Source organism: Kitasatospora sp. NPDC059646 (assembly GCF_042734615.1).
Classification (GTDB): Bacteria; Actinomycetota; Actinomycetes; order Streptomycetales; family Streptomycetaceae; genus Kitasatospora.
Genome location: NZ_JBHWDS010000008.1, coordinates 27,073 through 188,968, shown reverse-complemented (window position 1 = coordinate 188,968; position 161,896 = coordinate 27,073). Strand labels below are relative to the sequence as shown.

The window sequence follows — 161,896 nt, the reverse complement described above, 5'->3', positions numbered from 1 at the left end:
GGGCGGGAGCAGCGCATCGACGCGCTCCCGCCCGCCGCGCTTTCCGCTCGGCTGACGCGCCTCAGCGGAGCGCTCCGCGCGGCGCGTCAGCCGGTGACCCGCCCGGTGCGGGGCGCGCTGTCGGTGAGCTTCGGTGCGGGCAGCGCGACCTGACGGGGCGGGACGGCTGCGGTCGCGGGGGCGGTGGCGGCGTTCCACGGCCCGGGGGCGAGTCCGGGGCCGGGCTTGCCGAGCGCGACCGTCCCCGACTGGCCGGCCTTGCGGAACAGGATCTGCTTGGGCGCGGGCGCCTCCGGGTCGAGCCAGAGTTCCGGGCCGTCGCCGAACTCGCAGTCCAGCACGGCGATGTCGTCGGGCCTGCCGTCGGAGGTGGCCCGGAACGCCACCCCGGCCTTGCGGTAGCCGGTGAGCCGACTGCGGCTCAGGGTGACCTGCTCGCCGTCGAGTTGGTGCTTGAGGGTGGCCACCGCGTAGTCGGAGTGCCCGGCGGCGTCGATCAGCAGCCCGTCGAAGACGGTGCCCTTGTCGCGGCCGAGCGCGTGCACGGCGATGCCGCCGGCCGCGTTGCCGTACAGCACCGAGGCGGTGTAGTCGAAGTCGTTGAGGTAGGCGCCGTGCTCGATGCCCCAGCCGCCGTTGTGGTAGGCGACGAAGCCGGTGACGGTGTGGTGGTGTTCGGCGTTCAGCCAGACGAAGACGCCGTTCTCCAGGTTGTTGTGCGCCAGGCAGTTCTCGAACGTCCACACCCCTTCGGCGGTCTCCGGCCACTCGTACCCGGACGCGCCGGTGGCGCCCTGCACGCCGACGGCCACGCAGTCCCGCGCGGTCGATCCGGTGCCGGCGCCCAGGCTGAAGCCGGTGAGCCGGTAGCCGCGCGGGTTGGGTTCGAAGACGGTGCGGGAGGCGACGCAGCCCAGGTAGCCGATGTCGTCGGAGGGGCCCTGCGGGGTGCGGGTGTCGAGAGGGCCGTCCCACCAGTACGCGTCCTCCCAGGTGTTGTGGGAGATGCAGCCGCGGAAGGTGATGCCGTGGCTGTGGTGCGGCACGAACGCGTGGCTGCCGCTGTCGCGGACCACCACGCCCTCGACCACGGTGCCGCGCGAGGTGTCGAGCAGCATGTGGAAGTGCAGCCCGTACCGGCCGAGCACCGGTTCGGTGACGGGCTGCCCGTTCCAGGTGTCCTTGCCGGTGGTGCGCGGGCCGAGCCGGCGCAGCGCCGCGTGCCGGACGTCGGCGGGGCGGCTGGACGTCAGGTGGACGTGGGCGCGGCCCTGTTCGGTGCCTTCGACCCGGACGTTGCGGGTCAGGTTGAGCACTTCGGCGCCGAAGGTCGCGCCGCCGCCGACGCCGACCCGCGGGTGGGCGTGCTGGAGCGGTGCGGTCAGCGCGACGTCGCGGCCGTCGATCCGTTGGACCGTCACCAGGTCGTAGGAGGTGGAGAAGGACTCGGCGTCGGGCGGGGCGGTCGGGGTGACGGCGAGTTCGTCGCCCGGCTGCCAGCCTTCGGGGGCGGCGGCGAGTCGCAGCACGGTGTCGCCGGGCTTCAGGTCGGCGGCGGCGCGCACCCAGGCGGTGCGGGGCGCGCCGTCCAGCCGGAGGTAGCCGTGTCCGGTGACCCACAGGCCGGTGTCGGTGTCGACGACGGTCGTGCCGCCGCCCCGGAAGCGGCGTTCGTCGATGTCGGGGAAGCGCAGGGTGTGGGTGTGCGCCTGGTCGGGCGCGAGTGCGAGGGTGCCGCGGACTTCGACGTTGCCGCCGCTCTCCAGGGTCAGCGAGCTGTCCTTGGCGAAGACCAGCGAGCCGCCGGTGTCGATCAGCAGCGAGCCGACCCGGGCGTCGGTGTCGAGCACCACCCGGTCGGTGATCCGCACGGCGCTGCCCGGACCGGGGACCTTGCCGCCCCAGCCCTTGGCGTCCGACCACGTGCGCCCGCTCTCGTCGACCGGCGGCGGGGGCGGGGTCGGCTGCGGGCCGGAGGCGGCGGGAACGGCGCGGGGGTGCTGATGGCCCGTCGCCCCTGCGCCGGGCGGCGGCGGGGCGGCCTCCTCCGCCGCCCCGGCCAGCGACTGGCGCAGCACCATTCCCCCGCCGACCGCCGTCACGGTGCCGACCGCCAGCCAGGTCAGCATCCGCCGCCGTCCGATCGGCGGCCGCCGGTGGCGCCCGTTCTCCCAGTGCTCCACGATGGCCGCCTCCCGAACGCGTGCAGGGACTCCGAATCGTCGGGGGCAGCATAGGCGGCGGGCCGGACGGAAATGCGCGACTTCCGCGCGGGTTAAGCATTATGACGTACCGTCAGGCCGGTGCCGGAATTCCGCGGCCGTGCGGGCGGGCCGGGCAACCGCCGGAACGGAGCGGGACATTCACCCGCAAAACGTCCCCGCTGCCCGTGATCAAAACGCCCAGCGGGGTGAATACTCCCGCACGCCGCTGCATAACACCCCAAATCGGACTCAAGATCGTCGAATTCCTGACGTGCGCCCAGTTCTCGCCATTCACAGCGGAGTTCGTCCGGAATTCCTTGATCGCGTTTTTCGGGCCCGGTGATGCCCGTCACAGGCATTTGCGAATCATCCTTAAATCCGCTTAATCTCCTGCCCACGTTCGTGGACACACGGACCCAGCTCACCCGGAACGCCGAGTCCTGCCGCCGGGTGGGCCGGCTGATGCGAGACGCACCGCGGCAGGGGCGGGGGAACCAGGTAAGTCGCCCTGGGCGGGTCCACGGACCGGTCCGGGGCTTGGGGTGAAGCCGTGCGCGCCGACAGGTGTGCGCGGCCGGGCGACTCCGGCCCGAATCCGACAGCTCACCTCGCAGGCGTGGGAGAGGAACGCATCTTCATGCTGCCCATCAGCGCCAAGCGCGCCCGCCGTCTGATCGCGACCACCGGTGTCGTGGGCATCGGCCTCTCGATCCCCTGCCTGACGGCCGGCACCGCCTCCGCCGCCTCGGTGGCCACCTGGGACAAGGTCGCCCAGTGCGAGTCCAGCGGCAACTGGTCGATCAACACCGGCAACGGCTTCTACGGCGGTCTGCAGTTCACCGCCTCCACCTGGGCCGAGTTCGGCGGCACCGCGTACGCCGCGCGCGCCGACCTGGCCACCAAGGACCAGCAGATCGCCGTCGCCGAGAAGGTGCTGGCCTCGCAGGGCCCCGGCGCCTGGCCGGTGTGCTCGATCCAGGCCGGTCTGACCAAGGGCGGCGCCGCCCCGCAGGTCGACACCTCCGCGAACACCGCCGCGCCGGCCGCCCCCGCCGCCAAGCCGGCCCAGGACACCGCCCAGCAGCAGACCCAGGCGCCGGCCCCGAAGCCGCGCCGGCAGGACCAGGGCCAGACCCGCCGCCAGGCCGAGCAGGGCGCCCCCGCGGCCGACCGGGCCGCCGGCAGCTACACCGTGGTGGCGGGCGACTGGCTGTCCACCATCGCGCAGCGCCAGCACGTCGAGGGCGGCTGGCAGAAGCTGTACGAGCTGAACCGCGACGTGCTGACCGAGGGCCCGGACGTGATCTACCCGGGTCAGCAGCTCGCGCTCGGCAACGTCTCGGTCGCCGAGGCCCCGGCCCGGCAGTCCGCCCCGGCCGCCAAGTCCTCGTCCAACGGCTCGAACTGGAAGGGCGACCGCTCCGGCGGCCAGTCCTCCGGCACCGCCAAGAGCACCGCCAAGAGCACCGCCGCGGCCCAGCCGAGCACCACCGCCAAGAGCACCGCGACCACCGCCACCGCCACCAAGGCGACCGGTTCGAAGGCCGCCGCGATCGACTTCGCGCTGTCGAAGGTCGGCCAGGCGTACATCTACGGCGGCACCGGCAACGGCGGCTGGGACTGCTCGGGTCTCACCCAGGCGGCGTTCCGCCAGGCCGGCATCAGCCTGCCGCGCGTCGCGGCCGACCAGGCCGACTACGCGACCCGCGTCTCGCTGGACAGCCTGCAGCCGGGCGACCTGCTGTTCTGGTCGAACAACGGCGCCAACTCGGGCGTCTACCACGTCGCGCTGTACGTCGGCGACGGCAAGTACGTCGAGGCCGCCAACCCGAGCGCGGGCGTGCGCACCATGACCATCGCCAACTGGGCGCCGGACTTCGCCGGTCGCGTCTGATCCCGCCCCTCGCGAGGTGACGGACGCCGGTCCGTGAGCGCCGCTGCCCCGGAGACCCTGGTCGGCTCCGGGGCAGCGGCCTATCCTCGGCCGGAAGCACTTCATCGGGACCGGGGAGCGTGGCGATGGCGAAGCTGACGATCACTCTGGAGGCGGACCTCGCGCTGGAGGTGATGATGCGTCTGGGAGTGAGCAGCCCGCAGGACGCGGTGGAGCTGCTGGTGCGGGACTTCCTGGCCACCGGCCGGCGCACCGAGGCGCGGACCGGCGGGAGCCGGGAGGGCGAGCGGTTCGCCGGTCCGGCGCCGGACGCCGAGCAGGGCTGAGTCCGGAGGCTCGACCAACCTCTGTTACTTGCAAGGAACTTACCGTCTAGTAAGTTCGCGGCCGAGTCCCTACCCTGGGCGGACCCCACCCCCCTCCAAGGGAGTTCGCCATGGCACACCCCCTCGCCCGTGCCGCCCGCGCCGAACACCTGCGCGACCGCGCCCCCGTCGAAGTCCTGCGCTCCGGCGGCCGGGTCGTCGAGGCCCGCACCCCCCACCTCGTCCCGCCGCCGGACGCCGGCAGCCTCGCCGACCTGCCGTTCCGCAACGCCCGGGAAGCCCCGGACGCCGAGGTGCTGACCCGACGCCGGCCGGACGGCGGCTGGCAGCACGTGACGGCCCGCCGGTTCGCCGACGAGGTCGCCTCCGCGGCCCGCGGCCTGGTCGCGGCCGGGGTGCGGCCCGGCGGGCGGATCCTGCTGATGTCGCGCACCCGCTACGAGTGGACGCTGCTGGACTTCGCGGCCTGGGCGGCCGGCGCGTCCCTGGTCCCGGTGTACCCGACCTCCTCGATCGAGCAGGCCGAGTGGATCGTCCGGGACTCCGGCGCGGTGCTGGCCGTCGCGGAGGACGCCGCCACCGCCGAGGTGCTGACCGTGGCGATCGCCCGCACCGGCGGCACGGTGCCGCTGTGGCGGCTGGACGAGGACGCCGTCGGCGCCCTCGGTGAGCTCGGACGGGCCGTCCCGGACGCCGAGTTGACGCGGCGCAGGGAGGCGCTCGGCCCGGACAGCGAGGCCACCCTGATCTACACCTCCGGCACCACCGGCCGGCCCAAGGGCTGCCTGCTGACCCACGCCAACTTCCTCACCGAGGCGGCGAACTGCCACGCGATGCTGGAGCCGGTGTTCAGCGCGGCGACCGGCGAGGAGCCGTCCACCCTGCTGTTCCTGCCGCTGGCCCACGTGCTCGGCCGGATGATCCAGGTGACCTGCGTGTACGGCCGGATCCGGATCGGCCACAGCCCGTCCCTGAAGCCCGACGAACTACGGCCCGACCTGGCCGCGTTCGGCGCCACCTTCCTGGTCGGCGTGCCCTACCTGTTCGAGAAGATCCACCAGTTGGGCCGGGCCGAGGCGCAGGCCAAGGGCGCGGCGCGGGTCTTCGACCGGGCCGCCGCGGTCGCGGTGCGCTACGCCCGCGCCGAACTCGCCGCGCTGGCCGGGGAGGGCCCGCACGCGCCGCTGTCGCTGCGGCTGGCGCACGGCCTGTACGACGCCCTGGTGTACCGCCGGGTGCGGCAGGCGATGGGCGGCCGGATCCGCTACGCGATCAGCGGCGGCTCCTCGATCGACCCGGAGCTGCTGCTGTTCTACGCCGGCGCGGGCGTGCTGGTGTACGAGGGCTACGGGCTGACCGAGACCACCGGCCCGTCCACCGTGAACCCGCCGCTGCGGCCCCGCCCGGGCACCGTCGGGCCCCCGGTGCCGGGCAGCGCGGTGCGGGTCGCCGAGGACGGCGAGGTGTTCCTGAGCGGCAGTCAGCTCTTCGACGGCTACTACGAGTCGGGGGCCGGGCGGCCGGTCCGGCAGCAGTGGTTCGCCACCGGCGACCTGGGCCGGCTGGACGAGGACGGCTACCTGACCGTCACCGGCCGCAAGAAGGAGATCCTGGTGACCTCCGGCGGCAAGAACGTCTCCCCCGGCCCGCTGGAGGACCGGCTGCGCGCCCACCCGCTGATCAGCCAGTGCCTGGTGGTCGGCAACGGCCGGCCGTACGTGGGCGCGCTGCTCACCCTCGACCCGGAGGCGGTGGAGCGCTTCCTGCAGGAGCGCCCGCCGGCCCCCGGCGGCGGGGCGGAGACCGGGGCGGCGCCGGAGGTGAGCACCGCCGTCCCGCTGCACCGCACCGTGCTGGCCGCGCTCGCCGAGGCCGTGCGGGCCGTCAACTCGACCGTCTCGCGGGCCGAGTCGATCCGCCGGGTGCGGGTGGTGTCCGGCGACTTCACGGAGGAACGGGGCCTGCTCACCCCGTCGCTGAAGGTCCGCCGGCAGGCCGTCGGCACCGCCTACCGGCGGGACATCGAACAGCTCTACGGCTGAACGCGCCCGCGGCCCCCGCTCCGGGCGGAACGGGGGCCGCGGGTCGGGCACCGGTCGGGTCAGGTGCGCGGACCGGAGCCGGTGGAACCGCGCATCACCAGTTCCGGCTGGAACATGAACTCGGAGCGCTGCGCCGGGTTTCCGCCGACCTCCTCCAGCAGGGCGTCGACGGCGGCCGTGGCCATCGCCTCGACCGGCTGCCGGACCGTGGTCAGCGGCGGTTCGGTGAACGCTATCAGCGGCGAGTCGTCGAACCCGACCACCGAGACGTCCTGCGGCACCGACAGGCCCCGGCGGCGCACCGCGCGGATCGCGCCGAGCGCCATCATGTCCGAGCCGCAGACGATCGCCGTGCAGCCCTTGTCGAGCAGCGCCTGGGCGGCGGCGTGACCGCCCTCCACGCTGAACAGGGTGTGGTGGATCAGGTCGGCGGCCTCCTCCGCGGTGCGCCCGGTGAGCTGCTGGAGCGCGGCGGTGAAGCCCTCGATCTTGCGCAGCACGGGGACGAACCGCTTCTGACCGACCGCCAGCCCGATCTTGTCGTGGCCGAGTTCGACCAGGTGCTGGACGGCCATCCACATCGCGGCCCGGTCGTCCGGGGAGATGAACGGTGCGGCGATCTTCTCGCTGTAGCCGTTGATCAGCACGAACGGGACCTGGCGGCCCGCCAGTTTGGCGTACCGGTCGTGGTCGGCCGTGGTGTCGGCGTGCAGTCCGGAGACGAACACGATGCCGGCCACGCCGCGCTCCACCAGCATCTCCACGAGTTCGTCCTCGGTGGAGCCGCCGGGGGTCTGGGTGCACAGCACCGGCGTGAAGCCGTGCCGGCTGAGCACCTGCTCGATCACCTGGGCGAGCGCGGGGAAGATCGGGTTGCTGAGCTCCGGGGTGATCAGGCCGATCAGCCCGGCGCTGCGCTGGCGCAGCCGGGTGGGCCGCTCGTAGCCGAGCACGTCCAGCGCGGCCAGCACCGTCTGGCGGGTCGTCGCGGAGACGCCCGCCTTGCCGTTGAGTACGCGGCTGACGGTGGCTTCACTGACCCCCGCCTGCGCCGCGATGTCGGATAGTCGCGCCGTAGTCACGATCCCAGAGCCTATTGCAACCACCTCAGACCGCCCACCACGCGGTGCTGTCCGCGGGGAGTTCGACGGTCCCGGACTCCGCCACGGGCGCGGAGGACAGCAGCAGCCGTCCGGGGGCGGGAACGCCGACGGTCTCGCCGGTGGTGTTCACGGTGCACACGAACGAGCCCTCGGCCGCGTCCCGGCGGAACATCAGCACGCCCTCGGGGGCGGCCAGCCACTCGACGTCGGTGCCGGCACCGAGCGCGGGCTGCGCGCGGCGGACGGCCAGCGCGGAGCGGTACAGCTCCAGCGTGGACGTCGGGTCGCCGGTCTGGACCTCCACCGACAGGTCGGCCCAACCGGCGGGCTGCGGCAGCCAGCTGGGGCCGCCGGCCACCGGGCCGAAGCCGTACGGGGCCTCGGTGCCGGACCACGGGATCGGCACCCGGCAGCCGTCGCGGTAGCCGTCCTGGCCGGCCTGCCGGAAGAACGACGGGTCCTGGCGGACCTCGTCGGGCAGGTCGGTGACGTCCGGCAGGCCGAGCTCCTCGCCCTGGTAGATGTACGCCGAGCCGGGCAGTGCGAGCATCAGCAGGGTGGCGGCGCGGGCCCGGCGCAGGCCGAGTTCGCGGTCGCCGGCGGTGCGGATCTGGGTGCCGAGGCCGGGCGGGTTGGCGAACCGGGTGGCGTGCCGGGTGACGTCGTGGTTGGACAGCACCCAGGTGGTGGGGGCGTCGACCGGGCGCATCGAGTCGAGCGACAGGTCGATCACCTCGCGGAGCTTGCCGGCGTCCCAGTCGGTGCCCAGGTACTGGAAGTTGAACGCCTGGTGCAGCTCGTCGGGGCGGACGTAGTTGGCGGTGCGCTGGACGGTCGGGGTCCAGGCCTCGGCGACGCCGATCCGGTCGCCGGGGTACTCGTCGAGGATCTTGCGCCAGCTGCGGTAGATGGCGTGCACGCCGTCCTGGTCGAAGAACGGCATGACGTCGTTGCCGAGCAGCTTCAGCTGGTCGTGGCTGCCGAGGTCGGGCAGGCCGGGAGCCTTGACCAGGCCGTGGGCGACGTCGATCCGGAAGCCGTCGACGCCCATGTCGAGCCAGAACCGCAGGATGGAGCGGAACTCGTCGGCGACCGCGGGGCTGTCCCAGTTGAAGTCGGGCTGCTCCGGGGCGAACAGGTGCAGGTACCACTCGCCGGGGGTGCCGTCGGGGTTGGTGCTGCGGGTCCAGGCCGGGCCGCCGAAGATGGACTCCCAGTCGTTGGGCGGGAGTTCGCCGTTCTCGCCCTTGCCGGGGCGGAAGTGGTAGCGCTCGCGCAGCGGGGAGCCGGGGCCCTCGCGCAGCGCGCGCTGGAACCACTCGTGCTGGTCGGAGGAGTGGTTGGGGACCAGGTCGACGATGATCCGCAGGCCCAGGTCGTGGGCGTCGCGGATCAGCCCGTCGGCGTCCAGCAGGGTGCCGAACATCGGGTCGACGGCGCGGTAGTCGGCGACGTCGTAGCCGGCGTCGGCCTGCGGGGAGGCGTAGAACGGCGACAGCCAGACCGCGTCCACGCCCAGGTCGCGCAGGTAGGGCAGGCGGCTGCGGATGCCGGGCAGGTCGCCCATGCCGTCCCCGTTGCCGTCGGCGAAGCTGCGCGGGTACACCTGGTAGATGACCGCGTCCCGCCACCAGCCGCCTCTGGAGGCCCCGGTGGTCGCAGCAGTCGTCCGAGCGGCGGGAACGGCGGCGGGCCGGGAGGCGTCGGCCAGGTTCTGGGTCATTGGACAGTCATCCCTTGGGTGCTGTGGAAGGTGACGGAGGTTCAGGACTTCGCGGCGCCGGCCGTCAGGCCGGTCACCAGGTGGCGCTGCACCAGGTAGAAGACGACCGCGGCGGGGATGGCGATGAGCACCGAGGTGGCGGCCATCAGCTGCCACTGGTGGTCGTGCTCGCTGACGAACGAGGCCAGGCCGACCGCCAGCGTGTACTTGCTGGACGAGAGCATGAAGGTGGAGGCGTAGGCGACCTCGCCCCACGCGGTGAGGAAGGAGTAGAAGGCGGCGACCGCCAGGCCCGGGCGGGCCAGCGGCAGGATCAGCCGCCAGAAGGTGCCGAACGGGGAGAGCCCGTCGACCCGGCCGGCCTCGTCGATCTCGACCGGAATGGTGTCGAAGTAGCCCTTCAGCAGCCAGGCGCAGTAGGGCACGGTGGTGGCGGAGTAGACCAGGATCAGGCCGGTGTAGCTGTCCAGCATCTGCAGGTTGGACAGGATGTAGTACATCGGCACGATCAGCACCGCGATCGGGAACATCTGGGTGACCAGCAGCGTCCACATCAGCTGGCGGTGGCCGGGGAAGCGCATCCGGGAGACCGCGTAGCCGGTGGAGGCGGCGATCAGCACGCCGATCAGGGTGGTGCCGCCGGCCACGATCGCCGAGCTGCCGAACCAGCTGAGGAAGTCGGTGTCGCCCAGCACCCGGCCGTAGTTGGCGAGGGTGGCCTTGTCCATGATCTTCGCCGGGTGCAGGTAGTCCATGTCGTCCGGCCCGAGCGAGATGTACGCGATGTACAGCACCGGGAACAGGGCGACCAGGCTGGCGAGGATCAGCGTGCCGTGCGAGAGCACGGTGGCGAGCGTCGAGGACTCGCCGCGCGCCCGTACCTTGACGGGTCGTCCGGCGGGCTTCGCTGCGTCGGTGGCGGGGCGGTCGGCGGTGAGAGTCATGGGGCTACCTGCCTGGTCGTGGTCCTTGGGGTTCAACTCGGCCGCCGTGCTCATCCGTTGGCCTTCTCGTTCCGGGCCAGCCAGCGGCGGTAGAAGGTGGTGAAGACGATCAGGATGGAGAGCAGCAGGATTCCGTAGGTCGCGGACTGCGCGTAGTCCGCGGGCTGCTGGCCGAAGCCGAGGCGGTAGGCCCAGGTGACCAGGATCTGCGCGTCGGGAGCGCCGGAGCCGAACAGCAGGAAGATGACGGCGAACTGGTTGAAGGTCCAGATCACGCCGAGCAGGACGACGGTGGAGGAGACGGTCCGCAGGCCCGGCAGGGTGACGTAGCGGAACCGCTGCCAGGCGCTGGCGCCGTCCATCTCGGCGGCCTCGTACAGCTCGGCCGGGATGGACTGGAGGCCGCCGAGCAGCGAGATCATCATGAACGGCACGCCGACCCAGGTGTTGACCAGGATCGCGGCGCACTTCTGCGCCAGCGGGTCGGACAGCCAGCCGGGTTCGGGCAGGTGCAGCATCGACAGCAGGCCGTTGACGGCGCCGCCGTCGGCGAGCATCAGCCGCCAGGAGAACACGGTGACGAAGGTCGGCACCGCCCACGGCAGGATCAGCACCAGCCGGTACAGGCTGCGGCCGCGCATCTTGCGGTTGAGCAGCATCGCCAGGCCCAGGCCGATGCTGTAGTGCAGGAACACGCAGATCGCGGTCCAGATGACGGTCCAGATGAAGTGCGACCAGAAGCGGTCGTACGCGGTCGGCCCCCACAGCACGTCCGCGTAGTTGTCCAGCCCGACGAAGTCGAAGCTGTCGGGTATGTGGTTGACGCCGATCTGCCGGCCGACGTTGAGGCTGGTGGCGTTGGTCAGGGTCAGGTAGAAGCCGCGGACCAGCGGGTAGCCGACCAGGACGCCGAGGACGACCACGACCGGCGCGATCATCGCGTACGCGTACCAGTACTTCGAGTACGACAGCTTGATGCGCTGAACGACCGCAACTGCCATGGGTTGACACCTTCTCCGGGAGGTCCGCCGCCTGCCTCGGCGACTTCTGCTGTGGGTCTGACGGGGCGCGCCCGGCCCACCGTCAGGTGTGGGCCGGGCGAACTGTTTCCGACTTACTTGCTGAAGTCCGGCAGGAGCTTCGCGTAGTCGGTGGCGGTGGCGTCCAGGCCGGCCTTGGTCTCGGACTGACCCTGGACGATCTTGCCCAGGTTGGTGCCGAAGGAGCCGAACAGCGAGGCGTACTCGGGCAGTTCGGGGCGCGGCTGGGCGGAGGTCAGGATCGCCTGGAAGTCGGCGATGCCCGGGTTGGCCTTGACCTCGGCGGTGTAGGCGTCGCTGCGGGTGGGCAGGGTGCCGTTCTTCAGCGCGAGGAAGGTCTGGCTCTCGGCGGAGGTCAGGAACGCGGCGAGCTTCTCGGCGGCGGCCTTGTGGGCGGCGTCGGAGCCGGCGTAGACCGAGACGTTGTGGCCGCCGGTCGGGGCGCCGCCCTTGCCGGAGGCGCCCTTCGGGACGGCCGCGATGCCGAGGTTCTTCTTGTCGGCGAAGGCGGCGCCCTTGTAGATGTTGGTGACCTCCCACGGGCCCTGGATGATCGCCGCGACCTTGCCGCTGTTGAAGGCGTCCATCATGTGCGCGTAGGCGTCGGTGGTGACGTCGGCCTTCACGGTGCCGGGGGCGGTGAACATCGACTTGTAGGTCTCGACGGCCTTGACCGCGTCCGCCGAGTTGACGGTGATCTTCTTGCCGGCGGCGTCCACCATGTTGGTGCCCTCGCCGTACAGGAACGGCATGGCGTAGTAGCCGTCGGCGGCCTTCAGCCAGAAGCCGTCCACGCCCGCCTTGTCCTTCAGCAGGGCGGCGTCGGCCTTCAGCTCGTCCCAGGTGGTCGGCGCGGCGGTGATGCCGGCCTTGGCGAAGAGCTCCTTGTTGTACATCAGGGCGAGGGTGTCGGTGACCAGCGGGACGCCGTAGGTCTTGCCCGAGTACTTGGCCTGCTGGATCAGCGACGGCTGGAAGACGGAGGCGTCGGTCAGCGCCGGGGTGCCGTCCAGCGGCTCCAGGTAGCCGGCCTTGGCGAAGGCGGAGGTCCAGCCCACCTCGGAGCGGAAGACGTCCGGCGCACCCTTGGCGCCCATCGCGGTCTGGAGCTTGTTCTGCGCCTGGTCGAACGGCACGTTCTCGAACTTGACCTTGATGTTCGGGTTCGCGGCCTCGAACTTCTTGACCAGCTCCTGGTAGTTCGGCGCCTCGTTGGTGGCGTTCGACGTGTCCCAGTAGGTGATGGTGACCGGTCCGCCGTCGCCCTTGGCGTCCGAGCCGGAGCCGCTGCTGCCGCAGGCCGCAAGAGTGACCGCAAGAGCCGCAACGAGAGCGGAGGCCGCGATGCCACGCCGCATGGAAACTCCTAGAAAGGTGGGGGTGCCCGAGATGGTGGAGGACGGCGCATAATGGCTGTCCCAGCCGACTGCGCCGTTGCAGGCCGTCGGGCTTGACCAGGAACGTAACAGCGGGGCGAGCACGACTGAAAGTCCTTGCAGCAAGTTTCTGCAACTTGCAGCCGATCGTTACGTCGACGTGTCCTTAGAGTTGCCACCGCGCGTCTTGACCATCCGTGGCCTTGCGGAAACTCCTTGCAGCCCCATCCCCTCCGACCAGGCAGAAAGGGCCCCGGGAGCGGTCGCTCCCGGGGCCCTTCGCACGCGTCCGGTCAGCCGGCGACGCCCAGCCGCAGCACCGTGCTGGACCGGAACTCATCCCCGGGCCGCAGCTCGGTCGACGGGTACTCCGGCCGGTGCGGCGAATCCGGGTGGTGCTGGGTCTCCAGCGCGACGCCCGCGAACGGGCCGTACGCCGTCCCGGACGGGCCGGTGACACTGCCGTCGAAGCCGTTCGCGGTGTACACCTGCAGGCCCGGCTCGGTGGTCAGCACCTCCAGGGTGCGCCCGCTCCCCGGGTCGGCGAGCAGTGCCGCCCGCACCGGCGGGCCGTCCGCCGGACGCTCGCGCAGCACCCAGTTGTGGTCGTAACCGCGGGAGAGCTTCAACTGCGGGTGCCCCTCGGCCAGCCCCTCGCCGATCGGGCGGGCCCTGGTGAAGTCGAACGCGGTGCCCGCCACCGGCTCGTACGGTCCGTACGGGACCTGCTGCTCGTCGACCGGCGTGAAGGCGTCCGCGTCGAGGGTCAGCAGGTGGCCGAGGACGTCGCCGCGGCCCTCGCCGGCCAGGTTGAAGTAGGCGTGGTTGGTGAGGTTGACCACGGTGGGCCGGGTGGTGACGGCCCGGTAGGCGATGGTCAGGTCGGCACCGCTCAGCGTGAAGTCCGTCCAGACGTCCAGCGCGCCGGGAAAGCCCTGGTCGCCGTCGGGCGAGTGCAGGTGCATCCGCACCCCGCCGGGGATCTCCTCGGCGTGCCAGACCCGGTGCGAGAACGAGTCGGGGCCGCCGTGCAGGGTGACGCCGTTGCCGGTGGGCAGCAGCGGGAACTCCTCGCCGTCCAGGGTGATCCGGCTGCCGGCGATCCGGTTCGCGTACCGGCCGACGGTCACGCCGTAGTGCTTGGCCGGGCCCAGCAGGGTCCCGACGTCCTCACTGGTCAGCAGCACCTGCGCGGGCCGGCCGTCCCGGTCGGGCGCGGTCAGGGTGTGCAGCGCCGCGCCCAGCGTGATGACGGTGGCCTCGATCCGGTCGGAGCGCAGCGTCCAGCGCTCCAGTCCCATGCCGGCCCCGGAGAGGTCGTACGGTGCGCGCTCCACCTCGGTGGGCTGGGCCGGCGCGGTCATGGGCTGCTCCTCGGTTCGTGATCACCCTGTTCGGCCAGCGTAGCCCGCCCCGGCGGGCGGGGCGGTGACCCGCTCCCGCGCGCCGGGGCGTCCGGCGGGCCGTCAGTCGGACTGCCCCGGGCCGTCGGTGGGCATCCCGAGGGCGTCGGCCAGGCCCTCCGGACCGGTGCCGAGCTTGCGGTGGACGGCGGCCAACCGCTGCTTCACCACCGAGACCGGCAGCTGCAGCTGCTCGGCGATCCGCTGCGGCGGCAGCGCCTGCACGGCCAGCTCGGCGACCTCCAGCTCCTGCTGATTGAGCGTCACCTTCGCGGGCACCAGCGCCCGGCTGGGCTGCAGACCGGACGAGGCGAGCACGTTGCGGGCCCGGATCTCCAGCCCGTCGGCGCCGCAGTGCTTCGCCAACTCCATGCCCTGGTAGAGGTGTTCCGCGGCCTCCAGGCTGCGGCCGACCTGGACCAGCGCCGCGCCGAGGTCGACCAGCGCGTGCGCGTGCTCGTAGCTGGCCGGGGAACGGCCCAGCCAGCTGACGGCCTCCTGGAGCAGTTCGACGGCGTGCGTGCCCTCCCACACGCTGGCGGCCAGCCGCAGTGCGCTGCCGATCGCGGACGGCGAGCCGGACTCCCGGGCCCGGGCGACCGCGTCGTCGCCGTTCTTCCGGGCGGACGGCAGGTCCCGGTGCGCCATCGCGACGGCCAGGTAGCCGGCCCACGGGGCGTACACGGTGGAGCGCCAGCCGCGCTTGTCCAGCCGCATGCCGGTCTCCGCCAGCACCTCGACCGCCATGTCGTAGTCGCCGCGCGAGATCAGCAGCTTGCCGTAGATGGTGGCGACGTCGGGCAGCACCAGCGCGGTCTGGTGGTACGGCGGCGAGAACCGGTACTTCTGCGCGATCTCCCAGGCCTCCCGGTCGCGGCCGCGGGCCAGCAGGGTGTCGATCAGCGAGCCGACCAGGTTCCACTGCAACGGCAGTCCGCTGCCCATCCGGTCCGCGATCCGCAGGCCGCGGCGCAGGAAGTCCTCGGCCTCCGGCAGGAATCCGCGCCGCAGCCGGGCGAAGCCCATCAGGAAGTAGGCGAAGCCGCGGTGCGCACCGCTCCACCCGGCGATCTCGAACTCCAGGATGGCGGAGCTGAACAGCTTCTCGGCGCGGGCGAGTTCGTCGTTGTAGGCGAAGCACAGGCCGAGCAGGGCGGGCAGTTCGAAGTTCCAGGTGGTGTTGGTCCAGCCGAGGCTGCGCGCCAGCCGGCCGTTGACCAGGGCGTCCTCGGCGGCGCGCAGCGCCTCGCTGCTGGAGCCGCCCTTCAGGGTGAGGTCCCAGGCGTGCAGGGCGCGCACCGGGCGGGAGGCCTCGCTCTCCTCGTCGACCTGGGCGGCGAGTTCGGCGACCCGGCGGGCCCGCTCGGGGCCGTTGTCCTCGTCGCGCTGGAGGGCGGTGTACAGCAGGTGGGCGGTCAGCAGCCGGACCTTGCCGAGCCCCTCGGGGGTGCGCTCGGACTCGGCCAGGCACAGCGCGGCGGCCCCGTTCAGGTCGCCGCCGTGGGCGATCACCTCGGAGAGCCGGAACACCGCCTCGACCCGCAGGTCCGGGCTGAGGCCGTCCTCGATGTCGAGCGCGCGGCGCAGCTGGTTGGCGGTCGCCTCGGGGTCGGTGAGCAGGGCGGCGCAGCCGAGTTCGTACAGCACCTCGGCGCGGTCGTCGATGTCCGGCGGCTCGGCCAGGGCGCGCTCCAGACAGCGGCGGGCGGCGTCGGGGCGCCGATGGCGAGGTTCTCGGCGGCGGCCCGGCGCAGCTTGCGGACCATGTTGTCGTCGCCCTCGCCGGGGTGGGTCTCCAGCAGGTGGCGGAAGGCGCTGAGCAGCGAGCCGCCGCGGTCCTCGATCGCGCTGGCGGCGATGCCGTGCATGCCGGTGCGGGTGGCGGCCGGGATCGACTGGTAGATGGAGGTGGCGATCAGCGGGTGGACGAACTCCAGCTTGCCGTTGGGCTGGCTGGTGAGGACGCGCAGGCGGCGCAGTTCGCGGACCGACTGGGCGGCCTGCGCCGGGCCCTGGGTGCAGATCGCGGCGGCCAGTTCCTCGCTGATCTCGGTGCCCAGCAGGGCGGCGGCCCAGGCGAACTGGATGACCGTCGGGCCGAGCTTGTCGAGCCAGTAGTCGCGGCCCTGGCCGCGGGCGGCCGCGGCCAGGTCGCGCAGCCGGGGCGAGTTCTCCTCGATGGGTTCGAGCTTCTGGTCGCGCACCTCCCGCAGCAGCGCGACGGTGTCGAACGGCGCTCCGGCGGTGACGGCCCAGACCTGGCGGCAGAACGCGTCGTCGGCGTCGGCGAACTCGCTGTGCACGATCTCGGCGATCGACAGCGGATTGAGCGGCATCAACTCGTGGCGGCGCTCGGCGCGTTCCTCGATCTGCTGGACGAACGGGCGGGCCTCCTCGTCGAATTCGTGGCGGTAGGCGAAGACCAGCAGCACCGGCAGTTCGCGGGCGCGTACCGCGAAGGAGGACAGCCAGGCCAGCGACTCCTGGTCGGCCACGTGCAGGTCGTCGATGACCACGACCAGCGGGGCGCGTCGGGGCGCGAGTTGGGTGATGACGAAGTCCAGGCCGTCGTGCACGCCCTGCGGGTCGAGCCGCTCGACCTCGTCGGACGGCGGGGCCAGGCCGACGGCCGGCGCGACGATGTTGTACCAGTTGCCGAAGACCTCGTTGCGCTCCTCCTGGCCGAGGCCGCCGAGCACCGGCAGCAGCAACTGGCGCAGCACGCGGAACGGTTCCCGCTTCTGCCGCTCGCTGCCCCGCGCGAACAGCACGGTGGAGTCCTTGCGGGCGCCGGCGATCCGGCGGACCTGTTCGAGCATGGTGGTCTTGCCCATGCCGGCCGGGCCGGCGAACAGCAGCAGTTCGCCGATCTTGGTGCCGCCTGCGGCGAACTCCCGGCACAGCTTGTCCACGGCCTGTTCGGCGGAGTGGAGTTCGCTGTCCCGCTCCCACAGCCGCTGGGCGGAAGCACTTCCGCCGGCCGCCGCCTCGTCCTGCGGCCCGCTCTGCTTTTCGGCCACGTCCGTCCCTCCGACTCGCCTTCCCGCACTCAGTTCCCGACCATAGCGCCGTCGCGGGCCGCGCGGGCGGCGTTCACGCAGGCTGCGGCCCCGCAGCGGGATTAGATCGCCTGGTCAAGGGCAAAACTCTTCAAGGCGACGTCATCTGACGACCCGTTAGGGTAATTCTTACGGGTCCACGGGTGTATTCGATCTTTGTGGGGGAAGACCGACGCCGGGCCCGAGCCCGACAGACTCGACACACCAGCACACAGGCCGCCAGGCCGCTCTGGAGACACGTTGGCCGCCATACCCCCGCTCTTCTGCCCCATTCCGTCGACCCTGCACCCCGGTCACGAGGCAGTCGGCAAGAGCACCGAACTCTGGCTCGATTCGATGGGATTCATGGGGGACGCGGAACGCCGCCGCCGCCTCCTGGCCATCGGTGCACACGAGTTCGTCTGCCGGATCGCCAAGGACGCCGAAGGCATCACGGGGTTGGAGCTGGTCTCGCAGTGGCTGTGCAGCATGCTCACGCTGGACGACGAGTGGGACACCGGCCGGCTCAGCCGGGACCCCTCCCGTGTACTCACGATAGCAGCCACGCTACTCGCCGTTATCAATTCGGCGGATTCCCATCCGGAAGAGTCGGACATCTACGTCGCATCGGTGCGCGACGTGTTCCGCCGGGCCCGTGACTGGGCCCCCGCGGTCGCCGTGAAGCGGTGGGCGGACAGCCAGTTGGAGTCCTTCATGGGCGCCGCCACGATCACCGCGTTCCGCGCGGAGGGCCGCGCGATGACGCTGTCCGAGTACCTGACGATAGGGCCGCTGGACCGCGGCAGCCGGTCCTGCATCGAGATCATCGAGGTCTGCGAGCGCACCTCCGTCCCGCAGTCCCAGCTGGACTCGCCGCGGGTGCACGCGCTCACCGAGGCCGCCAAGTTCCTGGTCCTGGTCGCCGCCGACGTCTACTCGTACAAACGCGAGGACAGCCACGGGGCCCTGGAGAGCAACATCGTCGACACCCTGCAGCGACATCTGGGCTGCGAACGAGAACAGGCCCTGCTGGAGACCGCCGCCCTGCACGACCGCACGATGTGCCTCTTCCTCCGCCTCGCGGACCGCACGTCACGCCGGTCCGGGCCCGAACTGCGGCGCTACATCCAGCAGTTGTCCAACCTGGTGAGCGGGAACCTGGAGTGGGGATTCACCTCCGCCCGCTACACCGAGCGCACCCCCGGCGTGATTCCGACCGCCGAGCGCGCCGAGCGCCCCGCCGACGGCCGGCTCACCCCGCCGCCCTACCCGGAGATCGCCTGGTGGTGGGAGCAGCTGTGGTGACGAACCCCTGACGGCCCGACGGGCCGCCCCGCGCCCCCGAGCTGCGGCGCGACCGCCCATCCGGCCATCACACCACACCGCCCCTCCGGCCCCGGTCCGCGCCACGCGCCCGGGGCCGAAGCATGCCCGGGCCGGTGGCGCACCGGCTCCGACCGGCCCAGGAGCGCTGGCGCCCGACAGTCCGGCGTGGTCACGTCGGAGCAGTGTCCGAGAGCGGCCGCCCGGCCGCCGCCGACCCACCGTCAAGGAGCGAACCAGCATGACCATCGCCGTCGACAGACTCTCCGACCCGGCCGTGCGCCGCCTGCTCGGCGCCGTCAACTCCGGCGACCGGGACGCCTTCTTCGCCGCCCTCACCGAGGACGCCACGATGGCCGACGACGGCTCGGAGCGCGACCTGGCGGACTGGGTGGACCGGGAGATCTTCTCCTCGCACGGACACATCGAGGTGCAGACCGAGAAGGCCGGCGGGCGCGCCCTGGTCGCCGACTACCGCAACGACACCTGGGGCGAGATGCGCACCGCCTGGCGCTTCACCGTCGCCCCGGACGGCCGGGTCAGCCGCTTCGAGACCGGCCAGGCCTGAGCAACCGTCAACGGCCGGTCAGCCGCAGCCGGCCAGGCACTCCCGGACGGCCGTGATCAGCGCCCGCGAGCGGATGTCCCCGGTGACGCCCGGCTGCATGCCGTTGGTGACGTAGCCGAAGCCGATGCCCAACTCCGGGTCGGCGAAGCCCAGCGAGCCGCCCCGGCCGGGGTGCCCGAAGCTCGCCGGGGACGCCATCGGCGAGGTGCCGCCGTGCCGGAAGAACCCCTGGCCGAACGTGGTGTTGACGATCAGCACCCGGTCCGGCCCGTGCACCGACGGGCCCGCCGCCTCGGCCAGGGTGGCCGGCTCGAACAGCGCGGGCAGCCGCTGCCCGGGCGCGTCCGCCCGGTCGGCGGCGCCGATCAGCGCGGCGTAGAACCGGGCCAGCGAACGGGCGGTGCCGATGCCGCCCGCACCCGGCACCTCGACGGCCTGCACCGCGGGGTCGTTCAGGTCCACGCTGCTGCGCACCGAGCCGAACGAACGGGCCGTCAGCGACAGCGGGTCCCGGTAGGCGTCCAGCACCGACTGCTTGGGGCGCATCCGCATCCCGCCCGGGCCGGCCTTGGCCGCCTCCGGCGCGGGCAGGTCGACCAGCCGGCCGACCCGGCCGGACTCGGCGGCGGGCAGCCCGATCCACAGGTCCAGGCCGAGCGGGGCGGCGATCTCGTCCGCGAAGTACTGCCCGACGCTGCGGCCGCCGGCCCGGCGCACCACCTCGCCGACCAACCAGCCGAAGGTCAGCGGGTGGTACCCGTGCGCGGTGCCCGGCTCCCAGGCCGGAGCCTGCGCGGCGACGGCCGCCGCGGCCGGGTCCCACGCCAGCACGTCCTCGATCCGCAGCGGCACGTCCAGCGCGGGCAGGCCCGCCTGGTGCGACAGCAGCCAGCGGACCGGGATCCGCTCCTTGCCGGCCTGCTTGAACTCCGGCCAGTACGCGGCCACCGGGGCGTCCAGGTCGAGCAGCCCGCGCTGCGCGAGCAGCAGCGCGGCGGACGCCGTCAGCCCCTTGGTGACCGAGCGCAGCACCTGCGCGGTTCCTGCCTCCCAGGCCACCGCCGGCGCGGGCCGCGCGCCGACCTCCGGCCGGGCGTCACCGCCCCACAGGTCGACCACCTTCCGGCCGTCCAGGTACAGCGCGAACGCCGCGCCCAGCTCCCCGTACTCCCGGAAGTTGCCCGCGAAAGCCGCCCTGACCGGCTCGAACCCGTCCGCCGTGAATCCCTGGATCTCCACCCGTCCACCATAGACACCGCCCGCCGCGACCTGCGGCGGGGCCCGGGCCCGGCGGGCTCGCGGCCGCTCCGCGGGCTACTCCACCGTCCACCCGATGTGGCCGATGCCGGAGGAGTAGATGGCGCAGTGGCCGGACGACTCCTGCGTCTCGCCGGGCTGGGCCGTCACCGAGCTGCCCGTGACGTCCGGCGCGAGGCCGCAGACGATGTCGGCGTGGAAGGTGACCGGGGCGTCGGTGTTGTTGGTGCAGTCGACCCCGCCGGTCAGCGGGTCGTTGTTGTGGATCCAGGTGGTGCAGTCCAGCCCCGAGCGGACCGAGGCCGGCGCCGGCGCGGCCGCAGCGGGCAGCGCGGCGCCCAGCGCGAACAGGGCGGCGGCGAGGGACAGAGCGGTGGCGCGGTACTTCAACGGTCCTCCCGGGGACGGTGACTGACGGTCCGTCCATGGCCTTCCCGGCCACACCGGTCCGTATACCAACTCTTTCGGGTGATGCCGGCCGCCGTCCAGGGCCAGAATGGCGGCATGGACACTCCTCCGCCCGCCCCGTCCGCCGCCCCGCTGGACGAACTCGTCGACGTGGTCGACGAACAGGACCGCGTGCTGCGCACCGCGCCCCGCTCCGAGGTCTACCGCGACGGCCTGCTGCACCGCTGCGTCTTCGTCCTGGTCCGCGACCCGCAGGGCCGGATCTTCACCCACCGCCGCACCGACACCAAGGCGTTCGCCCCCGGCGCCCACGACTGCTTCGTCGGCGGCGTGGTCGGTGCCGGCGAGAGCTACCGGGACGCCGCCGTCCGCGAGGCCGAGGAGGAGCTCGGCGTCACCGGCATCCGCACCCGCCCGCTGTTCCGCTTCCGCTACACCGACGGCGACCGGTTCAGCTGGTGGTCCGACGTCCACGAGGCCGACTGGGACGGCCCGGTCTCCCCGCAGGCCGAGGAGATCGCCTGGTACGACTGGCTCACCGAGGACGAACTCGCCGAGCGCCTCGCCACCTGGGAGTTCGTCCCGGACGGCCGGGAGGCCTGGCGCCGCTACCTGGAACTGCGCGCCACCGGCTGACCGCCGCCGTCCGTGCTGTCCCGCGCCGCCCCCGACGAACTAGGGTGGGCCGCATGGCTTCCCGTACGCCGTCCGTGGCGCCCCGCGCGGGGGAACAGCAGCCCGCCCGCACCCCCCGGCGGCGGCTCACCGTCGACGAACGCCGCGAACAGCTCATCGCGGTGGCCCTCGAACTGTTCTCGGACCGGGCCCCCGAGGACGTCTCCATCGACGACATCGCGGCCGCCGCCGGCGCCTCCCGCCCGCTCGTCTACCACTACTTCCCCGGCAAGCAGGCCCTCTACGAGGAGGCCCTCCGCCGGGCCGGCCGGGAACTCGCCGGACGCTTCGAGGAGACCGCCGAAGGGCCGCTCTCCGAACGCCTCCACCGCGTCATGGGCCGCTACCTGGACTTCGTCCAGTCCCACGCGGCCGGCTTCACCGCCCTGCTGCGCGGCGGCTCGGTCGCCGCCAGCCCGGACGCCGACGCCGTCATCGACCAGGTCCGGCGCGCCGCCCAGGAGCAGATCCTCCGCCACCTCGGCCTCCCCGACCCCAGCCCCACCCTGCGCCGCACCGTCCGCGCCTGGATCGCCAACGCCGAGATCAGCTCCCTCGACTGGCTCGCCGACAAGCCCGTCCCCGCCGAGACCCTGCAACTCCACCTGGTCCAGGAACTCGTCGCCGCGCTCGCCGTCGCCGCCACCCGCGACCCCGAACTCGCCGCGCTGCTCGCCGAGTTCTTCGCCGCCGAACGCCCCGACGGCCCCACCGCCCAGCTGGTCCGCGACCTCACCGCCACCCTCGCCACCCCCGCCCTCACCGACTCCCTCCTCCGCCTCGCCACCCCACCCACCCCCTGAGCCCCCGCGCCGCCCACCGAGATCCCCCACCCCGGCCACCCGTCCTTCTCGCGTCGCCCCCACCGACCCCCCGCACCCCCGCGCCGCAGGCACCCCCCACCCCGCCCGCACCACCCACCCCACCAATCACCCACCCCCGCACAACCCTCCTTCTTGCGTCGTCCACGTCTGATAAAAAGTGGCTGAACTGTCCACACCCGAGAACGAGGGGGCTCGGCGAATGACGCAGGACGGCTTCGCCGCCGCAGACCGGATCACGGCCACGCTGGACGCGGCGTGCGCCGCACTTCTCGGCAGCCGCGCCACCCACTACCCCGTCGACGCGCTCACCGCGTTCCGCCGGCCCCAGCACCCGGCCGCCAAGGCCCTGTTCGGTCTGCGGATCAGCCAGATCGGCCCGGGCCTGCTGTCCGTGCCGAAGCTCGGCACGGTGATCGAGGTCTCCGGCATCCGCCGCCCGAACGCCAACGCCGGCCGCGAGGCCGTCCCGGTGCTGACGCAGCGTTTCGCGGCGTCCGCCCTCGGCCTGTCCGACGTTCCGTCAGCTTCCGCGCTGCGCCTGCACGCCGAGCCGACGCCGGTGGACAGCGGACCCCTCGCCGGGTTCACGCAGTCCCTCGCTGCGCTGGCCGAGCCCCGTGTCACCGTCGCCCCCGACGAGTTGTCGACCGGTTCCGGCGTCGAGGCGCGGCTGGTGGTCCCGCCGGCCTTCCACACGCTGACGGTTCGCGGTTCGGGCAATGCCCTCTCGGCCCATCTCGCCGAGACCGCGGAGGAGTTGTTCTCCGGCTGCACCCCGGCGGAACGCAACGACTTCGCCGTGGTGGCCGCACTGCTGGCGGAGCAGTTCGCCACCGCGAACGTCTCCTACGCGGGCGTCGCCGCGCTGCTGGTGAACGGCCGCCGGTCGCGGGTCTCGCTGGTGGTGTCGACGGTTCCGTGCGCGCAGCCGATCCAGGAGTTGGCGGTGGACCTGTCCACCGAGCGCCCGAACTCCGAGGTGTGGACGGTGCTGCTGCCGGCCGGTCCGGCGGCGGTGCTGGTGGAGAACCGGGCGATGCCCGCGCTGACCGAGCTGCGCGGCGAGAGCACGGGCGGCACGGTGTACAGCTCGGTGGTCGAGGCCTTCGTGCCGATGCCGGACGGGGCCACGGTCCTGACGATCCAGCTGACCACGTCGGACACCGCGGACTGGGACGTCTACACCTCGGTCTTCGCGGACCTCCTCTGCTCGGTCCAGCTCGCCTGGGACGGTGTGTCGGTGGCCCCCGCCCCGGTGCCGGTCGGCCGGGCCATGCCGGCGCAGGCCCCGGCCGCGACGGCGCAGTCCGCGCCGTCCGCCCCGGCCGCACCGCCGGTGCCGGTGGCCGTGCCGGAGCAGCCGGAGGCGCCGTCCGGGACGTCGGTGCGGGTGCCGCCGTCCGACTTCAACCCCTTCGCGGCTCCGGCCCCCGCCGACCTGCCGGCCCAGCAGCCGTCCCCGGTGCTGGCCTCCGCCGATCCGTTCGGCGCGCCCGCCCAGGCCCCGGCGGTCCCCGAGGAGCCGGCCAAGGGCACCACGGTCCGGGTGCCGCCCGCCGAGTTCAACCCCTTCGGCACCCCGGCTCCCGCCCCGACCGCCCAGGCCCAACCTGCCCCGGCCGCCGACCCGTTCGGCGCACCCGCCGCCGCACCCGCCCCCGTGCCGGAGCCGGAGCCGGAGGCGGCGGACCCGAAGAAGGGACGGCTCGTCAAGGTCCCCCCGGCGGACTTCAACCCGTTCGCCGGACTCGCCCCGGCACCCACCCCCGCCGCAGCCGCACCCACGCCCGCCACCCCGGCCGCCGCAGACCCCTTCGGCGCACCCGACCCCTTCGCCACCCCGGACCCCTTCGCCACACCCGCCGCCGCACCCGACCCGTTCGGCGCACCCGCCGCTGCACCCGCCCCCGCGCCCGCACCCGAACCTGAGGCGGCGGACCCGAAGAAGGGACGGCTCGTCAAGGTCCCCCCGGCGGACTTCAACCCGTTCGCCCCTCCGGCCCCGCCCGCCCAGAACACGGCCGCCGCCGACGGCGAGCAGGAGGAGCCCAAGGGACGCCTGGTCAAGGTGCCCCCGGCCGACTTCAACCCCTTCGGCGGCCTGTCCGCGCCGCCGGCGCCCGCCGCGGCCCCCCAGGCGCCGCCGCCCCCGCCGGCCACCAGCCCCTTCGGCTGATCCCGCCCGAACGGCGAGCCCCCACCGGGCTCGCCGTTCGCGTCTCCCGCGCACATCCCGAGGGTTCCGTCAGCGGCGAGTTCCGCGCCCCTCGTTGGCCGACGCCCTACTGGTCCGGCGCCCGCCGAACGATCATCATCACTCGTGGCAGGCACCACGTCACGAGAGAAGGTCGCGATGTCCCTGAGCTCCGCCGGGAAGCCCCGTCCCACTGCCGCGAAGGCCGTCAAGGCCGTCAAGGCCTCGATCGTCGCCTTCGCGACCGCGGCCGCGCTGGGCGCCGTCGCCCCCGCCGCCCATGCGACGGGCAACTGCACCCACTACGGGCAGGCGGGGTACGGCCAGGTGTTCACCGACTACAACTACGCGGGCGACTGCTGGGAGTTCCAGCTCGGGACCTGGACGGTCTTCCCGGTCCTGGTGAACCACAAGGTCTCCTCGCTCCGCAGCTGGGGCAGCTACTCCGGCCAGAAGGTGAACCTGACTGGCGACGGCCTGACGTTCACCGCGGGCGCGGGCGAGTGGTGGCCGAACCTGCCGGACTGGTTCAACGACCGCGCGAACGCGGCGTACTGACGGTCCGTCGCGCCCGCTGCTCCGGGACGCCGGACCGCCCGTCCCCCAACGTTCGTGCGTCCCGGAACCGTTGACCCCCGCCGTTGACCTGCACCACTGGCCCCGGCCTCGCGCGGTCGGCTACGTTGTTCGACCATGACGACCGGGACGGCCTCGCGCCACGCACGAATCGGTGACCCGGCGCTCCGCTGAGCGCCGTCCGGGCCGTTGCCGGCCCTCCGCCGGATCGACGGTCCCGCGCTGCGGCGCGGGCTCCCCCTCCCTCGTGTGTCGACCCCAGGCTCGAATGTCCACCACGACAGGAGAATTGATGACCGGCAAGACGCTGAGCACCGAGCTGCGGATCCCCACGACGGACGGCGGCTCCGCCGACGCGTTCGCCGTCCACCCGGACGGCGACGGGCAGTACCCGGGGGTGCTGATGTACCCGGACGCCTTCGGGATCCGGCCCGTGGTGCGGGAGATGGCCCGGGAGCTGGCGGAGCACGGGTACTACGTGCTCGTCCCGAACCCGTTCCACCGGCACGGCCCGACGCCGGTGGTCGAACTGCCCGCGTTCATCGACGAGTCCCGGGCCGACCTGTTCGCCCGGCTGATGCCGCTGATCCGGGCGCACACCGCGGAGCTCTCGCGCAGCGACGCCGCCGACTACCTCGACTTCCTCACCGCGCGGCCCGAGGTCGGCCCCGGCCCGGTCGCGGTGACCGGCTACTGCTTCGGCGGCCTCCTGGCGATGCGCACCGCCGCGGCCCGCCCGCACCAGGTGGCGGCGGTCGCCGCGTTCCACGCCCCGGTGGCCGCGGACGGGCCGGAGCTGTTCGCCGAGGTCGCCGCGCGGCTCCATCTGGGCCATGCCGCAACCGACCTGACGCCGGACACGCTCGCCGACCTCAACCGCGCGCTGGACGCGGCGGGCCTCGACCACACCTCCGAGATCTACCCCGGCACCGTCCACGGCTTCACCATGTCCGACACGTCCGCGTTCAGCGCCACCGGCCTGCGCCTGCACTGGGACCGCCTGCTCCCGCTCCTCGCCGAGACCCTGCCCGCGGCCTGACCGGGCCGCTCGCGCCCGGTCCGTCAGCACCCCCTGCGAGGATCTCCGGGCCCGACTCGGAGGAAGACCGCCATGGGCGCCTGGGCCACCGGCCCGTTCGACAACGACACCGCCGCGGACTTCGCGGGCGACCTCGACGCGGCCGCCCCGGAGCTGCGCGAGGGCCTGGTCCGTGCGGTGCTCGGCGGCGGCGCCGCCGAGTTGGGCCACCTCGACGCGTGGGACGGGGACCGGATCGTCGCCGCCGCCGCGCTGGTGGCCTCGCAGTGCCCGGGCGGCGGGCCGGTGAGCACCGCGTACGGGCCGGACCAGCCGCTGCCGGTGTTCGACGCCGACCTCCGGCGGCTCGCCCTGGACGCGCCGGGCACCGTGCTCGGCGAGGACTCCGAACTCGCCGAGCTCTGGGACGACGCGGACCGGGGCGCGGACCGGCGGCGCGAGGTGGAGCGGCTCCGGGCCGTGCTGCACGCGGCCTCGGCAGCCTGACGGGGGTTCAGTCGGCGGCGCGTTCCCCGTCGATCTCCTCGGCCAGCACGGCCATCCGGTAGAGCGCGACGAAGTACCGGGAGGCGTAGCCGTCGACCGCGAAGGCGGGCAGCAGCTGGCCGAGGAGCTCGATGCGGCGGCGCAGGTGGTCGCGGTGGCGGGCGCTGAGGGCGGGGCCGTCGAGGACGTTGGCGGCGAAGCCGGTCAGGACGGTGTCCAGGGTGACCAGGCAGGTGCCTTCGGGCTCCCGGTCGTACCAGCCCGTGGGGAACCTCATGGCGCTGAACTCGTCCCAGAGGCACGCCAGGAGGTCGGTCTTCTCGTCCGACATGACGATGATCATGCCGCACGCGGCGGCCGGTGGGAACGCGTCACGTGCACGACTTCCCCGCCGGATCCGGCCGCTCCGTCCGCGATCGGGTCAGGCCGCCCGGCGGGCCAGGTGGACGACGTCCGGGACGCCGCGCTCGACGGCGATCTCCTCGGTGCGGACGTCGGTGAACCCGGCGTCCCGCAGCGCCTGTTCGAAGGCGGAGGACGGCTGGGCGCTCCACACCGCGAGGATGCCGCCGGGCCGGAGCCGGGCGGCGGCGTCGGCCAGGCCGGCGGGGCCGTACAGGCTGTCGTTCTCCTCGCCGACCGTCCAGCCGGGGCCGTTGTCGATGTCGAGGCAGAGCGCGTCGTAGCGGTCGGCGGACTCGGCCAGGTACCGGACCAGGTCGGTGTGCAGCACCTCGACCCGGGGGTCGTCCAGCGCGCCGGCGGAGAACGCGCCGAGCGGGCCGGTGCGGTGCCAGTCGATGATCGCCGCCTCGCGCTCGGCCACGGCGATCCGCCCCCAGCGGGGCTCGGCGGCGGCGTACGCCAGCGAGAAGCCGACGCCGAGGCCGCCGATCAGCACGCTCGGGCGGGGCTCGGCCAGTCCGTCCAACGCGGCCTGCACCAGCAGTCGTTCGGAGCGGCCGTCGGCGGTGTCCATCAGGAAGCAGCCGTTCGCGATGATCTCGTAGTGCCCGCCGCGCCGCCGCAGCGCCACCTCTCCGTACGGGCCCTCCCGCCGGTCGATCACTTCGGCCTCGGGCAGGCCCTGGCGGCTGGGCAGCACGGACATCCGGTAACTCCTGGTCGGCACGCGGTCACGAACCAATCGACCCTAACCGATCTCCCCGCCCCGGGGCCGGGCATTTCGGCCCGGCAGGTCACCCCTGGGCGTCCAGCACCGGCCCGGCCTCGGCGACCGGCACCGCCTCCTTGGGGCTGCGGCGGCCGCGCGCCTCCAGCCACTTGGCCAGCCAGGACAGCAGCAGACACATGCCGATGTAGATCGGGGAGATCACCATCACGACGGGGATGAACGGCAGGTCGTAGTCCAGGTTGGTGGCGATCAGCTTCCCGGCGTGCAGGAACTCCTCGAAGGTGATCAGGAAGCCCAGCGAGGTGTCCTTCAGCGCCACCACCAGCTGGCTGACGATGGTCGGCAGCATCGCCCGGACGGCCTGCGGCACCAGCACGTACGTCATCACCTGCGTCTTGCGCAGGCCGAGCGCGAACGCCGCCTCCTTCTGGCCCTTGGGGACGGCCAGTACGCCGGCCCGGAACACCTCGGCCAGCACCGAGCCGTTGTACAGGGTGAGGCCGGCGACCAGGGCCCACAGCGGTTCGACCTTGAGGGCGACGAAGATGAAGAAGATCATCACCAGCAGCGGCATCGCCCGGAAGAACTCGACCACCACGGTGGACACCCAGCGCACCGCCCGGTGGTCGGAGAGCCGTCCCGCGGCGAACAGCGCGCCGAACGGCAGCGCGAACAGCACCGTCCAGCCGAACGCCTTCAGGGTGTTGCCGAGACCGTCCAGCAGCAGGCGCTGCACGCCCTTGTACTGGAAGGCCATCCACTTCTGGTAGGTGAACTGGTCGGTGTGGAACAGCATCCAGATCACCCAGCCGATGACGGCGGCGATCACCACCAGCGCCAGGATGCCGTACAGCCGGTGCCGGGCCTGCGCTTTCGGGCCGGGGATGTCGTACAGCGCGGAGGACTCCACCGTCATCGGGACACCGCCACCCGTCGTTCCAGCAGGTTGAACAGGGCGCTGATCGCCAGCGTGAGGATCAGGTAGCCGACAGCGATCCAGACGAAGGTCCAGATGATGCTGTAGCCCAGCTCGTTGATGGTCCGGTAGGTGCCGAGCAGCTCGGTCACGCTGAACGAGCCGGCGATCGCCGAGTTCTTCGCCAGCGCGATCATCACGCTGCCCAGGGGGGCGATCACCGCGCGGTACGCCTGCGGCATGACGACCAGGCTCAGCGTCTGACCGAACGTCATGCCCAGGCAGCGGGCCGCCTCGCCCTGCCCGACCGGCACCGTGTTCACGCCGGAGCGCAGCGCCTCGCAGACGAACGCGGAGGTGTAGCAGCCCAGCGCCAGCACGGCGAAGGTGAAGAACGGCAGCGTGATGTGGAAGCGGGGCAGGCCCAGCACCACGATGAAGAACAGCAGGGTCAGCGGGGTGTTCCGGAGCACCGTCACCCAGCCGGTGCCGAACGCCCGCAGCGGCTTCACCGGCGACACCCGGAAGCCGGCCATCAGCACCCCGAGCACCAGCGCCAGCGCCCCGCCGACCAGGGTGAGCCAGAGCGTGCCGAGGAAGCCGTGCCAGTAGGTGGACCAGTTGTCGATCAGGACGTTCATCCGCGCCCCCTGCTCACTTGTACCGGTCGATGGCCGGGGGCGGCGGCGCCGGCACTCCGGAGAGGCCGAGCGTCGCGTCGTACGCCTTCTTCCAGTTGCCGTTGTCCATGTTCAGCTGCAGCGCGTCGTTGATCGCCATCCGCAGCACGGTGTCGTTCTTGGGGACGCCGATGCCGTACGGCTCGGTGGAGAACGGCTCGCCGACCATCTTCAGCTCGTCCGGGACCTTCGCCACGAAGCCCTGCAGGATCGCGTTGTCCGTGGTCACCGCGTCGACCTGATTGCTGATCAGGTTGTCCACGCACGCCGAGTAGGTGTCGTAGCCGACCAGCTTGGCCTTCGGGTAGTTGGTCTGGATCCGCTGGTACGGGGTGGAGCCGGCGGCCGAGCAGACCTTCCGCCCCGCCAGGTCCTGCGGGCCGTTGATCTTCGTCTCGTTCTTGCGGACCATCAGCGCCTGCCCGGCGATGAAGTACGGGCCGGCGAAGCCGACCAGCTTCTTGCGGTTCTCGTTGATGGTGTAGGTGCCCACGTAGTAGTCGACCTGGCCGTTCTGCAGCGCCGTCTCGCGGTTCGCGGAGGCGATGGTGCGGAACTCGATCCGGTCCGGGCCGAAGCCCAGGTAGGCGCCGACCATCCTGGCGATCTCGATGTCGAAGCCCGAGTACTCGCCGGTGGCCGGATTCTTCTGCCCCAGGTACGGCTGGTCCTCCTTGGCGCCGACCACCAGGTGGCCGCGCGAGCGGGCCGCGTCCAGGGTCGGCGAGCCGGTGATCGGGTCGCCGCTGCGCACCTCGTAGCTGGGCAGCGCGCCGGGCTGCGGGCCCTTCGGCGGCGGGGTGCCCTCCTTGCCGCACGCGGACAGGCCGGCCGGCGCGGTCAGCACGGCGAGCAGCGCCAGCACGGGCAAGAGCTGTTTCCTCACCGCGCCGCCTCAGTGCTTCAGGATCTTGGAGAGGAAGTCCCGGGCCCGGTCGCTGCGCGGGTCGGCGAAGAACTCCTCGGGGACCCGGTCCTCGACGATCCGCCCGTCCGCCATGAACACCACGCGGTTGGCGGCGGAGCGCGCGAAGCCCATCTCGTGGGTGACCACCACCATGGTCATCCCCTCGGCGGCCAGCGAGCGCATCACCTCCAGCACCTCGTTGATCATCTCGGGGTCGAGCGCCGAGGTCGGCTCGTCGAACAGCAGCGCCTTCGGGTCCATCGCCAGCGCCCGGGCGATCGCCACCCGCTGCTGCTGACCGCCGGACAGCTGCGCCGGGTACTTGTCCGCCTGCGAGGCCAGCCCCACCCGCTCCAGCAGCGCCCGCCCCTTCGCCTCCGCCTCCGCCTTGCCGCGCTTGCGCACCTTGACCTGGGCGAGCGTCACGTTCTGCAGCACCGTGCGGTGCGCGAACAGGTTGAAGGACTGGAACACCATCCCGACCTCGGCGCGCAGTTTCGCCAGGTACTTGCCCTCGGCTGGCAGCGGCCGGCCCTCGATCAGGATGTCGCCGCTCTCCACCGCCTCCAGCCGGTTGATCGCCCGGCACAGCGTGGACTTGCCCGACCCGGACGGGCCGATCACCACCACGACCTCGCCCCGACCCACCGTCAGGTCGATGTCCTGCAGCACGTGCAGGGCACCGTAGTGCTTGTTCACCCGGCGCAGTTCGATCAGCGGCTCGCCGACCGGCCGGTCCGCAGCCTCCTGCGGACCCGTCACCTGGTGCGCCGCCCCTTCAGCAGCCAGCCGAGCGCCGTCCCCGCGAGCAGCGTCGCCAGCAGGGCGATCCAGAGCGGACAGGTGACGGTGAAGACCCAGAACTGGATCTTCACCTTGTCCAGGTTGGCGAACAGGAACCAGATCGCCAGCACCACGATGACGCCGATGCCGATGTACCGGGTGGGGATGCCGGCGATCTCACCGCGCTGGGCACCGGTCGGAGAACCACCTGAAGTCTTGGTCACCCCGGCAGTGTGCCCCCGCCCCGGGCGGTGATCGTCGCACCACCACCGCCCGGGCCGTGCATTCACCCGTCCGCACCACACTCCGCCGATCCGGCACCGCCGACCGGGCTCCCCGCCGGGCTCCCGCCCGGCCCGGGCGGCGGGCCTCCGGCGGGACCGGGCACCGAACCGGCCGCCCCGCCCGGGGCGGCCTCGCGGACGGTGGCGCCGCCCGGGCGGTGCGCGGGCCGCTCGTCGCGCCAGGAGCGCCACAGCGCCGCGTACGGCCCGCCGGAGGCCACCAGCTCCGGGTGCGGCCCGTACTCGGTGATCCGGCCCTGCTCGACCACCGCGATCACGTCCGCGTCGTGCGCGGTGTGCAGCCGGTGCGCGATCGCCACCACCGTGCGACCCGCCAGCACCCTCGACAGCGAGCGCTCCAGGTGCCTGGCGGCCCGCGGGTCGAGCAGCGAGGTCGCCTCGTCCAGCACCAGGGTGTGCGGATCGGCCAGCACCAGCCGGGCCAGCGCCAGCTGCTGGGCCTGCGCGGGCGTCAGGACCGTCCGGCCGGAGCCGACTTCGGTGTCCAGGCCGTCCGGCAGCGCGTCGGCCCAGTCCGCGGCGTCCACCGCGGCCAGCGCGGCCCGCAGCTCGGTGTCGTCGGCCTCCGCCCGGGCCAGCCGGAGGTTGTCGCGCAGGCTGCCGACGAAGACGTGGTGCTCCTGGTTGACGAGCGCGACCTCGGTGCGCACCCGCTCGGCGGGCATCCGGGACAGCTGCGCCCCGCCGAGGGTGACCCGGCCGCGGCCGGGCGCGTAGATGCCCGCCAGCAGCCGGCCCAGGGTGGACTTGCCCGCCCCGGACGGCCCGACCAGCGCGACCCGGCTGCCGGGCTCCACGTCCAGCGTGATCTCGCGCAGGACGTCCGCCCCTTCCCGGTAGCCGAAGCTGACCCGGTGCGCCTCGACCCGCCGGCCGTCGGGGCGCAGCTCCGCGTCGGTCTCCGGCTCGGCGACCTCGTGGACGCCGACCAGCCGGGCCAGCGAGGTCTGCCCGATCTGCAGTTCGTCGTACCAGCGCAGGATCCGCGAGACCGGGTGCACCAGCGCCTGGGCGTACAGCACGCCGGTGGTGAGGCGGCCCGGGCCGATCCAGCCGTGCAGCGCGAACAGCCCGCCGAGCACCAGCGTGCCCAGCACGGCGAGCGCGTAGGTGGCGTCGACGGTGGGGAACCAGACGGTGCGCAGCCACAGCGTGTACCGCTCCCAGGAGATCCACTCGTGGATCTTCCGGTCCGTCAGTTCGACCCGGCGGGGGCCGAGTCGCAGTGCCTCGACCGTCCGCCCCGCGTCGACCGTCTCGGCCAGCGCGGTGTTGACGGCGGCGTAGCCGGCGGACTCGTTCCGGTAGGACTGCGGGGCGCGCCGGAAGTACCAGCGGGAGGTGAGGACGAGCAGCGGCAGGCCGAGCACGGCGGTGGCGGCGAGCAGCGGCGAGGTGACCACGAGTGCGCCGAGCACCAGCAGCACCGAGACGACCGCGACCACCAGTTCGGGCACCGCGTCCCGGATGGAGCGGGCCAGCCGGTCGATGTCGGTGGTGCCCCGGGAGACCAGGTCTCCGGTGCCGGCGCGTTCCAGTACGCCGAGCGGCAGGGCGACCGAGCGGACCAGGAAGTCCTCCCGGAGGTCGGCCAGCACCCGTTCGCCGAGGGTGCTGCCGCGCAGCAGCGACAGCCCGGTGAACACGGACTGCGCCACCAGCGCCGCCAGGTACCACCCGACCGCGGCGGCGATTCCGTCGGCGCCGCCGCCGGTGGAGAGCGTCTCCACCAGCGACCCGAGCACGGCCGGGCCGACCAGGCCCGCCACCGTCGCCGTCCCGTGCAGGGCGGCCACGCCGGCCAGCCCGCGCCGGTGGCGGCGGGCCAGCATCCGCCCGTAGGCCCGCACCGCGGCGGCGGACCCGACCGGCAGCGTGGTGGCCGGCCCCTGTTCCTTGATCGTCGGCGGCTTCACCGGGTGCTCCCTCGCCTTCGTTCTCCTGCTCGGTCTCGGTTGCGGCCTCGGCGTCCGGCGGAGGCCGGGCGGAGGCGGGGCGCCGACGGCCCGTCAGCGGGGCGCTGCGGTGCGGCCGTTCGGTGCCGTGCGTCGGCGCTCACTGCGTGCCTCCCGGGGCGGGCACGCCGGTGCCGGCGGCCGCGAGGTCGGTCTCGTCGCGGGTGACCACCGCCCGGTAGCGCGGTTCGGCGGCCATCAGTTCGCGGTGGGTGCCGCCGGCGCAGACCCGGCCGTGGTGCACCAGCAGGACGGTGTCGGCCTGGTCGAGGAGCAGCGGGCTGGTCGCCAGGACCACGGTGGTGCGGCCCTCGCGCAGGGCGCGCAGCCCGGCCGCGATCCGGGACTCGGTGTGCGCGTCCACCGCGCTGGTCGGTTCGTCCAGCACCAGGACGGGCGGGTCGGCGATCAGCGAGCGGGCGAGCGCGAGGCGTTGGCGCTGGCCGCCGGAGAGCGAGCGGCCGCGTTCGGTGATCCTGGCCGCCATCGGGTCGCCGCCGCACTCGGGCGTGCCGTCGACCAGGGCTTCCAGGGCGTCGTCCGCGCGGGCGGCGGCGAGGGCGGCGGCGGGGTCGATCCGGCCGGAGCGCGGGACGTCGAGCAGGTCGGCGAGGGTGCCGGAGAGCAGCATCGGCTCCTTGTCGTGCACCAGCACGGCGGCCCGGGCGGCGGCCAGCGGCACCGCGTCGAGTTCGGTGCCGCCGAGCCGGGCGGAGGGCAGCGGTGTCTCGCCGTCGGCCAGGGCGGGACGGCCGCCGAGCCGGGCGGCGAGCTCGCCGGCCGCGTCGGGGTCGCCGCAGACCACGGCGGTCAGCCGCCCGGCCCGGGCGGTGACGCCGGTGGTCGGGTCGTGCAGGTCGGACCGCTCGGCGCGGCGCACCAGCTCCGCGGGGTCGGCGGGGGCGCCGGCCGTCGGGCCGTCGGCAGCCGTGCCGTCCCGGGTGAGGGCGAGTACGGACACCACGCGGCCGGCCGAGACCCGGGCGACGCTCCAGGCGTGCGCGGCCTCGCCGAGGACCCGCAGCGGGGCGGCGAGGAAGGCGGTGGCGCCGTAGACGGCGATCAGTTCGCCGACGCCGATCGAGCCGTTCAGCGCCAGGTGCGCGCCGTACCAGGTGACGCCGATGACGAACAGGCCCGGCAGCAGCACCTCCTGGGCCTGCATCACGGACCAGGTGCGGGCGGTGCGCACGGCGGCGGCGCGCACCCGCTGGGAGGCGGCCCGGTAGCGCCGCAGGAACAGCTCCTCGCCGCCGATGCCGCGCAGCACCCGCAGGCCGGCCACGGTGTCGGCGGCGAGCTCGGAGGCCTTGCCGCCGAGTGCCCGCTGCTCGGTGTAGCGCCGCTCGAACGGCCCGAGCAGCGGCCAGACCGCCACGGCCAGCACGGGGACGCCGAGCAGCACGGCGATGCCGAGGCCGGGCTGCCGGCAGAGCACGGCGATGCTGACGCCGAGCCAGGCGAGGACCGCGCCGTACAGCCGGGCGGCGAGCTCGACGTACCAGCCGATCTTCTCGACGTCTCCGCTGGAGACGGCGACGATCTCGCCGGTGGCGATCCGCCGGCTCAGCGCGGCGCCGAGGCTGGACGCCTGACGGGACAGCAGCTGGCGCACCTGGGAGGCGGCGTGGATCCAGTTCCACACCACCTGCCGGTGCACCAGCACCGTGGTGGTGGTCTGGCCGGCGGAGAGCAGCAGGGCGAGCAGGCCGGCCGTCAGCAGCCCGGCGCGGTCGCCGTCGACGACGGCCTGGACGCCGAGGCCGACGGCGACGGGCAGCGCCGCCGTGCAGCCGAGCTCCAGGACGCTCCAGAGCGTGGCGAGCAGTTGGCCCCTGCGCTGGGACCGCTGGAGCCAGCGCAGGAAGCCGAGGGGTGAGCCGAGGTCGGGGCTGCCGGGGTCGGGCAGCGGCAGGGGGACGAGCGGCATGGTCGCTCCGTTACGGGACGGGGTCGGGCGAGGACCGCCGGGGAGGGCACGGCGGAGGGGCCACGCAGGGCCGCAGAGAGCCTCGGGGAGCCGCGGCGGCCGCCGGGAGCGGCGGGGCGGCGGACGGGCGGTGCGTTGTCACATGCTGGGGAGCGTGGCCGCCGCGATGTGACGCACGCAACAGGTTTTTCTGCGGATCGGCCCGATTCGGCCGCCGCCCCCGAAGCGTTTCACTCGTTGAGGGGAACTCACGGACAGGGGGAATAGACGGATGTTCGACCCGGTTGCCGCCGTTCTGGAAGCACCCGCACACCCAGAGCACCGACTGGAGCTCCGCACAACCGAAGGGCACTCCTTCTCGTGACCAGCACTCCCGCAGTACCCCCGATCCCCTCCGTCGCGCTGAACAACGGCGTGCGGATCCCGCAGCTCGGCTTCGGCGTCTGGCAGGTGCCGGACGCGGAGGCCGTCCCGGCGGTGCGGACGGCGATCGAGTCGGGCTACCGCTCGATCGACACCGCCGCGATCTACGAGAACGAGGCGGGCACCGGCCAGGCGATCGCCGAGGCCGGCGTGGCCCGGGACGAGCTGTTCGTGACCACCAAGCTGTGGAACTCCGGCACCGTCGACTGGTCCGGCGAGCAGGGCCGCGACCGCGTGCTGCGCGCCTTCGACGAGTCCCTCGCCAAGCTCGGCCTGGACCAGCTGGACCTGTACCTGATCCACTGGCCGCGCCCGATGCACGGCACCGTCTTCCTGAACATCTGGCGCGCCTTCGAGCAGCTGCACGCCGACGGCCGGGTCCGCGCGATCGGCGTCTCCAACTTCCGCGTTCCGGACTTGGAGCTGCTGCTCAAGGAGACCTCGGTGGTCCCGGCGCTGAACCAGGTCGAGCTGCACCCGTACTTCCCGCAGACCGAGCTGCGCGCCTTCCACGCCGAGCACGGCATCGCCACCGAGGCGTGGAGCCCGCTGGGCCAGGGCGGCGACCTGCTGGCCGAGCCCGCCCTGCTGAAGATCGCCGAGAAGCACGGCCGCACGGCGGCCCAGGTGGTGCTGCGCTGGCACCTGCAGAGCGGCGTGATCGCGATCCCGAAGTCGGTCACCCCCGCCCGGATCCGGGAGAACCTGGACGTGACGGGCTTCGAGCTGGACGCCGAGGACCTCGCGGCGATCGCCGCCGTCGCCACCGGCAAGCGGATCGGCCCGGACCCGGCCGGCTTCGACTGGAACTGACGGCCCGAACCGGCCCGCCCGAGGCCCCGACTGACGCCGCATCAGCAAAGGCTGACCCCCCGTCAGCACGGAGAGTGACGCCCCGGGAAGCCGGAAGGGGCCGACACCTGACGAGGTGTCGGCCCCTTTCCGGCGCGTCCCGGGCGGTGCCGCGTGCCCGCCGGGGCGCGTTCGCCGCCCGAAACTTGGACGGTGCTTTGCAGAATCGTTACAGCCGGGCGGCCTTCGCGAGCAGCGCCAGCGCCGGCGCGTGCTCGTGCGGCTCCAGCGGAGCGAGCAGCGCCTCCTGGACCTCGCGGACCCCGGCGGTGGAGCGGTGCAGCAGCTCCTGGCCGGTCGGGGAGAGCGAGAGCAGGTTGCGGCGCCCGTCCGACGGGTCGCGGCGACGCAGCACCAGGCCGCGCCGCACCAGCCGGCTGACCATCTCGGCCATCGTCGCCTTGTCCAGCGACGCCAGCTCGCCGACCGTGCGCTGGTCGGCGCCCGGTTCGGTCTCCAGCGCGTCCAGCACGGCGTACTGAGGGGCCGTCAGCTCGGTGCCGACCTTCTCCGACCACAGCTTCGTGTGGACCTGCTGGGCGACCCGGATCAGGTAGCCGATGGCCCGCTGGGCGTCCAGCGTGGGCCTGGCGTCGGCCATCACGGCGACGGCGGCCGGTTCGAGCCGGGCTATCCGCGCCATGGTCCGGACGAGTTCCAGCTGCTCGTCCGGGGTGAGCGGTTCGAACAGGGTCCGCTGGACGCGGACCACGCCGCCGGTCGCCTCGCGCACCGCCTGAGCACCGCTCTGCGAGAGGGCCAGCAGCTTGCGGCGGCCGTCGGCGGGGTCGCGGCGGCGGAGCACCAGGCCCCGTCGGACCAGCCGGGCGACCATTTCGGCCATCGTGGCCTTGTCGAGCGAGGCCCGTTCGCCGACCGTGCGCTGGTCGGCTCCGGGTTCCAGCGCCAGTACCAGCAGCACCGCGAACTGCGGAGCCGTCAGCTCGGTACCGACGTATTCGGACCACAAGCGGGTGTGCACCTGCTGGGCCACTCGAATGAGGTGACCGGGCGACTGCTGCAGTCGGCCGGGCACGCGGGTTGTCGGGATCTCCCCCAGCACCATGAAATCCGTCCCGGTGTCACGCTCGGGGGTGTGTGGGACACCCGAGCGGGGCAGTAACGGCGAGTGAGCATCCCGCTGTGAGTAAGGACGCGCCGGCCGTGCAGCCGGTGGCTGCTGGCGCACACTATACAAACGGTCGGCCTGGACCGGCAGGTAGGGGCGCAGAGTAGTCGCAGGTTCGGCAAAGTTGGCATATTTCCCCCGTATGTCGGGACCACGTCCAACCCGGTTCACCCGCTCGGCCGCCGCCCGCCCTCACCCTCTGTCACCTGCGGCGCTGCCTCTGGCCGGAATTCCTACCCGCCGGTAAGGTTGCCGCGCTGCGCGCTGCGCACCTCATTTATTTCTCATCCACGGGTCGCCGGCCCGCGCCGGTCCCGTCGTCCGACTTCGAGAGAGACGAGTACGAAGATGACCGAGCAGAGCACGTCCGTGACCGCCGACGCTCCGGTGCGGGTGGCCGTGGTGACGGGCGCGGCCCGCGGGATCGGCGCCGCCACCGCACTCCGGCTGGCCGCGGACGGTTACGCGGTCGCGGTGGTCGACCTGGAGGAGTCCAACGCGAAGGGCACCGCCGAGGCGATCGTCGCCGCGGGCGGCCGGGCGCTGGCCGTCGGCGCCGACGTCTCGAACGCCGAGCAGGTGCAGGCCGCGGTGGACCGGATCGCCGCCGAGCTGGGCACCCCCGTGGTGCTGGTGAACAACGCGGGCGTGCTCCGCGACAACCTGCTGTTCAAGATGTCCGAGTCGGACTGGGACACCGTGATGAACGTGCACCTCAAGGGCGCGTTCCTGATGACCCGGGCGATCCAGAAGCACATGGTGGACGCCGGCTTCGGACGCATCGTCAACCTGTCCTCCTCCTCCGCGCAGGGCAACCGCGGCCAGGCCAACTACTCGGCGGCCAAGGCCGGCCTGCAGGGCTTCACCAAGACCCTGGCCATCGAACTCGGCAAGTTCGGCATCACCGCCAACGCCGTCGCCCCCGGCTTCATCGCCACCGACATGACCGCGGCCACCGCGGCCCGGGTCGGCATGGAGTTCGAGGCCTTCAAGCAGGCCGCCGCCTCCGCGATCCCGGTGCAGCGGGTCGGCGTGCCGGACGACATCGCGCACACCATCTCCTTCCTCGCCTCCGAGGGCGCCGGCTTCGTCTCCGGCCAGGTCATCTACGTGGCGGGCGGCCCGCTCGACTAGTGGCCGGCGGGCTCGTGGTGCGCCGCTCCCGGCGCGGGTCCAGACTCGACGTGCAGGCCTGCCAATCCCCGGCGGCAGGCGCCCCGCCCGAGGGCCCGGCCCTTCGGCGCTCCACCCACGGAGGATCTTGATGACCGAACCCACGGACAGCGACTCGACGCCCACCCCGGACCACCTGCTGCACACCGGGGCGGAGCACCCGGTCGACCCCGAGGACCTGGTGATGGCCTCGGGGCGCACCCCCACGCCGGAGCTGGTCGCGAAGGCGAAGAAGGACCTGGAGGAGCAGGGCGCGGCGGCCGTCGAACGCGTGCTGCCCTGAGCCGCCCGGCCCGCCCGACCAGGCGGCCGATTTCCCGGAAGTGACGCGCGTCACGGGAAATCGGCCGCCCCTTTCGTTCTCGCACCACCCGCCCGCCAATTGGAGAATCGGCGGGAAAACGGCGCCCGGGAGCACCCCGGAGCGTGATTTGGCCCACTCCCCCGGGCTTTCCCGACCGACTCCGACGGCTCTGAACTGCCCGTATGGGGATAGTGCGGACAACCGATCACCGGCGGGTGACAGATGGCCCGAATAGCCCGGACCGCTCAGGGCCAGCCGGTAATGTCGAAGGCGTGCCAGCCAAGCCCGAATCCTCCGAGAAGCGGATATCGACCACACCACGCACGGTTCCGGTCCAGTCCGAGCGCGATTCCGTCACCGATGCGACGGAATCCGCACTCCCTTCGATCAGCCGGCGGCACGCTCTGCTCTTCGGCATCACGGCGGTGCTCTACCTCGCGGTGGTGCTGGCCATCATGTGGGACTCCCCGCTGGTGGACCTGGACTGGGCGCTGCAGCAGCTGCGCCCGTACAAGGTGTGGCCGCAGGCCCTGCCCTACCTGGACATCTGGGTGATCGCGGGGCAGCGCGGACCGACCGCCATCGCGGCCTGCCTGTGGCTGGGCTGGCGCTGCTACCGCACCCACTCGGCGCGGCCGCTGCTGGTGATGGGCATGGCGCTGCTGCTGTTGAACGTCACCGTCGGCGGGGTGAAGATCCTGACCGGCCGGCTGGGTCCGCACTACGCGCACTACGTGGGCTCGCCCGAGCTGTTCTCCGGCGGCACCATCTTCCCGTCCGGGCACACCGCCAACGCCGTGGTGACCTGGGGCGTGCTGGCCTACCTGGCGGCGCGCTGGCGACGGACCGGGACGGTGCTGGCGGCGCTCACCGCGGCCTCGATCGGGCTGACCACCGTCTACCTGGGCACGCACTGGATCTCGGACGTGTTCGCCGGCTGGGCGGCCGGCGCGCTGGTGCTGCTGTCGCTCCCGCTGGCCGAGCCGGCCGTCGCCGCGCTGGACGAGCGGGTGCTGGCCGTCTGGCACCGGGAGGGGCGGTTCGCCCGGCCCGCGCCGGCGCCCCGGCCGAAGCCGGCGGTGGCGCGCTGGACGGCCGGCCCGCTCCCGCTGCCTCCTCAGGCCGCCCAGGCGCGCTCCACCACGCCGTCCCGCACCGTCAGGTTGAGCCGGTCGGACCGGTACTCCATGGTGAGCAGCGCCTCCGGCTCCAGCACCCGCACCGTGCGCCAGCCGCGCTCCGCGGCCAGCGCCCGGGCGGGCTCCACCGGCAGCCCGAGGTAGTCGTCAAGCCTGTCCTCCACCGCTCCGCCTCCCGTGCCCGACAGTCCTACGCTGGAAGGGTAGAGGGAGGCGGTTGCGTATGCGGCGGGTGAGGACGCCGAAGGTCTGGCGGAGCGGGACGGAGCCGGCCACCGCGCGCAGCGATCTGAAGCTGCGGTTCCTGCTGTCGGTGGTCTTCCTGCCGTTCTTCGCGCTGTGCACCGCCGGGTTCGCGGTGTGGGCGGGCTTCGCGTCGCCGCACGGCGCACCCAGCAGCGGGACGCTGATCGTGTTCGCGGTGGGCTGCGGGGTGCTGACCCTGGTGGCGGCGGCGGACCTGTGGGTGGTGGTGCGCCGCCGCCGTACGGAGCTCTAGGGTCTGTCGTCGAACCCACGCCGCAATCCCGCGGCGTCCGGTGTGTGCTCTCGGCGTGCCGGACGGAAGGCCTGGTACTGGGTGTACTCCTAGCGCGAGCCGACGGCCTGCTTGACCAGGGTGCGGCCGAAGTCCCACATCAGGCCGCTGCCGCGGTGGGCGTCGTCCATCACCTCGGTGAAGGCGTCCACGAAGCGGGCGACCTCCCGTTCGGTGACGATGAGCGGCGGGATCAGCTTGATCACCTCCAGGTGGTCGCCGGAGACCTGGGTGAGGATCCGGTGCCGTTGCAGCAGCGGCACGACCACCATCTGCGCGAAGAGTCCCTTGCGGGCGGCCTGGAGGGCGGTCCAGCCGGTGCGCAGCTTGAGCGACCGGGGCCGGCCGAACTCGATGCCGATCATCAGTCCGCGGCCGCGCACCTCGGCGAGCAGCTCGTACCGGTCGGTCAGCGCGGCGAGCCGGGTGCGCAGCAGCTCCCCGACCGCGGCGGCGTTCTCCACCACGCCCTCCTGCCGCATCACGTGCAGGGTGGCCAGGCCGGCGGCCATCGCCTGGGCGTTGGAGCCGAAGCTGGCGGAGTGGACGAGCACGCGGTCCATCGAGGAGTACACCTTCTCGAAGATCCACGCCTTGCCGAGGGTGGCCCCGATCGGCACGTAGCCGCCGGACAGGGCCTTGGCCGCGCACACCAGGTCGGGCTGGACGCCCTCCTCGGCCTGGAAGGCGAAGAAGGTGCCGGTGCGGCCGACGCCGGTCTGCACCTCGTCGCAGATCAGGAGTGCCTTGTGGTCGTGCAGCAGCTGCTGGGCGGCGGCCAGCCAGCCGGGCGGCGGGGCGAGCACGCCCTTGCCCTGGACCGGCTCCACGATCAGTGCGGCGACGTCGCCCTTCTTCAGTTCGCGTTTCAGCGCGGCCAGGTCGCCCAGCGGGATCGCGGTGTCCGGCAGGAGCGGGTCGAAGCCCTTGCGGAAGCCGTTCTCGCCGTTGACGGAGAGGGAGCCGGCGGTGAGGCCGTGGAAGGCGTGGTCGCAGTACAGGACGCGGCGCCGGCCGGTGGCGTACCGGGCGAACTTGAGGGCGGTCTCGACCGCCTCGGTGCCGCTGTTGCCGAAGAACACCCGGTCGAGGCCGGGCGCGTGGGCGATCAGCTGTTCGGCGAGCAGGCCGGGCAGCGGGGAGCAGTCGAAGCGGGTGAGGTCGGCGGTCTCCAGGTCCATCGCCTGCTGGACGGCGGCGCGGACCACCGGGTGGTGGCGGCCGAGCGCGAAGATGCCGAACCCGGCGAGCATGTCGAGGTACTCGTTGCCCTCGGCGTCGTAGAAGTAGGGGCCCTTCGCGCGTTCGTAGTACCGGTCGAAGCCGATGGTGTGCAGCATCCGGGGCAGCTGCGGGTTGAGGTAGCGGGCGTGCAGCTCGTAGCGGTCGCCGCCGCGGGCGTCGAGCAGGGCGGCGAGGTCGAGCGGTTCGGCCTGGGTCACGCTGGTTCGCTCCAATCGGTCAGCGGCATCCGGGGCCGGTACTCCTGGGTGCCGGTGGGGGTTCCGGGCAGCAGGCGGCGCGCGTGCGCGGCGGTCTGGGCGGCGACGCCGGTGCCGGTGAGTCCGATCTCTTCGAGGATCTCACCGCGCGAGGCGTGGTCGAGGAACTCCTGCGGGATGCCGAGGTCGCGCAGCGGCACGTCCACGTCGGCGTCGCGCAGTGCCTGGGCGATCGCGGAGCCGACGCCGCCGGCCCGGCCGTTGTCCTCGACGGTGACGACCATCCGGTGCGCGGCGGCCAGGGCGACCAGGGCGGGGTCGACGGGCTTGACCCAGCGCGGGTCGACGACGGTGGCGGTGATGCCCTCGGCGGCGAGCAGCGCGGCGGCGTCCAGGCAGGCGGGGACCATCGGGCCGACGGCGACCAGCAGCACGTCGGGGGCGGGGCCGGTGCGGGCGAGCACGTCGGTGCCGCCGATCCGTTCGACGGCGGGCACGTCGGGTCCGAGGTCGCCCTTGGGGAAGCGCACCACGGTGGGGGCGTCCTCGACGTCGACGGCTTCGCGCAGCTGTTCGCGCAGCCGTTGGGCGTCGCGCGGGGCGGCGATCCGCAGGCCGGGGACGACCTGGAGGATCGACAGGTCCCACATGCCGTTGTGGGAGGGTCCGTCGTTGCCGGTGACGCCGGCCCGGTCGAGCACGAAGGTGACGCCGAGGCGGTGCAGGGCGGCGTCCATCAGGACCTGGTCGAAGGCCCGGTTCAGGAACGTCGCGTAGACCGCGACCACCGGGTGGAGGCCGCCGGTGGCCAGGCCGGCGGCGGAGGCGACGGCGTGCTGTTCGGCGATGCCGACGTCGAAGGTGCGCCCGGGGTGGGCCTTGGCGAACGGGCCGAGTCCGACGGGGTGCAGCATGGCGGCGGTGACGGCGACCAGGTCGGGGCGTTCGGCGCCGAGGGCGAGCATCTCCTGCCCGAACACGGACGTCCAGGAGGCGCCGGCGGACGGCGAGACCGGAAGGCAGGTGTACGGGTCGATGGGGCCCACGGCGTGGAAGCGGTCGGCCTCGTCCTGTTCGGCGGGCCGGTAGCCGCGGCCCTTGACGGTGAGGCAGTGCACGATGACGGGGCCGCCGAAGTTGCGGGCCCGGCGCAGCGCCTGTTCGACGGCGGCGATGTCGTGGCCGTCGATCGGGCCGAGGTACTTGAGGCCGAGGTCCTCGAACATGCCCTGCGGGGCGAAGGCGTCCTTGAAGCCCTTCTTCGCGCCGTGCAGGGCGTCGAACAGCGGCGGCCCGACGACGGGGGTGCGCTGCAGGGCGTCCTTGCCCCAGGCGAGGAAGCGTTCGTAGCCCTTGGTGGTGCGCAGGGTGGCGAGGTGGTGGGCGAGGCCGCCGATGGTCGGCGCGTAGGAGCGCTCGTTGTCGTTGACGACGATGACCAGCGGGCGGTCGTCGGCCTCGGCGATGTTGTTGAGGGCTTCCCAGGCCATGCCGCCGGTGAGTGCGCCGTCGCCGATCACGGCGACGGTGCAGCGGTCGACGCCGAGCAGCTGGTTGGCCTTGGCGATGCCGTCGGCGTAGCCGAGCGCGGTGGAGGCGTGCGAGTTCTCGATCAGGTCGTGCGGGGATTCGGCGCGGGCGGGGTAGCCGGACAGGCCGTCCTTGGCGCGCAGCCGGCTGAAGTCCTGCCGGCCGGTGAGCAGTTTGTGGACGTAGGCCTGGTGGCCGGTGTCCCAGAGGATGCGGTCGTGCGGGGAGTCGAAGACGCGGTGCAGGGCGATGCTGAGTTCGACCACGCCGAGGTTGGGTCCGAGGTGGCCGCCGGTGCGGGTGACGGCGTCGATCAGGAAGTCGCGGATCTCGTCGGCGAGCGGCGGGAGCTGCTCGGGGCGCAGTCGGCGGAGGTCGGCGGGTTGGGTGATCCGGCTCAGCAGTGGCATGGCGTGCCCCTCACGGCTGGTTCGGGTGGGTGGAGGTAGGTGTCCAGCCTGCGGCCCCGGGGTCGCGGTCGCCTGTCGGCGTGGGCCGCCCGCGCGGGGCGCGGGCGGCTCCTGACGGCCCGTCAGGCCTTCGGGGCGGCGAGGGTCTCCCGGGCGGCGCGGATCGATTCCTTGAGGGAGCCCATGGTGGCGAGCACGGCGGTGGGCTCGTACCCGCAGTGGGCCATGCAGTTGTCGCAGCGCGGGTCGCGGCCGCGGCCGTACTTGTCCCAGTCGGTCTTCTCGATGAGTTCCCGGTAGGTGGGGACGTAGCCGTCGGCCATCAGGTAGCAGGGGCGCTGCCAGCCGAACAGCGAGTAGTTGGGGATGCCCCAGGCGGTGCACTCGAAGTCGACCCTGCCTTCGAGGAAGTCCAGGAACAACGGGCTGTGGTTGAGCCGCCAGCGGCGGCGGTTGCCTCCGGCGAAGGCCTTGCGGAACAGCTCGCGGGTCTGTTCGACGCCGAGGAAGTGGTCCTGGTCGGGGGCCTTCTCGTACGCGTAGGCCGGAGAGATCATCATCTCGTCGACCTTGAGTTCGTCGTTCAGGAAGTCCAGCACCTCGACCACGGTCTGCGGGGTGTCGGTGTTGAAGAACGTCGAGTTGGTGGTGACCCGGAAGCCCCGCCGCTTGGCCTCCTTGATCGCCTCCACGGCCTCCGCGAAGGTGCCCTCCTTCGCCACCGACGCGTCGTGCCGCTCCTCCAGGCCGTCGATGTGCACGGCGAAGGTGAAGTACGGCGACGGGGTGAACAGGTCGAGCTTCTTGCGCAGCAGCAGCGCGTTGGTGCACAGGAAGACGTACTTGCGGCGGGCGACCAGCTGCCGGACGATCTCGTCGATCTGCGGGTGCATCAGCGGCTCACCGCCGGCGATGGAGACCATCGGGGCGCCGCACTCCAGGACCGCGCCCACCGCCTGCGCGACCGGCATCCGCTGCTTGAGCACCCCCGCCGGGTGCTGGATCTTGCCGCACCCCTCGCACTTCAGGTTGCACGCGAACAGCGGCTCCAGCTCCACGATCAGCGGGAACTTGTCCCGGCGCTTCAGCTTCTGCTGCATGAGGTAGGTGGACACGCGGATGGTCTGACGCAGCGGCATGGCCATGGCTTAGCTCGCCTCCTGGGGGAGCGTCGAGGGCTGTGTGGACGTCAGCGGGCGGGGCGCGGCGGCCAGCTGCCGGTGCCACGCGGTGAGGGCGGGGACGGCGGCGCGCAGCACCCGCCAGGCGCGGAACCCGGCGGGCAGGGTGCCGGGGCGGACGAGTTCCCGCTCGGGGGTGTCGACCACCACCCGCAGCACCGCGGCGGGCAGCTCGGGGGCGTGGGCGGCGCGGGCGGCGAGCACCGCGGCGGCCTCCATGTCGACGGCGAGCGCGCCCTCGGCGTGCAGCCGGGCCCGTTCGGCGCCGCGCACCACGTGGTCGGCGGTGCGGTGGGTGCCCAGGTGGACGCGCAGCCCGGCCTCCTCCAGGGCGGTGGCCAGCGCGGGCGCGGTGCCGAGCGGGTGGACGGCGCCCTCGGGGTCGGTGACCCGGTCGGCGACGATCACCTCGCCGGGGCGCACCCCGGGGCCGACCGCGGCGCCGAACCCGGCGACCAGCAGCGCCCCGTAGCCGCCGATCTCCAGCAGGGCGGCGGCCCGCGGCCCGGCGGCCCGGCGGCCCATTCCGGTGCGGGCCAGCACCGGGGGTCCGCCGGCCGCGCCGGACCAGTCGCCGCCGCGCAGCGCCCAGGCCTCGGGGCCGAGCGCGCACAGCACCAGCAGGGGCGCGTTCACCGTTCACCGCCCCGGCCGAGCGGGGCGTCGTGCAGGTACCGGCCGAGTGCGGTGACCGGGAAGACCAGGCGGTACAGGTGGTAGTTGATGGAGAAGTCCCAGGGGAAGCCGGTGCCGGTGTACTGGGGTTCGTCCCAGGTGCCGTCGGGCCGCTGGGTGCGGGCCAGCCAGGCGATGCCGCGTTCGACCGCCTCGGAGTCGCGTTCGCCGGCGGCGAGCAGCGCCATCAGGGCCCACGCGGTCTGCGAGGCGGTGGACTCGCCGCGGCCGGCCCAGGTGGCCGGGTCCTCGTAGGAGCGCATGTCCTCGCCCCAGCCGCCGTCGGTGTTCTGCCGGGCGGTCAGCCAGCGGACGGCGCGGCGGATCGCGGGGTGGCCGGGGGCGGTCCCGGCGGCGATCAGGGCGGGCACCACGGAGCCGGTGCCGTAGATGTAGTTGGTGCCCCAGCGGCCGAACCAGGAGCCGTCGGGTTCCTGGTGCCGGAGCAGCCAGGCGACGCCGCGCCGGGTGCGGGGGTCGCGGGTGCGGCCGGTCTCGGCGAGCATCTCGACCATGTGCGCGGTGACGTCGGCGGAGGGCGGGTCGATGACTTCGCCGAAGTCGCAGAACGGCAGCTTGTTGGGGAGCCGGCTGGTGTTGTCGGCGTCGAACGCGCCCCAGGCGCCGTCCTTGGACTGCATGCCGAGGCTCCAGTTGACGGCCCGTTCGACGGCTCCGGCCAGCCTGGGCCGGTCGGGGTGGTCGATGCGGCGCAGGGCGAGCACCACTTCGGCGGTGTCGTCGACGTCGGGGTAGGTGTCGTTCTGGAATTCGAACGCCCAGCCGCCGGGGTCGAGCCGGGGCCGCTTGACCGACCAGTCGCCGCGGGTGGTGACCTCCTCGCCGAGCATCCACTCGCCGGCCCGGACCAGGGCGGGGTGGTCGCCGGGCAGTCCGGCGTCGCGCAGGGCGATGGCGGCGAGGCAGGTGTCCCAGACCGGGGACTGGCAGGCCTCCATCCAGCGCTTGCCGTCCTCGGTGTGCACGGTGAAGGAGTCGAACGCGGCCAGGCCGGCCTTCATGACGGGGTGGTCGAGCCGGTAGCCGAGCAGCCGCAGCGCGATCAGCGAGTACACGGCGGGCGGCTGGATGCCGCCCCAGCAGCCGTCGGCCTCCTGCCGCTCGACGATCCAGGCGGCGGCCTGGCGCAGCGCGAGGCGGCGCACCGGCTTGATGGCGTGCCGGTGGTAGCGGTGCATCAGCTGGTCGAGCCGCTGGAAGAGTCCGTCCCAGGTGTGCGCGGGGGCGAGCGGCCGGTCGGGGTACGGGTGGGCCGGGTCGGTGTGCAGTTCGGTGAGGTCGAACGGGGCGGGCCGGACCGGGCGGTGGGCGGAGACCACGGTGAGCGGGACGATGGTCTGCCGGGCCCACTGGCCGAAGGAGTAGATGTTCAGCGGCGCCCAGCTGGGCAGGAACAGCAGTTCGGGCGGGAGTTCGGGGAGTTTCGCCCAGGGCCACCAGCCGAACAGGGCGAGCCAGATCCGGGTGAAGACCCGGGTGGCGGCGATGCCGCCGTGCTCCCGGACGTGGGCGGCGGCGGCCCGCATGTGCGGGGCGTCGGGGGCGTCCCCCGCGAGCCGGAGGGCGACGTACGCCTCGACGGTGGTGGACAGTTCGGGCGGGCCGCCGTAGAAGGTGGCCCAGGTGCCGTCCTCCCGCTGCCGGGAGCGGATCCAGGCCGCGGTGGCCCGGGTCTGCTCCTCGGTGCGGATGCCCAGGAACTGGCGGAGCAGCAGGTCTTCGGCGTCCATGGTGACGTTGGTCTCCAGGTCGCCCTTCCACCAGCCGTCGGCGTGCTGGAGTGACAGCAGGTGTGCGGTGGCTCGGCTGAGCGCCGCCGCGGGTGAGGAATCGTCAGATCGTGTTACTGCAACTGAGGTTTGGGGTCCGAGCCTTCCACCCGCGGTTGCTGTCACTCTTACGTCACCTCTCTCTGACCACCACGAATTCGGCGAGAGCGACGAAGTGCTCGCGCACCTCGTCGGTCATGGGCACCTCGCCGAGCGCGGCGAGGGCGGTGTCGTACTGGCGGCGGGCCTCTTCCTGTGTCCAGGCCCGGCCGCCGGCCTGCTCGATCAGCGCGGCGCGGGCGGCGAGCTGCTGCTCGCTCTCCTCGCCGCGGCCGGTCGGGTCGGCCAGCTGTGCGGCCAGCTCGCGGGAGGCGGCGCCCCCCTCGGCCAGCGCGGCGCACACCGGGAGCGACTTCTTGCGCGACTGGAGGTCGCTCCAGTGCGGCTTTCCGGTCACCTCGGTGGCACCCCAGATGCCCAGCAGGTCGTCCACCGCCTGGAACGCCAGGCCCAGGTGGTGGCCGTACCGCTGGAGCGCGTCGGAGATCTTGTCGTCGGCGCCGGCCAGGACCGCGCCGATCGCCGCGGAGGCCGCCAGCAGGGCGCCGGTCTTGCCGCCCTCCATGGTCAGGCACTCCTCGACCGTCACCACGTCACGCTGTTCGAACGAGACGTCCAGGGCCTGTCCGTCGATCAGCCGCCGGGTCGCGGTGGTGATCAGGCGGACGGCGCGGGCGGCGTCGGTCGGGGTGGCCCCGCCGGTCACCGCGGCGTCCAGCAGGACCTCGGTGCCGAGGGTGGCCAGCGCGTCGCCGACCAGGACGGCCTGCGCCGGGCCGAACACCGTCCAGGCGGTGGCCCGGTGCCGACGCGTCTCGTCACCGTCCATCAGATCATCATGGAGGAGGGAGAAATTGTGCACCAGCTCGACCGACACGCCGCCCGGTACGCCCACCTGCGCGTCCGCGCCGACCGCCTCGGCCGACAGCAGGGCCAGTGCGGGCCGCACCGCCTTGCCGCCGTCGCCCGCGGCGGGCCTGCCGTCGCGGTCGATCCAGCCGAAGTGGTACGCCGCGACGGTGTCCATCGGCGCCGCCAGACGGGCGACGGCCCGGCGCATCGGCGGCGTGCAGAGCGTGCGCCCGCGCGCCAGCAGGTCCAGGACCGTCGGGGTGTCCCTGACCGTCGAGCCGGTGCGTGCCTCCACGTGCGTTCCCTCTCGGTACGTCTGGCCGGCCGCGAACGGCGGCCGGCCGGGTGCGATGTCGGTGGTCGGGTAGCGGCGGGTGGCCGTCATCGGGGCCACCGCCCGTCCGCCCGGTCGACGGGGAGCCGACCGGTGCCGGCCAGCGCGGCGTCGGCCGCGGCGTGGCCGCTGCGCACGGCGCCCTCCATGGTCGCGGGCCAGCCGGTGGCCGTCCAGGAGCCGGCCAGCAGGATGCCCGGGACGTCGGTGCGCGCGCCGGGGCGCAGCCGGGCGGTGCCGGGCGCCGGGTCGAAGGTGGCGGTGCGCTCCCGGGTGACGAAGAAGTCCAGCACCCGCGCGCCGCGGGCGGCGGGCAGCAGCCGGGCCAGCTCGGGCAGGTAGCGCTCGCGGAGTTCGGCGACCGGCAGGTCGATCTCGTCCTCGGCGGCGGACTGCGACACGGCCAGGTACTGGGCGCCGGGGACGGCCAGGCCGGAGTGCCGGGTGCGGTCGAAGACGAACTGCACCGGGGAGCCGATCGCCGCGAAGAACGGGCGGCGGATCATCGGCCGGTCGTAGATCACGTGCACGTTGAGGATCGGCGCGGTGCCGAAGTCGGCCAGCCGCTGCTGTCCGGGGATCGCGCCGGGCGGCAGCAGCGCGGCCGCGGTGTCCTGGGCGCCGGCCAGCACGACGGTGTCGGCGGTGAGCAGTTCGCCGCTCTCCAGCCGGACGGCGTGCGGTTCGGCGGCCTTCAGCTCGGCGGCCTTGGTGCGCAGCAGCACCCGGACGCCCGCGCGTTCGAGTTCGGCGCGGGCCCGGTCGTGGTGGATCTCGCCGAGCGGGGCGCGGGCGATGCCGATGTCGGCGGCGCCCGGGTCGGACAGCAGGCCGGTCTGGAACACCTTCGCCGCCAGCGCCATCGAGGTCCGGTCGGCGGTGGCGTTCAGGGTGGCGACGCCCACCAGGTCCCAGACCGCCTCGACGGTGGCCGGGGTCTGGCCGTGGCGGCGCAGCCACTCGCCGAAGGAGAGGTCGTCGAGCGCCGGGTCGTCCAGGTCGAGGCCCTTGAGGGCGAGCGCGCCGCGCACCACCCGCAGCCGGTCGACCGGGCCGAGGTGACGGTACGTGGCGAGGCTGCCGGCCAGGTGCAGCGGGACGGGCAGGGCGGCGCGGCGCAGCCGGCCGAGGCTGGGGGTGCCGTCGGCGGCGAGGCCCAGCACCGGCACGTCCAGCCGGTCCTGCAGGTCGACCAGGTGCTGCGCGCCGAGGCGGTCGATCAGGCCCCGGTAGGCGGTGCAGCAGCGCAGGTAGACGTGCTGGCCGTTGTCGACCGTCAGGTCGCCGCGTTTGAACGAGAAGGCCAGGCCACCGAGCCGGGGGCGGGCCTCCAGCAGGGTGGTGCGCACGCCCGCCTCGGCGAGCCGGAGGGCGGCGGTGATGCCGGCCAGGCCGCCGCCGACCACCACGGCGGTGCGCTGCCGCTGCGGGGTCGGCGTGCTCATCGGTCCTCCCGGACAGCAGTGGACTGAGGGCACAACAACGTGCGCGTGCGTCGTGATTCCCTGTTGACACAGCGTGACATAACTGGCGTGAGAATCAAGAACGCCCTCCGGCGAGCCCGGACAGTGCCACGTATGCCTTCTCCCAGCCGGGCAGCGAGACCCGGCCGCGGAGCACCGAGTGCGGGTCGGCGGAGATCCGGCCGAGCAGGCGGTGGTAGATGCCGGCCATCGCGGCGGTGGCGGCGCGGCTGCGGCGGTCGAGCATCGGCAGCAGCCGCAGGCCCTCGGCGAAGGCCTGCTGGGCGCGGTCGGCCTCGAAGGCGACCAGGCCGGCGAAGTCGGCGCCGGCCGGGAGCTGCGGGAGGGCGAAGCCCTGCTGGCAGCCGAACCGGGCGAGGTCCTCGGCGGGCAGGTAGGTCCGGCCGTTGAGGGCGTCCTCGCGCAGGTCGCGCAGGATGTTGGTGAGCTGCAGGGCCAGGCCCAGGGTGTCGGCGTACTCGGCGCCGCGCTCCCGGTCCTCGCAGCCGTAGACGCCGAGCGAGAGCCGGCCGATCGAGCCGGCCACGCAGCGGCAGTACACCTTCAGCTCGTCGAACGTCCGGTACTCGACGCCCTTGAGGTCCATCTCGACGCCGTCGATCAGCTCGTCGAAGCCGCCGAGCGGGATCGGGAAGCGGCGGGCGGCGTCGGCCAGCGCGACCTTGATCGGGTCGGTGTCGTCCTCGCCGACGGCGCCGGCCCGGATCTCGTCCAGCAGGGCGCGGGTGCGGGCCAGCGCCTCGGTCTTCTGCTCGGCGGGCAGCTCTCCGTCGCCGATGTCGTCGACCCGGCGGGCCAGCGCGTACAGCGCGGACATCGCCAGCCGCTTGGCCTCGGGCAGCAGCCGGATGCCGTAGCTGAAGTTGCGGGCCTGCAGGGCGGTGACCGCCTCGCAGTACCGGTAGGCCGCCATGACCGGCGCGGACGCCAGTGGTGATGCCCCCACGCGGGCGCTCACCTTCCCTTCGCGAAAAGTGCCGCCGCCCGGCCGGCCAGACGGCGCTTGTCCGGCTTCGCCCGGTGCGCGAGCACGTCGAACCCGGCCGCCGCGATGGCGTCCAGGGCTGCGTACCCGCCGGCGGTGAATCCCGCCAGCAGCAGTCGGAGCCTCCCGTGAACCGTACCCACCAGCGGCGCGCCGCGGTCGAGCAGGGTCCGGGCCCGGCTCGCCTCCCAGGCGATCAGCTGCCGGACTTCGCGGGAGGCGGCGGGGGCGGCGAGGTCCTGTTCGGTGACGCCGAAGGTGGCGAGGTCCTCCTGCGGGAGGTAGATCCGGCCGCGGTCGAGGTCCTCGGCGACGTCCTGCAGGTGCTCGACGATCTGCAGCGCCGTGCAGATGGCGTCGGAGAGTTCGATCCGCTCGGGGGTGGCGCGGCCGGCCAGGGCGAGCACCAGGCGGCCGACCGGCTCGGCGGACAGCGTGCAGTAGTGCAGCAGGTCGTCGTAGGTCGGGTAGCGGGCGGTGGTCTGGTCGACCCGGTTGGCCTCGATGAGCCGGCGGAACGGCTCCGGGGTGACGGCGTGCTGTTCGATCAGCGGGACCAGGCGGCGGAGCAGCGGGTGGCGCGGCTCGCCGGCGGCGGTGCCGAGGACGGTGCCGCCCTGGGCGCGGTCGTCGCCGAGGGCGGTGGCGAAGGCCCGGTCGAGGTCGCGTTCGAGGCCGTCCAGCAAGGCGAGCCGGAAGCCGTCGTCGGCGGGCCCGCCGGGCACGTCCAGCAGCTGGGCGACGGCGGCGGGGTCGGCGAGGTCGCCGTCGCCCGCGTCGTCGATCAGCCGGGCGAAGCCGTAGACCGTCATCAGGTCGTCCCGCCAGGCCGCGGGCAGGAAGCCGGGGGCGACCGGGAAGTTCTCCAGGTCCGCCTTGTCCAGCGTCACCGCCGTTGTCTGGTTATCGGATTTGGTTGAAGCCGACACTGCCGTCACTCCCCCGTTCTACACCGGTCCCGGCCACCATCGGGCCTCGGACACGCTTCCGTCGCCGTGCCTTCACCCGCCGCACGGCACAGGGCCGGTGCCGGGGACCGCTCCCCGCGCACCGGCCCTGCGACCGTCGGCCGCGCCCCGGTCAGGGGCGCTCGCCCTTCTCGTACCGCCGGACCACCTCGTCGGTGTGCCCGTCCATGATCAGCTCGCCGTGCTCGATCCAGATGGTGCGCTCGCAGGTCTCGCGGATCGCGTTGTTGTCGTGGCTGACCAGGAAGACCGTGCCGGCCTCCTTGCGCAGCTCGTTGATCCGGGCCTTGGAGCGCTGCTGGAAGCCCTGGTCGCCGGTGGCGAGGGCCTCGTCGATCAGCAGCACGTCGTGCGTCTTCGCCGCGGCGATGGAGAACCGCAGGCGGGCGCCCATGCCGGAGGAGTAGGTGCGCATCGGCAGCGAGATGAAGTCGCCCTTCTCGTTGATGCCCGAGAAGTCAACGATGTCCTGGTACCGGGCCCGCACCTGGGCCGGGGACATGCCCATCGCCAGGCAGCCCAGCACCACGTTGCGCTCACCGGTCAGGTCGTTCATCAGCGCCGCGTTCACGCCCAGCAGCGAGGGCTGCCCCTGGGTGTAGATGCCGCCCTTGGCAGTCGGCAGCAGGCCGGCGATGGCCGCCAGCATGGTCGACTTGCCGGAGCCGTTCGAGCCGATCAGGCCGATCGCCTCGCCCTTGTACGCGGTGAAGCTGATGCCGCGCACCGCGTGCACCTCGCGGATCGCGGGCGACTTCTTGCGGGTGATGATCCGGCTCAGCGCCGAGGTGGCGCTGCCCTTGCCGGCGCCGGCGCCGTGCACCTTGTAGACGATGTGGACGTCGTCCACCACCACGGTGGGTACCTGGGACTTGCCGGTGTCCACCGCAGTGGCCCCCTTCACGGTGTCGAGTGCTGCGTCAGCCACGGCCGTACTCCTCCTCGGCCTTCCAGAAGAACACGAAGCCGATCGCGAAGGCGACGACCGCCCAGCTGGTGGCCATGATCCAGATGTGGTCCGGCAGGATCAGCGCCTTCGGCAGCGCGTTGCCGTGGGCGTCCCAGCCGCCCGGGTAGAGCTTCTTGTCGAAGCTCTCGGGCATGAAGGCGTAGCGGATCAGGTCCATGTAGACCACGGCCGGGTTCCACGAGTAGAGCGTCTGCCAGAAGGGCGGCCACTTCTCGATGAAGCTCGACACGCTGTACATCACGCCCGAGACGTACATCCAGGTGCGCAGCAGGAACGGCATCAGCTGCGAGATGTCGGAGGTCTTGGAGCCGATCCGGGCCATCACCAGGGCCAGGCCGGTGTTGAACATCGACTGGAGCACCAGCGCCGGGATGATCAGCAGCCAGGTGGCGCCCGGGGTGATGCCGTTCACCAGCACGATGACGACCAGCACCACCATCGAGATCAGCAGCTGCTGGAGCTGGATGATGGTGAAGGCGATCGGCAGGCTGGCGCGCGGGAAGTGCAGCGCCCGGATCAGGCCCAGGTTGTCGGAGATCGACCGGGTGCCGGCCTGGATGGCGCTCTGCGAGAACTGGAAGATGAAGACGCCGATGCACAGCCAGGCGATGTAGTTCGGGACGGTGTCCCGGTTGCTCATGATCAGGCCGAAGACCAGGTAGAACACCGCGCAGTTCAGCAGCGGGGTGAGCACCTGCCAGACCTGGCCGAGCTTCGCCGTGGTGTACTGCGCGACCAGCCGAGCGGTGGCGAACGCGCTGATGAAGGCCCGGCGGGCCCACAGCTGGCGGACGTACTCGGGCAGGCTCGGCCGCTTGCCGCTGACGGACAACCCGTACTTGTCCGCGAGCTGCTTGGGGGTCAGACCCGCGTCGGAACCCCTTGGTGCGGAGAGGTTGACCGGGTCACTCAGTGTCGACACATTCGTCCTTCAGGGGGTCGGAATCCGCTGCCCGGGGGGACGGGGCAGGGGACCGGGGCGTACCACGAGGAGCTCTGGTTTGCGAGCGGCCGGGGCGGGGAAGCGCCGACCGGTTGCGATCAGATGATTGGCGGTCTGCCGAGCCTGGTCAAGCGCCAGACGGTGGACCACTTCATCGGCCGGCGCGGGCCGCAGGGCTCGCTCCAGCCTGCCCGGAACCCGCCGAGCCACGCCTTCAGCGCCGCCCCGGAGGGCCGCCGGGCGACCGTCAGCAGGAACCAGGTCCCCAGGTAGAGAGGCACCAGCAGGGCCGGAAGGTTCCGTCGGGCCAGCCACACCCGGTTGCGCGCCACGTTGTGGAAGTACGCCGCGTGCCGGGCCGGCGAGGTCGCCGGGTGGTGCAGCACCACGTCCGGGCGGTAGTCGATCGACCAGCCGGCGTCCAGCGCGCGCCAGGCCAGGTCGGTCTCCTCGTGCGCGTAGAAGAACTCCGCGGGCAGCTGCCCGGCCTGCGGGAAGACCGCGCTGCGCACCGCGCTGGCGCCGCCCAGGAAGGTGGTGACCCGGGAGCCGCGCATCGGGTCGCTGGCCCGCAGCCGGGGCACGTGCCGCCGCTGGGTGGTGCCGGTCTCCGGGTCGGCGATCCGGAACGAGACGATGCCCAGGCCCGGGTCGGCGGTGAACGCCTGCCGGAGCAGCTCGGCGGAGTCGGTGTTCGGCAGCAGGCCGTCGTCGTCGAGGAACAGCACCGCGTCGACGTCCCGGCCGTCCGGGCCGAACAGCTCGATGCCGACGTTGCGGCCGCCGGGGATGCCCAGGTTCTCGGGCAGTTCGACGGTGCGCACGCCCTCGGGCAGGGCGGGCAGCGGGGCGCCGTTGCCGACCACGGCCAGTTCGACCGGCGGGCCCTGCTGGGCGCGGACCGACTCGATCAGCGCGTTCAGCTCGGCGGGCCGGTTGCCCATGGTGATGATGACCGCGCCGAGGCGGAAGTCGTCGCTCATCGCAGCCTGCTCGACAGCACGATGGACAGCAGGTGCAGGACGGTCTGCAGCATCGCGATCGCGGCCAGCACGACCACGGCGAGGCGGGTGAAGAACAGGTCGCCGCGGACCGCGTCGGCGATGCCGGCGGCCAGGATGAACAGCGAGGCCTCGACGGCGCCGACCAGCCGGTGGAACTTCAGCAGCGAGGCGGCCCGGCGGGCCTTGGCGACGGCGTTCGAACGCGGCACCGAGGCCTCGTCCTCGACGGCGGTCATCCCGGAGCGGGCCCGGGCGACGTCGACCAGGTCGGTCTCGGACTTGATCAGGATCGCGCCGAGCGCGGCCAGCGTGCCGAGGAACGCCCACTGCCAGGCCGCGTGGTCGCCCTCGCGGTGCAGCAGGTCGGCGGCGCGCAGGCCGAGGCCGGTGAGCAGCGCGGCCTCGGACATGTAGTGGCCGACCCGGTCCAGGTAGACGCCGGTGAGCGAGGTCTGCCGGCGCCAGCGGGCGACCTCGCCGTCCACGCAGTCCAGCAGCAGGTAGACCTGGATCAGCAGGGCGCCGAGGACCGCGCCGGCCAGGCCGGGGACCACCAGGGCGATGCCGGCCAGGATGCCGGTCAGCATCATCAGGTAGGTCAGGCCGTTGGGCGTGATCACGGTGACGGTCGACAGGATGCGGGTGATCCGCAGCGAGATCTTCCGCATGTAGAGGCGGCCGGCCCAGTGCTCGGCGCTGCGTCGCTGGAGCATGCCCTCGGGGTGGATGACCGCCCGGAGCTCCTCGATCGACGGGCGGCGGGTGAGGTCAACCGGCGGGCGTTCAGCTGTTGACGGCTTGGACATAGTCGGCGTACGCGTCCCTGATGTCTGTGGCGGAGAGGTCGAGGTGTTCGAGGATGGTGAAGCGCCCCGGTCTGGTGTTCGGAGCGTAGTGCACCGCTTCGGTGAACTCCGCCTCGGTGAAGCCGATCTGATCGGCCGTCACCGGCAGGCCGTGGAAGCGCAGGCGCTCCACGACGAGTCCGGAGAGGTCCCGCTCGCCCCGCAGGAAGCAGGCGAAGGCCGCGCCGAGGCCGACCTGCTCGCCATGCTGGGCGGACCGCTTGGGGTACAGCACGTCCAGGGCGTGCGAGATCTCGTGGCAGGCGCCCGAGCTGGGCCGGGTGCTGCCGGCGATGTTCATCGCGATGCCGGACAGTACCAGGGCTTCCGCGAGCGTGGTCAGCAGGTCCGGGTCCTCCAGGGTGCCCGGGTGCCGCAGCAGGTTCTCGCCGGCCGCCCGGGCCATCGCCACCGCGAGGCCGTCGACCGGTTCGCCGGTGACGGCGTGCGACAGCTCCCAGTCCGCGCAGGCCGAGATGTTGGAGACGGCGTCGCCGATCCCGGCCGCCACGAACCGCTTCGGGGCCTTGGCGACGACGTCCAGGTCCACGATGATGCCGATCGGGCCGGGCACCCCGTAGGAGCCGCGGCCGGCGTCGTTGTCGAGGGTGGAGACCGGCGAGCAGATCCCGTCGTGGGCGAGGTTGGTGGCGACCGCCACCACCGGCAGCCCGACCCGGGCCGCGGCGTACTTCGCCACGTCGATGATCTTGCCGCCGCCGAGGCCGACCAGGGCGTCGTAGTGGCCGCGGCGGATCTCGTCGGTCAGCCGGACCGCGCTGTCCAGGGTGCCGTCGTCGACCCGGTACCAGTCGGCGCCGGGCAGCGCCGGCTCCAGGCGCTCGCGCAGCACGGCGCCCGAGCCGCCGCTGATCGCCACCGCGATCCGGCCGGCGCTGGACAGCCGCTGGTCGGCGAGGATGCCGCCGAGCGCGTCCAGTGCGCCGGCCCGCACCTCGACGAACACCGGCGAGGGCACCAGGCGGGTCAGTACCGGCACGCGATCTCCCGGGCCTTGGCGAGGTCGTCGTGGTTGTCGACCTCGACCCAGGAGACCTCGCCGATCGGCTGGACGTCCACGGTCAGGCCGCGGTCGACCATCTCCTGGTAGCCGTCCTCGTAGTAGAGCTGCGGGTCGCGCTCGAAGACCGCCTTGAGGGCGTCGGCGAGCGCCGGACCCGCGGAGGGGTTGATCACGGTGACGCCGATGTACTCGCCGGTGGCGTCCAGCGGGTCCATCAGCTTGGTGATGCGGCGCACCCCGAGCTCCGGGTCGACGACGACCTTCATCTCCTCGTCGGCGAGCTTCTTCACGGTGTCCAGGGCGAGCAGGATGCCGGGGGCGTTGCCCTCCTTGATCCGGCGGTCGTTGCCGTCCAGCATGGTGCGCTGCACCGAGGCCGGGTGCACGGTGTCGCCGTTGGCCAGCAGCAGGCCCTCGCCGAACAGGTCGCGGGCGCACCACAGCGAGTAGGCGTTGTTCCACTCCTCGGCCTTGTCGTTCTCGACCAGGGTGAGCTTGACGCCGTACTTCTGCTCCAGCGCGTCCTTGCGGTCGTACACGGCCTCCTTGCGGTAGCCGACCACGATCGCGGCCTCCCGCAGGCCGACCTCGGCGAAGTTCCCGAGGGTCAGGTCGAGCACCGTCCGCTCCCCGTCGACCGGCACCAGCGCCTTGGGCAGGGTGTCGGTGTAGGGACGGAGCCGGCGGCCTGCGCCGGCGGCCAGGACGAGGCCGATCATGCGGGACTCCAGGGTCTCGGGTGCCGTCCGGCACACCGGTGCGGGCCCGGGCGCCGGGACGCGGCCGCGGCTGCGGCGCGCCGTTGGGGCGCGTCTTGCGGAGCGCCCAGTCCCACTGATGGTAGGCGACCCCGGTCACCTGCCAGAACGCGCCCCGGGCGGGCCGGGCGATCATCCGCGGGTAGCGGGCGGACGTCCGGTGACGTCGGACGATCGCGGATCGAACAGTTCTGCCGGTGATCCGGTCGACCGGCCCGGGGGTGTGCGTCGTGGCCCCGGGCGTGCCGGGGCATGCGGCAGACTTGGGCCCCGACGCCGTCGGCGGACCGGCCGGTCCGGGCCGACGTGCGCGCAGCCGACCTCAGGACCGGGGTGGGCGGCCGCGGAGCCGCCCCCGGTCCACGTGCCGAAAGGGGCATTGTGCCCATGAGCCCTGCCGTCAGCCGGACCGACGACCTCTCCTCGGAGCTCTCCGTCCCGTCCGCGCCCGGGGAGATCCTGCTGGAGCTGGTCGACGACCACGGCGTGACCATCGGGACCGGGGAGAAGCTCTGGGCCCACCAGCAGCCGGGCCGGCTCCACCGCGCCTTCTCGGTGTTCCTGTTCGACCGGCAGGGCCGGCTGCTGCTGCAGCGCCGGGCGCTCGGCAAGTACCACTCGCCGGGCGTCTGGTCGAACACCTGCTGCGGCCACCCGTACCCGGGCGAGCAGCCGTTCGTGGCGGCCGCCCGCCGCACCACCGAGGAGCTGGGCGCGGCCCCGGCCCTGCTGTGCGAGGCCGGCACCGTCCGCTACGACCTGCCGGACGAGGCGTCCGGGCTGATCGAGCGGGAGTGGAACCACCTGTTCGTCGGGCTGCTCACCGCGGAGCTGGAGCCGGACCCGGAGGAGATCGAGGACACCCGGTTCGTCACCGCCGCCGAGCTGCGCGCGCTGCGGGCCGAGAAGCCGTTCTCGGTGTGGTTCGAGACGGTGTTCGAGGCGGCCCGGCCGGGGATCCGGGAGATCGCCGGCGACGACTGGTGACGGCCGTTCAGTAGTCCGGGTCCTCGCCGGGGTCGTCGCCGCAGCGCCCGGCCCCGGCGGGGCCCGCTCCCGGGAGCGGCAGGCTGGCCCAGATCACCTTGCCGCCGCCCTCGGTCCGCTCCACGTCGCACCTGCCGCCCGCCTGCAGGGTGACGCTCTTCACCAGCAGCAGCCCGCGCCCGCCGGGGCGGCCCGGGTCGTTCTCCTGCGCCTTCGGGCGGTACGGGTGGCCGTCGACCACCGAGATCCGCACCCGGTCCGGGCCGATCTCCAGTTCGCAGTGCACCTGCGGGGAGAGCACCGCGGCGTGCGTGACCGCGTTCGACACCAGCTCCGAGACGATCAGCAGCAGGTCGTCCACCAGTTCCTGGTAGCGCTCCCCCGCCATGCCCTGGGCCAGCAGCCGGTCCCGCACCGCGTGTCTGGTGCGCGGCACCGAGGCCTCCTGCGCGGGTGCGGTGAACCGCCACACGCCGGGCTCCGGGCGCCGTCCGGGCCGCCAGGTGGCGGCGTCCGGGACCGCCTCGTCCGTCTGTTCCACTGCACGCCGCCCTTCACGCGGTGACGGGAGCCGGCGGCAGCTGTCGGGACGGGGCGTTCCGCTGGGGGCTCCCTGGTCACCCGAGGCTAGGAGAGCGGCGGCCGACGACCCGCACCGGGACAGGAATCACGCGTGTCGTGAAGGTTCCCGACCGATTCGGTGCAGCACCTGCCCCCTCCTGCCCGCCCAGTCTCGCCTTCTGCCCTCCGAACACCCGACCGCACCCCCGCGACCAGCACGTTCACCCCCGCCCGCGCCCGCCTTGCCCGGGTGCGCCCGAATTGCCCCCCACTGCCGCTCCCGGACCTAGAAAACGCAGGTGAGAAGCGCTCCGGAAGCCTGGTAGTGTTCTCTCTGTCGCCAGGGGGCAGCCGAAAGGAAGCCCTGAGGTGAACACCCGGTCCGGGTGGCGGAATGGCAGACGCGCTAGCTTGAGGTGCTAGTGCCCTTTATCGGGCGTGGGGGTTCAAGTCCCCCCTCGGACACCTGACGGAAGACCCCAGCAGAGCTGGGGTCTTTCGCGTTTCCCGGCCGCGTCGACCCGGCGCCGGCGTTCTCCCCCGGCACGCCGCCGTCCTTTCCGTGTCACAAAACTGACGGCATTTCAGCACGGCCGACTGCTGCCCGTACGGCCTGCGGCATCATGCAAGGACCGATGCGTCCGAGCGATACCGAGGGGTGGCCGGTGGAGCAGTTCTCATCCGAGGAGATCACCGCGGTCGCCCGCGACGTGGCGCTGTTCCTCGAAGGCCGGGGGCAGCGCGCCGACGGAACGTACCCCGCGGCCCTGCTCCGTTCGGCAGCCGTCGCCGCGGTCCTGCTGCAGCGCCGGACCGCGATGACGACCTCCGTCATCACGCCCGCCGCGAAGCGGGTCCCCGAGCCGGGCATCCAGGCGGATCTGCTCTCCCGGGTGTACGAGGCCGCGGTCCAGGCCGGCGACCTGGCCCTCGCCCAGCTGCTGGACTGGGCGGGGCTCGCCTGGGCGGGGCGCACCCGCAACGGGCTCTTCTTCGTCGCGGGACGGCTGCCCCAGGACCTCCAGGCCGGGCTCGGGGCGCTGGTGGCGCAGGGGAAGTCGTGCCCGATGCTGTCGGCCACCGGCACGCTGGTGCTGAGGGAGCAGGCCGCTTCGCTCCGCCAGGAGGCCGAGCGGCTCGCGGCCCTGGACCGCGAGTTCGCCCGGAAGCTCTTCCTCGAACCGGTCACCGCGGTGCTGCACGACGTGAGCCGCGGCGTCGTCGGCGACCACGGCTTCCTGGCGGACAGCCCGGCGGAGCACATGGCGCGGACCAACGCCGGCCGGCCCCGTCCGATCCCGGCGAACGGCAGCCGCTGGGGTCCCCTGCTGAAGGCGGTGGGGGCCGTCCAGAAGCAGGTGGCGGACCTGCTGGAGGTGGCGGGCAGCCACGCGTGGACCGAACCGGAGCCGTTCGACGTTCCGCTCGACGGCCTGGACCCCGAGCTCCGACGGGTGCTGCAGGTGTCCGTGTTCCGCAGCCCGGCCGTGGACGAGCCCGCCGCCGGGGACGGGCCGGTGCTCGCCCGGATCTTCACGGAGGCGATGGCCGCGGCGAGTCCCGCGGCGGTCCACCGGGTGGCGATGGTCGCCCGGTTCGCCGGCCTGCCCGAGGAGGTCACCGGGCCCGCCCTGAGACGGCTGGAGCACATCCGCGAGCAGGCGGACGAACTCCTGGCCAAGGTCACCGACGACCCCGACGGCACCAGCGAATCGATGCACAGCCTGACCGTGGACGCGCTCGCGCGCGGGGACCTCGACGGCGCGGAGCAGGGCCTGGACCTGCTCGCGGAGGCCGTCGTCCACCGGATCCAGCAGAGCCGGCTGGTCCGGCTGCAGCAGGCGGTGGAGCGCGGCGCAGGGAACCCGAACACGCAGATCGCGGAGCGACACCTGAGGTCGGCGCGGCTGCACGCCGAACGCGGTGACACGGAGACCTGTGCCAGCTACCTGGACGAGGCGGAGCAGCTCCTCAGTCCGGGGCGGCCGGCCGGGCAGCCGCCGGCGGCCGAACCGGCCAAGACGGACGCCGCGGACGCCGCGGACGACCGGCGGTCCGGGGGCGAGGCCCAGGCAGCGGCCCTGATCGCCGCCTGCCGGTCGCGGTCGAGCCTCGCCGGGGGCGCGGGCGAGGTGACGACGGCCCTGGAGTCGCTCGGCAGCCAGGGAAGCCACGCCGTCGTCCTGCGCACCGCCCGCGAGCTGCTGTCCCTCGACCCCCGGACGGCGGTGCGGCTGCTCGACACCTGCCTCAAGCGCGACGTCCCGACGATGCGGCCGGTGCTCTGGCACGTGCTGGAGGAGGCGCTGCGGCTCTGCGGCGACGTCCACCGGGCGGACGAGGTCTACCTCCTCGGGCACCCGCCGCTGCCGCCCGTGCCGCTGGTGCTCCCGGCCACGCTGGGACCGCTGGCGGGCGTCGAGCTGCTCAAGCCCTGGCTGGCCTCGCCGATGGTCACGGACCGCTCGCCCGAACACCTCAGGGCGGCGGTCACCCGGGCGACGGAGAACGAGACCGCGGCGGCCGCCGCCTACACGGACGCGCTGCGTGCGGGCAGTGCGGGCGCGTTCGGCCCGGCGATCGGCTGGCTGGTCGCGTCCGACCGGGCCCCCGCGGCGCTGGACCTCTACCGCACCTTCGGTCCGCGGCACTACCTGACCGCCGGCGCGGTCTGGAACGTGGCCAGCGCCTACGCGGCCGCCGGGCTGCTCCGGCAGACCGTCGAATCGCTCCACGTCCTGTTCAGAGTGATGGGCGGAACGTCCGAGCAGACGAAGCTCGCCCGGGAGTTCCTGGCCCTGCACGGCTCGGACGTCCCGGCCGTCCCGGCGCCGCGGGCGCCGCGGCCGGCGCCCCAGCCGGCACTGTCGGCCCTCGGGCCCGAGGCGGCGGCGAAGCAGCTGTACGGCGCGGGCCGGGTGACCGAGGCGGTGAACAGGCTGGAGGAGCTGCTGGAGACGAGCGCCAACTCCCCGGGGATCTTCCTGCTGCTCCGCATCCTCCGGGAGCGTCCGGAGCTGCCCAACGCCCTGGGCCGGGCCATCGCCGCCGTGGACCGGCTGGAGCGGGTGACCTGGCGTCACCACGTCGAGATAGCCCGCAACGCGTTGGAGGCGAACGACCTCGCACTGGCGGCCGCCCGGCTGCAGGCGGCGCGCGACCAGGGCGACGAGGCCAGCGAGACCTGGATCGCGCCCCTGGCCCAGCGGCTCCAGGCTCGGCAGGGCGCGCAGGCGCACGCTTTCGGCGTGCCGGACCAGGAACCGGTGCCGGTGACCTCCCGGCTCGCCCCGGCGGACTGGGACCGCGAGATCGCGGAGGCGCTGGCCGACGGTTCGGACGCCCGGCTGGGCGAGCTGGTGTCCGTGGTCCGGGGCGCCCATCGGCGGGAGCCGTGGCTGGCCGGGAACCTGGTCACCGCGGTCCGGACGAGGCCGATCAGGGTCCGGGCGGACAACCCGGTGGTGGCCGACCTCCGGATGCTCGTCGAGGAGAGCCGCGACGGCCTCCTGGTCTGCGAGTTCGCCGGCTGGCTCAGCGACTGCGGGGAAGCCGCGCTGGCCGTCGAGGTGATCGAGGGCAGCCTCGGGTGGGCGAACCGCCAGGCGCTTCCGCAGCTGCTGCGTCAGCGCGCGGCGTCGGCCCGCGCCGCCGGCATCGACGAGTCGCGGCTGCAGCCGCCCGCGCTGCCGCCCCGTCTGGAGCGGGCCGGCACGCCGAGCCGCGAGGACCCGGGCTTCGCCCAGGTCGTGCACATCAACGAGCCGCTCGGCCGGGCCGGCCGGCAGCCGGCGATCCGGCACGCCCTGGACCTGGCGAACTCGGCCCCGGACGGCCTGGTGGCGAACGCGTGGGTGGAGGCCGTGCGCTCCGGCGGGACCGCCGCGTTCAACAACGCGCTCGGGTACCTGGTGCGGGCCGGCCGGCCCGTCGAGGCGATCAAGCTCTACGGCGAGTACTCCGACGCGTTCTGGCTCGGCGCCGGACCTGCCTGGAACCTCGGGTGCGCCTATGCCGCCGCCGGGTACGTCGAGAGCGCGGTCCTGACGTTCGACTACCACGCCCGGCTGGCCACCTTCCGGTACAGCGCGGAGCAGCTGCTCGCCCTGCGGCCGCTGTTCGCCGCCGTGGGCCGCCCGGTTCCGGTGACCTCGGTCGACGCCACGGGCCTCGCGGCCGGCCCGTCGTCCGCGCCCCGCAGCACGGGCGCGACCGGTGCGGACGCCGTCGCGCTCATCGCCCGGGCGAGGGAGACGCCGACCCACCACAACGTGCTGCTGGCCGGGAACGCCGCGCGCCGGGCCATGCAGCGGTGCACCCCGGAGGAGGCCGAGGCCTTCCGGGTCGCCATGGAGGAGATCTACGCGCTGCTGCCCGACCCCCGGCCCAACCTGGTGGCGGAGTTCGCCCTGGTGCTCGCCGCGGCGGGCCGGGCGACGGAGGCGTGGAGCCTCCTGGTGGAGGCGATCGACCGGACCCGGGCGAATCCCCGTCTGCTGGACGCCGCGGTCCGCCTCGCCCGGGAGCTCGACAAGAGCCGCCAGCTCCGGCTGCGGCTGGAGCGCTACGTGACCGGCGCGGGCTTCGAACTGCACCTCAACCTCGCCAAGCTGGCCGAACTGGAGGGCGACGACAAGGCGCGCGTCCAGCACGCGAACCTGGCGCTGGCCAAGAACCCCACCTGCGCCGAGGCCATCCAGCTCCGGGACCGGGCCTCGGGGGGCACCGCGGTGAGCGAGCGGAGCGTGCCCGCGCGTCCGCAGGTGCCGCGGATCCGGGACGAGCTCATGAACCGGATCGGGGCGCGGCGGACCGCGGACCTGGAGGAGGTCGTCCACCTGCTCAACCGGGAGTACCGGCGGCAGGTCGACGACCTCCGGACCAAGGCGCTGCTGTGGTACCAGCCGAAGGTCGACACCGACATCGCGCGGCGGCTGCCGATCCACCTCCAGGAGGACGCCGGGCCCGCCGTGCGGGCGGCGGTCGCCCAGGACTGGGACCGGGCCGCGTTCCTGTTCCGCGAACTGCTCACCCGCGCTCCCCGGAACACCCACGTCGCGGAGGCCACCGCGGCCTGCATGACGCTGGCCCGGATGTACGACGACGCCAACCAGATCGGCCAGACCCTGCGGCACACCCCGTCCGGGCAGCGGATCCTGGTCCAACTGCTCTGCACCAGAAGGGACTTCACGTCCGCCGCCGCCCTCCAGCAGAAGCAGCGGGAGGACGGGCCGCTGGACCTGGACGCGGCGATCGCCCGGGCCGGGCTGCTCGCGGGCCTCTGCGACCGGCCCGCGGACGCCGCCCGCACGCTGCTCAGGTTCGTGGACCGGCTCCCTTACGGGTACCCGGCCGAGCCGGTGGCGCTCGCCGTCCTGCTCGCCCACCGGGCCGGCGACCGGGAGCTGCTGCAGGAGACCATCGGCGTCCTGCGCCGCCGGACGCCGAAGAACGTCGACGAACTGGTGAACCGCGCCCTCCAGAGCGCGCCGGAGGCGCTGAACGAGAGCACCGTCCCCGCGCTGACCCCCCGCCACATCGAGCTGGTCGTCGAGAAGTTGGCCGACAGTCCGCGGCGGCAGGAGGCCTTCCTCCGGGACGGGATCGGCCGGACGCACACGGATCTGCCCGGGTACCAGGAGGAGCAGGAGGCGCGGAACCGGCTGCTGGTGCGGTGCCTGGAGGCGCGCGGGCTCGTCGTGGACGCGTACGAGCAGTTCTGGACCTGGTTCCCGCGGTCCTCCGACCAGCCGGCCGCGGTCGCCGAGCTGCTCTCCTTCTGCGCCCGGATCGGACATCCGGAGGGGTACCGCAGCGTCCTGCGGTACCTGGAGGAGATCGGAGCACCCGCCGCCCCGGAGCAGGTCCGGGCGCTGGACGCGATCGAGGACGGCACGGCGCACCGCCCGCCCGAGGACCTCGACGACCTGGTGGTCCGGGTGGCCCGGTGCACGCCGGACGAACTGCCCACGGAGGTGGCGACGGTCGCCAGGGCCCTGGTGGCCTGCGCCGGCGCGAACGACGCACGGTGGCTGGAGACGATCGCCGGCATCTGGCGCAAGGTCGCCGTACGCCTGGCCATGTACGTGAGTACCGCCGATCCCGTGCGCTCGGCGGCGCGCAGCGCCGACGTCATCGAGAGTCAACTGGCCCAGCAGGAGGAACTCTGCCGGAACCTCCTGGCACCCGAGCTCCGCGACCGCGCGCAGCGCGTCGGCGCCGCACTCCGGCTCCCCTGGGACGACCTGGCGCGGGACAGCATGAAGCTGGGCACGGTGAGCCAGGTCCCGCTCGACATCTGGGAGGCGCAGGCCACCCGCCTGGACCGCGGGCCGGTGGAGGTGCAGCTGAACGTCCGGGCCGCCAGGCGCTCGCTGTCCGCGATCGTCCTCACCGTGACCCCGCCGGACCGGCCCGAGGTGCTGGGGCGGCAGGTGCTGGAACGCGTGGAGGCCGACTCCCAGCGCTCCTGCTTCCTCGCCGTGAAGACGGACCTCGGTGCGGTCAAGATCACCGCCTCGGCCGTCCTCTCCGACGGCACCACCCGGGAGACCAGCCGCGAGGTCCCGGTCCGGGAGGTCCCGCCCGATCCGGCGATGGTCACGTCCAGGTTCAAACCGCGCTCCCCCGCCGTGGACGAGATGTTCGTCGGCCGGGCGCGCGAGCTGGAGCTGCTGCGCTCGACCTACGCGTCGGCGTGGCGCGGCGGGACCGACGTCCTGTTCATGACCGGATCCCGCCGGGCGGGCAAGACCTCGATCCTCCGCCGGCTGACCGCCGTCCGGCGGCCGTCCGACGACGGCCCGCTGCCACCGGACGAGTGGCCCACTCCGCGGGCCTTCCCGGTCAGCCTGGACGGGCAGGGCGACTGGTCGCGGGCCAGGTCGCTGCTCAGCAGCGTGGCGCAGGCCGTGAGCACCCAGGTGCGCAGGACCTTCCGCGGGTCGATCGCCCTCGACCCGTTCGACGACATCAGCACCGACGGGTTCCGCAACTGGTGGCTGGACGTCAGGTTGAAGCTGTGGCCGGACCAGGACGTCGGACTCCTGCTGATCGTCGACGAGTTCCAGGAACTGCTGGAGAAGCTGATCGCCTCCCAGGTCATGAAGGAGTCCATGGAGGCGCTGCGCTCCCTGAAGGACGACGGCACGCTCGCCCTGCTCTTCATCGGCTCGTGCAGCACCGCGAGGCTGCGCCGGCTGCTGCGCGGTTCGCTGGTGCAGCAGGAGTTCTCCGAGCGCCTGCGCGTGGGCCCCCTGGACCGGGCCTCGACCCTGGAGGTGTTCCGCCGGGGCTTCCACGAGCGGGTGACGCTCCTGCCCGAAGCGGTCGAAAGCGTCTGGGAGTTGACCGCCGGCCACCCCCACCACATCCACATGATCGGCCAGCAGGTGGTGGAGTGCCTCAGCGAGGAGCAGCGCAGCGTCGTCGACCTGGACCTCGTCCACTACGCCGAACAGCGGGTCGCCGAGCGCGACGACACCGTCAAGGGGATGCTCGACCCGCTCGCGGAGGACGACGGCGAGCTGAAGCTCCTGCTGGACATCGCGGAGGAGCTCCAGTACGACGCGCTGGAGACCTCGGTGCGCACCGCACTCGGGCCGGACCAGTCGATCCAGCTGGACAGCTTCCTCGACTTCGGCCTGCTGGTGCGCACCGGCCGCGACCTGGCCTGGGCCAACCCGGTGGTGCGGGACTGGATGAACAACCAGAGCCGCAAGCACGGCGCCAGGCAGCAGCGGCATCCCGCGGGAACCCGCCCCGTCCACCAGCCGCTGATCGCCGCCGGGTTCCGGTTCGACGAGGATCTCCCCGGCGCGGCCCACGACGCGTGCGTGGTCAGCCGCCGCGGTGACGCCTCCGGCCCGTTGGAGGCCCGGCACTTCCCGGGGCAGGGCCGGGCGCTCCTCCGGTTCCACGCCCTGCTCACCCGGGACGGCCGTACCGATCACGACGGCCTGCCGCGGGTGTCCGAACCGTGCGGGGACTGGATGCTCTCGGAGCACATCAAGGGCACCACCGTGCTGGCCAGGCTGGAGGGCAAGCGCCGCCGCGAGGTCAAGCCGATGGAGGAGGCCGCCCTCTGGGTGCTGCGGGCGGCCGAGGCGCTGGCCCGGGTGAACGGCGATCTCGGCCTCACGCACGGCGACATCCGGCCGGAGAACCTGCTCATTCCCGACCACTCGGCCTCGGGGCAGCAGCTCTACGTCACCAACTGGGGTTTCGGCATGAACCTGAAGGGCGGCCTCCAGGAGAGCCTGATGCCGGCCGTCCGGTCCGACTACTGGATTCCCGACCGGCTCCGGGGGACCGGGACCAGGCTCCCCACCCCGGCCGAGGACACCTACGCCCTCTCGGCCGTCCTCTACCAGCTCCTGCACCCCCTGTCCGCCCTCCCCTACGGTGCGGGCAACGCCCATCCGGACCGGATCCGCGACATTCCGGAGCGCCTCGGCCAGGTCGTCCACCTGGGCGTCACCCAAGGCTTCGACGAGCCCGAGAAGCTGGCCCGCGCCCTGCGGGAGGTCCTCCGGAGCCACGGCGCACCGAACGCGCACCGCCCCGACCCGTCGCCGGCCCCGGAGGCGCGCCGGCCGCAGCCGGAGGGCGCCTCCGTGGTCGTCAACAACTACAACCACAACTACAACAAGTTGGAGAGCCAGATGAGCCAGACCCCCGGATTCCACAACTCCGGCTCGATCACCGGAAACGTCCAGCTGGGGAACAACAACCGGGTGACCCGCAGCACCGCGAACCACTCCGTGGGACCGGACCTGGGCGGCGAGGGCGTCAGCCTGCAGGACCTGGCCCGCCGGCTCCGCGAGCAGGTGGCCGAGGCGGGGAACGGGCTGGACCCGGTCGACGCCGCCGACATGAACGTGAGCCTCGACCGGCTCGACGAGGAGGTCGGGCGCGAGGAGCCGAGCCCGGGCCGGATCAGCAGGCTCGCGCAGGGCATCAAGGCGATCCTGGAGGGCTTCGGCGCGGCCGCCCCGGCGCTCCCGACGGTGGAGCGGCTCATCGAACTGACCACCGGCTGAGAGGGGTCGCCGCGGTCCGTCACCGCCCCGGCGCCGGGCGGGTCATTCGCCCGGCGCCCAGAGCCCTTCGGCGCGGCCCTCGTCGAGGCGTCCGCGGTAGACGTCGACCTTGTGGTCGATCCGGGCCAGGTGGGACCGGAGTTCGGTGAGCCGGGCGGCGACTTCGGCGCGGTGGGCTTCGAGGAGGGCGAGGCGGTCGGGTTCGTTGCCGGGGCCGGCGGCGACGAGTTCGGCGTAGCGGCGGATGGTGCGGATCGGCATGCCGGTGGCCCGCAGGCGGGTGCAGAGGTCGATCCATTCGAGGTCGCGGCGGTGGTAGCGGCGGCGGCCGCCGGGGGTGCGGTCGACGGGGGTGACGACCAGGCCGGCGCGTTCGTAGTAGCGCAGGGTGTGGACGCTGACGCCGGTGCGTCCGGCGGCTTCGGCGATGGTCAACCCCTCGGCGGGGACCACGGGTCGGGGATTGATTTCGAGCACGCTCGAAATCGTAGCCTCGGCGCGGTGGACCGGGCGGGGCCGGTGCTGACGCGACGTCAACTCCCGTACCGGTGGCCGGTGGAGGGGTTGCGGTGTCCGAATCGGACGGTCGGCGGAAGCGGTTGGTGCTCGCGGTGTGCTGCGTGAGCATGGTGCTGGTGGTCATGGACATCACGGTGGTGAACGTGGCGCTGCCCGCGGTGCGGCGGGAGTTGGGCGCCTCGGTGTCGGCGCTGCAGTGGACGGTGGACGCGTACACGCTGGTGCTGGCGGCGTTCCTGCTGCCGGCGGGGGCGGCGGCGGACCGGTGGGGGCGGCGCCGGGTGTTCATGGCGGGGCTGGTGCTGTTCGGGCTGGGTTCGGCGCTGTGCGGGCTGGCGCCGGGGGCGGGGGCGCTGGTGGGGGCGCGGGTCGTGCAGGCGGCGGGCGGGACGATGCTGAACCCGGTGGCGATGGCGATCGTGGCGACGACGTTCCCGGGCCGGGAGGAGCGGGCCCGGGCGATCGGGGTGTTCGGTTCGGTGTCGGGGCTCTCGCTGGCGCTGGGCCCGGTGCTGGGCGGGGCGCTGGTGGACGCGCTGGGCTGGCGGGCGGTGTTCTGGGTGAACCTGCCGGTGGCGGCGGCGGGTCTGGCGGGGGCGGCCCGCTGGGTTCCGGAGTCGCGGGCGGAGCGGGTCCGGCGGTTCGACCCGGTGGGCCAGGTGCTGGTGGTGGTGCTGCTGGGCGGGGTGGTGTTCGGGCTGATCGGGGCCGGCCGGGAGGGCTGGTCGGCGCCGGTGGTGTGGGGGCCGCTGGTCGCGGCGGCGGTGTCGGTGCCGCTGCTGGGCCGGTGGGAGTCGCGGCGGTCGGACCCGCTGCTGGAGGTGCGGCTGCTGCGCAGCGCGCCGGTGGCGTCGGCGCTGGTGATGGCGTTCGCGGCGCTGTGCGCGTTCGGGGCGTTCCTGTTCGCGGTGACGCTGTACCTGCAGGGGGTGCGCGGGATGCCGGCGCTGCGGGCGGGGCTGTGCCTGGTGCCGGTGGGGGTGCTGATCGTGCTGCTGTCGCCGCGGACCGGCCGGGTGGTGGGGCGGCGGGGGCCGCGGCTGCCGCTGCTGGTGTCCGGGGCGGCGCTGGCGCTGGCGGGCGGTCTGCTGCTGCTGGTGGGTCCGGGGACGCCGGTGCCGACGCTGCTGGCGGTGTTCGCGCTGGTGGGGGTGTTCCAGGGGACGGTGAATCCGCCGGTCACCTTCACTGCGGTGTCGGGGATGCCGGTCTCGATGGCGGCGTTGGCGTCCGCGCTGGCGTCGGCGGCCCGGCAGACGGGTTCGGCGGTGGGCGTCGCGGTGGCGGGCACGCTGCTGGCGGGCGGGGTGGCGGCGGGCGGTGCGGCGTTCGTCCCGGCGGCGCGCGGGGTGTGGTGGCTGCTGGTGGCGGCGGGCGTGCTGATCGCGGTGCTCGGCGCGGCGGGGCCGGCCCGTCGGCCCGGGGGCTCCGGGGGTGCGGATCAGGCGGCGCGGCGGGAGCAGTCGGCGCAGAGTCCGCGGTAGGTGACTTCGGCGGTGGTGATGGTGAAGCCGAAGCGCTCGGCGGACGGGAGGGCGGCCAGCGGGTCGCCGGTGGGGTGGACGTCGCGGATGGTGCCGCAGGCGAAGCAGACCAGGTGCTGGTGCGGGCGGTGCGCGTTGGGGTCGTACCGCTTGGCGCGGCCGTCGGTGGCGACTTCGAGGACCTCGCCGAGGGCGACGAGTTCGCCGAGCGTGTTGTAGACGGTGGCGCGGGAGATCTCGGGGAGGCGTTCGGCGGCGCGTGCGTGCACCTCGTCCGCCGTCAGGTGGACGTGGTCGCCGTCGAGCACTTCGGCCACCACCCGGCGCTGGGAGGTCAGTCGCCACCCTCGGTCACGAAGCCGTTCCAGCAGGTCACTCATCTTGTTTCATCCATTCAGCTCAACAGACGCCCGAACTGTACAGGGGGCGCGGCGACGCACCCGAGTCGAGCGGAACCACCACCCGATTGACCAGCTTCTTGACTTAGACTGTGTCTATCTTAGGATCGACTCCGGCGAACAGCCAAGACGCCCGTTGCAGAGTGCGATCCGCCCGACCCGGAGGGACTCCCATGCCCGAGAACGACGACGCCATCGTCACCGACCCCAAGTCCGAGGGTGCGGGCGGCTGCCCGGTCGCGCACGGCCGCGCGCCCCATCCGACGCAGGGCGGCGGCAACCAGCAGTGGTGGCCCAACCGACTGAACCTGAAGATCCTGGCGAAGAACCCCGCGGTGGCGAACCCGCTGGGCGCGGACTTCGACTACGCCGAGGCGTTCAACAGCCTCGACCTCCCCGCCGTGAAGCGGGACATCGAGCAGGCGCTCACCACCTCGCAGGACTGGTGGCCGGCCGACTTCGGCCACTACGGTCCGCTGATCATCCGGATGGCCTGGCACAGCGCCGGCACCTACCGGATCTCCGACGGCCGCGGCGGCGCGGGCGCCGGCCAGCAGCGCTTCGCCCCGCTGAACTCGTGGCCGGACAACGCCAACCTGGACAAGGCCCGCCGGGTGCTGTGGCCGGTGAAGAAGAAGTACGGCAAGAGCCTCTCCTGGGCCGACCTGCTGATCCTGGCGGGCAACGTGGCGCTGGAGTCGATGGGCTTCGAGACCTTCGGCTTCGGCGGCGGCCGGGCCGACGTCTGGGAGGCCGACGAGGACGTGTACTGGGGCCCGGAGACCACCTGGCTCGGCGACGAGCGCTACACCGGCGACCGCGACCTGGAGGACCCGCTGGGCGCCGTCCAGATGGGCCTGATCTACGTCAACCCGGAGGGCCCCAACGGCAACCCGGACCCGGTGGCGGCGGCCCGCGACATCCGCGAGACGTTCCGCCGGATGGCGATGAACGACGAGGAGACCGTCGCGCTGATCGCCGGCGGCCACACCTTCGGCAAGACCCACGGCGCCGGCCCGGCGGACCACGTCGGCGAGGCCCCCGAGGGCGCGGGCCTGGAGGAGATGGGCCTCGGCTGGAAGAGCACCTACGGCTCGGGCAAGGCCGGCGACGCGATCACCTCCGGCCTGGAGGTGACCTGGACCAACACGCCGACCACCTGGGACAACTCCTTCTTCGAGATCCTGTTCGGCTACGAGTGGGAGCTGACGAAGTCCCCGGCCGGCGCGCACCAGTGGAAGCCGAAGGACGGCGCCGGCGAGGGCACCGTGCCGGACGCCTTCGACCCGCAGAAGAAGCACGCCCCGCAGATGCTCACCACCGACCTGTCGCTGCGCTTCGACCCGGTGTACGAGCAGATCTCCCGCCGCTTCCTGAACGACCCGGCGGCGTTCGCGGACGCCTTCGCCCGCGCCTGGTACAAGCTGACGCACCGTGACATGGGCCCGGTGGTCCGCTACCTCGGCCCCGAGGTGCCCTCCGAGGAGCTGATCTGGCAGGACCCGCTGCCGCAGCCGCAGGGCGAGCCGATCGACGCGGCGGACGTCGCGGTGCTGAAGGAGCGGGTGCTGGCCTCCGGCCTGACGACCGCTCAGCTGGTGTCCACCGCCTGGGCGGCGGCCTCCTCGTTCCGCGGCAGCGACAAGCGCGGCGGCGCCAACGGCGCCCGGATCCGCCTGGAGCCGCAGCGCGGCTGGGAGGTCAACGACCCGGAGCAGCTGGCGCAGGTGCTGCGGGTGCTGGAGGGCGTCCGGGCGGCGTTCAACGCGGAGGGCGGCAAGCAGGTCTCGCTGGCCGACCTGATCGTGCTGGCCGGCACCGCGGCGGTCGAGCGGGCCGCCAAGGCCGGCGGCGTGGACGTCGAGGTGGCCTTCCACCCGGGCCGCGTGGACGCCACCCAGGAGAAGACGGACGTGGAGTCGTTCGCCGCGCTGGAGCCGAAGTCCGACGGCTTCCGCAACTACCTGGGCAAGGGCAGCCGGCTGCCCGCCGAGTACCTGCTGGTGGACCGGGCGAACCTGCTGAACCTGTCCGCCCCCGAGATGACCGTGCTGGTCGGCGGTCTGCGGGTGCTGGGCGCCAACCACGGCGGCTCGCAGCACGGCGTGTTCACGGACCGTCCGGGCACCCTGAGCAACGACTTCTTCGTCAACCTGCTCGACATGGACACCGCCTGGGCGCCGGTCGCCTCCGACAACACCCTGTTCGAGGGCCGGGACGCCTCCGGTGCGGTCAAGTGGACCGGCACCCGGGCCGACCTGGTGTTCGGCTCCAACTCGGAGCTGCGCGCGGTGGCCGAGGTGTACGCCTCGGACGACGCCAAGGAGAAGTTCGTCAAGGACTTCGCCGCCGCGTGGACCAAGGTGATGGACCTGGACCGCTTCGACCTGGTCTGAGCACGAGCCGGCGAGGGCCCGGTTCCGCGCGAGCGGAGCCGGGCCCTCGCCGTACGCGCGTCAGCGGCGCAGTTCCAGGGTGCAGCACTTGACGGCGCCGCCGGCCCGGAGCAGTTCGGTCAGGTCGACGCCGATCGGGTGGAAGCCGCGTTCGCGGAGCTGCTCGGCGAGGCCGGTGGCGGCCTCGGGGAGGACGACGTTCGCTCCGTCGGAGACGGCGTTCAGGCCGAACACCTTCGCCGCGTCGGCGTCGGCCAGGATCGCGTCCGGGTAGAGGCGCTCCAGCACGGCGCGGGACTCGGCGTCGAAGGCCGGCGGGTGGTACATGATCTCGTCGTCGTCGAGGACGGCGAGCGCGGTGTCCAGGTGGTAGTAGCGCGGGTCGACCAGCCGCAGGGTGACCACCTCGCGGCCGAGGAAGGACTGCGCCTCGGCGTGCGCGGCGGTCTCGGTGCGGAAGCCGGTGCCGGCCAGGATGCGGTCGCCGGCCACCAGCAGGTCGCCCTCGCCCTCGTTGACGTGCTCGGCGTCCCGGACCTGCCAGCCGCGGTCGCGGAACCAGTCGGCGTACGCGGGGCCCTCGGCGGTGCGCTCCGGGTACCGGAAGCGGGCCCCGAGCACCTTGCCGTCGACCGCGGTGGCGCCGTTGGCGGCGAACACCATGTCCGGCAGGCCGGGCAGCGGATCGATCAACTCGACGGTGTGGCCGAGGCGTTGGAACAGCGCGTAGAGCTCGTCCCACTGGGCGAGGGCGGTGCCGGTGTCGGTGGGCTTGGCCGGGTCCATCCACGGGTTGATCGAGTAGTCGACGGTGAAGTGCGCGGGCCGGCACATCAGGTAGTGGCGCGGGCGGGCGGTTCGCGGCGACACGGTGGTGTCTCCTTCCGGGCGGGACGCGGCGGCTGACGGTCGGTCGGCTGCGCGCCGTACGGGGCTGGGCCTGGGGGTGGGGGTCAACTGGGGTCAACTGCCGACGGACTGCGGGAAGTCGAACAGTCCGTCCGGGTCGTGGCGGCGCTTGACGGCGACCAGCCGCGGATAGTTCGCACCGTAGTAGGCGGTCCGCCAGTCTCGCAGGTCCGGGTCGGTGAAGTTCAGGTACGCACCGCCGGTCGCGTGTGCGGCGATCAGGTGATCGAGACCGGCCAGCCAGCCGAGCTGCGGGGCCGGATCCTCGCCGGGCAGCCAGGAGCTGTCCAGGCTGATCAGGTACTGCGCGTCGCGGTGCACGAAGGCGGTCGCCGCCGGGTCGACGCGGTTGATCGCGCCGCCCCAGCCGAACAGGGCGAACCCGCTCCCGTCCGGGTTGCCGCTCGGGGGCGCGGCGGCGAGGTGGGCGAGCGCCCGGGCGACGGCGTCCGGCGGCAGCGGGTCGACGGCGAAGTGCGTGCGGACGGCGAACGCCCCGCCGGCGGTCTCGTGCTGCAGGTAGTCCATCGCGTCCCAGAAGTCCCGGTCGGCGATGTCCGCGCGCGCGGGCCGGCCGGCGGCGAGCGCCGGTGCGAGGAGCTCGCGCAGCTCGGCGGCCGGGCCGAGGTGCAGGCCGACGGCCGACACCACCGTCCGCCCGGCGGAGGCGGCGACGCCGAGGCGCAGCGAGGTCTCCTCCGGGGCGGTGCGCATCAGCTCCTGGACGGCCTCGAACACGGCGGGCGCGTGCGCGACGTCCCACAGCAGCAGGCAGGTCGAGGCGGCCGGCGCGGGGACCGCCTGGAAGGTCAGGTCGAGGTTGATGCCGAAGTTGCCCCCGCCGCCGCCCCGGCAGGCCCAGAACAGGTCCTCGTTCCGGGTGTCGTCGCAGGTCAGCACGGTGCCCTCGGCGGTGGCCAGGGTGGTGGCGCGGAGCGTGTCGGCGGTCAGTCCGAGCCGGCGGGAGGTGGCCGCGGACCCGCCGCCGAGGGCGAGCCCGGCGATCCCGACGCCCGCGCCGTTGCCGAGCGGCAGCGCGAGGCCGTGCGGCCGCAGGGCGGCGTACAGCGCCCCGGTGAGCACGCCGCCGCCGACGGTGACCCGTCCGCTCCCGGGGTCGACGGCGATCCCGTCCAGGGCCCGCAGGTCCACCACCAGGCCGGAGTTGACGGAGTGTCCGGCGTACGAGTGGCCGCCGCCGCGGGGCACGATCGGCACCCCGCTCTCCCGCGCCCACTCCACGGCCCGCAGCACGTCCTGCGGTCCGGCCGCCCGCAGCACGGCGGCCGGCGCCCGGTCCGCCCAGCGCTCGTTGAACGCGGTGGACGACTCCCGGAAGGCGGGGTCGCCGGGGCGCAGCACCGGCCCGGCGGTGGTCTTGTCGAGCAGCTGCCAGTCGGCGGTCACGGGGCGACCTCTTCGATGGTGGAGGTGCCGGTGCTGGGCTGGGGGCCGTAGCGTTCCCAGGTCTCGTGGAGGCGGATGCGGCCGTCGGGGGTGCGGGTGGGGGTGTTGCGGGTGCGGCCGCAGACGACTTCGCCGGTGGTGAGGACGAAGGTGTAGCCCATGGCGAGGGTGCCGTCGGGCTGCCGGGTGCCGGCGGTCCAGCCGCGCCGGACGGCGCCGCCGGCGACCTCGCCCCAGACCAGGTCGCCCTGCTGGTGGTAGACGGCGACGGTGCGGTGGTCGCCGTCGGGTGCGTGGAAGCGGCGGCCCTCGAAGTCGAACGGGGAGTCCGTCATGCCTGCCACCAGATCGCGTAGTAGGCGAAGTCCTCGTCGTGCGGGTTGGCGACGGCGTGGTCGGTGTCGGCGGGGAGCAGGACGAGGTCGCCGGCGGCGATGGGGTGGCGGTCGCCGTCCGGGGTGCGGACCTCGCCGCGGCCGCTCATGCAGATGAACAGTTCGCGTTCGGTGTGCTGGTGGGTGTCGGTGAGGTCGCCGGGGCGCAGCACGCACCAGGCGCCGTGGAAGGGGGTGGTGAGGTCGCCCCAGGGGTGGAGCAGGTTGAGGTCGAGGCCGTGGGCGCGTTCGAGGCGGTCGGGTTCCTGGCGGCGGATCACCAGGCCGGCCGGTGGGGCGCTGTCGGACATGGCGGGGCTCCGTTCGGGGTGAGGCGGGAGCGCGTCAGCCGGCCGCCGCGTGGCCGAGTCCGGCGTCGCGGGCGAGGACCAGGGCCTGGGCGCGGTCGGCGACGCCGAGTTTGCCGAGGATGCCGGAGATCCGGTTGCTGACGGTCTTGGAGGCGAGGGCGAGCTCCCGGGCGATGGCGGTGTTGGAGCGGCCGGCGGCGAGGTGTTCGAGCACGTCGCGTTCGCGGTCGCTGAGCTGCGGGAACGGGTAGCTGCGGGGCCGGGCGCCGGTGCCGATGAGGGTGCCGAGCCGGGCCGCGATGGTGCGGTCGACGATGGCTTCGCCGGCGCCGACGGCGTGGATGCCGCGGACGATCTGTTCGGCGGTGGCGCGTTTGACGAGGTAGCCGCGGGCGCCGGCGTGGAACGCGGCGGCGACCGCCTTGTCGTCGTCGAGGCTGCTGAACACCAGGACGCCGGTGTCGGGGGTGAGCCGCACGATCTGGCTGATCATCCGCATTCCGGCGGCGTCGTCCATCTGCGGGTCGAGGACCAGGACGTCGGGCCGGTGGCGGGAGGTGGCGGCGAGGACTTCGCCGGTGGTGCCGGCCTCGCCGACCACCGCCGCACCACCGGTGGCCTCCACCATCGAGCGGACGCCCTGCCGGACGGCGGGCTGCCCGTCGGCGAGCAGCACGGTCAGCGGCGCGGAACTCCCGTGCTGGTTCATCGTCCCCTCGCGGCGTGTGGTGGTGCGGCGGGTGGTGCGGCGCTGCCAACAGTGGATCACCGGCAGTGATGATTCCGTGACCTCATCATGATCTGATCAAATCGCCAGCTCAAGTGCGCAATGTCATACAGGAGTTGGCAGATGTGAGGATTGGGCGGCGGATTCGGCCGATTCGCGGGCCCGACGCATGATCTCCTCCCGGCCGCGCCAGTGCGACCAGAACGCGCCGGTGTAGCCGAGGCCGCCGAGGCTGGTGAGGAACGGGTTGTCGGCGTAGTTGTTGTCGTGCTCGCTCATGCCTTCGACGGTGGGCAGCATGACGCGGTGGTGGTCGGCCGGGTCGATCAGCGCCCACAGGTCGGTGACGGCGCCGTGCCAGCGCTCCTCGGGGTCGGTGGCGCGGGCCGGGTCGGGCAGCAGGTCGGGCGAGAAGTAGCAGACCAGCCGGAAGTTGCCGTTCTCGTCGAACATGAACTGCCGTTCGTACTCGGCCGGGGAGGCGCACATCCGCAGCGGCTTGAGCACGATCGGGCCGTCGGCGGTGTTGGACTGCAGGCCGGGGACGGTGCGCACGCCCGCGCACTGCTCGGCCAGGTCCATGCCCATCGGGGTGTAGGGGAACAGCCGCAGCCCGAGCGAGAAGCCGGTGACGGTGGCGTCCAGGGCCATGAAGGCCTCCACGCAGGCGCGGACCGTCTCGGGGGTCTCCCCCGGCATGCCGAACAGGGCCTCGACCATGGTGAGGATGCCGCGTTCGTGGCAGAGCCGCACCAGGCGTTCGGTGTCGGCGAAGGTGTAGTAGGTGCCGCCCTTCTCGGTGACCTTCCAGCCGCTGAGCACCTCGGGGCGGATGTGGTCGCTGCCGACGTTGACGCCCCGGCAGCCGGCGGCGGCCAGCAGGTCGGCGAACTCCTCGTCGAACGGGCTGGGCTGGCAGTAGACCCAGAGCCGCAGGGAGTTCAACGGGTTGTCGGGGTCGGCGTGCCGGCGGCGGACGATCTCCCGGAGCAGGTTCTTGGCGTGCGCGACGGACAGGTTGAACTCGCTGTCGGTGGTGTGCTGGTCGAGGATGCCCTGGGCGGCCAGCGACTCCATCTCGTCGACCACGGAGGCGAGTTCGCGCTGTCCGTAGCGGGTGCCCTTGGCGTCGGGCTCGACGCAGTGCGAGCAGCGGTAGGCGCAGCCGTTCTTGGTCAGGATGGAGCCGAGGCCGCCGCGCCGGTAGTACTGCAGGTTGTCGACCCGGTTCGGGACGCCGGAGCGCCGCCGGTACACCGAGAGCCGGTCGACCTGCCACACCCGCGGCTCGAACTGCCCCGTGGCCTCGACCTGTTGGGTCTCGCCGTGGCGGACCGTCAGGAACGCGGGCGGGGTCCGGACGGCGCCGTGCTCGGTGTTGCGGATCAGGCCGGGGATGGCGGAGGTGTCGCGGCCCTCGGCGATCGCGGCGGCCAGCTCGCAGAGGATCTTCTCGCCGGGGCCCTTCACGCCGTAGTCGATGCCGAAGTACTCGACCAGGGCGAACGGCATGGTCGAGAAGCCGATGCCGCCGCCGACCACGGGAGCGTCGGTGAGCCGGCGGATCTCGGTGATGATCTCCCGGTGCTCGCCGACGAACGGGCGCTGCTCGAAGGCGTAGACGGTGTCGGTGTTGCGGACGGTCACCCCGACCAGCATCGGGGAGCGTTCCGCGAAGTACTCGTGCAGGCAGGTCTTCCAGTCGTCGCGGCGGAAGGTCAGGTCGAGCACCTCCACCTCGAAGCCGGCGTCCTCGAGTGCGGTGGTGAGCACGTCGAGGGCGTACGGCGCGATCGGCGGATGCACCTTGTTCGGGTTGACCAGCAGGACGGGTCCGCGCATCGGGTGTTTCCCCCCTTGGGTGTGGTGGACGGGTGGTCAGACCAGGCCGAGGCTGATGCCGAACTCGGGTGCGCCGCCGACCAGGTACGCGCCGGCGGACTGCAGGATGCGGTCCTGTGCGACCAGGTGCTGGGCCATCACGGCGGTGTCGCGCAGCCAGCGGTCCATCGGCGCGGTGCGGTAGACGGACCAGGTCTGCAGCAGGTCGTAGGAGCGGGCGACGATGGCCCGCGAGCTGCGGAAGGCGTGCAGCCAGGAGAGCGGGCAGGCGGCGCGCTCGGTCGGGGTGAGGTCGTCCGGCGTGCCGCCGGCCTCCAGCACCTCCCACTGGCGGCGCATGGCGCCGTACACGCCCTCCCGGGTGGCGTTGAACTCGGCTTCCAGCCGGGCGACTTCGGTCTGCACCCGGTAGCTCTCGGACCAGCTCTGGCCGGCCATCCGGTCGTAGCGGGTGGTGGCGACCTCGTGGACGTGGTCCAGGACGGCGCGGGCCACGCCGAGCGGGACGCCGCACATGGCGCGGGTGAAGGAGTCCGGCTGGGTGAGCGGGGAGGGGCGGCCCTGCGGGGTGGCGAAGGTGTAGGTGTGCTCCTCGGGGACGAACACGTCGGTCATCGTGTAGTCGCAACTCCCGCTGCCGCTCAGGCCGGTGGGGTTCCAGTTGTCGATCACCTCGACCTGCTCGCGGCGGACCAGGAACTGCCGGGAGTCGTGCCGGTGCTTGCTGCCGGGCGCGGCCCACGGTTCGCCGTCCTGGTACAGGAAGGCGCCGGAGGTCACCCAGTCGGCGTGCTTGATGCCGGAGCCGAACGACCAGCGGCCGCTGAGCCGGAAGCCGCCGGGGACGCGTTCGGCCTTGCCGGAGGGCTGGAGCAGGCCGGCCACCACCAGGTCCAGTCGCGGGAAGACGTCCTTGGCGACGGTCTGGTCCAGGAAGTTGGCGTAGATGCCGGTGTTGGCGCCGATGACCGCGCACCAGGCGGCGGAGGCGTCACCGTAGGCCAGCGCCTCGACCACCTCGGTCTGCTCCATCGAGGTGAGGCCGGGGCCGCCCCACTCGGGGCCGAAGCACATGCCGAACACTCCGGTGCCGCGCAGCAGTTCGACCACGTCGGCGGGCAGCGTGCGGTTGGCCTCGATCTCGCCGGCCCGTTCGCGCAGGACGGGAGCCAACTCCCGGGCGCGGCGCAGGATCTCCGTTGTCATGCTGGTCTTTCTCCTTCTCCGTCGGGTGGTGGGCGGTGTCAGTGGAGGCCGAGGCCGATCCGGACCTTCGGCCGGCGGCCGAGCAGGTAGGCGCCGACCGACTCCAGGACGACGTCGTGGCCGATCTGGCCCTGGCTCAGCACGGCGGTGTCGCGCAGCCAGCGGTCCATCGGGGAGTCCCGGTTGATCGACCAGGTCTGCAGCAGGTCGTAGAGCCGGCCGACCACGTCGCGGGCGACGTGGACGGCGTGCAGCCCGGCCAGCGGGACGACGCCGCGCTCGACGGTGCTGAGGTCGTCCAGCGAACCGCCGGCCGACAGCACCTCCCACTGGCGGCGCAGCGAGCCGTACACGCCCTCCCGGGCGGCGTTGAACTCGGCCTCGCAGCGGGCGATCTCGGTCTGCACCCGCCAGCTGTCGGACCAGCTGCGGCCGGCCATCCCGTCGTAGCGGGTGGTGGCGACCTCGCGGGCGTGGTCGAGGGCGGCCCGGGTGATGCCGAGCGGGACGCCGGGCAGGGCGCGCATGAAGGAGTCGGACCAGGCCATCGGGTTGGACTCGACGCGCGGCTCGAAGAAGGTGAAGGTGTGGTTCTCGGGAACGAAGACGTCGGTCATCGTGTAGTCGCAACTGCCGGTGCCGCACAGCCCGGTGGTGTCCCAGTTGTCGATCGGCTCGACGGCGGAGCCCGGGACGAAGAACTGCATCGAGTCGTGCTCGTGGGGGCTGTCGGGGGCGGCCCAGGGCTCGCCGTCCTGGTAGATGAACGCGCCGGAGGTCACCAGGTCGGCGTGCCGGACGCCGGAGCCGAACGGCCAGTGGCCGCTGAGCCGGTAGCCGCCGGGGACGCGTTCGGCCCGGCCGGCCGGGACCAGCGCGCCGGCGGTGATCAGGTCGGGGCTCGGGTAGAGGGCGCGGACCGCCTCCGGGACGAGGAAGTTGGTGATCGCGCCGCCCATCGCGCCGATTCCGGCGCACCAGCCGGCCGAGGAGTCGCCGTAGGCGATGGCCTCGATCACCTCGCACTGCTCCAGCGAGGTGAGGCAGGGGCCGCCCGTCCGGGCGGAGTGGCCGATCCGGAACACGCCGGTGGCGCGCAGCAGTTCGACCACGTCGGCGGGTAGGGTGCGGTTGGCCTCGATCTCCGGGGCGCGCTTGCGCAGGACGGGCGCCAGTTCGCGGGCGCGGCGCAGGATCTCGGCGGCGTCGAGCGGGGCGTCGTCCGGATTGTCGTTCGCGAGGTCGAGCGGGGTGTCGGTGTTCATCGGTCCACATCCAGGAGTCCGGCGGGCATGGTGAAGGGGGCGTGCGGGTCGGCGGGTTCCACCGCGGTGGTGACCGTCTCGACCAGGGCGGCGGCGGCGTCCAGGCGCCGTTCGCAGTCGGCGACGCTGTCGGCCTCGCAGACCACGAAGGAGTGCCGGGCCAGGTAGCCGCCGGGAGGCAGCCGCAGCACGGTGCCGGGCGGGGCCATCGGCGCGGCGTGCAGCAGGCCGGGTGCGTCGCCGGGCTTGGGGAGGGTCAACTCCTCCAGTCGGCAGTCCTGTTCGGGGCAGCCGAAGCGGATGCCGGCCACCGCGGTGCGGGTCGGGGCGGTCTCGGGGCGGCGGCCGACCGCGACGTCGAACAGCACCTCGCCGGGCTCCAGGCCGGTGGCGATCCTCCCGAGCAGCGGGATCAGGTCGCCGCCGAGCCGGCCGTTGACCTCGACGATCAGCGGGCCGCGCGGGGTGAGCCGCAGCTCGGTGTGGGTGATGCCGTCCTCGACGCCCAGCGCGCGGTGCGCGTCGGCCAGCACGGCGAGCAGCTCGGGGTCGGCGAGCAGCGGGTCGGCGGCGTCGACGATGTGGCCGACCTCCTCGAAGTACGGCTCGTCGCTGCTGTACTTGCGGGCCAGGAACAGCGGCAGGTACTCGCCGCGGTGGACGGCGCCGTCGACGCTGATCTCCGGTCCGCCCGCGTACTCCTCGACGATCACGCTGGCCCGGTACGGGCCGGGGTCGACCCGGCTGGCGGACAGCGCGGTGTCGAACGCGGCGTCGAGTTCGGCCTCGTCGGCGGCGAAGACCACGCCGATGCTGGCGCCCATGGCGCGCGGCTTGAGCACCACGGGGTAGCCGATCCGGGCGGCGGCGGCGCGGGCCTCGGCGAGGTCGGTGGTGAGCGCGAAGCCGGGCTGGCGCTGGCCGGCCGCGGTGAGCACGGTGCGGGTGCGCTCCTTGTCGCGGACGCCGCGGACGCCGCGTTCGGACAGGCCGGGGACGCCGAGTTCGGCGGCCAGCAGGCCGGCGTCGAGCACCAGCGGTTCGTCCCAGCAGAGCAGGCCGACGATCCGCTTGCGGGCGGCGATCCCGCGGACGGTGGCGTTCATGGTGGCGGTGTCGAAGACGTCCGCGACCACGATCTCGTCGAAGTACTCGCGCTGCCAGGTCGGCCGCAGGTTGTTGACCAGCAGCAGTTCGAGGCCGGCGGCGCGGGCGCGGCGGCTCATCGGGCCGACCAGGTACTCGCGGTACTCCTTCAGTCCGCTGCCGATCACCAGCAGCGTGCCGGGCTCGGCCGCTTCCTCCTGGTGTTCCGTCATGATTCCTCCTCTGCTCGGGAGTCGATGTCGAACCGGACCAGCGCGGCGGCCCGGTCGGCGAGCCGGCGGGCCTCGGCGGGGGTGTCGGCGAGGGTGGTGACGATGCCGACCCGGTCCCAGGAGCTGCGCAGTCCGGCGGCGCGGTGGCCGGGGGCGATGCCGACGACGGCCAGCTGCACGCCCTCGGCGGCGGAGGCGGCGTCCAGGCCGTGCACGGCGGTGACGGTGCCGGGCCGGTCGGGGGCCAGGAAGGCGGCTGCGGCGGCGCGTTCGGCCTTGGCGGGCAGCGGGCCGGGCTGCTCGCCGCGCATCAGCGCGTAGTAGGCGCGGGTGAGTTCGACGGGGTACGCGGCTTCGATCAGGTCGGTGATCGAGTCGCCGGGCAGCCGGCCCGCGCACTCGACCAGGACCGGTACGCCGTCGGCGAGGATCCACTCGCAGTGCAGCACGCCGGTGCCGAAGCCGACGGCGGTGGCCAGCCGTTCGGTCTCGGCGGCCAGCAACTCGTGGGTCTCGGTGGGGAGTTCGGCCGGGACGGTGTGCCCGGACTCGATCGGGTACGGGCCGGGGTAGAGCAGTTTGCCGGTGGTGTTGGCGAACACCGGGCGGCCGTCGGCGACCAGCATCTCGACGCTGAACTCCGGCCCCCGGACGTACTGTTCGGCCAGCATGACGGGCGGGATCGGCCGGTCGGGCACGAACACGCCCTCGTCCTGGGCCTGCCCGAACGCCCAGGCCGCCTCGGCCTCGGCGGGCGCGCGGACCACCAGGGTGCCGACCGAGGCCTGCCGGTTGGCGGGCTTGAGCACGGCCGGACCGGGGTGCCGGTCCATGAAGGCGGCCAGCTCGGCGGCGCTCGCGACCGGCTCGGAGGCCGGGTTGGCGATCCCGGCGGCGGCGGCGACTACCCGCAACTGGTGCTTGTCGCGGAGCAGTTGGGCTGCACCGAGGCCGGCGCCCGGGAGTCCGTAGCGTTCGGCGAGCCGGGCCGCGAACGGCACCGCGTACTCGACGGCGGGGACCACCGCGACCGGGTCGAGCCCGGGGTGGGCGGCGTGGAAGGCGTCCGCCCGGCCCGGCAGGTGGTACTCCCATTCGATCAACTCGCGGGCGTACCCGATGCCCTTGACCGCCTCGGCGAGGTGCCGCTTGCGGGCGACGTCCGGTTCCTCGATGTAGACCACCGAGTCGGCGCCCTGGAAGCCGGCCAGGGCGGGCACCGCGAAGGCGACGTAGCCGACGACCAGGACGGGGCGGGCGCTCATGCCGTCCCCCCGGCGGGCCCGACCGTCTCCGGCAGGGCGGCCTCGGCGGCCCGGCGGTCCGCGTCGCGCTTGATGCCGTACACCGCGAAGGCGCCGGCCAGCGCGGCCGTCAGGCCGGCCATCGCCCAGAAGCCCTGGCCGAACCGTTCCCACAGGTAGACGCCGAACAGCGGGGCGGCGGCCCCGGCCAGGCCGGTGACGGCGTGCATGGCGGCCAGGTAGCGGGCCTTCAGCGCGGCCGGGAAGGTCGCCGGGTGGGCGAACATGCTGGGCGCGGCGGTCATCATCCCGGCGACGTAGACCACCATGCCGAGGACCACGAAGGCCCCGGCGTGCGCCGCCAGCCCGTACACCGCCAGCCCGATCGCGTTCAGCGCGTGGCCCGCGCCGACCGCCAGGTAGGTGGGGATCCGGGTGATGTACGCGGTGATCTTCAGCTCGCAGCTGATCAGGATCACCGAGGAGGTGGCCAGCACGGCGCTGTACAGCCAGGTCGGGTAGCCGTCGCGGACGATCTCCAGCGGCAGCGAGACGGAGGACTGCACGTAGGTGACGGTGCCGAGGGTGATCGCCGCCAGGTACGCCAGGTAGGCGCGGTCGCGCAGCATCGCCGCGTACACGGCCCGGCCGGTCGCCCGGCGCTCGGCGACCGGGACGGCCGCCGGCTCGGGCATCGCCTGCCGGGGCAGCAGCCGGTAGGCGAGGGCCGCGTAGAGCAGGGTGGTGGCGCCGTCGATCCAGAACAGCAGGTCCCAGTCGAGCAGGATCACCGCCGCGGCGACCAGCGGGGCGAGCGCGGCGCCGACGTTGAGGGCGATCCGCATCATGGAGAACGCCATCACGTGGTAGCGGTCCGGCATCAGATCGCTGAGCAGCACCGACGCGGCGGGCCGGTACGACTGGGCGAACAGTCCGGCGCCGGCGACGGCGAGCAGCAGCGGCACCAGCAGGCCGGGCCGGGCCAGCAGCGGCAGCACGGCGACCAGCGGCGCGGAGCCGGTCATCGCGATCACGATGGTGGTGCGGGCGCCGAACCGGTGGGTGGCCTCGCCGCCGAGCACGGTGCCGACGGCGGTGCCCAGGCTGTACGCGCCGAGCGCCAGGCCCGCGGTGCCGTCCGACAGGTTCCGGTGCGTCAGGTAGAGCACCAGGAAGGTCTGGACGAACGCGCCGAGCTGGTTGACCAGCACGCCGCCGAGCAGGTACCGGACGGTGGCCGGGGTGGCCCGGAGCGTGTCGAGGACGCCGATCGGGGGTCCGTCTTCGTCGGTCATGCCGCCTCCTTCACTGCTTGGGCGATGCGTTCCGCGACCAGCGGAGCGGTGGAGAAGCCGCTGCCGCCGCAGGCGGCGCGGGTCCACAGGCCCGGGGTGACCCGGGCCAGCAGCGGGCCGCCGGTGGCGGCGTCCGCGGTGTAGTGGCAGACCCGGACGCCGGCCCGCGGGTAGCGGTCCAGGTCGGGCAGGATGCCTTCGGCGGCGAGGCGGTCCAGGTGGGGCTGCTGGTCCTCGCCGCGGCTGTCGGTGTCCGCGACGGGGCGGCACACCGTGTCGGAGCTGAGTTTGAGCAGGGTCCCGGCACCGGGCGGCAGCACCCAGCCGCGGCCCTCCCGGCCGAGGCCGCCCGCGGCGGGCGCGTCGTCCCAGCGGTCGCCGCCGGCGGGGCGGCCCAGGTAGAGCATGGTCTGCCGGTACAGGGTGACGGGGGCGGCGGCGAGCCGACGCGTCCAGGGGCCGCCGGCCAGCAGGGCGAGGTCGCCGCGGAGCACCTCGCCGCTGTCCAGCACGATCCGTCCTGAGCCGGTGAACACCGAGCGGACGGCGCTGTGCGGGCGCAGCGTGACGCCGGGGCGGGCGGCGAGCCAGCGGGCGGCGGCGCGCAGCACCCGGTCGGCGAGCAGCACGCCGCCGGTGCGTTCGCGGACCCCGACGGTGCCGGGCGGCAGGCCCAGCGGCGGGAGCCCGGCCCCGTCCGGCAGGTCGACGGGGACGCCGGCCTTGTCGGCCTCGGCGAGCAGGTCGTCGAGGCGGTCGGCGGGGTGGGCGGTGAGGACGCCGACCCGGCGGTAGAGCGGGGTGCCGAGCAGGGTCTCCAGTTCCTGCCAGTGGCGGTGCGCGGCGAGCCGGCGGGCGGTGCCGTCGGGGTCGCCGGGCAGCAGGGTGCGGATGGCGCGGTGCTGGTCGTGGGAGGTGGCGTCGGGGTTGGGCAGCGGGCCGCGTTCCAGGACGGTGACCCGGTGCCCGGCCCGGGCGCACGCGACGGCGGCGAGCAGGCCGGTGACGCCCGCGCCGACCACCACCACGTGCGCGGCGGCGCTGCCGAGGGCCGTGGTGCTCACCGCCCGCCGCCGCGGACCCTGGTCGCCAGCCTGGGCAGCGGGCGGGGCTGGACGGTGGTGGCGGCCGGCTCCGCGGGGATGGCCGTGTCGGGCAGCGCCTCGGCGGCGAGGTCGACGAGCAGCGGGGCGGCGCAGCGCAGGAACAGGTCGAGTTCGTGCCAGAAGTCGCCGGCGTCGGCGTCGGTGACCTCCCAGCGGTCGAGCCGGCCGAGCTGTTCGGTGAGGGTGAAGGCGGCGGCGCTGAGGCTGAAGCGGCGCGGGCGCAGGGCGGCCGCGAAGCGTTCGGCGATCAGTGCGGCGTGCTGCCGGGAGCGGGCGCTGACGGGCAGCGGGCCGCGGTCGAGGTGGGCCTCGGCCTTGGCGGCGACCCGGTTCCAGGGTTCGACGAGGCGCTGTCCGCAGACCCGGTCCATGGCGGCGCGGGTGAAGTTGGTGCGCTGGAAGTCGGGGCCGGTGGCGGCCAGGTAGTAGCGGACCAGGTCGCGCGGGACCTCGGCGGTGAGTTGACGGCCGGTCACCACGTGGCCGCGGCTGGTGGAGAACTTGTCGCTGTCGAGTTCGTAGAACTCGTTGGTGACGAAGTGCGCGGGCAGCGCGAGTCCGCCGAGGGCGAGCAGCATGGCGGTGCCGGCCAGCGCGAAGGCGAAGCTGGCGTCGGAGCCGAAGAAGTACACCACTTCGGGTCCGGCCTCGACGGCCCAGTGCCGCTCCTCGTCGCCGGGGACCTCTCCCCTGGCCTCGGCGGCCAGGGCGATGGCGTGCAGGCTCCAGGCGACGGTCTCGGTGTCGGAGTAGAGGACCTGGCCGGGGGTCTCCGGGAAGGGGGCGGGGATGCCCCAGTCGATGGGCAGGGTGATCGGGTAGTCGGGGAGCCGGCGGGCCATCAGCTCCTCGACGAGCTGGGCGAGCCGGGGCCGCATGGTGGGGGCGAGCCGGGCGAAGTAGGAGGCCAGGGCGGTCCGGTGCTCCTCCAGCGGCAGCACCAGGACCTCCTTCTCGCGCAGTTCGACGGCGAGTTCGGGGTGCCGGGTGGAGCGCGGGTCGAGCAGGTCGCCGGAGGCGATCCAGTGGCCGCAGTTCTCGCACAGTCCGGCGCAGCCCTCGGCCAGGCAGACCGGGCAGCCGCCGCGCACGTACGCGTCGGTGAGGTACTCGCCGGTGTCCGGCAGGTACGGGAACCTCACCCTGCGCAGCCTCAGGTGGCCTTCGCCGTGCAGCCGTTCGAAGAAGGTGCGGACGGTCTTCAGGTAGCGCTCGTCGAACCGGACGAAGCCGTCGGGGACGATGCCGGCGGCGGCGAGGGTGGCCTCGACCTGTTCGGCGGCGCGCAGCCGGAGCTCCTCGGGCTGTTCGCCGAGGCGTCGGGCGGTGGTGACGATGTAGTTCTGGGTGAAGTGCACGCCGGTGCCGAACAGGGTGTCGCGGGCGGTGGCCCGGGCGTAGCGGGCGCACACGTCGGCGGACAGGAACGGTCCGGCGAGGTGGCCCAGGTGCAGGTCCCCGTTGGCGGTGGGGCCGGGGGCGACGACCAGCAGCGCGGCCATCAGCGTCCGCCCGCCGGGGCGGTGGCCAGGCCGTGGCGGGCCAGCAGGTCGCCGGTGATGTCGCGGGCCCGGTGGGCGAGCACGCTGATCAGCGAGTCGGCGATGCCGTGGGTGGCCTCGTTGACGCCCTGCAGGTACAGCGCGGCGTCGGTGCCGGCGCCCAGGTCGACCCGGTAGTGGCGGCTGACGGCGACCTCGGGGAGTCCGGCCTTCCCGGTCAGCTCCCGGACCATGGCGGGCATCCGGCTGTCGTAGCCGGTGCCGAGCAGGACCAGGTCGCAGCGCTGCTCGACGGTCTTGCCGGTGCGCCGGTCGCGCAGGTCGAGGACGACCTCGCCGTCCTCCTCGCGGGCGGCGACCACCTCGGTCATCGGCCGGACCTCGGCGCGGCCGGTGCCGATCATCCGCTCGCGGTACAGCACCATGTACAGCTCGTCCAGGAACGGCGGGGCGAGGCCCGCGTAGTTGGTGAGCCGCATCTCGTCGAGCACCTGGGCGCGCATCTCGGCCGGGGCGTCGTAGAACTCGTCGACGAAGGACGGGTAGAACAGCTCGTTGACGAACTTGCTGGTCTGGTAGTTCTGCAGGCCGATCGAGCGGACCAGCATGGTGACGGTCGAGTTCGGCAGGTTCTCGTACAGCGCCATGAACATCTCGGCGGCGCTCTGCGCCCCGCCGATCACCACGGTGCGCAGCGGCGCGTCCTTGTCGACGGCGCTGATCCGGCTGCGGAACCGGGCGCTGTGGATGACCTTCTCGGCGGGCAGGTCGGCGAACACCGCCGGGATGTGCATGTCGCGGCCGGCGCCGACGACCAGGTCGCGGCAGCGGATGGTGTCGCCGTCGGCGAGGGTCACCAGCCAGCCGACCAGTTTGCCGTCCGCGTCGTAGCGGGGCTCGGTGGCGGTGACCTTCGCGTCGTAGCGGATCCGGACCTTCTCCAGCGAGGCGGCCACCCACTGCAGGTAGTCGGAGAACTCCCAGCGGTGCGGGTGGAAGGTGCCCAGGTTGATGAACTGGTCCAGCCGCCCGTGCTGGTGCAGGAAATTGAGGAACGAGAACCGGCTGCGCGGGTCGCGCAGGGTCACCAGGTCCTTCAGGAACGACACCTGGCTGCGGGCCCACGGCATCAGCAGGTCGCGCTGCCACTTGATGTCCGGGGCCTGCTCCAGCAGCAGGGTGCCTTCGGCCAGTTCGGCCGATCCGCTCTCTTCGATCGCGGCCGCGAGGGCCAGATTCGCCGGGCCGGCGCCGATCGCCAGTACGCCCACTTCCAGGTCAGCCATGCTCTCCCCCAACTCGGGTCTCTCCAGGGCGGGTTGTCGCGTCGAGAAACCTAGGGAGCGGGCCTTCCCGGCAGGTAGGGACGGGTTCCCGGGCGTGGGGGAAATTCCGGAACGACCGTCGGCGGTCCGCCCGGTTCCCGGCCCGCCGGGCCGGGCATGGCTCAGGGGTACCGCTGTGGTGTTCGGGACGAGAGGGGACGGGCGTGGGGACGGAGTGGGCGCGGGGTGCGGTGCTGTACCAGATCTATCCGCAGAGCTTCGCGGACGGGAACGGCGACGGCATCGGGGACTTCGCGGGCCTGACGGAGCGGCTGGAGTACCTGCAGTGGCTGGGGGTGGACGCGGTGTGGCTGAACCCGTGCTTCGCCTCGCCGTTCGGGGACGCCGGCTACGACGTGGCGGACTACTTGGCCACCGCGCCGCGCTACGGCGCGCCGGAGGACCTGGCGAAGTTCACCGACGCGGCGCGCCGGGCCGGCATCCGGGTGCTGCTGGACCTGGTGGCGGGTCACACCTCGGACCGGCACCCGTGGTTCGTGCGCTCGGCGGACGACCCCGACGACCACCGGTACGTGTGGGCGGACCGGCCCGCACCGGGCTTCGTCGCCTCGCCGGGGAGCCGCCCGGGCTGGTACCGGCCGAACTTCTTCGACTTCCAGCCGGCCCTCAACTTCGGGTACGCGCAGCAGGATCCGGCCGAGCCGTGGCGGCAGCCGGTGGACGCCGACGGCCCCCGGGCGAACCGGGCCGCGCTGCGCGAGATCATGGCGCACTGGTTCGGCCTGGGCGTCTCCGGCTTCCGGGTCGACATGGCGTCCTCGCTGGTGAAGGACGACCCCGGCTTCGTGGAGACCGGCAGGCTGTGGCGGGAGACCCGCGCCTGGATGGACGCGAACCACCCGGACCGGGTGATCCTCGCCGAGTGGGGCGACCCGGCGCGCTCGGTGCCGATGGGCTTCCACGGCGACTTCTTCCTGCAGTTCGGCGGCCCGACCGACGGCGCCGCGCTGCGCTCGCTGTGGGACAACGGCGCGGGCACCGTGCACGAGCACTGGCCCGAGCAGCCCTGCTACTTCGACGCCGACGGCCGCGGTTCGATGGACCCGTTCGTCGCCGAGTGGGAGCGCGCCGCGCACGCCGTGGCCGGCCGGGGCTTCGCCTCGCTGCCGACCGCCAACCACGACTGGTCCCGGCTGGCGACCGGCCCGCGCACCCGCGAGCAGCTGGCGGCGGCGTTCACCTTCCAGCTGACCTGGCCGACCGTCCCGGCGATCTACTACGGCGACGAGATCGGCATGCGCTACGTGCCGGGCCTGCCGGACACCGAGGGCAGCGTGCTGGGCCCGCGCTACAACCGGGCGGGCTGCCGCACCCCGATGCAGTGGGACGCGACGCCGGACGCCGGCTTCTCCTCCGCGCCCGCCGACCGTTTCTACCTGCCGCTGGACCCCGCCCCGGACCGTCCGGACGTGGCCACCCAGCGCGCCGACCAGGCCTCGCTGCTGCACCAGGTGCGGCAGCTGATCGCGCTGCGCCGCGCGCACCCCGGCCTCGGCCCGGACGGCCCGGTCGAACTGCTCCACACCGGCTACCCGTTGACGTACCTGCGCGACGGCCGCTACCTGGTGGTGGTCAATCCGCGCCGGACGCCCGCGCACCTGCCGGTGGAGCGCGAACTGCCCGGGCGGCTGCTGTTCGGCCGGGGCGTGTCGGTGACGCACTCGGCGCTGCACGCGGACGGCTTCTCGTACGCCGTGCTCACCCACTGACCGGCCGTCACGCCCCCGATCCGCCCGCCCCGCAGAGCAGTTCGGCCGCGGCCGTGCGCAGGTAGAGCACGCTGCGGCCGGTGCGGTGGCGGGCGGCGAGGCCGGCGGCGTGCAGGGCGTGCAGGTGGTGGGAGACGGTGGGGGCGGACAGGCCGGTGCGGGCGGCGAGCTCGGCGGTGGTGGCGGGCGCGTCCAGTTCGGCGAGCAACCGGGCGCGGGCCCGGCCGAGCACCCGGGCAAGGCCCTCGGGCGTACCGGCCGTTCCGTCCTCCCACAGCGTGGCCACGCCGCGCGGCGGGTAGACCAGGCCGGGCTGCCAGGGCGGGTTGAGCTGGGAGAAGACGCCGGGCCAGGCGAACACGGTGGGCACCAGGACGAGTCCGCGCTCGCCGTCCAGCCGGTACTGGGCGTCGAAGTGCCGGTGCCCGATCCGCAGCAGGTCGTGCTCCCAGCTCACCGACGGGTGCAGGTCCGCGAACAGCCCGGCCGGCCCGCCGGCCGCCAACTGCCGGGCGCGGCGCAGGATCTCGCCCTCGACGAGCCGCTCGATCCGGGTCCGGTGCGGCGCGATCGCGGCCTCCCAGTAGGCGCGCAGCTCGCCCACCAGCCGGGCCAGCCCGGCCTCCGGATCACGGTCCAACGCGGCGACGAGCGGCGGCAGTTCGCCGCCGATCCGGCCGAGGTCGCGGCGCACGACGGCGGCCGGCAGGGCGGCGAGCTCGGCCAGCTGCTCGTCCAGGGTGGGGCTGCTGCCGGTCGGCACGGGGGTGAGGAAGTCCGGCACGTACACCGTGGGCAGCCGGACCAGCTGGGACAGCAACTCCCAGGACACGCCGGCCAGCCGGCGCCGCGCCTCGCGGGCCCAGGGCAGGTGGACGGCGCTCCGGCCGGGGTCCTTGAGCACCTCGACGCTGGTGGCGAGTTCGCACAGCGGCGAGTGCGCGAACCGGGTGCGGGCCAGGTCCTGCGCCGAGAACTTCCAGGTCAGCAACGGCCCTCCGGGCTCCGGGGCGACGCCGGTGGACGTCGGCCCGGCGGCGGCGAGGATTCGACCAGGATGGAATTCCTGGGCACCGGTGATCATCGCAGCGAGCCTGGGTCGGTGACCACCACGCTCCCCGTCCCGCTCCGGGACCGCCTCGGCCTGCCCGCCTCCGCGGGCCGGCACCGCCGGCTGATCGGCGCCCACCTGATCGACAGCCTGGGCACCGGCCTGGTCCTGGCCTTCACCCTGGTGTACTTCGCCCGCACCACCCCGCTGCCGCTGACCGCGATCGGCGCGGCCGTCTCCGCCGCCCGCCTGCTGGCCCTGCCGACCGCCCTGGCCGTCGGCCCGCTGATCGACCGCCACGGCGCACGGCCGGTGGCGGCCGCCGCGAACGCCCTGTCCGGGCTGGCGTACGCGGGCTTCCTGCTGGCCGACCGGGTGTGGCTGATCGGGCTGGTCTGCCTGCTCGCCCAGATCGGCCAGGCCGGCTACTGGACCGCCAGCACCGGCCTGGTGGTGCTCGCCTCCCCGCCCGCCGAGCGGACCCGCTGGTTCGCCCTGGTGCAGACGCTGCGCAACACCGGTCTGGGCCTGGGCGGGGCGCTCGGCGCGCTGCTGGTCGGCGGCGGCGCGGACGGGCTGCGGCTGCTGGTCGCCCTCAACGCCGCGTCCTACCTGGCGGCGGCCGTCCTGCTGACGGTCTGGCGCCCCGACTCCCCGCCTCCCTCCGCCGCCGCGGAACGCCCCGCCCGGGGCGGCTACCGCACCGTGCTGACGGACCGTCGGTACCTGCTGATGGTGGTGTCGAACCTGGCGTTCGTGCTGTCCTCGATGGCGCTGTCGGTGCTGATCGCCCTGCACGTCACCGAGGCGCTGCACCTGGACGCCTCGGTGGCCGGCGGGCTGCTCGTCCTCAACGGCCTTCAGGTGGTCGCCACCCAGAGCCCGGTGTCGCGGCGCCTGGAGGGTGTCCGGCCGACCCGCGCGGTGGCCGCCGGCTCACTCCTCAACGCCCTCGCCTTCGCCGGGTTCGCGCTGCTGCCCGGCGCACCCGGCCCGGTGGTCGGCGCCGGGCTGGTCGCCGCCATGCTGGTGTACAACCTCGCCGAGACGGTCGCCACGCCCGGCCGCGAGGAACTGAGCGTGGCACTCGCCGACCCCGCGCTGCGCGGCCGCTACCTCGCGGTCAACCAGCTGTCCTGGAGCATCGGCCAGGCCGTCGCGCCGGGCCTGCTGACCGTGCTGTTCGTCCACGGCCCGGCCTGGCCCTGGCTGTTCCTGCTGGCCCTCTCGCTGGCCGCCGTCCCGGCACTGCTCCGGCTGGAGCGCCCGGCGGCCGCACTTCCCGACATTCCGTCGGAAAACGGAACGCCGCGACGGGTCTAGCATTCCGTCAGGGTGAGGTACGCCGACGGGAGTTGACGATGGTCGAACTGGTGGTGGGTTCGCGGGCCAGCCAGCTGGCGCGGGCCCAGGTCCGGGAGTTCCTCGCGCCGGTGCGGGAGCGCTTTCCGGACCTGGTGATCCGCCACCGGGTGATCCTGGAGGACGGCGACCTGGACCGGAAGGCCGCCCTGCGGGAGGTCTCGGAGCGCGGCGGCGGCTCGGCGTTCTCCACCAACCAGGTCACGGCCCTGCTGAACCGCGAGGTCGACGTGATCGTCCACTCGCTCAAGGACCTGCCCACCGAGAACCCGGACGGCCTGGTCCTGCTCCCGCCGCCGCCCCGCGCGGACGTCCGCGACGCCCTGTGCGGGGCGACGCTCGGCGCACTGCCCGCCGGCGCCCGGGTCGGCACCTCGGCCGCCCGCCGGATCGCCCAACTCCTGCACGCCCGGCCCGACCTGCGCCCCGAACGGATCCGCGGCAACGTCCCCACCAGGCTCGCCCGGCTGAAGAACCTGGACGCCGTCGTGCTGGCCGCGGCCGGACTGCGCCGCCTCGGCCGCGACGCGGACATCGCCGAACTCCTCCCCCTCGAACAGTTCCCGCCCAGCCCCGGCCAGGGCGCGCTCGGCATCCAGGTCCGCGCCGACAACGCGCCGGCGCGCGAACTCCTGGCCGGCACCGGCGACCCGGACACCGACGCGGCGGTGCGGGCGGAACGGGCGATGCTCGCCGAACTGCACGGCGGCTGCTCCGTCCCGGTCGGCGCCTTCGCCACCACCGTCGACGGCATCCTCACCCTGCACGGCCAGGTCACCTCCGTCGACGGCACCCGCCAGATCGAGGCCCACTCCTCCGGCACCCCGGCCCACCCCGAGAAGCTCGGCATCGCCGTCGCCGGCCTCCTCCTCGACCAGAACGCCGAGTCCCTCCTCCACGAGGCCCGCCACTCCGCCTGACGGCACGTCACCGACCCGCCCCGCCCAGCACCAACCCTCCACCCCAGCACCACCCCTGACCTCCCCCAACGCGGAGCCGGACAGCCGCCAGCGAGACCCGGCCCTGCCGACCCCCTCCACCCCCCACCCGCGCACCGCCAACCCTCCACCGCAGCACCCCGCCGACCTCCCGCAACACGGAGCCGGACAGCCGCCGACACCGACCGAGCCGCCGCCGACCCCCTCCCCCTCTCAGCGCCATCCCTCCACCCCCGACCTCCCCCAACGCGGAGTCGGAATGCCGCCAGCGAGACCCGACCCTGCCGACAAGTATCGTTCGCATGAACCGACTTGAAGGAAACGTCGCCCTGGTGACCGGCGGCAGCCGGGGTATCGGTGCGGCCGTCGCGCTCCGACTGGCCGAGGAGGGCGCGGACGTCGCCCTGACGTACCGGGAGGGCGAAGCGCCCGCACGGAAGATCGTCGAGCAGATCGAGGGCCTTGGCCGCCGGGCGCTGGCCGTCCGTGCCGACGGCGCCGACCCGGAGGCGCTGGACGCCGCCGTGGCCCGCACCGTCGAGGCTCTGGGCCGACTGGACGTCCTGGTGAACAATGCCGGGGTCTTCCTGGTGGGCCCGCTGGAGCAGCTCGGTCCGGCCGAGATCGACGCCACGCTGGCCGTCAACGTCCGTGCCCCGTTCCAGCTCGCGCAGGCCGCTGCCCGGCACATGACCGACGGCGGGCGGATCATCGGCGTCGGCAGCAACGTCGCGGAGCGGGTCCCGCTCCCCGGTCTCGCGCTGTACTCGATGAGCAAGTCCGCCCTGGTCGGCCTCACCAAGGGCCTGGCGCGTGAGCTCGGCCCGCGCGGCATCACCGTCAATCTCGTCCACCCCGGTCCCACCGACACGGACGCCAACCCGGCCGACGGCCCGAACGCCGGGGCCGTCGCCGGTCTGACCGCGCTCGGCCGGTACGCCGACCCGGCGGAGATCGCCGCCACCGTCGCCCACCTGGCGGGTCCCGACGCCCGGTACGTCACCGGCGCGGTGATCTCGGTCGACGGCGGCTTCTCCGCCTGACGCCGTACGCCGACCCTGACGCCCGGTCAGGGTCGGCGTACCCCGGCGGAACCACTGTTCGGCCGCCGCCTGCGTCCGGCGCAGGAAGGCACGCTCGTCCGGTGCGGGGACGACCCGCCGGGCGGGCCCGTGATGGTCTGGTGGCCCCGGGAACGCCCGTGTTCCCCCCGCTGGAGGACGCCGCCCATGACCCGCCGCTCCCGTCTCGTCGCCCGTGCCGCGACGACAGTCCTGGCCCTGCTCGCCGTCACCGCACCCGCCGTGGCCGCCGCCGCCCCCGTTCCGCCGTCACCGTCACCGTCGTCGCCGTCGGTGCAGCAGCGGCTCGACGCCCTGGTGGCGGACCTCGGCGTTCCGGGCGCGCTGGCCACCGTCCGCGACCAGCACGGCCGGAGCACGAGCGTCGGCGCGGGTGTCGGCGACCTGGCGGGCGGGGTGCCGGTGCCGGTCGACGGGGAGGTGCGGGTGGGCAGCAACACCAAGACCTTCGTCGCCGTCGTGGTGCTCCAACTGGTCGCGGAGGGCCGGGTCCGGCTGGACCGCGACATCGACTTCTACCTGCCGGGGCTGGTCCGCGGCGACGGCATCGACGGGCGGGACATCACGGTCCGCCACCTGCTCCAGCAGACCTCCGGCCTGCCCAACTACAGCGAGTACCTCGGCGAGGAGGTCCGGCACTTCGAGCCCCGCGAACTGCTCGACCTGGCCCTCCGGCACCCCGCCGCGTTCCCGCCCGGCGACGGCTGGCAGTACAGCAACACCAACTACCTGCTGGCGGGCCTGCTGGTCGAACGCGTCACCGGCCACGGCCTCGCCCAGGAGCTGGACACCCGGATCGTCCAGCGCCTCGGCCTGCGCCACACCTACTTCCCGGCGCCCGGCGAGACCGCCCTCCGGGGCCCGCATCCGCACGGCTACTACCGGGACGGCGCGGACCTGCTGGACGTCACCGGCATCGACCCGTCGTGGGCCTGGGCCGCCGGCCAACTGGTTTCCACCAACGCCGACTTGAACACCTTCTTCGCCGCCCTGCTCACCCCCGGCCGACTCCTCCCCGCGCCCCAGCTCGCCCAGATGCGCGCCCACACCGTCCCCGCCGACGCCACCTTCGGTCCCGGCGCCCGCTACGGCCTCGGCCTGGTCAGCCGCCCGCTCACCTGCGGCGGCCTGTACTGGGGCCACGGCGGCAGCTTCCCCGGGTACGAGACCCGCGGCGGGGCCACCGCGAACGGCCGTGCCGCCGGCGTCGCCGTCACCGAGCAACTCACCACCCCCGCCGCCCGGGCCCGGCTGGACGCCCTGGTCGACACCGCCCTGTGCACCGACCGCTGAGCCTCCGTCCGACGAACGACCCGGCCGCCTCGCCCGGGCGCCGGGCGGCTCCGGACTCCCGTGCGGGCAGGGCGGCTCATCGGTCGGTGCGCAGGCCCCCGTGGGTCAGCAGCAGGGCCAGGGCGACGGCCGTGGCCAGGATGACGGCCAGGAACGGGAGTCGGCCGCGGGGGGCGAGGAGGGTGGCGGCGGCGGGCGGGGCGGTGACGGCGAGGACGGGCCAGCCGGGGGCGAGCAGGAGTGCGGCGGCGGCTGCGGCGAGGACGGCGAGGGCGGCGGAGGCCCGGCCACCGAGGCGTTGCGGCAGGCCGCGGACGCCCGCGGCGCGGTCCGCGGCCAGGTCCGGGAGGACGTTGGCGAAGTGGGCGGCGACGCCGAGCAGCCCGCCCGCGCCGAGGACGGTGGCGGCGGGCCACGGCCGGCCCGGCAGCGCGAGGGTGACGAAGGCGGGGAGGAGCGCGAACGCCGCCGCGTACGGGAGCCAGGACCACCGGGTGGCCTTCAGGCGGAGGTTGTACGCCCAGCCCGCGGCCACCGCCGCCAGGTGCGCGGTCGCCGCCGCCGCCCCGCACGCCGCGGACAGCAGGACGCACCCGGCGACCGCCCAGCCGGTGGCCGCCCGGATCCGACCGGGCGTCACTTCGTCGAGCGCGAGCGGCTTGTCGGGGCGTCCGGCGGCGGCGTCCCGCCGCCGGTCGATCAGGTCGTTGCTCCAGCCGATCGACAGCTGCCCGGCCGCGACCGCGCCGGTGGTGAGCAGCGTTCCGGCCGGGCCGCGCCCGGCGCCGACGGCCATCGCCGCGGCCAGGCCGGTCACGGCGGCGGCGGGCACCGGGTGGCAGGACCGCAGCAGGCCGCCGATCCACCGCCTCCGGGGTACCGCCGCCGCGCCGCTCACACCGGCCACGCTAGCCGCCGTCGGCTCGGCCGCGGCGCAGCACCGCGCGGTGCCGACGCCGTGTCACCGGTCCGGACGCGCCCGGTGTGGCGGGATTGCCCGGTTCGGGATGGTCCGCTCCCTATCCTGGCCCGGTGACGCGGATCGCGGCAGTGTGCGGTGTCCTTCCGCCCCATCGGTACCGGCAGAGCGAGTTGGCCGGTGGGGTGGCGGCGTTGTGCGGCGGGCCGGGTCACGAACGGGCCCTGTCGGAGCGGTTCTTCGCGAGCGCGGGGGTGGAGTTCCGGCATCTGGCGTTCCCGCTGGAGCGGTTCGAGGAGTTCGCCGGGTTCGGTCGGGCCAACGACGCCTGGCTGGAGGGCGCGTCCGAACTCGCCTGCCGGGCCGCCGAGTCGGCCCTGTGCGCGGCCGGGATGAGCGCCGAGCAGGTCGACGTGGTGGTCTCCACGACCGTCACCGGGATCTCGGTGCCCTCGCTGGAGGCGCGCGTCGCCTCGCGCCTCGGCCTGCGCGAGGACGTCCGGCGGGTGCCGCTGTTCGGCCTGGGCTGCGCGGGCGGGGCCGGCGGACTGGCCGTGGTGGACGGCCTGCTGACGGGCCGTCCGGACGGCGTGGCGCTGCTGCTGGCCACCGAGTTGTGCTCGCTGACCCTGCAGCGGGCGGACAACTCGCCGGCGAACCTGCTGGCCACCGCCCTGTTCGGCGACGGCGCCGGGGCACTGCTCGCGGTCGGCGACGACGTCCCGGCGGACGGCGCCCCGGCGGGTCGCGGCCCGGTGGTGGTGGCGACGCGGAGCCGGCTGTACCCGGGGACGGAGCGGCTGCTCGGCTGGGAGGTCGGCGACTCCGGGTTCGGCATCCTGCTGGGGCCCGAACTGCCGGAACTGGTACGGCTGCACGTCGGCGAGGAGGTGTCGTCGTTCCTCGCGGCGCACGACCTGAAGCCGGGGGACGTCGACACCTGGGTGTGCCATCCGGGCGGGCCCCGGGTGCTGGACGTGCTCGGCGAGGAACTCGGCCTGTCCGACGCCGTGTTGGCGCCGAGCCGGGAGTCGCTGGCGCGCTGCGGCAACCTGTCGTCGGCGTCGGTGCTGCACATCCTGCGCGACGTGATCGCCCAGGGCCCGCCGCCACCCGGCTCGTTCGGGCTGATGCTGGCGCTCGGGCCCGGCTTTTCCTCGGAACTCGTCCTGATGCGGTGGTAGTTGACGATGACTGCGTACACCCTGCTGATCGCCCTGGTCGTCGTCGAGCGACTGGCGGAACTGCTGGTCGCCCGCCGGAACGCCGCCTGGAGCCTGGCGCTGGGCGGGGTGGAGTACGGGCGGCGGCACTATCCGCCGATGGTGGCCCTGCACACCGCGCTGCTGGCCGGCTGCCTGCTCGAAGTCCGGTGGGCGGACCGGCCGTTCGTGCCCGCGCTGGGCTGGTCGATGCTGGCGCTGGTGCTCGCCGCGCAGGCGCTGCGCTGGTGGTGCATCGCCACCCTGGGCTCGCGCTGGAACGTCCGGGTGATCGTGGTGCCGGGCCTGCCGCTGGTCACCGCCGGACCGTACCGGTGGCTGCGGCACCCCAACTACTGTGCGGTGGTGGCGGAGGGCCTGGCGCTGCCGCTGGTGCACACGGCGTGGCTGACGGCGCTCGGGTTCACGCTGCTCAACGCCGTCTGGCTGGCCGCCCGCCTGCGCTGCGAGGACGCCGCGCTGACGCTGTGCCGGGCCGCCGCGTGATCGACCTGCTGGTGGTCGGCGGCGGCCCGGCCGGGCTGGCCACCGCGATCCACGCCGCCGGCGCGGGCCTGTCCACCACCGTCCTGGAGCCCCGTCCGACGCCGGTCGACAAGGCCTGCGGCGAGGGGCTGATGCCGGGTGCGGTACGGGCGTTGGCCCGTCTCGGCATCGCCGTCGAGGGGCATCCGTTCCACGGCATCCGCTATCTGGAGGCCGCCGGCCCGCGGTCCGCCGAGGCCAGGTTCCGCACCGGCCACGGCCTGGGCGTGCGCCGCACCGTCCTGCACGCCGCTCTGGCGTCCCGCGCGGAACAGCTGGGCGTGCGGCGCGCGACCGGCCGGGCGGAACGCCTCGACGTCGGCGAACACGCCGTCAGTATTGAACACCTGACGGCACGTCACGTCGTTGCGGCGGACGGTCTGCACTCCCCCGTCCGCCACGCGCTCGGCCTGCACCTGCCCGCCCGAACCCGCCGTCCGGCCCGGTACGGGCAGCGGCGGCACTTCGCCGTGCGGCCGTGGAGCGACCTGGTGGAGGTGTACTGGTCCCGGCATGCGGAGGCGTACGTCACGCCGGTGTCCGACGGCACGGTCGGGGTGGCGGTGCTCGGGTCGCAGCGGCTGCCGTTCGACCGCCAACTGGAGCAGTTCCCGGCCCTGCTGGAGCGGCTGGGCGGCGCCCGGGCCGGGCCGGTCCGGGGCGCGGGGCCGCTGCGGCAGCACGCGGGGGCCCGGGTGCACGGCCGGGTACTGCTGGTCGGGGACGCCGCCGGCTACCTGGACGCCCTGACCGGCGAGGGGATCGCGCTCGCGCTGGCCTCCGCCGAGGCCGCCGTGCACTGCCTGGCCACCGGCCGCCCCGCCGGGTACGAACGCGCCTGGCGGCGCGCCACCCGGCCCTACCGGCTGCTCACCGCCGCCCTGTTGAGCGCCCGCCACCACCGGCTGGTCGGCCCCCGGATCGTGCCGCTGGCCGCCGCCGCCCCGCCGCTGTTCCGGGCCGGCGTCAACCTGCTGGCGCGCTGACCCGCGCGGTCAGCCGCATCGGCTGCGGACCGGGCGACAGCACCAGTCGGGGCACCGGACGGACGGCCCCGGCGGACGCGGGGCGCAGCCGCCAGCGGCCGGCGACGGTGGCCAGGGCGAGGGTGGCCTCGGCGGCGCCGAAGCGGTCGCCGAGGCAGCGGGTGGCGCCGAGGCCGAACGGCAGGTAGGCGTCCCGGTGGACGGCGCCGGGGGCGAAGCGGTCGGGGTCGAAGCGGGTCGGGTCGGGGAACAGGTCGGGTCGGCGCTGGAGCAGGTAGAGGCTGCAGACCACCGGCGCACCGGCGGGCAGCCGGGCGCCGCCGAGTTCGACCGGGCGGGTGGTGGTGCGGCTGATCGCCCAGGCGGGCGGGTAGAGCCGCAGCGTCTCGTTCACCACCCGGGCGGCGTACGGGAGTCGGTCGAGGTCCTCCCAGCGGGCCGGGCGGTCGGCCGGGCCGGCGTCCACCTCGGCGTGCAACCTCCGTTCCACCTCCGGGTGTTCGGCGACCAGCCGGAGCGCCCAGGCCAGCGCGGAGGAGGTGGTCTCGGCCCCGGCGAGCACCAGGGTCGCCACCTGGTCGGCGAGTTCGCGCTCGTCCAGCGGCCGGCCGTCCTCGTCGCGGGCGGCGAGCAGCAGGGACAGCACGTCGCCGTGGTCGGCGCCGCGGGCCCGGTAGTCGGCGACGATGCCGGCCACCCCGGCGTGCCAACTGCGCAGCGCCCGACGGTACGCGCGGCGGGCGGGGGTGGGCAGCAGGTCGGCGGCGGGCAGCACGACGCGCAGGTAGAGGCCGCGCAGCAGCACGTCCAGGTCGCGGCGCAGCCGTTCGGCCGCGCCGGGGATCAGGCCGGCCGAGAACAGGGTGCGGACGGCGACGGCGGTGGTGAGGGTGAACGCCTCGTGGGTGATGTCGACCGTCCCGCCGGGCCGCCAGCGGGCGGTGAGGGCGGCGGTCTCGGCCGTCATCGCCTCCGCGTAGCGCGGCAGCAGCTCGCGCCGGAAGGCGGGTTGGACGATCCGGCGGAGCCTGCGGTGGTCGGCGTGCGGGCAGGTGGCGAGGCCGTTGCCCAGGAAGGTGCGGATCTTGGCGTACAGCGGGCCGCTGCGGTCGTAGTCGGCCCGCTCGGTGAGGACCCGGTGGACCAACTCCGGTGCGCCGACGACGTACAGGTCGCGCGGACCGACCCGGACGCGGACCAGGTCGCCGTGCGCGGGCAGGGTGTCGAGGAAGGCCAGCGGCCGGGTGACCATGGCCGGCAGGTGGCCCAGCAGCGGCAGGCCGCCGGGGGCGGTGGCGGGGTGCACGGGCCCTCGATTCGGTGACGGAACGCGGATGGCGGACACGATACGTCACCGGTCGAGCACGATGTGCAACAATCGTGCCGCATCCGGGTGGTGATGATGCGTCAGGCGCGGCCCTCGCCTCCGGCCCGGTTCCGCCCGGTTCCGGTCCAGCAACAGACGGGATGCCTGTGACCTCCACCCCCGCACCGGCGGACTCCCGCCCCACCGCCGTCCGCCCCGGCGCCGGTCGCCCCGGTGCGGTCCGGCGCCGCCTCACCGCGACGGTGTACGTCGATCCGGCCGGGCGGGTGCTGCTGTACCGGCGCGCCGCATCGGCGCCCGCGCACCCCGGCCACTACGACGTCCTGGCGGACGACGCGGCCCTCCGGTGCGGCCCGGGCGGCGTGCTGGTGGTGCGCCGCGTGCTGACGGACCGCCCGCCGTCGCCGGGCCCGGCCGGGGTCGACTGGTGCGCGTTCGTCCCGCCCGCCGAGCTGCTGGCCGGCCGCTACCGCCCGCTGGTCCCGGGCGGCCGGGAGGTGCTCCGTCGCCTGTTCGCCGACCCCGTAGGGGGTGCCCCGCCGCACGCTCCGCGACCGGCCGCACACACCCCGCCGCCCCCGCGCTGACCTGCACCGATGCCGGTCGGTCCGGGGCGCGCGACACTGGGGGTATGAGCGAGTCCGGAGACATATTCCACCCGCCGGTCGTGGTCCGTCCGCCGACCCGCGGGGCGCGGCCGTACCGGCGGGTGGAGATCTACGGGCGGACGGTGGGGCGGGCGACCGCACCGGAGGACGTGGCCGAGTTCATCCGCCGCGCGGGCGTGGACGAGCCGGACCTGGACGATCCCGAGCTGGTCGCCTGGCGCGGCGGCGACCGCAGCGTGTGGACCCAGCCGGAGCAGCCCGAACAGCCCGAGGCGGCGTCCTGAGCGGGCCGGGCGACCGGACCGGTCAGACGGCCTTGCGGTAGAGCCGGACGCCGAGCGGCGCGAACACCGCGACGATGCCGACGTCCCAGGCGAGCGCCTGCCAGACCTGGGAGCCGACCGGGGTGCCGAGCATCAGCGCCCGGACCGCGCCGGCGGTGATGGTGACCGGCTGGTGGTTGGCGAACACCTGGAGCCAGCCCGGCATGGTCGAGGTGGGGACGAACGCGGAGGACGCGAACACCAGCGGCGCGAGCACCGGGAAGGCGGCGGCGGTGGCGGTCTCCGGGTCGCCGACGGCCAGCCCGACCACGGCGAACACCCAGGACATCGCGAAGCCGAACGCCAGCACCAGCAGTGCCCCGGCGAGGAAGCCCCACACGTCGCTGTGCACCCGGAAGCCGACCAGGAAGCCGATGCCGCTGATCAGCGCCACCACGAAGACGTTCCGGGCCAGGTCGGCGGTGGTCCGCCCGGACAGCACCGCGGAGCGCGCCATCGGCAGCGACCGGAAGCGTTCCATCAGGCCGGTCTGCAGGTCCGTGGCCAGGCCGATCGCGGTGTTGACGGCGCCGAAGGTGACCACCTGCACGAACACGCCGGGCATCAGGTAGTCGACGTAGCTCACGCCGTGCAGGGCCGCGCCGACCACGCCCCCGAACACGTAGCGGAACATCAGCACGAAAACGATCGGCTGCACGGTGGAGAAGATCAGCAGCCGGGGCACCCGGCGCAGCGCGATCAGGTTGCGCCAGCAGACGGCCAGGCCGTCCCGGACGGGGGCCAGCACGCGTTCGGACAGGCCGGGCGCGGGGGCGAGGGCGGTGGCGGTCATGTCGGGCCTCCGGTGGTGCGGTGGCCGGTGAGGGCGAGGTAGACGTCGTCCAGGCTGGATTCGCGGACGGCGATGGTGCGCGGGGTGAGGCGTTCGGACTCCAGCGCGTGCAGGACGTCCATCAGCAGCAGCGACCCGTCCGGGCTGGGCAGGCGCAGCAGCGCGCCCTCGCGTTCGGGGGTCCTGGCCAGGCGGTCGGCGAGCAGGGCGGCGGCGCGGACGGCGCGCGGGTCCTCGCCCATGCCGAGTTCCAGCACGGTGGTGCCGAGGCGGGCCTTGAGGGCGTGCGGGGTGTCGTCGGCGACCACCCGGCCCTCGGCGAGGACGGCGATCCGCTGGGCGAGCCGGTCGGCCTCCTCCAGGTACTGGGTGGTGAGCAGGACGGTGGTGCCGTCGGCGACGAGTTCGCGGATCAGCTCCCAGAGCGCGGTGCGGCTCTGCGGGTCGAGTCCGGTGGTGGGCTCGTCGAGGAAGAGCACGGGCGGTTCGGGGACCAGGGCGGCGGCCACGTCGAGCCGGCGGCGCATGCCGCCGGAGAAGGTGCGCACGGGCCGGTCGGCGGCCTGCGTGAGGTCGAACCGGGCGAGCAGGTCGGCGGCGCGCGGCGACCTGCGGTGGCGGGGGACCTGGGTGAGCCGGCCGATCAGGCGGAGGTTCTCACGGGCCGTCAGGTTCGGGTCGACGGCGGCGTACTGGCCGGCCAGTCCGATCAGCCGGCGCACCGCGCCCGGGTGGGCGACCACGTCGGTGCCGAGCACTTCGGCCCGGCCGCTGGTCGGCGGGATGATGGTGGTGAGGATCCGGATGGCGGTGGTCTTGCCCGCCCCGTTCGGCCCGAGCAGCCCGAACACGCTGCCGGGCGGGACGTCGAAGTCGACGTCGTCGAGTGCGACGAGGTCCTTGAACCGCTTGCCGAGGCCGTGGACCCGGATCGCGGGTGCGGTGCTGTGCTGGGTGGTCATGGGCGCCCCCTCGGGCGAGTCGTACCTCTCCAGTGTCCGCCCGTCGGGGCGGGGCGCGAATCGCCGCTGCCGGGGCACCGGATCTGACGGTCCGCCAGCTCGACGGTGGGCCGTCCAGGGCAACGGGGTAACTCCTGGTGCGGACCGGGGCCGCTCTGGAGTGGCCGGGCGGCGGACGACGGGGCTGGATGGTGACCGAGCCCCGCCCCCTCCGCTCCGTCTCCAGGAGTCGTGATGCCCCGTACCTGCCGTGTCGCCGCCGCAGTGCTGTCCCTGTCCGCCCTCTCCGCCGCGGCCTGCGGCGTCGACCCCGGCCCGAGCGCCCCGCCGGCCGCCGAGTCGTCGCCGCCGGCGTCGGCCCCGGCGTCCGCGGCGGGTTCGCCGGGGGTGTCGTCGTTCGCCACCGCGGTGGGCACCCTGGTGTCGCTGGCCAGCGTGGGCAGCCTCGGCCCGATCCTGGTCGACGCGCAGGGGCGCAGCCTGTACCTGTTCGGCGCGGACACCTCGGTGCACGGCAGCTGCCTGGACGAGTGCGCGAAGACCTGGCCGCCGGTCACCACGCCGGGGTTCCCGCTGGCCGGTCCGGGCGTGGACGACGGCCTGCTGGGCGCGGCGGCGCTCCCGGACGGGACGGCGCAGGTGCTGTACAAGGGCCACCCGCTGTACCGCTACGCGGGCGACCGCGGGCCGGGCGAGGCCACCGGGCACACGGTGGCGGACCCGCGGGGCACCTTCTACGCGGTGACCTCGCTCGGCGACCCGGTCGGGGTGGACATCTCGACGCTGCACGGCGCGGGCGCGGCCGGGGTGCCGTCGGGCGCGGCGACGGCGAGCCCGGGCGCGACGACCGACCCGAGCGCCGGGCCCGCCGCCGACCCGACCGCTGCTGCCGGCACCGCCGCCGCGTCGTCCCCGACGGCGGCCCCGGGCGTCCCGTCGGTGCCGTCGGTGCCGTCCGTCCCCGCGGCCCCGTCCGCTCCGGCCGTGGTGCAGCCGCCCGACACCGCCGGGGGCGGCGGCGTGGACGACGGGACGGGGGCGGGCGCCGGCACCGGGGCGGGCGGTGCGGCGGGCACCACCGGCGACGACGGTACGCAGGACGGCTGAGGTGCGGCGTGCGGGCGGGTCCGTGCTGACGGCGCTGGCGGTGCTGGCGCCGTTGGCGGTCGTCGGGGGGCTGGTGTGGTTCGGGCGGGTGCACCCGCCCGAGCCGGGCCGCAGCCTGTTCGGAGCGGCCGCCGGGCTGGAGGCGCTGCGGCTGAAGTCGCAGCTCGGCTCGGCGCTGTTCGGGCTGGCGCTGGTGCAGGTGCTGCTGGCGCTGTGGATGTACCGGGACGGCGCGAAGGTGCGTCGGGTGCGGCTGGCGCACCGGCTGGGCGGGGCGGCGGCGTTCGTGCTGTCGGTGCCGATCGCGCAGCACTGCCTGCTGGCGTACGGGGTGCGGTTCACCGATGCGCGGGTGGCGGTGCACTCGCTGGCCGGGTGCTTCCTGTACGGGGCGTTCGCGGCGAAGGTGCTGCTGGTGCGGCACGGGCGGCTGCCGGGCTGGGCGCTGCCGGCGGCGGGCGGGGCGCTGTTCTGCGCGGTCGGGCTGCTCTGGTGGACGGCGGCGCTGTGGTTCCTGAACGACTACTCCACACCCGGCTTCTGACGTCCGGTCAGCTCGTGACCGGTGGCGTGGCGGCCGGTCGGCTGCGGTTGTGGGCGACCCGGGCCGGTGTTCGAGTAGAAGGCAGTCGCGGTGGACGACCCTCGCCGCCGCGCGGTCCGGCGCCCGGCGGGGCGCCCGAGGAGGAGTTCCCCCGATGTCCCAGCACGTCCCCTTCACCACGAACAACGCGGGTGTCCCGGTCGAGAGCGACGAGCATTCGCTGACGGCGGGTCCGGTCGGCCCGGTCCTGCTGCACGACCACTACCTGATCGAGAAGATGGCCCAGTTCAACCGGGAGCGGGTGCCGGAGCGGGTGGTGCACGCGAAGGGCAGCGGCGCGTACGGCACCTTCGAGGTGACGCAGGACGTCAGCCGGTTCACCAGGGCGGACCTGTTCCAGCCGGGCAAGCAGTGCGACATGCTGGCCCGGTTCTCCACGGTGGCGGGCGAGATGGGCTCGCCGGACACCTGGCGCGACCCGCGCGGCTTCGCGCTGAAGTTCTACACCGAGCACGGCAACTACGACCTGGTCGGCAACAACACACCGGTGTTCTTCGTCCGCGACCCGATGAAGTTCCAGGACTTCATCCGCTCGCAGAAGCGCCGCCCGGACAGCGCGGTGCGCGACCACGACATGCAGTGGGACTTCTGGACGCTCTCCCCGGAGTCCGCGCACCAGGTGACCTGGCTGATGGGCGACCGGGGCATCCCGAAGAACTGGCGGCACATGGACGGCTTCTCCTCGCACACCTACAGCTGGGTGAACGCGGACGGCGAGCGGTTCTGGGTGAAGTACCACTTCAGGACGGACCAGGGGAACGACTTCCTGACCCAGGCGGAGGCGGACCGGCTGGCCGGCACGGACGGCGACGCGCACCGGCGCGACCTGTTCGAGGCGATCGAGGGCGGCGCGTTCCCGTCGTGGACGCTGCACGTGCAGGTGATGCCGTTCGACGAGGCGTGGGACTACCGGTTCAACCCGTTCGACCTGACGAAGGTGTGGCCGCACGGCGACTACCCGCTGATCGAGGTCGGCCGGTTCACCCTGAACCGCAATCCGGAGGACCACTTCGTCCACATCGAGCAGGCCGCGTTCGAGCCGTCCAACCTGGTGCCGGGCATCGGCGTCTCGCCGGACAAGATGCTGCTCGGCCGGATCTTCTCCTACCCGGACACCCACCGGTACCGGATCGGCCCGAACTACGCCCAGCTGCCGCCGAACCGCTCGCACGTGCCGGTGCACTCGTACAGCAAGGACGGTCCGATGCGGTTCGACGCGGCCCGCACCGCCCGGCCGTACGCGCCGAACTCGTACGGCGGGCCGGCCGCGGACCCGGAGCTGTGGGGCGGGCCGCTGGGGTGGGACGTGGCCGGGCGGATGGTCCGCGAGGCGTACCCGCTGCACCGGGAGGACGACGACTGGGGGCAGGCGGGCACCCTGGTCCGCAAGGTGCTGGACGACGCGGCCCGGGAGCGGCTGGTCTCCAACATCGCCGGGCACCTGCTGAAGGGCGTGTCCGCCCCGGTGCTGGAGCGGGCCCTCCAGTACTGGCGCAACGTGGACCGGAGCCTCGGCGACCGGGTCGCCGCCGCCGTCGCCCGCTGAGCGCCCGCCCTCGCCGCCCGCCCGCCCGGTGCACCGTGCCGGGCGGGCGGCGCTCGTTGACAACTCGGGCCCCCGGGGCAATCCTAAGCAAGCGCTTAGTCAGCCCACGTTCCCCTGCGAGGTGCCCCCGATGACCACCGCCGCTCCGCCCGGACTCGACCTGGAGAGGCTGCGCGCCCACCTGGACGCCGCCCTGCCCGCACCCACCGCCGGACCGCTGACGGCCCGCCGGTTCGAGGGCGGCCGGTCGAACCTGACGTACCTGGTCGAGGACGGCGCCGCCCGCTGGGTGCTGCGCCGGCCCCCGCTCGGGCACGTGCTGGCCACCGCGCACGACATGGCCCGCGAGTACCGGGTGCTGTCCGCGCTCGCGCCGACCGCGGTGCCGGTGCCGCAGCCGGTGCTGCTGGTCGAGGACGAGTCCGTGATCGGCGCGCCGTTCTACCTGATGGAGTACGTCGAGGGCGTCGCCCACCGGGACGCGAAGACCCTCGCCGCACTCGGCGAGCAGCGCGTGCACGGCCTCGGGGTCCGGCTGGTGGACACCCTGGTCGCCCTGCACGCGCTCGACCCCGAGGCGGTCGGCCTGGCCGGGTTCGGCCGCCCCGAAGGCTTCCTGGAGCGCCAACTGCGGCGCTGGGGCAAGCAGTTGGACGCCTCCCGGAGCCGCGAGGTGCCCGGCGTCGACGAGCTGCACCAGCGGCTGGCGGACACCCTGCCCGACTCCCCCGCCCCGGCCCTGGTGCACGGCGACTACCGCCTGGACAACGTGCTGGTCGGCCCGGACGACCGGATCGCCGCCGTGCTCGACTGGGAGATGTCCACCGTCGGCGACCCGCTCACCGACCTGGGCCTGCTGGTGATGTACACCGAACTGGCCCGCCGCTTCGACGGCGTGCTGCCCGGCGCGGCGCTCGCCCCCGGCTTCCCCGACACCGCCGAACTGGTGCGCCGCTACGCCGGGTCCTCCGGCCGCGACGTCTCCGGGCTGGGCTGGTACGTGGGATTCGCCTCGTTCAAGCTGGCGGTGGTGCTGGAGGGCATCCACTACCGGTACACCCGCGGCGGGACGGTCGGCGCCGGCTTCGACCGGGTCGGCGAACTGGTGCCGCTGTTCGTGGAGTTCGGACGCACGTCGGTGGAGGGCTGAGCCATGGACTTCGGACACGACGCCAGGACGACCCGGCTGCTGGGCGAACTCGGCGCTTTCATGGACGAGTTCGTCCACCCGGCCGAACCGGTGCTGGCCGAGCAGCTGGCCGACCCGGGGCGCGAGCCGTGGCAGATCCCGCCGGTGATCGGCGAGTTGCGGGCGGCGGCGAAGGCCCGCGGCCTGTGGAACCTGTTCCTGCCGGGCGAACTGGGCGCCGGACTGACCAACCTCCAGTACGCGCCGCTGGCCGAACTCACCGGCCGCTCCGTCCTGCTGGCCCCCGCGGCGCTCAACTGCGCGGCCCCGGACACCGGCAACATGGAGGTGCTCGCCCAGTTCGGCTCCGCCGAGCAGCGCGAGCGGTGGCTGCGCCCGCTGCTGGACGGCGGGATCCGCTCGGCGTTCGCGATGACCGAGCCCGACGTCGCCTCCTCCGACGCCACCAACATCACCACCCGGATCGAGCGCGACGGCGACGAGTACGTGGTCAACGGCCGCAAGTGGTACATCACCGGGGCGATGAACCCGGACTGCCGGATCCTCATCGTGATGGGCAAGACCGATCCGGGCGCCGAGGTGCACCGGCAGCAGTCGATGATCCTGGTGCCGCGCGACACCCCGGGCGTCCGGGTGCTGCGCGGCATGCGGGTGTTCGGCTACGAGGACGCCGACCACGGCGGGCACGCGGAGATCGTGTTCGAGGACGTCCGGGTGCCGGCGGCGAACCTGATCGGCGAGGAGGGCTCCGGTTTCGCGATCGCGCAGGCCCGGCTCGGCCCGGGCCGGATCCACCACTGCATGCGCGCCATCGGCATGGCCGAGCGGGCCCTGGAGCTGACCTGCCGCCGGGTCAACTCCCGGGTGGCGTTCGGGCGTCCGCTGGCCGACCAGGGCGTGGTGCAGGACTGGATCGCCGAGGCCCGGGTGCGGATCGAGCAGGCCCGGCTGCTGGTGCTGAAGACCGCCTGGCTGATGGACACCGTCGGCAACCGGGGCGCGCACACCGAGATCCAGGCCATCAAGATCGCCGTCCCGTCCACCGTCGAGTGGATCCTCGACAAGGCCGTCCAGGCGCACGGCGCGGCCGGGGTCAGCCAGGACACCGCCCTCGCCCAGCTCTGGGCCGGCAACCGCACCCTGCGGCTCGCGGACGGGCCGGACGAGGTGCACAAGCGCTCGCTGGCCCGGCGGGAGCTGAAGAAGTACCGGTGAAACACGAGGAGGGGCGGCCCGTCCGGGCCGCCCCTCCTCGGCGGTTGCGCGCTACGGCAGGACGGCGATCCGGCCGGTGGTGGCCCCGGTGACCACCCGGTGGACGGCCTCGGCGGCGCCGGCCAGCGGGAGGCGCTCGGAGACCAGGGGGCGGACGGTTCCGGCGGCGGCGAGGGCGGTCAGCGCGGCGTGGCAGTCGCGGACGGCCTGCGGGTCCTTGGCCACGTACAGGCCCCAGTGCAGGCCCAGCACCGAGTAGTTCTTCACCAGGGCGTGGCCGAGCGGCGGGGCGGGGATGTCGCCGGAGGCGAAGCCGACCACCACGATGCGGCCCTCGAAGGCGATGCACTTGGTGGAGCCGGTGTAGGCGCTGCCGCCGACCGGGTCGAAGACCACGTCGGCGCCGCGGCCCCCGGTGGCGGCCTTCACGGCGGCGACGAAGTCCTCGGCGGTCCGGTCGACCACCAGGTCGGCGCCCGACTGCCGGGCCGCGGCGGCCTTCTCCGCGCCGCCGACCACGGCGATGACGAACGCGCCCGCCGCCTTGCCGAGTTGGACGGCGGCGCTGCCGACACCGCCCGCGCCGGCGTGCACCAGCAGGGTCTCGCCCGGGGCCAGCCGGGCGCGGCGGTGCAGCGCGAACCAGGCGGTCTGGTAGGCGATGTGGAGCGCGGCCGCCTCGGCGTCGTCCAGGCTCTCCGGGGCGGGCAGCGCGGCCGCGGCGTCCATCAGCGCGTACTCGGCGAACGCCCCGGCCGGCAACTCGGCGGTGCCGATGAGGCGTTCACCGGTGCGCGGCCCTTCGGCCACCTCGCCGCAGAGCTCCACGCCGGGGGTGTACGGCAGCGGCGGGCGGACCTGGTAGAGGCCGGCCGCCATCAGCGCGTCCGGGAAGTTGACGGCCGCGGCGCGGACCCGGACGAGGAGCTGCCGCTCGCCGGGGACGGGGCGGTCGGCGTCCTCGACCAGCTTCATCACGTCCAGCGGGGCGCCGACTCCGGCGATCTGCCAGGCTCTCATCGGGTCTCCTGTCGGGCCTCGATCTGCTGCTGGAGCCGGTTCATGCCGTGCAGCCAGCGGTCGGGGGAGGTGGCCCGGGCCGCGTAGTACTCGGCGACCTCGGGGTGCGGGAGGATCAGGAACTCGCCCGCCGCCATGCCGCGCAGGGCGGCCTCGGCGCACGCGGCGGGTTCGATCGCGGTCGGCGCGAGCAGCACCTGCCCGTGCTCGCCGGTGCCGTCCAGCATCCGCGTCCGGACGCCCTGCGGGCACAGCGCGTGCACCTGGACGCCGCGGTGCCGGTACGTGGCGGACAGCCACTCGGCGTACGCGAGCGCGCCGTGCTTGGTGACGGCGTACGGGGCGGAGCCGAGCATGGTGAGCAGGCCGGCGGCGGAGACGGTGGCGAGGAAGCGGCCGCGGCCGCGCTCCAGCCAGTCGGGCAGCAGCAGTCGGCTGGCCCGGACGTGGCCGAGCACGTTGACCTGCCAGGCTTGTTCCCAGGCGGCGGGCGAGGCGTCCGGGCCGCCGGTGGTGGCGACGCCCGCGTTGGCGCAGTACAGGTCGACGGCGCCGAGGTGGGTGCGGGCGGCGTCGATCAGCGCGGCGACGCCCTCGGCGCTCGCGGCGTCGCCGGGGGCGGCGTGCGCGGCGAGTTCGTCGGCGACGGCGTGCGCGGCGTCCGGGTCGAGGTCGTTGACCACCACCCGGGCGCCGGCCTCGGTCAGCGCGCGGGCGAGGGCCGCGCCGATGCCGTGGCCGGCGCCGGTGACGACCGCGCCGACGCCCGCGAACCCGCCGGGGGCCCGCGGTTCCCGAGGGGCGGTCACAGTCCGCCGCCGAGGGTGACGCCGCCGTCCACCACCAGGGTCTGGCCGGTGATCCAGCCGGCGTCCTCGGAGAGCAGGAAGGCGACCGCGCCGGCCACGTCCTCGGGCAGGCCGAGCCGGCCGAGCGGGTAGGCGCGGGCCACCTTCTCCTCGCGGCCCTCAAACAGGGCTTCGGCGAAGCGGGTCTTGACCACGCCGGGGGCGACGGCGTTGACCCGGATGTCGGGGCCGAGTTCGGAGGCGAGTTCCATGGTGAGGCGGATCAGCGCGGCCTTGGAGACGCCGTACATGCCGATGCCGTTGGAGGACCGGATGCCCGCGATGGAGGCGACGTTGACCACGGCGCCGCCGTGCTCGGCCATCCAGGCGGCGTGCGCCCGGCGGGTCCAGGCCAGCGGGGCGAGCACGTTCACGGCGAAGATCTTGGCGGCGGCGCCCGGGTCGGTGTCCAGGACCGGGCCGTAGACCGGGTTGATGCCGGTGTTGTTGACCAGCAGGTCGAGGCGGCCGAAGGCCTCCAGCACGCGGGTGACGGTCTCCTCCTGGTGCGCGGCGTCGTCGGACTTGCCGGCCACCGCGATCGCGTGGTCGGGGCCGCCGAGTTCCTGCACCGCCTCGTCCAGGGCCTGCTGGGTACGGGCGGTGATGCAGACCTTCGCGCCGCGCTGCACCAGTTCGCGCGCGATGCCGAGGCCGATGCCGCGGCTCGCTCCGGTGACCACCGCCACCTTGCCCTTGAACGACACTGTCATCGCCGTACCTCTCGGATGTGCTGCCGGATGGTTCCGCTGCCTCGCGCCGTGCCGCCGGACCCCCGACGGCTTGACTAAGCGCTTGCTTAGCATCTTGGCGACGGGCGACACTGTCAACAGCCGGACCGCCCGGCGCCGCCCGGACCGACCCGGGCCGTCTGCGAGGATTGCCCCATGACCGACCCAGCAACCGCCGCACTGTGGCCCGGGGAGCGGACCGAGGCAGCGCGGCGACTGCTGCTGGCCGCCGTGGACTCCTTCGCCCGCCGGGGCTACCACGCCACCACCACCCGGGACATCGCCACCGCCGCCGGCATGAGCCCCGCCGCGCTGTACATCCACTACCCGTCCAAGGCGGCCCTGCTCGCCGAGATCTCCCGGACCGGCCACCGGGCGACCCTGGAGCTGGTGGAGCGGGCCGAGGCCTCGTCCACCGACCCGGTGGCGCAGATGCGCGCCCTGGCCGAATCGTTCACCACCTGGCACGCGCGCGGCCACACGGTCGGACGGATCGTCAACCACGAGCTGCACGCACTGCCCGAGGAGGACTTCGCGGCCGTCGCGGAGCTGCGCATCCGGATCGAGGAGACGGTGCTGCGGATCATCGCGCGAGGGGTGGCGGAAGACGTTTTCCAGGTACCCGACCAGCGGACCGCGGCCCGCGCCGTCACCTCGCTCGGCATCGACGTCTCGCGCTGGTACACCGAGCGCAGCAGCGAGTCCCCGGAGGAACTGGGCCGCCGCTACGGGCAGCTGGTGCTGCGAATGCTCGGCGCGCCGGCCGGGGCGGTCGAGGGCTGAGCGACCGGCGCGCTGGACGCCCGCCTTCCGATTGACTTAGGTTAGCCTCACCTAAGCAAGAATGAGGAGGCTTCCTGTGCCGCACCGGCCCGTCCGCCGCCCGTCCGCCCCCACCGCCGCCGAACGCGCCCGCACCCTGCTGGAGTTCGCCTCCTCCGCCGTCCTGGACATCGCCGGCGCCGACCTCACCGCCCGCCCCGGCCTGCCCCCGCTGGTCCGCTGCACCCTGCGGGAGGACGGCTCGGTGGCCGTCCGGGTCGGCCGCGAGTCCGCCCTGCACCGGATCACCGCGCTCGCCCGCACGCCGCTGACCGCCGAACTCGACTGCGTCGACGTCGCCCCCGTCGCCGTGCCGCACCGCATCCGCGGCCGGCTCCGCGCCCGGGGCCTGCTCACCCGCTCCCCCGGCGGGGCGACGCCCGCCGCCGAGGGCGTGCTGCTCCGCCTGGAGCCCGACCACCTGGCGGTGGACGACCTGTGGGGCTCGGAGTGCTGCGTCGACCCGGCCGAGCTCGCCGCCGCCGACCCCGACCCGCTCGCCGCCGACGAGCCCCGGATGCTCCAGCACCTGGCCGCCGCGCACGCCGACCGGCTCCTGCTGCTCGGCGCCCGCGCACTGGGCGACCGCCCCGCCGGCCCGGCCCCGCGGCAGCTCCGCGAGGTCCGGCCGGTCGCCCTCGACCGCCACGGCCTGCGCCTGCGCCTGCTCGGCGCCGGCCCCGCCGCCCCGCTGGACGTCCGCTTCGACTTCCACCGCCCCGTCGGCCACCCGGACGAACTCCCGGAGGCCATGCACCGGCTGTTCGCCCCCACGCTCCCGCCGGTGCGTCAACTCCCTTGAGCGGAAGGGCTCACCGCGCCGGCCCGAGGACCGAGAACCGGCCGCCCTCCGGGTCCGCGAAGCGGGCGACCCGGCCGTAGGGGCTGTCGGCGGGGCCGTCCAGGACGCGCCCGCCGAGGGCGACGGCCTGCCGGGCGGTGGCGTCCACGTCCGCCGCGGAGAAGAAGACCTCCCAGTGCGGGGCGAGGTCGTGGGCCGACCGGAGCGCGGCCACGCTGCGGCCCTCCGAGCGCAGCACCACCCGCTCGTGCTCGTAGCGGACCTCGAACTTCTCCGGGTCGCGGCCGTCCCAGCGGAACACCTCGCCGTAGAACAGGGCGGCGGCGAACGGGTCGGCGGTGCGCAGTTCGATCCAGGCGGGCGCCCCGGGCGCGCTCATCCAGGTGTCGTCGCCGGGCTCGCCCTCCCAGATGCCGAAGGTCGCGCCGAACGGGTCGGCGGCCAGCGCCACCCGGCCCGCGTCGAACGCCAGCGGTCCGACCGCGAGGGTGCCGCCGCGCTCGCGGACGCCGTCGGCGGCCCGGTCGGCGCTCTCGATCCCGAAGTAGGTGGTCCAGGCGACCGGGCGCTCCCAGTCGCCCTTCAGCCGGCTGAGCCCGGCGACCTCGACGCCGTCGACGGTGGCCCGCAGGTACGGGCCCCAGCGGTCCGGGCCGGGCACGAACTCCCAGCCCAGCAGCGGGCCGTAGAACCCCTGTGCGACGTCCAGGTCACGGACCGTCAGGCCCGCCCAGCACGGCACCGCGGGCACACAGCGCACCGTGGCCGTCCGCTCCACCACCATCGGTCGGGCTCCCTTCGCCGCCGCGCCGGCCGCCGTGGCCGGACCGTCCCCAGCCTAGGCCGACGCCCCGGCCGGATCGTGCTCCGCCTCGCGGGCGGATCCCCGCCCCGCGGAGAGCGGCTTCCCCGCACCGGCCGGGCCAATCCCGCGCGTCCCGACCGGCGCGGGTCCCCCGTCCGGCGGCGCGGCGGTGCCATGGTCGGGGAAGCCGGGGGAGAACCGGACGGCGGGAAGGAGATTGGGCATGGACACCGGAATCGTGATCGTCGGGGCGAGCCTGGCCGGGGCGAAGGCGGCCGAGGCGCTGCGCGCGGAGGGCTACCGGGGGCCGGTCACGCTGGTCGGCGACGAGAACGAGCGGCCGTACGAGCGGCCGCCGCTCTCCAAGGGCTACCTGCTGGGCAAGGAGGAGCGGGAGAAGATCTACGTCCACCCCGCCGACTGGTACCGGCAGCACGACGTGACCCTGCGGCTGGGCACGGCGGTCACCGCGATCGACCCGGCCGGGCACACCGTCGCGCTGGAGGGCGGCGACCGGCTGCCGTTCGCCAAACTGCTGCTGGCCACCGGCTCCTCGCCGCGCCTGCTGCCGGTGCCGGGCGGCGACGGGGACTTCGTGCAGACCCTGCGGCGGGTCGGCGACAGCGAACGGCTGCGGGCCGCGTTCCGGCCGGGCGCCCGGGTGGTGATCGTCGGCGCGGGCTGGATCGGCCTGGAGGCGGCGGCCGCGGCCCGCACCGCCGGGGCGGAGGTCACCGTGCTGGAGGCCGCCGAACTGCCGCTGCTGCGCGTCCTCGGCCGGGAGGTCGCCCAGGTCTTCGCCGACCTGCACCGCCAGCACGGCGTGGACCTGCGGTTCGGCGTCCGGGTCGAGGAGCTGCGCGCGGACGGAGTGCGGCTGGGCGACGGCAGCACGGTGCCCGCCGACGTGCTGCTGGTCGGCGTCGGCATCAGCCCGAACACGGCGCTCGCCGAGCGGGCCGGGCTGACCGTCGACAACGGCGTCCGCACCGACCAGCACCTGGCGACCTCGCACCCCGACGTCTACGCGGCGGGGGACGTGGCCAACGCTTTCCACCCGCTGTTCGGGAAGCCGATCCGGGTCGAGCACTGGGCGAACGCGCTGAACCAGCCCGCCGTCGCGGCGGCCGCGATGCTCGGCAAGGACGCCGTGTACGACCGGGTGCCGTACTTCTTCACCGACCAGTACGACCTGGGCATGGAGTACACCGGCTACGCGGAGCCCGGCGGCTACGACCGGGTGGTGTTCCGCGGTGACGTCGCCGGGCGGGAGTTCATCGCGTTCTGGCTGTCCGGCGGCAAGGTGCTCGCCGGCATGAACGTCAACGTCTGGGACGTGACCGACCCGATCCGTGAACTGGTGCGCTCCGGGCGGGCCGTGGACCCGGAGCGCCTCGCGGACCCGGCGGTGCCGCTGACCGCGGTCTGACGGCCCGTCGGCTCAGCCGGGCTGCCGGACCTCCTCGTGGGCCTTGGTGAGCAGTTGCATGGCGAGGTCGTTCAGGGCGCGGGCCCCGGCGACCTCCTCGCCGACCCGCAGCTGCGGGCGGTCGGCGTGGTGCCGGGTGGAGTAGCCGTGTGCGCGCAACTCCGTCCCGTCGGCGAGGCGGACCATCGCGGCGGCCCTGGTGCGGTCGCCGTCCTCCTCGAACTCCATCTCGACGTGCCATCCGACCAGCGTCCTCATGACCGCCACCTCCCGGGTGCGAGCGGGGTGTTCGGGGCGTCCCGGGGCTCGGGGCGCCCCCGGTGTTCGGAGTGTTCAGGGTGTCTCGCCCGTCGGCGTCCGGCTCTCCGGCCGGCCGGCCGGCGGGGTCCCGTCGGGGGCCAGGTCGCATTCCTCGCGGCCGGTCTCGGTGTGCAGCACCCGGATCGGGTGGTGCGGGTCGTCGCTGTGGACGACGGTCTGCGGCTCGCCGCAGCGCGGGCAGAGCAGGGGAATCGGGTGCATGTCGGTGTCCACGCGCCCGCGACGGGCGGCCGCCCGGGTCCGCGTGGCCTCCTCAACCCCAGTGTGCGCCGCCGGGCCGCTCCGGTCATGCGAACGGGCCGCCGCCGGACCGCTCAGCGGTGGACCGGCACGACGACCAGGACGCTGCTGCCGGAGCGCACTTCGAAGCGGGCGATCGCCGACGGGGCCAGGCCGGTGCCGCCACCGGTGCGCAGTGCGGTGCTGCCGCCGTAGCCGGTGGCGGGGACGGTCCAGCTGGTGACGGTCTGCTGCGCGCCGTCCGTGCCGACGGCGACCAGCGTGCAGCTCTGCGGGCCCTGGACGTGGCCGAGGTCCAGGGTGACCCGGCTGCCCCAGGCCGCCGGGTCGACGCCGACCGTGGCGGACACCCCGGTGGCCGGGTCGGTGGCACTGAACTGCTGGGCGACCGAGACCACTTGGGTTCCCTCGGTGAGCGTCCAGGCGACCGCGGGACCGCCCAGCGCGATGATCGCCGCGACGGCCGCCAGCACCAGCCGCCGCACCCGGGCGCGCCGCCGCTCGGCGACCACTTGGCCGGCCAGCCGGCCGAACAGCTCGGGCGACGGCTCCGGGGCCGGGGGTTGCGCGGTCTTCGGGGCGGCGCTCGCACGCTCCGTACCGGCGCTCTCCGGGCCTGCGGCCGGGGCGAGTTCGGCGAGCAGCGCGGCGACGGGGCCGAGCCGGTCGGCCTCGGCGGTGCAGCGCGGGCAGTGGGCGAGGTGGGCGGCGAACCGGGCGTCCTGCTCCGGTTCGAGGGCGCCGAGCAGGTGGGCGGCGAGGTCGCGGTGCGGGTCGTCCGGGTGCGGGCCCCGGTCGCGCGGGCCGTCGTGGGGGGTGGTCATGGTGTCACTCCCCGTTCCTCCAGGGCGAGCCGGAGGGCTCGCAGGGCGTAGTAGAGCCGGGACCGGACGGTGCCGGGCGGGACGCCGAGGACGGTGGCGGCCTCGGCGGCGGTGCGTCCGCGCAGGTAGGTCTCGGTGATCGCGCGGCGGTGCGCCTCGGACAGCGAGTCGAGCGCGTCGGTGAGGGTCATCAGCCGCAGCACGCGGTCGAGTTCGTCCTCGGCGGGGAGCCGTTCCAGTTCGCCGTCGGGGACTTCCCGGGGCCGGGCGCGCTGCCCGCGCCGGCCGTCGATGACGATCCGCCGGGCGACGGTGGCCAGCCAGGGCCGCAGGTTGCGGCGGTCGGTGTCGAGCCGGTCGAGGTGCCGCCAGGCGCGGACCAGGGTCTCCTGGACGACGTCCTCGGCGCGTTGGCGGTCGCCGGCGACCAGGTGCAGCACCATGCCGTACAGCGGCCGGGCGTGCTCCCGGTACAGGGCGCGCATCAGCAGGTCCTCGGTGTCGGGGCCGGCGGTTCGCCCGCGGGCGGGGCCGGCGTCGGCGCCGTGACCGGTGGGGCGGGGCTGCTCGGCCACGGCGCCATCCTCGCGCGGGTGCCGTCGGGGGTCGATCGGTGGCGGCGTCCGGGGGGCTCGGGACGGGCGCGGGCCCTCAAGTCCGGCTCGGCTCGTGTCGATAACCGTGACGGGGGTGCGGCGCGGGCGCCCGCGCCGCACTCCTTCGGCCGCCATCGTCCCGACCGTTCGCCGGCGGCCGGTCAGTACCCGCCGCCGGACATGGCCGGCGGCGTGCTCGGCGAGGTCGGGGCGGTGCCGCCCGGCATCGCCTTGTCGCCGGTGGGGGTGGCGGCGAACCACGTGCCGTCGACGCCCTGGCCGTTGGTCTGACCGGGCTTGGTGTCGGGGGTGTAGCGGTACAACGGCCAGCCGTTCAGGGTGACTTGATGGCTGCCGTCGGGGCGGGTGACGGTGCCGACCAGTTTGCTGTCGATGCCCTTGAGCGCGGGCGCGCCGCTGCCGGTGGTGAGTTCGGGCGGCCACAGGGTGGCGCAGGAGCCGGTGCAGTGCGTCGCCGACGGGTTGTTGGTGTCCTGGTCGAAGCGGTACAGGGTGAAGCCCTGGCCGTCGCTGACCAGCGTGCCGAGGGTGGCGTTGTGCTGGGTCATCAGCACGGCCTGGGACTGGCTGCCGGTGTGCGCCGAGGACGAGTTGCCGCTGCTGCCGCAGCCGGCGATCAGGGCGGCGGCGGCGAGCGCGCCGGCCGCGAACAGGGTGGCGCGGCGGCCGCCGGGGATCGTTCTGCCGGTGGTGGTCATGGGGATCGCTCCCGTCCGGGAGGGTGCGGTCGGCCGGGCCGCCGGGATGCCGGGCCCCGGGGTTCGACCGGTTCGTCCGGGGGTACGTAGCGCGGGTCCGGAACGTTCAGGCGGGTCGGGTGCCCGGAATAGTTCCGCAGGTCGCGGGGTTGTGGCGGGCGTGGGTCCGGCCCGGGCCCGCTCCGGAGGTACCCGGCTGTGGAAGGCAGGTGGCGGCGATGAGCACGGTGGAACTGACCAAGGACAACTTCGACGAGGTGGTCCAGGGTGAGGACGGCAAGGGGTTCGTCCTGATCGACTTCTGGGCGGCCTGGTGCGGTCCCTGCCGCCAGTTCGCGCCGGTCTTCGAGCGGGCCTCCGAGAAGCACGAGGACATCACGTTCGCGAAGGTCGACACCGAGGCGCAGCAGGAGCTCGCGGCGGCGTTCGAGATCCGCTCGATCCCGACGCTGGCGATCATCCGCGAGGGCGTTCTGGTCTTCGCCCAGCCGGGTGCGCTCCCCGAGGCGGCCCTGGAGGACTTGATCGGCCAGGCCCGCAAGCTGGACATGGCGGAGGTGCACGCCGGCGTCGCGGCCCAGAAGGCCGGGCAGAACTGACGCGCAGCGCACGCGAGTCGACCGATCCCTGAAGGGGCACCGGAGGTTCCCGGTGCCCCTTCGGCGTGTCCGCGACTTCGGCGGGGTTCGCGACTTCGGTGTGTCCGTGACGGCTGCGGAGCGTCCTCGCCGGCACCGCCCTCCGCACGCCCCGCACCCCCGCACGCGCGTGCGTGAAGGCCCGCCCGCGCGGCTCGGGGGCCGTGCGGGCGGGCCTTCGGCGTGCGGGCCCCGGCGGGGCCTCGGTGCGGGGCCTCAGTCGAGGGCGGCCGTCATCTCCCACTGGAGCAGTTCGGCTCCGTCCGGGCCGGCGGTGACCCGCTGGCCCTCGGCGCCGGTGAGGCGCAGGGCGTCGCCCTCGTGCAGCAGGCCGGCGCCCTCGACGGCGGCCTCGCCGCGTGCCACGTACAGGTGGACAAAGGGCGCGGTGGCGAGTTCCAGCGTCTCGTCGGGGCGCATCCGGGCGACGTGCAGCGCGGCGTGCTTCTGCCGGATGCCGATCGCGCGCTGGTTGGCGTGCTTGCCCATGCCGGATGCGAGGGTGGTCCAACCGCCCTGGGAGAGCTGGTCGTTGATGTCGAGCTGCTCGTAGCCGGGGACGATGCCGGCGGTGTCCGGGATGGTCCACATCTGGATGAACCGGACCGGGTCCTGGTGCTGGGGTTCGCCGGTGAGCGTCCAGGAGTCGTTCTTCTCGCTGTGCAGGATGCCGGTGCCGGCGCTCATCCGCTGGGCGAGGCCCGGGTAGATGACGCCGTTGTGGCCCTCGGAGTCCTGGTGGACCAGGCCGCCGTCGAGCACCCAGGTGATGATCTCCATGTCCCGGTGCGGGTGGGTCTCGAAGCCGGTGCCGGGGGCGACGATGTCGTCGTTGGAGACCAGCAGCAGGCCGAAGTGGGTGTTGGCCGGGTCCCAGTGGTGCGAGAACGAGAAGGAGTGCTTGGAGTCCAGCCAGCCGGCGCGGGTGTGGAAGCGCTGGTCGGCGCGGCGCAGGTCGATCGTGGATGCCATCGGGTCCTCCTCCGTCGGGGTGTTGTTGAATCGTAAACCATTTGCCGACCGTCTGCATTCCGCCACGCCGACCATCTCTCGCGGCGCGGTGCCGTGCCACGGCCGGACCCCGGGTGGACACTGCTGCGAGACCGTGCACGACCGAGTTCCGGATGGTTCACGATGAGCGACGAACGGGATGTCCTGCTGGCCGTCGGCACGCAGAAGGGCCTCTTCCTGGGCCGCGGCCCGAACCGCGGGACGTGGGAGTTCAGCGGCCCGCACTTCCAGATGAACGCGGTCTACTCGGTGGGCATCGACCGCCGGGGCGGGCGCACCCGGCTGCTGGTGGGGGCGGACAGCACCCACTGGGGCCCGTCGGTGTGGTGGTCCGACGACCTGGGCGCGAGCTGGCAGGAGCCGTCGAGGCCGGCCGTGCGCTTCCCCGAGCGGACCGGCGCCTCGCTGGAGCGGGTGTGGCAGTTGCAGCCGGCCGGCGAGGAGGCCCCGGGCGTCGTGTACGCGGGCACCGAGCCGGCCGCCCTGTTCCGCTCCACCGACGGCGGCGAGAGCTTCGCGCTGGTCGACGCCCTCTGGGACCACCCGCAGCGCGAGCACTGGGGTGCGGGCTACGGCGGCCAGGGCATGCACACCGTCCTCACCGACCCGCGCGACCCGGACGTGCTGACGGTGGCGGTGTCGTCCGGCGGCGTCTACCGGAGCACCGACGGCGGCGGCAGCTGGGAGCCGTCCAACACCGGCATCCAGGCGACCTTCCTGCCGGACCGCTTCCCCGAGTTCGGCCAGTGCGTGCACAAGATCGCCCGGGACGCGGCCGACCCCGACCGGATGTACCTGCAGAACCACGGCGGCGTGTACCGCAGTGACGACGCGGGCCGGACCTGGAAGTCGATCTCCGGCGACCTGCCCGCGGACTTCGGCTTCGGCGTGGCCGCCCACCCGCACACCGGGGGCACCGCGTACCTGTTCCCGCTGGACGCCGACTACGCCCGCCTGCCGGTGGACCGCCGCTGCCGGGTCTTCCGCACCACCGACGCGGGCGAGACCTGGCAGCCGCTGGACACCGGCCTGCCGCCCGAGAACCACTACGGCGTCGTGCTGCGCGACGCGCTGTGCACCGACGACGCGGACCCGGCGGGCGTCTACTTCGGCAACCGCAACGGCGAGGTGTACGGCTCGGCTGACGAAGGCGAGAGCTGGTCCCTGCTCACCGCGCACCTGCCGGACGTGCTCTGCGTGCGCGCGGCGACGCTCGCGAACTGACGCCCGCGCCGCCGCCGGCCCCTGACGCCCCGTCAGGCGTCGGCGGCGCGCAGCCGGTCGGCGACGGTGCCGAGGGTGTCGGCCAGGGCGGCCAGCTGCTCCGGGGTGAGCACGTCGATCAGTGCTTCGCGGACGGCGGCGACGTGGCCCGGGGCGGCGGCGCGCAGTGCCTGCCAGCCGTGGTCGGTGAGTTCGGCGAACACGCCGCGGACGTCGCTCGGACAGGACCGGCGGGCGACCAGCCCGGCCTTCTCCAGCTGGGTGACCTGATAGGTCAGTCCGCTCTTGGAGGTGACCAGGCGGTCGGCCAGGTCGGTCATCCGCAGCGAGCCCTCGGGGGCGGCGGACAGCTGCACCAGGATCTCGTACTGGGTGTGGGACAGTCCCGCGTCGTCCTTGAGCTGGCGCTCCAGCCGGCGGGCGACCAGGTTGGTGGCCGCGACGAATCCGCGCCAGGCGGCCATCTCGGTCTCGTTGAGCCAGCGGGGTTCGTCCATGCCCCGCATCCTACTCCGGTTGTTCAAATTCGAACTCGGGTGTACCGTCGACGTCACACGGTTCAAATTTGAACCATCCGGCCCGGACGGACCCCGACCAGGAGGACGGACCATGAGCACCGCCACCACCGAGCGCATGCCGGCTCTCTACCTCTCGCACGGCGCTCCCCCGCTCGCCGACGACCCGGTCTGGCCCGGCCAGCTGGCCGCCTGGTCCGCGGACCTGCCCCGTCCCAAGGCGATCCTGATGGTCTCCGCGCACTGGGAGGAAGCCCCGCTGGCGATCGGCGCGGTGCGGACCATCCCGCTGGTGTACGACTTCTGGGGCTTCCCCGAGCACTACTACCAGGTGCGGTACGCCGCCCCCGGCGCGCCCGAACTCGCCGACTCCGTCCGCAAGTTGCTGCGCACCGCCGGCACCCCGGTGCAGGACGTCCCGGACCGCGGCCTGGACCACGGCGCGTACGTCCCGCTGGTCGAGATGTACCCCGGCGCGGACATCCCCGTCCTGCAGATCTCGCTGCCCACCCTCGACCCGCAGGAACTGCTGGCGATCGGCCGCAAGCTCGCCCCGCTGCGCGACGAGGGCGTGCTGATCGTCGGCTCCGGCTTCTTCACCCACAACCTGCGGGCCCTCTCCCCCGACGGCCGGGTCACCTCCGTGATGGCCGAGTTCGACGACTGGGGCCGCCGCGCGCTGGAGGCCCGCGACCTCGACGCCCTCCTCGACTTCGAGCACAAGGCCCCCGCCGGCCGCCTCGCCCATCCCCGCACCGAGCACTTCGCCCCGCTCTTCGTCACCCTCGGCGCGGGCGAGGCCGACCTCGGCGAACAGCGCAGCGTCATCGACGGCTTCTGGATGGGCCTGGCCAAGCGCTCGATCCAGCTCGGCTGACCCCGCCCCGCCCCCCTCTGGCAGGATGGCCCGCCGGAGGGGGTCCGCCATGGTCGAAGACCGCACGTCCCGATGGTTCCGGGCACGCCACTGCCTGCTGCTCGCCCTGCTCGGCTGGGCCTGCAGCGCCCTGGCGCTCGTCCCCGCCGACGCGGTGCAGCAGCGCCTGCGCCAGTGCCTGGACAGCCCCGGCGCACCCCGGTACGCGATGGTGCTCGCGGTCGCGGGCCTCGCGCTGAACGCCACCGCGACCGCCTGGGCCGCGGCCCAACTCGCCGTGGTGCTGCGCCGCGACCACCGCCGGGTCTCCACCGGCCACGCGCTCCTCGCCGTGCTGCTGCCGCTGGCCGCACTGGCCGTGGTGGCCCAACTGCTGGTGCTGACCGCCGTGCACGGCGAGCTCGGACCCCACCCGAGTCCCTGCTTCGGCGCCGCCCCGCCGACCCCTCCGGCAGGATGACCCGCCGAGGGCGTTCACCGTGGTCGGCGACCGGGCGCTGTGTCCCGGGCGGCTGCTGCCGGTGGACGGTCGTGCGGCTCGCCCGGGAGCTCCTCGGCCCGCAGCACCACTGCACCGGCCGAGCGCCGACGCCGACGGGGTTTCAGTAGCCGCAGGTGAAGCGCTCGCCGTGGTGGCGGGGCTTCTCCAGTTCGTCCACCAGGGCGGTGGCGAAGTCGGCGAGCGAGATGGTGGACAGGCCGTCCGGAGCGGCGACCAGGTCGTCGGTGGCGGTGCGGTACTCGCCGGTGCGTTCGCCCGGGACCAGGCTCTGCGGGGGGCTGAGCACCGTCCAGTCCAGGTCGCTGACGGTGCGCAGGTAGTCCAGGGCGCGGCCGTGGGCGCGCATCAGCTCCAGCTGGCGGGGCGTGACGGACGGGTCGTCCCACAGGCAGGTGCCGGCCGGCGTGGTCAGGCTGCCGGCGCTGCCGACCACCAGCAGTCTCGGTGCGCCGTCGGCGAGTTGGCGCAGGCCCGCGACGAGCGAGTGCGCGGCGGGTTCGATCAGCCGGCCACGACCGGGACCGTCGCCGCCGCCGACCGCGCTCACCAGCGCCTCCGCGCCCTCCGCGACCCGCGCCATGTCCGCCGGGTCCAGCACGTCACCGCGCTCCACCCGGATCGCCAGCCCCTGGTACTCCTCGGGCCGCCGCACCACCGCCGTCACCGCGTGCCCGCGCGCCAGCGCCTCGGTCACCACGCACCGCCCGATCTCCCCGTTGGCCCCGACCACCACCACCCGCACTCCGCCCACCTCCCGCTCCAGTCACCCGACGCCTCATCAGACCACGCAACCTGCTCCCGCCCCGGGAACGGCACCCCTGGAGCGGGCGGTGTGGCCGGGGGCGCAGCGGGGGTAGGAGTGGGGGCACTGGCGGCGGCGAGAGGGGTGGCGGGTGGACGGGCTGGTGGCGGACCTGCTGGCGGAGGGGGAGGAACTGGACTCCCTGGTGGGCGGGTCGGGTGCGGCGGGGCTGGCACTGGCGACGCCGGCGGCGGGGTGGACGGTCGCGCACCAGGTGTCGCACCTGGCGTGGACGGACCGGTGGACGCTGCGCGCGGCGCAGGACCCGGAGGGCTTCGTCGCGGCCTTGGGGCGGGAGTTCGCGGACGGCCTGGCGGCGGTGGACCGGGGCGCGGCGGAGGGTGTCGGGGAGGAGCCGGCCGCGCTGCTGGGGCGCTGGCGGGCGGGCCGGGCCGAGGTGGCGCGGGTGCTGGCGGAGGTGCCGGGGGACGTGCGGGTGCCGTGGTTCGGGCCGCCGATGAAGGCGCGGTCGATGCTGACGGCCCGGCTGATGGAGACCTGGGCGCACGGACAGGACGTCGCGGACGCGCTGGGCGTGGACCGCGTCCCGACGGACCGACTGCGGCACATCGCCCACCTGGGCGTCCGGACCGTCGGCTTCGCGTTCGCCGCACACGGCCGGCCCGCGCCGACCGTGCCGATCCGGTTCGAACTCCGCTCCCCCGGAGGCGAGTTGTGGGCGTGGGGCGAGGAGGGCGCGGCCGACCGGGTGTCCGGTCCGGCGCTGGACTTCTGCCTGCTGGTCACCCAGCGCCGGCACCGCGACGATCTGGCCCTGACCGCGGTGGGCGACACGGCGAACGCCTGGCTGCCGCGCGCACAGGCCTTCGCGGGCCCGCCCGGCGAAGGGCGGAAGCCGCTGCGCTGAACCGAGTCGGCGACGGGTCGTCAGATGCCCAGGCGCAGCGGTGCGATGCGGGTGGCGACCAGGTTGGTCGCGCCGTGGGTGCGTTCGACGGTGCCGTGGACGAGCAGGCCGGCGCGTTCCAGGACGGTGCGGCGGTGGGCCTGCCAGACGGGGCGGTTGCAGATGACGTTGATCAGGCCGGTCTCGTCCTCCAGGCTGAGGAAGAGGACGCCGCCGGCGGTGGGCGGGCGCTGCCGGTGGGTGACCAGGGCGCCGACCACGACGGGGGTTCCGGGCGGGACGTGCTGGAGCTGCGCGGCGGTGACGGCGCCGGAGCGGTCCAGGGCGTGGCGCAGGTGCTGGACGGGGTGGCTGGTGGCGGAGCTGCCGGTGGCCCACAGGTCGGCGATGGTCTCCTCGATCGGGGTCATCGCGGGCAGTGGCGGGGCGTCCGCGCCGGGGAGGGTGCCGGGCAGCGAGTCGGGGTCGGTGGCGGCGTACAGGCCGGCGGACCACAGGGCCTGACGGCGGCTCAGTCCGAAGCAGGAGAAGGCGCCGGCGGTGGCGAGGGCCTCCATGACCGGCCGGGGCAGGGCGGTGCGGCGGGCGAAGTCCTCCAGGTCGGTGTAGGGGCGCCCGGCGGCGATGGTCTCGGCCTGGGCCTGTCCGAGGCCGCGGACCGAGGTGAGGCCCAGCCGGATCGCGGCCTGCGGGGTGCCGGCGGTGAGGGGGTGCGGGTAGGACGGGTGGTGCCCGGGTTCCAGGGTGGGGCCGGGTGCGCTGACCGAGACGTCCACGGCGCGGACCCGGACGCCGTGCCGGCGGACGTCGGTGATCAGGCTGAGCGGGGAGTAGAAGCCCATCGGCTGGTTGGCGAGCAGCGCGCAGGTGAACGCCGCCGGGTGGTGGTACTTGAGCCAGGCGCTGGCCCACACCAGGTAGGCGAAGCTGATCGCGTGGGATTCGGGGAAGCCGTAGTTGGAGAAGGCCTCGATCTTGGCGTAGACGTCCTCGGCGGTCTCCGGCGGGATGCCGCGCTCGGCCATGCCTTCGAGCAGCCGGGTGCGCAGCACGGCGACGCGTTCCAGCGAGCGCTTGGCGCCCATCGCCTGGCGCAGCCGGTCGGCCTCGTCGGGGCTGAATCCGGCGCAGTCGATGGCGAGTTGCATCATCTGCTCCTGGAACAGCGGGACGCCGAGGGTCTTGGCGAGGGCGCGTTCCATGGTGGGGTGCGGGATGTCGGCGCGTTCGACGCCGTCGCGGCGGCGCAGGTAGGGGTGGACGGAGCCGCCCTGGATCGGGCCCGGGCGGATCAGGGCGACCTCGACGACCAGGTCGTAGAAGGTCTTCGGTTTGAGCCGGGGCAGGGTGGCCATCTGGGCGCGCGACTCGACCTGGAAGACGCCGACGGTGTCGGCCCGGCAGAGCATCTCGTAGACCTTGGGGTCGTGCTGGGGGATGGTGGCGAGGTCGAGCCGTTCGCCGTAGTGCTGTTCGATCAGGTCGCAGGTGTCGTGCAGGGCGGCGAGCATGCCGAGGCCGAGCAGGTCGATCTTGACGAGTCCGGCGCCGGCGGTGGAGTCCTTGTCCCACTGGAGGACGGAGCGGCCGGGCATCCGGGCCCATTCGGTGGGGCAGATCTCGCCGACGGGTTCCCGGGTGAGCACCATGCCGCCGGAGTGGATGCCCAGGTGGCGCGGCAGGCCGTGGAGTTGGCTGCCGAGGTCGAGGACGTCGGCGGGGATGACGGCGTCGTCCTGGACGGTGCCGTGGAACTCGACCTGCCGGGTGAAGGCGTCCACCTGCTCGGACGGGTAGCCGAGGGCCCGGGCGGCGTCGCGCAGGGCGAGCCGGGGCCGGTAGGTGATGACGTTGGCGACCTGGGCGGCGTGGGCGCGGCCGTAGCGCCCGTACACGTACTGGATGACCTCCTCGCGGCGGCGGTTCTCGATGTCGAGGTCGATGTCGGGCGGGCCGTCGCGGGCCACGCTGAGGAAGCGTTCGAACAGCAGGCCGTAGGCGACGGGGTCGACGGCGGTGATGCCGAGGGCGTAGCAGACCGCGGAGTTGGCGGCGGAGCCGCGGCCCTGGCACCAGATGTCCTCGCGGCGGCAGAAGTCGACGATGTCGTGGACGATCAGGAAGTATCCGGCGAGGTCGCGGGTCTCGATCACGTCGAGTTCGCGGGCGAGTTGGCGGCGGGCCCGGTCGTTGTCGGGGCCGAAGCGCTGCGGTCCGGCTCCGGCGACCAGGGCGCGCAGGAAGCTGCTCTCGGTGTGGCCTTCGGGGACGGGGTAGCCGGGCAGTTGCGGGTCGAGGGTGGAGAAGTCGAAGGCGCAGTCCCGGGCGAGGTCGACGGTGGCCTGCTGGACGCCGGGGAACCGGCGCAGCCGGGTCGCCATCTCGCGGCCGGAGCGCAGGTGCGCGGTGCCGGCGGCCATGGTGTACGGGGCGGCCTGTTCGAGGGTGCGGCGTTCGTGCAGGGCGGCCAGGGTCTGGGCGAGCCGGCCCTGCGCGGGCGCGGCGTGGTGGACGTTGTTGGTGGCGACCAGCGGCAGTCCGGTGCGGGCGGCGAGCGCGGCGAGCCGGTCGTTGCGCAGGTCGTCGCCGGGCAGCCGGTGGTCGGTCAGTTCGACGTACACGTTCTGCGGGCCGAACGCCTCTTCCAGGGTGCGGAGCTGCTTCTCCGCGGCGTCCTCGCCGGCGGTCTCCAGGGCGTGCCGGACCCGGCCGCGGCGGCAGCCGGAGAGCACCGCCCAGTGGCCGTGGTGGGCGTCGGCGAGTTCGTCGAACGCGTAGCGCGGGTCGTTCTTGGCGCCGCCGCGCAGTTGGGCGGCGCTGATCGCGGCGGACAGCCGCCGGTAGCCCTCGGGGTCGCGGGCCAGCACCAGCAGGTGGTCGTCCGGGCCGACGGTGAGTTCGGCGCCGAACACGGTGCGGACGCCGGTGCCCCTGGCGGCCTCGGCCAGCCGGACCGCCCCGTAGAACCCGTCGTGGTCGGTGACCGCCAGCGTCTCGATGCCCAGCGCCGCCGCCTCGTCGAGGAGTTGCTCCGGGTCGCTGGCGCCGTCGAGGAAGCTGAACGCCGAGTGGACGTGCAGTTCGGCCCACGGGACGGCGTCCGGCGGCGGCGCGGGCCGGGGGTTCTGGGGCTCGGGCCGGTCGGGTGCGGCCGGGGTGGCGGGGCCGGTGCCGGACATCCGGCGCTGCAGCTCCGTCCAGGGGAGCGAGGGGTGACTGGTGAATCCCATCGCGGGTGGTGCTCCGGTCTCGGGGGTGGTCCCGTCGCTCCCCCCGGGCGACGCTGGTCTGCTGACGGTCCGTCGGTTCTGCTCAGTCATAGGCTCCTTCGACGTACCAGCGACCGCCCTCGACGGTGAGCAGCAGGGCGCGGCCGCCCTCCACCGCGACCTGGAACCGGGCCCGGCGGCGGGCGGTGCGCGGGTCCCACCAGCGTTCGACGGCGGGCCACGGGCCGGTCCAGCCGAGCACCCGCAGGGTGCGGCCGTGCAGTTCGACCCGGTCCGGCGGGGCGGACACCTCGGCCCGGCCGTCCACGCCCACGGGCTGGCCGTCGCGGTCGAGCACCAGGACCGGCACCGGGTCGGGCGGCACGACGGACGGCGACGGGTCGGTGAGCCGGCCCGGCCAGGGGCCGTCCGGCGTCCGGTCCTCGCGGAGCGCGGCCTCGTCCCACGGCAGCCGCGCCTGCTGCTCGCCGGGGGCGCGGCCGCCCTCGGGGGCGCCGCGCCGCAGCCCGGCGTAGCCCAGCAGCGACTGCACCCGGGCCACCGCCCGTTCCACCCGGTCCTCCGCGACGGCCTCGCCCCACAGCGCCAACTGCCGTCCCCGGTCCGGGAACAGGCCGTCCGGGACGAGGCGCAGCGCGGTGAACGCGCCGTCCGCCCCGGTGAACGTGCCGGTGGACTGCCAGGCGTTCAGCTGCCAGCGGATCCGTTCCGCGAGGGCGGCCGCGGTCAGCCGCCCCTCGTGCTGCCAGAGCCGGGCGACGGTGCGGCCGCCCGCGCAGGAGACCTCGACCGCGACCCGCTGGCAGGCCAGTCCGACCTCGGCCAGCCGGGCGTGCAGGCGTTCCGCGAGGGTGCGGCCGACGAACACCAGCGGCTCGGTCAACTCCTCGGGCGGGTCGAAGAGCTGCTCGACGGCGAGGTCGAGCCCCTGGTCCTTGGGGGCCAGCGGGCGCGGGTCCAGTCCGCGGGCCTGCCGGTGCGCGGCGCTCCCGGTCGGGCCGAACCGGTTGGCCACCACGTCCGCGGCCAGTTCGGCGAACGCCCCCACCGTCTCCACGCCGAGCCGGTGCAGCAGCTCCGCCAACTCGGGTTCGCCCAGCGTCGAGACCGGGTACGGGGCGAGGAACTCCGGTGTCCGGCCGGCCGGCACCAGCAGTTCGGCGCGGGCCGCCAGGACGGCGGCGAACAGGCCGTCGGCGACGCCGAGCAGGCCGCGCGGGGGCGGCGCGACGGGGGCCGGCTCCGGCTCCTCCGGCCGCGGCCGCGGCCCCGGTTCGGCCTGCGATCCGGCGGGGGCCACCAGGGCGAGCGGGGCGGGGCCGTCGGGCGGGGCGGGCTCGGCGGAGCCGCCGTCGATCACGGTGAGCGGGGGGCGTCCGGCGGCGTCCTGCGGTCCGGTGAACACCTCGTCCACCCAGGCGGGTTCGGCCTCGGGGTCGGTCGGCGTGTCGGCGGTCCGCCCGGGTGCGGCGGGCGCGGCGGCCGGCCGGGTCAGCGCCAGGGCGGCGGCGACCGCGTCCCGGATGCCGGCCGCGAGGGCCTCCTCGCCGCCGAAGTACCGGGCCGGGCCCTTCACCGGGATCGCGCACAGCCCCGGCCGGAGCACCTCCACCCGGGGGGTGAACGCCTCGACCGCCGCCACCACCGGCTCGAAGCGGCGCGCCTCCGCCTCCTCGTCGCGGTCGCGCAGCCGCAGCTCCGGGCAGAACCGCTGCGCGAGCCGCAACGGCTGCCCGCGCCGGACGCCCGCGGCGCGCGCCGCCTCCGAGGAGGCCAGCACCCGGCCGCCCTCCACCACCGCCACCGCGCCCGGGTCGCCGCCCGCCGGGGCGGTCGCCACCAGCGGCCAGTCCGGGCACCAGACCACCAGCACCCGCTGCCCGGCCGGCCCCCAGCCCGGGCCCTCCCCCGCCCGCGGGGTGCCCCACAGCGGCCCGCCGCCACGGCTCGCGGACGGCGCCGGCTTACGAATCGGATGGGGGTGCTTCATGGTGGGACGCTCGGGGGGATCGACGGAACAGGATCGGCGGGAAGCCGGTGGCTCTCTTGTGCTTCACGCTTTCTGACGGCTCGTCACCGCCGGCATCTCAGACCGCCTCCAGGGCCGGGCGGACCGCGGCGGGTTCGGCGGGGGCGCAGGCCCGGGCCGCACCCTGCGCGTCGGGGAGCCAGAGGTGGGCGGTACGGGGACGGGTGGCGGTGCCGCGGCCCTCGGCGACGGCTTCCACCTGGCGGCCGGTGAGCTGCCCGTGGCCGTCGCCGAGGCCGAACCAGCGGCCGGTGCGGATGCTGAGGCGCTGGACGGCGCCGGGCCACGGGCCGGCCACCAGCAGGGCGCAGCGGGTGCGGCGCAGGACGGCGGTGAGGCGGGCGGCGAGGGCGGGGGCGACGGGGCCGGTGGGACGCAGCAGGATCAGGCCGACGGCGCCGGCGAGGGCGGCGACCACGTCGGGCCAGTGCGGGCCGGGGTGGTCGGCGAGCAGCAGGCGGCGCAGGTCGTAGCCGTAGCCGGCGGCGGCGGACAGGCCGAGCTCGGGGAGTCCGACGGCGGCGGCCCAGGCGGCGTCCCCGGCCTGTTCGGTGAACGCGCCGGCGCCGAGGGCGAGCAGCAGTCCGGTGTCGCCGGCGACGGAGACGGCGGTGCCGGGGCGCAGTCCGCCGCCGGGGAGCAGCGGGGCGAGGGCGGGGAGGACGGGCACCAGTTCGGGCTCGGCGACGACCGGCGGGGTGCCGTGCGGGGCGGGTCGCGCAGGTGCGGCGGAGGTGGCGCCGGGGCGCAGCGGGACGACCGTTCGATCCCGTTCGACCGGGCGGCCGCGTTCGAGCGTTCGAACATGGTCGGCCGTCCGAACGGGGGAAATCTGGGCGAAAGCGCCCGTTCCGGACGGGCCGAGCGAGTGTGGTTCGAACATGTGCACGAGTCCAGCATCGAACACTCGTTCGCAAATATTCAAGTCCGAGAATCTGACTGAGCTGCAGAAACGCCCTTCCGGCGACCCTCGGTGACCGCCGGGGAGCCCGATCAGCGGACGCCGCGCGGGCGGAACTGGATGCTGATCCGCGGCCCGACCGCCCCGGCGCTCTTCGGGACGGCGTGCTCCCAGGTGCGCTGGCACGAGCCGCCCATCACCAGCAGGTCGCCGTGGCCGAGCGAGCGGCGGACCGTCGGTCCGCCACCGCCCAGCGGGCGCAGCAGCAGGGGTCGGGCCTGGCCGACCGAGAGGATCGCGACCATGGTGTCCTCGCGGTCGCCGCGGCCGATCCGGTCGCCGTGCCAGGCGACGCTGTCCCGGCCGTCCCGGTAGAGGCAGAGCCCGGCGGTGGCGAACGGCTCGCCGAGCTCCGCCCGGTAGTGCGCGTCGAGCGCGTCCCGGGCCTCCGCCAGCACGGGGTCGGGCAGCGCGTCGCCCTCCCGGTAGAACGCCAGCAGCCGGGGCACGTCCACCACCCGCTCGTACATCTCGCGCCGCTCGGCCCGCCACGGCACCCCGTCCACCAGCCGTTCGAACAGCGCGTCCGCCCCGCGCAGCCAGCCGGGCAGCACGTCGATCCACGCCCCGTGCCCGAGCTCCGTCCGCCCGATCCCGTCCAGCGGGCCGAGCGCGGGCCCGGCCTCGGGACCGTCGGCGTCGAACAGGGAGCCCTGCAACTGGTAGCTCATACTGCCAGCGTACGCCCTGTTCGAACATGCGTACGAAGATGTGTTCGGGGGGCCGCCGGGCCCGGGACCCTAGAGCTGTTCGAACTGGAAGGAGCGGATGAAGCAGTCCCGGGGCTGGCCGATCGCGAACAGCACGCAGTCCGTCACCGACTGGGCGGTGAGCCGGTCCTCGGCGGTGCGGGAGGCGGTGTCCCAGGCCGGGGCGAGCGGGTCGGCGTCGTCGAAGTCCGGCGGGTAGAGGGAGATCACCCGGATGCCCTCGGGGCGCAGCCGGGCCGAGAGGACGTCGGCGAAGCCGGCCTGCGCGGCCTTCGCCGCGTAGAAGGCGGGGTGCGAGGCCGAGCGGTGGTTGCGCGGTTCGGCGACCGCGGAGACCAGGTTGACCACGTCGGCGGCGGCCGAGGCCCGCAGCAGGGGCAGCAGGTGGCGGGTGACCAGCACGGTGCCGGTGGCGCCGGACGCGATGGTGTCGGCGATCGCCTCGTCGTCGCCGTCCAGCAGGTCCGCGCCGGGCAGGTAGCGGGCCCCGTTGTTGACCAGCACGTCGACCCGGTCCGTGCGGGCCGCGACCTCGGCGGCGAAGCCCCGGACCGAGGCGGGGTCGGAGAGGTCGCAGGCCAGCCCCTCGGCCGGCGCACCGCTGTCGGCGGTGATCTCCTCGGCCGTCCGCCGGGCCGCGTCCAGCCCCCGCGCGCCCACCAGCAGCCGGGCCCCCAGCCGCCCGGCCCGGAGCGCGAGCGCCCGGCCGGTGCCGCGGCCCGCGCCCGTGACGACCATGGTGCGTCCGGTGAGATCCATGAACTGACCCTTCGTCGGCCTGTCGGTGCTGGTGGGACTATAGGCACGGCGACAGGAGGGCCGAAGTGACAGGGTGGGGTGCGGCGTTCGCCGTGCGGTGCGAGTGCGGGGCCGAGGCCGAGCAGGACGTCGGGCAGGCCCTCCGGGACGGACGGGTGTGCTGGGACTCGGAGTTCCACTGCCGGGCGTGCGGCGCGGCGGCCTGCATGGGCTTCGGCGCCGGCGACGCGCCGCGCTGGGTGCGCGGCCCACTGATCGCCGAGCACGGGACGGTGCGGCTGCGGCTGGCCGACCCGAACATGGGGCGGATACCCGTTCTGCAGACCCTGCTCAAGACGTGGAACCTGTCGCTCACCCAGGCCGTGCAGCTCTCCGAGCAATTGGCCGGCGACGGCCTGCCCGGGACGCTCCCCGAGGCGGAGTGGCTGCGCGACCGGCTGGCCGCCCGCCGGGTCCGGTCCGAGATCGTGCCCGGCGCGGCGACCGACGAAGCCGACTGGCCCTGGGCCGCGGAGGACTGACGCAGCGCCGGCCCCGCACCGGACACCCGCCGCCGAGCCCCGACCGAGCCGGCCACTGCCACCTGCCCGCCGGCCGCCGATGCCTGACGCCACGCCGGCCTGCCGGGCGGGTGCGACTGGACCGGCCGGCGCCGACCCGCTCCGGGCCACAGCCGCCTGACGCGGCATCAGCCTCCCACTGGCGAGCCGGCTCGGCCACGACCGCCCACCGAGCCACGGCCGGGCCCGCAGCGCCGGCCCCGCCCCGCAGGACCGGCCGCTCAGTCCTCCGCGTCCGCCGTCCGCTGCCGGGTGCGGCTGAACTGGCCGGTGCCGACCCGGGCGGCGAGGGTGTCCTCGGGGCCGGAGAGCAGTGAGCCGTAGCCGGTGGCGGCCCAGAGGCTGCGATCGGCGGGGACTTCGAAGTACGGGACGGTGCGGCCCTGGTCGCGGACGGCGAGGACCTGCGGGGCGCGGCGGGTGCGCAGCGCCCGGTCGCAGTCCGCGCAGACCGCGATGTCGACGCGTTCGCGGCGGCCGAGCGGCCGCCATTCGGTGCGGCCGCCGGCGGCGCCGTGGCGGGGGTCGAAGAAGCACAGCGGCAGCCGGGGTTCGGCGGCGAGCGCGGCGCGGCCTTCGGCGGCGAGGGCGAGGACGCCGGCCAGGTCGGGGATGCCGCGGGCGCCGTCCAGGACCCGGCCGGCCGCGTCGTAGGCGTCCAGGGCGCGGGCCAGGCCGGGGGCGGTGGCGCCGTCGGCGCCGTCCACGGCCTCGCCGAGGGCGAGCACCTCGGCGGCGGCCTGTCGGCGCAGTCCGGCCTCGTCGGCGGCCAGGTCGGCGGCGAACACCGCGTCGGGGAAGCTGAACGCGGTGTGCCGGGGTGCGCGGCGGCGGCGCACCACGAGGTACCCGCCGGCCGCGACCAGCACCGCCAGTACCGCGATGCCCGCCAGCACCGGGCCGGTCGGGCTTCCGCCCGACGAAGTGCCGGGCGCGGCGCCGTCGTTGTGCGGGCGGGCGGAGTACTCGCGGTTCATCCGGTCGGTCTCGGCCCGGTAGACCTCGGTGCCCTTTCCGCTGCCGATCAGGTCGATCGCCCGGCCGACCCGGGCGGCCAGGCCGGCGTCCTTGAGTTCCTTGAGGAGGCCGACGGCGGCGGCCGAGTCGCGGGTCTGGTGGGTGTCGGTCGGCCACTCGGTGCCGGTCAGCCAGCTGCCGTAGTCGTCGTTGGTGAGCAGGATCAGCTGCGGCTGGCCGAGTCGCTCGTTGACCACGGCGGCCAGCGACTTGGACTTGCCGTCGAAGGCGTCGCCCTTGTTCAGCGGCAGCAGCACCACCTTGATCGGCAGGCCGGTCGCGGCGATCCTGTCGGCGAGTTCCTTCTGCTGGGCGGTGGTGACGGCGGCGGCGAACGCCGGGTCGACGTACACCGGTCCGGTGCGCAGCGCGTCGACGACGGTGGTGACCGATCCGGCGGCGGGGGTGCCCTCGGCGCGGGCCGGGGCGCCGGTGCCGAGCAGTGCGAGGCAGGTCAGCAGCGTGGCGAGCAGGCCGCCCGGGAGGGAGCGGCGGGTGGTCGGGCGGCGGTCACTGGACACTGGCGGACTCCCTGGCCCTGAGGATGAGCGGTTCGAGGCCTTCGCGGGCGGCCGGCAGGATCGGCCCGGCCCGGTCCCAGGCGGTGGGGGCGGCGCGGTCGCCGGCCGGGGGCAGGCGCAGCAGCCGTTCCTCGGCGGCCGGCCGGCGGCCGGCGGCGGCGGTGGCGGAGTCGGCTCCGCGGAAGGCGTCCCGGCAGGCGGGGCAGAGCCGGGTGGACCTCGGCCCGATGCCGAGCGCGGCGAACCAGGGCGGCACCCGGCCGCCGGTGGCCGCGCCGTGCAGCGGGTTGAGCCGGCAGACGGTCGGGGTGGTCTCGCCGCGCAGCGCGGCCAGTCCGCCCCGGGCGAGCACCGCGACGGCGGCCAGGTCGCCGGCCTCGTCCTCGGTGCGCCCGTTGCCGGTGAGGAGGTGGGCGGCGTCCAGGCAGTCCCAGGCGCGGGCCCGGCCGGGCGCGTCCTGGTCGGCGGCGGCGAGCCCGGCGGTGAGTTCGCGGACGTCCTCGGCGGCCCAGGAGCGGAGTTGACGGAGCGTCGGCCGCGGGTCGGCGCGCCGGGGTCCGGCGGGCTGTGCCGGGGCGAGGGCGCGGGCGCGGCGGGAGCGGATCACGGCGCGGACGGCGGCGACGGCGGCCCAGGCGAGCAGTAGCACCACGCCGAGCAGCATGCCGCCGAGCACCAGGCCGCCGCCGAAGTCGGCGGCGAACAGCGGCGGGAGCTTGTTGTCGCGCAGCGGCGGCAGCGTGAGCCCGGTGGGGACGGGGTCGTCGCCCGGCCGGGGCTGGGCCTCGGCGACGGCGTCCAGCACCCGGTCGAGGCGGGGCTTCACGTCGAGGCCGTCGGTCGCCCCGTACGGGTACCGGATCTCGGAGTCCAGGTGGGCGAACCGGCGTTCGGCGTCCCGGTCGGTGCCGTAGCTGCGCAGTTCGATCCGGCCGACCAGCGGGTCGACCAGGATGTAGACGCCGTTCTGCCCGGTGCGTTCGCGGATCAGCGAGAGCAGCAGGCGGCCGTCGTGGCCGGTCTCGTCAGCGCTGGTGGAGGGGGTGACCACCACGTGCACCGGGCCGGCGGGGGCGAGTTCGGCGATCCGCTGCCGGAGCGCGGGCAGGTCGGCGGCGTTCAGCGCGTCGGGCGCGGAGGGGTCCTGGTAGACCGGACCGGCGGCGAGTCCGGCGGCGACCTCGTCCACCCGGGCGTCCAGGTCCGCCTGGGTGACGTTCAGGTCCGGGCTGTCGACGGTCTGCGGGAAGACCTCGGGCGCGGCGAGCAGCACGCCGAGGACGGCGGCGACGGCGGCCAGTGCGGTCGCCGCCGGCACGCCGCGGCGCAGCGGCGGTCGGACGGCCGCCGGCTTCTTCGACTGCGCCGGCCTGTTCGGGTTCTTCGGCTTCTTCGGCTCGGCGGTCGCCTTCCCGAGGTCGACCCCGCCCTTCCCCCGGTCCTGGCCGGCGGGGGTGTGCGGGGCACCGCGGCGGCGGGAGAGGCGGAGGCCGAGGGCGATCAGCAGGCCGGGGAGCAGCACCACGGCGATGCCGAGCAGCAGGTTCTGGTTCTGCCGGTCGGTGGAGCTGATGTACAGGCTGGGCCTGCCGTCCGACTTCCGGTACCGGTCGGCCAGTTGCTCGGCCTTGGCGGCGGCCTGCTCCTTGCCCAGGGCGACGGCGTCGACGAACGCCTCGAAGTCGGCGAGCGGCCCGGCGCCGTACGGGGTGCCGTACAGGGCGACCCGGGCGGCCTCCTGGGCGGGCGCGTCGGTGCCGAACGCGGCGGTGGTGAGGCGGCCGTACTCGCCGATCAGCACGTACAGGCCGTCCTTGCCGAGCCGGTCGTGCACCAGGGCGAGCAGTTGCGCGCCGTCCCGGCTGTCGGGCACCGCCAGCACGTAGGTGGGAACACCGGTGCGGCGGGCGAGGTCGGCGATCTGCGGGGCGAGCGAGCGCGGGAGTTCGCGCGGCCGGGCGGCGGAGACGTACACCGGGTTCTTGCGGAGTTCGTCGGCCAGCCGGTCGGCCCGGGTCTGCTGGTCGGCCGCCGCGGTCTGCCGGCCGGCCGCGGACGGTGTGGCGGACGGGGCCGGGTCGGCCGCGGCGGCGGGGCCGGCGCCGAGCAGTAGGAGGGCGGTGAGCACCGCGGCGCCCGCACGGGCCGCGAACGGCCCCGTCCGCCCCGGTATCCGCGTCAGTGTCGGCATCGGCGCCCTCCCGTGGTTCGGCCGGTCACTTTACCCGCGCTTGGTGACGACGACTGCTGACGCCCTGCCGGTTTCCGGCCCGGCGGGGTGGTTGGATCGGGGCGGCGGTGTCGCCACGGGCGCCGCCGGACGGAGGGACGAGGACGATGAGTGGCGCCGAGCGGGCGGGCGGGAAGACCGACGGGCATCACCCGGCGGACAGTCATGATCTGATCCGGGTGCACGGGGCCCGGGTGAACAACCTGAAGGACGTCAGCGTCGAACTGCCCAAGCGCAGGCTGACGGTGTTCACCGGGGTGTCCGGTTCGGGCAAGAGTTCACTGGTGTTCGGCACCGTGGCGGCGGAGTCGCAGCGGCTGATCAACGAGACCTACAGCGCCTTCGTGCAGGGCTTCATGCCGACGCTGTCCCGCCCCGACGTGGACGTGCTGGACGGCCTGACCACGGCGATCATCGTCGACCAGCAGCGGATGGGCGCCGACCCGCGCTCCACCGTCGGCACCGCGACGGACGCCAACGCGATGCTGCGGATCCTGTTCAGCCGGCTCGGCGACCCGCACATCGGCCCGCCGCCGGCGTTCTCCTTCAACGTGCCGACGGTGCACGGCGCCGGCGCGATCACGGTGGAGCGCGGCGAGGGTTCGAAGGCGGAGAAGCGGACGTACTCGCGGGCCGGCGGCATGTGTCCGCGCTGCGAGGGGCGCGGCACGGTCTCGGACATCGACCTGGGCCAGCTGTACGACGACGGGAAGTCGCTGAACGAGGGCGCGCTGACCATCCCCGGGTACAAGCCGGGCGGCTGGAACTACCGGCTGTACACCGAGTCGGGGCTGGTCGACCCGGACCGGCCGATCCGCGAGTACACCGAGAAGGAGCGGCACGCCTTCCTGTACCTGGAGCCGACCCGGATGAAGATCGCCGGCATCAACATGACCTACGAGGGCCTGGTGCTGCGGATCCAGAAGTCGATGCTGTCCAAGGACCGGGCCGCGCTGCAGCCGCACATCCGGGAGTTCGTGGACCGGGCGGTGGCCTTCACCACCTGCCCCGACTGCGACGGCACCCGGCTGACCGCCGCCGCCCGCTCCTCGAAGATCCGGGGCCTCTCGATCGCCGACGCGTGCAGCATGCAGATCAGCGATCTCGCGGCGTGGGTACGGGAGTTGGACGAGCCGTCGGTGGGTCCGCTGCTGGCCTCGCTGCGGCAGGTGCTGGACTCGTTCACCGAGATCGGCCTCGGCTACCTGTCGCTGGACCGCCCGGCCGGCACGCTGTCCGGCGGCGAGGCGCAGCGGGTGAAGATGATCCGGCACCTGGGGTCCTCGCTGACCGACGTCACGTACGTCTTCGACGAGCCGACCACCGGCCTGCACCCGCACGACATCCGGCGGATGAACGACCTGCTGCTGCGGCTGCGCGACAAGGGCAACACGGTGCTGGTGGTGGAGCACAAGCCGGAGACCATCGCGATCGCCGACCACGTGGTGGACCTGGGGCCGGGCGCGGGCTCGGCGGGCGGCACGGTCTGCTTCGAGGGCGGCGTGGACGGGCTGCGCACCAGCGGCACCATCACCGGCCGGCACTTCGACGACCGGGCCGCCGTGAAGCCGGAAGTCCGCACCCCCACCGGCGTGCTGGAGATCCGCGGGGCGACCGCGCACAACCTGCGCGAGGTGGACGTGGACGTGCCGCTGGGCGTGCTGACGGTGGTCACCGGGGTGGCGGGCTCCGGGAAGAGTTCGCTGGTGCACGGCTCGCTGGTCAGCGGCGCGGCGCTGAAGGGCGGGGCGCCCGAGGGCGTGGTGGCGATCGACCAGAGCCCGATCCGGGGTTCGCGGCGCTCCAACCCGGCCACCTACTCGGGGCTGCTGGAGCCGATCCGCAAGGCCTTCGCCAAGGCGAACGGGGTGAAGCCGGCCCTGTTCAGCGCCAACTCCGAAGGCGCGTGCCCGACCTGCAACGGCGCCGGAGTGGTGTACACCGACCTGGGCATCATGGCCGGAGTGGCGACGGTCTGCGAGGAGTGCGAGGGAAAGCGCTTCCAGGCCGCGGTCCTCGAGTACCGCCTCGGCGGCCGGAACATCGCCGAGGTGCTCGCCCTGTCGGTCGACGAGGCGGAGTCCTTCTTCGCCGCCGGCGAGGCCCGCACGCCCGCCGCGCACACCGTCCTGAAGCGCCTCTCCGACGTCGGCCTCGGCTACCTGACGCTCGGTCAGCCGCTCACCACCCTCTCCGGCGGGGAGCGCCAGCGCCTGAAGCTGGCCGCCCGGATGGCCGAGAAGGGCGGCGTCTACGTCCTCGACGAGCCCACCGCCGGCCTGCACCTGGCCGACGTCGAGCAGCTCCTCGGCCTGCTCGACCGCCTCGTCGACTCCGGCAAGTCCGTCGTCGTGGTCGAGCACCACCAGGCCGTGATGGCCCACGCCGACTGGATCATCGACCTGGGCCCCGGCGCCGGCCACGACGGCGGCCGCATCGTCTTCGAGGGCACCCCCGCCGCGCTGATCGCCGACCGCACCACCCTCACCGGACGCCACCTGGCCGAATACGTCGGCGCCTGATTCCCGTCCGCCCGGGGCGAGCGGCTCCGCCCCGGGCGCCGGGGGTCGACCGGGCGTCAGCCGGGGAGGTGGTCGCGGGCCCAGGTGCAGGCGGCGTCCAGGACGGGGATCAGGGACCGGCCCGTGCCGGTCAGCGCGTACTCGACGTGCGGCGGGTTGCCGCCGTGGTCGGTGCGGGTGAGCCAGCGGTCGCGCTCCATCGCGCGCAGCGTCTCGGTGAGGACCTTCGGGTTGACGCCGATCAGCCGGGCCTTGAGTTCGGTGAAGCGGTGCGGGCCGCTCTCCAGGCAGCGCAGCACCGCCCCGGCCCACTTGTCGCCGACCCGGATCGGCGGGCGGTGCGCGCACGCGCGGAGGTCGAACACGGCGGCGTCGTCGGGACGGGTCATGCGGACGACGATAGCCGGGCACCGCCGGTTCCGTTGAAGTAACCGGGGGTGCCCGTCCTACCGTCGGCGACGACACGGAACACGGCGGGGAACCGAGGAGGAGCCATGGGCAGGGTCGTGGTGTTCGGCGCGGGCGGTCGGGTGGGCCGGGCGGCCGTCGCGGAGGCGGTGCGGCGCGGGCACCGGGTGACGGCGGTGGTCCGCGCCCCGGACAAGTACCCGGAGCTGGCGGGCCGTTCGGGGGTGACGGCGGTGCGCGGCGACGCCACCGACCCGGACGCGGTGGCGCGGGCGGCGGCCGGCCACGACGCGGCGGTCAACGCCTCGGTGCGCCTGGACGTCCCGTCCGAGGCGTACTTCACGGCCGCGGCACGGGCCCTGACGGAGGGTCTGCGGCGGGCCGGGGTGGGCCGGCTGCTGGTCCTGGGCATCGCCACCACCCTGGAGACCGCACCCGGCGTGCGCCTCATGGACGATCCCGCCTTCCCGGAGCAGTACCGGACGTTCTCGCAGGGCCACGTCGCCGAGTTCGAGCTGCTGACCGCCGAGGCGGGCGAGCTGGACTGGCTGATGGTCGTCCCGCCGATGGACCTGACCCCGGACGCCCCCGCCACCGGCGGGTACGTCAGCGCGGTCGGCGCCGTCACGGGCACCGGCCGGATCTCGCACGCGGACCTCGCGGTGGCGCTGCTCGACGAGATCGACACGCCGAAGCACCACGCCGTCCAGCTGGCCGTCTCGCACTGACGGCCCGTCACCGCCGCCGGCCCCCGGCCTGCGGGGACGTCCGAGGACAGACCCCGGGGCGGGGGCGCCGCCGCAGCCCGGCGGGGGTCGGCGATGACCGGGGCCGCCGTTCCCCCGCCGCCGCAGGTCCGGCCCACGCTGCGGACGACCCGTGGCCGCTGCGCCCGACGCGTTCGGCGCGTCCGTGGTGACCCGACGGCCCGGACGGCCTGCACCGGCGGGCGGGCGGCGCGGGCGCCGGCGTGGCGGCCGAACTGCACGACACCGCCACGGTTCGCGGGACTTCGCGGTCCGCGACCCGGAGGGCGACCGCCGGTCGTTCGGCGCCTACCGGGGCGAGCCGCGCAGACGCCGACGGCCGCCAGGTCAACTGTCGTACCCCGCTGGCACGCTGGCGGGCATGACGACCGAACCGCAGCACCTCTCCCCCACCTGGGCCGACGACGACGGGCGGGTCACGCCGCCGCTGGTCGGCGACGAGCGCGAGCTCCTCACCGCGTACCTGGACTACCACCGGGAGACGTTCGCGCTGAAGTGCGCGGGCGTCCCGGTGGAGCGGCTGTCCGAGCTGGCGGTGCCGCCGTCCGGGCTGAGCCTGCACGGGCTGGTGCGGCACCTGGCCGGGGTCGAGCAGTGGTGGCTGGAGACCCAGTTCGCCGGCAACGGGGCCAAGCCGCTGCACTACTACTCCGACGACGACCCGGACCAGGACTTCGAACACCTGGACGGCGACTTCGCGGAGGCGCTGGCGGTCTGGCGCTCCCAGGTGGAGATCTCCCGCCGGATCGTCGCCGAGGCCCCCTCGCTCGACGCCACCGGCACCCACAAGGGCAGCGGGCAGCCGGTGTCGCTGCGCCGCATCCTGCTGCACATGCTCGCCGAGTACGCCCGCCACAACGGGCACGCCGACCTGCTCAGGGAGCGCATCGACGGATCGACCGGGTACTGACCGTCCTGGCGCCGGGCGGCCGGGCGTCGACGGATCGACCACAGATTGACGGGATACCGACATTTTCCGGTAACCGTGCGGGCGGGGGTTGTAGCCTGGTGGGGTGCTCCTACTCGTCAGTCGTCGCCACGTGGACCTGCTCCGCGTCACGAGCATGTCCTGTCGACGCTCCGGCTGACCGATCCATCCACATCCCCGCCCGCCGCGTTCCACCCCGAGCGCGCGGGCACCGCCCTCCCCGGCCCCGTCCGGCGTGACCCGCCGTACCCGCCGGGCCTTTCCCCGTGGACGCGCACCCATGACGCAGCAGCACCCCACCACCCTCCCCGTCATCGACCTCTCGCTCGCCGACGGAACCTCCGCCGAGCGGGCCCGGCTCCACCGGGAGCTGCGCGAGGCCGCCACCGGAGTCGGTTTCTTCCAGCTCGTCGGCCACGGCGTCACCCCCGCCGAGACGGCCGACCTCACCTCCGCGATGCGCGCCTTCTTCGCCCTCCCCGAGGCCGACCGACTGTCCGTCAGCAACCTGAACTCCCCGCACTTCCGCGGCTACACGCGCACCGGCGACGAACGCACCGGCGGCAGCCGCGACTGGCGCGACCAGCTGGACATCGGCACCGAACTCCCGCCGCACGTGCCCGCGCCGGGCGAGCCCGCGTACTGGTGGCTGGAGGGGCCCAACCAGTGGCCGGCCGCCCTGCCCGAGCTGCGCACCGCCGCCCTGCACTGGATATCCCGGCTCGACGGCGTCGCCCACCGGCTGCTGCACGAACTGCTGGCCTCGATCGGGGCCCGCCCGGACTTCTACGACGACGTCTTCGCCCCGCACCCGCACCTGCGCCTCAAGCTGGTCCGCTACCCGGGCACCGCCCCGGACGGCGCTGCTCAGGGCGTCGGCACGCACAAGGACTACGGCTTCATCACCCTGCTCCTGCAGGACAGCGTCGGCGGCCTCCAGGTCGAGCGCCCCGACCGCACCTTCCTGGACGTCCCCCCGATGGAGGGCGCCTTCGTGGTCAACCTCGGCGAACTCCTCGAAGTCGCCACCGACGGCTACCTGAAGGCCACCAGCCACCGCGTGGTCTCCCCCGCGGGCGCCCGCGAGCGCTTCTCCGTCCCGTTCTTCTACAACCCCCGCCTGGACGCCCACATCACCCCCCTCGACTTCCCGCACGCCCACCACGCCCCGGGCGCCACCCAGGACCCGGCCAACCCCCTGCACGCCGATTTCGGCTTCAACGAACTCAAGGGCTACACCCGCGCCCACCCCGAGGTCACCCAGCGCCACCACGCGGAGCTCCTCCCGCTGGCCTGACCGCGCCCGCCGCTCCCCGCCCGCCCGTCGGCGCGTGGACCCTCGGCCGGGGCCGGTGTCACACTGCTGGTGTCACAGTGGTGCTGGTGCAGAGGCTGGGGTGCGATGGGTGGCGGGGAGCCGCGGTTCACGGTGGACGAGCTGGCCGCCCGGGCGGGGGTGACGGTGCGGACCCTGCGGTTCTACGGGGCGAAGGGGCTGCTGCCGCCGCCGGAGCTGGGGCCGCGGCGGGTGGGGCTGTACGGGGCGGAGCACCTGGGGCGGCTGGAGCTGATCGAGGAGCTGCAGCGGCAGGGGCTGACGCTGGCCGCGATCGAGCGCTACCTCGCGCAGCTGCCGTCGGACATCGGCGAGCTGGACCTGGCGATCCACCGGGCGCTGGTCGCGTCGTGGACGCCGGAGACCGCCGAGGAGGCGTCCCGGGCGCAGTTGGAGCGGCGGACCGGGCGGGCGCTGTCGGACGCCGACGTGGACCGGCTCGCGGCGATGGGCGCGCTGCACCGCACCGGTGACCCGGACGTGTTCAAGGTGGAGCCGGGCCTGCTGCCGCTGGGAGTGCGGGTGCTGGACGTGCCGATCCCGCTGGAGACGCTGGTGGCGGCGCGGGCGGTGGTGCGGCTGCACAGCCAGGCGACGGCGCACGACCTGCACCGGCTGTTCCGGGACACCGTGTGGCGCCCGTACCGGGAGAGCGGTCCGGAGCCGGCGGAGCTGGAACGGATGCGGGAGTTGACGGACCGGATCCAGCCGATGGTGGTGCAGGCGCTGGTGACGGCGTTCCAGCGGTCGCTGGCCGAGGAGCTGGCCCGCCCGGCGGAGCGGGCGGGCCAGGAGGACGGTCAGTCGCGGTAGCGGCCGCCGCTCTCGGCGAGGGCGACCAGCGAGGCCGGCGGGGTGAAGCGCTCGCCGTACGCGGCGGCGAGTTCGCGGGCCCGGGCGGTGAAGCCGGCCGGGCCGCCGGGGTAGCCGTTGATGTACTGCAGGACGCCGCCGGTCCAGGCGGGGAAGCCGATGCCGAGGATGGAGCCGATGTTGGCGTCGGCGACCGAGGTGAGCACGTTCTCGTCCAGGCAGCGGACCGAGTCGAGGGCCTCGGAGAAGAGCATCCGCTCCTTCATGTCCTCGAACGGGATCTCCGCGCCCTCCCGCGCGAAGTGCTCGCGCAGGCCCGGCCACAGCCGGGTGCGCTTCCCGTCGACGTACTCGTAGAAGCCGGCGCCGCCGCTGCGGCCGGGGCGCTGGAACTCGTCGAGCATCCGGTCCATGACGATCTCGCCGGGGTGCTCGGTCCAGGTGCCGCCGGCCTCCTCGACGGCGCGGCGGGACTCGTTGCGGATCTTGCGCGGCAGGGTGAGGGTGAGCTCGTCCAGCAGCGACAGCACCTTGGCGGGGTAGCCGGCCTGGGCGGCGGCCTGCTCGACGGAGGACGGGTCGAGGCCCTCGCCGATCATCGCCACGCCCTCGTTGAGGAACTGGCCGATGACGCGGGAGGTGAAGAAGCCGCGGGAGTCGTTGACCACGATCGGGGTCTTGCGGATCTGCCGGACCAGGTCGAAGGCGCGGCCGAGCGCCTCGTCGCCGGTCTCCCGGCCGCGGACGATCTCCACCAGCGGCATCTTGTCGACGGGCGAGAAGAAGTGCAGGCCGATGAAGTCGGCGGTGCGCTCCACACCCTCGGCGAGCAGGCCGATGGGGAGGGTGGAGGTGTTGGAGCAGAGCAGCGCGTCGGGCGCGACCACGTGCTGGATCTCCTGGAACACCTTGTGCTTGAGCTCGGGGTTCTCGAAGACCGCCTCGATGACGGTGTCGCAGCCGGCCAGGTCGGCCGGGTCCGCGGTGGGGGTGATCCGGGCGAGGAAGGCGTCGCGCTCCTCGGCGGTCGTCCGGCCGCGCGCCACCTGCTTGTCCAGCAGGCCGGCGCTGTACGCCTTTCCGCGCTCGGCGGCCTCCTGGGTGACGTCCTTGAGCAGCACCGTCAGGCCGGCCTGCGCGCACGCGTACGCGATGCCCGCGCCCATCATGCCGGCGCCCAGCACCGCGACCTTCGACGCCTTCCGGGCCGGCACCGCACTCGGGCGGGAGGCACCGGAGTTGACGGCCTGCATGTCGAAGAAGAACGCCTGGATCATGTTCTTGGAGGTGGCGCCGCAGGCCAGCTCGGTGAAGTACCGGGCCTCGATGGCGAACGCGGTGTCCACGTCGACCTGGGTGCTCTCCACGGCCGCCGCCAGGATGTTGCGCGGCGCCGGGTAGGGCGCGCCGTTCAGCTGCTTGCGCAGGTTGGCGGGGAAGGCCGGCAGGTTGGCGGCGAGCGCGGGGGTGCTGGGGGTGCCGCCGGGGATCTTGTAGCCCTTGGCGTCCCAGGGCTGCGCGCTGACCGGGTTGGCGGCGATGAACGCGCGCGCCTTGTCGAGCATCTCCTCGGGGGTGGCGGCGAGTTCGTGCACCAGGCCGGTCTCGACGGCCTGCGCGGGGCGGTACTGCCGGCCCTGCAGCAGGACCTTCAGCAGGGCGTCGGCGATGCCGAGCATCCGCACGGTGCGGACCACGCCGCCGCCGCCGGGCAGCAGGCCGAGGGTGACCTCGGGCAGGCCGATCTTGCTGCCGGGGGCGTCCAGCGCGATCCGGTGGTGGCAGGCCAGGGCGATCTCCAGGCCGCCGCCGAGCGCGGCGCCGTTGATCGCGGCGACCACCGGCTTGCCGAGGGTCTCCAGCGTGCGCAGCGCGCGCTTGATCCGCATCGAGTTGGCGAACACCTGCTCGGCGTCGTCCGGCCCGACCGAGGACAGCAGCTTGAGGTCGCCGCCCGCGAAGAAGGTCTTCTTCGCGGAGGTGACGATGACGCCGGTCAGCTCCTCGGTGCCGGCGAGGCGTTCGACGGTGGCTTCGAGCGCGTCGGTGAACGCGGCGTTCATGGTGTTGGCGGACTGGGCGGGGTCGTCGAGGACGAGGGTGACCACGCCGTCCTGGTCCTGCTCCCAGCGGATGGGGCTCACGTCAGTCATGGTGTCGGGTTCCTCGGGTGCGTGGGTTGACGGGTGGTCAGATGCGCTCGATGACGGTGGCGATGCCCATGCCGCCGCCCACGCAGAGGGTGGCCAGGCCGTAGCGCAGGTCGCGCCGCTCCAGCTCGTCGATCAGGGTGCCGATCAGCATCGCGCCGGTCGCGCCGAGCGGGTGGCCGAGCGCGATGGCGCCGCCGTTGACGTTCACCTGGTCGTGGCGGAAGCCGAGTTCGCGCATGAAGCGGAGTGCGACGGCGGCGAACGCCTCGTTGATCTCGACCAGGTCGATGTCGGCGGCGGTCAGGCCGGCCTTGGCGAGCGCCTTGCGGGTGGCGGGGGCCGGGCCGGTGAGCATGATGGTCGGTTCGGAGCCGGAGACCGCGGCGGAGACGATCCGGGCCCGCGGGGTGAGGCCGTGGCGCTCGCCGACCTCCTTCGAGCCGATCGCGACCAGCGCCGCGCCGTCCACGATGCCGGAGGAGTTGCCGGCGTGGTGGACGTGGTCGATGGACTCCACCCAGTGGTACTTCTGCAGCGCGACGGCGTCGAAGCCGCCGAGCTCGCCGATGTCGGCGAAGGACGGCTTGAGGCCGGCCAGCGACTCGACGCTGGTGCCGGGGCGGATGAACTCGTCGCGGCCGAGCACCACCAGGCCGTTGCGGTCGAGCACCGGCACCACCGAGCGGTCGAACAGGCCGTCGGCCTGCGCCTTCGCGGCGCGGGCCTGCGACTCGGCGGCGAACGCGTCCACGTCGGTGCGGGACAGGCCCTCGATGGTGGCGATCAGGTCGGCGCCGATGCCCTGCGGGACGAACCCGGTCTCGTACGCGGTCATCGGGTCGGCGAACCAGGCGCCGCCGTCGGAGCCCATCCGCACCCGGGACATCGACTCGACGCCGCCGGCCAGGATCAGGTCCTCCCAACCCGAACGGACCTTCGCCGCGGCCAGGTTGACGGCCTCCAGGCCGGAGGCGCAGAAGCGGTTCTCCTGCACGCCGGCGACGGTGTCGGGCAGGCCGGCGGCGATCGCCGCGACCCGGGCGATGTCGGAGCCCTGGTCGCCGATCGGGCTGACCACGCCGAGCACGATGTCGTCGATCGCGGCCGGGTCCAGGGTCGGGAAACGGCGGCGGAGTTCGTGGATCAGGCCGACCACCAGGTCGATCGGCTTGGTGCCGTGCAGGGAGCCGGTCTGCTTTCCGCGTCCGCGCGGGGTGCGGATCGCGTCGTAGACGTACGCTTCGGTGGTCACGGTGTGAGTGCCTTTCAGACGTGTCGGTCGGCCCGGGGGTTCCGGTCAGCCGAGCAGGGAGCGGCCGATGATCTCTTTCATGATCTCGGTGGTGCCGCCGTAGATGGTCTGGACGCGCCCGTCGGTGAACGCCCGGGCGACCGCGCTGTCGCTCATGTAGCCGGAGCCGCCGTGCAGTTGCAGGCAGCGGTCGGCGGCGCGCTTCTGCAGTTCGGTGGCCCACCACTTGGCCATGGAGGCGTCCACCGGCGTCAGGTTGTACCGGTTGTGCTCCAGCACGCAACGGTCCACGAAGGTCCGGGTGACGGCGCACTCGGTGGCGAGTTCGGCGATCTCGAAGCGCACGTGCTGGAGCTTGGCAAGCGGACGGCCGAACGCCGTGCGCTGCTTCACGTACGCCGTGGTCTCCGCCAGCACGAACTCCGCGCCGGCGATCGCCGCGACCGCGATGGCCAGCCGCTCCTGCGCGAGGTTGCGCATCAGGTACAGGAAGCCCTGGTTCTCCTCGCCGAGCAGGTTCGCCTTCGGCACCCGCACGTCCTGGAAGAACAACTCGGCGGTGTCCTGGGCCTTCTGGCCGATCTTGTCGAGGTTGCGGCCGCGCTCGAAGCCCGGCGTGCCGCGCTCCACCACCAGCAGGCTCAGCCCGTGCGCGCCGCCCTCCGCGGTGGTCTTCGCCACCACCACGACCAGGTCGGCCAGGATGCCGTTGGAGATGAACGTCTTCGCGCCGTTCAGCACGTAGTGGTCGCCCGCGTCCACCGCGGTGGTGCGGATCGCCTGCAGGTCGGAGCCGGTGTCGGGCTCGGTCATCGCGATCGCGCCGATCAGCTCGCCGGAGCAGAACCCGGGCAGCCAGCGCTGCTTCTGCTCCTCGTTCGCCAGCCCCGTCAGGTACGGGCCGATGATGTCGTTGTGCAGGCCGATCGCCAGGCCGCTGGCGCCGACCCGGGTGAACTCCTCGGCCAGCACCGCGGCGAACCGGAAGTCCGGGCTGCCCCCGCCGCCGTACCGCTCGTCCACGGCGATGCCGAGCAGCCCGGCCTTCCCGGCGGCCAGCCAGGCGGAGCGGCGGTCGACGATGCCCTGCTGCTCCCAGCGGGCGTGGTGCGGGACGACCTCCTTGGCGAGGAAGGCCCGAACGGTCTCCCGGAAGTCCTCGTGTTCCTCGGTGTAGAGCTCGCGCTGCACGGGCTGTCCCCTTCAGGAGGCTTGCGGGTCGAGTGACGGAACGGCCCAGTCCCGGGCCACCTCTGCGGTGTGCTCGCCGGGCCGGGCGGGTGCGGTGCGCAGCGCCGCCGGCGTCGCGGAGAACCGCGGCGCGACGCCGGGCTGCAGGGTGCCGTGCTGCTCGGTGTAGCTGCCGCGGGCCGCCAGGTGCGGGTGCGCGGCGGCCTGACGCATCGTCAGCACCGGTGCCACGCAGGCGTCGTGGGCCTCGAAGCGGTCCGTCCACTCGGCCTGCGTGCGGGTGGCGAAGCGCTGGGCGATCCGCTCGCGCAGCTCGGGCCAGCGGGCCGGGTCGTACTGGGCGGGGGCGTCGTCGCCCAGCTCCAGCAGGCGGGCGAACTCGGCGTAGAACTGCGGCTCCAGCGGGCCGACGGCCATCCACTCGCCGTCGGCGGTGGCGAACGTGCCGTACCAGGGCGCGCCGCCGTCCAGCAGGTTGACGCCCCGTCGGTCCTGCCACAGGCCCGCTCCCAGCAGGCCCCACAGCATGGTCGACAGGTGCGCGGCCCCGTCCACGATCGCGGCGTCGACGACCTGCCCGGCGCCGGTCGCCCGGGCGTGGTGCAGGGCGGCCAGCAGGCCGACCACCAGGTACAGCGAGCCGCCCGCGTAGTCGCCGAGCAGGTTGGCCGGGATCCCCGGGGGGCCGTCCGGGTCGCCGATCAGGCCGAGGACGCCGGAGGTGGCGAGGTAGGTGATGTCGTGGCCCGCGCGGTCGGCCAGCGGGCCGGTCTGGCCCCAGCCGGTCATCCGGCCGTACACCAGCGCCGGGTTGCGGGCCAGGCACTGCTCCGGGCCGACGCCCAGCCGCTCGGCGACGCCCGGCCGGTAGCCCTCGATCAGCAGGTCGGCGCGGGCCGCCAGGTCGAGCACCAGGCCGGGGCCCTCCGGGGCCTTCAGGTCGACGACGACCGAGCGCTTGTTGCGGTTGGTCAGGTCCTGCTCCGGGGCCGGCCCGAGCACCTGCCCGCCGGGGCGGTCCACCCGCACCACGTCGGCCCCCAGGTCGGCGAGCAGCATCGCGGCGAACGGGCCGGGCCCGATGCCCGCCAGTTCCAGGACGCGCACGCCCGCGAGCGGCCCGGCGGCCCGGTCGGGGGGTGTTGCGGGGGTCATCGGCGACCGCCTCCCAGGTTTGACAGTGAAGCTGTCACAGTGGCGATGATAGGGATGCGACTCGCCGGTAACAAGAGCCCGCCGCCCGGTCCGCGGCCCCGGTGCCCGATCATGGGAGCGCGCCCCGACCGACCGGAGGGAACCCGCCGTGCCCGACCGCGACACCGCCGTCCTCCACGACCCCGTCGCCGCCTCCCTGCACGGCCCGCACGCCCACCTCGCCCGCCGGCACGGCCGCGCCGCGAGCTACCTGGCCGAGGTCGCGAGCTTCTCCACCGTCACCGCCCACCCCGAGCCGGGCGCCTGGGACGACCTGGTCGAACTCCTCGGCGTCGACGCCTTCGCCGACCTGTTCAACTGCCCCGCCCTGCCGCCCGCCCACTGGCAGCCCGAATTCGCCCTCGACGGCCACCAGTTCGTCCACACCGGCCGCACCCCCGCGCTGCCGCGCAGCGCCGCCGAGGTCGTCGAACTCGGCCCCGCGGACGTCCCCGAGATGCTCGACCTGGTCGAGCGCACCCGGCCCGGCCCGTTCCGCCCCCGCACCCGCGAACTCGGCACCTACCTCGGCGTCCGCGAGAACGGGGCGCTCGTCGCGATGGCCGGCGAACGGCTCAGGCCGCCGGGCTGGACCGAGATCAGCGCCGTCTGCACCGCCCCCGAGGCCCGCGGCCGCGGCCACGCCGCCACCCTGGTCACCACCCTCGTCCAGCACATCACCGCCCGCCACGACCGGCCCTTCCTCCACACCGCCGCCGCCAACGCCCCCGCCATCGCCCTCTACGAGCGCCTCGGCTTCACCCACCACGCCGACGTCACCTTCCGCGGCTACCGCACGCCCTGAGGGGCCGACCGCCCGGGGGCGTGCCGGGTCTTCTGCCGATCGGCCGCCGCGGCGCGCCCGGAAGACAGGGAGCCCGGAACGCACCGAGGAGGTCGACCATCCACCCGAACCCGCCGCCCCGCCCCGCCGTCGCCCCGGACAGGCCCGCCGCAGCGACCACCGTCGACACCACCGGAGCGGTCCGGTGACGGAGGTCCTGCGCACCGCCCTTCCCGGGTTCGTCGCCCGCCTCGCCACCGCCACCGCCACCGCAGCCGGAGCCGGAGCCGGAGCCGGAGCCGGCAGGAGGCTCACCGGCCGGCCGTGCGGGGCGGGTGGCGCACGCCGCCTCGGGTTCCTCGGGATTGTTTGCCGGTTCGGGCCGTTCCGGGGCCCGAGGGAAAGGGCCTTCCCGCCGGACGTGAGGAAAGATCGTGATTGCAGCTGCCGCAACGGTGCGCACTGTCCCGACAGAAGCAGGACGGAGGTGCCCCGGCCTCCTGATCGGGTCGGCCGCGGTGCGGGGTTGGGCTTCCCGGGCCCCTCGGTGCGGAAGCCGGAGCCCGGTCCGGCCGAAGCAGCCGGGGATCCTGACCGTCGTCGGCGCGCCCGACCCCGTCGTGGTGAGTGATGTCGCCGCCTTCGCGGAGGTGGTCCTCAGGGGACTCCTGCGCTGTCGCGCGACGCACGATCTCGCCGCGGCGCGGGGCGTCATCGGGCAGATCTTCCTCGCCGTCGCCCTGTCGTTCGACGACTTCGACCGGCGCCCCGTGGTCGATCGCAGGGCCTTCGCGGCCGTGCTGGCCGCCCGCAACGCGGCGATCGAGGGCGACGCCGCGGGCGTGGACGCGTTCAGCCGTGACTGGCTCGGCCTGTCCGATCCCGCGCGGTGGCGCGAGGCGGTGGAGAACGCGCTGCTCGGTGACTGGGTCCACCACCTCGGTCGGGGATCCCTCGACGACGCCGGCCTGCTGAAGCTGCTGCACCGTCATGCCGCGGTCGAGCATCGACACCTGCGGCCGCTCTGGGAGCGGCGGTGCCGGGGGCGCCGGTCCGTGCTGCTCAGCCGGCCCATCGGCAGGGACATGCTCGTCGGGGACCTGCTCGCCGACCGCTGCGGCCCGGAGGAGGAGGTCCTCGCCCGGGAGCTGACGGACTCCCGTCTCGCCGCGGTCCTTCGAGGGCTGACCCGGCAGGAGGCCGAGGTCGCGCTGGCCTGGGCGGCGGACCCGAGGACGACCTGGTCCCGGGCCGCGGCCCTGGTCGGGCATCCGGACCCGGGCGCCTTCGGCGAGCGGGTCCGCCGCAAGGCGAAGCGGATCGGCGCCCGGCACACCGCGCGGGCCCGTGCGGCGGCGGCCCTCCCACGCCCCGCGTAGCACGGCCGGGCAGCTCAGTCCCGGCCGCGCCAGTGGCGGAGTTCGAGGGCGGCGGCTACTTCGAGCGGGTTCTCGGCGAGGGGGCGCGGCAGCACCGCGTCGGCCTGGGCGAGGCGGCGCAGGAGGGTGTTGCGGTGGGTGAAGAGGCGGGCCGCCGCGCGGGTCGCGTTGCACTGCTCGGCGAGGTAGGCGCGGACCGCCTCGGCGGGCGGGCCGTCGAGGGGGCCGAGGACGCGGCGGACGAAGCGGTCGGCGCCTTCGAGGTCCTGGGTGAGGAGGGCGACGAGTTCGACGTCCTGGTGGGAGGCGAGGCGCTGGACGGAGGCCAGGCGGGCGAGCATGCGCTGGGTGGTGAGGGCGTCGAGGTGGCTGCGGCGGAAGCCGTTGACGCCGGTGGCGGTCGGGCCGAGGGCGATGCGGACGGCGGGCAGCCGGTCGAGCCCGGCCCGCAGGGCGGAGGGGTCGGGGCGGGCGGTCGCCCAGAGCCACCGGGTCGCCGCGCTCGCGGTGACGTCGAGGATCGGCGGCCGGCCGGCCGCGGACGCCAGCAGGTCGGCGGCCCGGTCGAGTTGGGCGAGGTCGGAGTCGAGGTCGTCGATCCACAGGACGGCCGCGGTGTGGCGGCCGGCGAGGGGGTAGCCGAGTCGGGCCTCCGCCCGGGCCCGGGCGATCGGGGCGCCGTCGAGCAGCAGGGCCACGGCCTGCATCCGGTCCGCGTGGTTGGAGCCGGTGAGTGCGGCGCGTTCGGCGCGGAGTTCGGCGGACATCGCGGCGACGCAGCCGTCCACGAACGCGGAGATGGAGCGCAGCGACACGTCCAGGAGTTCCCGGAGGTCCTCGGGGTCGGCGGTGAGCGAGCAGGCGATCCGGGTCCAGAGCCGGACGGCGACGGCCTCGCCGGCCCGGTAGGAGTCGAGGGCGGGTTCGTCCAGGCCGCGGCGGACGATGTCGCGGGCCATCAGCCGCTGCTCCTCGCCCTCGGGGGCGGGCACGGGCGCGCCGGGGGCGGTGGCGTTGGCGGCGGCCCAGCGCAGCAGGTTGGCCCGGTTGACGCGGCGCAGGCCGGCCGAGAGGACGGGGTCGTCGGCGATCGGCCGCCTGGTCTCGCCGGCGAGGGTCGCGGCGTCGAGTTCGGCGAGCCATTCGGGCTGCGGGGCGAGGGCGATCTCGGCGCCGCGGCGGATCAGTTCGAGGATCCGGGGCGGCGGGGGCGGCGGCATGCCCGCCACCGTACTGGTGCAGGCTGCACCGGGGAAGAGTCAGGACAGTGCACTCTGCCCCTGGTCAACTGCCGTACGCTTTGCCGACGATGTGGGGGTCTCGTCCGCCCCCCGGCCAGGGAGTCGCCATGTCCACCGCTGCCGCACCGCGCCACGACCGGTCCGGGTCGCCCGTCGAGCACCTGGACGTGCTGATCGTCGGCGCCGGGATCTCCGGGATCGGCGCGGGCCGCTACCTGTCGACCGAACTGCCGGGCCGGAGCTTCGCGATCCTGGAGGCCCGGGCCGATCTGGGCGGCACCTGGGACCTGTTCCGCTACCCGGGCATCCGCTCGGACTCGGACCTGCACACCTTCGGCTACGCGTTCAAGCCGTGGCGCGAGAAGGAGTCGATCGCGGACGCCCCGCAGATCCTGTCGTACCTGCGCGAGACCGTCCGGGAGAACGGCCTGCAGGACCGGATCCGCTACCGCCACCGGGTGCTGGACGCGTCCTGGTCGACGGCCGCGGCCCGCTGGACGGTCCGGGTCGAGCGGACGGACACCGGCGAGGAGTCGACGCTGACCTGCGACTGGCTGTTCTGCGCGACGGGCTACTACCGCTACGACCGGGGCTTCACCCCGGAGTTCGAGGGGCTGGAGCGCTACACCGGCACGGTCGTCCACCCGCAGCACTGGCCGGAGGACCTCGACCACGCGGGCAAGCGCGTCCTGGTGATCGGCAGCGGCGCGACCGCGGTCACCCTGGTGCCCGCGCTGGCCGGCACCGCCCGGCAGGTGACGATGCTCCAGCGGACGCCGACGTACGTCATGCCGGTGCCGCGCCGCGACCCGGTCGCGAACCTGCTGCGCCGGCTGTTCGGCGACGAGCGCGGCTACGCGCTGGCCCGGCGCAAGAACATCGCCCAGCAGTACGCGGTGTGGTCGTTCTGCCGCCGGCACCCGAAGGCGGCCCGGCGGATCATCCGCTGGGTGAACACCCGCCAACTGCCCAAGGGCTACCCGGTGGACGAGCACTTCCGCCCGCCGTACGACCCGTGGGACCAGCGGCTGTGCGCCGTCCCCGACGGGGACCTGTTCAAGGCGATCCGCGGCGGCCGGGCGGCCGTGGTGACCGACCGGATCCGCACCTTCACCGAGCGCGGGGTGCTGCTGGAGTCCGGGCGGGAGCTGGCGGCGGACGTGGTGGTCACCGCGACCGGCCTGAACGTGCAGGCGTTCGGCGGGATCCCGGTGAGCGTGGACGGCGAGCCGGTGCGGCCGGCCGACACCGTCGCGTTCAAGGGCATGATGCTCTCCGGCGTGCCCAACTTCGCGTTCGCGATCGGCTACACCAACGCCTCGTGGACGCTGAAGGTGGGCCTGCTGTGCGAGCACTTCTGCCGCCTGCTGGCCCACATGGAGCGGCACGGGCACCGGATCTGCCGCCCGGAGGTCGCCGACCCGGAAATGCCCACCCGGCCGCTCCTGGACTTCGCGGCGGGTTACATCCGGCGCGCCGTCGACGGGCTGCCCCGGCAGGGCGACCGGGGGCCGTGGCTGACTTCGACCAGCTACCGCGACGACAGCCGGACGCTCGGCGCCGGGCAGGTCACCGACCCCGAGCTGCACTTCTCCTGACCGCCGCGGCCGCGCGACGGCCGCGCCCCGGCCGTCGCCCCTTGCCCCCGGCCGGGGGCGGGCGGACGCTGGGAGGACAGCGCACCGGCCGCCCGTCGCCGGTGCGACGGGAAGGTGACACGCCATGCAGAACCACTGGATCGTCGACCTGACCTTCGAAGAGGACGAGTCCCGCACCACCTGCACCGCCTCGCTCAGCGGCTTCAGCGCGCCCGGAGCCCAGGGCACCGGCACGGCCCGGCGCAACCCGTCGGACGAGGCCGACACCGCCATCGGCGAGGAGCTGGCCGCGGCCCGCGCCTGCCACGACCTCGCCCACCAGCTCGTCGGACGCGCCAATACGGGCATCGAGAGCCACACCCACAACCCGTCGCACATCCCGCTCTGAGCGTCGTCCGACGCCGTCCGCCCCGCGCCGAACTCCGGCGCGGGGCGCGCCCGTCCGCCGGGCGGTGATCTTTTCCGACGGTCGAACCGGCAGGTAGAGTGCGGCGACCAGTCGTGCCCACGGGGGGCACCAGCGAGACGAACACCGGTGACCGCATGACCGTCTGGACCCGCCCCGCGCTCTGGTGGCGCTGCGCCATCGCCCTGTCCGCGTTCCTGGGGATCTTCCTGAGCAACAGCTCGCTGGTGTACTTCACGCTCCAGAGCAACGTGCTCGTGCTCGGCTACTTCCTCGGCGCGGTCTACTGGATGGTCCGGCGCGGCACGCTCGACGGCCCCGCGCCGCGGCTGCGCGGCGCCGCCGTCCTGTACATCACCATCACCGGCATCGTCGCGCACGTGCTGCTCAACCACGGCACGAACCCGCTGCCCGGCCTGTTCTCCGGCCCGGACCGGCTCCAGCACTGGTCGAGCTTCTTCCTGCACTACACCACCCCGCTGATGGTGCTCGCCGACTGGCTGCTGCTCGCCCCCCGCAACGCGTCCCGCTGGCGCGACCTGCCGCTGTGGCTGTCCTACCCGCTCGGCTACGCCTTCCTGACCGAGGCCCGCGCCATCGCGTTCCCGGACTTCCCGCTCCGCTACCCGTACTTCTTCCTCGACCCCACCGAGAAGGGCTACGGCTGGGTCGGCCTGCAGATGGTGCAGCTCACCGTGGAGTTCGTCGTCCTGGCCGCCCTGGTCGTCGGCCTGGACCGCCTCGGCACCAGGCTCCGCCGCACCCCGGCGGCGGCCCAGGAGGCCTGACGGGCCGTCAGCGCGTCGAGCCCATGGTGCGCGAGACCCGGGCGGCGGTGGCGGCCACCACCGGGCCCAGTTCGCGGGCCCGGGCGGCGGTGATGCGGGAGGTGAGGGCGCTGGTGGAGATCGCGCCGATCACCGTGTTGTTGTGGTCGAAGACGGGCGCGGCGATGCAGCGGACCTCGGGTTCGTTCTCGCGGTCGTCGACGGCGTAGCCGCGGGAGCGGATCCGGGTGAGTTCGGCGCCCAGCGCCTCGGCCGAGGTGAGGGTGCGCGGGGTGATGGCGGGGAGGCCGTGGGCGACCACGGTGGCGAAGGCCTCCTCGGGCATCCAGGCGAGCATCGCCTTTCCGACGGCGGTGCAGTACATCGGGGCGCGGCTGCCGATCCGGGAGGCCATCCGGACGGCGGTCTCGTTCTCCACCTTGTCGACGTAGACCACGTACGGGGCGTCGGGAACGCACAGGTGGACGGTGCCGCCGACCTCGCGCATCAGCTGGTGGGCCTCCTCGGACGCGGCGGTGCGCAGGTCGAGGGTGGCCAGGTAGGCCTGGCCGAGCCGGAGGGCGCCGGGGCCGAGCCGGTAGTGGCCGGTGTCGCGGTCGCGGGCGAGCAGTTGGGCGTCGACCAGGGGCGCGGCGAGCCGCAGCACGGTGGACTTCGACATGCCGAGGCCCTCGGCCAGCGCGGTGAGGCTGAGGTCGGGGCCGGCCGCGGCGTGGTCGCGGACGTGTTCGAGCACGGCCAGGGCGCGGCGCAGCGACGCGGACTGGTTGCGTTCCGGCCGTTCGGCGGGCCGGCCGTCGGTGGACGCGGCGGTGCTGGTCATGGGGTGTGACGCTACGGCGAGTCCGGGCGTCGTGCCAGTTCCGCAGCACATCGTTTTGCAGTGCACAACTTTCGCGTTCTGCTCTTGTCGGCGTGCCCGGCGGCTTTCTAACGTCCCGCTCACACCGATCCCCCACTGCATGTCCCGGTTTCCTCCGGTTCGTGCAGGCGTGTCCCGCTTTTCGGCGAGGAGATGAGTTGAGCATGAAGAAGCTGGCCCGTGGTGCCGCCCTTGCCGTGCTGGCCGGCACCGTGGCGACGGCCTGTGCGCCGGGCACCGCCAAGACCGCCTCGTCGGAGGACAAGCAGACCGGCACCGTGAAGGTGTGGCTGTACGACGAGGCGAACCGGGCGCCGAAGGAGCAGGTGGTGGCGCAGGCCGTCGCCGACTTCAAGGCCAAGCACGCGGGTGTGGACGTGCAGGTGTCGTACATCCCGACGGACGCCGGACCGCGCGCGGAGAAGATGAAGGGCGCGTTCAACGACCCGTCCTCCGCGCCGGACGTGGTGGAGTTCGGCAACACCGACCTGTTCGGCTACACCGCCTCGGGCGGCCTCGCCGACATCACCTCCGACCTGGCGAACTGGGAGGAGGGCAAGGACCTGCCGCAGGACCTGAAGGACACCGCGGTGGTGGACGGCAAGACGTACGGCCTGCCGTGGTGGCTGGGCGTGCGCGCGCTGTACTACCGCACCGACGTGTTCGCCGAGCTGGGCCTGTCGGCGCCGACCAGCTACGCGGAGCTGAAGACGGCGGCGGAGAAGGTCCGTTCGGCGCACGGCGACATGCTGGGCATCGCGGTGGGCGGCAAGTACACCTTCGGCGCGCTGCCGTTCGTCTGGGCCAACGGCGGGGAGCTGGCGGCGCAGAACGGGACGGCGTACACCGCGGCGATCGACTCGGCGCAGGCGCAGGCCGGCGTGAAGGCGTACACCGACCTGTTCTCGGACGCGATCTGCCCGGCGCAGCAGTGCGCGGACCTGACCGGCGGCAAGACGGTGGAGTCGTTCGCGGCGGGCAAGGCCGGCATGGCGATCCTGCCGAACTCCTCGCGCAGCGCGGTGGAGGCGGGCGCCGCGAAGGACAAGTACGCGATCGTGCCGCTGCCGGGCGCCTCGGCGGGCCGGATCGCGCCGGCGTTCTCCGGCGGCAACGACCTGGGCGTCATGAAGTCCACCCAGCACCGCAGCCTGGCGGTCGACTTCATCAAGGAACTCGCTTCCAAGAAGAACCAGTTGGCGCTGTTCGACGCGATGGGCAACCTGCCGACGCTGTCCTCCGCGCGGGCCGAGGTGGTGCAGAAGCAGCCGTGGCTGAAGCCGTTCACCGACACCATCGCGGCGGGCACCAAGTTCGTCCCGAAGGACGCCGCGTGGGCGAAGATCGACGCCCAGGCCGTGGTGCCGACGATGCTGCAGAAGGTCATCACCGGCAAGGCCGACGTGGCTGCCGCGACCAAGGAGGCGGCGGCCGCGATGAACTCCTCGTTCAGCGCCAAGTAGCCGTCAACCTGTCAACGAGAAGCGGAAGTCGTCGATGCCTGCCACGACCGTCACCGCCCCGGCGGACCGCGGGGACTCCTCCCCGGTCCGCCCGGCGGGCGGCGCGCCCGCGAAGGGCCGCCGCCGATCCGGGCCGCTCGCCCGGATCCCCGTCCCGCTGTGGCTGCTGCTGCCGGCCGCGCTGGTGCTGATCCCGCTGTTCGGCTACCCGCTGTACCAGCTGGGCCTGCTGTCGGTGCTGAAGTTCGGTCAGCCGCAGGCCTCCGGCGGGGTGCCGACCGAGTTCGTCGGACTGTCGAACTACACCGACGTGCTGGGCGACGCGCAGTTCTGGTCGGTGCTCGGCCAGACCCTGGCGTTCGCCGCGTTCTGCGTCGTGGCCACCCTGGTGGTGGGCGCGGTGTGCGCGGTGCTGCTGACCCGGGTCGGCAAGTGGCCGCGGCTGCTGCTGATGTTCGGCGCGCTGGGCGCCTGGGCGGCGCCCGCGATGACCGGCTCCACCGTCTGGATGTTCCTGCTGGACACCAACTCGGGCCTGGTCAACGAGATCCTCGGCACCCAGGGCCACAACTGGATGTACGACAAGTGGTCGGCGTTCGCGATGGTCGCGGTGGTCGTGGTCTGGCACAGCTTCCCGTTCGTGATGATCACCCTGTACGCGGGCATCCAGGCCATCCCGGACTCCGTCCTGGAGGCGGCCCGCCTGGACGGCGCCGGCACCGCGACGGTCTTCCGCAGGATCATGCTGCCGATGCTGCGGCCGCTGCTGGTGATCGTGGTGATCCAGTCGATCATCTGGGACTTCAAGGTCTTCACCCAGATCTACGTGATGACCGGGGGCGGCGGCATCGCCGGCCAGAACCTGGTCCTCAACGTGTACGCGTACCAGAAGGCCTTCGTCGCGGAGAACTACAGCCTCGGCGCGGCGATCGGCGTCCTGATGACGCTGATCCTGCTGGCGGTCACCGCCGTGTACATCCGCAGCCTGCGCCGCTCCGGGGAGGAACTGTGAAGCGTGACAGCCGCGTCCTGAGGCAGGGCGCGAACGCGGTGGCGATCGTGCTCGCCCTGCTGACCGTGTTCCCGCTGTACTGGATGGTGCTCTCCGCGCTGAAGCCGAAGGGCGAGATCACCGCCGCGCACCCGCGGCCGTGGACGTTCGCCCCGACGCTGGAGAACTTCCGCAACGCGCTGGGGGTTTCCGGCTTCGGCCGGTACTTCCTGAACAGCCTGCTGGTGGCGGGGGTCGTGGTGGTGGTCTCGGCCGCGATCGCCTTCCTGGCGGCGGTCGCGCTGTCCCGGTTCAGGTTCAGGTTCCGGACCACGATCCTGATCATGTTCCTGGTCGCCCAGATGGTCCCGGTCGAGGCGCTGACCATCCCGCTGTTCTTCCTGGTCCGCGACATCGGCACGGTCGCCCCCGGCTTCGGGCTGTCCTCGCTGGGCGCGCTGATGCTGGTCAACCTGGCGTTCTCGCTGCCGTTCGCGGTGTGGATGCTGCGCGGCTTCGTCGCCGCCGTGCCCGAGTCGCTGGAGGAGGCGGCCCGGATCGACGGCGCCAGCCGCTTCACCGTCCTGTGGCGGATCCTGTTCCCGCTGGTCGCCCCCGGCCTCGCGGCGACCAGCGTGTTCTCCTTCATCACCGCCTGGAACGACTTCGTGTTCGCGAAGACGCTGATCCTGGACACCGACCACCAGACGCTCCCGGCCGCCCTGATGGTGTTCTTCAAGCCGGACGAGAACGACTGGGGCGGCATCATGGCCGCCTCCACCCTGATGACCGTCCCCGTCCTGGTCTTCTTCGTCCTGGTCCAGCGCCACATGGTGTCCGGGCTCGGCGGCGCCGTGAAGGACTGACCGCTCCCCTACTGCCGGGCCCAGTCCGCGAACTCCTCGTGGAACCCCGGGAAGGTCTTGCGCACGCACCCGGGGTCGTCGAAGGCGATCCCGGGCGTGCGCAGGCCGGTGACGGCGAACGACATGACGATCCGGTGGTCGCCGTGGGTGGCGATCTCCGCCGCCTTCGGCGCCCCGGGCCGGATCTCGATCCAGTCCCGCCCCGTCCGCACGTCGACCCCCAGGCGCCGCAGGTTCTCCGCGCAGGCGTCCAGCCGGTCGCACTCCTTGACCCGGGTGTTGTACACGTCCTCGATCCGCACCGGGCCCTCGGCGAACGGCGCGATCGCGGCGAGGGTCGGCATGGTGTCGGAGATGTCCCGCATGTTGACGGTCCCTCCGGTCAGCCTCCGGCCGGTCACCGTGGTGGCGTCGGCCGCCACCTCCACCTCCGCGCCGAGCTCCGCCAGCACCTCGACGAACCGCAGGTCGCCCTGCAGCGCGTTCCGCCCGAGCCCGGGGACGGTCACCCGGCGCCCCGTCACCGCGGCCGCCGCGAAGAAGTACGACGCCGTCGACGCGTCCGGCTCGACCGCGTACCTGGTCGCCGTGTAGCCGCCGGCCGGCACGACGAACACGTCGCCGTCCCGCTCGACCTCGACGCCGAAGCTGCGCATCATCGCGAGCGTGATCCCGACGTACGGCGCGGAGACCAGGTCGGTCACCCTGATCCGCAGCCCGGTCCCGGTCAGCGGACCGAGCAGCAGCAGCGCCGTCAGGTACTGCGAGGACAGCCCGGCGTCGAGCGTCACCTCGCCGCCCTTCACGCCGTCCGTCCGCACGGTCAGCGGGTGGTGGCCCTCCTCGCCGTGGCACTCCACCTCGACGCCCAGCTCCCGCAGGGCCGTGGTCAGCGGGCCGAGCGGGCGCCGCCGCATCTGCGCCGACGCGTCGAAGTGGAACGTCCCCCGCCCGGCCGCGGCCAGCGCCGGCAGGAACCGCGCCGTGGTCGCCCCGTCCCGGCAGTACACCCGCGCGCCGTCCGTCCCGGGGCCCTGCGGCCGTCCGCCGATCCGCCACTCGCCGTCGCCGCGCTCCACCGGGTACCCCAGCGCGAGCAGTCCCTCGGCGAACCCCTCGGTGTCGTCCGACCGCAACGGCCGCACCAGCTCCGTCACCCCCTCCGCGGCCGCCGCCAGGAACAGCGCTCGCGCGGTGACCGACTTCGAACCGGGAACCTCGACGACACTCACGGAGCCACTCCAACCGGACGACAACGGGACCGCCCCCGATCCTGCCCTCCCGGCGGCGGCCCGGGACCGGTCGTCTTACGCCTCGGACAGCGGAGCGGCGCCCCAGGCGTTCCGCGGCAGCACGGCGGCGCCCGCCCGGGGGGTGGCCACGCGGGGGCGGGGGGGGGGGGGGGGACGCCCGGGGGGCGCCCGCCGCCCCCCGGGCGAGGGGGGGGCGGAGGGCGAGAGAAAGAGAGCGCCCGTGGAGGGGGGGGGGTGGGGCGGGGGAGCGCCCCCCCCCGG

General features: G+C 74.0%; 141 protein-coding genes, 1 tRNA gene, 1 pseudogene and 1 riboswitch. Of the genes and pseudogenes, 59 read left to right on the top strand and 84 right to left on the bottom strand.

Going from position 1 to position 161,896, the window contains the following annotated elements; all coding sequences use genetic code 11:
- Nucleotides 1-86 precede the first annotated feature (86 nt).
- Nucleotides 87-2,183 carry a G8 domain-containing protein gene (locus ACFV1L_RS08210; protein WP_380364003.1) on the bottom strand — a complete coding sequence of 699 codons (2,097 nt, stop codon included), beginning with the start codon at nt 2,181-2,183 and terminating at the stop codon, nt 87-89.
- 481 nt (nt 2,184-2,664) lie between these two features.
- A riboswitch (cyclic di-AMP (ydaO/yuaA leader) is annotated at nt 2,665-2,836 on the top strand.
- Nucleotides 2,837-2,841: 5 nt separating this feature from the next.
- On the opposite strand from ACFV1L_RS08210, the gene ACFV1L_RS08205 reads away from it, so the two are divergent.
- The 3 genes from ACFV1L_RS08205 (at nt 2,842) to ACFV1L_RS08195 (ending at nt 6,466) form a co-directional block, all read left to right on the top strand.
- Nucleotides 2,842-4,098 carry a transglycosylase family protein gene (locus ACFV1L_RS08205; protein WP_380364001.1) on the top strand — a complete coding sequence of 419 codons (1,257 nt, stop codon included), beginning with the start codon at nt 2,842-2,844 and terminating at the stop codon, nt 4,096-4,098.
- A gap of 125 nt (nt 4,099-4,223) precedes the next feature.
- Nucleotides 4,224-4,424: a hypothetical protein gene (locus ACFV1L_RS08200; protein ID WP_380363999.1), complete on the top strand. Its 201-nt coding sequence runs from the start codon at nt 4,224-4,226 to the stop codon at nt 4,422-4,424.
- 110 nt (nt 4,425-4,534) lie between these two features.
- Nucleotides 4,535-6,466 carry an AMP-dependent synthetase/ligase gene (locus ACFV1L_RS08195; RefSeq protein ID WP_380363997.1) on the top strand — a complete coding sequence of 644 codons (1,932 nt, stop codon included), beginning with the start codon at nt 4,535-4,537 and terminating at the stop codon, nt 6,464-6,466.
- 59 nt (nt 6,467-6,525) lie between these two features.
- On the opposite strand, the gene ACFV1L_RS08190 is transcribed toward ACFV1L_RS08195, so the two are convergent.
- The 7 genes from ACFV1L_RS08190 to ACFV1L_RS08160 form a co-directional block, all read right to left on the bottom strand.
- Nucleotides 6,526-7,548: a LacI family DNA-binding transcriptional regulator gene (locus ACFV1L_RS08190; protein WP_380363995.1), complete on the bottom strand. Its 1,023-nt coding sequence runs from the start codon at nt 7,546-7,548 to the stop codon at nt 6,526-6,528.
- 25 nt (nt 7,549-7,573) lie between these two features.
- Complete coding sequence (locus ACFV1L_RS08185; protein WP_380363993.1) at nt 7,574-9,292, bottom strand: glycoside hydrolase family 13 protein; 1,719 nt, start codon at nt 9,290-9,292, stop codon at nt 7,574-7,576.
- A 41-nt stretch (nt 9,293-9,333) separates the two neighbouring features.
- Nucleotides 9,334-10,236 carry a sugar ABC transporter permease gene (locus ACFV1L_RS08180; protein WP_380364016.1) on the bottom strand — a complete coding sequence of 301 codons (903 nt, stop codon included), beginning with the start codon at nt 10,234-10,236 and terminating at the stop codon, nt 9,334-9,336.
- Between the two features lie 50 nt (nt 10,237-10,286).
- Nucleotides 10,287-11,237 carry a carbohydrate ABC transporter permease gene (locus ACFV1L_RS08175; RefSeq protein ID WP_380363991.1) on the bottom strand — a complete coding sequence of 317 codons (951 nt, stop codon included), beginning with the start codon at nt 11,235-11,237 and terminating at the stop codon, nt 10,287-10,289.
- A gap of 113 nt (nt 11,238-11,350) precedes the next feature.
- Nucleotides 11,351-12,634, bottom strand: coding sequence for an extracellular solute-binding protein (locus tag ACFV1L_RS08170; RefSeq protein ID WP_380363990.1), 1,284 nt, complete (start codon nt 12,632-12,634; stop codon nt 11,351-11,353).
- Nucleotides 12,635-12,945: 311 nt separating this feature from the next.
- Entirely contained in the window at nt 12,946-14,016 is a 1,071-nt protein-coding gene (locus tag ACFV1L_RS08165; protein WP_380363988.1) for an aldose epimerase family protein, read from the bottom strand.
- 1,547 nt (nt 14,017-15,563) lie between these two features.
- Entirely contained in the window at nt 15,564-17,075 is a 1,512-nt protein-coding gene (locus ACFV1L_RS08160; protein WP_380363986.1) for an ATP-binding protein, read from the bottom strand.
- 384 nt (nt 17,076-17,459) lie between these two features.
- Here ACFV1L_RS08160 and ACFV1L_RS08155 point away from each other — a divergent pair, with 384 nt between their 5' ends.
- Both ACFV1L_RS08155 and ACFV1L_RS08150 read left to right on the top strand, forming a co-directional pair.
- Nucleotides 17,460-18,398 carry a terpene synthase family protein gene (locus ACFV1L_RS08155; protein WP_380363985.1) on the top strand — a complete coding sequence of 313 codons (939 nt, stop codon included), beginning with the start codon at nt 17,460-17,462 and terminating at the stop codon, nt 18,396-18,398.
- A gap of 259 nt (nt 18,399-18,657) precedes the next feature.
- The gene (locus tag ACFV1L_RS08150) at nt 18,658-18,984 is read left to right on the top strand and encodes a nuclear transport factor 2 family protein (protein WP_380363983.1); all 327 of its coding nucleotides are present in this window, start codon (nt 18,658-18,660) and stop codon (nt 18,982-18,984) included.
- An 18-nt stretch (nt 18,985-19,002) separates the two neighbouring features.
- Here the strand turns inward: ACFV1L_RS08150 and ACFV1L_RS08145 are convergent, their stop codons facing one another.
- Both ACFV1L_RS08145 and ACFV1L_RS08140 read right to left on the bottom strand, forming a co-directional pair.
- The gene (locus ACFV1L_RS08145) at nt 19,003-20,223 is read right to left on the bottom strand and encodes a serine hydrolase domain-containing protein (protein ID WP_380363981.1); all 1,221 of its coding nucleotides are present in this window, start codon (nt 20,221-20,223) and stop codon (nt 19,003-19,005) included.
- Nucleotides 20,224-20,298: 75 nt separating this feature from the next.
- On the bottom strand, nt 20,299-20,631 hold the full coding sequence (locus ACFV1L_RS08140; RefSeq protein ID WP_380363979.1) for a hypothetical protein: 333 nt from the start codon (nt 20,629-20,631) through the stop codon (nt 20,299-20,301).
- A 114-nt stretch (nt 20,632-20,745) separates the two neighbouring features.
- On the opposite strand from ACFV1L_RS08140, the gene ACFV1L_RS08135 reads away from it, so the two are divergent.
- The 6 genes from ACFV1L_RS08135 to ACFV1L_RS08110 all read left to right on the top strand — a co-directional run bounded on the left by ACFV1L_RS08135 (nt 20,746) and on the right by ACFV1L_RS08110 (nt 26,443).
- Nucleotides 20,746-21,285 carry an NUDIX hydrolase gene (locus tag ACFV1L_RS08135; protein ID WP_380363978.1) on the top strand — a complete coding sequence of 180 codons (540 nt, stop codon included), beginning with the start codon at nt 20,746-20,748 and terminating at the stop codon, nt 21,283-21,285.
- A 53-nt stretch (nt 21,286-21,338) separates the two neighbouring features.
- The gene (locus ACFV1L_RS08130; RefSeq protein WP_380363976.1) at nt 21,339-22,127 is read left to right on the top strand and encodes a TetR/AcrR family transcriptional regulator; all 789 of its coding nucleotides are present in this window, start codon (nt 21,339-21,341) and stop codon (nt 22,125-22,127) included.
- 220 nt (nt 22,128-22,347) lie between these two features.
- A complete protein-coding gene (locus ACFV1L_RS08125; RefSeq protein ID WP_380363974.1) occupies nt 22,348-24,324 on the top strand; it encodes a hypothetical protein in 1,977 nt (658 codons plus the stop codon).
- A 177-nt stretch (nt 24,325-24,501) separates the two neighbouring features.
- Entirely contained in the window at nt 24,502-24,900 is a 399-nt protein-coding gene (locus ACFV1L_RS08120) for a hypothetical protein (RefSeq protein ID WP_380363972.1), read from the top strand.
- A gap of 310 nt (nt 24,901-25,210) precedes the next feature.
- The gene (locus tag ACFV1L_RS08115; RefSeq protein WP_380363970.1) at nt 25,211-25,957 is read left to right on the top strand and encodes a dienelactone hydrolase family protein; all 747 of its coding nucleotides are present in this window, start codon (nt 25,211-25,213) and stop codon (nt 25,955-25,957) included.
- Nucleotides 25,958-26,029: 72 nt separating this feature from the next.
- Nucleotides 26,030-26,443, top strand: coding sequence for a DUF4259 domain-containing protein (locus tag ACFV1L_RS08110; RefSeq protein WP_380363968.1), 414 nt, complete (start codon nt 26,030-26,032; stop codon nt 26,441-26,443).
- Between the two features lie 7 nt (nt 26,444-26,450).
- Here ACFV1L_RS08110 and ACFV1L_RS08105 read toward each other — a convergent pair whose 3' ends face one another.
- The 9 genes and pseudogenes from ACFV1L_RS08105 to ACFV1L_RS08065 form a co-directional block, all read right to left on the bottom strand.
- Nucleotides 26,451-26,774 (bottom strand): hypothetical protein, encoded by a 324-nt coding sequence (locus tag ACFV1L_RS08105; protein ID WP_380363966.1) that lies wholly within the window; start codon nt 26,772-26,774, stop codon nt 26,451-26,453.
- 90 nt (nt 26,775-26,864) lie between these two features.
- A complete protein-coding gene (locus ACFV1L_RS08100; RefSeq protein WP_380363965.1) occupies nt 26,865-27,554 on the bottom strand; it encodes a spermidine synthase in 690 nt (229 codons plus the stop codon).
- Between the two features lie 88 nt (nt 27,555-27,642).
- Nucleotides 27,643-28,494, bottom strand: coding sequence for an amino acid ABC transporter permease (locus ACFV1L_RS08095; protein ID WP_380363963.1), 852 nt, complete (start codon nt 28,492-28,494; stop codon nt 27,643-27,645).
- Nucleotides 28,491-29,135 (bottom strand): amino acid ABC transporter permease, encoded by a 645-nt coding sequence (locus tag ACFV1L_RS08090; RefSeq protein WP_380363961.1) that lies wholly within the window; start codon nt 29,133-29,135, stop codon nt 28,491-28,493. The genes ACFV1L_RS08095 and ACFV1L_RS08090 overlap by 4 nt, the downstream gene beginning before the upstream one ends.
- Before the next feature lie 13 nt (nt 29,136-29,148).
- Nucleotides 29,149-30,045: a glutamate ABC transporter substrate-binding protein gene (locus tag ACFV1L_RS08085; protein ID WP_380363960.1), complete on the bottom strand. Its 897-nt coding sequence runs from the start codon at nt 30,043-30,045 to the stop codon at nt 29,149-29,151.
- A 24-nt stretch (nt 30,046-30,069) separates the two neighbouring features.
- Entirely contained in the window at nt 30,070-30,798 is a 729-nt protein-coding gene (locus ACFV1L_RS08080) for an amino acid ABC transporter ATP-binding protein (protein WP_380364014.1), read from the bottom strand.
- A gap of 41 nt (nt 30,799-30,839) precedes the next feature.
- Nucleotides 30,840-31,088 (bottom strand): LapA family protein, encoded by a 249-nt coding sequence (locus ACFV1L_RS08075; RefSeq protein ID WP_380363958.1) that lies wholly within the window; start codon nt 31,086-31,088, stop codon nt 30,840-30,842.
- A gap of 239 nt (nt 31,089-31,327) precedes the next feature.
- Nucleotides 31,328-33,085: pseudogene (locus ACFV1L_RS08070) on the bottom strand (ABC transporter ATP-binding protein); the annotation flags it as partial.
- Nucleotides 33,086-33,224: 139 nt separating this feature from the next.
- A complete protein-coding gene (locus tag ACFV1L_RS08065) occupies nt 33,225-35,054 on the bottom strand; it encodes an ABC transporter transmembrane domain-containing protein (RefSeq protein ID WP_380363957.1) in 1,830 nt (609 codons plus the stop codon).
- A 360-nt stretch (nt 35,055-35,414) separates the two neighbouring features.
- On the opposite strand from ACFV1L_RS08065, the gene ACFV1L_RS08060 reads away from it, so the two are divergent.
- A complete protein-coding gene (locus ACFV1L_RS08060; RefSeq protein ID WP_380363955.1) occupies nt 35,415-36,290 on the top strand; it encodes an aldo/keto reductase in 876 nt (291 codons plus the stop codon).
- A 208-nt stretch (nt 36,291-36,498) separates the two neighbouring features.
- Here ACFV1L_RS08060 and ACFV1L_RS08055 read toward each other — a convergent pair whose 3' ends face one another.
- On the bottom strand, nt 36,499-37,299 hold the full coding sequence (locus ACFV1L_RS08055) for a MarR family winged helix-turn-helix transcriptional regulator (RefSeq protein ID WP_380363954.1): 801 nt from the start codon (nt 37,297-37,299) through the stop codon (nt 36,499-36,501).
- Between the two features lie 507 nt (nt 37,300-37,806).
- Between ACFV1L_RS08055 and fabG the strand changes: the two genes are divergently transcribed.
- The 4 genes from fabG to ACFV1L_RS08035 all read left to right on the top strand — a co-directional run bounded on the left by fabG (nt 37,807) and on the right by ACFV1L_RS08035 (nt 40,573).
- Nucleotides 37,807-38,592 (top strand): 3-oxoacyl-ACP reductase FabG, encoded by a 786-nt coding sequence (fabG, locus tag ACFV1L_RS08050; protein ID WP_380363952.1) that lies wholly within the window; start codon nt 37,807-37,809, stop codon nt 38,590-38,592.
- A 130-nt stretch (nt 38,593-38,722) separates the two neighbouring features.
- A complete protein-coding gene (locus ACFV1L_RS08045) occupies nt 38,723-38,914 on the top strand; it encodes a hypothetical protein (protein ID WP_380363950.1) in 192 nt (63 codons plus the stop codon).
- Nucleotides 38,915-39,360: 446 nt separating this feature from the next.
- Nucleotides 39,361-40,218 carry a phosphatase PAP2 family protein gene (locus ACFV1L_RS08040; RefSeq protein WP_380363949.1) on the top strand — a complete coding sequence of 286 codons (858 nt, stop codon included), beginning with the start codon at nt 39,361-39,363 and terminating at the stop codon, nt 40,216-40,218.
- A 79-nt stretch (nt 40,219-40,297) separates the two neighbouring features.
- Nucleotides 40,298-40,573, top strand: coding sequence for a DUF6343 family protein (locus ACFV1L_RS08035; protein WP_380363947.1), 276 nt, complete (start codon nt 40,298-40,300; stop codon nt 40,571-40,573).
- Nucleotides 40,574-40,662: 89 nt separating this feature from the next.
- Here the strand turns inward: ACFV1L_RS08035 and ACFV1L_RS08030 are convergent, their stop codons facing one another.
- The 15 genes from ACFV1L_RS08030 to ACFV1L_RS07960 all read right to left on the bottom strand — a co-directional run bounded on the left by ACFV1L_RS08030 (nt 40,663) and on the right by ACFV1L_RS07960 (nt 57,828).
- Nucleotides 40,663-42,054 (bottom strand): aspartate aminotransferase family protein, encoded by a 1,392-nt coding sequence (locus ACFV1L_RS08030; RefSeq protein WP_380363945.1) that lies wholly within the window; start codon nt 42,052-42,054, stop codon nt 40,663-40,665.
- On the bottom strand, nt 42,051-43,994 hold the full coding sequence (gene dxs / locus ACFV1L_RS08025; RefSeq protein WP_380363943.1) for a 1-deoxy-D-xylulose-5-phosphate synthase: 1,944 nt from the start codon (nt 43,992-43,994) through the stop codon (nt 42,051-42,053). Before dxs ends, ACFV1L_RS08030 begins: the two co-directional genes overlap by 4 nt.
- 122 nt (nt 43,995-44,116) lie before the next feature.
- Nucleotides 44,117-45,139 carry an adenosyl-hopene transferase HpnH gene (hpnH, locus tag ACFV1L_RS08020; RefSeq protein WP_380363941.1) on the bottom strand — a complete coding sequence of 341 codons (1,023 nt, stop codon included), beginning with the start codon at nt 45,137-45,139 and terminating at the stop codon, nt 44,117-44,119.
- A 3-nt stretch (nt 45,140-45,142) separates the two neighbouring features.
- Nucleotides 45,143-45,811 (bottom strand): 1-hydroxy-2-methyl-2-butenyl 4-diphosphate reductase, encoded by a 669-nt coding sequence (locus ACFV1L_RS08015; protein WP_380363939.1) that lies wholly within the window; start codon nt 45,809-45,811, stop codon nt 45,143-45,145.
- Complete coding sequence (gene shc, locus ACFV1L_RS08010) at nt 45,808-47,766, bottom strand: squalene--hopene cyclase (RefSeq protein WP_380363937.1); 1,959 nt, start codon at nt 47,764-47,766, stop codon at nt 45,808-45,810. Before shc ends, ACFV1L_RS08015 begins: the two co-directional genes overlap by 4 nt.
- 7 nt (nt 47,767-47,773) lie before the next feature.
- Nucleotides 47,774-48,937 (bottom strand): polyprenyl synthetase family protein, encoded by a 1,164-nt coding sequence (locus ACFV1L_RS08005; RefSeq protein WP_380363936.1) that lies wholly within the window; start codon nt 48,935-48,937, stop codon nt 47,774-47,776.
- Entirely contained in the window at nt 48,934-50,331 is a 1,398-nt protein-coding gene (gene hpnE, locus ACFV1L_RS08000) for a hydroxysqualene dehydroxylase HpnE (RefSeq protein ID WP_380363934.1), read from the bottom strand. The genes ACFV1L_RS08005 and hpnE overlap by 4 nt, the downstream gene beginning before the upstream one ends.
- A 94-nt stretch (nt 50,332-50,425) precedes the next feature.
- Nucleotides 50,426-51,283 (bottom strand): presqualene diphosphate synthase HpnD, encoded by an 858-nt coding sequence (hpnD, locus tag ACFV1L_RS07995; protein WP_380364013.1) that lies wholly within the window; start codon nt 51,281-51,283, stop codon nt 50,426-50,428.
- 41 nt (nt 51,284-51,324) lie between these two features.
- Nucleotides 51,325-52,245, bottom strand: coding sequence for a squalene synthase HpnC (hpnC, locus tag ACFV1L_RS07990; protein ID WP_380363933.1), 921 nt, complete (start codon nt 52,243-52,245; stop codon nt 51,325-51,327).
- A gap of 190 nt (nt 52,246-52,435) precedes the next feature.
- Complete coding sequence (locus ACFV1L_RS07985; RefSeq protein WP_380363931.1) at nt 52,436-53,251, bottom strand: ABC transporter ATP-binding protein; 816 nt, start codon at nt 53,249-53,251, stop codon at nt 52,436-52,438.
- Nucleotides 53,244-54,215 (bottom strand): ABC transporter permease, encoded by a 972-nt coding sequence (locus ACFV1L_RS07980; RefSeq protein WP_380363930.1) that lies wholly within the window; start codon nt 54,213-54,215, stop codon nt 53,244-53,246. Before ACFV1L_RS07980 ends, ACFV1L_RS07985 begins: the two co-directional genes overlap by 8 nt.
- A gap of 119 nt (nt 54,216-54,334) precedes the next feature.
- Nucleotides 54,335-55,219 (bottom strand): glycosyltransferase family 2 protein, encoded by an 885-nt coding sequence (locus ACFV1L_RS07975; RefSeq protein ID WP_380363928.1) that lies wholly within the window; start codon nt 55,217-55,219, stop codon nt 54,335-54,337.
- Nucleotides 55,216-56,046 (bottom strand): CDP-alcohol phosphatidyltransferase family protein, encoded by an 831-nt coding sequence (locus ACFV1L_RS07970; RefSeq protein WP_380363926.1) that lies wholly within the window; start codon nt 56,044-56,046, stop codon nt 55,216-55,218. Before ACFV1L_RS07970 ends, ACFV1L_RS07975 begins: the two co-directional genes overlap by 4 nt.
- Nucleotides 56,024-57,085 (bottom strand): iron-containing alcohol dehydrogenase family protein, encoded by a 1,062-nt coding sequence (locus ACFV1L_RS07965; protein ID WP_380363924.1) that lies wholly within the window; start codon nt 57,083-57,085, stop codon nt 56,024-56,026. The genes ACFV1L_RS07970 and ACFV1L_RS07965 overlap by 23 nt, the downstream gene beginning before the upstream one ends.
- On the bottom strand, nt 57,073-57,828 hold the full coding sequence (locus ACFV1L_RS07960; protein WP_380363923.1) for a sugar phosphate nucleotidyltransferase: 756 nt from the start codon (nt 57,826-57,828) through the stop codon (nt 57,073-57,075). Before ACFV1L_RS07960 ends, ACFV1L_RS07965 begins: the two co-directional genes overlap by 13 nt.
- A gap of 420 nt (nt 57,829-58,248) precedes the next feature.
- On the opposite strand from ACFV1L_RS07960, the gene idi reads away from it, so the two are divergent.
- Entirely contained in the window at nt 58,249-58,854 is a 606-nt protein-coding gene (gene idi, locus ACFV1L_RS07955; protein ID WP_380363922.1) for an isopentenyl-diphosphate Delta-isomerase, read from the top strand.
- Nucleotides 58,855-58,861: 7 nt separating this feature from the next.
- Here the strand turns inward: idi and ACFV1L_RS07950 are convergent, their stop codons facing one another.
- On the bottom strand, nt 58,862-59,395 hold the full coding sequence (locus ACFV1L_RS07950; RefSeq protein ID WP_380363920.1) for an ATP-binding protein: 534 nt from the start codon (nt 59,393-59,395) through the stop codon (nt 58,862-58,864).
- 400 nt (nt 59,396-59,795) lie between these two features.
- Here ACFV1L_RS07950 and ACFV1L_RS07945 point away from each other — a divergent pair.
- Nucleotides 59,796-59,880, top strand: a tRNA-Leu gene (locus ACFV1L_RS07945).
- A gap of 200 nt (nt 59,881-60,080) precedes the next feature.
- Entirely contained in the window at nt 60,081-68,456 is an 8,376-nt protein-coding gene (locus ACFV1L_RS07940) for a hypothetical protein (RefSeq protein ID WP_380363918.1), read from the top strand.
- A 42-nt stretch (nt 68,457-68,498) separates the two neighbouring features.
- Here ACFV1L_RS07940 and ACFV1L_RS07935 read toward each other — a convergent pair whose 3' ends face one another.
- On the bottom strand, nt 68,499-68,933 hold the full coding sequence (locus ACFV1L_RS07935) for a MerR family transcriptional regulator (RefSeq protein ID WP_380363917.1): 435 nt from the start codon (nt 68,931-68,933) through the stop codon (nt 68,499-68,501).
- A gap of 92 nt (nt 68,934-69,025) precedes the next feature.
- Between ACFV1L_RS07935 and ACFV1L_RS07930 the strand changes: the two genes are divergently transcribed.
- The gene (locus ACFV1L_RS07930) at nt 69,026-70,459 is read left to right on the top strand and encodes an MFS transporter (RefSeq protein ID WP_380363916.1); all 1,434 of its coding nucleotides are present in this window, start codon (nt 69,026-69,028) and stop codon (nt 70,457-70,459) included.
- Here ACFV1L_RS07930 and ACFV1L_RS07925 read toward each other — a convergent pair.
- The gene (locus ACFV1L_RS07925) at nt 70,417-70,839 is read right to left on the bottom strand and encodes a Fur family transcriptional regulator (RefSeq protein ID WP_380363914.1); all 423 of its coding nucleotides are present in this window, start codon (nt 70,837-70,839) and stop codon (nt 70,417-70,419) included. The genes ACFV1L_RS07930 and ACFV1L_RS07925 overlap by 43 nt on opposite strands.
- 191 nt (nt 70,840-71,030) lie before the next feature.
- On the opposite strand from ACFV1L_RS07925, the gene katG reads away from it, so the two are divergent.
- The gene (gene katG / locus ACFV1L_RS07920; protein ID WP_380363912.1) at nt 71,031-73,253 is read left to right on the top strand and encodes a catalase/peroxidase HPI; all 2,223 of its coding nucleotides are present in this window, start codon (nt 71,031-71,033) and stop codon (nt 73,251-73,253) included.
- Nucleotides 73,254-73,313: 60 nt separating this feature from the next.
- Here the strand turns inward: katG and ddaH are convergent, their stop codons facing one another.
- The 14 genes from ddaH to ACFV1L_RS07850 all read right to left on the bottom strand — a co-directional run bounded on the left by ddaH (nt 73,314) and on the right by ACFV1L_RS07850 (nt 89,046).
- On the bottom strand, nt 73,314-74,123 hold the full coding sequence (gene ddaH, locus ACFV1L_RS07915; RefSeq protein ID WP_380363911.1) for a dimethylargininase: 810 nt from the start codon (nt 74,121-74,123) through the stop codon (nt 73,314-73,316).
- Between the two features lie 93 nt (nt 74,124-74,216).
- The gene (locus tag ACFV1L_RS07910; protein ID WP_380363910.1) at nt 74,217-75,569 is read right to left on the bottom strand and encodes an FAD-binding oxidoreductase; all 1,353 of its coding nucleotides are present in this window, start codon (nt 75,567-75,569) and stop codon (nt 74,217-74,219) included.
- Nucleotides 75,566-75,904 (bottom strand): hypothetical protein, encoded by a 339-nt coding sequence (locus ACFV1L_RS07905; protein ID WP_380363908.1) that lies wholly within the window; start codon nt 75,902-75,904, stop codon nt 75,566-75,568. Before ACFV1L_RS07905 ends, ACFV1L_RS07910 begins: the two co-directional genes overlap by 4 nt.
- The gene (locus tag ACFV1L_RS07900; protein ID WP_380363906.1) at nt 75,901-76,254 is read right to left on the bottom strand and encodes a cupin domain-containing protein; all 354 of its coding nucleotides are present in this window, start codon (nt 76,252-76,254) and stop codon (nt 75,901-75,903) included. The genes ACFV1L_RS07905 and ACFV1L_RS07900 overlap by 4 nt, the downstream gene beginning before the upstream one ends.
- A 34-nt stretch (nt 76,255-76,288) precedes the next feature.
- Nucleotides 76,289-77,023 (bottom strand): response regulator, encoded by a 735-nt coding sequence (locus tag ACFV1L_RS07895; RefSeq protein ID WP_380363905.1) that lies wholly within the window; start codon nt 77,021-77,023, stop codon nt 76,289-76,291.
- A gap of 63 nt (nt 77,024-77,086) precedes the next feature.
- A complete protein-coding gene (gene tsrT, locus ACFV1L_RS07890; RefSeq protein WP_380363903.1) occupies nt 77,087-78,823 on the bottom strand; it encodes a tryptophan 2-C-methyltransferase in 1,737 nt (578 codons plus the stop codon).
- Between the two features lie 36 nt (nt 78,824-78,859).
- Nucleotides 78,860-80,029: an acyl-CoA dehydrogenase family protein gene (locus tag ACFV1L_RS07885; RefSeq protein ID WP_380363902.1), complete on the bottom strand. Its 1,170-nt coding sequence runs from the start codon at nt 80,027-80,029 to the stop codon at nt 78,860-78,862.
- Nucleotides 80,030-80,067: 38 nt separating this feature from the next.
- Nucleotides 80,068-81,294 (bottom strand): acyl-CoA dehydrogenase family protein, encoded by a 1,227-nt coding sequence (locus tag ACFV1L_RS07880; protein WP_380363900.1) that lies wholly within the window; start codon nt 81,292-81,294, stop codon nt 80,068-80,070.
- Entirely contained in the window at nt 81,291-82,613 is a 1,323-nt protein-coding gene (locus ACFV1L_RS07875) for an ATP-grasp domain-containing protein (protein ID WP_380363899.1), read from the bottom strand. The genes ACFV1L_RS07880 and ACFV1L_RS07875 overlap by 4 nt, the downstream gene beginning before the upstream one ends.
- Nucleotides 82,610-83,878, bottom strand: a complete 1,269-nt coding sequence (locus ACFV1L_RS07870) for an ATP-grasp domain-containing protein (protein WP_380363897.1) — start codon at nt 83,876-83,878, stop codon at nt 82,610-82,612. The genes ACFV1L_RS07875 and ACFV1L_RS07870 overlap by 4 nt, the downstream gene beginning before the upstream one ends.
- Entirely contained in the window at nt 83,875-85,152 is a 1,278-nt protein-coding gene (locus ACFV1L_RS07865; protein ID WP_380363896.1) for an MFS transporter, read from the bottom strand. The genes ACFV1L_RS07870 and ACFV1L_RS07865 overlap by 4 nt, the downstream gene beginning before the upstream one ends.
- Nucleotides 85,149-86,216, bottom strand: a complete 1,068-nt coding sequence (locus ACFV1L_RS07860; RefSeq protein ID WP_380363894.1) for an NAD(P)/FAD-dependent oxidoreductase — start codon at nt 86,214-86,216, stop codon at nt 85,149-85,151. The genes ACFV1L_RS07865 and ACFV1L_RS07860 overlap by 4 nt, the downstream gene beginning before the upstream one ends.
- Nucleotides 86,213-87,760: a class I tRNA ligase family protein gene (locus ACFV1L_RS07855; RefSeq protein WP_380363892.1), complete on the bottom strand. Its 1,548-nt coding sequence runs from the start codon at nt 87,758-87,760 to the stop codon at nt 86,213-86,215. Before ACFV1L_RS07855 ends, ACFV1L_RS07860 begins: the two co-directional genes overlap by 4 nt.
- Nucleotides 87,760-89,046: a lysine N(6)-hydroxylase/L-ornithine N(5)-oxygenase family protein gene (locus ACFV1L_RS07850; RefSeq protein ID WP_380363891.1), complete on the bottom strand. Its 1,287-nt coding sequence runs from the start codon at nt 89,044-89,046 to the stop codon at nt 87,760-87,762. The genes ACFV1L_RS07855 and ACFV1L_RS07850 overlap by 1 nt, the downstream gene beginning before the upstream one ends.
- A 203-nt stretch (nt 89,047-89,249) precedes the next feature.
- Here ACFV1L_RS07850 and ACFV1L_RS07845 point away from each other — a divergent pair, with 203 nt between their 5' ends.
- Entirely contained in the window at nt 89,250-90,815 is a 1,566-nt protein-coding gene (locus tag ACFV1L_RS07845) for an alpha-amylase family glycosyl hydrolase (protein WP_380363889.1), read from the top strand.
- Between the two features lie 7 nt (nt 90,816-90,822).
- Here the strand turns inward: ACFV1L_RS07845 and ACFV1L_RS07840 are convergent, their stop codons facing one another.
- The gene (locus ACFV1L_RS07840) at nt 90,823-91,899 is read right to left on the bottom strand and encodes an ArsR family transcriptional regulator (RefSeq protein WP_380363887.1); all 1,077 of its coding nucleotides are present in this window, start codon (nt 91,897-91,899) and stop codon (nt 90,823-90,825) included.
- A gap of 18 nt (nt 91,900-91,917) precedes the next feature.
- Between ACFV1L_RS07840 and ACFV1L_RS07835 the strand changes: the two genes are divergently transcribed.
- The 4 genes from ACFV1L_RS07835 (at nt 91,918) to ACFV1L_RS07820 (ending at nt 96,541) form a co-directional block, all read left to right on the top strand.
- A complete protein-coding gene (locus ACFV1L_RS07835; protein WP_380363885.1) occupies nt 91,918-93,189 on the top strand; it encodes an MFS transporter in 1,272 nt (423 codons plus the stop codon).
- 38 nt (nt 93,190-93,227) lie between these two features.
- On the top strand, nt 93,228-94,148 hold the full coding sequence (hemC, locus tag ACFV1L_RS07830) for a hydroxymethylbilane synthase (RefSeq protein ID WP_380363884.1): 921 nt from the start codon (nt 93,228-93,230) through the stop codon (nt 94,146-94,148).
- Nucleotides 94,149-94,468: 320 nt separating this feature from the next.
- The gene (locus ACFV1L_RS07825; protein WP_380363882.1) at nt 94,469-95,209 is read left to right on the top strand and encodes an SDR family NAD(P)-dependent oxidoreductase; all 741 of its coding nucleotides are present in this window, start codon (nt 94,469-94,471) and stop codon (nt 95,207-95,209) included.
- A 186-nt stretch (nt 95,210-95,395) separates the two neighbouring features.
- Entirely contained in the window at nt 95,396-96,541 is a 1,146-nt protein-coding gene (locus ACFV1L_RS07820) for a serine hydrolase domain-containing protein (RefSeq protein ID WP_380363880.1), read from the top strand.
- Nucleotides 96,542-96,617: 76 nt separating this feature from the next.
- On the opposite strand, the gene ACFV1L_RS07815 is transcribed toward ACFV1L_RS07820, so the two are convergent.
- Complete coding sequence (locus ACFV1L_RS07815; protein WP_380363879.1) at nt 96,618-97,439, bottom strand: UbiA family prenyltransferase; 822 nt, start codon at nt 97,437-97,439, stop codon at nt 96,618-96,620.
- Nucleotides 97,440-97,573: 134 nt separating this feature from the next.
- On the opposite strand from ACFV1L_RS07815, the gene ACFV1L_RS07810 reads away from it, so the two are divergent.
- The 3 genes from ACFV1L_RS07810 to ACFV1L_RS07800 are packed head-to-tail and all read left to right on the top strand — an operon-like array spanning nt 97,574 to nt 100,194.
- Nucleotides 97,574-98,644: a type III polyketide synthase gene (locus ACFV1L_RS07810; protein WP_380363878.1), complete on the top strand. Its 1,071-nt coding sequence runs from the start codon at nt 97,574-97,576 to the stop codon at nt 98,642-98,644.
- A gap of 6 nt (nt 98,645-98,650) precedes the next feature.
- Nucleotides 98,651-99,169 carry an isoprenylcysteine carboxyl methyltransferase family protein gene (locus ACFV1L_RS07805; RefSeq protein ID WP_380363876.1) on the top strand — a complete coding sequence of 173 codons (519 nt, stop codon included), beginning with the start codon at nt 98,651-98,653 and terminating at the stop codon, nt 99,167-99,169.
- Nucleotides 99,166-100,194 (top strand): NAD(P)/FAD-dependent oxidoreductase, encoded by a 1,029-nt coding sequence (locus ACFV1L_RS07800; RefSeq protein ID WP_380364012.1) that lies wholly within the window; start codon nt 99,166-99,168, stop codon nt 100,192-100,194. The genes ACFV1L_RS07805 and ACFV1L_RS07800 overlap by 4 nt, the downstream gene beginning before the upstream one ends.
- Here ACFV1L_RS07800 and ACFV1L_RS07795 read toward each other — a convergent pair.
- Entirely contained in the window at nt 100,175-101,500 is a 1,326-nt protein-coding gene (locus ACFV1L_RS07795) for a cytochrome P450 (RefSeq protein WP_380363875.1), read from the bottom strand. The genes ACFV1L_RS07800 and ACFV1L_RS07795 overlap by 20 nt on opposite strands.
- A 161-nt stretch (nt 101,501-101,661) precedes the next feature.
- Here ACFV1L_RS07795 and ACFV1L_RS07790 point away from each other — a divergent pair, with 161 nt between their 5' ends.
- Nucleotides 101,662-102,108, top strand: coding sequence for a hypothetical protein (locus tag ACFV1L_RS07790; RefSeq protein WP_380363874.1), 447 nt, complete (start codon nt 101,662-101,664; stop codon nt 102,106-102,108).
- A 44-nt stretch (nt 102,109-102,152) separates the two neighbouring features.
- Nucleotides 102,153-102,413, top strand: coding sequence for a hypothetical protein (locus ACFV1L_RS07785; protein ID WP_380363873.1), 261 nt, complete (start codon nt 102,153-102,155; stop codon nt 102,411-102,413).
- A gap of 22 nt (nt 102,414-102,435) precedes the next feature.
- Here ACFV1L_RS07785 and ACFV1L_RS07780 read toward each other — a convergent pair whose 3' ends face one another.
- Both ACFV1L_RS07780 and ACFV1L_RS07775 read right to left on the bottom strand, forming a co-directional pair.
- Nucleotides 102,436-103,245 carry an ABC transporter permease gene (locus tag ACFV1L_RS07780; protein ID WP_380363872.1) on the bottom strand — a complete coding sequence of 270 codons (810 nt, stop codon included), beginning with the start codon at nt 103,243-103,245 and terminating at the stop codon, nt 102,436-102,438.
- Nucleotides 103,242-104,207, bottom strand: coding sequence for an ATP-binding cassette domain-containing protein (locus ACFV1L_RS07775; RefSeq protein ID WP_380363871.1), 966 nt, complete (start codon nt 104,205-104,207; stop codon nt 103,242-103,244). Before ACFV1L_RS07775 ends, ACFV1L_RS07780 begins: the two co-directional genes overlap by 4 nt.
- A 234-nt stretch (nt 104,208-104,441) precedes the next feature.
- Here ACFV1L_RS07775 and ACFV1L_RS07770 point away from each other — a divergent pair, with 234 nt between their 5' ends.
- The 5 genes from ACFV1L_RS07770 to ACFV1L_RS07750 all read left to right on the top strand — a co-directional run bounded on the left by ACFV1L_RS07770 (nt 104,442) and on the right by ACFV1L_RS07750 (nt 109,829).
- Nucleotides 104,442-105,314, top strand: coding sequence for a hypothetical protein (locus ACFV1L_RS07770; RefSeq protein WP_380363870.1), 873 nt, complete (start codon nt 104,442-104,444; stop codon nt 105,312-105,314).
- 1 nt (nt 105,315) lies between these two features.
- Complete coding sequence (locus tag ACFV1L_RS07765; RefSeq protein WP_380363869.1) at nt 105,316-105,858, top strand: DUF6529 family protein; 543 nt, start codon at nt 105,316-105,318, stop codon at nt 105,856-105,858.
- A 154-nt stretch (nt 105,859-106,012) separates the two neighbouring features.
- Nucleotides 106,013-107,464, top strand: coding sequence for a catalase (locus tag ACFV1L_RS07760; RefSeq protein WP_380363867.1), 1,452 nt, complete (start codon nt 106,013-106,015; stop codon nt 107,462-107,464).
- A gap of 130 nt (nt 107,465-107,594) precedes the next feature.
- The gene (locus ACFV1L_RS07755) at nt 107,595-108,614 is read left to right on the top strand and encodes a phosphotransferase family protein (RefSeq protein ID WP_380363865.1); all 1,020 of its coding nucleotides are present in this window, start codon (nt 107,595-107,597) and stop codon (nt 108,612-108,614) included.
- A 3-nt stretch (nt 108,615-108,617) separates the two neighbouring features.
- The gene (locus tag ACFV1L_RS07750; protein WP_380363864.1) at nt 108,618-109,829 is read left to right on the top strand and encodes an acyl-CoA dehydrogenase family protein; all 1,212 of its coding nucleotides are present in this window, start codon (nt 108,618-108,620) and stop codon (nt 109,827-109,829) included.
- Between the two features lie 51 nt (nt 109,830-109,880).
- On the opposite strand, the gene ACFV1L_RS07745 is transcribed toward ACFV1L_RS07750, so the two are convergent.
- The 3 genes from ACFV1L_RS07745 to ACFV1L_RS07735 are packed head-to-tail and all read right to left on the bottom strand — an operon-like array spanning nt 109,881 to nt 112,410.
- Entirely contained in the window at nt 109,881-110,849 is a 969-nt protein-coding gene (locus tag ACFV1L_RS07745) for an NADPH:quinone oxidoreductase family protein (RefSeq protein ID WP_380363862.1), read from the bottom strand.
- Nucleotides 110,846-111,658, bottom strand: a complete 813-nt coding sequence (locus ACFV1L_RS07740; RefSeq protein WP_380363860.1) for an SDR family NAD(P)-dependent oxidoreductase — start codon at nt 111,656-111,658, stop codon at nt 110,846-110,848. The genes ACFV1L_RS07745 and ACFV1L_RS07740 overlap by 4 nt, the downstream gene beginning before the upstream one ends.
- Nucleotides 111,655-112,410, bottom strand: coding sequence for an SDR family oxidoreductase (locus tag ACFV1L_RS07735; RefSeq protein ID WP_380363858.1), 756 nt, complete (start codon nt 112,408-112,410; stop codon nt 111,655-111,657). The genes ACFV1L_RS07740 and ACFV1L_RS07735 overlap by 4 nt, the downstream gene beginning before the upstream one ends.
- A 174-nt stretch (nt 112,411-112,584) precedes the next feature.
- Between ACFV1L_RS07735 and ACFV1L_RS07730 the strand changes: the two genes are divergently transcribed.
- Entirely contained in the window at nt 112,585-113,211 is a 627-nt protein-coding gene (locus tag ACFV1L_RS07730; protein WP_380363856.1) for a TetR/AcrR family transcriptional regulator, read from the top strand.
- 76 nt (nt 113,212-113,287) lie between these two features.
- Nucleotides 113,288-114,052, top strand: coding sequence for a DUF2470 domain-containing protein (locus ACFV1L_RS07725; protein WP_380363855.1), 765 nt, complete (start codon nt 113,288-113,290; stop codon nt 114,050-114,052).
- Nucleotides 114,053-114,062: 10 nt separating this feature from the next.
- Here ACFV1L_RS07725 and ACFV1L_RS07720 read toward each other — a convergent pair whose 3' ends face one another.
- Nucleotides 114,063-114,836 (bottom strand): VOC family protein, encoded by a 774-nt coding sequence (locus ACFV1L_RS07720; RefSeq protein WP_380363854.1) that lies wholly within the window; start codon nt 114,834-114,836, stop codon nt 114,063-114,065.
- Between the two features lie 244 nt (nt 114,837-115,080).
- Between ACFV1L_RS07720 and ACFV1L_RS07715 the strand changes: the two genes are divergently transcribed.
- Complete coding sequence (locus tag ACFV1L_RS07715) at nt 115,081-116,286, top strand: NAD(P)/FAD-dependent oxidoreductase (protein ID WP_380363852.1); 1,206 nt, start codon at nt 115,081-115,083, stop codon at nt 116,284-116,286.
- A 12-nt stretch (nt 116,287-116,298) separates the two neighbouring features.
- Here the strand turns inward: ACFV1L_RS07715 and ACFV1L_RS07710 are convergent, their stop codons facing one another.
- The 5 genes from ACFV1L_RS07710 to ACFV1L_RS07690 all read right to left on the bottom strand — a co-directional run bounded on the left by ACFV1L_RS07710 (nt 116,299) and on the right by ACFV1L_RS07690 (nt 118,986).
- On the bottom strand, nt 116,299-116,544 hold the full coding sequence (locus ACFV1L_RS07710; protein WP_380363850.1) for a DUF1876 domain-containing protein: 246 nt from the start codon (nt 116,542-116,544) through the stop codon (nt 116,299-116,301).
- Between the two features lie 75 nt (nt 116,545-116,619).
- Nucleotides 116,620-116,808, bottom strand: a complete 189-nt coding sequence (locus ACFV1L_RS07705; RefSeq protein WP_035861023.1) for a hypothetical protein — start codon at nt 116,806-116,808, stop codon at nt 116,620-116,622.
- A gap of 113 nt (nt 116,809-116,921) precedes the next feature.
- On the bottom strand, nt 116,922-117,671 hold the full coding sequence (locus ACFV1L_RS07700; RefSeq protein WP_380363848.1) for a zf-HC2 domain-containing protein: 750 nt from the start codon (nt 117,669-117,671) through the stop codon (nt 116,922-116,924).
- A complete protein-coding gene (locus ACFV1L_RS07695) occupies nt 117,668-118,246 on the bottom strand; it encodes a sigma-70 family RNA polymerase sigma factor (RefSeq protein ID WP_380363846.1) in 579 nt (192 codons plus the stop codon). The genes ACFV1L_RS07700 and ACFV1L_RS07695 overlap by 4 nt, the downstream gene beginning before the upstream one ends.
- 182 nt (nt 118,247-118,428) lie before the next feature.
- A complete protein-coding gene (locus ACFV1L_RS07690) occupies nt 118,429-118,986 on the bottom strand; it encodes a hypothetical protein (protein ID WP_380363844.1) in 558 nt (185 codons plus the stop codon).
- A 218-nt stretch (nt 118,987-119,204) separates the two neighbouring features.
- On the opposite strand from ACFV1L_RS07690, the gene trxA reads away from it, so the two are divergent.
- Nucleotides 119,205-119,585 carry a thioredoxin gene (gene trxA / locus ACFV1L_RS07685; protein ID WP_035871199.1) on the top strand — a complete coding sequence of 127 codons (381 nt, stop codon included), beginning with the start codon at nt 119,205-119,207 and terminating at the stop codon, nt 119,583-119,585.
- A gap of 255 nt (nt 119,586-119,840) precedes the next feature.
- Here the strand turns inward: trxA and ACFV1L_RS07680 are convergent, their stop codons facing one another.
- On the bottom strand, nt 119,841-120,596 hold the full coding sequence (locus tag ACFV1L_RS07680) for a pirin family protein (protein WP_380363841.1): 756 nt from the start codon (nt 120,594-120,596) through the stop codon (nt 119,841-119,843).
- Nucleotides 120,597-120,758: 162 nt separating this feature from the next.
- Between ACFV1L_RS07680 and ACFV1L_RS07675 the strand changes: the two genes are divergently transcribed.
- Nucleotides 120,759-121,859, top strand: coding sequence for a WD40/YVTN/BNR-like repeat-containing protein (locus tag ACFV1L_RS07675; RefSeq protein ID WP_380363839.1), 1,101 nt, complete (start codon nt 120,759-120,761; stop codon nt 121,857-121,859).
- A gap of 32 nt (nt 121,860-121,891) precedes the next feature.
- Here ACFV1L_RS07675 and ACFV1L_RS07670 read toward each other — a convergent pair whose 3' ends face one another.
- Nucleotides 121,892-122,356, bottom strand: coding sequence for a MarR family winged helix-turn-helix transcriptional regulator (locus tag ACFV1L_RS07670; protein WP_380363838.1), 465 nt, complete (start codon nt 122,354-122,356; stop codon nt 121,892-121,894).
- A 112-nt stretch (nt 122,357-122,468) separates the two neighbouring features.
- Here ACFV1L_RS07670 and ACFV1L_RS07665 point away from each other — a divergent pair, with 112 nt between their 5' ends.
- Both ACFV1L_RS07665 and ACFV1L_RS07660 read left to right on the top strand, forming a co-directional pair.
- A complete protein-coding gene (locus ACFV1L_RS07665) occupies nt 122,469-123,251 on the top strand; it encodes a dioxygenase (RefSeq protein ID WP_380363836.1) in 783 nt (260 codons plus the stop codon).
- A gap of 49 nt (nt 123,252-123,300) precedes the next feature.
- Nucleotides 123,301-123,711: a hypothetical protein gene (locus ACFV1L_RS07660; RefSeq protein ID WP_380363834.1), complete on the top strand. Its 411-nt coding sequence runs from the start codon at nt 123,301-123,303 to the stop codon at nt 123,709-123,711.
- 142 nt (nt 123,712-123,853) lie between these two features.
- On the opposite strand, the gene ACFV1L_RS07655 is transcribed toward ACFV1L_RS07660, so the two are convergent.
- The gene (locus tag ACFV1L_RS07655; RefSeq protein ID WP_380364011.1) at nt 123,854-124,495 is read right to left on the bottom strand and encodes an NAD(P)-dependent oxidoreductase; all 642 of its coding nucleotides are present in this window, start codon (nt 124,493-124,495) and stop codon (nt 123,854-123,856) included.
- Nucleotides 124,496-124,646: 151 nt separating this feature from the next.
- On the opposite strand from ACFV1L_RS07655, the gene ACFV1L_RS07650 reads away from it, so the two are divergent.
- Nucleotides 124,647-125,423, top strand: coding sequence for a TIGR03084 family metal-binding protein (locus tag ACFV1L_RS07650; protein WP_380363832.1), 777 nt, complete (start codon nt 124,647-124,649; stop codon nt 125,421-125,423).
- A gap of 20 nt (nt 125,424-125,443) precedes the next feature.
- Here the strand turns inward: ACFV1L_RS07650 and ACFV1L_RS07645 are convergent, their stop codons facing one another.
- The 5 genes from ACFV1L_RS07645 to ACFV1L_RS07625 all read right to left on the bottom strand — a co-directional run bounded on the left by ACFV1L_RS07645 (nt 125,444) and on the right by ACFV1L_RS07625 (nt 133,112).
- Nucleotides 125,444-128,653: an error-prone DNA polymerase gene (locus ACFV1L_RS07645; RefSeq protein ID WP_380363830.1), complete on the bottom strand. Its 3,210-nt coding sequence runs from the start codon at nt 128,651-128,653 to the stop codon at nt 125,444-125,446.
- An 82-nt stretch (nt 128,654-128,735) separates the two neighbouring features.
- Nucleotides 128,736-130,643, bottom strand: a complete 1,908-nt coding sequence (locus ACFV1L_RS07640; protein ID WP_380363829.1) for a hypothetical protein — start codon at nt 130,641-130,643, stop codon at nt 128,736-128,738.
- A gap of 97 nt (nt 130,644-130,740) precedes the next feature.
- A complete protein-coding gene (locus ACFV1L_RS07635; protein WP_380363827.1) occupies nt 130,741-131,565 on the bottom strand; it encodes a hypothetical protein in 825 nt (274 codons plus the stop codon).
- Nucleotides 131,566-131,675: 110 nt separating this feature from the next.
- Nucleotides 131,676-132,314: an alpha-ketoglutarate-dependent dioxygenase AlkB gene (locus ACFV1L_RS07630; protein WP_380363825.1), complete on the bottom strand. Its 639-nt coding sequence runs from the start codon at nt 132,312-132,314 to the stop codon at nt 131,676-131,678.
- A 69-nt stretch (nt 132,315-132,383) separates the two neighbouring features.
- The gene (locus tag ACFV1L_RS07625; protein WP_380363823.1) at nt 132,384-133,112 is read right to left on the bottom strand and encodes an SDR family oxidoreductase; all 729 of its coding nucleotides are present in this window, start codon (nt 133,110-133,112) and stop codon (nt 132,384-132,386) included.
- Between the two features lie 65 nt (nt 133,113-133,177).
- Here ACFV1L_RS07625 and ACFV1L_RS07620 point away from each other — a divergent pair, with 65 nt between their 5' ends.
- On the top strand, nt 133,178-133,633 hold the full coding sequence (locus ACFV1L_RS07620; RefSeq protein ID WP_380363821.1) for a hypothetical protein: 456 nt from the start codon (nt 133,178-133,180) through the stop codon (nt 133,631-133,633).
- 260 nt (nt 133,634-133,893) lie between these two features.
- On the opposite strand, the gene ACFV1L_RS07615 is transcribed toward ACFV1L_RS07620, so the two are convergent.
- Nucleotides 133,894-135,210, bottom strand: coding sequence for a hypothetical protein (locus tag ACFV1L_RS07615; protein ID WP_380363819.1), 1,317 nt, complete (start codon nt 135,208-135,210; stop codon nt 133,894-133,896).
- On the bottom strand, nt 135,200-137,401 hold the full coding sequence (locus tag ACFV1L_RS07610) for a hypothetical protein (RefSeq protein ID WP_380363817.1): 2,202 nt from the start codon (nt 137,399-137,401) through the stop codon (nt 135,200-135,202). Before ACFV1L_RS07610 ends, ACFV1L_RS07615 begins: the two co-directional genes overlap by 11 nt.
- 146 nt (nt 137,402-137,547) lie before the next feature.
- On the opposite strand from ACFV1L_RS07610, the gene ACFV1L_RS07605 reads away from it, so the two are divergent.
- Nucleotides 137,548-139,962: an ATP-binding cassette domain-containing protein gene (locus ACFV1L_RS07605; RefSeq protein WP_380363815.1), complete on the top strand. Its 2,415-nt coding sequence runs from the start codon at nt 137,548-137,550 to the stop codon at nt 139,960-139,962.
- Nucleotides 139,963-140,018: 56 nt separating this feature from the next.
- On the opposite strand, the gene ACFV1L_RS07600 is transcribed toward ACFV1L_RS07605, so the two are convergent.
- Nucleotides 140,019-140,351, bottom strand: a complete 333-nt coding sequence (locus ACFV1L_RS07600; RefSeq protein ID WP_380363813.1) for a winged helix-turn-helix transcriptional regulator — start codon at nt 140,349-140,351, stop codon at nt 140,019-140,021.
- A gap of 105 nt (nt 140,352-140,456) precedes the next feature.
- Here ACFV1L_RS07600 and ACFV1L_RS07595 point away from each other — a divergent pair, with 105 nt between their 5' ends.
- The 5 genes from ACFV1L_RS07595 (at nt 140,457) to ACFV1L_RS07575 (ending at nt 144,214) form a co-directional block, all read left to right on the top strand.
- A complete protein-coding gene (locus ACFV1L_RS07595; protein ID WP_380363811.1) occupies nt 140,457-141,098 on the top strand; it encodes an NAD(P)-dependent oxidoreductase in 642 nt (213 codons plus the stop codon).
- Nucleotides 141,099-141,498: 400 nt separating this feature from the next.
- Entirely contained in the window at nt 141,499-142,047 is a 549-nt protein-coding gene (locus tag ACFV1L_RS07590) for a DinB family protein (RefSeq protein ID WP_380363809.1), read from the top strand.
- A 103-nt stretch (nt 142,048-142,150) separates the two neighbouring features.
- Complete coding sequence (locus ACFV1L_RS07585) at nt 142,151-142,225, top strand: putative leader peptide (RefSeq protein WP_354644872.1); 75 nt, start codon at nt 142,151-142,153, stop codon at nt 142,223-142,225.
- A 120-nt stretch (nt 142,226-142,345) separates the two neighbouring features.
- Complete coding sequence (locus ACFV1L_RS07580) at nt 142,346-143,362, top strand: isopenicillin N synthase family dioxygenase (protein ID WP_380363807.1); 1,017 nt, start codon at nt 142,346-142,348, stop codon at nt 143,360-143,362.
- A gap of 105 nt (nt 143,363-143,467) precedes the next feature.
- Nucleotides 143,468-144,214: a MerR family transcriptional regulator gene (locus tag ACFV1L_RS07575; protein ID WP_380363805.1), complete on the top strand. Its 747-nt coding sequence runs from the start codon at nt 143,468-143,470 to the stop codon at nt 144,212-144,214.
- On the opposite strand, the gene ACFV1L_RS07570 is transcribed toward ACFV1L_RS07575, so the two are convergent.
- From ACFV1L_RS07570 to ACFV1L_RS07555, 4 genes are read right to left on the bottom strand one after another with little or no spacing between them, the layout of a single operon-like run.
- Entirely contained in the window at nt 144,202-146,367 is a 2,166-nt protein-coding gene (locus ACFV1L_RS07570) for a 3-hydroxyacyl-CoA dehydrogenase NAD-binding domain-containing protein (protein WP_380363803.1), read from the bottom strand. The two genes, ACFV1L_RS07575 and ACFV1L_RS07570, sit on opposite strands and share 13 nt — an antisense overlap.
- Nucleotides 146,368-146,404: 37 nt before the next feature.
- Complete coding sequence (locus tag ACFV1L_RS07565) at nt 146,405-147,619, bottom strand: acetyl-CoA C-acetyltransferase (protein ID WP_380363801.1); 1,215 nt, start codon at nt 147,617-147,619, stop codon at nt 146,405-146,407.
- 45 nt (nt 147,620-147,664) lie between these two features.
- Nucleotides 147,665-148,810, bottom strand: coding sequence for an acyl-CoA dehydrogenase family protein (locus ACFV1L_RS07560; RefSeq protein WP_380363800.1), 1,146 nt, complete (start codon nt 148,808-148,810; stop codon nt 147,665-147,667).
- Nucleotides 148,811-148,822: 12 nt separating this feature from the next.
- Nucleotides 148,823-149,965: a CaiB/BaiF CoA transferase family protein gene (locus tag ACFV1L_RS07555; RefSeq protein WP_380363798.1), complete on the bottom strand. Its 1,143-nt coding sequence runs from the start codon at nt 149,963-149,965 to the stop codon at nt 148,823-148,825.
- 148 nt (nt 149,966-150,113) lie between these two features.
- Between ACFV1L_RS07555 and ACFV1L_RS07550 the strand changes: the two genes are divergently transcribed.
- Nucleotides 150,114-150,809, top strand: a complete 696-nt coding sequence (locus tag ACFV1L_RS07550) for a GNAT family N-acetyltransferase (RefSeq protein ID WP_380363797.1) — start codon at nt 150,114-150,116, stop codon at nt 150,807-150,809.
- 602 nt (nt 150,810-151,411) lie between these two features.
- On the top strand, nt 151,412-152,167 hold the full coding sequence (locus ACFV1L_RS07545) for a hypothetical protein (RefSeq protein ID WP_380363796.1): 756 nt from the start codon (nt 151,412-151,414) through the stop codon (nt 152,165-152,167).
- 14 nt (nt 152,168-152,181) lie between these two features.
- On the opposite strand, the gene ACFV1L_RS07540 is transcribed toward ACFV1L_RS07545, so the two are convergent.
- On the bottom strand, nt 152,182-153,387 hold the full coding sequence (locus ACFV1L_RS07540; RefSeq protein WP_380363795.1) for a PucR family transcriptional regulator: 1,206 nt from the start codon (nt 153,385-153,387) through the stop codon (nt 152,182-152,184).
- A gap of 128 nt (nt 153,388-153,515) precedes the next feature.
- Here ACFV1L_RS07540 and ACFV1L_RS07535 point away from each other — a divergent pair, with 128 nt between their 5' ends.
- The 3 genes from ACFV1L_RS07535 to ACFV1L_RS07525 all read left to right on the top strand — a co-directional run bounded on the left by ACFV1L_RS07535 (nt 153,516) and on the right by ACFV1L_RS07525 (nt 156,200).
- Nucleotides 153,516-155,006 carry a flavin-containing monooxygenase gene (locus tag ACFV1L_RS07535; RefSeq protein WP_380363793.1) on the top strand — a complete coding sequence of 497 codons (1,491 nt, stop codon included), beginning with the start codon at nt 153,516-153,518 and terminating at the stop codon, nt 155,004-155,006.
- Nucleotides 155,007-155,130: 124 nt separating this feature from the next.
- Nucleotides 155,131-155,394 (top strand): DUF1876 domain-containing protein, encoded by a 264-nt coding sequence (locus ACFV1L_RS07530; RefSeq protein ID WP_380363791.1) that lies wholly within the window; start codon nt 155,131-155,133, stop codon nt 155,392-155,394.
- A 155-nt stretch (nt 155,395-155,549) separates the two neighbouring features.
- The gene (locus ACFV1L_RS07525) at nt 155,550-156,200 is read left to right on the top strand and encodes a Pr6Pr family membrane protein (protein ID WP_380363789.1); all 651 of its coding nucleotides are present in this window, start codon (nt 155,550-155,552) and stop codon (nt 156,198-156,200) included.
- Nucleotides 156,201-156,207: 7 nt separating this feature from the next.
- On the opposite strand, the gene ACFV1L_RS07520 is transcribed toward ACFV1L_RS07525, so the two are convergent.
- Nucleotides 156,208-157,023, bottom strand: a complete 816-nt coding sequence (locus ACFV1L_RS07520; RefSeq protein WP_380363787.1) for an IclR family transcriptional regulator — start codon at nt 157,021-157,023, stop codon at nt 156,208-156,210.
- 203 nt (nt 157,024-157,226) lie between these two features.
- Between ACFV1L_RS07520 and ACFV1L_RS07515 the strand changes: the two genes are divergently transcribed.
- The 3 genes from ACFV1L_RS07515 to ACFV1L_RS07505 are packed head-to-tail and all read left to right on the top strand — an operon-like array spanning nt 157,227 to nt 160,382.
- Nucleotides 157,227-158,525: an extracellular solute-binding protein gene (locus ACFV1L_RS07515; protein ID WP_380364010.1), complete on the top strand. Its 1,299-nt coding sequence runs from the start codon at nt 157,227-157,229 to the stop codon at nt 158,523-158,525.
- Nucleotides 158,526-158,559: 34 nt separating this feature from the next.
- Nucleotides 158,560-159,537 carry a carbohydrate ABC transporter permease gene (locus tag ACFV1L_RS07510; protein ID WP_380363785.1) on the top strand — a complete coding sequence of 326 codons (978 nt, stop codon included), beginning with the start codon at nt 158,560-158,562 and terminating at the stop codon, nt 159,535-159,537.
- Nucleotides 159,534-160,382, top strand: coding sequence for a carbohydrate ABC transporter permease (locus ACFV1L_RS07505; RefSeq protein ID WP_380363783.1), 849 nt, complete (start codon nt 159,534-159,536; stop codon nt 160,380-160,382). Before ACFV1L_RS07510 ends, ACFV1L_RS07505 begins: the two co-directional genes overlap by 4 nt.
- An 8-nt stretch (nt 160,383-160,390) precedes the next feature.
- Here the strand turns inward: ACFV1L_RS07505 and aroA are convergent, their stop codons facing one another.
- The gene (aroA, locus tag ACFV1L_RS07500) at nt 160,391-161,614 is read right to left on the bottom strand and encodes a 3-phosphoshikimate 1-carboxyvinyltransferase (RefSeq protein WP_380363781.1); all 1,224 of its coding nucleotides are present in this window, start codon (nt 161,612-161,614) and stop codon (nt 160,391-160,393) included.
- Nucleotides 161,615-161,896 lie beyond the last annotated feature (282 nt).

Excerpts from the sequence above, each read along its gene's own strand:
- ACFV1L_RS08205 (WP_380364001.1), top strand. The coding sequence starts at position 2,842 with ATGCTGCCCATCAGCGCCAAGCGCGCCCGCCGTCTGATCGCGACCACC.
- ACFV1L_RS08200 (WP_380363999.1), top strand. The coding sequence starts at position 4,224 with ATGGCGAAGCTGACGATCACTCTGGAGGCGGACCTCGCGCTGGAGGTG.
- ACFV1L_RS08195 (WP_380363997.1), top strand. The coding sequence starts at position 4,535 with ATGGCACACCCCCTCGCCCGTGCCGCCCGCGCCGAACACCTGCGCGAC.
- ACFV1L_RS08185 (WP_380363993.1), bottom strand. The coding sequence starts at position 9,292 with ATGACCCAGAACCTGGCCGACGCCTCCCGGCCCGCCGCCGTTCCCGCC.
- ACFV1L_RS08180 (WP_380364016.1), bottom strand. The coding sequence starts at position 10,236 with ATGACTCTCACCGCCGACCGCCCCGCCACCGACGCAGCGAAGCCCGCC.
- ACFV1L_RS08175 (WP_380363991.1), bottom strand. The coding sequence starts at position 11,237 with ATGGCAGTTGCGGTCGTTCAGCGCATCAAGCTGTCGTACTCGAAGTAC.
- ACFV1L_RS08170 (WP_380363990.1), bottom strand. The coding sequence starts at position 12,634 with ATGCGGCGTGGCATCGCGGCCTCCGCTCTCGTTGCGGCTCTTGCGGTC.
- ACFV1L_RS08165 (WP_380363988.1), bottom strand. The coding sequence starts at position 14,016 with ATGACCGCGCCGGCCCAGCCCACCGAGGTGGAGCGCGCACCGTACGAC.
- ACFV1L_RS08155 (WP_380363985.1), top strand. The coding sequence starts at position 17,460 with ATGGGGGACGCGGAACGCCGCCGCCGCCTCCTGGCCATCGGTGCACAC.
- ACFV1L_RS08150 (WP_380363983.1), top strand. The coding sequence starts at position 18,658 with ATGACCATCGCCGTCGACAGACTCTCCGACCCGGCCGTGCGCCGCCTG.
- ACFV1L_RS08135 (WP_380363978.1), top strand. The coding sequence starts at position 20,746 with ATGGACACTCCTCCGCCCGCCCCGTCCGCCGCCCCGCTGGACGAACTC.
- ACFV1L_RS08130 (WP_380363976.1), top strand. The coding sequence starts at position 21,339 with ATGGCTTCCCGTACGCCGTCCGTGGCGCCCCGCGCGGGGGAACAGCAG.
- ACFV1L_RS08125 (WP_380363974.1), top strand. The coding sequence starts at position 22,348 with ATGACGCAGGACGGCTTCGCCGCCGCAGACCGGATCACGGCCACGCTG.
- ACFV1L_RS08120 (WP_380363972.1), top strand. The coding sequence starts at position 24,502 with ATGTCCCTGAGCTCCGCCGGGAAGCCCCGTCCCACTGCCGCGAAGGCC.
- ACFV1L_RS08115 (WP_380363970.1), top strand. The coding sequence starts at position 25,211 with ATGACCGGCAAGACGCTGAGCACCGAGCTGCGGATCCCCACGACGGAC.
- ACFV1L_RS08110 (WP_380363968.1), top strand. The coding sequence starts at position 26,030 with ATGGGCGCCTGGGCCACCGGCCCGTTCGACAACGACACCGCCGCGGAC.
- ACFV1L_RS08105 (WP_380363966.1), bottom strand. The coding sequence starts at position 26,774 with ATGTCGGACGAGAAGACCGACCTCCTGGCGTGCCTCTGGGACGAGTTC.
- ACFV1L_RS08100 (WP_380363965.1), bottom strand. The coding sequence starts at position 27,554 with ATGTCCGTGCTGCCCAGCCGCCAGGGCCTGCCCGAGGCCGAAGTGATC.
- ACFV1L_RS08095 (WP_380363963.1), bottom strand. The coding sequence starts at position 28,494 with ATGACGGTGGAGTCCTCCGCGCTGTACGACATCCCCGGCCCGAAAGCG.
- ACFV1L_RS08090 (WP_380363961.1), bottom strand. The coding sequence starts at position 29,135 with ATGAACGTCCTGATCGACAACTGGTCCACCTACTGGCACGGCTTCCTC.
- ACFV1L_RS08065 (WP_380363957.1), bottom strand. The coding sequence starts at position 35,054 with ATGCCGCTCGTCCCCCTGCCGCTGCCCGACCCCGGCAGCCCCGACCTC.
- fabG (WP_380363952.1), top strand. The coding sequence starts at position 37,807 with ATGACCGAGCAGAGCACGTCCGTGACCGCCGACGCTCCGGTGCGGGTG.
- ACFV1L_RS08045 (WP_380363950.1), top strand. The coding sequence starts at position 38,723 with ATGACCGAACCCACGGACAGCGACTCGACGCCCACCCCGGACCACCTG.
- ACFV1L_RS08035 (WP_380363947.1), top strand. The coding sequence starts at position 40,298 with ATGCGGCGGGTGAGGACGCCGAAGGTCTGGCGGAGCGGGACGGAGCCG.
- dxs (WP_380363943.1), bottom strand. The coding sequence starts at position 43,994 with ATGCCACTGCTGAGCCGGATCACCCAACCCGCCGACCTCCGCCGACTG.
- hpnH (WP_380363941.1), bottom strand. The coding sequence starts at position 45,139 with ATGGCCATGCCGCTGCGTCAGACCATCCGCGTGTCCACCTACCTCATG.
- ACFV1L_RS08005 (WP_380363936.1), bottom strand. The coding sequence starts at position 48,937 with ATGACGGCCACCCGCCGCTACCCGACCACCGACATCGCACCCGGCCGG.
- hpnE (WP_380363934.1), bottom strand. The coding sequence starts at position 50,331 with ATGAGCACGCCGACCCCGCAGCGGCAGCGCACCGCCGTGGTGGTCGGC.
- hpnD (WP_380364013.1), bottom strand. The coding sequence starts at position 51,283 with ATGGCGGCCTACCGGTACTGCGAGGCGGTCACCGCCCTGCAGGCCCGC.
- ACFV1L_RS07975 (WP_380363928.1), bottom strand. The coding sequence starts at position 55,219 with ATGAGCGACGACTTCCGCCTCGGCGCGGTCATCATCACCATGGGCAAC.
- ACFV1L_RS07970 (WP_380363926.1), bottom strand. The coding sequence starts at position 56,046 with ATGTCCAAGCCGTCAACAGCTGAACGCCCGCCGGTTGACCTCACCCGC.
- ACFV1L_RS07960 (WP_380363923.1), bottom strand. The coding sequence starts at position 57,828 with ATGATCGGCCTCGTCCTGGCCGCCGGCGCAGGCCGCCGGCTCCGTCCC.
- ACFV1L_RS07925 (WP_380363914.1), bottom strand. The coding sequence starts at position 70,839 with ATGAGTGACCTGCTGGAACGGCTTCGTGACCGAGGGTGGCGACTGACC.
- katG (WP_380363912.1), top strand. The coding sequence starts at position 71,031 with ATGCCCGAGAACGACGACGCCATCGTCACCGACCCCAAGTCCGAGGGT.
- ACFV1L_RS07905 (WP_380363908.1), bottom strand. The coding sequence starts at position 75,904 with ATGACGGACTCCCCGTTCGACTTCGAGGGCCGCCGCTTCCACGCACCC.
- ACFV1L_RS07900 (WP_380363906.1), bottom strand. The coding sequence starts at position 76,254 with ATGTCCGACAGCGCCCCACCGGCCGGCCTGGTGATCCGCCGCCAGGAA.
- tsrT (WP_380363903.1), bottom strand. The coding sequence starts at position 78,823 with ATGCGCGGACCCGTCCTGCTGGTCAACCCGAACAAGGTGCATCCGCCG.
- ACFV1L_RS07885 (WP_380363902.1), bottom strand. The coding sequence starts at position 80,029 with ATGACAACGGAGATCCTGCGCCGCGCCCGGGAGTTGGCTCCCGTCCTG.
- ACFV1L_RS07880 (WP_380363900.1), bottom strand. The coding sequence starts at position 81,294 with ATGAACACCGACACCCCGCTCGACCTCGCGAACGACAATCCGGACGAC.
- ACFV1L_RS07875 (WP_380363899.1), bottom strand. The coding sequence starts at position 82,613 with ATGACGGAACACCAGGAGGAAGCGGCCGAGCCCGGCACGCTGCTGGTG.
- ACFV1L_RS07870 (WP_380363897.1), bottom strand. The coding sequence starts at position 83,878 with ATGAGCGCCCGCCCCGTCCTGGTCGTCGGCTACGTCGCCTTCGCGGTG.
- ACFV1L_RS07865 (WP_380363896.1), bottom strand. The coding sequence starts at position 85,152 with ATGACCGACGAAGACGGACCCCCGATCGGCGTCCTCGACACGCTCCGG.
- ACFV1L_RS07855 (WP_380363892.1), bottom strand. The coding sequence starts at position 87,760 with ATGGCCGCGCTGCTGGTCGTCGCCCCCGGCCCCACCGCCAACGGGGAC.
- ACFV1L_RS07850 (WP_380363891.1), bottom strand. The coding sequence starts at position 89,046 with ATGGCTGACCTGGAAGTGGGCGTACTGGCGATCGGCGCCGGCCCGGCG.
- ACFV1L_RS07840 (WP_380363887.1), bottom strand. The coding sequence starts at position 91,899 with ATGATCACCGGTGCCCAGGAATTCCATCCTGGTCGAATCCTCGCCGCC.
- hemC (WP_380363884.1), top strand. The coding sequence starts at position 93,228 with ATGGTCGAACTGGTGGTGGGTTCGCGGGCCAGCCAGCTGGCGCGGGCC.
- ACFV1L_RS07825 (WP_380363882.1), top strand. The coding sequence starts at position 94,469 with ATGAACCGACTTGAAGGAAACGTCGCCCTGGTGACCGGCGGCAGCCGG.
- ACFV1L_RS07820 (WP_380363880.1), top strand. The coding sequence starts at position 95,396 with ATGACCCGCCGCTCCCGTCTCGTCGCCCGTGCCGCGACGACAGTCCTG.
- ACFV1L_RS07805 (WP_380363876.1), top strand. The coding sequence starts at position 98,651 with ATGACTGCGTACACCCTGCTGATCGCCCTGGTCGTCGTCGAGCGACTG.
- ACFV1L_RS07790 (WP_380363874.1), top strand. The coding sequence starts at position 101,662 with ATGCCTGTGACCTCCACCCCCGCACCGGCGGACTCCCGCCCCACCGCC.
- ACFV1L_RS07785 (WP_380363873.1), top strand. The coding sequence starts at position 102,153 with ATGAGCGAGTCCGGAGACATATTCCACCCGCCGGTCGTGGTCCGTCCG.
- ACFV1L_RS07780 (WP_380363872.1), bottom strand. The coding sequence starts at position 103,245 with ATGACCGCCACCGCCCTCGCCCCCGCGCCCGGCCTGTCCGAACGCGTG.
- ACFV1L_RS07775 (WP_380363871.1), bottom strand. The coding sequence starts at position 104,207 with ATGACCACCCAGCACAGCACCGCACCCGCGATCCGGGTCCACGGCCTC.
- ACFV1L_RS07770 (WP_380363870.1), top strand. The coding sequence starts at position 104,442 with ATGCCCCGTACCTGCCGTGTCGCCGCCGCAGTGCTGTCCCTGTCCGCC.
- ACFV1L_RS07760 (WP_380363867.1), top strand. The coding sequence starts at position 106,013 with ATGTCCCAGCACGTCCCCTTCACCACGAACAACGCGGGTGTCCCGGTC.
- ACFV1L_RS07755 (WP_380363865.1), top strand. The coding sequence starts at position 107,595 with ATGACCACCGCCGCTCCGCCCGGACTCGACCTGGAGAGGCTGCGCGCC.
- ACFV1L_RS07750 (WP_380363864.1), top strand. The coding sequence starts at position 108,618 with ATGGACTTCGGACACGACGCCAGGACGACCCGGCTGCTGGGCGAACTC.
- ACFV1L_RS07745 (WP_380363862.1), bottom strand. The coding sequence starts at position 110,849 with ATGAGAGCCTGGCAGATCGCCGGAGTCGGCGCCCCGCTGGACGTGATG.
- ACFV1L_RS07735 (WP_380363858.1), bottom strand. The coding sequence starts at position 112,410 with ATGACAGTGTCGTTCAAGGGCAAGGTGGCGGTGGTCACCGGAGCGAGC.
- ACFV1L_RS07730 (WP_380363856.1), top strand. The coding sequence starts at position 112,585 with ATGACCGACCCAGCAACCGCCGCACTGTGGCCCGGGGAGCGGACCGAG.
- ACFV1L_RS07720 (WP_380363854.1), bottom strand. The coding sequence starts at position 114,836 with ATGGTGGTGGAGCGGACGGCCACGGTGCGCTGTGTGCCCGCGGTGCCG.
- ACFV1L_RS07715 (WP_380363852.1), top strand. The coding sequence starts at position 115,081 with ATGGACACCGGAATCGTGATCGTCGGGGCGAGCCTGGCCGGGGCGAAG.
- ACFV1L_RS07710 (WP_380363850.1), bottom strand. The coding sequence starts at position 116,544 with ATGAGGACGCTGGTCGGATGGCACGTCGAGATGGAGTTCGAGGAGGAC.
- ACFV1L_RS07705 (WP_035861023.1), bottom strand. The coding sequence starts at position 116,808 with ATGCACCCGATTCCCCTGCTCTGCCCGCGCTGCGGCGAGCCGCAGACC.
- ACFV1L_RS07700 (WP_380363848.1), bottom strand. The coding sequence starts at position 117,671 with ATGACCACCCCCCACGACGGCCCGCGCGACCGGGGCCCGCACCCGGAC.
- ACFV1L_RS07690 (WP_380363844.1), bottom strand. The coding sequence starts at position 118,986 with ATGACCACCACCGGCAGAACGATCCCCGGCGGCCGCCGCGCCACCCTG.
- trxA (WP_035871199.1), top strand. The coding sequence starts at position 119,205 with ATGAGCACGGTGGAACTGACCAAGGACAACTTCGACGAGGTGGTCCAG.
- ACFV1L_RS07680 (WP_380363841.1), bottom strand. The coding sequence starts at position 120,596 with ATGGCATCCACGATCGACCTGCGCCGCGCCGACCAGCGCTTCCACACC.
- ACFV1L_RS07675 (WP_380363839.1), top strand. The coding sequence starts at position 120,759 with ATGAGCGACGAACGGGATGTCCTGCTGGCCGTCGGCACGCAGAAGGGC.
- ACFV1L_RS07670 (WP_380363838.1), bottom strand. The coding sequence starts at position 122,356 with ATGGACGAACCCCGCTGGCTCAACGAGACCGAGATGGCCGCCTGGCGC.
- ACFV1L_RS07665 (WP_380363836.1), top strand. The coding sequence starts at position 122,469 with ATGAGCACCGCCACCACCGAGCGCATGCCGGCTCTCTACCTCTCGCAC.
- ACFV1L_RS07660 (WP_380363834.1), top strand. The coding sequence starts at position 123,301 with ATGGTCGAAGACCGCACGTCCCGATGGTTCCGGGCACGCCACTGCCTG.
- ACFV1L_RS07645 (WP_380363830.1), bottom strand. The coding sequence starts at position 128,653 with ATGGGATTCACCAGTCACCCCTCGCTCCCCTGGACGGAGCTGCAGCGC.
- ACFV1L_RS07640 (WP_380363829.1), bottom strand. The coding sequence starts at position 130,643 with ATGAAGCACCCCCATCCGATTCGTAAGCCGGCGCCGTCCGCGAGCCGT.
- ACFV1L_RS07635 (WP_380363827.1), bottom strand. The coding sequence starts at position 131,565 with ATGTTCGAACCACACTCGCTCGGCCCGTCCGGAACGGGCGCTTTCGCC.
- ACFV1L_RS07630 (WP_380363825.1), bottom strand. The coding sequence starts at position 132,314 with ATGAGCTACCAGTTGCAGGGCTCCCTGTTCGACGCCGACGGTCCCGAG.
- ACFV1L_RS07625 (WP_380363823.1), bottom strand. The coding sequence starts at position 133,112 with ATGGATCTCACCGGACGCACCATGGTCGTCACGGGCGCGGGCCGCGGC.
- ACFV1L_RS07610 (WP_380363817.1), bottom strand. The coding sequence starts at position 137,401 with ATGCCGACACTGACGCGGATACCGGGGCGGACGGGGCCGTTCGCGGCC.
- ACFV1L_RS07605 (WP_380363815.1), top strand. The coding sequence starts at position 137,548 with ATGAGTGGCGCCGAGCGGGCGGGCGGGAAGACCGACGGGCATCACCCG.
- ACFV1L_RS07600 (WP_380363813.1), bottom strand. The coding sequence starts at position 140,351 with ATGACCCGTCCCGACGACGCCGCCGTGTTCGACCTCCGCGCGTGCGCG.
- ACFV1L_RS07595 (WP_380363811.1), top strand. The coding sequence starts at position 140,457 with ATGGGCAGGGTCGTGGTGTTCGGCGCGGGCGGTCGGGTGGGCCGGGCG.
- ACFV1L_RS07590 (WP_380363809.1), top strand. The coding sequence starts at position 141,499 with ATGACGACCGAACCGCAGCACCTCTCCCCCACCTGGGCCGACGACGAC.
- ACFV1L_RS07580 (WP_380363807.1), top strand. The coding sequence starts at position 142,346 with ATGACGCAGCAGCACCCCACCACCCTCCCCGTCATCGACCTCTCGCTC.
- ACFV1L_RS07575 (WP_380363805.1), top strand. The coding sequence starts at position 143,468 with ATGGGTGGCGGGGAGCCGCGGTTCACGGTGGACGAGCTGGCCGCCCGG.
- ACFV1L_RS07570 (WP_380363803.1), bottom strand. The coding sequence starts at position 146,367 with ATGACTGACGTGAGCCCCATCCGCTGGGAGCAGGACCAGGACGGCGTG.
- ACFV1L_RS07555 (WP_380363798.1), bottom strand. The coding sequence starts at position 149,965 with ATGACCCCCGCAACACCCCCCGACCGGGCCGCCGGGCCGCTCGCGGGC.
- ACFV1L_RS07540 (WP_380363795.1), bottom strand. The coding sequence starts at position 153,387 with ATGCCGCCGCCCCCGCCGCCCCGGATCCTCGAACTGATCCGCCGCGGC.
- ACFV1L_RS07535 (WP_380363793.1), top strand. The coding sequence starts at position 153,516 with ATGTCCACCGCTGCCGCACCGCGCCACGACCGGTCCGGGTCGCCCGTC.
- ACFV1L_RS07530 (WP_380363791.1), top strand. The coding sequence starts at position 155,131 with ATGCAGAACCACTGGATCGTCGACCTGACCTTCGAAGAGGACGAGTCC.
- ACFV1L_RS07525 (WP_380363789.1), top strand. The coding sequence starts at position 155,550 with ATGACCGTCTGGACCCGCCCCGCGCTCTGGTGGCGCTGCGCCATCGCC.
- ACFV1L_RS07520 (WP_380363787.1), bottom strand. The coding sequence starts at position 157,023 with ATGACCAGCACCGCCGCGTCCACCGACGGCCGGCCCGCCGAACGGCCG.
- ACFV1L_RS07515 (WP_380364010.1), top strand. The coding sequence starts at position 157,227 with ATGAAGAAGCTGGCCCGTGGTGCCGCCCTTGCCGTGCTGGCCGGCACC.
- ACFV1L_RS07510 (WP_380363785.1), top strand. The coding sequence starts at position 158,560 with ATGCCTGCCACGACCGTCACCGCCCCGGCGGACCGCGGGGACTCCTCC.